This is a genomic window from Streptomyces sp. SX-6 (assembly GCF_059089585.1).
In genome coordinates, this window is sequence record NZ_JBTHHU010000009.1 from 1 (window position 1) to 223,122 (window position 223,122).

Here is a 223,122-nt window from a genome sequence, read left to right on the forward strand (position 1 = left end):
TCATCCCACAAGCGGACGGGGTTGTTTTATAGTCTGGCGTTGACTTTTGGCACGCTGTTGAGTTCTCAAGGAACGAACGCTTCCTTTGTACTCACCCTCTCGGGCTTTCCTCCGGGCGCTTCCCTTCGTTGTTTCCAACCTTACCAGATCCGTTTTCCGGCTCCGGCCCCCTGTTGGATCGGGGTTTTTTTCTTTTCCTTCGCGCCTTCCGGCGTGATCACTACTTTAGCGGATTTCCCCCGCGACTCCTAATCGGAGCCAGGAACCGAATTCCGGCATGCCGAAATCAATCCCGTTCAAGGGCCGTGCAGTAATGATTGCCGCCAGTCAGGCGAGAAGTGCCGCCTCAGAACCCTCGGGGCTCCGTGGCAGCTCGGAGTACATTACGGATCGCCCGGACCCGTGTCAACCTCGGGTCAGTCAAGGTCGCTGAGGCGCCCGCCGGCGTCCGGCTGGGCCTTCTCCACGCGGCGCAGCAGGCGCGTCAGCAGCTCGCCGAGCTTGCCGCGGTCCTCGGCGGAGAGGTCCTGGAGCAGCTCCTCCTCGAAGACCGACGCCAGGCGCATCGCCTCGAGCCACTTGCTACGGCCCTCTTCCGTGAGGCCGATGATGACGCGTACGCGGTTGTTCTCATCCCGTTCCCGGGTGACGAGGCCTTCCGCGACCATCCGGTCGATGCGGTGGGTCATCGCGGCCGGGGTGAGGCCGAGCCTCTTGGCGAGGTCGCCGGGACCCAGGCGGTAGGGGTCGCCGGCGAGGACCAGGGCCTTGAGGACCTCCCACTCGGCATTGCTGATGCCGAGCTCTGCGGTCTGGCGGCCGTACGCGACGTTCATGCGCCGGTTGAGGCGGCTGAGGGCCGAGACGACCTTCTCCACCTGGGGGTCGAGGCCCTGGAATTCGCGCTGGTACGCGGCGATCTGTTCTTCGAGGCTGGGCTCGGCGGAGCCCGGGGTGTCAGCCATGGCCCGCAGTATGACATGCCCGTTGACGCTAAAGCCCTTTGATGTGTACTCTTTAGCTTCGAAGTTTAGAGTTGAAGTCTTCAGGCCTGGACTGTTGCTCCGGCGACAAGCCCAGGCCTCATCCATGGCCTCGTCCATGACCGAGCTACCGAGGAAGGTGAGTGTGACCACCGCGATGGGCGCAGCACTGCGCCGGATCCAGCTGGGGAGCGCGCTGAGCGCGTTCGGCAGCGGCTTCACGATTCCGTTCCTGTTCGTCTATGTGTCCCAGGTGCGGAATTTCGGCTCGAGTACGGCCGGTGTCGTGCTCGCGACGTTTGCCGTGGCCGCGCTCGTCGTGCTGCCTCGCATCGGCCGGGTCATCGACCGGCGGGGTCCGCTGCCTGTTGCCGTCGTGGGTTCGGTCACCGCGGCCGTCGGTTCGCTCGCGCTGGGTCTCGCGGACAGCCGGCCGCTGGCGATCGCGGCGGCTGCCGCGCTCGGTGCCGGTATAGCGGTCATCCAGCCCGCGCTGGCCACGATGGTCGTGTGGTGCTCGACGCCGACCACCCGGTCACGTGCCTTCGCGATGCAGTTCTTCCTGAACAACCTCGGTCTCGGCGTCGGTGGCCTGCTGGGCGGCCAGCTCGTCAACACCTCGGACCCGTCGAGCTTCGTGCGGCAGTTCGCGATCGAGTCGGCGATGTTCCTGATGCTGGGTGCGACGGTGGCGACCGTACGGCTGCCGAAGGTGCCCACCATGACGGACGCGGTTCCGTCCGACGAGGCCGCCCGGAGCGGCTGGCGGGTGCTGCTGGCGGACCGGGCGATGGTGCAGCTGTCGGTGCTGGGCTTCGTGATGTTCTTCGCGTGCTACGGACAGTTCGAGTCGGGTCTCTCGGCGTTCGCCGTCGAGGTCACCCGGATCTCGCCCGCGACGCTCGGTATCGCCCTGGCCGCGAACACGGCGGCGATCGTGCTGACGCAGTTCGTGGTGCTGAAGCTCGTCGAGCGGCGCCGCCGCAGCCGGGTCGTGGCGCTGGTGGGTCTGATCTGGACGGTCGCCTGGGTCGCGGCCGGGGTCTCGGGGCTGGTCCCGGGGGCGCACGCGCTCGCGACCACGCTGCTGATCTCGACGTACGCCCTCTTCGGCATCGGTGAGTCGATGCTGGCGCCGACGGTGGCTCCGCTGGTGGCGGACCTGGCTCCGGCGCGGCTGCTCGGCCAGTACAACTCCGCTTTCGCGCTCGTGAAGCAGCTGGCGATGGCGGTGGGCCCGGCCGTGGGCGGGCTGATGGCGGGTGCCGGCATGTACGTCTCGTACATCGTGCTGCTGACCGTCTGCTCCCTGGGCATCTCCGTGCTGGCGCTGCAGCTGGGCCGTCGGCTCACGCCCGCGCAGGACAACCCGCTGCGTCACGCTCAGGCGCAGCGCAAGGAGAAGGAGTCGGCCGAACGGATTCCCGTGGCCGCGTGATGTGACGTGATGTGAGAGGACGTGTCCCCCTGCGGCCGACAAGGCTGCAGGGGGACACGTCATACGTGCCCTGGCACCTGGCCCGCCCCGACCGGGAGGGCGAATTCGCACCAGACCGCCTTGCCGCCGCCGGGCGTACGGCGTGAGCCCCAGGACGACGCGATAGTGGCGACGATGGAGATGCCGCGGCCGGCCTCGTCCCCCGGCTCGGCGCGGCGGCGGCGCGGGAGATGGTCGTCGCCGTCGGTGACCTCGATGATCAGCCGGCGGTCGGTGCGGCGCAGGCGCAGCCGCATCGGAGGGGTGCCGTGCTGGAGCGAGTTCGCCACGAGCTCGCTCGCGGCCAGGACGCCGAGGTCGCGCAGGTCGGCGGGGAACCGCCAGCTGGCCAGGACGCCCGAGGCGAAAGCCCGGGCGCGGGGTGCGGCCTCGACGCCGCCGAGCAGCTCCAGTGCCGCGTTGTGGAAGAGCTCTGCGTCGTGGCCGGTGCGGGCCGGGTGCTGGAGGACGAGGACGGCGACGTCGTCGTCGTGTTCGTCCGTGATGCCGAGGGTGCGGATGAGGCGGTCGCACATGACCTGGGGCGAGCCGGTGGCTCCGGCGAAGGCGCTCTCGAGGGCCTCGACGCCCTCGTCGATGTCCTGGTTGCGGCGCTCGACGAGGCCGTCCGTGTAGAGGACGGCGCTGGAGCCGGGGCCGAGGGGCACCGTGCCCGAGGTGTGCAGCCAGCCACCGGTGCCGAGCGGGGGGCCGGTGGGTTCGGCGGCGCGGTGGACGGTGCCGTCCGGGTCGCGGACGAGGATGGGCAGATGGCCGGCCGAGGCATAGACCAGGCGGCCCTCGTTGGGGTCGTGCACGGCATAGACGCACGTGGCGATCTGGGTGGCGTCGATCTCGGCGGCGAGGCCGTCGAGCAGCTGGAGGACCTCGTGCGGGGGGAGGTCGAGGCGGGCGTAGGCCCGTACGGCTGTGCGGAGCTGGCCCATGACGGCGGCGGCGCGCACGCCGCGGCCCATGACGTCGCCGATGACGAGGGCCGTGCGGCCGGCGCCGAGGGTGATGACGTCGTACCAGTCGCCGCCGACGGCGGTGTCCTTGCCGCCGGGCTGGTAGGTGGCGGCGACGCGCAGGTCGTCGGGCTGCTCCAGCTCCTGCGGGAGCAGGCTGCGCTGGAGGGTGACGGCGGCCTCGCGCTGCCGGCGCTCGCTGGCGCGCAGCCGCTCGGCGGCCTCGACCTGGTCGGTCACGTCGGCGGCGAAGACGAGGACGCCACGCTGGGGGCCCGTGCCGCTCGCGCCCTCCGGCACGCCGACCTGGATCGGGGAGCAGGTGAAGGTGTAGTAGCCGTACCGGTCGGCGCCGGTGGGGGTGTCCGCCGTCGCGACGCGGCGGGACTTGACCGTACGGGGCTTGCCGCTGCGCAGGACCTGGTCCATGAGCGCGAGCAGGCCGAGCTCCTCGAGCTCGGGCAGCGCGTCACGGGCCGGGGCTCCGGGGGTACGGGGGCCGAAGAGGGCGGCGTACGCGTCGTTGACGTAGGCGATGCGGTGCTCAGGGCCGTAGACGACGGCGACGAGGGCCGGGACCTGGCCGAGGACGTCGTGGACGGAGAGCCCGTCGAGGGTGGGGACAGCGGCACCGGTGTGCGGGGTGGCCTCGGCCCGGGCCGCGGGGACGGAGCCGCCCCCGGCCACCGGGGACGGTGCGATTGCGGCGGCGCGCGCCGCTGCTCGGCGTTGCGTACCGGGGAGCCGGACGCTCCAGCGGGTGAAGTTCACTGAGGATTACCTCGCGGAGTCGTTCCGGATCATCGGTTGGCGGTGTGGGGGCCGGCCCCCGAGGGAGTGCAGCAAACGTCCAAATCCTCGTGATCGTTACTCTTCGGAAGTACGAACCCACCCATGGTCACACGACCAGTGTGGCCGACCGGACTGACATCCGTGAGACGTCGGGACCTCCTGCGGGAGTTCCCCGCTCCGGGGGCGCACGCCGGGAGCGTCAACTCGCCTCCGGATGACGGCCGGTGCCCGCGGCGAGTTCGAATTCCGCCCGGGGGTTCTCCAGCGAGCCGAGCGAGACGATCTCACGCTTGAAGAGGCCGGCGAGGATCCATTCGGCGAGGACCTTCATCTTGCGGTTGAAGGTGGGGATCCGGCTGAGGTGGTAGGCACGGTGCAGGAACCATGCGGGATAGCCCTTGAACTTCCGCCCGTAGATGTGTGCGACGCCCTTGTGCAGGCCGAGGGAGGCGACGGATCCGACGTACGCGTGCCGGTACTCCGTGAGGGGTTCGCCGCGCAGGGAGGCGACGAGGTTGCCTCCGAGGACGCGCGCCTGGCGCACCGCGTGCTGCGCGTTGGGCGCGCACAGCACGCCTTCGCCCTCCGCCGTCAGGTCCGGCACGGCGGCGGCGTCGCCGGCGGACCATGCGTGCTCGGCGCCGTCCACCCGCAGCTCGGCGGTGCACTTGAGCTTGCCGTGCTCGGTGCGCGGCAGATCGGTGGAGGCCAGGACCGGGTGCGGTTTGACCCCGGCGGTCCACACGAGCGTGCGGGTGGGGTGGCGTGAGCCGTCGCTGAGCGCGGCGGCCCGCTTCTCGCAGGACTCGAGCCGGGTCTTGAGGCGTACGTCGATGTTGCGCCCGCGCAGCTCGCGCACGGTGTAGACGCCCATCTCCTCGCCGACCTCGGGGAGGATGCGGCCGCTGGCCTCGACGAGCATGAACTTCAGGTCGTCCGCCTCGAGGTTGTGGTAGTAGCGGGTGGCGTACCGGGCCATGTCCTCCAGCTCGGCCAGGGCCTCCACGCCCGCGAATCCGCCGCCGACGAAGACGAAGGTGAGGGCGGCGGCGCGGACTTCGGGGTCGCGGGTGGAGGAGGCGATGTCGAGCTGCTCGAGGACGTGGTTGCGCAGGCCGATGGCCTCCTCGACCGTCTTGAAGCCGATGCCGTGGTCGGCGAGGCCGGGGATGGGAAGGGTGCGGGAGACGGAGCCGGGTGCCAGCACCAGTTCGTCGTAGTGGATGTCGAAGGGGCCCGTGCCCTCTTCCTGCGTGGCGAGGGTCGTGATGGTCGCGGTGCGCGTGGCGTGGTTGATGGCGGTCGCCTCGCCGACGAGCACCTGGCACTTGTCCAGCGTGAAGCGCAGCGGTACGACGACGTGGCGCGGGGAGATGGAGCCCGCGGCGGCCTCGGGCAGGAACGGCTGATACGTCATGTACGGCTCGGGGCTGAGCACAAGGATTTCCGCCTCGTGCTGCTTGAGCTTCCGCTGGAGGTACAGCGCGGTGTACATCCCGACATAGCCACCGCCGATGATCAGGATGCGTGCCGGTTCCGCCGATTCCTTGGCCAAGGGTGCCCCTTCGCGTAGTCGTCCTTCGCGGTCGTAGTCGTCCTTCGCGGTGGAGTGATCGCGTTCCTCACGCCTGGCACAGCGTCTCTCCCATGAGGCACCGCCCGCCGGGCTTTGTCCACAGGCCCGGCGAAATGTATGACTGACAGCGGAGCTGATCCCTCCTCTGTCCGGGTACCGTTCCGTTCGAGGGGGCCGCAGGTCAGAGGGGATGTCCGGGGGTAGTGAGGTGGTGCGCCGGCAACGGCGCCCGGGGGCGTACTCCAATTGGGGGTGGCCCGTGCGGAACTGCCCTCTTCTTTCTTGACCTGGGCTCAACTATGTTCGTACTTCGTCGGGGTGCCGAGACGCGTGTGCTCCGGCAGTCAGGGCGGGGAGTCTCCGGGGGGAGACGTCATAACCGGGGGAACGTATGCACATTCAGGGCTCTCATTGGTCGACCGCTGTCGCGTCCACGGACGGTAACGGCGGCCGGAACACGCCGTTGCGTGTGGATGCTCAGCGCAATCTGGAACATGTGCTGCGGGCGGCTCGCGAGGTCTTCGGCGAGCTGGGGTACGGGGCGCCGATGGAGGACGTGGCGCGCCGGGCCCGCGTGGGTGTGGGGACGGTGTACCGCAGGTTCCCCAGCAAGGACGTGCTGGTCCGCCGGATAGCCGAGGAGGAGACGGCGCGGCTGACCGAGCAGGCGCGCACGGCGCTCGGGCAGGAGGAGGAGCCGTGGTCGGCGCTCTCCCGGTTCCTGCGCACGTCGGTCGCCTCGGGCGCGGGGCGGCTGCTTCCGCCCCAGGTCCTGCGGGTCGGCGTCGAGGCCGAAGGCGGCGACGCGGCGGCGGTCCGTACGGCGCAGCAGCCGCAGGCGCGTGTGCCCCACCAGCGGCAGCCCGCGGCGGTCGGGAACCAGCTGCACGAGCTGCGGCTGGTCGAGCAGCGGCCCACAGTCGCGGACGACAGGGGCGGCTCGGGTGCGGCGGCGCTGCTGGAGGTCGTCGGCCGCCTCGTGGAGCGGGCGCGGGCGGCAGGTGAGCTGCGCCCCGACGTGACGGTCGCGGATGTGCTGCTGGTGATAGCCACGGCGGCGCCGTCGCTGCCGGATGCCGCGCAGCAGGCGGCGGCGTCCTCGCGACTGCTGGACATCCTTCTGGAAGGCCTGCGTTCGCGGCCGGTCGCGTAGCGCGGCGTGTGCGTAAGACGTGTCGGCGCTGGGCACGTTCGTCTTGGGCGTGCCTGCGCCGGCATGTTTCCGCGCCGGGTGCACTCGGAAGAATGCCGGGTGTCCGCTGCGGCATTCCCGTTCGAGTGAGCTTCGGGCGACCTTCGCGTGAGCATGGTCGGATCGTCGTCAACTCCGGCTATTCCGGCCGATGTTTCGATGCGTGATAGCAACCCGGACGAGTGGTTGCCGTTCATGCACCTGTCCTTGGCGCGTGCACCCGTGCGACGCTGACGGCGCTGACCCGGTTTTCGGGTGTCTGTCCGGCGTTGTACGGGAGCCGCCGCTATGGGTGTTGACGGGCAGGAAGAACCGCAGGGGAGCAATGGGGCGGACCGCGCCCCCGCACGCCAGGTGCCTGGCATTCCCGCGCAGGGCGGGCCGGCCGCTTCCGGCCGCAGCGCGGACGGGAGCGACACCGACGGCGCCGACGGGGATGCGGGTGCGGGCGTACCGCAGCAGCGGAAGGGCGCACGGCGCGGTGCTCACGCCCGCACCGACGGTGGTGCGCGGGAGGCGCATGGCGAGGCGGAGGCCGAGGCCGATGACTCCGTTCCGCCGCCGTCCGACGCGGAGTTGATCGCACGGATCCGTGAAGGGCAGGAGCGCGAGGGCGAAGGCGATGACGCGGTCCGCGGCACCGCGGCGTACGAGGAGCTGTACCGCAGACATGCCGATGCGGTCCGCGGGTACGCCCGTAGCTGCTGTCGTGACGTCCACACCGCCGACGACCTCACGCACGAGGTCTTCACCTGCACCCTGCAGGCGGTGCGCCGTGGCAAGGGGCCCGACACGGCGGTGCGCGCGTACCTGCTGACGACCGTCCGGCATGTCGCGGCGGCCTGGGCGCGTACGGCCCGGCGTGAGCAACTGGTCGACGATTTCGCCGCGTTCGCCGTGTCGGCGGCGGGCGTCTCCGCCACGGAGGAGGACGGCGCGGCCGAGGCGGGCGCCGATGTACGGGCCATGCGGCAGGCCGAGGCGTCCCTGGCCGTACGGGCGTTCCACAGCCTGCCGGAGCGATGGCAGATGGTGCTGTGGCACACCACCATCGAGGAGGAGACGCCGGGCCAGGTCGCGCCGCTGCTCGGCCTGACGGCCAACGCGACGGCGGTGCTGGCGCACCGTGCCCGCGAGGGGCTGAAGCAGGCGTACCTCCAGGCGCATGTGAGTGCGGCGCTGACCGCGGGCGGCAACTGTGCGCAGTACGCGGACCGGCTCGGTGCGTACGCGCGCGGGGGGCTGCGCATGCGGGCCGAGCGGGGGCTGCGCAAGCATCTCGACGAGTGCGCGCAGTGCCGTAGGGCGGCGATGGAGCTCGCGGACGTCAATGCGCGTTTGCGTGCGGTGCTGCCGGTTGCGGTCATCGGGTGGCTGGCCGCCGGGGCGTCGGTCAAGGCGGTGGCGGGGGCCGCGGCGGGGGCGGCGGGTTCGGCGGGTTCGGCGGGGGCCGGTTCCGGTGGTGCCAGTGCTTCCGGCGAGGGGATCAGCAGGCCCGCGAAGGTCGGCATGGCCGCGAGTGCCGTGCTCGCCGCGAGTGCGGTGATCGCGTACGGGCTGGCCGGCGATACTTCGGCTCCGCAGCCCAAGAAGACACATGCGGCCGCGGCGCCGACCGTGACTGCGCAGGCTCCGAGATCGAAGCCCAAGCCGAAGCCGGAGTCGAAGGCCAAGCCCAAGGATGAGCCGAAGCAGGAGCCCGAGCAGGAGCCGGAGTCCGAGTCGGCATCTGCCGAGCCGCAGGCGCCTGTTGCGGCCGTGGCTTCTCCGGAGCCGGAAGCGACGCCGGCGCCGAAGCGGGAAGCGCCGCAGCCCGCGCCCGCCCCGTCTTCGCCGCCGCCGAAGGCCGCTCCGCCGCCGCCCGAGCCCGTCGCTCCCGCGCCGCCGCCGAAGCCGAAGCCCAAGCCGGTGCGGCAGGTGCACACGACGTCGTCCACGTCCCCTGCCGCGAAGCCGTACCGGCCCGCGGCGAAGAAGCCCTCCCCGCCGCCACGGTTGCACCCTGCCGTCTTCCGGCTCGGCGACCTGCCCTTCGAGGGCATCGGGGACGGCACCAAGCCGGAGGTGCAGCTCTCGGACGGCTTCCTGATGTGGCCGCGGCACCAGATGCGGATCCACCGCACGTCCTACAGCCACGGGGTGAGCGCGAGTGCGTCGTCCTCGATGTCCATCGAGCTGAACCGGCCCTGCACGTCCTTCGACGCGATGGTGGGGGTCGACGACATGACCCTCGGGGTCGGGGCGGTGCGGTTCTCCGTTTACGCGGACGGCATCCGGCTGTGGAGTTCGGGAGTGGTGCGGGGTGGTGATCCGGCGTTGCCGGTGCATGTGCTGTTGCACGGGCATCGGACGTTGCGGCTGGTTGTCGATCCGCAGTCGCCGTTCGACGGGATTGCTGTCGTCGACTGGGCGCAGGCGCGGATCAGTTGTGGGTGAGGTGGGGGAATTTTGCCCCTGCCCCGCCCTTTCACCGTTTCCTCCGGGGGCTTCGCCCCGGCCCCCCGAAACCGCGCTCCGCGCGGTTGTCCTCAAACGCCGGACAGGCTGGATAGTGCCGGGCCGGGCGCGCAATTTAAGCCCGTCCGGCGATTGAGGACGAGCGGCGAAGCCGCGACAAGCGGGGGCCGGGGCGCAGCCCCCGGAGGAAACGGTGAAAGGGCGGGACCGGGGCACAATTCCCCGTCCCCAGGCCAATGTCACAGCGCCGGTCTCGGGACCACCCCTCCCGCCACCGCCCGCTGGCGCGGCGCCGCCGAACCCGTCCAGCACGTGCCGCGGCGGGCGATCAGGCGGCGCAGCCACACCTCCGTCGACACCAGCTCCGCGAGCCCGTCGAGCGGGACCGCCGCGCCGTCGGCGGCGGCCTGGAGGGCGCCCCGTACGACGCGGGCGTCGATGAGCCCGGCGTCGGCCAGCAGCGGTGCGTCGAAGAGGTCGAGCAGCGGCCCCATCGCCGCCCGTACCCCGGCCCGTACGGCCGCCGCGTGCGAAGCGTGCGAGGTCGCGCCCCAGCCGGGCGGCAGGTCGCGGATGCCGGTGCCCGCGAGGACAGCGCGCAGGACGGACGCACGCGCCCCTGGTTGCACCCGCAGCGCTTCGGGGAGCGCACGGCAGGCCCGTACGACCTGGTTGTCGAGGAAGGGCGAGTGCAGGCGCTGGCCGCGTACCTCGGCCGCCTGCTCGAGGATGCGGTGGTCCGCCGCGTGCCGGTGGAGCGCGGCGGCGGCGCGCTGCTCGCCGGGGCGTTGCAGCAGGCCCGACGGGCGTACCGCGACCGCCTGGAGCCGGACCGACACCTCCGCCAGCGCCCCGCCCGTGAGCCAGCGTGCGGCGGGCCCGGGACGGCACCAGGTGAGGGCCGCGAGCGAGGCGTCCACCGCGCCGGGCGGCCCGGCGGTGTGCTCCGCGGCGGCGAAGGCGGGGGTGAGCAGCCGGGCGGCGGCCTCCTCCAGCCCCTCCCGGTACGACGTACGGGCGAGCCTGCGCGCGGCCCGGTAGACGGTGAAAGGGACGAAGAACGAGTTCCCGGACGGACTGTCGGCCCGCGCCAGGGCCGACACCGGCCGCAGCAGATGACGGCGCCTGCGGTCCATCAACAGGTCGGCCAGCCGCGCCGGATGGGCGTCCAGTACCTGTCGTGCACCGTGTCCGGTGAAGTGGTCGGCGCTGCCCGCGAGGAGCCGCCGGCGGTGGCGTTCGGCGGTGACCAGGGCCGGGGCGGGCTCGTCCGTCAGCGGGCCGGTCTCCAAGTCGGCGTACGGCAGCGCCTCTTCGGCCGCCGCGACGACCACGTGGTGCAGCCGGGGGTCGGCCGCGAGGGCGCGGGCCCGCTCCAGTTCCTGGGAGCCCGCCCGGCCGCTGTCCGCGGCCAGGTCGTTGAAGGTGACCGCGAGCAGCCGCTCGCCCGCGCCGGTGCCGTGCCCGTACGGCGTGCCCGGCACCCCCGGCAGGCCGGCGGCCAGCAGCGCGAGCGTGGCGGAGGCGCTGCCGCCGGAGAGGTCGGCGCCGATGCCGGGCGCCGGACCGCCGCGTGCGGCGCGCCGGAAGGCCGGTCCCATGCCCGGCACGGGGCCGGGGTCGAGTCCGCCGAAGTCGTACGCGGACAGGTGCCGGGGCGCCGTGAGCCGGGCCCGTACGGCCTCGACGAGGGCGTCCCGCACGCCCCCCACGGCCTGCTGTGCCTCGAGTTGGGGCGCGGCGACGGCGAGCGAGGCGACAGGCTCGTACCCGGTGATGTCGCGTGCGCCGTCGCGCACCACCAGCGCGTGCCCCGGCGGTACACGCCGTACGCCCTCGTACGGCGTGCCGTCGCCGAGGGCCTCCGGGGAGTCGGGGCAGGCGAGCAGGGCGGCGAGGTGGCCGATGTCGAGCTGTGCCTCTATGAGGTCGGCGAGCGGCAGCGCGGCGGTGGCGTAGGCGGTGCCGCCGGCCCAGGCGGCGTGGAAGACAGGACGCGCGCCCGCGAGGTCACCGGCGATGGCGATGCGGCGGCCGACCTGAGCAACTGCCGTGTAACTGCCGGGCCATGCGGTCAGGTGCCGCAGTGCACCCCCGCGGGCTGCGAGCAGGCCGGTACGCAGTTGGTCATCAGTCGCACCGCAGCGGCCCAGAACGGCGATACGGATGACGGTTGCGGGTGCGGCCTGTCGCGCGGGAGGGTCGGCCCAGACGACGCGCACCTCGTCGGGACGCCAGTCGCCAACCGCCCACAGAGGATCCGGGTCGCCCCACAGCAGCTGCGCTCCCACGGGTTGCACGGTGGGGCCTGCCGTGTCCTCGGCGCGGGGAGCGGTTCCGGAGCAGCTCCACCCCACCAACCAGCGCATCGCCGCCTCCACAGGCTGTGGACAACCATCAGGTAGCAGTCATCATGCACAGCGAGACGAACGTTGCGGCTGCACCAACTCGGGTGTCAACCGGGCGAAGTGCCGTTCCGTCATGACTCCGTGCGGGACCCATGCTGCCATGAGCATCACCGCATGAACCTTTTCGTGCACAGCGCGACGCGACACAGGACGGATCCGGCCAGCTCTCGCCGCGCGCCCCGGTGAACGCCTCCAGGCGGACGAGACGTTCACGCGAGCCGCGCAACGGCGCAGCCCGGGAGGTACGAACGCACCCCCCGGGCCGCTCCGCCGCCCGCGGGGAATGAGGCGACGGCTCCCCCAGCCCACTCGATCCGGTGCAGCGGGCCGACCCACGCAACTCCCATGGAACCGCCACAGAGTTGGCGGGTACAGAGCGCACGGCAGGCGCACGCGCACACACAACCGGAGCACGTGCCCCTCGGTGCACGCACATACGGACCAGAATCTCGCCATCCGGGACAACGCCCCTTAACGGTCGGGATGTGGGGAACTACTCTGGGTTTACGAATGCCCCGCGCCTATGCCGGGGCGGGCGTCGCCGTTGCCGAGGGGTGCGCATGTCCAGGGAGTCACGCGGGCCGAACGAGAAGCTGGGCACTGTCCTCGCCCTCGCAGGGATCAGCAACGCCGGCCTGGCGCGCAGGGTCAACGACCTCGGTGCGCAGCGGGGATTGACACTACGGTACGACAAGACCTCGGTCGCCCGGTGGGTCTCGAAGGGCATGGTGCCACAGGGCGCCGCACCCCACCTGATCGCCGCGGCGATAGCGGGCAAGCTGGGCCGGCCGGTGCCCCTGCACGAGATCGGGCTCGCCGATTCCGACCCCGCGCCCGAGGTGGGGCTCGCCTTCCCGCGCGATGTCGGCCAGGCGGTGCGCTCGGCGACGGAGCTCTACCGGCTGGATTCCGCCGGTCGGCGCGGGGGTGGCGGCATCTGGCAGAGCCTGGCCGGTTCCTTCTCCGTCAGCGCGTACTCCACCCCCGCGTCGCGGTGGCTGATAACACCCGCCGACAGCTCGGTGGCGCGCGAGCCCCAACAGGCCGCGAACGAGGGCGAGTCGGGCGCCGTACCGGACTGCGGCATTCCGCAGCGGGTGGGCCACAGCGACGTGGCCAAGCTGCGCGAGGCGGCGGACGACGCCCGGCGCTGGGACTCCAAGTACGGCGGCGGCGACTGGCGCTCGTCCATGGTGCCCGAGTGCCTGCGTGTGGACGCCGCGCCGCTGCTGCTCGGCGCGTACAGCGACGAGGTGGGGCGCGCCCTGTTCGGCGCGACCGCCGAACTGACCCGGCTGGCCGGGTGGATGGCCTTCGACACCGGACAGCAGGAGGCGGCGCAGCGCTACTACATCCAGGCCCTGCGGCTGGCCCGCGCGGCGGCCGACGTGCCGCTGGGCGGCTATGTGCTGGCCTCGATGAGCCTCCAGGCGACCTACCGCGGCTACGGCGACGACGGCGTCGACCTCGCCCAGGCCGCCCTCGAGCGCAACCGGGGGCTGGCCACCGCCCGCACGATGAGCTTCTTCCGCCTCGTCGAGGCACGCGCCCAGGCGAAGGCGGGCGACCAGCCCGCGTGCGGTGCCGCGCTCAAGGCCGCCGAGGGCTGGCTGGAGCGGGCGCGACCGGGCGACCCGGACCCGTCCTGGCTCGACTTCTACACCCAGGAGCGGTTCGCGGCCGACGCCGCCGAGTGCTACCGCGACCTGCGCATGCCCCGGCAGGTCCAGCGCTTCACCGAGCAGGCCCTCGCCCGGCCCACCGAGGAGTACGTCCGCTCGCACGGACTGCGGCTGGTGGTGTCGGCGGTCGCCGAGCTCGAATCCGGCAACCTGGACGCGGCCTGCGCCGCGGGTACACGGGCGGTGGAGGTCGCGGGGCGCATCTCGTCGGCCCGTACGACCGAGTACGTACGGGACCTGATGCACCGCCTCGAGGCGTACGGGAACGAGCCGCGCGTGGTCGAACTGCGGGAGCGGGCCCGCCCCCTGCTGGTGGTCACGACCGCCTGAGTCCCGATGTCTCCCGGTGTTCCCCCTGGTCCGACGATGTTTCGGCCCGTTGTCAGTGGCGCAGGTCATCATAGGAACCGTGCGGGGAAGCGTGGGGAGGTGGGCGTCATGGTGGCGTACGACTGCGATGTGCTGGTGATCGGCGGCGGAATCGTGGGCCTGTCGACGGCGTACGCGATCACGCGCGCCGCGCCGGGGACGAGCGTGGTGGTGCTGGAGAAGGAGCGCGGCCCCGCGCTCCACCAGACGGGGCGCAACAGCGGAGTGATCCACAGCGGGATCTACTACCGCCCGGGCTCGCTCAAGGCGCGGTACGCGGTGCAGGGCGCCGCGGAGATGGTCAAGTTCTGCGCGGAGCACGGCCTGCCGCACGAGGTCACCGGCAAGCTGATCGTCGCCACGGAGCACGCCGAACTGCCGCGTCTGCACGCCCTCGTGCAGCGCGGCCGGGAAAACGGCATCCCCGTGCGGGAGTTGGGGCGCGCCCAGATAGCCGAGTTCGAGCCGAATGTCCAGGGCGTGGGCGCCATCCACGTCGGCACCACGGGCATCTGCGACTACGGCGCGGTGGCCGCCTGCTTCGCCCGGCTCGCCGGGGACGCCGGTGCCTCGGTGCGGTTCGGCGCGGAGGTGCGCACCATCGGCCGGCGCGGCGAGGCGGTCGCAGTGCGCACGACCTCGGGCACGGTGCTGCGCGCCCGTGCGCTGGTGAACTGTGCCGGGCTGCACAGCGACCGCGTGGCCCGGCTGGCGGGCGACGATCCGGGGATGCGCATCGTCCCGTTCCGCGGCGAGTACTTCGAGCTGGCCCCGTCCCGCGCGGACCTGGTGCGCGGCCTGGTCTATCCCGTCCCGGACCCGGCCTTCCCCTTCCTCGGCGTCCACCTCACCCGGGGCATCGACGGCCACGTCCACATCGGGCCGAACGCCGTGCCCGCCCTGGCCCGCGAGGGCTACCGGCGGCGCACCATACGCCCCGCCGAGCTGGCCGCCACGGCCTCCTACCCGGGCACCTGGCACCTGGCCCGCCGCCACTGGCGGTACGGCGCGGGCGAGATCCGCCGCTCCCTGTCCAAGCCCGCCTTCACCGAGGCGGTGCGCAGGCTGCTGCCGGGCATCGCGGCCGACGACCTGATACCGGCCCCCTCCGGCGTGCGCGCCCAAGCGGTGCTGCGCGACGGGACGCTGGTCGACGACTTCCTCTTCGCCCGGTCGCCCCGCATGATCCACGTGCTCAACGCCCCGTCCCCGGCGGCCACGGCCTCACTGCCGATCGGCCGGGAGGTGGCCCGCCGTGTCCTGTCGGAGCTGCACTGAGCCCTTGACTTCCTGACATGTACACCCCGAACCCCGCACCCACCCGCCCGTACTATGGAAGGACTGTGCCCGAGAACCACGCCACCACCACCGCTTCCGTCCCCGCTCCGGCCCGCGCCCGCCGGGAACCGATGTTCCCCGACGGCCCCGCCCCGGACCCGGCCGGCTCGCACCACGAGCGCCGCATCCGCTCGTTCCAGCCGCGCCGCAGCCGGGTCACGCCCGGCCAGGCCGAGGCACTGCGCCGCCTGTGGCCGCAGTGGGGCCTGGACATCGACGGCCTGAGCAAGATCGACCTCGGCGAGCTCTTCGGCGACCCCGCCATGCCCGTCGTCCTGGAGATCGGCTTCGGCATGGGCGAGGCCACGGCTCAGATGGCCGCAGCAGCCCCCTCCACCGGCATCCTCGCCTGCGACGTCCACACCCCGGGCCAGGGCAACCTGCTGAATCTCGCGGAGCAGAACGGCCTGTCCAACATCCGGGTCGCCAACGGCGACGCGATCATCCTCCTCCGCGAGATGCTCGCCCCGGACTCGCTCGCCGGCCTGCGCGTCTACTTCCCGGACCCCTGGCCCAAGAAGCGCCACCACAAGCGCCGCCTGATCCAGCCCGAGTTCCTCGCCCTCGCCGCCACCCGGCTGGCCCCGGGCGCACTGCTGCACTGCGCCACCGACTGGGAGCCGTACGCGGAGCAGATGCTCGAGGTGCTCACCGCCGACCCCCACTTCGAGAACACCCAGACCGACGGCGGCTACGCCCCGCGTCCCGACTTCCGCCCCCTGACCCGCTTCGAGGGCCAGGGCCTGGACAAGGGCCACGCAGTCCACGACCTGCTGTTCCGCCGCGCCTGACCAGGCTCGGGGGGCCGAAAACGGCCCCCCATCGCACTCACCCTCTTCGCTAATGTCATCGAGTGCATGAGCCCCTGCCCCTGCCTCACCACCGGCAGCCGACACCGATACCGACGCCATCGCCGTCGCCCATCCCCGCGCCGGCGGGCGGCTTCCCCGCCCCGGACCGTTGGCACTACCGCCCGCGCCGGGCCCTCTGGGACAACAAGGCAGTACGCGCAGGCACCCTGATCCTCCTCCTGGCCCTCTGCGGCCTGATCATCCTCGCCCTCGTCCGCGAACAGACCGGCACCGAGGGCTTCCTCGTCGGCCTGGGCCTGGCGGTCCTGCCCGTCCCGCTCCTCATAGCCGTCTTCCGCTGGATGGACCGCGTCGAGCCCAAACCCTGGAAGAACCTGGTCTTCGCCTTCTCCTGGGGCGCATGTGCCGCGACTCTCGTCGCCATCCTCGCCAACGGCTACGCCACCAAGTGGCTCCTCAACACCATCGACGTCGCCCACAGCGAGAACATCAGCACCTTCGGCGCCACATTCGTCGCACCCGTCGTAGAGGAGACCGCCAAAGCCGCAGCCGTCCTGCTCCTCTACCTCTACCGCCGCCGGGACTTCAACGGCATCATCGACGGCGTCGTCGTCGCCGGCATCACCGCCACCGGCTTCGCGTTCACCGAGAACATCCTCTACCTCGGCAACGCCTTCGACACCGACCAGACCTTCGGCGCCTCGGGCTTCACCACGACCGCGGTCACCTTCTTCGTCCGCGTCCTCCTCTCCCCCTTCGCCCACCCCCTCTTCACCTCGATGACGGGCCTGGGCTTCGGCATAGCCGCCTCCCTCTCCCCAACACGCCGCGTCCTGCGCACCCTGGTCCCCTTCATCGGCCTCCTGACGGCGATGGTCCTCCACTCCGTCTGGAACGGCTCCGCCTCCCTCCCGGGCATCGGCTTCCTCGTCGTCTACACCCTCTTCATGGTCCCGGTCTTCGGCGCCCTGACCTGGCTCACGATCTGGTCCCGCCAGAACGAACTCCGCACCATACGGGCCCACTTGCCCGAGTACCAGGCCGCCGGCTGGCTCACCCCGCCCGAGCCCCTCGCCCTCTCCTCCATGCGCGCCCGCGGCATAGCCCGCGACGTGGCCCGCCGCACCGGCGGCCCCACCGCCGCCCGCACCGTCGCCGAGTACATCTCCTTCGCCACGTCCCTGGCCTTCCTCCGCCAACGCGCCTACCGCGGCACCCTCACCCCCGACTTCGCCGCGCGCGAGCGCGAGTTGCTCCACCACTTGTGGGAACGCAAGCACGTCGCCCAGCCGGCGCTGGCGCGAGCGTCGGCGTCGGTGCCGGGGGCACGGGTGGGCGCGGGGTGGGCACCGCCGGGCAGGTACGGACCGGGGGCGGGGGCATACGGGGCACCCGGCGCGAGCGGGGTGCAGCCGCAAGGGTGGAACGGGCCAAGGACGTGGCAGCAGCGATGATCACGCAGGTACGGGCTCGCAGGATCAGTCACCCCTGAAACGGCACTACCCTCTGAACTGTGGCCGACGAGACCGAGTGGACACCGCCAGAAGGATCTTGGGCATCATCGGCTGCGCGCCGCCGCAACATGCAGGCGATCCGCAGCCGAGACACAAAGCCCGAACACCTGATCCGGCGGCTCGTACATGCCCAGGGACTGCGCTACCGCGTCGCAGCGAGACCGCTTCCTGATCTACGCCGCACAGCGGATCTCGTCTTCGGTCCCGCCAAGGTCGCAGTGTTCATCGACGGCTGTTACTGGCACGGCTGCCCTGAACACTACGTGCCACCGCGGACCAATCCTGGCTACTGGTCGGACAAGGTTGCCCGCAACATGGCCCGCGACCGTGATACGGATGAACAGCTCACTGACGCAGGCTGGTTGGTGCTCCGCTTCTGGGAGCACGAACCGTCAGACGCTTGCTGCCTCAAGATCATCGATGCGGTGAGAAGCCGACGCCGACAACTCGGCCTCCCGCCGAGCCGCAGGAACTAGACGAGTAGTTCCGATATGGCTCAGTGGTCGTAGGCGATCAGTGACCTGGTGATCGGTGCTCCGATGAGGCGGTTGTGCCAGATTGCGCAGGTCATCGCCGGGATTCGCTGGGCCACGCGGACGCCGACGCCCTCGATGGTGCGTCCGCCGTGCTGTTCAAGGCCGAGCTGGCCTTTGAGGGTGTCGTTGACCGACTCGATCAGTTGCCGGACCGTTTTGAGCAGGGGCTCGGCGGGTTGCGGGGTGCCGCGGTTGCGGTAGGAGGGACGCAGCAGGCTGATGCCGCGGGCGGCGAAGAAGCGGTCGAGTTCGGCGGCGGTATAGCCCTTGTCGGCCAGGATCAGCAGTCCGGGCCGGTCGGCGGCCAGGGCCGGCTCGTTGTCGATGAGGGCGGCCAGGACCTGGCGTTCGTCGGTCTTGGGGTCGACCAGGGCCCAGGTGATGGGCAAGCCGGCCGGGGTGCAGACCAGGTGCAGTTTCAGTCCCCAGTAGAAGCGGGAGTGGGAGCGGCAGTAGCCGTAGTTCGCCCATCCGGCCAGGTCGGAGCGCTTGACGGTCTCACGGGAGCGGGCGCATTCCACGGGGGTGGAGTCCACGATCCACAGGTTGTCCAGCCACAGGTCCGCGTCCGCTGCCAGGGACCGGATAGCCCGTTTGGCCAGGGGCAGGGCAGCCCGCAGGCGCTTGTGCCCGGGCGCTGGGGCAGGTAGGGGAACAGGGCGTGCAGGTGGGCGTGGGCGAAGCGCAGCCACCGGGCCTCGCAGTGGAAGCCGAGCATGGCTTGGGCCACGGCCAGTGTGACCAGTTCCGCGTCCGTCAGCCGGGGCAGTCGTCCACGCCACCGCAGGGTCTTCAACCGGTCGTCGACGTGCACGTACAGTGCGGTCAAGAGGGTGTCCAACTCGGTCGTCACAACCCGATGTTGGACGCCCTCCCAACGTCTGAGAACCCCGACTTCGGAACTACTCGTCTAGGCCGTCGGTCGAGGATGCGCCTCCGGCTGAATGACGATCGCGATCCGCTGAGGTGGGGCTCGTCGAACCCGGCTGAGCGCTTGCTGCCAGACTTCAGCGCGTGACGATACAAGAGGGTCTGCCGTTCCCGCAGGACGCTGCTCAAGCTGGCATGCAGGAGTCGCGAGCGTTGGCGGCGAAGTACTCGCGCCGCAATACGTTTCGGACCTGGGATCCCCCACGTGAGGCCATGGGCAGGGTGCCGCGCGAGTGGCAGATCCAGTCCGGTCTCACGCAGCGCGTACCCGATGACCTTGCCCCGTTCGTGGAGTGGTTCCACAACCAGCCGGAGGCGCGAGAGCGCTTCCGATGGGCACTCCGTGACTCCCTCGACGAGTTGCTCGATGGTCGGCGGACGGGGCGCTGGGCGTACCAGCAGCTGACGAAGACCGAAAAGACGTATCTCGGCACAGCCGTCGAGGTGAATCTCACCAAAGAGTTCGACATCGACAACGGCGCCGGCCTCGACTGGTCCATCGCAGGCCTCGACATCGACTGCAAGTTTTCCAAGGATCTCGGCGGCTGGGAGATCCCGATGGAGATGTACCTGTGTGCTGACCACGGCGAACGTGGTGGCCGTGCCGACCACGTTGCAGTCCTGACCTGGATGAACGACGACGCGAGCCAGTGGGCCGCGGGCATAGTGCGGATCACCGACGAGCGCCTGCGCTGGAAGCAGGAGCGGGATGCAAACGGCGACCGCGTCCGTGCCTATAACCGAGACAACAAGCGCAAGATCGACCACGGCGCCAAGCCTGAGGTTTACTGGCTCTGGGGTGGGCTCCAGACAGATCTGCCGACAAACCTGCTGCTCCACCTGGATCCCGAAACACGCGAGCGGATTCTCCCTGCATCACGGCCGGGCCGAGCCTCGGGACAACAGCGGGTGAACCAGCTGTTCCGTGAGGTGCAGGACCGGATCATTGGCCGGCAGACCGTGTTGACCGTAGCCCAGCAGGACGACTCGCCAAAGCGAGCCCGCGACGCACGGATATATCTGCGCTCGAAGGGCATTGTCGTGCTGGGTCACCAAGGATCACACCCTCACGTCGCCCGCGCGCTCGAATTGCAGGTACCGATCAAGGGCGAATGGATCTCCACCCACGTCGTGCCTGTCTCCTCTGACGATCCGCGCCCGAAGTTCTCACTGGACGGCCAGTTCTGGGCGCGCGCCCGTAAGGATGAGCGGTCATGTTCTGAACCCCATCCAGCGCCCGACCTTCCTGACAAACGAAAGATCGACGGGCAGGACAGCTCCGGACCCGATATCACCTCATAGCTGCCCACTCCAACTTCTGGCCAGCACGACGGCCTAGACGAGTAGTTCCGAAGTCGGGGTTCTCAGACGTTGGGAGGGCGTCCAACATCGGGTTGTGACGGTCGAGTTGGACACCCTCTAGCTCTGGGGCATCGCGCTACACCGCGCCCGACGCTGAGTCCGGCTGCTCGTCGGGGCAGAGCACTGCCTTGATGGCCTCGCCGACGGCCTTAGCAACCGGCGGCGGGAAAGCGTTCCCAACCTGACGGTAGCGAGCTGTCTTGCCGCCAGAGAATTCCCAGTCCCGCGCGAAGCCTTGGATAATCGCTGTCTGTTCGACAGTAAGCATCGGACCAGCTTCTCTAAACAGATCACGCTCGGGAACGCACTTGTCAGGGTCATTGGCGACCCCCCATGCGTCAACGCCGAGACCAGCCCACGCCTTCTTAGCGCGGCTAGGGCCAAGGTCGGCCCCACCATGCTTCTTTGAGCCTCCCACCAGCGTGGGGGCCTCAGCTCCGCATTCGTTCGCCTTCTGGAGCCACCTATCGAAGACTGCCTCACCTCGGGCCCCGTGCGGCTTGCAACGTTCCCGCATTGTCTCCTTGAGCGCCTTCGCAACAGAGAAGATCTCGTCGATGCCCGTCGGCCACTCGAACTTGGCATCCTTCAGGAACTTCTTGTCGATCATGACAAGGATCGCTCGGGGCCTGAGCTGGGGAACCCCGAAGCGCCGGGCCTCGATTAGCTCCCAGCCGCAAAATTCATAGCCATAGCTTTCAAGCTCGGCCACAATGCGGTCGCGATACGGAGTGAACTTCTCGTCCAGAATCCCGCGGACGTTCTCGATCATCACGGCCTTCGGCCGAAGTTGATCAACCAGCTCAAGCATCCTTGGGAAAAGATCCCGCTCATCCTCTTCGCCAAGCTGCTGCCCAGCAACGGAGAACGGAGGGCAGGGCACACCACCTGCAAGGAGGTCCAGCCGTCCCGGCTCAAGGCTGAACTTCTTCAGCTGTTCATGATCGAACGGGTCGACGTCTTTCACATCGGCCTCGACGACCTCACACCCAGCCCAGTCCGGGTGCCTGCCTACGTTGTCCCGCAACGTCTGACAGGCGTGCTTATCGATCTCCACAAGGGCAAGGTGGCGAAAACCGGCCTGGTGCAGGCCATACGCTTGCCCGCCAGCACCGGCACAGATCTCGATAGAGGTCAGCGGCGGGTTCTCGACGGGACTCATCAGCCCTCCTGGTTGGTTCATTGCAGACGCTCAAGTGTCGCAGAAACCGCCCCGGCCGCTGTAGGAACGCAACGGCACAGGGCAGTCATCCGAACCAGGAGTGTGGCACCTCCCACTGACAACGGAGGTAGTCCAGCCTGCCGCCTCAGCCCTGCAGCGAGTCGTACAGCTTGCCCTTCAGCTCGTCGCGCTGCGGTGCCGGAAGCTGCCAGTACGTGGCCCACGCCTTGTCCAAGGCAGTCGGGACCCGCCCGTTGTGCACCATCCAGGCCAAAAGAATCTGCCGGTCCTTCTTACCCAACTCCGCGATGCGGTCCCAGACTTGACCCTTATCCATCTGCACGCCAGTGAAGTGCCGCACCGCCTCGTTGCAGCGAGCGCACTCGGTGATGAGATCTTCGGGGCGCGCCTCGCTCCCGGCCTTGTGGGGAGTGATGTGCCCAAGGGTCAACCGGGCAGGCGTGCACGGCTCCTCCTCGTAGATCTCACCGGCGGCAATCCCGCAGCGGCGGCACACATGCCGGTCACGCTCGAACACCTCGCGGCGCGTCCGCGCACTGATCTGGCGCAGGCCCGCATTGCGGTGCTCCTTCTCCCAGACAGGCTTGCCGATCTTCTCCAGGTAGAGCTGATCGGGCTGCAGGCCTGACTTATCCCTGTAAGTCTTAATAATCCAACCCGCCGGCCGGAGGTCACGCATACGCCGGTCCACCTGCTCCTTGCCGCCGATCACCTGACGGAGCTGCTGCTTGGAGAACGTGCCCCCTTCTTTCACCTCATCCCGGAGCCATAGAGCTACGCGGATCCGAGCCCCCAGCGACTCGTCCCGCCAATCAAGCACCTCTGACATCATCCCAACCCCTCTTCGAACGAAAAAATGCACGATCACCCGTTTAGGTGATCGCGACCATCTTGCCGTGCAGAGCCGCGGCAAGTCCCGGCAGGATGTCGCTTGTGACCGACAACACACACCTGGCAAAGCTTGCCACAAGCCCTTCAGCCCTCACCTCCATCGAAGTCTGCGCTGGCGCTGGGGGGTTGGCCATCGGACTTGAGGCAGCCGGCTTCGACCATCGTCTTCTGCTCGAACTAGACCCGGATGCGTGCCAAACGCTCCGCATGAACCGCCCCTCCTGGGCAGTGCACCAGGGAAACCTCCTAGCCTTCAGCCCGACGACGGCCGACTCGGGCCGGGTTCTGGACCTGCTGTCTGGGGGCGTCCCGTGCCCGCCTTTCTCCGTAGCAGGCAAGCAATTAGGGCAGGCTGACGAGCGCGATCTGTTCCCGGCATTCCTCGAACTCGTGGCGCGGATCCAGCCGCGAGCCGTCCTCGTAGAAAATGTCCGGGGAATCCTCCAGTCCAGATTTGATGGCTATCGCCAGCAGGTGCTGGACCGCCTGTCCTCCTGTGGCTACAGAACCGACTGGCGACTGCTCTACGCATGCGATTACGGAGTTCCACAACTGCGCCCTCGCGCGATCCTGGTCGCCCTGCGCCCCGATCTGTTCTCCCGGTTTAGCTGGCCAACGCCGTCCACCTGCAAATGCAGCGCCCCTACAGTCGGACAGGTTCTCTGCGAGTCCATGGCCGCCCAAGGATGGGAGCTGGCCACGGCATGGGCTGCCGCAGCCAATGCCATCGCTCCTACTATCTGCGGAGGTTCACGAAAGCACGGGGGACCTGATCTCGGCCCCTCCAGAGCGCGAGCCTCCTGGGCGAGGATGGGAGTCAATGGCTCGACTGTCGCCGATGAGGTGCCGTCTCCAGGCGCATCCCTGCCAATCCGCCTGACTCTCAAGCAAATTGCACTTCTGCAAGGATTTCCAACTGGATGGCAGTTCTCTGGCGGTAAAACCTCGTCCTACCGCCAGATCGGGAACGCCTTTCCTCCACCGGTTGCAGAAGCCGTCGGCCGCTCGCTAGCGGCCGCACTCTCACATGAGCTGCCGCCAGATCAATGGGCAGATCCAGCCCGTCCAGCAGCTGACAAGCAGGCTTCCGTCCCGCTCCAGCGAACGTGACCAAACGCTCAACCAGACAGTCAGCCGTATCACTTCTCACGACGATAGATCGACTCCGCGGCCCTACGGTCAAGCTCCTTCTTGATCCTCACGGCACACTCTTCGACGCCTTCGTCCGTGGGCAAATGCACGACACCGTGCTTACGTTGGATCTCCATCGGCAGGTCCACGAAGCTGAGGCCGTTGTCCTGGCCGTCGGTGAGAAGGTCACGAGTTCTTGGTTTCCTCCCGGCACCACCATCCCGGAACTCTGTGTTCTTGATGTACAGAGACAGCACGACACCACTGCACCAACCGTCAACCCGGAACAGCGCATCAGCGAGCGGGTGGGTGCGAACGTCAAGGCCCATTTCACGAAGACTCGCAATCACGTACAATTCGCGGATGAACGAGTAGTAGGCGAGCCCCACTCGCCACTGCATCGCTGTCCTTGCTTGCCTTTCCGTGCACCGCCCACTATCCACAACCTTGCGCACAAGCATCCAGGACGGATCACCAAGCATGAAACGCCCCTGCGCATCCTCCATGCTGAACCGCCGGAACTGGCCATAGCTGAATGCGCCTCCCAACTTCTCAACACAACAATGGAAGATGTGTGTGAAAGCAAAGTCCGGCCGCCAGTTCTTTATAGCTGCTACGGCGTAGCCTCGCTCCGGACGTATGTTGCCGATCGCGTGCTCCGAGACAAGCCTCTTGATGTCTTGCGACGCTATGCGGTAGATCGCCTGGGATGTGTGCTGCATGACGTATTCGGCTACATGGCTCCGTCGTGGGTGTCGTGCCCACGCGTCAAATTCAGCTCTTGCCCGCCCCCCTTGGGCGAACAGACGAACAGCTTCTCCAGCCGTTGTGCCCGGTATGCAATCCATGTTGCCTCCCCACACTCGAGGCTAGGCCCACTAAGCCCACACAACAAGCCTAGTAATGTTCGCCAGTTGGAACCTGCGCGGACACCTCACAGCAACGTTCAGCGCGCCGGTCCACGCCATCCGTGTGCCGAGTGAGCGCGAAGCTGAGCCGCGTGGTTCTGCAGGTCGTTGCGCAAGCACTGCGCCCCCGGGGTTAGAGATCCCGCCTCAGGCTCACATATCCGGGTCAAAGCTGGACAACACCGGGCCCGTGTCTCGTCAATACAGCACCAAGCTGTCCCACGAACTCGTGCAATGAGCAGATTCCGTGTGAGCCCGACGCCGCAACGGGGCACGCCCACATCGAAGCTCACGACACAGGGGAGATCCACATGGCATTCATCACGCTGGACGGCCAGAACGGACCTAAGGGAGCAATCAGCGTGGAGTATGAGCTCGACTCCCATCACCTTGTCGCTGCGCTGTATGCGTTTACTTTCGAATGGACGGGAGGCTGGAGTGACGAGCAGATCCTCGCTCAGATCACGTTCAACATCTCCTACGAAGGAACCGGAAACCTCATCATGGCGGCGGCTCACCTGGAAGAAAACGAGCGTGCGGACAAACTCACGGATCACGACCGAATTTGGCTGAGCCAGTGCCGAGAGCAGGTCGCTCGACTGCTCAGGCTCACCAACATCGGTAACGAAACGCGGCTCCATGCAGCTTGATTCATAGAAATCCTGCCGGCCGATGTATCCAGGGCCTTGAGGCAGGCCATAGCCATGGGGAGGCCATCGCGCAACTCTTCGAGTAAAGCGGCTCGTTGAACAGAAAGCTACGCGATGGCCTTGTCCTCACATGGCCTACTTCAGTCTGTGGAGTCACTGCGTACAGCGGACGGATGCGATCAAGCTACCTGCAACGCCTGCTCGGCACAGCCCAGCAACCTGTCAACCGAGCGCCGCTCCAAAGTCAGCCGCTCTGACCCGACCGAACAACGCTCTGAGGTTGGCGCAGCCCGTGTTCAGGACAACGCTTGGTTCGTCGCTTTCGCGTATCACAAGAGCATCGCTCGAACCTCTCGCTATCTCAAGGCACTCGGCACCGCTGCTCGAGAACGAGGACTTCTGCCACTTGTATCTTGAGGACATCCCGACGAGTCTCACATTTCGTGCGCAACTTGACCGACCAAGTCCTTGGACTTGATGGGATCCAACGCCACGCCCTCGATGATGTCAATGAGCTCGCAATATTGTCCGAGACGGGACTCGGAATCCAGAAAGCCGCCCCCGAAGGGGGTGTCGATGTGAACGGTGTCCAGCTTCGGGACAGCGCTGCCTGCATAGAACACGGACTGGGCATGTCCCGTGATCTCCTCGACCTCGAACGGAATCACGCGCAGGGTTACGGACGGCAGATCGGCAGCCTCCAGCAAGCTCTCCAACTGGGCCTTCGCCACGCGTCGTCCGCCGTAGCGCATCCGTAGCGCGGCTTCGTGGACGATCACCCTGTAGGGCGTCGGAGCTTCCCTTTCGAAGATCTGCCGACGTCGCGTCCGGAACTCGACACGTGCTTCGAGTTCGTCCGACGCGATGCCGTCGCCAAAGATGGCCCGGGCGTAGCCGGGTGTCTGGAATACTCCCGGAACTACGAGCATCTGGACCGTCCGGACATAGGCGGCATGGTGTTCCAATTCCGCCACGTCCAGGAATGGCGACGCCAGCATGTCCCGGTACTCATCCCACCAGAACTGTCCGCGGTGTTCACGCGAGATGGCGCACAGCGCGTCGACCAGGGCAGCGTCCCCGCATGAGTAGAAGTGGGCGAGCCGACGGATGCGGTCCTCGCTGATCCCGCGTCGGCCGGCCTCGATCATGCTGATCTTGGCCTGGTCCGTGCCGAGCAGTTCACCTGCGGCACGTGCAGTTCTACCTGCGGCCTCACGCAGCTTCCTCAACTCGGCGCCCAGGCGGGCCTGTCGAGCCGTGGGGATGTTCCTGGGTGGCATGTCACCTCCTCGTGTGACCCAGAGTCTGCCGCTCGAGCAGGTCACCGGTCTACTCACAGGGTGAACCTCCCGAGGGAACCTTGCCCCGGGGGATGTATACCCCTATGGTCCTGCCATCGCCGCGCCGCGCCGCTGGGCAGGCGCCAAGTACAGCTATTCGCATGCCAGTTGGAGATCTGCACATCTCGTACGACGGTCCTGCGCCCGCGCAGGACCAACGCCCCGTTGGGAGACGCCATGAGCATCGCTGCCCTCCGCCCACCCTGCCCCACCGACAACGACGAACCCACCCGTCCCTACCAGCTCAGCGCCCCCGCAACCCCCTCCACCGTCCGCGTCGCGCGTGAGTTCGTCACGGCCGTACTGATCGCCACCGATCACGCGGCGATGGTCGACGACGCCCGCGTCTGTGTGTCGGACGTGGTCAGCAACGTCGTTCAGCACGCGGGAGGGGCCAGCCTGGCTGTACAGGTCGACGATCACTGCGATCACGTACTGATCGCCGTACGCGACGACAACCCCACCCGGCGTCCCTACCTCCGCATCGCGGGCGAGGACGACGAGCGCGGGCGCGGGCTTGCCCTGCTGCAGGGGCTGGCCGAGGCCTCGGGGCTGAGTCTGGTGTGGGACGGCCTGGAGGTCGTGGGCAAGAGCTTGTGGTTTGTGTTGCGGTAGTGGAATGGCAGCCTTTGGGGCGGGAGGGCGTGGTGCTGTGGACAGTCGCCGCCGAGGTGGGCCGTACTGCAGGGAGTTGGACGTGGATCGTGGGCTGTCGCTCGAGCAGCTTGAAGGGGAATGCTGGCCGCCGGCTCCGGGGATGCGACGTCGCTGGTGAAGGCCGTGCATGCGTTGCGGCAGCGGCCGGTTGGGGCGTTGGACGAGCATGATCTGCGGCGGTTGATCGGGCAGGACGTGGGGCTGCCGTGGGTGATGCCGCTGGCGTTGGAAGCGTTGCGGGAGCAAGTGGCCGCGCGGGATGAGTGGGTCGACGATGTGCTGTTGGCTTCCGCGCTGGAGCGGGAGGCGGAGTTCTGGCGGGACCAGCCGGAGCTGGCTGCCGGGTTCCGGGAGCTGCTGGATGAGGTGGTGGAACGGCCGTCGTATCTGCGGCGGGCGGCGGAGAGGTTTGCCGAAGGCGGTGTCGGAGGGGCGCGTTAGCCTCGGGGCAGGTCGATTTCCTGGAGGTTGGCGCGATGGCAGTGGTGGCGAAGGTTCCGGCAGCTGTGACGGCCGCAGGTGGGCTGATCGGTGGGTACGGGGTGGCCCGGTGGACGAAGAAGCGGCCGCTCGGTGGAGTGGCGCTGGCGGCCGCGGGGGCGGTGGCCGCGCGGCAGTGGGCGGACAAGGCGGGGCCGGGTAGGGCCGCTGCGCTTACCGGGTTGTACGTGGCGGCGTTCGCCGGGTCGCATCCGCTGGCGAAGAAGGTGGGGTCCTGGCCGTCGGTGTTCGCCGTGGCGGGAACGGTGGCGGTGGCGTCCTGGGTGGTGGAGCGGCAGGCTGCGGCGGCGTAAGCGTGTCCCGGTATTGACTCTCCCATCGTGGGAGAGCTGAGGGTGGGCGCATGCACGTTGACGACGAGGCTCTCTGGGGCATCGGGGAAGTTGCCCGGAGGACCGGGATGTCGGTGAAGGTCATCCGGCACTGGTCCGACATGGGGGTCGTACCGCCGGCCAGGCGGACGGGTGCCGGTTATCGCGTCTACGACGCCGACTCCGTGGCGCGGCTTGAGCTGGCGCGGACGTTGCGCGAGCTCGGGCTCGGGCTTCCGGCGATCCGGGACGTACTCGATCGCGGGCACACCTTGGCGGAGGTTGCCTCGGCACATGTCGACGCGCTGGAGGAGCAGGTCCGTGCGCTGCGTACGCAGCAGGCGGTGCTGAGCTCCGTCACTCGTCGTGGGACTACTGCCGAAGGGCTCGCCCTCATGAACCGAACGCTCCAGATGTCTGCTGTTGAACGCCGGGCTGTTGTTGAGGAGTTCGTGAACCGGACTACCGTCGGCCTCGACGTACCGGCTTATCGCCGCGGCCTGATGGCCGTCGGCCCCGAGTTGCCCGACGACCCCACCGACGAGCAGGTCGACGCCTGGATCGAGCTCAGTGAGCTGGTGGCCGACCCTGCCCTGCACGACGGGATGCGGCGCATGGCCGAGTACGCCGCCACGCACGCACCCGGCGAACACGACGACCGCGCGCTTCGCGACGCACAGCGCGCCTGTGATGTATGGACGGCGCGGGTTCGTTCGGCGATCGAGGAAGGCATCGCCCCCGACTCGCCCGCAGCCGACTCCGTCGTCGCGGACATCGTCACGGCCTGGCTGCCCACCGACGATGCGCAGGCCCGGCAGCTGCTGCTCGAGCAGCTCGAGGTCGTCTCCGACTCGGCCGTCGAGCGGTACTGGCAGTTGCTGTGCATCATCAACGGCCTGCCCGTACGCCCGAGTCTCGCCGCTGCCGGCAACTGGCTGACGACCGCGCTGCGCGCCAACCCCGCCCCCGGCGCGCGTGCTGCCGAGCTCGGCGAGCTGTACGACGCCGACGGTGACGCCTGGGCACCCGCGGGTGTGCTTGATGCCTGCGAGCGGGTTCTGCATGTGGTGGACGGGCTTGTTGCTGCTGTTGATGCGCGTGCGCTTGGGCTGTCAACGCCCTGTGCCGGGTGGGATGTTCGTACGTTGCTCGGCCACCTGGTCTGGGAGAACCTGCTCTGGTCCGCCCTGGCCGACGGCATCCCCCGCACCGACGTGGCCGCCGACCACCTCGCGGCATTCCGGGCCGCCGCGCAGGGCACGCTCGCCGCGTTCCGGCGGCCCGGCATGCTCGACGCGCGGTACGGGCCCGCGCCGGGGCGGCGGATCGTCGAGCAGCTCGTCATCGAGATACTGGTCCACGGCTGGGACCTCGCCGTGGCGCTCGGGCACCACCGCGACCTCGTCCCGGACCTCGCCGAGGCGGCGCTCCCGGTCGTACGGGAGGTCTACGGCAACCTGCCCCGCACCGCGGGCGGTTCCTTCGCCCCGCCCCAGCCCGTACCCGACAGCGCGACCGCCCTCGATCGCCTGGCTGCTTACCTGGGCCGTACCGCTTCGTACTGACGGCACGTCAGCGGTGAGTTGGTTACGTTCCATTTCGGGCATGCCTCACATATTTACGTCACCTTCTCACCGCTGACCCTCCGTCAGACACCTGCGCCGTTATCCACAGCCCTGGCGCGCACCCTCGCCCCTCCGCGACACTCACCCTGTGCGGGGGGGATGACGACACACAGTGGCTGCTCGGCCTCGCCCGAGCTCAGGGCGGCGTCGTGCTGATGCGGCAGGTGCTCGAGCGCGGGTGGACCAAGCGCAAGGCGTACTGGCGATTCGGCGAGCTCGGGTGGCAGCAGATCCATCGCGGCGCATGGGTTGCCCCGGGGCAGGAGGTGGACGAGCGGACGTTGCTGTGGGCCAAGCAGCTCGCCCGGCCCGAGCTGGTGGTGAGCCACTGGTCCGCCGCCAAGCTGTACGACGTCGAAGTCGACGTGCGGGGCTGTGACTTCACCGGACCTGCCGACTGCCGGCCCGAGGTCCACGGCGGCGGTGTCCTGCACCGGCTGCCCCTGCAACCCGGCGAGATCACCACCGTCGCCGGGCTACGGGTGACCACCCCGCCCCGCACCATGGCCGACCTCCTCCGGGCCGGGCCGCGGAATCACGCCCTGGTCGCCGTCGAGTCCGCTGTGAGCCGGAGGCCCGCCCGAAACGGACGTGACCGGCCGCCCGTCACCACCCTCCGCGCCATCGGGCGCGCCCTGCGCACCCGGCCCCCAATGCGCGGCACCAAGTCCGCCGTGGAATGGCTGGCGTTGGCGGATCCCCCGGCCGAGTCGCCGGCCGAGACCATGGCGCGGCTGCGGATGAACGATGCCGGGCTGTACCCGGAGTGCCAGGTGGTGCTGGTGACGCCCGAGGGGCGTCGTCTCCGGCCCGACTTCCTCTTCCTGGCCCGCGGCGTCGTCGTGGAGATCGAGGGGTACGCCTGGCACGGCAGTCGCACCCAGCATCAGCGGGACGTCGTGCGCTACAACCAGCTTTCGCAGTGCCGGGAGGTGCGGAACATTCTGCGGTTCACCGCCGATGATGTGTACCGGCGACCCGATGCCATGGTGCGGGCCATCCGCAGTGCGCTGTCAGGGCCGTCGTGACTCCCCCAGGGCACCGACCGCCACACCCAGCGCGATGAACACGACGCTCGCGTACACCTCGTAGCCATCCGGCGCCAGGTAGCGCAGGAAGCCGAAGAGGCGGAACCAGCCCAGCCACTCGTGCAGCAGGCCGCTCACGCCTCCGACGATCAGGACAAAGCTCAGGAAACCCGTCACACGCTTCATGTCCCCGACGCTAGGCAGCGCCCAGCTGCAGGCGGTATCCACCGCAGGGCTTCGGCACCTTGACCAAAGTCGGTCGTCGGGCATCGAAGGTCGCTTTCTCTCGCCGGTCCGGCCAGGCAGCGAGCCCGCGCACGTAACGTGGCTGGTCATGAGCCGTACGACCTCTCGCGACCGGATCGCCGACCTCGGCTTCTTCCTCTTCGCCGCCGTCTTCTCCGTCGCGACCTCCGAGCAGGTGGTGGCCGGGCGGGTGATGTCCGACGAGGTGCTGTTCGTCGATCAGCTCGCGGGAGGGCTGGCCTGCGCCTCGCTGTTTCTGCGGCGGCGGTGGCCGGTGCCGCTCGCCGTGGTGCTGCTCGTCGCCGGGGTGTTCACCCACTTCGCGACCGGGTCGATTCTGGTGGCGCTGTTCACCGTCGCCGCTCATCAATCGCCGCGCGTCACGCGGTGGGTGGCGGTGCTGGCCGCGGCTCCGCTTCCGTTCTTCCTGCTCAGCCGGCCCGATCCGGCGCACCCCGCCACCTCGTCGGCGATCACGTACTTCGCACTCGTCGCGGGGGCGTTCGGCTGGGGGCTGTACGAGCGGTCCCGGCGCAAGCTCGTCGACAGGGTTCAGGAGGAAGCCCGGCGGCAGGTGCGGGAGGAGATCGCGCGGGAGATGCATGACGTGCTCGCGCACCGGCTGTCGTTGCTGAGCGTGCACGCGGGGGCGATCGAGTTCAACGCGGGGGCGTCGCCGGAACAGGTGCGGCAGGCGTCCGCCGTGGTGCGGGAGAGCGCGCACCAGGCGCTGGAGGATCTGCGGGACATTATTGGGGTGTTGCGGATGCCCTTGGACGGGGACCGGCCGCAGCCTACGCTCGACGATCTCCCGCGGCTCGTCGCCGAGTCGCGGGACGCGGGGATGCGCGTGGTGCTCGACCTGCGGGCGCGGGATGCGCCCGCTGCTGCCGGGCGCACCGTGTACCGGATCGTGCAGGAGGGGCTGACGAACGCCCGTAAGCACGCGCCCGGTGCGGAGGTCGCTGTCACGGTCAGCGGCGGGCCCGGGGACGGGCTCGCGGTGGAGGTGCGCAATGCGGTGCGGGAGGTGAGTACGGTCGTGCCCGGTGCGGGGCAGGGGCTCGTCGGGCTCGCCGAGCGGGCGCAACTGGTCGGCGGGCGGCTGGAGCACGGACGGAGCGGTGCGGACTTCCGGCTGTACGCATGGCTGCCGGTAGCGTGACCGCGTGAGTGATCCGGCCATTCGGCTTCTTCTTGTTGATGACGATCCGCTGGTACGAGCCGGGTTGCGGTTGATGCTCGGCGGTGCGCCCGACATCGTCGTGGTCGGCGAGGCCGGCGATGGCGAGGAGGTTGAGACGCTCGTCGAGGCCCTTGCGCCTGATGTGGTGTTGATGGATATACGGATGCCCTCGGTCGATGGCATTGCGGCCACGGCAGCTTTGCGGGCGAAGGAGCACGCGCCCGAGGTGATCGTGCTGACTACCTTCAACACCGACGACCACGTCGTACGGGCACTGCGCGCCGGAGCCGCGGGATTCGTGCTGAAGCACACTCCGCCGCAGGAGATCGTCGAGGCGGTACGGAGGGTGGTCGCGGGCGAGCCCGCGCTTTCGCCGGCGGTGATGCGGCAGGTGATTGCGCAAGTGGCCGGTGAGGGTGAGCAGTTGCGGCGGGCCGAGGCCAAGGCGGCGCGGGAGCGGATCGGTGCGCTTGGCGAGCGGGAGCGGGAGGTCGCCCTGGCGGTGGGGCAGGGGAAGTCGAACGCGGAGATCGCGGCGGAGCTGTTCATGAGCGTGCCGACCGTCAAGACGAACGTCTCGCGGATCATGGCGAAGCTGGGGCTCGGCAATCGGGTGCAGATTGCCCTGCTTGTCCATGATGCGGAGCGGGCTTGACCTCAATATTTGTTGAGGTTTCATGATCGGGGCATGACTTCTTCCCAGGAACTCCAGCAGCTCACCGACCGCCTCGCCATCGAGGACCTCGTCAACGGCTACCTCCGCTCCCTCGACGAGCGCCGCTTCGACCACGACGACGACTGGGCCCGCGCCTACTTCACCGACGACGCCCGCAGCGAGACCCCCATCGGGGCGTACGTCGGAGCCGACGCCCAACTCGCCTCCACCCGGCGCGGCATGGTGCCGTTCGAGCGGACCGTGCACTTCGGCTCGAATGTCATGGTCGATCTCGACGGCGACCACGCCTCCGTGCGCTGGAACCAGCTGAGCACGCACAAGCTCAAGGAAGGCGAAGGCCAAGGCGACGGCGACCGGGTGTTCGTCTCCGGCGGGTACACCGACGCCGACATGGTCCGTACCGCCGCCGGCGGCGGATGGCGCATGCGGCGGATGGTGCTGAACATCGCCTGGATCAAAGGGCAGCCGCCGGTCCCACCGTCCCACGGCTCCTACTGACCACGTCCCGCATACCCGTCAGGAAGCGGCGGACGATCGCGAGCTCGTCGTCGTCGAAGTCGTCCATCGCGGCGACCATTTCGTCGATCAGCGGCTTGAAGTACGCCCAGCCCATGTCGACCGCCCGCTTCTCGACGGCCAGCAGCACCCGGCGCCGGTCGCGGGTGTCGCGGGTGCGGCTGACCAGGCCGAGCTTCTCGAGGCGGTCGACCAGGGCCGTGGTGGAGGCGGAGTTGAGGCGGAGCTCACCGCCTAGCCAGCCGGGGGTGGCGTCGATGCCGGAGCGGGCGGCGTCGAGGAGGTGGATCAGGGCGCGTACGTCCGTCGGGTGCAGGCCGTTGTCGTCGGCGAACTCGGCGCCGAACAGGTCGAGTTCGATCATGATCGCCCGCAGGAGGTGGACCAGTCTCAGCGCGGGGTCGTCAACTTCCAGATCATCCATGGGCATCCGTTGTCCTCCGGGATATTATCTCGACGACCGAGAGAATCGGCCATCGAGTGAGTTTATCCGCTGGGGGAGAACGATGGGTGAACAAGATGGGTGAACAAGCGGCATTCCTCGACGCGTACGACGCCGTGCTGCGGAGCTGGCCGGGTGACGTCCGGACCACCGACGTAGCCGGCATATACGGCACGACCCGGGTGCACAGCACCGGACCGGAGGACGGCGTTCCGCTGGTGCTGTTGCCCGGAGGGCTCAGCACGTCGGCGGCGTGGTCCGCGAACGTGGGCGAACTCGCCCGTACGTACCGTGTCCACGTGGTGGACATCATGGGCGACATCGGGCGCAGCGTGCACGACGGACCGGCCCGGGTGCGCGGGGTCACAGATCTCATGGTGTGGCTGGACGAGCTGTGCGGGGCGCTCGGACTGACCGAGGGCGCACTGTGGTGCGGGCACTCGTACGGAGCCTGGATCGCGCTCAACTACGCGCTGTACGCGCCCCATCGGGTGCGGAGGCTCGCCCTGATCGAGCCCACCGGCTGCTTCGCGGGGATCCGCGCGCCGTATCTGCTGCGGGCGCTGCCCTCGCTGGTGCTGCCGAGTGCGGAGCGGAAGCGTGCGTTCCTGCGCTGGGAGTCGGGCGGCGACGGCGGCCTGCCCGAGGACCCGGCGTGGCGCGAGTTCCTGGACCGGGCCTCGGTGATGCGGCCGCCGAAGGTGCTCGTCCAGCGGCGTCCGGATCCGGCGGCGCTGGCCGCCTGCGAGGTGCCGGCGCTGGTGCTGCTGGCGGGGCGCAGCAAGGTCCACGACGTGAAGCGTGTGACCGACAGCGTCCAGCGGCTGATGCCGGACGCGTCGGTGCTCACGGTGGCGTCCGCCTCCCACCACTCCGTTCTCGGCGAGCGGTCCGACGAACTCAACGCACTGCTCGTGGAGTTCATGGTCGGCGAGGTGGTGTGGAGCTGACGGCGGCGTAGGGGGGTACGGGCCGTACCCCCGCCGTCTGTCGTCGTTACGCCGACGCCTCGGTCAGGCGCGCCACTTCCTCGTCGGTCAGCTTCAGGTCCGCGACGGCCAGCAGCGCCGGCAGCTGCTCCACGGTGCGGGCGCTCGCGAGCGGGGTCGCGACGGTGGGCCGGGCCGCGAGCCAGGCCAGGGCGACGGTGGCGACCTGCGCGTCGTGCGCGGCGGCCACCTCGTCGAGTGCGGCCAGCACGCGGTCGCCGCGCTCGGTCCCGGCGTACTGGCCCGCGCCCTCGGCCCGCGAGCTGTCCACGGTCGTGCCCGGGCGGTACTTGCCGGTGAGGAAGCCGGAGGCCAGGGACCAGTACGGGATGGCGGCGAGGCCGTGCTTCGCCGCCACGTCCGCGAGCGGGCCCTCGTAGGTGTCGCGGGAGACCAGGTTGTAGTGCGGCTGGATCGCGACGTACTTGGCGACGCCCGCGGAGTCGGAGAACTCCAGTGCCGCGGCGAGGCGTTCCGCGCTGACGTTGGACGCGGCGATCTCGCGGACCTTGCCCTCCTTGACGAGCTCGTCGAGCGTGGAGATGTACTCCTCGACCGGCACGGACGGGTCGTCGTAGTGCGTGTAGTAGAGGTCGATGTAGTCGGTGCGCAGGCGGCGCAGGGAGGCCTCGACGCCGGACCGGATGACGGCGGTGGACAGGCCGGGCTTCACCGGGACGCCGGCGCCGACCTTGGTGGCGATGACGATGTCGTCGCGATTGCCGCGTGCGGCGCACCAGTTGCCGATGATGGTCTCGGACTCGCCTCCCGAATTGCCCTCCTTCCAGGCCGAGTAGACGTCGGCGGTGTCGATGAAGTTGCCGCCCGCCGCGGCGTAGGCGTCGAGGACGGCGAAGGACTGCGCCTCGTCGGCGGTCCAGCCGAAAACGTTGCCACCGAGGTTGAGCGGGTGAACGGAGAGGGAGCCGATGTTGCGGTGAACGGTCATGGCTTCATGTTTCGTTGCATGATGCAGGATTGCCAGTGGTTATCGGACAGTCGGCTCCCCCGACCCCGGCCCCGGCCCCGGCTGCGTGTCCGTCGCGGTTTCCCAGACGCCGGTCGTGCCGACGGGCGGCAGCGGGGCAGTGGCCGTGAGCGGGTCCGGGCCCGGGTCCGGGTGGGCGGACAGCGGAGCGGCGATGTCCTCCAGGGAGCGGCCCTCGGCGCGGACGGCCAGAAACGCGGCGACGATGCCGGCCATGCACATCAGCGCGGCGCCGATCTGGAACGCCAGCACCGTGTCGCTGATGACGCCGCTGCCGGTGAGGTCGGCGAAGAGCAGCGGGCCGCTGATGCCGCCCGCCGCGGTGCCGATGGCGTAGAAGAAGGCGATCGCCATCGCCCGGGTCTCCGTGGGGAAGACCTCGGACACCGTGAGGTACGCGCTGCTCGCGCCCGCCGAGGCGAAGAAGAGGACGACGGACCAGCAGGCGGTCAGCGTGGTCGCGCTCAGATAGCTCTCGCCGAAGAGCCAGGCCGTGACGAACAGCAGGACGCCCGACAGCAGGAACGTCGACGAGATCATGATGCGCCGGCCCACCGTGTCGAACATTTTGCCGAGCAGCAGGGGGCCGAGGAAATTGCCTACAGCTATGCAGGCGAAGTAGTAACCGGTGTGGGCGGTGGCGATGTGGAAGAACTTGTGCAGGATCTCCCCGAAGCCGAAGGTGATGGCGTTGTAGAGGAACGCCTGGCCGATGAAGAGGGCGAGCCCGAGGACCGCCCGCCGCCGGTAGTCGGTGAAGACCGTGCGGGCGATGTCGCGGAAGCCGGTGCTCTTGCGCTGCCGGATGGTGATCCGGCCCTGGGCGGGGGGCAGGGCGGTGCCCTTCTCCGCCTCGATGCGCTCCTCGATCCGGTCGACCAGTTCCTCCGCCTCCTCGGCCCGGCCGTGGATGAACAGCCAGCGCGGGCTCTCGGGCACCTGGCGGCGTACGAGCAGGATGACGAGCCCCAGGACGACGCCGAGCCCGAACGTCACGCGCCAGCCCACGTTCCGCGGCAGGACGGCGGTGTCGAGCAGGAGTATCGACAGCAGCGAGCCCGCGACGGCGCCGATCCAGAAGCTGCCGTTGATGATCAGGTCGACACGGCCCCGGTAGCGGGCGGGGATCAGCTCGTCGACCGCGGAGTTGATGGCCGCGTACTCACCGCCGATGCCGAAGCCGGTGATGAAGCGGAAGGTGAAGAACCACCACGTGGAATAGGAGAGGGCGGTCAGCGCGGTCGCGCTCAGATAGACGGCGAGCGTGACCATGAACAGCTTCTTGCGGCCGAACCGGTCGGTCAGCCTGCCGAAGAAGAGCGCGCCGACGCAGGCGCCCGCGACGTACAGTGCCGCCGCCAGGCCCGTGACCTGGGCGCCGGTGATGGGCAGGCCGCTGCCGTGCTCGGAGAGACGGCCCGCGATGTTCCCGACGACCGTGACCTCGAGGCCGTCCAGGATCCACACCGTGCCGAGCCCGACCACCACGGTCCAATGCCAACGGGACCACGGCAGCCGATCCAGGCGCGCGGGCACAGAAGTGCTGATGGTCGCGGTCGTCACATGATCTGAGTTCCCGATCGCAGCCGGAACATTCGCGGCAAATTTCCGGAATGGAGGTGTGGCGGAAGGCCCACGGCGCACGGTCCCGGCCGTGAGCCCCCGCTTCGGCCACTCCCTGGGGACGCAGCCCTCAGGGGCGCAGGCCGCGGGCCCGCAGCCACGGGAGCGGGTCGACCGGGTGGCCGCCGCCCGGCCGGACCTCGAGGTGCAGGTGCGGGCCGGTGACATTGCCGGTCGCCCCGACGCGGCCGATGACGGTGCCCGCGGAGACCTTGCCGTGGGTGACGACCATGGACGACAGGTGGCAGAACCACAGCTCGGTGCCGTCGTCGAGGCGCAGCACGATGCGGTAGCCGTATGCCCCCGCCCACCCGGCGTGGATCACCTTGCCGCCGTGCACGGCCCGGACCGGGGTACCGGTCGGGGCGGCGAAGTCCGTACCGGTGTGGTGGTGCGCCCAGTGGTGACCGGACTGTCCGAAGCCGGCGGTGAGGGTGTACGAGGCGACAGGGAGGACGTACGTGCCGTGGTGCGCAGGTTTGTGCGGGTGCGCGGGCTTGTGGTGCGTGGCCGTCGCCGCGTCGCGGGCCGCCTGCTCCGCGTCCCGGGCGGCGTCCTTGGCGCCCTGGGCCGCTTGCTTCGCGGCCCGTTCGGCCTTCTCCGCCGCGACCTTCGCGGCGGCGGCCATCCGCTGGGCGTCCGCCACCGCGCGCTCCCGCGCGCCCGGACCGTCGGCCTCGTCGACGGCCCGCTGGAAGTCGGCCTGCTGGAAGTCGGTCTGCTGGAGGATGCGGCTCAGCAGCGCCTCGCCCGCGCCGTCGGTGTCCTGCGCAGTGGCGGTTTCGGCGGCGGTTTCAGGGGCGGTTTCGGTGGTGGGGTCCGGCGTGGATATCGCCGCCGACGGACGCTCCTGCGCGTTCGCCACGCCGCCGCTCGCCCCGACCGCCGCGATCATGCCGACGCCGAGCGCCGCACCGCTGCGGGCCATCGAGCCGCCGCGCTGTTTGGGGACGCGGTGCCGGCCGCGCGCGGGGTCGGCACCATCCTCGGCCCACGAGTCGTGCGGACCTTCCGAACTGTCGTCACCGACAGGCACGTTGGACGCCACGGGGAGCGCACTCCTTCCTTCCATCTCGCCTACCGGGTTAGCTGACGGGTTCGGAGCTGGAAGGTCTCCTACGGGCCGGGGTACGGCCCGATACACCCCAGGGGTTGGTGGTTCCCCGGTTCCCTTGTGTGTCCGTTGATGCCCACGGGATTCGGCGACGGCGCGCGGTGCCGCCCCTTATGGCGGTTGACGAACCGCACTGCGTTATCGAACGTTAATAGACATGGAGGGTGGAATCCAAGCCGAAAGCGTGAATTGGCCGTTCGCTTGGGAAGAGCTTGGAACCCTTCCGTTTGACTGGGCGTCAGACATCTTTCTGATCACGTGATGCCCCTCGCCGCGGCGGATCGCGAGCAGGGCCATGTCGTCCGCCGACTGCCCGCCCGTGTGCCGGGCGACATCCGCCGTGAGGTGGTCGAGGAGGGCGTCCGGACTCCTGAACTGCCGCCCGCGCAGCCGCTCCTGGGGGTCGTAGAAGACGCCCTCGGCATCGCGGGCCTCGGTGACCCCGTCGGTGTAGAGGAGCAGCGTCGTGCCCGGCGGGAAGGCCCACTCCTGGGTCTCGTCGGGCCAGGTGCCCAGCCCCGCGGTGCCGAGCGGCAGCGCGGGCGAGCGCGGTCGTGCCTCGCCGATCGTGCCGTCCGGGCGGAGCAGCAGCGGGGGCGGGTGGCCGCGGTTGAGCAGGCGCAGCAGGCCTGCGCCGGGCGGCACTTCGGCCAGGACGGCGGTGGTGAAGCGCTCGTCCTGGTCGGTGGCGGCACTCTGTGCGCCCTCCCGCTGCAACGCGTGCTCCAGGCGTGCCGCGAGCGCCTCCAGCGTGCGCTCCTGCTCGGCCGCCTCCCGGAACGCGCCGATCAGGACCGCGACGACCCCCACGGCGCCGAGTCCCTTGCCGCGGACGTCGCCGACGACGACCCGTACGCCGTGCGGGGTGTCCTGCACGGCGTACAGATCGCCGCCGATGCGGGCGTCCGCCTGGGCCGCGACGTAGCGCGCGGCCACGCGCAGGCCGCCGATCCGGGCGGGCGGGGCGGGCAGGACGGCGCGCTGGGCGACTTCCGCGATGCGGCGCGCGGAGGCGAGTTCCCTGCCGCTGCGGCGTACGACGTGGTTGATGCCGAGGGCGAGGACGGAGACGGTCGTGACGGTGGCGACCTCGGTCGCGTCCTCGCCGAAGCCGACGAACCGGTACCGGTAGACCGCCAGGACCACGGAGACGGTGATGGCCACCGCAGCGGTCCAAGCGGTGGCCCGGCGGGAGAGCAGGGACGCGGCGATGAGGGACGCGGAGGCGAAGAAGGGCGCGGAGGTGTAGTTCGGGGGCGTGAGGACGTCGAAGAACAGACCGCCGACGATCAGCACGGCGGGCAACCAGGTGGCTGCGCGCCAGGTGAGGGGGCCGGTGGTCACGGGTCCACCCTCGCCGGTGAGGGCTCGGTACGGCGACCGGGGTTGCGCCGGGCAGGGGTACGTACGACCGGGGGTACGTACGACGGGGGTACGTACGACGAAGGGGCCCGCACCGGTGAGGGTGCGGGCCCCTTCGGGGACGCGTGCGTCAGGCAGCGGTGATGTTCTCCGCCTGCAGGCCCTTCGGGCCCTGGGTGACGTCGAAGGACACCTTCTGGCCCTCGAGCAGCTCACGGAAGCCGTTGGAGGCGATGTTCGAGTAGTGGGCGAAAACGTCGGGGCCGCCGCCGTCCTGCTCGATGAAGCCGAAGCCCTTTTCCGAGTTGAACCACTTCACGGTGCCGGTAGCCATGTCTGTCTCCTTTTGAGGATGGGATGGGCACCGCACCGGAAAGGCCCGGAGAAACAAAAATGCGCCGTCGGCTACAGAACCGAGGCGCACACGAGTTCATGGGTACCACATTTGCAACTCGAACAACCGTAGCACAGGACGGCGGCCCCCCGTAGCCGCACAGTCCTCGACCGCTATAACTCCACGCCCAGGGCGCGGGCGCGGCGGTCCGCCGCGACCTCCGCCTCCGCCTCGTCGAGGTAGACCTCGCAGACGAGCCGCCCGTCGTCGGTCATGTTGTGCTCGAGCTCCCAGAGGCTGACCTCGCCCCCGCCCTCGAGCAGGAACGCGTGCTCGTAGAAGCGGCACCAGGTGGCATCGCGCCCGGGGCCGCGCCGGCGGGGCTTGGTGATCAGCGCGATGTGGTGGCCGAGCGCGCCCTGGAGGAGCTCGCTGACGACCTCGCCCGGCCCGTCCGTGTTCTCCGCCCGGCGCAGCAGCCGCCGGGCATGGTCGGGCGAGGCCTCGGACACGTACTCCCGGCGGGGGCGCCCGGGGCCCATCGCGAGCAGGAGCTCCTCGGCGAGCCAGGCGGGCAGCTCCTCGTCCTCGCTGCCGGGGCCGATGCCGCCGCCGATCCGCTCGTGGATGCGGCGCTCGGCCTCGTCGAGCGCGTCCTCGAGCGCGTACAGCTCGTAGAGGAAGCGTTCGTGCGGGCCGGTGTCGTGCTCCAGCTCGTACAACAGCAGGCTGCTGCCGTCGGCGAGCAGGAAGATGTGCCGGTAGGTGTTGCACTTGAGCGGACGGGCCTCGTCGTTGCGCTGGCGGTACGAGCGGAGCTCGGACTGGTGCATGAGCGCGGTACGCAGCCGCCCGAGCACCGCTTCGCCGATCTCGAACCCGTTCTGGGCCCTGCGCAGCAGCACGGCGACCTGTTCCGTGGGCGTCGGATCGGCGCTCCCCTGCGTTCCGCCCCTGTTCTCGCCCCCGCCCGCGTGCATCTGCTCCATGTCTCTCGACCTCCCGGCCTTCGCCACACCCACCCCGCGCACTTACCGTAGCGGCGCGGCCACCGGGCGGGGGTGGGGTTTCCACCAACTGACGCGAAGGGCCGGATGCGGTGAACGCGCGGCCGACGGACCCCGGATCTACAGTCGAATCATGGGTGAGGGGCTCATCGTCATCACCGGTGCGAGCTCGGGCTTCGGGGCGGCCTGCGCGCGGATGTTCTCCGACGACGGACATCCGTTGTTGCTGCTGGCGCGGCGCGTCGAGCGGATGGAGGCCCTGCAGTTGCCGAACACGCTGTGCCGGTCCGTGGACGTCGCCGACCGGTGGGCGGTGAGCAACGCGGTCACGGAGGCGGAGACCAGGTTCGGGCCGACGGACGGAATCGTCAACAGCGCCGGGGTGATGCTCACCGGCGATCCCGTGACGCAGGACCCCGTCGAATGGGACCGGATGATCGACATCAATGTGCGCGGCGTGCTCAACGGCGTCCACGCGGTGCTGCCCGGCATGTGCGAGCGGCGGCACGGCACCGTCGTCAACATCAGCTCGATCGCGGGCCGCAAGGTCGTCGGCATCAACGGCATCTACTGCGCGACCAAGTTCGCCGTGCACGCGGCCTCCGAGGCCATCCGCGAGCAGGCGGCCCCGTACGGCGTGCGCGTCACCGTGATCGCCCCCGGCTATGCGGACACCGAGCTGAGCTCCCACATCACCGACGAGCGGACCAGGAACGCCTACCAGGCCGAGGAGGCGTCACTGACGGGCGGACTGGCGGCGGACGACGTAGCGGAGGCCGTGCGGTACGTCTACCGGCAGCCGCCGAGCGTCTGCATCCGCGAGATCGTCCTCGCGGACACGGGACAGACGATCTGAGTACGCCCGGATACGCCCAGGTACGCCTTGCGGGTAAACGTCAAGCTTCCGTCAAGTAGTTGCGTCATTGTGCAAGTAAGGGTCTATGCTGCACATGGTTCGAAAAGCAGGAGGCACCTCGTTCGGTGAGGCGTCTTCACGGACACAGGCCACTGACCCCACGACGTCGAGAGACGCCCAGGTTCAGGACAGGTCTCCCCGGCCTAAGGGGTGACCCCAAGTGGCTTCCCCGACAAGGGGATTACGCCGTGGAGTGCCAAAGCTCTGACGAGTAGGGGTGAACCAGTCATCTGGGCTGGTCCGCTCCTTGCCGTGTCGTTCGGCGCCCGCGTGCGCCCCGGCCGGGAGGAGGCGAGAGATATGGATGGCAGTTGCAGTAGTCCGGGCCACAGTCGGCCCCGCATCCGTACGTCCTCGCTGACCTCCGGTACGCGGTAACCACCTTCCCTGCGCGCTTCTCGCGTCACAGATCTGATACCCGTGCGGCATCTGCCGCCTCGGGTGTTCGGCCTGCCCGCTCGCAGGGGGGATTGCTGCTGCGTGCCCCAAACCTCCCCCGACGGGGGACTCGGGAGGCTTGTCATGACCGACACGATCACTCCGCCCAGCTCGGCACCACGCGCCGCTGTACTGGACGACGCGCACATCGGAGACATCCGGGGCGCGCTCGGCACCATCAAGGTGGACGACACCGGCAACCGCAAGGGCCTGTCCGCCAAGTTCAAGACCCTGCTCGCGATCATCGGCCCCGGCCTGATCGTGATGGTCGGCGACAACGACGCCGGCGCCTTCGACACCTACGGCAACGCCGGCCAGAACTACGGCACCAGCCTGCTGTGGACGCTGCTGATGCTCGTCCCGGTGCTGTACGTCAACCAGGAGATGGTGCTGCGCCTCGGCGCGGTCACCGGCGTGGGGCACGCCCGGCTGATCCTGGAGCGGTTCGGAAAGTTCTGGGGCGCGTTCTCCGTCATCGACCTGTTCCTGCTCAACGCCCTGACAATCGTTACCGAGTTCATCGGCGTCACACTCGCGGTCGGCTATCTCGGACTGCCCAAGACGCTGAGCGTGCTGGTGGCGGCGGCCGTGGTCATCATGGCCGCGACCACAGGATCGTTCCGCCGCTTCGAGCGCACCGCGGTGCTGCTGTGCGCGGGTTCGCTGCTGCTCATCCCGATCTACTTCATGATCCACCCGAGCACCGGCACGATGGCCCACGACTTCGTCGTCCCCGGCATGCCGAAGGACTCCAAGCTCGCCGACGTGATGATGCTGATCATCTCGATCGTGGGCACCACCGTGGCCCCGTGGCAGCTGTTCTTCCAGCAGTCGTACGTCATCGACAAGCGCATCACGCCGCGCTTCATGAAGTACGAGAAGGCCGACCTGTGGCTCGGCATCGTGGTCGTGGTCCTCGGCGCCGCCGCCATGATCGGCTTCACCGCCGCGACCTTCATGGGCACCAAGGAGTTCGGCAACTTCACCGACGCCTCCGGCATCGCCCAGGGCCTCGAGGCCCACGCGGGCAAGCTGGCCGGCGTGCTGTTCGCGATCGCCCTGCTCGACGCCTCGATCATCGGCGCCTCCGCGGTGTCGCTGTCCACCGCCTACGCGCTCGGTGACGTGCTCGGCCTCAAGCACTCCCTGCACCGCGGGGTCCGCGGCGCCAAGGGCTTCTACGCCATCTTCGCCGGCGTCATCCTGCTCGCCGCGATCATCGTGATCATCCCCGGCTCCCCGCTCGGCCTGATCACCACCGGCGTGCAGACCCTGGCCGGCGTCCTGCTGCCCTCCGCGACCGTCTTCCTCCTGCTGCTCTGCAACGACAAGGCCGTCCTCGGCCCCTGGATCAACGGCCGCTGGACCAACGCCTTCACGTCGCTGGTCGTCGGCGTCCTCGTCACGCTGTCCATCATCCTGACCGCGTCGGTCGCCTTCCCCGACATCACCTCCGGCGCGATCTTCGACATCATGGCCGTCTGCGGCGTCGCGGGCATCCTGGCCGTCGGCTACGCGGAGATCCGCCGCCGCCGCAAGGGCTGGGCCCTCGCCGCCCCCGTCGACCGCACGGGCAAGGAGAGCTGGCGGATGCCGCCGCTCGAGGAACTGTCCGCGCCGGTCATGTCCACCGGTCGCAAGATCGGCATGGGCGCCCTGCGTATCTATCTGCTCGCCGCGATGATCCTGGTCATCATCCACGTCGTTCAGCTCGCGCAGGGCTGACGAGCCGGGGGTGGGACGGAGCGGAGGGTCGCCCTCCGTCCCACCCCCACCCACACCTTTTCTCTCAGGAATGGAAAGGAGGCCACCGCCATGCGCCTCTCGCACCGCCTGACCTGGCACGCCACCACGCGAGCCACCCGCAACGCCCGCAACGTCCACAGCGACACGGCCCCCGTGCACACCTGCCCCTGCGTCCGTCTCGCTCTGCACGACGACACCGAACGCGTCTACCTCCTGCACGACCCGCGCACCTGCCCGCGCGACATCGACCGGCACGCCGCCGCCTACGACCAGCGCGTCCATCTCGCGTACGTGCTCGCCCAACAGGGCCACGACGCACGCTGGCTGGCCGGGTTCGCCGATCTCCCGCTGCCCGCGGCGCAGCGCATCACCGAGGCCGCCGCGCACGTCTAGGCTCCGCCTCTCCCTTCCCTGTTTCTCCCGTCACGGAGGTGATTTGGCATGTCCGTTTTCGCCCTGCACCCCTTCCACGCACCGACTCGTGGACACGGCGTCATCCGCGCCTTCTTCACCGGCGCCTCCCGTGTCACCGCGCGCCTGGCCGTCGGTGCCCTCGACACCCCCGTCCTGCGCTCGCTCGACGCCCCGGTGCCCGCGCGCCCCCGCGCGCACTGGCACGCCGTCATCGGCGACGACGGCCGGCGCCGCCTCGAGGCCGCCTGGCACCCGGAGAACTGACCCCCGACTCCCCGTACTCCCCCGGTACATCAAGGAGCCCTGCCATGACCCTGCACTACGCCCGGACCGCCCTCCGGCACTGCATAGAGCCCGCTTCCGCCAAGTCCCTGCCCAGAGGGATCGTCATCAGCCACGAGCGGCGCCACGTCTCCGTCGACGACCGCGAACTCCAGCTCACCTTCATGGAGTTCGAGCTCCTCTCGCACATGGTCGCCCGTCCGCTCCAGGTCCACACCCGGCGCCAGCTGCTGACCTCCGTATGGGGTCCGGGCCCCGTGAGCGGCGGGCGTACCGTGGACGTCCACATCGCCCGGCTGCGCAGCAAGCTAGGACCGCGTTACCGAGGCGTCATCACGACTGTCCGCCAGGTCGGTTACGCCTACGATCCGTCCAAGGCCACCGCCTGAGCCGTCCGACCGAGGAGGTCCGTCCATGCGCTTCGTCCCCCTGACCCGTGTACGGGCTGCACGGCTCAAGAAGGCCGACGCCCCGCCCGTGCGCGCCACCCTGCACGCCCTGTGCGACAGCGCCGCCGAAGCCAAGGTGCGCGCCCTGTGCATCCTCACCCTGACCACGACCGGCGCCCACCTGCTCGCCTTCGACAGCACCCCGCAGCAGGACGGCGCGGTGCTCGTGCGGCTGACCCTCCAGCTGGACGGACTGTCGTCCGTACCGCTGGAGGAGCTGGTCGCCCAGCTGTCCCACGACGCCGGAGTGCGCGAGCTGCGCTGGCGTATCGATGACAGAGAGAAGGCCGCGGCATGAGCACGGAGTTCGGTTTCGTCGCACTGCACCACGTCCAGCTGTCGATACCCCCGGGCAGCGAGGACCAGTGCCGCGCCTTCTGGGGCGAGGTGCTCGGCATGACGGAGCTGGAGAAGCCCCCGGTCCTCGCGAAGCGGGGCGGCTGCTGGTTCCGCGGCGGCGGTGTGGAGGTCCACCTGGGCGTCGAGCGGAGCTTCACCCCCGCCGAGAAGGCCCATCCGGGCATCCAGGTCCGTTCCGTGCACGCCCTGGCCGAGCGGCTGTCGGCGGCCGGGCACGAGGTGTTCTGGGACGACAACTTCCCGGGCTACCAGCGCTTCCACACCTACGACAAGCTGGGCAACCGGCTGGAGTTCCTGGAGCCGTTGTCCTGATCCCCGGCCCACCACCCCAGCAGCGCCGCAGCCGACAGCAACAACCCGGCCCCCACGAACGCCATCGCGGGGGCCGCGTCCACGACCACCGGCAGCAGCAGCATCCCGGCCATGCCCGACGCGCGGACGACCGTCTGCTCCGTCGTCAACAGGCGCAGCCGGACGGCCGGTTCGAACCGTGACATGTGCGCGCGCAGCGTGACCATGGTGACGGGGAACAGCAGCCCCCCGGCCACGCACAGGGCCACCACCGTGGTGAGCGAACCGGCGACCCCGAGCCCGGCCAGGAACAGCCCGGAGACCGCCCACGCCGCGCAGTAGGTGTTCAACCACGGCCAGCGCCGGGGAAGTCGGAGGGTCAGCAGGTTGCCCGCCAGCGCGCCGACCGCCGTCGCGGCGAGGGTGAGGCCGTACCCGGCGGCGCCCTGGCCCAGCCGGACGGCGAGCAGGGGCGGCAGGCCCACGGCGGAGACCGCGGAGGTGAACTGCGCCACGCCGTGCACGGCGATGGCGATGGCCGTCCGCCGGTGCTCGCGCAGCAGGGGCAGGACGGGCACGGGCTCCGGCCGCCGCGCCGCCGGCGGGACGGAGAAGCGCCGGCCGAGCCAGCCGAGCGCGGCGGCGGAGACGGCGAAGGTGAGCCCGTCGACGGCGAACAGCTGGATCTCCGAGACCAGGAGCAGCAGACCGCCCACGCCGCCCTGGCCCAGGATCGCCGCGATGCGCGTGGTGAGGTCGAACAGGCCGCTCACCCGCTGGACGTCCGTCACGGCCGCGAGCCGCGGGATCAGCGCCCCGAGGTTGGGGTCGAAGAGCGCGCCGAGGGTGCCGAGCAGGACGACGAGGCCGAGGAGCGTGGCGAAACCGGCGAGGTCCGGCGACCAGAGCAGCGGTACGGCCACGGCCACCGCGGCCCTGGCGGCATCCACCCGGGCCAGGGCGCGCCAGCGCGCGAAGCGGCCGATGACCGGACCGACGCTGCCGAGGACGAGGTACGGGGCCGACTCGGCGACGGAGACCAGGCCCATGAGGGAGGCCGATCCGGTCGCCTCGTACACGACCCACATGGTGGCCAGCGCGTACAGCCGGTCCCCCAGCACCGACAAGGTCATCGACAGCCACAGCACCCGCACCGGCCTGTGGCGGAGCAGCCGTATGTACCCCATGACGGGTGGATCTCCAGGTGTTGCGGGGGCGGGTCCGCCACCCTAGGGCGGGCCCCGACGGCCATCTCCGGCATATGCCCCCGTACCCGACCCGCGACCACCCGCACGGGAAAGCGGTGGCCAACACCCTTGCGGAGCAGGGACGTTGCGCCACCGCTCGTACGGGTGGTCAGTTCACCCAGACCGTGACCTTCCACGGGAGCACGACCTGGGGGCAGAGGTATCCGGGGTCGGGTATGCAGCGCTCGTAGGAACTGATCTCCGACGTGCCGGGGCCGATGGCCTCGAAGGTGGCGTACGCGTTGCCACCCAGGGTGGTGCCACCGTTGATCTGGTCCAGCACGGCCGGATACTCGGCCCACGGCTTGCTCCAGGCCCAGGTCGCGCTCTCGGTCCGCGAGCCCGTGAGCTCGACCCTGATCACCTCTCCGCGCCGGACGGACAGCACCTGCCCGTCGTCGGCGTTGGTGAGCAGGACGTCCTTGACGGTCACCGTGCGGTGCATGTCCGGCGCCGCGTACGCCACTGTGGGCGCCACCGCCGCGGCGGTCAGCGCGAGCCCCAGGGCGAGCGGTACGGCGAACGACTTGGCGATCCTCATCATCCCCACCTCGTCTCTCCGTGGATCCCCCGGCATTACTACCGCCACCCCACCGCCTCCCGACACCCTCAATTCACGCCAGTCGGAGCCCCGTCAGGACGTCGGTGTGCGGATGCCTGCCCTACCGCTACCTTGAAAAGCGGGTGTCCCGCCCCCAGGTCGAGTGGGGGCGGGACACGCTCATGCGGAGCGGCTCTGCTTACCTGTGGCCCGAGCGGTGCATCTTCTGGGCATGGTGCGAGTGCTGCGCCCCCTGCGAGTGCTGCGGGCCGTGCCCGTGCTGCATTCGGTGCCCGTTCTGCTGCTCTCCCCGGCGACCGTGATGCTCGGATCCGCCGTGACCCGGCGTGTTCGCGGAGACGGCCCCCGAGGCGTGGGCCGGCACGGTGAATCCCGCCAGTATCCCGGCCGCTGCCAGAGGTGCTATCGCGGCGATGCGCAGCTTCGAACGCATGGTGGTCCCCCTCGGGACTACGGGTTTTCGGAGTCCGAGCGTTGCCGGCTACAGCCCCAGTGCACACCAGGCGTATCTCCCGGTGACTCGGTGAGCCGGCGGCCCAAATGTTTGCGGGCGTGTCCCAAGTCCCGCAATCGAACAACTACTTCGCGCGGTTGCGCAGTCGCCGGTTCGCGACTTGCACATCCTTCCACCGGGGGATTCGGGGCGGATTCCCCTTCAGCGCCTGCCCCTCGGCGCGAGGATCCTCCGCGTAGCAACTGGCGCCCCTGGGGCTTCACATGGCCCAGGGGCACCCTGAACAAGGAGGATTGCCATGACACATGAACTCACGCGCCGTGTTGTCGGTGTGGCCGTCTCGGCGGTCATGCTGTCCGGTGTCGCCGGGGTGGCGGGCGGGCAGGCATTCGCCGCCGCGGCCGGGCACCACCCGGTCCACTACCCGGTCCACCGCGTCGAGGACCACGGCAAGAAGAAGGAGGACCACTCCTGGGACCGCGGGGTGGACAAGAAGAAGGACAAGTGGGACAGCAAGCACCGTTGTTGGACGCGGTGGGACGCCGAATCCCGCAGCTGGGCCAAGTGGGACGACAAGCACCGCTGCTGGTCGCGCTCCCACCAGGGGCACATGCAGAAGTGGGACGCCAAGCGCCACGGCTGGAAGTGACCCCTTCTTGAGCGGGGCCGCTGATCCCGGTCTCCCCGGCCGGGTGAGGCGGCCCCTCGGGGGCGGACCGCCGGTTCAGGGGACATGAGGCGGCCCTCTTCGCCGTTACAGCGAGGGCCGCGGCCCGGCAACGCCGGTCCGCGGCCCTCCGCGGTAGGCCGTGTGGGACTCGAACCCACAACCAATGGATTAAAAGTCCACTGCTCTGCCAATTGAGCTAACGGCCCGCACCCCGAAGCATAACCTGGCGCATCGCCGTACCCGGGAGAGTTTCGCCGAGAGCCGCTGACGCACGAAGCCCGCACGGCGCAGGTGCGCCGTGCGGGCTTCGTTCAGATCAGCTGTCAGCCGTTGCGCTTCCAGCGGGGCTTGTCGGCGCGGCGGTCGAAGGACGAACCGGCACCGCGGTGGTCGTCACGGCGGCCGTACGGACGGTCGCCGCCACCGGAGCGGAAGCCGCCGGAGGGACGGTCGTCGCGACGGTCGCGGTTGAACGGACGGTCACCGCCGCCGGAGCGGAAGCCGCCGGAGGGGCGGTCGTCACGGCGGAAGCCACCGGAGGGGCGGTCGTCGCGACGGAAGCCACCGGAGGGACGGTCGTCACGACGCTCGTCACGGCGGAACCCGCCGGAGGGGCGGTCATCGCGACGGAAGCCACCGGAGGGACGGTCGTCGCGGCGGAAGCCACCCTGACGGTCGTCACGGCGGTCGTCGCGGCGGAAACCGCCGGAGGAGCGGTCGTCACGACGGTCGTCACGACGGAACCCGCCACGGTCGCCACCACGGTCGTCACGGCGCTCGTCGCGGCGGAAACCACCCTGGCGGTCGTCACGACGCTCCTCGCGGCGGAAGCCACCACGGTCGCCGCCACGGTCGTCGCGGCGGAAACCGCCCGAGCGGCGCTCGAAGTTGCCCCGGTCGTCACGGCGCTCGTGCGCGGGCTCGGCCTGCGCCGGCACGGCGGCAGCGGCCTCTTCCTCGGCGGCCTCGGCAGCTGCCTCCTCCGCGGCGGCGGCGACAGCGGCCTCCGGGTCCTCACCGCGCTCGCGGGCGGCACGCGCCAGCAGGCGGTCGGCCTCCTCGCGGAGCTCGGTCGCTCGGCGCGTCGCACGCTCCACCTGACGGTTCAGGTCGGCCAGTTCGCGCTCGGCCTGCTTGGCGGCGTTGGTGGCGGAGTCGGCCTGGACCTCGGTGAGCGAGCGGGCGCCGGTGATCCGGGCCACGTCCTCGTCGAACGCGCCGGCACCGCCGACCATGTGGCGCGAGGCGTCGACGCCCGCGTCCTCCATCAGGCGGAAGATCTGGCGGCGCTGGTGCGGCAGCGCCAGCGAGACGACCGTGCCGGACTGGCCGGCACGGGCCGTACGGCCGGAGCGGTGCAGGTAGTCCTTGTGGTCACCGGCGGGGTCCACGTTGAGGACCAGGTCGATGCCGTCGACGTGGATGCCGCGCGCGGCGACGTCGGTGGCGACCAGGACGTTGACGCGGCCGCCCTTGAAGTCCTCCAGGACGCGGGTACGGGCGCCCTGGGTCATGCCGCCGTGCAGCGCGTCCGCGCGCACACCGGCGTCGAGCAGCTGCTCGGCGACGCGGTCGGCGCCCATCTGGGTGCGGACGAAGATGATCGTGCGGCCCTTGCGGGCGGCGATGGCGGCGGTGACCGGCGCCTTGTCCTTCGGCTTCACGACGAGGACGTGGTGGGTCATGGTGGTGACGGCACCGGCCGACGGGTCGACCTCGTGCGTGATCGGGTCGACCAGGTAGCGCTTGACCAGGGTGTCGATCTCGTTCTCGAGCGTCGCGGAGAACAGCAGGCGCTGGCCGCCGGTCGGCACCTGGTCGAGGATCTCGGTGACCTCGGGCAGGAAGCCCATGTCGGCCATCTGGTCGGCCTCGTCGAGGACGGTGACCTGGACCTTGTCGAGCGAGGCGGCGCCGCGGTCGATGATGTCGCGCAGACGGCCCGGGGTGGCGACGAGGATGTCGACGCCGCGCTCCAGGGCGTAGATCTGGTTGCCCATGGACGTACCGCCGCAGACGACCTTCATCTTCAGGCCGAGCACGTCGCCGTACGGCTGGAGGGCGTCGGCGACCTGCATCGCCAGCTCACGGGTCGGGGTGAGGATCAGGCCACGGGGGCGCTTCTTCTCGGTGTGGCCGCCGGCCAGCGTGGTCAGCAGCGGCAGACCGAAGGAGAGGGTCTTGCCGGAGCCGGTGCGGCCACGGCCGAGGATGTCCTTGCCGGCCAGGGCGTCCGGGATGGTCGCCGCCTGGATCGGGAAGGGGGTCGTCACACCGTTCTGGGCGAGCTTGCGGACGATCGCGTCGTCCAGGCCCAGGTCGCCGAAGGTGATCGTCGGCTCGTCCGCCGTCTCGATCTCGGTGACGGCGGCGTCGGTCTCGACGGCCTCGACAGTCTCAACGGCCTCGTCGGCCTCGGGCAGGACAGTCTGCTCAGTGGAAGTGGAAATGGACATGCGAAATGCGAAACCTTCCGGAGTTTCGGCACGCGCCCAAGCTCCGTGTCGGCTTTCACAAATGACCGCCTCGATGCGGTCAGCCACGGCAAGGTAAGGAACGCGCCTCTGCGGCGCGCTTCGATCAGGCGCCGGGCAAATGGGATCAAACGATCTACCACCATACGCACTCTCCGCCCTTCCGTGCAACCCCGCCGGTCAGCGGCCTGTGAGAGGCCTGCGAGCGATCTGCAAGCGATCCACGAGCGCCTATGTGGGCCCCGACCGCTCCGACGGGGGCCGGGACGCCGGTGACGAGGTCGGGGCGGGCGGCGCGGAGGTGGGCGGCGGGGCCGGGGTGCTCGGCGCCCGGGTGACGGGCGGCGAGGTGGCGGGCGGCCGGGTCGTGGCCGGGCCGGCGGGCGACTTCGACGGCGACCCCGGCCTGCCGGGCCGCGCGGGCGGGGGCGATACGTCCGGCGCGTCGTCGGACGGTGCGGCGGACGGGCTCCCTCCGTGCGCCCCCTTCGCCGACGGGCTCCCGCTCACGCCGCGCCCCACCCTGGCCTCCATCCGCCCCGGCCGCACCCCGGACACCGGCTCCCCACCGTCCGGCTCGGAGCCCGTGTCGCGCCGCTTGTCCGACGCGGAGGGCGCCGGACGGCCGGGGTCACCGACGCTCATGCACCCGCCGAGTGCCAGGGTCGCCGCGGCCACGGCGGCGAAACGGGTGACCGCCGCGCGGAGCGGGATCGCGTGCATGAGGGACCGCCTTCGTCTTGCAGGGAGACAGCTCCCTGCCCAACTGACCCCGCCCCGCCCAGGACACGCGCGTACCGCGCGCATCGGCCACGTCCTAGCCGTAGCCCAGTGCGTGGAGCCGTTGGTCGTCGATCCCGAAGTGATGGGCGATCTCGTGAACGACCGTCACCTCGACTTCCCCGACGACCTCTTCGCGCGTCGCGCACATCCGCAGCGTGGGACCCCGGTAGACCGTGATCCGGTCCGGCAGCACGCCCGCGTACCACTCGCCGCGCTCGGTCAGCGGCGTTCCCTCGTAGAGCCCGAGCAGCTCCGGGCGGTCCGCCGGGGGCTCGTCCTCCACGAACACCGCGACGTTGTCCATGAGCCGTGTCAGCTCCGGCGGGATCCGGTCCAGCGACTCGGCGACCAGTTCCTCGAACTCCTCGCGCGTCATCTCCAGCACGGTGGCCATTCTGCGGCACCGGAACGCTCCGCGCCGGGCCGCCCGTACTGCCTGCGGCAAACCGTTTTGGCGTTCTCTCCCTGCATCCCATATGCTTCTCACGTCCCCGAGGCGCTGCGAAGCGGCAAGGTGGGCCATCAGCCCTCATCGTCTAGTGGCCCAGGACGCCGCCCTTTCAAGGCGGTAGCACGGGTTCGAATCCCGTTGGGGGCACGCAATACCTGTGCGAGACTGGTTCTCGCACATGCTTGGTCCTGTGGAGCAGTTTGGAGTGCTCGCCACCCTGTCAAGGTGGAGGCCGCGGGTTCAAATCCCGTCAGGACCGCTGCGGTTTCTTGCAGACCGCGTGGCTGGGTAGCTCAGTTGGTACGAGCGTCCGCCTGAAAAGCGGAAGGTCGCCGGTTCGACCCCGGCCCCAGCCACAGCCCGAAGGCCCCGATCCCCGGATCGGGGCCTTCGTCGTTCCTCGCACCCCACAGGGAAATGGTTCGCCGGTCCGGCGGAGCGGGTGCGATCCTGGACTTCGTATGTCTACGCAGCCTGCCGCCCCCGCCCTTGCCGACCTCTCCGGACGCCTGCCCGAGCTGATGCTGCGCGATCAGCAGCGGCTGGGCCGGCGTCTCGACGGCGCACGCCGTATCAGCAAGCCCGCAGCACGCGCGGCCGTGCTGTCAGAGATCGCCGACGGGATCGCGGAGGCGGAGCTCCGGGTCGAGCGGCGCCGCGCGGCCGTGCCCGTGATCGGCTACCCCGAGCAGCTGCCGGTGAGCCAGAAGAAGGACGACATCCTCGAGGCGATCCGCGACCACCAGGTCGTGATCGTCGCGGGTGAGACCGGCTCCGGCAAGACCACCCAGATCCCCAAGATCTGCATGGAGCTCGGCCGCGGCATCAAGGGCCTGATCGGCCACACCCAGCCCCGCCGGATCGCCGCCCGCACGGTCGCGGAGCGCGTCGCCGAGGAGCTGCGGACGCCGCTGGGCGAGGCGGTCGGCTGGAAGGTCCGCTTCACCGACCAGGTCGGCGGCGAGACCATGGTCAAGCTGATGACCGACGGCATCCTGCTCGCCGAGATCCAGACGGACCGCGAGCTGCGCCAGTACGACACGATCATCATCGACGAGGCGCACGAGCGCAGCCTCAACATCGACTTCATCCTGGGCTACCTCGCCCAGCTGCTCCCCCGCCGCCCCGACCTCAAGGTCGTCATCACCTCGGCCACGATCGACCCGGAGCGCTTCTCCCGGCACTTCGGCGACGCGCCGATCATCGAGGTCAGCGGGCGCACGTACCCGGTGGAGGTGCGCTACCGGCCGCTGCTGGAGGAGGGCGGGGACGACGCCGACCGCGACCAGGTCACCGCGATCTGCGACGCGGTGGACGAGCTCGCGCGCGAGGGCGACGGCGACGTCCTGGTCTTCCTCTCCGGCGAGCGGGAGATCCGCGACACGGCGGACGCGCTGGAGAAGAAGAAGCTGCGCTTCACGGAGATCCTGCCGCTGTACGCCCGCCTCTCGCACGCCGAGCAGCACCGGGTCTTCCAGCGGCACACCGGCCGCCGCATCGTGCTCGCCACGAACGTCGCCGAGACGTCCCTGACCGTCCCCGGCATCCGGTACGTCATCGACCCCGGCTTCGCGCGCATCTCGCGCTACAGCCACCGCACCAAGGTCCAGCGGCTGCCGATCGAGCCGGTCAGCCAGGCCAGCGCCAACCAGCGCAAGGGCCGTTGCGGCCGTACGAGCGACGGCATCTGTATCCGCCTGTACTCGGAGGAGGACTTCCTCGCCCGCCCGGAGTTCACGGACGCGGAGATCCTCCGGACGAACCTGGCCTCCGTCATCCTGCAGATGACCGCCGCCGGGCTCGGCGACATCGAGAAGTTCCCCTTCATCGACCCGCCGGACCGGCGCAACATCAAGGACGGCGTCGACCTCCTCCAGGAGCTCGGGGCCGTCGACCCCGCGCAGAAGGACCCGAAGAAGCGGCTCACCCCGCTCGGCCGGAAGCTCGCGCAGCTCCCCGTGGACCCGCGCCTCGCGCGCATGGTCCTCGAGGCCGACCGCAATGGCTGTGTCCGCGAGGTCATGGTGATCGCCGCCGCGCTGTCCATCCAGGACCCGCGCGAGCGTCCCTCGGACAAGCAGCAGCAGGCCGACCAGCAGCACGCCCGCTTCAAGGACGAGACGAGCGACTTCCTCGCCTTCCTGAACCTGTGGCGCTATGTGCGCGAGCAGCAGAAGGCGCTGTCGTCGTCCGCGTTCCGCCGCATGTGCAAGTCGGAGTTCCTGAACTATCTGCGCATACGCGAGTGGCAGGACATCTACACCCAGCTGCGCACCGTCGCGAAGACGATGGGCATCCACTTCGCCGAGGAGGACGCGGCCCCGGAGCGCGTGCACCAGTCGCTGCTCGCGGGTCTGCTGTCGCATCTTGGGCTCAAGAACGCCGGGGGGGAGGGCGGGAAAGACACAGCGAAGAACGAATATCTCGGCGCGCGCAGTGCCAAGTTCGCGGTCTTCCCCGGTTCCGCTCTCTTCAAGAAGCCCCCGCGCTGGGTGATGTCCGCCGAGCTGGTCGAGACCTCGCGGCTGTGGGCGCGCGTCAACGCCCGTATCGAGCCGGAGTGGATCGAGCCGCTCGCCCAGCACCTGGTGAAGCGTTCCTACAGCGAGCCGCACTGGGAGCAGAAGCAGGCGGCCGTGATGGCGTACGAGCGGGTGACGCTGTACGGCGTGCCGGTCGTGGCCCAGCGGAAGGTCAATTACGGCCGGATCGACCCGGAGACCAGCCGCGAGCTGTTCATCCGCAACGCCCTTGTCGAGGGCGACTGGCGCACGCAGCACCAGTTCTTCCACGACAATCGCAAACTGCTCGGCGAGGTCGAGGAGTTGGAGCACCGCGCCCGCCGCCGCGACATCCTCGTGGACGACGAGACGCTGTTCGACTTCTACGATCAGCGACTGCCCGAACACGTCGTGTCAGGTGCGCACTTCGACTCGTGGTGGAAGCACAAGCGGCGCGAAGAGCCGGAGTTGCTCAATTTCGAGCACTCCATGCTCATCAACGAGAACGCGGAGGCGGTCACCAAGGACGACTACCCGGACTCCTGGCGGCAGGGCCGGCTGAAGTTCAAGGTGACGTACCAGTTCGAGCCGGGTGCGGACGCGGACGGCGTGACCGTCCACATTCCGCTCCAGGTACTCAACCAGGTCACGTCCGAGGGCTTCGACTGGCAGATCCCCGGCCTGCGCGAGGGCCTGGTGACGGAGCTGATCCGCTCGCTGCCGAAGCCGATCCGCCGCAACTGCGTACCGGCGCCGGACTACGCCGCGCGGTTCCTCGACGGCGTGGTGCCCCTCCAGGGGCCGCTGACGTCCGCCATGGCGCGCGAGCTGCAGCGGATGACGAGCGTACGGATGGAGGCCGAGGACTTCGACCTCGCCAGGGTCCCGGACCATCTGAAGATCACCTTCAGGGTCGTCGACGAGCGCAAGCGGAAGATCGCCGAGGACAAGGACCTCGAGGCGCTGCGGATCCGGCTCAAGCCGAAGACACAGGCCGCGATCACCAAGGCCTTCGAGAAGGCCGCCGAGTCCTCCCCCGGCGCCGCCGCCGCGGGCCCCGAGCAGCGCTCCGGGCTGACCCGGTGGACGATCGGCGCGCTGCCGCGCACCTTCGAGACCCGGCGTGCGGGCCAGCCGGTCAAGGCGTACCCGGCGCTGGTCGACGAGGGCTCGTCGGCCGCCGTACGGCTCTTCGACACCGAGCCGGAGCAGCGCGAGGCGATGTGGCGCGGCACACGCCGGCTGATCCTGCTCAACCTGCCGTCCAACCCGGCGAAGTTCGCCCAGGACAAGCTCGGCAACCAGCAGAAGCTCGCCCTCTCCCGCAATCCGCACGGCTCGATCCAGGCCCTCTTCGAGGACTGCGTCGCGGGCGCCGCGGACAAGCTGATCGCCGCGCACGGCGGGGTCGTCTGGGACGAGGAGTCCTTCCGCAAGCTCTTCGACGCGGTGCGGGCCGACATCACGGACGTGACGCTCGACACGATCCGCAAGGTGCAGGAGGTGCTGGCCGCCTGGCAGGCGTGCGAACGACGGCTGAAAACCGTCACCAGCCCGGTCCTCGTCTCCTCCGTCGCGGACGTCCGGGAGCAGCTGGCGGAGCTGATCAAGCCCGGCTTCGTGACCGCCCACGGGGTGCGCAGGCTCCCCGACCTCCTGCGCTATCTGGTGGCCGTCGACCGCCGGCTGACCCAGCTGCCCACGAACGCCGAGCGGGACCGTGCGCGGCTGGCGAAGGTCAAGGAGATGCAGGACGAGTACGCGTGGCTGCTGGAGCAGTTCCCCGCGGGCCGTCCGGTGCCGCAGGAGGCCCGGGAGGTCCGCTGGATGATCGAGGAGCTCCGCGTGAGCTACTTCGCGCACGCGCTGGGCACCGCGTACCCGGTCTCGGACAAGCGGATCGTGAAGGCAATCGACCGCCTCGCGCCCTGACCTGGAGATCGAGTTCGACCGCACCCCCTGACCTGCTGTAGAGTCCTGTCTCGCAGCACCGCGCAAGCGGAGCGCGAAGCAAGGTCCTGTGGAGCAGTTTGGAGTGCTCGCCACCCTGTCAAGGTGGAGGCCGCGGGTTCAAATCCCGTCAGGACCGCACTGTTTGAAGAGGCCCGGATCCCCCAGGATCCGGGCCTCTTCATTGCGTTCCCTTGACTCGGACACGTGCCACAGGTACTCAGTCAGTGGGAGGTGCTGCGCCCGATGACGACCACCAGTCGCGCCGACGCGATCCGGCACGAGACGAGGGCACTGTTGCGGGCCCACCTCTCGGCCGCCGCCGGCTACCGGCATCTGACCAGGCACTGCCCCGTCTGCCACCGGCTCCTGCGGCTCGTACAGGAGTCCGCGGCGGCGGAGGCCCCCGCGGCCCGGCAGGAGGGCCTGGACGCCGCCCTGGCGCCCGAGAGCGGCCGTTCCGCACGCCGGGACGAAAGTCCCGCCGCGTGGTGACCAACGGCGGCCCCCGGAACGGCAGTCGGCTGACAGCCTGGGAGCCGCACGGTCTCTATCGCAGCTACGCGCGGAGCAACAAGCACGCCTCGCTGTGACGGGAGTCACCGAAAAAGCTTCCGAAGTGTCGGAACTCGCGCCTTGTCCGTCAACGGTCAATTTAATATGTGCAATTGCACCGACTGTTCAACCAACTCCCAAAGCCCTCAAGACGGACACGGGCACGGACGGGCGTGCGCGGGCACAAAAAGATCGCGCTGGACCCGGCGGAGTCCAGCGCGATCGACGACTCGCCCAGCGTCTGGGCATGGATCCCCTTGGGGGCAGGCATCCGTCGTTGGTGTATCAGGTGGAGCTTGGGGGTTGGGCGGTCACCGGGTTGGGGGCCCCGGAAAACGCCCGGTCATGCGGTCGTTCAGGCCTCGCTGCGCTGCTGCGGAATGCCCGCCAGCAGGGCACGGACCTCCGCCTCTCGGTAGCGGCGGTGCCCTCCGAGCGTACGGATCGACGTGAGCTTGCCTGCCTTGGCCCACCGCGTGACCGTCTTCGGGTCCACGCGGAACATCGTGGCAACCTCAGCCGGGGTCAGCAGCGGCTCGGCATCAGGGGTGCGAGCGGTCATGAGCGGCCTCCTCGGGAGAACCGAGTTCAGGATCGGTTCTTTCCTCTAAATTCTGCACCTTGACCCACGTTGCCCGAAATGGCAGACGCGGGCCGAGTCGGTTATAGGACGAACGGCTTGTCCTCGGCACTACAACTACACCATCTGTCCAGCCACGTCGGCCAAACCGACGGAATTGCCCTCTCAGGTGTTCAACCTCAACGGAAGCCGATGGACCATGTCATAGCGGACAGTCACGACACCGTGACGATCAGTCACAGCAGGACCGTCACCGGGACGGAACGGACGGAAGGAGCCCTTCCCGGACTCCTTGTCCTATTTTGCCACGAGGCCGGGCGATGGGCGCAAGACCTGACGTAAGTGCGTTAGATCACGGTTGCTCCATTGGTCTGGATCAGGACCTAGGTCCTTCACGTCAGTTGGCGAACTGACGGTCCCGCACGGCCCGCCAGCGCTCCGTGAGCCGCTCGTACGCCTCGCCCGCCCGCGCACCGTCACCGGCCCGCAGGGCGGCCAGCCCCTCCGCGGTGTCGGCCGCGGAACGGTCGTCGGCGAGCTGTGCTTCCGGAACCATATGCACCAGACCGCCGTAGTCCAGCTCCACCAGGGACCGGGGATGGAACTCTTCCAGCCATCGTCCGACGTCCACCAGACCGTCGATCAGCGGCCCTTCCTCGACGGAGTCCCGCAGCGTGCGCAGCCCCCGCGCGACCCGGCGGCGGGCCTGCACCATCGCGGTGCGGTAGCGCAGGACGAGGCCCTCCCCCTCGGCCTTGCCGTACTCGCGCTCCTCGTCGGAGAAGAGGACGAACCAGCGCAGCGGCACCTGCCAGGTCGCGGTCCTGATCCACGGCCGGGCGTCGGGGTTGCGCTCCAGCCAGTGCGCGTAGTCGGCCTCGGCCTGACGGCGCACCACCGGCGGCAGCGCCGCGTCGAGCACCGGCGGGGCGAAGCGCTCGGGGAGTTCCTCCAGCGCCAGCCAGCCGCGCAGCCTGGTGCGCCAGGGACAGACGCAGACGACGCCGTCCACGACCGCCACGAAGGCGTCACCGCTCTCGTGCACCGGCACGGGGACGGGCGGAGTGGGCAGCAAGTCGGCCAGTGAGCGGCGCAGTTCGTCCTGTGCGGTGGGCAGGGACGTGCGGCGCGCGTAGCCGGCCCAGTGCGTGCGTTCGGGCTCGGGGAAGGCCCCCAGGGGTTCATAGACCCGAAGATATGCCGCGTACGGGACGGTCACCGACGACGCCAGGCCCACGCTCGCTCCCTCAAGCCGCTGCCAACCCGTTCAACCGTCCAAATCGTCCCACGGCGGCCGAGCACGGGAGGGTGATCCTCGGCACCGGACCGGTGCGACGGCCCGCGAAGCCCTACGCTCTTGCCCAACCGGGCCCTCCACCACCCCCGGAGGGCGAACCTCCGCGAGACATATGGGAGTCACCACCGTGACTGACGTACGTCCCACCACGGGCACCGAGAACGTGCTCCACACCCTGTTCGAGTCGGACCTCGGCGGCCATGAACAAGTCGTGCTCTGCCAGGACCGCGAGAGCGGGCTGAAGGCCGTCATCGCCGTCCATTCCACCGCCCTGGGCCCCGCCCTCGGCGGTACGCGCTTCCATCCCTACGCCTCGGAGGACGAGGCCGTCCGGGACGCGCTCAACCTCTCGCGCGGCATGTCGTACAAGAACGCCCTCGCCGGCCTCGCGCACGGCGGCGGAAAGGCCGTGATCATCGGCGATCCCGATGAGATCAAGACCGAACAACTCCTGCTCGCCTACGGCCGGTTCGTGGCCTCGCTCGGTGGCCGTTATGTCACCGCCTGCGATGTCGGCACCTACGTCGCGGACATGGACGTCGTCGCCCGCGAGTGCCGCTGGACCACCGGGCGCTCGCCCGGGAACGGCGGCGCCGGCGACTCCTCCGTGCTCACCGCCTTCGGCGTCTTCCAGGGCATGCGGGCGGCGGCACAGACACGGTGGGGCGAACCGACGCTGCGCGGCCGCCGGGTCGGCATCGCGGGGGTCGGCAAGGTGGGCCACCACCTCGTCGAGCACCTCCTCGAGGACGGCGCCGAGGTCGTGGTCACCGATGTGCGAGCGGCCGCCGTCGAGCGGATCACCGCCCGTCACCCGCAGGTCGGCACCGTGCCGGACACGGAGGCGCTGATCCGCACCCCGCTGGACGTCTACGCCCCCTGTGCCCTGGGCGGCGCGCTGGACGACGGCACCGTGGCCGCCCTCACCGCCGGCATCGTGTGCGGCGCGGCCAACAACCAGCTCGCCCATCCCGGGGTCGAGAAGGACCTCGCCGACCGGGGCGTCCTCTACGCCCCGGACTATGTGGTGAACGCCGGTGGTGTGATCCAGGTCGCGGAGGAGCTGCACGGTTTCGACTTCGACCGGGCGAAGAAAAAGGCCGCCGGGATCTTTGACACAACTTTGGCCATATTCGATCGGGCGCGTAGAGACGGCATTCCGCCCGCGGCGGCGGCCGACCGGCTCGCCGAGCAGCGCATGGCCGAGGCCCGGCCTGCCGCCGTACCGCGGCAGGCACGTCGCTAGGCGATCTGGTGGACGGAACCCGCACAGCGGTCCCCACAGACACGCCGCCCGGGGTGGCAAAGCGAGAGATCCCTCACCACCCCTCGGCGGGTCGCCGCGAAGAAGCGGTTAAAATCGCAGCTGACCAGCGAGGACGGAGCTCCCCGCCGGTTGTGCTCCGGGGCACGTCATGCGGGCGACGTACCGTATGGCCGCGGAAGCAGGTACCGTTGAAGTCCTACAGGTCGGATCCCTCAGCGGGGGTCCGCTCTGACCATGATCGTGAACGCGTGTCAAGACTCTGGGGCCGTCGAGCCCCGTCAATGAGGGGGTCGAGCCATGGGGCGCGGCCGGGCTAAGGCCAAGCAGACAAAGGTCGCCCGCCAGCTGAAGTACAGCAGCGGCGGGACCGATCTCTCACGTCTGGCCGACGAGCTGGGCGCATCGCCGACGAAGCAGCCGCCGGAGAGCGAGCCGCCAGTCGATGAGCCGGATGACGACCCGTACGCCCAGTACGCGGCGCGTTACAACGACGATGACGACGAGGACGAGCACAGCCCGTCCGATCAGTCCGCATATCGTCGCCGCGCTTGACGCGAAGACTCTCACCGACCCGGTCCGGGGCCCCGCCCCGGACCGGGTTCTGTGCTGCCCGCGGTGTTTCAGGCTGAGTGGTCACCGGTCAGGGTCACCAGCTCGGAGTGCTCGCCGCGGTCGGTGATCTCCCCCGCGACCCAGGCGTCGATGCCCCGGTCGGCGCAGGTGGCCAGCGCCACGTCCACGGATTCCTGCGGCACGACGGCGATCATGCCGACGCCCATGTTCAGCGTCTTCTCCAGTTCCGGACGCTCGACTCCGCCGAGGCGGCCGACGAGATCGAAGACCGGGCCCGGGGCCCAGGTCGACCGGTCGATGCTCGCGTGGAGGTGGTCCGGGATCACTCGTGCCAGGTTGTTGGCCAGTCCGCCGCCGGTGATGTGCGAGAAGGCGTGCACGGGTGCGGTGCGGATGAGGGCCAGGCAGTCGAGCGCGTAGATCTTGGTGGGCTCGAGCAGTTCCTCGCCCAGGGTGCGGCCGAACTCCGGGACGTCCCGGTCGAGCTCCCAGCCCGCCCGGTCGAACAGCACATGGCGGACCAGCGAGTACCCGTTCGAGTGAAGTCCGGACGAGGCCATCGCGATGACGGCGTCACCCGTGCGGATGAGATCCGCGCCCAGGATCCGGTCGGCCTCGACAACGCCCGTACCGGCACCGGCGACGTCGAACTCGTCGGCACCGAGCAGCCCCGGGTGCTCGGCCGTCTCGCCGCCGATCAGCGCACAGCCCGCGAGGGAACAGCCCTCGGCGATGCCCTTGACGATGGCGGCGACCCGCTCGGGGTGGACCTTGCCGACGCAGATGTAGTCGGTCATGAACAGCGGCTCGGCACCGCACACGACGAGGTCGTCGACGACCATGCCGACGAGGTCGTGGCCGATGGTGTCGTACACGCCCATCCGGCGGGCGATGTCGACCTTGGTCCCCACACCGTCCGTGGCGGAGGCGAGAAGGGGACGCTCGTAGCGCTTGAGGGCGCTCGCGTCGAAGAGGCCGGCGAAGCCGCCGAGGCCGCCGACGACCTCGGGGCGGCTCGCCTTCCTGACCCATTCCTTCATGAGTTCGACGGCGCGGTCGCCCGCCTCGATGTCGACGCCTGCGGCTGCGTAGCTGGCACCGGTGCCCGCGTGCGGAGCACGCTCAGAGGATGCGGCGGAAGACATGTTCTGAGAACTTTCGTGTCGTTATTACGGGCGGCGCAGGGCGTCCGCGGCGTCGGGGCCGCCTGCGAGCTCGGACTCCAGCAGGTGCTTGCCGAGCAGCTCGGGGTTGGGCAGCTCCATCGGGTACTCGCCGTCGAAGCAGGCGCGGCAGAGGTTGCCCTTGGGGATCGTGGTCGCCTCGATCATTCCGTCGATGGAGATGTACGCGAGAGAGTCCGCGCCCAGCGACTTGCCGATCTCCTCGACCGTCATGCCGTTGGCGATCAGCTCCGCGCGGGTGGCGAAGTCGATGCCGAAGAAGCACGGCCACTTGATCGGCGGCGAGGAGATCCGGATGTGGACCTCGGCGGCGCCGGCCTCGCGCAGCATCCGCACCAGGGCGCGCTGGGTGTTGCCGCGGACGATGGAGTCGTCCACGACCACCAGGCGCTTGCCGCGGATGACCTCCTTCAGCGGGTTGAGCTTGAGGCGGATGCCGAGCTGGCGGATGGTCTGGCTGGGCTGGATGAACGTACGGCCCACATAGCTGTTCTTGACCAGGCCCGCGCTGTACGGGATCCCGCTGGCCTCGGCGTAGCCGACGGCGGCCGGGGTGCCGGACTCGGGCGTCGCTATCACCAGGTCGGCGTCGGCCGGGGCCTCGGCGGCGAGGCGGCGGCCCATCTCGACCCGGGAGAGGTAGACGTTGCGGCCCGCGATGTCGGTGTCGGGGCGGGCGAGGTAGACGTACTCGAAGATGCAGCCCTTGGGGCGGGCGTCGGCGAAGCGGGTGCTGCGGACGCCGTGCTCGTCGATGGCGATCAGCTCGCCGGGCTCGATCTCGCGGGTGAACGTCGCACCGACGATGTCCAGCGCCGCGGTCTCGGAGGCCACGACCCAGCCGCGCTCGAGGCGGCCGAGAACCAGCGGGCGGATGCCCTGCGGGTCACGGGCGGCGTAGAGGGTGTGCTCGTCCATGAAGACGAGCGAGAAGGCGCCCCGCACGGCGGGCAGGACCTTGGTGGCGGCCTGCTCCACGGTCAGCGGCTTGCCATCCTCGACCTGGCCCGCGAGGAGGGCCGTGACCAGGTCCGTGTCGTTGGTCGCGGCGACCTGGGTGGCCCGGCCGTTCTCCTTGGGGAGCGCGGCGACCATCTCGGCCAGCTCGGCCGTGTTGACCAGGTTGCCGTTGTGTCCGAGGGCGATGGAGCCGTTCGCCGTCGCCCGGAAGGTGGGCTGGGCGTTCTCCCACACCGAGGCTCCGGTGGTGGAGTAGCGGGCATGGCCCACGGCGATATGGCCCTGGAGCGAGCCGAGCGAGGTCTCGTCGAAGACTTGGGAGACCAGGCCCATGTCCTTGAACACGAGGATCTGGGAGCCGTTGCTCACCGCGATGCCCGCGGACTCCTGTCCACGGTGCTGCAGCGCATACAGCCCGAAATAGGTGAGTTTGGCGACCTCTTCACCCGGAGCCCAGACACCGAAGACGCCACAAGCGTCCTGGGGGCCCTTTTCGCCGGGAAGCAGGTCGTGGTTGAGTCGTCCGTCACCACGAGGCACACCTTGAGTCTATGGCAGCCACGAGGTTCATCCGAACCGGGGATGACCAGGGATGTCTCACACCACGCACAGCCACTTGACGCGTACGGGGAATCACCGAAAGGGTGATCACTCAGCCGAGCAAGGGCAGTTGTGCCGAGATATCGGCCCGTTCGCCACTCGCGGTGACCAGGGCGTCATCGACAGCGGACGCCCAGTCCAGACGGCCCGAGGCCAGGCGGATCCAGGTCAGCGGGTCGGTCTCGACCACATTGGGCGGGGTGCCGCGGGTGTGCCGGGGCCCCTCGACGCACTGGACCGCCGCGAAAGGCGGGACACGGACCTCGACGGAGCCGCCGGGGGCCTTGGCGGCCAGGGCGTCGGCCAGCATCCGGGTCACGGCGGCCAGGGCCTGCCGGTCGTGGGCGACGGCGACGCCGGCGGCGTCGGCCAGGTCGTCGCCGTGGACGACGGCCTCCAGCAGGCGGGTCACCAGGAAGTCGCCCAGGGGCATCGGGCCGACGCGCGAGGGGACCGCGGCGGAGGGGTCCGCCGTGGCGAGGGCCTCGGCCATCCGGGCCGCCACGTCCTCCAACCGGGCCCGCACGGCGCGGGGTTCGCCGCCGAGGTCCGCCGCGGCCGAGGTCACCGAGGTCGCGACGACGTCGGCGTACTGGCGCAGCAGACCCGTGTACTCCCGCAGACCGACGCGCTGTTCGTCCGGGCTGGGCCGCGGTTCCGCGAGGCGCAGCGGCACTTGCTCCAGGGTCGCGGCGATGTGGACGATCAGTTCACGGACCGTCCAGTCCCCCAGCCGGGTGGGCATGGCGAGGCGCGCCTCCGCGTCGGGCGCGCCACAGATCTCCCCCACGGCCTCGCGCAGAGCCCGGACTTGGGCCTCGAGGGCGGTCCGGGTCCTGGCAGGGTCGTACGTACGGGGGCGCTGGGCGGTCATCATCACAGCGTATGCGGTGCGACCGCCCAGCGCGGTTGCTTATCCGAACAGCCTCGGCAGCGTGTTCTCGTGCGCGGCGCGCAGCTCGGCCAGCGGGATCTCGAACTGGCCCTGGACGTCGATCGATTCGCCGTCCACCACACCGATCCGCGTCGCCGGCAGGCCCCTCGCACCGCACATGTCGGTGAAGCGAAGCTCCTCGCTCCGCGGCACGGAGACCACCGCGCGGCCCGCCGACTCCGAGAAGAGCAGGACGAACGGGTCGATGCCCTCGGGCACCACCACGCGCGCGCCGTTCCCGCCGCGCAGGCAGGACTCGGCGAGCGCCTGGGCCAGGCCGCCGTCGGACAGGTCGTGCGCGGCGTCGATCATGCCGTCGCGCGAAGCCGAGATGAGGATCTCGGCGAGCAGCTTCTCCCGCCCGAGGTCCACGGCCGGCGGCAGTCCGCCGAGGTGGTCGTGGACGACCTGCGCCCAGGCGGAACCGCCCAGTTCCTCGCGGGTGTCGCCGAGCAGGTAGAGGAGCTGTCCCTCCTCCGAGAACGCCACCGGCGTACGGCGGTTGACGTCGTCGATGACGCCCAGCACCGCGACCACCGGCGTGGGGTGGATGGCCGTGTCGCCGGTCTGGTTGTAGAGCGAGACGTTGCCGCCCGTGACCGGCGTGCCCAGCTCGAGGCAGCCGTCGGCCAGACCGCGCGTGGCCTCGGCGAACTGCCACATGACGCCCGTGTCCTCGGGGGAGCCGAAGTTGAGGCAGTTGGAGATGGCCAGCGGACGGGCGCCGGAGGCGGCCACGTTGCGGTACGACTCGGCGAGCGCGAGCTGCGCTCCCGCGTACGGGTCGAGCTTGGCGTAGCGGCCGTTGCCGTCCGTCGCGACGGCGACACCGAGGTTGGTGTCCTCGTCGATGCGGACCATGCCGGAGTCCTCCGGCTGGGCGAGGACGGTGTTGCCTTGCACGAAGCGGTCGTACTGGTCGGTGATCCAGGCCTTCGAGGCCTGGTTCGGGGAGGCGGCCACCCGCAGGACCTGCTCGCGCAGTTCCTGTGAAGTCGCCGGTCGCGCGAGCTTGTTGGCGTCGTCCGCCTGGAGGGCGTCCTGCCAGGACGGGCGGGCGTACGGGCGCTCGTAGACCGGGCCCTCGTGGGCGACGGTGCGCGGCGGTACGTCGACGATCCGCTCCCCGTGCCAGTGGATCTCCAGCCGGTCGCCGTCGGTGACCTCACCGATGACGGTGGCGATGACGTCCCACTTCTCGCAGATCTCGAGGAAGCGGCCGACCTTGCCGGGCTCGACGATCGCGCACATGCGCTCCTGCGACTCGCTCATGAGGATCTCCTCGGGCGAGAGGGTCGCGTCGCGCAGCGGCACCTGGTCGAGCTCGACGCGCATGCCGCCCGAACCGGCGCTCGCCAGCTCGCTGGTGGCGCAGGACAGGCCGGCGCCACCGAGGTCCTGGATGCCCTCGACGAGGTGCTCGCGGAAGAGCTCCAGGGTGCACTCGATGAGGAGCTTCTCCTGGAAGGGGTCGCCGACCTGGACGGCGGGCCGCTTGGCCGGGCCGGTGGAGTCGAAGGTCTCGGAGGCGAGGACGGAGACGCCGCCGATGCCGTCGCCGCCCGTGCGGGCGCCGTAGAGGATGACCTTGTTGCCCGTGCCGGAGGCCTTGGCGAGGTGGATGTCCTCGTGCTTCATCACGCCCACGCACAGGGCGTTGACCAGGGGGTTGCCCTGGTAGCAGGAGTCGAAGACGACCTCGCCGCCGATGTTGGGCAGGCCCAGGCAGTTGCCGTAGCCGCCGATGCCCGCGACCACGCCGGGCAGCACCCGCTTGGTGTCGGGGTGGTCGGCGGCGCCGAACCGCAGCGGGTCCATCACGGCGACGGGCCGGGCGCCCATGGCGAGGATGTCGCGGACGATGCCGCCCACGCCGGTGGCCGCGCCCTGGTAGGGCTCGATGTACGAGGGGTGGTTGTGCGACTCGACCTTGAAGGTGACCGCGTAGCCCTGGCCGACGTCGACGACGCCCGCGTTCTCGCCGATGCCGACGAGGAGGGCGTCGTTCTCCGGGGCCTTCTCGCCGAACTGGCGCAGGTGGACCTTGCTGGACTTGTACGAGCAGTGCTCGGACCACATCACGGAGTACATCGCGAGCTCGGCGCCGGTCGGGCGGCGGCCGAGGATGGCGCGGATGCGCTCGTACTCGTCCTGCTTGAGGCCGAGTTCGGCCCAGGGCTGGGGGGTGTCCGGGGTCTTCGCCGCGTGCTCGACCGTGTCCAGGCTCATGCGTTGACCAGCTTCTTGAGGAGCGAGGTGAAGAAACCGAGGCCGTCGGTGCGGCCGGTGCCGACCAGCGGCTCGACCGCGTGCTCGGGGTGCGGCATCAGCCCGACGACGTTGCCCGCCGCGTTGGTGATGCCCGCGATGTCGCGCAGCGAGCCGTTGGGGTTGCCGTCGAGGTAGCGGAAGGCGACGCGGCCCTCGGCCTCGAGCTCGTCGAGGGTGCGCTCGTCGGCGACGTACCGGCCGTCGATGTTCTTCAGGGGGACGGAGATCTCCTGGCCCGCCGTGTAGTCGGACGTCCAGGCCGTCTCCGCGTTCTCCACCCGCAGCTTCTGGTCGCGGCAGATGAAGTGCAGGTGGTTGTTGCGCAGCATCGCGCCGGGCAGCAGATGCGTCTCGGTGAGCACCTGGAAGCCGTTGCAGATGCCGAGGACGGGCATGCCCGCCTTCGCTTGCCCGATGACGGTCTCCATCACCGGCGAAAAGCGGGAGATGGCACCCGCGCGCAGATAGTCGCCATAGGAGAAACCGCCGGGCAGGACCACGGCGTCGACCTGCTTGAGGTCCTTGTCGCGGTGCCACAGCGCCACCGGTTCGAGCCCGGCGATACGGACCGCGCGCTGGGTGTCGCGGTCGTCGAGGGTGCCGGGAAAAGTGACGACACCTACACGTGCGGTCACGAGTCGACTCGCACGGTGAAGTCCTCGATCACGGTGTTGGCGAGAAACGTTTCCGCCATCTCGTGGATTCGGGCGAGGGCGGCCTCGTCGACCGGGCCCTCCACCTCGAGTTCAAAGCGCTTGCCCTGACGGACGTCCGCGATCCCCTCGAAACCCAGGCGTGGCAGTGCGCGCTGCACCGCCTGCCCCTGCGGGTCGAGGATCTCCGGCTTGAGCATGACGTCGACTACGACGCGTGCCACTGGCACTCCCGGTGTGTGGTGCGTGAGCTGAAGCGGTACCGCCAGCGTACAGTCCCAAAAAATCTACGCGCATAGATATCGTGGCGCCCCGCGCGGCATTCCCCGGAGCGCCGTGCCCGCGCCGGAAAATCAGCGAAAAAACACGTGCGAGAGCACACGGTTCCGATTGCCTCCGGGCACACCGACGGAATTAACTGGGCTTCACCATGCAATGCCCTTTCATGTACAAATGAATAGGCATTGCTCGTGAAGCACTGCTTCCCTTACGTTGCCGCAGGTCAGAGCGGTGATGCAGGCCTGAAAGGACTCTTTCCGTGGCGCAGCGCGTAGTGGTCACGCTCTTTGACGACATCGACGGCGGAGAAGCCGCGGAGACCGTCGCCTTCGGGATCGACGGCAAGTCGTACGAGATCGACCTCAACACGGCCAATGCCAAGAAACTCCGGGCGGCGCTCGAGCCTTACGTGGCCGCCGGCCGCAAGCGCGCCCGCAGCGGCAAGGCCTTCCGCCGGACCTCCGTCGCACCCGACCCGGCCGCCGTGCGCGCCTGGGCCCGCTCGCACGACATGGAGGTGCCGGCCCGCGGGCGCATCCCCAAGAAGGTCTACGAGGCCTTCAGCGCGGCGAACGACTGAGCCCCCCCCTCGCCCCCCTCGACCGCCCCCTCCGACTGCCCCCTCCAGGACCGGATTTGCGTTGCACCCCCCATGATCCGCTAGAGTCTGGAGCACGCCGAGGGGCGAGGCCGAAAGGCCGGACTCCACGGGCAGCGCGGGTGTAGCTCAGTAGTAGAGCGCCCCCTTTCCAAGGGGGAGGCGCAGTGTGCGATTCCTGTCACCCGCTCTCACCGTTTACCGGTCACGCAAGTGGCCCGGTGGATGGTCGCGCGGGTGTAGCTCAGTAGTAGAGCGCCCCCTTTCCAAGGGGGAGGCGCAGTGTGCGATTCCTGTCACCCGCTCTCATCGCTTACCGACCACGCAAGTGGATCAGGTACAGTGGTGTTCGCACCGCACCGGTGAAAGCCGGTCGGGAGCATGCGGACGTAGCTCAGTTGGTAGAGCGCAACCTTGCCAAGGTTGAGGTCGCGAGTTCGAGCCTCGTCGTCCGCTCAGGAAAAGTAGGGCCCCGGTCTTCGGACCGGGGCCCTACTGCGTTGTGCGCGCGGTGAGTTGATGACGTTTGTCAGTGCACAGCGGCCCGTCCCGCCGCGAGGCTTGTGTCATGCACGACGGGGGCGATGTGATCGAGGTCTCACAACTGCGGGGGCGGGGTGGGCCAGTGGGGGGCATCACCTTCGGCGTGCGGCGCGGCGAGGTGTTCGCGCTGCTGGGCGCGGCCGGGGCGGGCAAGTCCGCCGCGGTCGCGCTGACAGCGGGCCTGGTGCGGCCCGCGGGCGGACGGGTGCGGGTGCTGGGCCGTGACCCGTACCGGGAACGGCGGGCGCTGCGGCCCCTGATCGGGGTGCTGCGGCAGAGGACCTCACGGCCGTCCTCGATGACAGTGGCCGAGACGATCCCCGTCCACGAGGTCCTCGCGATGGTGGGGCTGTCCGCCCGTCGCGACGTCCGGGTGAGGCAGCTCACGGACGGCGAGCGGCGGTTGCTGGAACTCGCGTCCGCGCTGTCGGCCCGGCCCGAAGCGCTGTTCCTCGACGAGCCCATGGCCGGGCTCGGACCCCAGGAGTGCCGCACCGTACGGCAATTGGTGCGGCGGCTGCGCGGCGAGGGCACGACGGTGCTGCTCGCCACGCGCTCCCTGGAGGAGGCCGGGGCGCTGGCCGACCGGGTGGCGGTCCTGCACGAGGGCCGGATCGTGGCCGAGGGCCCGCCGGGCGAACTGATCGGCGTGCACCCGGCCCGGATCCGCTTCGCGATGCCGCCCGGCTGGTTCGTCGGGGATCTGCCGCCGCTGCACGCCATCGGGGTCGTCCGGCACGAGGAGACGGACGACGGGCGGGTCCGGCTGCGGACCCACGACGTCCAACGGACGCTGACCGGGCTGCTGATGTGGGCCCGGGACGAGGGCGTGGAGCTGGAGGGGCTGGACGTACGAGCCGCCTCGCTGGAGGAAGCCGTCCACGCCATGTTGTAGTCAATGGCAGCACGAACGCCGGACGACGGGGGCAGGATCCACATGGGCATACGGACACGGCTGCGCGGTTGGCGGGGGCGGAGCAGGATCGCCCAGGTCGACAGCTACCTCCGGTGGACGGTGTATCTGCTGCCGTTCCTCTTTCCGCTGATGTCCTCGCCGATGCTGCTGAGCGAGACCGCCGACGGCCGGCCGCTCGCCGCGGTTGTGCTGGTACTCGGCTTCGCACAGAGCTTCCTCGGCTTCGGACTGTCGCGGCGTGCCCTCGAGCACTACCTCGACAGGCGGCCCGCCCCGTGGGGCCGCCTGGCCTGCGCCACGATCCTGTTCGCCGCCTCCGTGCCGGTGCTCGTGGCCCTCATGCACAGCGGCGGGTCGCAGGCCGCCAGCGTGGGCGGCCTGGTGTACGAGGGCGGCGCCCTTACGGCCTTCGGCTCGTTCAGCCTGATGATCAGCCGGATCCGCCGCTATCTGGCCTGGTGCGGAGCGCTCGGCGTGGTCGCGGCAGGCGTCGTCGTCCTGGCCGGGGGCAAACCGGCCGGGGCGTTCGTGGTCCTCGTCGGCGTCATGTTTCTCGCGGTGTGGAGCCTGTGCATCCGCTCCACGGGCTGGACGCTCTCCGTGATGCGGGAAGCCGAGGCGGCGCGCGGGATCCAGGCGCGGCTCGCGGTCGCGGAGGAACGGCTGCGGTTCTCGCGGGACATGCACGACGTGCTCGGCCGCAACCTCACCGTGATCGCGCTCAAGAGCGAGCTGGCCGAGCAGCTCGCCCGGCGGGACTCCCCCGCCGCCTTCGAGCAGCTGGCCGAGGTCCGCCGGATCGCCCAGGAGTCGCAGCGGGACATGCGCGAGGTGGTGCGCGGCTACCGAGAGGCCGATCTGCATACCGAACTCGTGGGCGCCCGTGGCGTGTTGGCCGCCGCGGGCATCGTGTGCCGGATCGACGACGCCGCCCGCGACGAACTGCCGGAGGAAGCGCAGTGCGCGCTGGCCTGGGTGGTCCGCGAGGGGACGACCAATGTGCTGCGGCACGCGGACGCCCGGCGGTGCGCGGTCCGGCTGCGGGTCACCGGGGGCACGGCTGTGCTGATCATGGAGAACGACGGTGCCGGGCAGCCCGCGGAGGAGCGTACGGGCTCCGGGCTGACCGGGTTGCGGGAGCGGCTCACCGTACTGGGGGGTGCGCTCACCGCGGAACACCGGGCGCGGGGAACATTCCGGGTGACCGCCGAGCTGCCGGTAGCGGGTTCGCGGGACGACGAAGGGGAGGACGGCCGTGGCCGAGGCGAAGAAGTCCGTGCGGGTGCTGCTCGCGGATGACGAGCACCTGATCCGGGGGGCGCTGGCGGCGCTGCTCGGGCTGGAGGACGATCTCGAGGTCGTCGCGGAGGCCGCGTCGGGTCCGGAGGCGATCGCGATGGCGCGGGCGCACAGGCCCGATGTGGCGGTGCTGGATCTTCAGATGCCGGGGGCGGACGGCGTGACGGTCGCCACATCGCTGAGGGCCGAACTGCCCGGCTGCCAGGCCATGATCGTGACGGGGCACGGCCGCCCGGGGCATCTGAAGCGGGCCCTCGGGGCGGGGGTGCGCGGGTTCGTACCGAAGACCGTCTCGGCACAGCGGCTCGCCGAGATCATCCGGACCGTGCACTCCGGAAAGCGCTATGTGGACCCGGACTTGGCGGCCGACGCGATCAGCGCGGGCGACTCGCCGCTGACCGCACGGGAGGCCGAGCTGCTGGAACTCGCGGAGGACGGGGCGTCCGTCGCGGAGATCGCGGAGCGTGCTTCGCTGACCGCGGGAACGGTCCGCAACTACCTTTCGGCGGCCGCCGCGAAGCTGGGTGCGGAGAACCGTCATGCGGCGGCGCGCATCGCACGGTCCCAGGGTTGGCTATAGTGGAACCCGCACCGCACGAAAGCGCGGAGCGAATGCGGACGTAGCTCAGTTGGTAGAGCGCAACCTTGCCAAGGTTGAGGTCGCGAGTTCGAGCCTCGTCGTCCGCTCCACATCAGAAGGCCCCGGTCATCACGACCGGGGCCTTCTGCGTTCTCAGCTCCAGGCGGTGCCGGTGAGGCGCTCGTACGCCTCCACGTAGCGGGCGCGGGTCTGCTCGACGACGGCGGGCGGGAGCTCCGGGGGCGGCAGTTGGCCCTTGCGGTCCCAGCCGGACTCCGGCGAGGAGAGCCAGTTACGGACGAACTGCTTGTCGAAGGAGGGCTGGGTGCGGCCCGGCTGCCACTGGTCGGCGGGCCAGAAGCGGGACGAGTCGGGGGTGAGCACCTCGTCGGCGAGGACCAGTTCGTCACCGTCGAAGCCGAACTCGAACTTGGTGTCGGCCAGGATGATGCCCCGGTCGCGGGCGATCTCGCGGGCGCGGCCGTAGACGGCGAGGGTGGTCTGGCGCAGCTGCGCCGCGGTCTCGGCGCCGGTGCGGCGGGCCACCTCCTCGTAGGCGACGTTCTCGTCGTGCTCACCGACCTCGGCCTTGGTGGCCGGGGTGAAGATCGGGGTGGGCAGCTCGGAGCCGTCGGTGAGCCCCTCGGGGAGGGCGAGGCCGCAGACGGTGCGGGTCTGTTCGTACTCCGCGAGGCCGGAGCCGGTCAGATAGCCGCGGGCGACGCACTCGACCGGGACCATGTCCAGCGAGCGGCAGATCAGGGTGCGCCCGGCCCAGTCGGCGGGGGCGCCGGGCGGCGGCTCGGTGGCGAGGACGTGGTGCGGGACCAGGTCGGCGAGGCGGTCGAACCACCACAGGGAGAGCTGGGTGAGGATGCGGCCCTTGTCGGGGATCTCGGTGGGCAGCACCCAGTCGTAGGCGGACATGCGGTCGCTGGCGACCATGACCAGCTCGTCGTTCTCGGTGCGGTAGAGGTCGCGGACCTTTCCCGTGTGCAGATGCACAAGGCCCGGCACCTCGACCGGTTCGGGCTTCTCGACGAATCCGGACACGCGTCCTCCTGGTGGTTTGTCCAAACATCCTGAATTCTGCCGCATGCGGAGCCGGAGGTTTCGACGAGGGGGTGTCCGCTGGGGTCAGACGCGTTTGCAGATGCGGTCCAGGAGGTTGGCCGTGGCCCGCTGCACGCGGACGTCGGCGTGGCCGGGCCGGTCCAGGGCGGCGGCCCAGCCGAGGGTGCCCGCGGCGAAGACCAGGGCGCCGCCGGGGGCGCGGAGCAGGGAGGTCTCCTGGTGGCGCCGGGTGCCCTTCGCGTCCCGGTACGGGGAGTGGGCCAGCAGGATGCGGCCCTCGTGCGGGGGCAGGGCGGTGCGGGGGTGGTAGCGGTCGGCCTCGCCCGTGACCAGGCCGGGCAGCTCGTCGCCCTCACCCGCGCCGGTGGCGTCCCACAGCCAGTGGCCGGCGTTGCGCACGATCAGGGGGACGGGCTGGGGCACGGGGCCCGCGTACTGGATGCCGAGCAGTTGCTGCTCGGGGCAGGCCGCGTCACGCCACAGGGCGGAGCGGCCGGTGCCGCGCTGCCGGCGGCGGCTCAGCAGCCGGTCCGGGCCGGCGGGCGAGGGGGACAGCGTCGCCTGGAGGTGCAGGGAGCCCGCGGAGAGGAAGACCAGCGAGGTGCCGGCGTCGCGGGCCCGCTCGACGGCCCGGCGCATGGGGGCGGTCCAGTACGGGTCGTGGCCGGGGAGGACGAGGCCGCGGTAGCGGGCGGGGTCGACGCGGCCGGCGTGCAGGTCGCGGGCGTGGGCGTAGGCGAGGTCGTAGCCGTACCGCTCGGCCCAGCGGATGACGTCGTAGGCGAGGCCCGCGGAGACCGGCAGGCCGGAGCCCGCGTAGGGGCGGTCGAAGGAGACCGTGGTCGCCGCCTCCTCCTCGCCGCCCAGCAGGCCCGCTTCTCCCCAGGCGGTGGCCAGGCCGGCGCCGGTGCGGCCGTCGTCGGGGTAGCGGTTGGCGGCCTGCCAGCCGATGTCGGGCAGGACGAGCAGCAGGTCGGCGGGGGCGTTGTCGCGGACGGTGAAGGGGATGTGGCTGCGGTGGCCGTCGGCGGTGGTCAGCACGGCCACATAGGCGCCGAGGCGCCAGTACTCGGGGACGCGCAGCCGCCAGGAGAGCCACCAGTGGTGGCAGGAGACCGTGCGGTCGACGACGAGCGGCGGCGGCTGGACGAGGCCCGGCAGCCGGGGGCTGCCGGTGATCCGCGCGGCACCGTGGCCCGCGTAGTGCCCGATGCGGTGGATGTCCACGCCGAACGGCTGGGGCGGCTCGACGGTGATCCGGAAGTCCAGGGTCTCGCCGGGGGCGACGGCGCTGTCGGTGACGAAGCCCTTGATCTGGCGGCGGACGTCGTCGGCGGGGCGGGGGACGCTGCCGTCGGAGTCCCCCTCGGACCAGGCGGCCTCGGGCCAGGCGGCCGGGCCGCCGCCGACGGGCCAGGGCAGCGGGGCGGGGCCGAAGGGATCCCGGTGGTCGTTCGCGTCCATCTGCGTGACCTCCCCCCTGCCCCGGCCCGGTATGTCAGACCAGCCGGACGGGCTTCTCCGGCCGCACCCCGACCTCGCCGAGCCAGCCGCGCAGGGGCTCGCCGTCCCCCTCGTCGATCAGGGTCAGCACCATGCGGGCCAGCCGGGCGATGTGGGTGCCCGAGCCGTTCGGGCCGCGGGGCAGGCCGCCGTCGACGATCAGGGCGGGGCCGTCGAGCCAGTCGAGGCCGGGGACGGCGCCCGCGGAGTCCACGGCGGCACAGCACACCAGGGCCGTCACATGGTCGGTGAGCAGCTCCCGGCCGCTGCGCGGCGGCTGGAGCGGGAACAGCGGCGCGAGCCCGCAGGCCCGGGGGTCGCCCGCCGCGCCGAGCGCCCCGCAGCCCGCCGCGCGCGCCGCCTGGCCGTCCGCCTCGCGCGCCACCTCGGCGCTGAGCCGGGCCTCGAGCTCCTCCCCGATGCCGCCGCCGGCCGGGCCGGCGAGGCGGTCGAGGACCCGGGCGACGGTGGGTGCGGTGGAGGTGGCGTACGCCGCCGGGGCGCCGCTCGCCACCGCCACCGCCGCCTGCGGTGTCCCGTCGAGCACGTCGAGCACCCGGTGCAGGCGGGCGGCCTCCAGGCGCCACTTGCGGTCGACGACCTCCTCCGGGTACTGGCTCCAGGTGACCGGGGACCAGCCGGGGCCCGGCTCGGCCGGACCGCCGTGGAAGAGGCGGGCGGCCAGCAGGGAGGCGGCCTCGTCGATGAGGCCCGGCTCCTCCAGCAGGTCGCACGCGGGCCGCTCGCCCAGCCGCGAGGCGAACCCCTCGGCGAGCCGGTCGCGCCGGGACAGCTCGGTGAGCGCGGAGACGACGCCCGCGTCCAGCCGCGAGGGCCAGCGGCCCATCCGCCAGGCGGGCAGGGCGACGCGGTTGAGCAGGCGGTCCCAGCCGGCGTAGGCGAGGCCGACCTGCTCCTGGGCGACGATCCGCAGGCCGTAGTCCACGGCCTGGGCGCGCTCGGAGGCCGCGGCGGCCACACCGCGCTCCATCTCGGCGGCGTGCCCCCGGCACGCGCGCAGCAGCAGCCGGGCGGCCCAGCCGACGAAGGCGAGCACCGGCCGCCCCGCGGCGACCGCCACGGCGGCGTCGAGGCCCCGGACGAACCGGCGGGCAGCTGCTATGTCGGGCTGGGCGGCCGGGCCGGTGCCCGCGACGACGGGCGCGAGCAGGGCGCGCAGCTCGGCGACCCGCATCCACCACAGGAAGGGCGAGCCGATCACGAGCACCGGCGCGACGGGCACCCTCCGGACGGGCCCCGCGCCGAGCGCCGGATGCGCACGGTCCTCGAGCCAGCTGTCGCAGTCGGGGGTGAGGGCTATGGCCGAGGGCGCCGGGACCTCCAGCCGGTCGGCGAGATCGCGGACCAGGCGGTAGAGGTCGGGTGCCGTCTCCTCGGGGATCGGCACGGTGGGGCTGAGTGCCGGTCTGGCGCGGGCGATCACGGCGCCGACGACGGCCGCGAGCAGCAGGACGGCCACGGCGGCGGCGGTCACGGCGGGCCGGACGGCATCCCCGACGCTGCCGTCGGGGATATGGCCCGTGAGCGTGCCCGCGAGCAGCACCACGGCGACCGCCGCCGGCAGCAGGGCGACGGCGAGTGCGGTGCTGCGGACGCGCAGCACCGCGAGGGCCCGGGTGCGCGCGGCGAGTGCGCCGGCTTCCGTACCTGCCACGAGACCGATCACCCCCAGTTGCCTGTAGTGCTCTGTCGAGGAGTGCGGCGGCCGGGGCCCGGCGCCGTCGTCGTTGCTCTCCCACCCCACTGTGGCACCGGCCTACGACATCGCAATGCCGGTGGGCCTTTTGCCGGATGCCCGGCACCCGGCTTGCGCCGCACAGTAGTTGGCAGTGGGGCGTACGTCAGCCGGTTGGCCCCTCGGTCACTCGATGGAATGGCTTTGGGCAAAGGACTGGCGCACGCCGGGCTGTTACTGCTTGGTTGCTACTGCCCTGCGGCCTTCGCCGCGATGTCCGTGCGGTGGTGGGAGCCCGCCAGCCGGATCCGGGACACGGCCTCGTACGCCCGCTCCCGCGCGTCCGCCAGGCCGGGGCCGGTCGCGGTCACGGACAGCACGCGGCCGCCGGCGCTGACCACGTCGCCGGCCGAGTCGCGGGCGGTGCCCGCGTGGAGTACGTACGCGTCCTCCACCCCGTTCGCCTCGGGCAGGCCCTCGATCACGTCGCCCGTGCGCGGGGTGCCCGGGTAGTTGTGCGAGGCCACGACGACGGTGACGGCCGCGCCGTCGGTCCACCGCAGCGGCGGTACGGAGGCGAGCGTGCCCGTCGCGGCGGCGAGCAGCAGCCCGGCGAGCGGGGTCTTCAGGCGGGCCAGCACGACCTGGGTCTCGGGGTCGCCGAAGCGCGCGTTGAACTCGATCACGCGCACCCCGCGCGAGGTGATCGCGAGCCCGGCGTAGAGCAGCCCGGAGAAGGGGGTGCCGCGGCGGCGCAGTTCGTCCACGGTGGGCTGCAGGACCGACTCCAGCACCTCGTCGACGAGCTTGGGGTCGGCCCAGGGCAGCGGGGAGTAGGCCCCCATGCCGCCGGTGTTCGGGCCCTCGTCGGCGTCGAGGGCGCGCTTGAAGTCCTGTGCGGGCTGCAGCGGGACGACCGTCTCACCGTCGGTGATCGCGAAGAGGGAGACCTCGGGGCCGTCCAGGAACTCCTCGATGACCACGCGGTCGCAGGCCAGCGCGTGCTCCCGCGCCACGGCCAGGTCGTCGGTGACGACGACGCCCTTGCCCGCCGCCAGACCGTCGTCCTTGACGACGTACGGGGCGCCGAAGGCGTCGAGCGCGGCGTCGACCTCCTCGGGCGTGGTGCAGACGTAGCTGCGCGCGGTGGGGACGTTCGCGGAGGCCATGACGGACTTGGCGAAGGCCTTGGAGCCCTCCAGCTCCGCGGCCCGGGCCGAGGGGCCGAAGGCCGGGATGCCGCGGTCGCGCACCGCGTCCGCGACACCCGCGACGAGCGGGGCCTCCGGGCCGACGACGACGAGATCGGCCCCCAGGGACGCGGCCAGGTCCGCGACGGCCGCGCCGTCGAGGGCGTCGACCGGGTGCAGCTCGGCGACTTCCGCGATCCCGGCGTTGCCGGGGGCGCAGTGCAGGGTGGTGACGTCGGGGTCGAGGGACAGGGAGCGGCACAGGGCGTGTTCGCGGGCGCCGCCGCCGATGACGAGGACCTTCACGGGGTCACCCTAATGCGACGCGCGGGAGCGGTACGCCGGGGCCGGTCACGACAACGGTCACGACAACGGTCACCGCGACGTCACTGTCGGTAGGGACGGCCCCACTTTCGAGTGACCGCGCGGGGCGGTTGTGCCCGGTTCCCTGCACTAACGAGGGTCAAAGCCGGGATCCGGTACCCAAGGCCAACCGTTCGGCGGTAGGAAAGAGGCGGTGACACGGGTACGCAGCGGCGATAGAGGGAGTGCAGGGGTGAGCCAGCCTGAGATGCAGCCCGAGGGGCTCCCTAAGGAGCAAGGCGGGAGGCACCGTGGCGACCTGCGCGGCCGGACCTTCCCGCTCGGCGACTGGGGGGAGCCCGCCGAGCGCTTGGACGAGCTGTACCGCTGGGTGGAGAGCGGTGCGCTGTACCTGGCCGACTGGTATCTCGCGGACCGGGCCTGGAAACGGCGCTGGGCGCGCGGACTGCGGGTGACGGCCGCGGTGTTCGCCGTGGTGGGCGCCGCGCTGCCGCTGATCCAGCTGACCGGGATCGTCCACACCGGTTCCTGGGCGTTCCTGGCGCTGCTCGGTGCGGTGGCCTGTGTCGCCTGCGACCGCTACTTCGGCCTGACGACGGGCTGGATGCGGGCGGTGGCGACCTCGCAGGCCGTGCAACGGCGGCTGGAGGCCCTGCAGTTCGACTGGGCGTCGGAGTCCGTGCGCGAGATGCTCGGCCCGACCGAGGGCACGGCGAGCGAGGCCGCCGAGCGCTGTCTGACCGTGCTGCGGCGCTTCTCGGAGGACGTCGCGGAGCTCGTCCGGGCCGAAACGGCGGACTGGATGGTCGAGTTCAGGGCCGGACCGGCGCCGCTGCTGACGCAGTCGCTGGTGTCCTGGGGGCCGCGCGGCGAGGGCGGAGGGCCCGTCGGCCGCTTTCCGCTGCCGCCGGGTTCCCGCCCGAACATGCCCCGCCAGCGGCCTCCGGAGTCGCCGCGCTGACGCGCGCCCCTAACTGAAGACGATCATCGAACCCTGCCCCAGGCTCCGGGTGGCCGCCGCGTGCAGGCCCAGCCAGACGTGCCGTTCGCGCGCGAACGGGCTGTCCTCGTCCGGCCCCGGCGAGGCGCGCTCCTCCAGCGCGGTGGGCCGCTCCGGCGCGGCGGGCGCCGCGGGCGGGTTGGCGGGGTCGATGCCCAGGACCGGTGCGACGGCCTGGAGTTCGCGCAGCAGGCCGTGGCTGGACCCCAAGGGGCCGCCGCCCTCGAGGAGTTCGTCGTTGGACAGCGGCTGCTCGAAGTCCACCGGGACATAGGCACCCGCGTGGTCGTAGTGCCACACCAGGTGCGACTGCCGGGCGGTCGCCTCGAACATCTCCAGCAACTGCTCGTAGTCACCGCCGAGTTCATCCACGGGAGTGACGGACAGTCCGCACAGGTTGAGCAGATGGGCCCGGCGCAGGAAGTGCAGTGCGTCGTAGTCGAATCCCGCCACGGGGGCGACGTCCCCCGACAGGCCCGGCATATAGCCGTAGACGGGCACGGGGGGCAGCCCCGCGTCGCCGAGTGCCTGGTCGTAGGTGGCGATCTCCTCGGCAAAGGGGTTGTCGGGACTGTGGCACAACACATCGACAAGGGGGACAAGCCAGAGATCACAGGCCACGTGAGCTCACTCTCGTTTTCACCGGGGGTGCGATGGTCGGGCCAGAGTAGTGCGGCTCAGCGGGTTGTCATACAGGTACAGCAGACAGGATCAGGACTCGGTGAGGTCCTTGATCAGCGCCATGGAGTGGTCGTTGCAGTCGAGAACCAGCTGCTGCACCGTGGCCGCGTCGTGGTCCGCGAGCGCCTCCACCAGGCAGGGGTGGCCCTGCCACAGCCGTCCGGCGAGGCCCTCCGCCCGGCGCAGCAGCGGGACCATGAAGACCCAGCTCTGCACCCGGATCCGGGCCAGGAAGTCGGAGACGTACGGATTGCCGACGAGCCCGGCGAACTCGCGCCAGAAGCGCAGGTCGTAGCCGATGAAGATGTCGAGGTCCCCGGTGCCCGCGGCGCGCGAGGCCTCCTCGGCCCGGCGCCGTACCGAGACCAGGACCTCGGGCGTCACGGCACCCAGCGCCCGCTCGGTGCCGTGCCGGAACATGCCCTCGAACATCATCCGGCGGGCCTCGGCCATGGCGAGGTAGTCGGCGTACGAGAACTCGCGCACCCGGTAGCCCTTGTGCAGCTCGACGTCGAGCAGGCCCTGTGCGCACAGGTCGAGCAGCGCCTCGCGGACCGGGGTGGCCGAGACCCCGTAGCTCTCGGCGATCTCCTTGACGGTGAACTGCCGCCCCGCCGGAAGCCGTCCCGCGATCACCTCCTCGCGCAGGGCGTCGGCGATCTGCGAGCGCAGCGTCGTGCGTTTGACGGCATCGCTGCCGGTCATGGTGTCCGTCTCCCCTCCCTGACCGCCCGCCCACGTGCGAACAGCCCTCGCAACAAGATAGGCGAGGGCCGTTAAGGAACGGAAAGGGCACAGCACGGAACGGAAAGGGACGGTGGCGTTACCCGGTGGTGTGCCGGTCGGCCGCCGTGAGGGCTTCGTCGAGGAGGGCGAGCCCCTCCTTCGCCTCGTCGTCGGTGACGGTGCACGGAGGGGCGACGTGGGTGCGGTTCATGTTGACGAACGGCCAGAGCCCGGCCTTCTTGCACGCCGCCGTGAAGGCGGCCATCGGCGCGGCGGCCTCGCCCGTGGCGTTGTAGGGCACCAGGGGCTCGCGTGTGGTGCGGTCCTTGACCAGTTCCAGGGCCCAGAAGACGCCCATGCCGCGGACCTCGCCGACCGAGGGGTGGCGCTCGGCGAGTTCGCGCAGCCCGGGGCCGAGGACGGTCTCGCCGATGCGGGCCGCGTTCTCCACGATGCCCTCCTCGGCCATCGCGTCGATGGTGGCGACGGCGGAGGCGCAGGCGAGCGGGTGGCCCGAGTAGGTCAGGCCGCCCGGGTAGGGGCGCGTCTCGAACGTGGCGGCGATCTCGGCGGAGATGGCGACGCCGCCGAGCGGTACATAGCCGGAGTTGACGCCCTTGGCGAAGGTCAGCAGGTCGGGGGTGATCTGCCAGTGGTCGGCGGCGAACCACGCGCCCGTCCGCCCGAAGCCGGCCATCACCTCGTCGAGGACGAAGACGATGCCGTGGCGGTCGCAGATCTCCCGGACGCCCGCGAGGTATCCGGCGGGCGGCACCAGGACGCCCGCGCTGCCGACGACCGTCTCGAGGATGATCGCGGCGACGGTCTGCGGGCCCTCGAAGGCGACGACCTCCTCCAGGTGCGCGAGCGCCCGCTCGCACTCCTGCTCCTGCGACGTGGCGTGGAAGTGCGAGCGGTAGAGGTACGGGCCCCAGAAGTGCACGACCCCCGCCGAGGCGGTGTCCGACGCCCAACGGCGCGGGTCCCCGGTCAGGTTGATCGCCGCGGAGGTCGCCCCGTGGTACGAGCGGTAGGCGCTGAGCACCTTGGGCCGGCCGGTGTGCACGCGGGCCATCCGGACGGCGTTCTCGACCGCCTCGGCACCGCCGTTGGTGAAGAAGATCTTGTCGAGGTCGCCGGGCGTCCGCGAGGCGACGAGCCGCGCCGCCTCGGAACGTACGTCCACCGCGAAGCCCGGGGCGAGCGTGCACAGCTTCGCCGCCTGCTCCTGGATCGCCGTGACCACCCTGGGGTGTTGATGACCGATGTTGGTGTTGACGAGCTGGGAGGAGAAGTCGAGGTAGCGGTTGCCGTCGTAGTCCCAGAAGTACGAGCCTTCGGCGCCCGCGACGGCCAGCGGGTCGATGAGGCCCTGCGCGGACCAGGAGTGGAAGACGTGGGCGCGGTCGGCGGCCTTGACCGCCGCGCCGTCGGCGGAGGAGAACGTGCTCACGGTCGTGACCTCGCAGGTCTCGGGGGCTCGGGGGCTCGGGGGCTGACGTCCCGCCCAGCGTAGGGATCACCGGCGCGGACGGGTACCGGCACAGTGTCCCGGGGCCCGGCCCGGGCGCCGACACAGTGCCGGGCGCGCCATGGCACCCGGTCCTGCGAGAAATACCGATTCGCCCCGCCTGAGCGTGCTACGTTCTCCGGGCTCTTTCCTCCCTTTTGCGCCATGAGGAGACGTCTTGGCTACCGGCACCGTGAAGTGGTTCAACTCCGAAAAGGGCTACGGCTTCATTCAGCAGGACGGCGGCGGCGCCGACGTCTTCGCCCACTACTCCAGCATCGCGACCCAGGGCTTCCGGGAACTCTCGGAAGGCCAGAAGGTCACCTTCGACATCACCCAGGGCAACAAGGGCCCGCAGGCGGAGAACATCGTTCCCACCACCTGATGTGACGTCAACAGGGGCCGGGATCCCGCCCGATCAGCGGTGCGGATCCCGGCCTCTTCGTTGTCCGGCTATTCTCCGCTCTGAAACCAGGGGGAAGGAGTACGGCCGCATGGAACCGCTGTCACCGGAGGATCCCCGCACACTCGGCGCCTACCGGCTTCTCGGGCGGCTCGGTTCGGGCGGTATGGGCCGGGTCTATCTGGCCCGTTCGGACCGGGGCCGCACGGTCGCGGTCAAGCTCGTCCAGCCGGAGCTCGCCGGGCAGGAGGAGTTCCGCCGCCGCTTCCGCCAGGAGGTACGGGCCGCACGCCGGGTCGGCGGCGAGTGGACCGCGCCCGTGCTCGACGCGGACACCGAGGCCGACATCCCCTGGGTCGCCACGGGTTACGTCGCCGGCCCCTCCCTCCGCCAGGTCGTCGACTCCGACCACGGCCCGCTGCCCGAGCGCAGCGTGCGCATCCTCGCCGCGGGTCTCGCCCGGGCGCTCCAGGCCGTCCACGCCGCGGGCATCGTGCACCGCGACCTCAAGCCCTCGAACATCCTGATCACGCTCGACGGCCCGCGCGTCATCGACTTCGGCATCGCCCGGGCGCTGGAGACCGTCACCGACGGCGGCGGTCTCACCCGCACGGGTGCCGCCGTCGGCTCGCCCGGCTTCATGTCGCCGGAGCAGGTGCGCGGCGGGCAGGTCACGCCGGCCAGTGACGTCTTCTGTCTCGGTTCGGTGCTGGCCTACGCGGCCACCGGCCGGATGCCGTTCGGCACGGCCGACAGCGGCGTCCACGCCCTGATGTTCCGGATAGCCGAGGAGGAGCCGGACCTCACCGGGATTCCCGAACCGCTCCTCCCGCTGATCACCTCGTTCCTCGCCAAGGACCCCACCGACCGCCCGACGCCCGCGCAGGTACTGGAGCGCACGGGCGTCGAGGACGTACTCGACGACCTGCGCACCGCCGAACCCTGGCTGCCCGCCCCGCTGGTGGCCCAGCTGGGCCGGCACGCGGTGCGGCTGCTGGAGGCCGAGGAGCCGGCCCGCTCCGCCGAGCCGCCCACCGCCGTGACGCCACCGCGCCCCGTCATGCCGCCGCCCGCCGAGCCGCCGACCGTCACCGCGGGCACCCCGCTCCCGCCGCCCGCGTACGGCTATCCGCCGGCGAACCCGTACGGCACGCATCCGCCCACCGTGGTGTACCAGCCGCTGCCGCCGCAGCGGAGCGGCTCCAAGAAGACGTGGATATTCGTGGCCATAGCCGTCGTGGGCCTGCTCGCCGGCGCCGGGACGGTCTACCTGGTCAAGCAGGGCACCCGCGACGGAACGGTCGCCGGCCCCACCCCGTCCCCCACGCTCTCCGCCTCCACGGCGGGCCCCACCAGCGGGCCGCCCACGACCGGGCCCACGAACCCGCCCGCCACCTACGGGCCGACGACCCCGGCCGCCGAGGGCGTCCAGGCGTACCTCGGCACCTGGCGCTCGAGCTTCACCAGCAACTCCCGTACCCTCACCGTCGGTCAGGGCTCCGCGGAGATCTCGGGCAGCGGCACCCTCGACGACGGCACCGTCTACTCCTGCCGCTGGTCCGCGACGGTGACCGGCGGCGGCACCGCCGGCGCCCCGCTCCACCTCGGACCGTCCACCGTCACCCAGGCCCAGCCCGCCACGGCCTGCCAGCCCGGCTCCGCCTCCGACCTGGTCCTGCTCCCGGACGGCCGGATGCGCCGCGACTTCACCGACTCGGGCACGAAGGACGCGTCGCTCGTCTACAGCAAAGGCTGAACGACTACAACAAGGGCTGAACGACGCAGTGCGCCCCCGGTGGCCGAGACCACCGGGGGCGCACTGTTCAGGCAACTGTCCTACGACAGGAACGAGTTGATCTCGATCGTCTCGTCGCGGCCCGGGCCTACGCCGATCGCGGAGATCGGGGCGCCCGACATCTCCTCCAGCGCCTTCACATACGCCTGCGCGTTCTTCGGCAGGTCGGAGAAGGTCTTGGCCTTGGAGATGTCCTCGGTCCAGCCCGGCAGCATCTCGTAGATCGGCTTCGCGTGGTGGAAGTCGGTCTGGCTGTACGGGAGTTCCTCGACGCGCTTGCCGTCGATCTCGTACGCGACGCAGACCGGGATCTGCTCCCAGCCGGTGAGCACGTCGAGCTTGGTGAGGAAGAAGTCCGTCAGGCCGTTGACGCGGGTCGCGTAGCGGGCGATGACCGCGTCGAACCAGCCGCAGCGGCGGTCACGGCCGGTGGTGACACCGCGCTCGCCGCCGATGGTGCGCAGCGCCTCGCCGTCCTTGTCGAACAGCTCGGTCGGGAACGGGCCGGCGCCCACGCGCGTGGTGTACGCCTTGAGGATGCCGATCACGCGGTTGATCTTCGTGGGGCCCACGCCCGCGCCGGTGCAGGCGCCGCCGGACGTCGGGTTGGAGGAGGTCACGAAGGGGTACGTGCCGTGGTCGACGTCGAGCAGGGTGCCCTGGCCGCCCTCGAAGAGGACGACCTTGCCCTCGTCGATGGCGTTGTTGAGGATCAGCGTCGTGTCGGCCACGAACGGCTTGATCAGCTCCGCGTAGCCCAGCATCTCGTCGACGATCCGGCCGGTGTCGATGGCGCGGCGGTTGTAGAGCTTCGCCAGGATCTGGTTCTTGAAGTCGAGAGCGGCCTCGACCTTCTGGGTCAGGATCGACTCGTCGTAGAGGTCCTGAACCCGGATGCCCACGCGGTTGATCTTGTCGGCGTAGGTCGGGCCGATGCCCCGGCCCGTGGTGCCGATCTTGCGCTTGCCGAGGAAGCGCTCGGTCACCTTGTCGACGGTGACGTTGTAGGGCGTGATCAGGTGCGCGTTGCCGCTGACGAGCAGCTTGGACGTGTCGACGCCGCGCTCGTTCAGCCCGCTCAGCTCGGAGAGCAGGACCGCCGGGTCGACGACGACACCGTTGCCGATCACCGGGGTGCACCCTGGCGACAGGATTCCGGAGGGGAGGAGGTGGAGCGCATATTTCTGGTCACCGACGACGACCGTGTGGCCGGCGTTGTTGCCACCTTGGTAGCGCACCACGTAGTCAACGGATCCACCGAGGAGATCGGTGGCCTTTCCCTTGCCCTCGTCACCCCACTGAGCACCGAGCAGCACAAGTGCGGGCACAGGCGTACACCCCTTCCGGGCGGGGCATGTCCAACGTGCGACAGAGTGGTGTGACCCCGCTGGATGCGGGCATGTACCACCGCTAGAGCCGTCGAACCGGTGCCCCGGATAGACGAAGCCCCTGGCGCAACAGCGACAGGGGCTCTTGCACCGAGAGGTTACCTGAGGAAGGACGAACGTGTCGGCTGCAGACCCGACTGGACAGCAGCTGCTCGTCGTCATCGACCCGGTTGCACGGCGCGTGGACGGCGAGTCCGTGCGGATCGCCAGGGACGTGCTGTGCGCCGGATCGGTGGCGAAAATCTGTCTCCCGGACGGTCCGCAGGAGACCGTACGGGCAGTGGCCCGCCGAGGCAGAAGGCGGGTCGTGGTCATCGGTGACGACCGGGCGTTACTGCGCGTGGCCGGCCTGTTGCACCGGCAGGGGGAGCTGACCGAGGCGCCGCTGGCCTGGGTGCCGGTGGGGCCGCTGCCCGCCGTGTCGGTGGCCCGGACACTCGGCGTGCCGCTGGGGGCGGTGGCCGCCGCGCGGGCGGTGCTCGAGGGCTCCGAGCGGAAGCTGGGGCTGCTGGCCGACGACGCCGGCGGGGTGGTGCTCGGCGGCCTGTGGGTGCCGGCCGGTGCCGGGCGGGCCGCCGCGTACGCGCCGCGGGAGCCGGCACCGGCCGCCGCCGGGGACGGGCACCAGGCGTGGTGGTCCCCCGCGGCCCGTACGGCGCGCACGGCGCTGGCACTGCTGGCCAAGCCCGCCGGGCGGCATGCGCAGCCCGCGTGCGCGCGGCTGCGGGTGGTGGCGGACGGGGTGCTGCTGGCGGATCCGGACCAGCCGGTCGGGCGGGTCGCGGTGACGGCCGTCGAGGGGCTGGCCGAGGTCCTGGTCCACCCGCTGGGGGCGGACGACCCGCTGCGGTGCCGGGCGCGCTCGGTCACGCTCTCCGGGCCGGACTTCCGCTACCGCGCCGACAACCGGAACAGAGGCCCGGTGTCCTCGCGCACGTGGACGGCCGAGGCGGACGCCTGGCGGCTGATACTGCCGGGTTAGGTGCCGGGTTAGGTGTTCCGGGCGCGCTCGCGGGCGACCAACTCGTCGCGCTGTACGACCCAGCGCGCGAGCATGCCCTCGAGCTCCGTCCGCATGAAGTCCATGAAGGCGGCCGTCTCGGCGACGCGCACCCCGGCCGGGGAGTCCGGGCCGAGGCTGCGCGCACCCTCGCGCAGCGTGCGCTCCCAGCGCAGGAGCATCTGGTCGCGGGTCATCAGCGACGCGTACCAGGGCTCTCTGTGCAGCCGGTAGCTGTCGCGCCGGGAGCCGGGCTCGCGCTCCCGGCCGACCAGGCCGGCCTGGACCAGGTAGCGGACCGCGCCGGAGACGGCGGCCGGGCTGATCCGCAGCCGCTCGGCGAGCTCCGCCGAGGTCTGGGCCCCGGCGTCGGAGACGAGCAGTGCGGCGAAGACCCGGCTGGCCATGCGCTGCATCCCGGCCTCGGTCAGCTCGGCGGCGAACCGCTCGACGAAGCGGGCGACGGCGTCCTCGTCCCGTGCGCTGTCCGTGCTGTCCGCGTGTTCGATCATGCTCCGATTTTACGCATTTCCCGGACTTCACAAAATTGTGAAACCAGCGTAATTTCTGAAACATGTCCACGGCCATCTCCGTGTCCGGCCTCCACAAGGCCTTCGGCCGGACCCATGCGCTGGACGGTCTCGACCTCGCCGTCGAGACCGGTGAAGTCCACGGCTTCCTCGGCCCCAACGGCGCCGGGAAGTCCACCACGATCCGCGTCCTGCTCGGCCTGCTGCGGGCGGACCGGGGCACCGTCCGGCTGCTCGACGGGGACCCCTGGCACGACGCGGTCGCCCTGCACCGCCGCCTCGCGTACGTCCCGGGCGACGTCACCCTCTGGCCGGGCCTGACCGGCGGCGAGGTCATCGACCTGTGCGGGCGCCTGCGCGGCCCGGTCGACGTCCGGCGCCGCACCGAGCTGCTGGAGCGCTTCGAGCTCGACCCGACGAAGAAGGGCCGCACCTACTCCAAGGGCAACCGGCAGAAGGTCGCCCTCGTCGCCGCCCTCGCCTCCGACGCCGAGCTGCTGATCCTCGACGAGCCCACCTCCGGCCTCGACCCGCTCATGGAGGAGGTCTTCCGCCGCTGCGTCACCGAGGAACGCGACCGCGGCCGCACCGTCCTGCTGTCCAGCCATGTGCTCAGCGAGGTCGAGGCGCTGTGCGACCGCGTCAGCATCATCCGCGCCGGCCGGACGGTGGAGACCGGGTCCCTCGCGGACCTGCGCCACCTGACCCGCACCAGTGTCTTTGCCGAACTGACCGTCCCGCCCAACGGCCTCGCCTCGCTCGCCGGCGTCCACGACGTCGACGTCCAGGGCACCCGCGTGCGCCTGACGGTGGACACCGGCGAGCTCGGCCCGGTGCTGCGCACGCTCACCGACTGCGGGGTGCGCTCCCTGACCAGCACCCCGCCGACACTGGAGGAGCTCTTCCTGCGCCACTACCAGGCGGTTCCGCGATGAGCGCCCTCGCCGGGACCCGGCCCCTGACCCGGTTCGCCCTGCGCCGCGACCGCGTGATGCTGCCGGTGTGGGTGCTGGTCGTCGCCCTGGCCGTGACGGCCACCGGCTCGTCCCTGAAGAAGCTGTACGGCACCGCGGCGGAGCGGGCCGACTTCGCCCGTTCCATGACCGGCAACGGCTCGCTGCGCGCCCTGTACGGGCCGGTCTTCGACGACTCCCTCGGCGGGCTGACCGCCTGGCGCATGCTCGTCGTCACCTCGGCCCTCGTCGCCGTGATGAACCTGCTGATCGTGGTCCGGCACACCCGCGAGGAGGAGGAGACCGGCCGCCAGGAGCTGCTCTCCTCCGCCGTGGTGGGCCGCCGCGCGCCGCTGACCTCGGCCCTGCTCACCGCGCTCACCGCGAACGCCGCGGTGGCCGTGATCGTCACCGCCGGCCTCGCCAAGTCCGGCCTGCCGACGGCCGGTTCGTGCGCGTTCGGGCTCGCCCTCGGCTGCGGCGGCACGGTCTTCGCGGGCATCGCCGCCGTTGCCGCCCAGCTCACCGAGAGCGCCCGCCTCGCCCGGGGCCTGACCGGCGCCGTCCTCGGCCTCGCCTTCCTGCTGCGGGCGGCGGGCGACGCCTCCGCCCGCGGCGCCTCCTCGGCGCTGACCTGGGCCACGCCGCTGGGCTGGGCCGAGCACGTACGCCCGTACGCCCACGAGCGCTGGTGGGTCCTGCTGCTCTTCCTCGCCGGCGCGGCGGTCGCGGTGACCGGCGCCTACGCCCTCGCCGGGCGCCGCGACACCGGTGCGGGCCTGCTGTCCGCCCGGCCCGGCCCCGCCGCCGGGCGGCTGCGCGGCACGGGCGCGCTCGCCCTGCGGCTCCAGCGCACCGCGCTGCTCGGCTGGACGCTCGCGGTGGCCGTCGCCTGCGCGGTCTTCGGCTCGATCGCCCACTCCGCGGGCGACATCGTCGGCGACAACCAGCGGCTCCGGGACATCCTCGAGCGCATGGGCGGGCAGCACGGCCTCGCCGACACCTTCCTCGCCTCGATCATCTCCGTGACCGGCACGGTCGTCGCCCTCTACGCGGTCTCCGCCGTGCTGCGCCTGCACGCCGAGGAGACCTCGCAGCGCGCGGAGCCGCTGCTCGCGGGCGCCGTCGGCCGGCTCCGCTGGGCGGGCGGCCACCTGGCCGTCGCGTTCCTCGGCACCGTCGTGGTGATGACGGCCGCCGGGCTGGCCATGGGCATCTCCTACGGGACCGCGGCCGGCGACGTCGCCGGGCAGCTGCCGCGCGTCCTGGGCGCGTGCCTGGCCCAGGTGCCCGCGATCTGGACGCTCGCCGGGTTCGCCGCGCTCCTCGCCGGCGCCCTTCCCCGGGCCGCGGCGGGCGCGTGGGGCGCGGTGGGCCTGTGCGTGGCCGTCGCCTGGCTGGGCCCGGTCCTCGACCTGCCCGGCTGGGTCACGGACCTCTCGCCCTTCGGGCACCTGCCGAAGTTGCCGGGCGGTGTGGTGTCGTTCGGGCCGTTCGTCTGGCTGCCGGTCGTTGCCGCGGGCCTCACGGGGGTGGGGCTCGCGGTGCTGCGGCGCCGCGACATCGGCTGAGGGGAGGGTGAGTTGTGCCCCGGCCCCGCCCTTTCACCGTTTCCTCCGGGGCTCCGCCCCGGACCCCGAAACCGCGCTCCGCGCGGTTGTCCTCAAACGCCGGACGGGCTGGAAAATCAAGCCCGTCCGGCGCTTGAGGACGAGCGGCGAAGCCGCGACAAGGGGGTCTGGGGCGCAGCCCCAGGAGACGGCGAGAGGGCGGGACCGGGGCACCCTCACAGCTCCACCCGCAGCTCCCTCAGCCCCCGGATCACAAACCCCGGCTTCCACTCCGGCTCGGCGGCCACCCGCATCCCCGGCGCCCGCGTCAGCAACTCACCGAACGACGCCACGAGTTCGAGCCGGGCCAGTGGCGCGCCAAGGCAGTAGTGGATGCCCGCGCCAAAGGCGATGTGCGGGTTGTCGGGCCGCGTCACATCGAGCCGGTCCGGGGCCGTGAACCTCGCGGGGTCGCGGTTGGCCGAGCCGAAGAGGAGGGCGACCTCGTCGCCGCGCGGAATGACGGTGCCGTCGATCTCGATGTCGTCGAGGACCCAGCGCTCGAACAGCTGCAACGGCGTGTCGTAGCGCATCAGTTCCTCGACCGCCCGCGGCAGCAGCCCGTGGTCGGCGCGCAGAAGCGCGAGCTGCTCCGGGTTGCGGAACAGGGCCCACCACCCGTTGCCGGTGGTGTTGACCGTGGCCTCGTGCCCCGCGTTGAGCAACAGCACGCACGTGGAGACCATCTCCTGCTCACTCAGCCGCTCCCCCTCCTCGTACGCGGCGATCAGCGCGCTGATCAGGTCATCACCGGGGTCCTTGCGCCGAGCGGCGATCAACTCCCGCAGATAGGCGGAGAATTCGACCGAGGCCCGCACCGCGCGCCGCGCCGTCTCCTCGTCCGGGTTCAGCTCGTACATCCCGCAGATGTCCGCCGACCACGGCCGCAGCAGCCCCCGGTCGGCGGCGGGGATGCCGAGCAGTTCGGCGATGACGGCCACCGGCAGCGGCTCCGCAACCTCCGCGATCAGGTCGCCGCCGCCCTCGGCGAGAAGGCCGTCCACCAGCTCGCGGGCCAGCCGCCGGACGGCCGGTGCGAGGTCCTCGACCCGGCGCGGGGTGAACGCCTTCGACACCAGGCGCCGGATCCGTGTGTGGTCCGGGGCCTCCAGGTCGAGCAGCCCGTTGCCGTTCAGCACGTGGAACGGCTCGTGCTCCGGGGGCGGCGGGGTACGGCCGAACTCCTCGTGCGTGAAGCGGTGGAGATACGTCCGTCCGAGCCGCCGGTCGCGCAGCAGCGCGCTCACGTCCTCGTGGTGCGGCACCAACCACTGCCCGGTGGGCGCGAACCGGTGTACCCGCCCCTGTTCCCGCAGCCGTGCGTACACGGGGTAGGGGTCGGCGACGAAGCGGTGGGACCACGGGTCGAAGTCGGCGGTCGCTGCCATGCCCGGAGGGTATCCGGGCATGGCAGCGACCGGTCACCCGCCGGGAGTGATGAGCCCCACTTCGTACGCGAAGACCGCGGCCTGGGTGCGGTCGCGCAGACCGAGCTTCACCAGGATGCGGCTGACGTGCGTCTTGACCGTGGACTCGGCGACGACGAGATGCTCGGCGATCTCGGCGTTGGACAGCCCCCGCCCGACGAGCACCAGCACCTCCGTCTCGCGCTCGGTGAGCTCACCGATCCGCTCCTGCGCGGGCGGGCGGGTCGAGCCGAGGCGGGAGAACTCCAGGATCAGCCGCTTGGTCACGGCCGGCGCGAGCAGCGCCTCGCCGGCGGCCACGACGCGTACGCCCTCGGCGAGCTGGCCCGCGGAGGCGTCCTTGAGCAGGAAGCCGCTCGCCCCGGCCCGCAGCGCCTGGTAGACGTACTCGTCCAGGTCGAAGGTGGTCAGCACCAGCACCTTCGCCTCCGGGTCGGCGGCGACGATCTCGCGGGTCGCCTCGAGCCCGTTGAGCACGGGCATGCGGATGTCCATCAGCACGACGTCGGGCCGCAGCGCCGCGACCTGGTCGACGGCGTGACGGCCGTCGACGGCCTCGCCGACGACCTCGATGTCGGGCTGGGCGTTCAGCAGGACGGAGAAACCCTCGCGGACCATCATCTGGTCGTCGACGATCAGTACCCGGATGGTCATGCGGCGGCCTCCGTCGCGGCGGCGACGGGCAGGAACGCGGCGACCTCGTAGCCGCCCTCGTCGGTGGCCCCGGCGGTCATCTCGCCGCCGAGCATCGCGACGCGCTCGCGCATGCCGGTGACCCCGTGCCCGGCGCCCGGGGAGGGCTTGGCCAGCCGGTCCGGCGGGCCGTTGACGATGCGCAGGCCGAGCCCGCCGAGCACATAGCTGACCTCGACGCGGGCCTCGGCGCCGGGCGCGTGCCGCAGCACGTTGCTCAGCGCCTCCTGGACGATGCGGTAGGCGGACAGCTCGACGCCCTGCGGCAGGGGCCGTACGGACCCGGTGGTGACGTGCTCGACGGACAGGCCCGCGTCGCGGACGTTGGCGACGAGCCCGCCCAGCGCGGCGAGCGTGGGCTGCGGCGCCTCGGGGTCCGCGAAGGCGTCGGGGTCCTCGGAGCGTATGACGCCGAGGACGCGGCGCAGCTCGGTCAGCGCGGCGACGGCGTTCTCCCGGATGGTGGCGAAGGCGGCGGCCAGCTCGGGCGGGGTGTCCTGCACCCGGTACGGGGCGGCCTCGGCCTGGATGGCGACCACGGACATGTGGTGCGCGACGACGTCGTGCAGCTCACGGGCGATGGTGGTGCGCTCCTCGAGCACCGTGCGCCGGGAGCGCTCGACCTGGGTGACGGCCTCCTGGGCGGCGACCTGCTGCCGGGACTCGCGCAGCCCGCGCACGGCGAGGACGGCGAACAGCAGCACGCCCGAGAGCATGAGCAGCTGGACGAACCCGCCCACGCCGAACATCCTGTTGACGAACACGTTCAGGAACACGCCGAGCACCCCGGTCAGCAGCCACATCTCGGCGGCCACGCGCGGGCGGGTGCGCATCGCGACGAGGGTCATGACCAGGATGTGGGAGATCAGCGCGTGCGAGATCCCCGCCTCTGCCGCGCACGAGAAGAAGACCGCGCCCACCGACAGCCACCACGCGCCGACCGGCCGGAAGAGCGTCATCACCAGGGGCGCCGCCGCGAGCAGCATCAGCGCGAAGTTTCCGGTGTCGGTGAAGGTCTGCATCATCACCACGAAGGCGAGGAAGCCGACCGCCGCGTGCGGAAGCCAGCGCACGAGGTGGCCCAGCCGTCCTGCCAGGCGGACGAGCCGGTGCCCGTCGCCGAGCGGCGGCAGCGGCCGGAAGGCGAAGGCGTCGGCGAACAGATCCTTGTGGATTCCGTCGAGGGCGCTCTTCACCATGCGCAGCTCGCTGCGGATGGTGGTCGTCTCATGCGTCTGGGTCACACGTTCCACGGTAAACAGACCGGGGCGGTGGGGCGTCCCCTCGTAAGAGGATCGTGGGGGTCCGTCCCAAGTACTACTCGGTAGCTTCCGCGATCACCGAGCTCAGTGCGGCGAACGCCCCGGTCCCGGGGATCAGGGCCGCGTAGTGCCCGGCCCCGTCGAGGACCCGCAGTACGGCGCCCGAGGCCGCCGCGTACCGCCGTGACAGCTCCACCGGCACCTCCGGGTCGTCGGCGCCGTGCACCAGCGTGACCGGCACCCGGGGCGGCGGGGCCGTCAGCGGGTCCGCCGCCCGTACGTCCGCCCCGCCGAGCAGCTCGTCGACCGCGTCCCCGCTCAGCCGCAGCTCGCGCGCAAGCGCGAGGTCGGCGACGGGCGCCACGGCCACCACCGCGTCCACGCCGGGTACGCCCGCCGAGGCCAGCAGCAGCGCGAGGTGCCCGCCGGCCGAGTGCCCGACGACGATGTGCCGGGCCGCGCCCCGTCCCCCGACGGCCACCGCCCGCACGGCGTCGTCGTAGGTGACGGGCCAGCCGCCGCCCCCGCCGACCCGCCGGTACTCGGCCAGGGCGACGCCGGTGCCGCCGGACGCCAACGCGGCGGCCAGCGGGGCGAGGTGACGCCGGTCGTACGCCTCCCGCCAGAACCCGCCGTGCAGCAGCGTCACTCCCATCGGGCAGCCCGGCGCCCCGTAGAAGTCGACGACCTGGCTGGGGTGCGCCCCGTACGCCACGGTCCTGTCCGGCGGTACGGGGGCGAGCGCGAGCAGCGCCGCCTCCTCGCTCATGCCAGCACCTCCCCCAGCACCCGCGCCGCCCGCTCCGCCTCCGCGAAGGACGTGTAGAGCGGTGCGAAGCCGAAGCGCAGCACGTCCGGTGGCCGGAAGTCGCCGACGACGCCGCGCCGGACGAGCTCCGATGCCACGTCGTTCGCGTCCGCGCAGCGCAGCGACACCTGGCCGCCGCGTTCGGCGTGCGCGGCCGGGGTGACGGACTCGAGCCGTCCGGGCGGCACATGCTCTGCGGCGCAGCGCAGGAAGAAGTCGGTCAGGGCGAGGCTCTTGGCCCGTACGGCCGCGAGGCCGACCCCGTCCCACACGCCGAGGGCGGCGTCCAGGGCGAGCAGCGAGAGGATCTCCGGCGTGCCGACGCGCCCGCGCACCACGCCGTCGGCGGGGGTGTGTGCCGGGGCCATCGCGAAGGGGTCCGCGTGCGAATTCCAGCCGGGCAGCGGGGAGTCGAAGCGGTCCTGGAGCTCGCGGCGCACATACAGGAAGGCGGGTGAACCGGGGCCGCCGTTGAGGTACTTGTACGTGCACCCGACCGCGAGTCCGACGCCGTGCGCGTCCAGCTCCACCGGCAGCACGCCCGCGCTGTGGCACACGTCCCACACCGCCCACGCCCCGGCGGCGTGCACAGCCGCAGTCGTGCCGGGCAGGTCGTGCAGGCGTCCGGTGCGGTAGTCGACGTGGTTGACGAGCGCGACGGCCGTACGGGGCCCGGCCTCCGCCGCCATCGCACCGGCCGCGACCGCCCGCAGCCGGCAGCCGGTCATGCGGGCCGCGGACGCGGCGATGTAGCCGTCGGTGGGGAAGGTCGCCTCGTCGACGAGGATCTCGTCGCGGCCGCCGCCCGCGAGGCGTACCGCGGCGACAACCGCCTTGAACACATTGACACTTGTCGAGTCACCGGCCACGACCTGTCCCGGCGCGGCCCCGAGGAGCCGGGCGATGCGGTCGCCCGTACGCTCCGGTGCGGTCCACCAGCCGCAGGTGTCCCAGGCGCGGATGCGCTGCTGCCCCCACTCGCGCCCGACGGCCTCCGCGAGGCGCGGGGCGACCGCGCGGGGCAGGGCGCCGAGCGAGTTGCCGTCGAGGTAGACCGTGTCGTCGTCCAGGACGAACTCCTCGCGCTTGCCGCGCAGTTCGTCCGCCGCGTCCAGGGCCGCCGCCTCGGCGGCGAGGTCAGACATGGCTGCGCGCCGTCCACAGCTCGGGGAACACGCTCTTCGCCGCCCGTTTCTCCAGCCAGGCCACCCCCGACGAGCCGCCCGTGCCCGGCTTGGCGCCCATCGCTCTGCGGGTCGCCACCAGATGGTCGTTGCGCCAGCGCCACACCAGCTCCGCGACCTCGGTCAGGGCCTCGCCCAGCCGGCACTCGTCACTGCCCTGGTCGCCCGCGTAGATCCGCTGCCACACCGTCTCGACCGCCGGGTCGGCCGCGTACCGCTCGACGACGTCCCGTTCGCGCACGGCGCCGGGTATCGCATGGCCGCGGCGCGCGAGCCAGCGCAGGACCTCGTCGTACAGGCTCGGCTCGCGCATCGCCTTCTCCAGCTCCGCGTGGACGGCCGGCGCGGCCCGGTACGGGACCAGCAGGGCCGGCGACTTCTCGCCCAGCAGGAACTCCAGCCGCCGGTACATCGCCGACTGGAAGCCGGACGCCTCGCCGAGCGCGGAACGGTACGCGTTGAACTGATGTGGCGTCAGATGCGCCAGAGGCTTCCACGACGCGTTGAGCGACTCCAGCTCGTAGCCGGAGCGCTTGAGCGCGGCCATCACGGTGGGTACGTCGTCCTCGCGCAGGGCCCGTGCGGCCGTCTCCCACTCGTGCACGAGAACCGTGAACCACAGCTCCATCACCTGGGTCGTGACCAGGAAGGCCATCTCGCCCGGGTCGTCGGAGAGCGGCCGCTGCAAATGGCTGAGCACGGAGGCCCGGACGTAGTCCTCGTACGGGGTCGTACCGCCGAAGTCGAGGTTCGGAGCCCTGTCCTGTGGTGCGGAACTCATGTCGCCTCCCCTGCCGTTGCTCCCGGGATCGCCGGGTACGCGGCGATCATCCGGCCCGGGAGCGGACACGGCAAGGGGGCGACGCCGTCGGCTCAGCCGTGGGCTCAGCCCAGCGTGTTGGCGGCCGTCGGCGAGCTGTCGCGCAGGAACGTCGAGCAGCGCTCGTACTCCTCCTGCTCCCCGATCGCCTGCGCGGCCCGCGCGAGCGCGTGCAGGGCGCGCAGGAAGCCGCGGTTGGGCTCGTGCTCCCACGGCACCGGGCCGTGGCCCTTCCAGCCGTTGCGGCGCAGCGCGTCGAGGCCGCGGTGGTAGCCGGTACGGGCGTAGGCGTACGACTCGACGACCCGGCCGCCCTCGAACGCGTCGTCCGCGAGCTGCGCCCAGACGAGCGAGGACACGGGGTACTTGGCGGCGACCTCGGCGGGGGCCGCCCCGGAGGCGAGCAGCTCGCGCGGCTCGGGGTCGTCGGGCAGGTGGGTCGGGGACGGTCCCCCGAGCAGGTTCTCGTGAATGGCCATGGCCTCCACGGTAACGCTGCGCTTGCGGCTGTGTTTTCCGGGTGCGGCGCCGTTTCCCCGCCTTCGGCGGGTGCTCCCCGAAGGGGGCGTGCCCCACAACGGCGCCGCACCCGGCATCGCGTGCCGCTACACGTCCTCCGGCGACGCGGCCCCGCAATGCCGCACCCCCTCCGCCGGCCGCCGCCGAACCACCCGCACCGGCCGAACCGCGGCGACAGCCAACACCGCACCCCCCACCAACATCCCCGCACACCACACCATCGCCCTCTGGAACCCCGCCCCGAACGCGACCGGGTCGCGATACGCCCCCACCGGCATCCCCGCGGCCAGCGGCAACGCCGCGACCGCCACCAGGCTCGCCGCCCGCGCCGCCGCGTTGTTGATGCCGCTCGCGAGCCCCGCCCGGGCCACGTCCACGGACGCCAGCACCGTCGCCGTCAGCGGCGCGACCAGCAGCACCATGCCCAGCCCCAGCACCACCAGCGCGGGCAGCACGTCCCGCCAGTACACCGCGCCCGCCCCCACCCGGGCCATCAGCAGCATCCCCACCGCGCACAGCAACGGCCCGACCGTGAGCGGGATCCGGGGCCCGATCGCCTGGCCGAGCCGCCCGGAACGCGCCGACAGCAGCAGCATCAGCACCGTCGTCGGCAGCAGCGCCGTCCCCGCGACCAGCGCGGACCACCCGACCACGATCTGGAGCTGGAGCACCGACAGGAAGAAGAAGCCGCCGAAAGCCGCGTACACGCACACCGTGACCGCGTTGACCGCGGAGAACATCCGGCTCGAGAAGATCTCCGGCGGCAGCATGGGATCGTCCAACCGCCGCTCGACGTACGCGAACACCACACCCACCACCACGCCCCCGACCCCCGTGCCGATCACCACCGAAGAGGCACCCTGCTCCGGGGCGGCGATCAGCGCGTACGTCACCAGCGCGAGCGCGAGCGCGCCGAGTGCCGCGCCCAGGACGTCGAACCGGCCGTGCGCGGCCGGGTCCCGGGTCTCCGGGACGTGCCGCATGGCCACCGGTACGCACACGGCGGCGACCGGCAGGTTGATCAGGAACACCCAGCGCCAGCCGGGCCCGTCCACGAGCCAGCCGCCCACGAACGGCCCGACGGCCGTGGCCACTCCGCCCAGCCCCGACCAGGCACCCACCGCACCGGCCCGGTCGTCGGGGTGGAAGACCGCCTGGATCAGCGCGAGCGAACCGGGGGTGAGGAGCGCCCCGCCGATGCCCTGGAGCGCCCGGGCGGCGATGAGCACCCCCGCGGTCGGAGCGATCCCGCACAGCAGCGAGGCGATCGCGAACCACACCACGCCGACGACGAACACCCGGCGCCGCCCGAACCGGTCGCCCAGCGCACCGCCGAGCAGGATGAGCCCGGCGAGGGTGAGCATGTAGGCGTTGACGGTCCACTGCAGGACGTCCAGGCCCGCGTGCAAATCACTGCCGATGTGCGGCAGCGCGACATTGACGACGGTGCTGTCCAGCATGGCCATGCCCGAACCGAGAACGGCCGTCAGCAGCACATAGCGCCCGGCGGGGGTGCGAAGACGCACACCAGCGAATTCGCTCATGCCCGGATCATCCCCCGCCGGGCCCGCACCGGCCATACGAATACGAAGAAGGGGCCCGGCACCACAACGGTGCCGGGCCCCTCCGCGCAAACAGTTACTTCAGCTTCGTGCCCGTGGCGCGCAGGTCCGCACAGGCCTTGGTGACGCGCTCGGCCATGCCCGCCTCGGCCAGCTTGCCCCAGGTGCGCGGGTCGTAGGTCTTCTTGTTGCCGACCTCGCCGTCGACCTTCAGCACACCGTCGTAGTTCTGGAACATGTGCGCCGCGACGGGGCGGGTGAAGGCGTACTGGGTGTCGGTGTCGAGGTTCATCTTCACGACGCCGTTCTCCAGCGCGGTGCGGATCTCCTCCGCCGTGGAGCCGGAGCCGCCGTGGAAGACGAAGTCGAACGGGTCCTGCTTGCCGTGCTTGGCGGCGATGCCGTCCTGGAGGTCGCGCAGCAGCTCCGGACGCAGCACGACGTTGCCCGGCTTGTAGACGCCGTGGACGTTGCCGAAGGAGGCGGCCAGCAGGTAGCGGCCCTTCTCGCCCAGGCCCAGCGCCTCGACGGTCTTCTCGACGTCGGCGACGGTGGTGTACAGCTCGTCGTTGATCTCGTGGGAGACGCCGTCCTCCTCGCCGCCGGTCGGGGTGATCTCGACCTCGAGGATGATCTTCGCCTTCACGGCCTCGGCCAGCAGCTCCTTGGCGATGGCCAGGTTCTCGTCGAGCTTCTCGGCGGAGCCATCCCACATGTGGGACTGGAACAGCGGGTTCTGGCCGGCGGCCACGCGCTCCTGGGAGATCGCGAGCAGCGGACGCACGTACCCGTCGAGCTTGTCCTTCGGGCAGTGGTCGGTGTGCAGCGCGATGTTCACCGGGTACTTCTTGGCGACGACGTGCGCGAACTCGGCGAGCGCGACGGCACCCGAGACCATGTCCTTGCTGTACTGACCGCCCAGGAACTCCGCGCCACCGGTGGAGATCTGGATGATGCCGTCGCTCTCGGCCTCGGCGAAACCGCGGAGAGCGGCGTGCAGAGTCTGCGTCGAGGTCACGTTGATGGCCGGGTAGGCGAACTTGCCTGCCTTCGCCCGGTCGAGCATCTCGTTGTAGACCTCGGGGGTTGCGATGGGCATCTGTCCGCTCCTTGTTGTGCGCTGTGGGCGAGTACGGGGCCCTGACCTAGGGGGCGACGGTCATCGTCGTCCCCATCCTCCCAGACTCCCCGAATTACTCCACATGAGGCTCGGCACGCTCATATGAGAGGGGGGTGAGGTTTCACGTGAAACCTCACCCCCCTCTACAGCCCAGACCGTCAGCCCAGGTCGAGGTCGCCGAGCGAGTACCCCGTCACATAGCGCAGCCCGGCGTCGGCGATGGCCTGCGCGGCCCCGCGGTCGACGATCGTGGCCACCGCGACAACCTCCGCACCGGCCTCGCGGGCCGCCTCGACGGCGGTCAGCGGGGACCCGCCGGTGGTCGAGGTGTCCTCGACCACCAGGACCCGGCGGCCCTTGATGTCCGGGCCCTCGATCCGGCGCTGCATGCCGTGCGTCTTCTGCGCCTTGCGCACCACGAAGGCGTCGAGCTTGCGGCCCCGCGCGGCAGCGGCGTGCAGCATCGAGGCGGCGACCGGGTCGGCGCCGAGGGTGAGCCCGCCGACCGCGTCGTACTCCAGGTCGGCGGTGGCGTCCAGCATCACCTGGCCGACCAACGGCGCGGCCTCCGCGTCCAGGGTGATCCGGCGCAGGTCGATGTAGTAGTCGGCCTCCTTGCCGGAGGAGAGGGTCACCTTGCCGTGAACCACGGCCTTGTCCTTGATCTGCTGAAGCAGGGCGTCGCGCGCGTCGGTCATGTGCACGAGCTTAGGCCAGCTGCCGCCACGTCCACGTCGTGGAGATCTCCAGCGGATCGATGGGCGTGACCAGGCGCGGCAGGGTGTTCAGCCCGTTCGGCGGACCGGACTGGGGCTCCACGCACACGGCTGCTTCCTGCTCGTCGTAGACGACGACCCACTCGGCACGACTGGTGACCTGCACCTCGAACGCACCCGGCCAGGTGAGGGTGACATGGACGCCGTCGGGCATCCCGAAGCAGTCGTCCCAGGGGCCGGGGAGGGGGTCGATGCGGCGGCCCGTCGGCAGGTGGTCGCCGCCGCGCTCCTCCTGCCACTCCGCCTTGAAGTCGATCTCGACGTCCCCGCCCGTGCCGAGGTTCCGCAGGAACCAGGGATGCCAGCCCGCCTGGGCCGGGAAGGAGTCGGACGCCGCCTCGACGCCCATGGTCAGCGTCAGGGAATTCTCCGTCAGTTCCGCCAACTGGGTGACCCGGCCGGGGTACGGCCAGGGCTCGGCGAGGTCGTAGGTGAAGGCGGCCGAGTCGGTGTCCGCGCGGGCGGTACGCCAGGCCGTGTCACGGCCGGTGCCATGGATGGCGTGCGGCGGGGAGTTGACCGGCAGCTGGTGCAGCTCGCCGCCGTTGCGGAAGCGGCCGCGGTCGGTACGGCCGCACCACGGAACCATCGGGAAACAGCCGTACTTGGCGCCCTGCCGCAGGAGTTCGATGCCATCGACCTTCAGGCTGCTGACGCGGCAGCCATCGGCCGGGTCGAAGGTCGCCTCGGCGTTCCCGGCCACGAGCGAGATGTTCTCAGTGTTCACGCTCCGACCATAGGCAGAGCAGGCGGAGAACGTCAGCGGCGGCGGCGCAGGACACGGCCCACGACGACCGCCGACGCGAGCACCGCGGCAGCGGCCGGTGCGGCCCACCGCAGGGCCGCACGCCCGGTCGTCGTCTCCGGCGCGGGCACGGGCGCGTACCGCCCCCGCGGCGGCGCGTGGTCGACCTCCTCCGCGCTGCGCCCGATCATCGTGCGCCGCGCGTGGGCCGCCTCGGCGGGCGGCTCCTCCTCGTCCTGGGGCACGGTGTCCGGGACGGCCTCGGCGACCTTGACGTCCTCGACGATCTCGGCCGTCTCCGCCACCGTCTCCATCTCCGCCGCCGTCTCCGGCTCCGCGGACGCGGACAGCTCCTCCGCCAGCGCGGCGCCGAAGCGGTCCAGCAGGCGCTTCGCGACCGCCTGGGCGGTCTTGTCGTCGAACTCGGCCAGCCGGCCCGCGCCGACGACCGATCCCGTGCAGGCCAGGCGCGTTCCGTCGGGTGCCGCCGTCGGCCGGACGGTGAGTGCGAACGTCACCGTGGCCGCGCCGCGGGCCTCCGTGCCCTCGCCGGAGAGCTCGAAGAGCCCGTCGCGCTCCGTCAGCCGGAACGACCCCCGGTAGGTGATCGTGGACCCGCCGATGCGCACCCGCAGCCGTCCCGCGACCGCGTCGTTCCGGTCGTCCCCGGCGTCCCTCTGCAGACCCGGAACGCACCGGGCGATGCGCGCGGGATCGGCGAGGGCCCGCCGGACCGCGCCGACGGGAACCGGAACGAACACCTCATGCTCCATGGCAAGCGAGCCTACCCATCGGTTCGCCTGCCAGGGAACAGTCGAACGACCCGTCAGTCGCCCACCGTGAAGCGCTCGCCCACGTGCTGCGGCTTCTCGATCTCGTCGACGACCGCCACCGCGTAGTCCTCCGCGGAGATACGGCTGTTGCCGTCCTTGCCCACGACCAGGTCGTCCAGGGCGGTGCGGTACGTGCCGGAGCGCTCGCCGGGCTCGATCAGCGCGGCGGGGCTGATGTTGGTCCAGCGCACGTCGCTGACGGTGCGGTAGTAGTCCAGCGCGTCGCCGTGCGCGTGCATGATCTGGAGCAGGAACTCGGGCAGCCCCTCCTTGTCCCAGACCTGCTTGCCGTCGGGGGTGCGGAGCGAGCCCGCGCCGCCGACCGCGATCACGCGCGGGGCGGCGTCACCGAGCGTACGGACGCCCGCGACCAGCGACTTGGCGGCCGGCGCGATGGTCGCGACGTGGCCGGGGCCGTCGCCGCCGCCGACCGCGCTGACGACGACGTCCTGGCCGACGGCCGCGGCGGCCACGGACGCCGGGTCGAGAACGTCACCGGTGGTGACGGTGAGCAGGTCGTGCTGCTCGGTGACCTTCTTGGGGTCGCGGACGACCGCGGTCACCTGGTGGCCCCGGCCGAGCGCCTCGCGCAGGATGCGGCCGCCGATGGTGCCGGTGGCACCGAAGAGTGCAATCTTGGACATGGAAGTCATCTCCCGTGGAATATGTTGAAAAAGCTTGAAATTGGATTAATTGCCATGCTCGTCGAGGGCCCTGCCGAGCGCTCGTGCGGAGGTCATCGGTCCGCCCAGCCGCCGTACTCCGCCGTCGGGCGTGTGCAGCAGCAGGGTGGGGAAGCTGTCGACGCCGAGCCTGCGGACCTCGCGGAAACCCTCCAGCGCCTCCCGGCGGCTGTCCGGGTCGGCGTACGCGGCGACCGCCGCGTCGGCGTCCACCCCGTCGAGCCCCTCGGCGACCTTCCGCAGCGTGGCCGGCTCGGACAGGCTCTGCCCGTCCCGGTACCAGGCCCGCTGCAGGGCGCCCGCGAACTCCAGCGCCCGTCCGGGCGCCTGCCGGGACAGGGCGACGAGCGCCGTGGCCGCGTCGGCGGAGTCGAGGACGGACGTGCCTTCGGCGAACGCCCTGGCGTAGCCCTCGCCGAAGACCGCACCGGTCAGCTCCGCGATGCGCATGTCCGACTGCGGGATGTACGGGTAGGCCGAGACCGGCTTCGCCGCGGGCCCGGTGAACAGCCCGCCGCTGATCACCCTCAGATCCAGGCGGCCGGCGTTCGCCTCCGCGAACTCGCGCACCGTCGGCCCGAAGCCGTAGCACCAGCCGCAGTACGCGTCGAAGGCGTAGGTGACCTGCACCTTGTTCACCTTGTGAACCTCATTCACCCTGTTCACCTCATTCACCAAAAGTCGTTGTCCGTAGAACCACTGTGGTTCGTGATGACCACGCTAGGCAGGGACAACGGGCACGACCAGGTAGCCTGAGGTCTTCTCATGGTGAAAAAGCGACACCGACGACACACGGACATCGTCGAGCTGACCTACCAGCCCCCGCCCGGGACCCCGGCGGGGCTCGAGGTGATGACGCTCGCGACCCTGCGCGAGCGGGCGCCCGAGGGGCTGCTGCCCAGCCCCCAGCGGCTGGACTTCCACCAGATCGTCGCCGTCGACTCCGGGGCCACCGCGCACACCGTGGACTTCACCGGCTACTGGCTCACCGAGGGCTCGGTGCTGTGGGTGCGCCCCGGCCAGGTCCAGCAGTTCGGGGACCCGGCGGCGATCGAGGGCACCGTCGTCCTCGTCCAGCCGGGCTTCCTGCCGCCCGGCACGGCCGTCGCGGAGGTGGCGGACGACCCCTTCCGCCCGGTGCTCCGCCAGCCCGTCGGCGCGGACCGCGAAGCCGTCTTCTGCGCCGTACGGCACCTCGCCGCGGACTTCCGCACCGGTGCGGGGCTGCCCGTCGACGTCCACGCCGACGTCCTGCGGCACCTGTTCTCCGTGCTGGTGCTGCGCCTCGCGCACCTCACCACCCCCGTGGGCAGCAGCGTCCCGTCACCGGGCGACGCGTTCGTACGCTTCCGCGCGGCCGTCGAGCGCGACTTCGCCTCCACCCACCGCGTCACCGACTACGCCCGGGCGCTCGGCTACGCGCCGCGCACCCTCTCGCGCGCGACGCTGGCCGCCGCCGGGGTGGGCGCCAAGGAGTTCGTCGACCGGCGCGTGATGCTGGAGGCCAAGCGGCTGCTCGCGCACAGCGACCTGCCGGCCGCCCGCATCAGCGAACGGCTCGGCTTCGACGACGCCGCGAACTTCTCCAAGTTCTTCCACCACCGCGCAGGCCTCTCCCCGGGCGCTTTCCGCACGTCACTGGGCTGAGGACCTGGGCCCTCAGTAGCGCGGGTGCATCAGTGTGGACGGCAACAGCCCCGGCACCCGCTCCCGTTCGGCGGCGCGCGCGCCCTCCTCGAGCGCCCCCTGGGTGAGGGTGTCCAACTCGGGCCGTTCCCCGGGCAGTCGGAGGTCCACCGGTTCACGGGAGGCCACCAGCATCCCCCAGTCCCCCTGGCGGCCCGGCACCCGGTAGGGCGCGGTGCGCAGGCCCACGGAGCGTACGGTCGCGTCCGCCGTCCAGAAGGCGTGCGCCTGCGTGCCGAGTGCGCCCGCGTGCACCGCCAGCCGCCCGTCCGCCGCCAACTGCCGCGCCACCAGCCCGTAGAACTCCTGCGAGTAGAGCTTGGACCCCGCCGTGCCCAGCGGGTCGGGCAGGTCGCAGACCACCACGTCGTACGGGTCCGCGTCCGCGGGGCGCCCGCGCAGCCACTCGAAGATCCCGGCACCGTCCACCGACACCCGGTGGTCGCGGAAGGCATCGTGGTTGAGCGCGGCGAGCCCCGGGTCGAAGCGGGCCAGCCGCACCACGGCGGCGTCGGGCTCGACGACGGTCACCGAGGCCACGTCGTCGTACCGCAGCACCTCGCGCAGCGCGAGCCCGTCGCCCCCGCCCAGCACCAGGACCCGCCGGTGCGGGCCGGCCATCGCGGGGTGGACGAGCGCCTCGGGGTAGCGGGAGTCGTCGCCCCCGCCGGCCCGCAGCCGCCCGTCCAGGAAGAGCGAGAGCGGCTTGCCGCTCGCCCCGCCGCCGGTGACCACGACCTCCTGGAGATCCGTCTGCACGGCGATGCGCACGTCCGCCCCGTACACCGCGTGCCGCGCGGCCCGCTCGAACGGGCCGGTGAGCACGGAACAGACGGCCAGCAGCACCAGCACCAGGCCGTTGGCCGTGACCAGGACCCAGCGCGCCCGTGCGCTCAGGTCGCGGTGGAAGAGCCAGAGCACCAGGGCCCCGCCCGCGACGGCGTTGACCGCGCCGGTCACCAGCGCGCCCGTCAACTGCCCCAGCACCGGCAGCAGCAGGAAGGGGAAGGCGAGCCCGCCGACCAGCGCCCCCACGTAGTCGGCGGCGAAGAGGTCGGCGACCGCGCCGCCCGCGTCCTGCCGGCGGATGCGCTGGATGAGGGTCATCAACAGGGGCACCTCGGCCCCGATCAGCACCCCGATGGCGAGCGAGAAGGCCACGAGGGCGAGCCGCGCCTGGCCGTACCAGGCGAAGCACGCGTACAGCGCCATGGCCGACAGCCCGCCGAGCAACGCGAGCACCGCCTCGACCAGCGCGAACCCGACCGCCGCTCTGCCGCGAAGGTGTTTGGCGAGCAACGAGCCGACGCCCATGGCGAAGACCATCACCGACAGCACGACGGACGCCTGGGTGACGGAGTCGCCGATGAGGTACGAGGCCAGGGCGACCAGTTCCAGCTCGTAGACCAGCCCGCAGGCGGCGCAGACGAAGACGGTGGTCAGCACCAGGAGGCGGCCGAGGCCTGCCGGTACGGGCAGTCGCGCTGGTACCGGACGGTAGATCATGCGGGAACGCTACGTCACGATCCGGCAACTTCCTGTCACCCACAAGAGTTCAATGCGCGCGCCCCCCGGGCCAGTTGACCCTTCCGGCGCCCGACAGGCCCGACGCGCCTGGCGCGCCCGACGCGACCGGCGGGGCGCAGCCGACGCGCACGTCCACCCGGGTGCGGGTGACGACCAGCCGGCCCTCCTGCGGGTAGGCGTGCCAGGTGCGCCATCTGACCTCGCCGTCGCAGCGCTGGGCGAGCAGTGCGGTGAAGGCGTGCGGGCTGCCGGGAAACGTTCCGGCCAGGCCCTGCGGGTGCTCGGCCACCAGGGCCAGGAGCTCCTGTGCGCGCCCCGCGAACGAGCACTGCGACAGGGTCTCGACGCGCGCCGCGAACTCGTACTCCCACGATCCGACGCGCTTGGCGACCCCCAGCGGCAGCGGGGTGCTGCTGCCGGGTATGCACGCGACCGTCTCGGAGCACACTCCGCCGTCCTCCTCCTGGAGCAGCACCTGGTGGGAGGCGCCGAGCAGCCGCAACTGTACGGCGGCCCCGGCGAATTGGAGGTCGAGCACGGCCAGCGCCGGCAGGGGCTCCCTGCCGAGACACCACGCGAGATCCGCCGCACGGGTGTCGGTATAGCTGGTTTTCAGGGTCGTGAGCATGGGGTGGGCTCCGCGAGCGAGCAGTGGAGAAGGGTGGCCGGCCCGCCTCTGGGAGGACCAGGTCTTCGAGTGCGCCGGCTGATGTCCAACGGGGGAGGACTCCGGTTCCGCTTGAGAGGCTTTCAAGGAATCCATGGAGTTTCCCCTGAATGTGCCCCCGAATGTGAGGGGTGGATAAATCTAGCGGGCGCGCACAGCATTTTTACCCATCATCGGCGATTTTCCATCCACCTGCGGGACGCACAGTTCAAACGTTCAACAAAATTGCGCCCGGCGGAAGTTGGACTCCGCCGGGCGCATATGCGGCTGGACCAGGGCCAGTTGCAAATCCCCTGCTCAAACAGCCTTTACCAACTTCTCCACGGCCTCGAGAACGGACTCCTCACGCTTGCAGAACGAGAAGCGCACCAGATGAGAAGGAGCGCCGGGTCGCACGTAGAAGGCGGATGTCGGAATCGCCACCACCCCGGCGCGCAAAGGGAGTTCACGGCAGAATCGCACGCCGTCCGCGTGCCCCCATGCGCGGATGTCCGCCTGCAGGAAATACCCGGCATCCGCGCGGTACGGGCGCAACCCGGCGCGCGTCAGTCCCTCGCTCAGGACATCGCGGTTGCGCCCCAGCGTCCGCCGCAGCCCCGCCGCCCACTCCTCCACGCCCCCCAGCGTCCGCGCCAGCGGCTTCTGGAACGGGGCACCCGAGGTGTACGTCAGGAACTGCTTCGCCCCCATGACCGCCGCCACCAACGGGGCCGGCCCGCACACCCAGCCGACCTTCCAGCCGGTGACGCTGAAGGTCTTGCCCGCCGACGAGATGGTCAGCGTCCGCTCCCGCATGCCCGGCAGCGCGGCGATCGTCCGGTGCTCGAGGCCGTCGTAGACGAGGTGCTCGTACACCTCGTCCGTCACCACCGTCAGATCGTGCTCCAGCACCACCTCCGCCACGGCGGCCAGTTCGGCGGCGGTGAACACCTTGCCCGTCGGATTGTGCGGTGTGTTCAGCATCAGCACACGCGTCCGCGACGTGACCGCGGCCCGCAGCGCGTCGACATCGAGAACGAAGCGGTCGTCCTCCTCCGCGAGCGGCACACCCACCAGCTTCGCCCCCGCAAACCGCGCCCCCGCCGGATAGGCGTCGTAGCACGGGTCGAAGGCCAGCACCTCGTCCCCCGGATCGCACATGCCCAGCAGCGCCGCGGCCAGCGCCTCGGTGGCCCCGGTGGTCACCGCCACCTCGTCCTGCACCCGGTATTCCAGCCCGTACCGCCGCAGCTGATGGGCCGCCACCGCCTCGCGCAGCTCCGGCGTGCCCTGCGCGGGCGGGTACTGGTTGACCCCCGCGAGCACCGCCTCGGCGACCTCCTCCAGCAGGGCGCGCGGACTGTCCAGTTCGGGCACCCCCTGCCCCAGGTTCACCGCACCCGTGCGCTTCGCCAGCTCGGTCATCTCCGTGAACACCGACGTGCCCACACCCGCGACCCGCGCCGCAGGCCTGAAGTCCGTACGCATCCGGCCCTCCCCATGTGTCCGTATTCTGATCGCCCTTCACCCTAGGCCGGTGCCGCCAGCCGGGTGGAAGCCGCGACCCGTACGGGCGTGACGCACCGCGCGCGCGAGGCGCGGGCAGCATGGTCGGTATGCCCGCCCGTCCCCCACGCCGCACCGGCGTCCCCGCGGGCCCGGCCAGCGACACCCGTACCGGAGGTGCCCCCGTGTCAGCCGATACCGCCATCCCCGTACGCACTCCGGAACCACGCCGCGCCCCCCAGGGCGGCCACCTCCGCCGCAGGGACCGCGTCCGCGAGGCACTGCGCCGGGCCGCACCGGCACTCGCGCTCTACGCCACGGCCCGGGTGACAGGACTGGCAGTGATGGCCTCCTGGGCCTGGGCCATCGGCCGCCATCCGCGCACGCTGCTCGGCCACTCCTGGGACGGCATCTGGTACGCGGGCATCGCCCGCAACGGCTACGGCCTGATCGTCCCGTCCCCCACCTCCCATGGCGTGATCTTCAACGACCTGGCGTTCTTCCCGCTCTTCCCCGGCCTCGTCCACGCCATGACGACCGTCCTCCCCCTCACCGTCGTCACCTCCGGCCTGCTCGTCTCCTGGACCGCGGCCACAGCCGCGGCCTGGGGCGTCTACGCGGTCGGCGAGCACCTGCACGGCCGCCGGATCGCCACCCTGCTCGTCCTCCTGTGGGGCCTGCTCCCCCACGCCATCGTGCAGACCATGGGCTACACCGAGTCGCTCATGACCGCCCTCGCCGCCTGGGCCCTCTACGCGCTCCTCACCCGACGCCCGCTGTGGGCCGGCGCGCTCGCCCTGGCCGCCGGGCTCTCCCGGCCCAACGCCGTCGCCGTCGCCGTCGCCGTCTGCTGCACCACCGCGCTCACCCTGTGGCGGGAACCGCACGCCCGCCGGGACTGGCGGATGTGGACCGGCGCCGCCCTCGCCCCGCTCGGCTGGGCCGGCTATGTGATCTGGGCCGGGTACCGCTCCGGCGGCGGGCCGCTCGGCTACTTCGAGGTCCAGCGACGCTGGGGCTCGCGCTTCGACTTCGGGGCCGACGCCCTGCGCTTCGTCCGCCACCTGCTCGTCGGCCGCGACTGCCTCGCCTACTACGGCTCCCTGGCCGTCCTGGCCGCCGCCCTCGTGGTGCTCGTCCTGTTCGTCCTGGACCGCCCGCCCACGGCCCTGCTCTGCTACGTGCTCGTCCTGTGCGTCATCGCCGTCGGCGGCTCCAGCTACTTCGCCTCCAAGCCGCGCTTCCTGCTCCCGGCCTTCCCGCTGCTGATCCCCCTGGCCCTGGGCATGGCGAGAGCCCGGCCGCGCACCACCGTCGTGACGGTCGGCGCGCTGGCCGGGCTCTCGTTCGTCTACGGGACGTACCTGCTGACGATCGCCCGCATCCCCATTTGAACCCTCCCCCAGCTGAAGCAGGGGGATTCCTGACTCAGGAAGCCCCACAGGTCAGCGACCTGAAAGGTCTTACTCCCTCAACACCAGCCGGGACGGAACCTGCCCGGTTCGGTACAGCAAAGCCAGGTACTGCCGCGTTGGCTTGGTTCTCGCTCAACACACCGTGCGCGCATGGCCCTTGCAACGCACGACGGCCACCTTACCCGACCGTGCGGGGCCGACTACTCCTCGTCGTCGCCCTCGATCTCGGACTCGAGACCCAGCTGCTCCACGAGCCACTTGTCGAACTCGATCGAGGCCCGCACCCAGCTGACCGTGCTGGACACGAAGTGCTCCAGCGCAACGCCGACGCCGATCAGCATCTGCGCCTCGCCGATCAGACGGACGGTGCCGTCGTCATTCGTGTGCGTGTAGACCTTCGGCCACAGGGTCCGCCGGTTCCAGTCGTCGATCGCCTCGAGGAGCTTGCTCTTCTCCTCGATGGCGTGCGGCCGGTCGTAGAACGTACGCACCGAGAAGACCTGCTGCTCGTCCTCTCCGCGGAACATGAAGTACGTACGGAACTGCTCCCACGGCGCCGCGAGGTCGCCCTCGTCGTCGACGAGGTATTTCAGCTCCATCTGCTCCAGCAGCTGCTTGACCAGATCCTGGTCGGGGATGACAGGGCCGGTCGGGCCCTCGGGCTGCGGCTCGGGCTGGCCCCCGAAATTCGGAATCGAGGACGGGTCGATGCTCACCGTGGATTTCCCTTCGTGCGGATACGGCCATCCTCCCCCACACCAGCCCCTGCCCCGCAACCCCTCGCACACGCGTCGCCCACGTGCCTTTTTCGGTTTTTACTCGGCCGTCACCGATTTATGCACCGATTTATGAGGCCGTCACCGACAGCCCCTCGCCCCAGCCCGGGACCCGGTCGACCTTCACCGTGTCGCCGTCCCGTACGTCACCGGCCAGGATCGCCCGCGCCAGTTGGTCGCCGATCGCCGTCTGCACCAGGCGCCGCAGCGGACGGGCCCCGTACGTGAGATCCGGCGCCTCCGCCTCGCCGTCGTGCCCCAGCGAGGCCAGCCACCGCAGCGCGGGCTCGCTCACGTCCAGCGTCAGCCGGCGCTCGGCGAGACGCCGCTGCAACTGGCCGACCTGGATCTGCGCGATCCGCTCCAGCTGGTTCACGCCCAGCGGGTGGAACACCACGATGTCGTCGAGCCGGTTCAGGAACTCGGGACGGAAGGACGCCCGCACCGTCTCCAGTACCCGCTCCTTCTTCTGCTCCTCCTTGAGCAGCGGATCGACGAGGAAGGTCGAGCCGAGGTTGGAGGTCAGGATCAGGATCACGTTGCGGAAGTCGACCGTCCGCCCCTGCCCGTCGGTCAGCCGCCCGTCGTCCAGCACCTGCAACAGGATGTCGAAGACCTCGTGGTGCGCCTTCTCCACCTCGTCCAGCAGCACGACGGTGTACGGACGGCGGCGCACCGCCTCCGTCAGCTGGCCGCCCTCCTCGTAGCCGACGTAGCCGGGAGGCGCGCCGACCAGCCGGGCCACCGAGTGCTTCTCGCTGTACTCGCTCATGTCGATGCGGACCATGGCCCGCTCGTCGTCGAAGAGGAAGTCGGCGAGCGCCTTGGCCAGCTCCGTCTTGCCGACGCCCGTGGGCCCGAGGAAGAGGAACGACCCGGTGGGACGGTCCGGGTCCGCGACCCCCGCCCGCGACCGGCGCACGGCGTCGGACACCGCTCGTACGGCCTCCTCCTGCCCGATCAGCCGCCGGCCGAGCTCCTCCTCCATGCGCAGCAGCTTCTGTGTCTCGCCCTCGAGCAGCCGGCCGGCCGGGATGCCCGTCCAGGCGGCCACGACCTCGGCGATGTCGTCGGGCCCGACCTCCTCCTTGACCATCAGGTCCTTGGCCGCCGCCTCCTGCTCCGCCTCGGCCTCGGCCTTCGCGGCCTCCTCCAGCTCGCGTTCCACGGCCGGGATCTCGCCGTACAGCAGCTTGGACGCGGTGTCGAAGTCGCCGTCGCGCTGCGCTCGTTCGGCCTGGACGCGCAGTTCGTCCAGCCGCTCCTTCAGCTCACCGACCCGGTTGAGGGACTGCTTCTCCTTCTCCCAGCGCGCCGTGAGCCCGCGCAGCTCCTCCTCCTTGTCCGCGAGGTCGCGCCGCAGCTTGGCCAGCCGCTCCTTGCTCGCCTCGTCGGCCTCGTTCTTGAGCGCCAGCTCCTCCATCTTCAACCGGTCGACGGAGCGCTGCAGTTCGTCGATCTCGACCGGCGAGGAGTCGATCTCCATCCGCAACCGCGAAGCGGCTTCGTCGACCAGATCGATGGCCTTGTCCGGCAGGAACCGCGAGGTGATGTACCGGTCCGAGAGCGACGCCGCGGCGACCAGCGCCGAGTCGGCGATCTGCACCTTGTGGTGGGCCTCGTACCGCCCCTTGAGCCCGCGCAGGATCGCGATCGAGTCCTCGACGGACGGCTCGGCCACCAGCACCTGCTGGAAGCGCCGCTCGAGCGCCGGGTCCTTCTCGATCCGCTCGCGGTACTCGTCGAGCGTCGTCGCGCCCACCATGCGCAGCTCGCCGCGCGCGAGCATGGGCTTGAGCATGTTGCCCGCGTCCATGGCCGAGTCGCCGCCCGCGCCCGCGCCGACCACGGTGTGCAGCTCGTCGATGAACGTGATGATCTGTCCCTCGCTGGACTTGATCTCCGCGAGGACGGTCTTCAGCCGCTCCTCGAACTCGCCGCGGTACTTGGCGCCGGCGACCATCGCGCCGAGGTCGAGCGAGACCAGCCGCTTGTTCTTGAGCGACTCGGGGACGTCGCCCTTGACTATCCGCTGCGCGAGCCCTTCCACGACCGCGGTCTTGCCGACACCGGGCTCACCGATGAGCACGGGGTTGTTCTTGGTCCGCCGGGACAGCACCTGCACGACGCGCCGGATCTCATGATCCCGCCCGATGACGGGGTCGAGCTTGCCCTCCCGCGCGGCGGCGGTGAAGTCCGTGCCGAACTTCTCGAGCGCCTTGTACGTGCCCTCCGGGTCCGCGGACGTGACCCGCTGCCCGCCGCGCGCCTTCTCGAAGGCGTCGAGCAGCTTCTTCGCCGTGGCCCCCTGCGCAGCCAGCAGCTCGCCGACCCTGCCCCCCTTCTCGGCCATGCCGATGAGCAGGTGCTCGGTGGAGACGTACTCGTCCCCCAGGTCCCGCGCACGGGCCGCCGCGTCCGCGATCACCGCCAGCAGCTCCCGGCTCGCCTGCGGGGGCGCCACGGTCGAGCCCTGCACACTCGGCAGCGCCGCGAGCTGCCGCTCGGCCCCGCCGCGCAGCACGGCCGCGTCCGCGTCGACGGCGGCCAGCAGATCGGTGAGGTTCTCGTTGTCCTGCCCCGCCAGCAGCGCCAGCAGCAGATGCGCGGGCGTGATGTCGGAGTGCCCCGACGACACGGCCCGCTCCTGGGCGGCGCTGAGCGCCTCACGGCTCTTGTTGGTCAGCTCGGCATCCACGGCCTGCGGTCCCTCCTTGCTCGTGCGCAGTGTTGCCTGGGGCAACGTGCAGTAAGTTGAGTCTATTCCACTCAACCTTGGTTTGGGGACCCCGGAGGGCTGGTCCCACTTGCGAGTGAACCGGTCTGAAGAGCGCACCGCCACTTGGGGCAGCCAGCGATGCTGGCGCTCGACCACAAGGAGGTGCAGCATGACCGCCATGGCATGCGAGCAGCCGGGCACGCAGGAAGCGCGCGCGCAAGAAGAGACCCTCCTGGAGTACTTCCTGGCCCTGGACCCGCCCGAGGGGACCAAGGTCGAGTTCATCGAGGGGGAAATCGTTATGTCACCTGCGCCGGTGGGCAGGCACGAGCGCGCCTTCGGCCGCTTGGTCACGCAGGTGGCCCGCCACTCGGACACCACCATGGACTTGTCAGGCAACAGAGGACTGAAACTTCCACGTGGCGGCCTCTGCCCGAAGAACTACGCCATCCCCGATGCAACATTCGCGCCTCATGACCTGGACCTCTTCGGCGACGACTCCTCCTGGATGGACCCGGACGGCATCGCCCTGGTCGCTGAAATCACCAGCAGTCAGGCCGATCGCGACCGCATCATCAAGCGGCGTTGCTACGCCCTGGCAGGCATCCCCCTCTACCTCCTCGTGGACCGCGAAGAGAGCACAATCACCCTCTTCAGCGGGCCGGAGGACGCCGACTACACCGAGATTCACTCCGTCCCCTTCGGCAAGCCGCTCCCTCTCCCAGCCCCCTTCGACTTCGACCTCGACACCGCCGCATTCCTCTGACACCAGCCAACTACCCTGGCGGTCATGGCCCATGACCTCTCCGCCCTCTCCCCCGCCTACGTCGCCTTCTGGCGCGAGCACCACTACGCCACGCTGACCACCCTCCGCCGCGACGGCACCCCGCATGTCGTGCCCGTGGGTGTGACGTTCGACCCGGAGGCGGGGATAGCCCGCGTGCTCGCCCGTCGCCAGAGCACGAAGGTCCGCAACATCCTGGCCGCCGGGGACGCCCCGCGAGTCGCCCTCTGCCAGGTCGCCGCAGGCCGCTGGGCCACGCTCGAGGGCACGGCTGTCGTCCGTACCGACCCGGACGCCATCGCCGCCGCGTGCAAGTACTACGCGGAGCGGTACGGCCGTACGCCCTCGCCCAACCCCGACCGCACGCTCATCGAGATCACGGTCACGCGGGCGATGGGCCGGGTGCCCGAGCCCGACGCGGGCTGAGCCGAAGGGGATTGTCAGACCCTCCCCCTAGCCTCGGAACATGACCACCGAGGACATGACGATGACCCGGATCCAGGACGCGGCAACCCTGCACCGCGAGGGGGACCCGGAGGCCGCCCGGCAGCGCCTCGCCGCCATCTGGGAGGAGATCGGGCCGGACGGGGACCCTTTCCACCGCTGCGTCCTCGCCCACTACATGGCCGACACACAGGACGATCCGCACGAGGAACTCGCCTGGGACATACGCGCATTGGAGGCGGCCGACTCCGTGACGGACGACCGGGTCAAGGAGCACCACTCCTCGCTCGCGATCCGCGGCTTCTATCCGTCCCTGCACCTCAACCTCGGGGAGAGCCACCGCAAGGTCGGAGACCTGGCAAGGGCGGAGGAACACCTCATACAGGCGCGCCGGTTCACCGACGCCCTGGGCAACGACGCCTACGGGGACGGCGTCCGCGCCGCCATCGACCGGCTGGCGGCGCGCCTGGACCAAGCCTGACGCACCGCGGCCCACGACCTCCGCGGTCGTGGGCCTGCGCGTACACACCGGTCGGGCACTCACGCCCCCGAAGCAATCTTGAGCGTGACCGCTCCGGCGATGATGGCGGCGAAGGAGAGCAGCTTGGGGGGCGTGATCTTCTCCTTGTAGATGACGGCGCCGAGGATGACGGTGCCGATGGACCCGATGCCCGTCCAGATGGTGTAACCCACCCCGACGTCAAGGGTCTTGAGCGCCTGGCTGAGGGTGAAGATGCCGCCTGCGGCGGCGACCAGCGTGAAGACGGACGGCCAGAGCTTGGTGAAGCCCTTGGTCGCGTTGGTGCCGAGCGCGAAGGCGATCTCGAAGACGATGGCGATCGCGAGGTAGGCCCAGGCCATGACGGTTCTCCTGTCGGGTGGTGGAGGGGGTGATCAGGCGGCGGTGGCGGTGGCGGGCTCGACGGCGGTCGCCGGCTCGGAGGCGGCGAACTTGTCGGCCAGCTTCAGTCCGAGGACACCGCCGATGATGAGGACGAAGGCCACGGCCTTCCCCACGGTCATGGCCTCGCCGAAGATGACCGACCCGAGGACGACCGTGCCGACCGACCCGATCCCGGTCCACACCGTGTAACCAACGCCCACGTCCAGGGACTTGAGGGCGAGGCTCAGGAAGAAGATCCCCCCGCCGGCCGCCGCTGCCGTCAGCAGCGAGGGCCACAGCACCGTGAAGCCATGGGTGGCGTTGGTGGCGAGGGCGAAGACGACCTCGAAGACGGAGGCGATGAGCAGGTAGATCCAGGCCATGGGAGGGACTCCTCATCCTTCGATTGCATGTATGTGCATGTTCTTTCCGGTGAGAAGAAGCATGCATGTACAAGTAAGGGTGTGTCAACACCGCACACGAGCCGCAGAGTTGAACTCGAATCCACTGTCAACTCGGGGTTGACACCCCCTCAACTGTCAACTTACGGTTGACACATGACGACGAACCTCATCCGGCTCGACGATCTGATCGAGGCCATCAAGAAGGTCCACACCGACGCACTCGAGCAACTCACCGACGCGGTCCTCGCCGCGGAGCACCTCGACGAGCTGGCCGACCACCTCATCGGCCACTTCGTGGACCAGGCACGGCGCTCCGGCGCCTCCTGGACGGACATCGGCAAGAGCATGGGCGTCACCCGGCAGGCAGCACAGAAGCGCTTCGTCCCCTCCGACCCCGACCCCAGTCAGGGCTTCAGCCGTTACACCCCGCGCGCGCGGAACGTCGTAGTGGCCGCCCAGGAGGAAGCGCGCGCCGCACAGAACAAGGAAATCGGGCCCGAGCACCTGATGTTGGGCCTCCTGCGCGAGCCGGAAGGCCTCGCCGGCGTGGCGATCCGCGCGCAGAACGTCCTGCTGGACAGCGTCCGGCAGGCCGCGACCGCCGCACTGCCGCAGGCGTCCGAGGACCTGCCCGCGCTGATCCCGTTCGACTCCGGGGCGAAGAAGGTCCTGGAGCTCACGTTCCGCGAGGCCCTCCGGCTGGGCCACAACTACATAGGGACCGAGCACATCCTGCTCTCCCTGCTGGAGTTCGAGGACGGCAAGGGCATCCTCGCCGGCCTCGGCATCGACAAGGCGACGACCGAGGCCGAGATCACCCGGATCCTCGACAGCGTCCAGATCACCATCCCGGAGCAGAAGTAATCGGTGCCTGTCCGACGAGTCCGTCACCCGACTCGTCGGACAGGCACTCGCACGCGCCCCGGGTGGCGCCAGTGCGCCCCTGCATGGGCATATCAACGGCGGCCGGACGGGCCGACCATGGCCGGTATTCGACGGGACCACCGCACCCCGCACCGGACAGAAAGGGTCTGCCATGCGTGCGCCGAAGACCAGGAGAACCGCACCTGCCTCAGCAACAGCGGCACTGCTGCTCGCCGCGGCCATCCCCCTGGCAGGGCCGGCAACCGCCGCCCACGCTGTCACCGTCGACGTCCTCTGCAAGGGCCAGGAACAGGACACCTACACCCCCGGCCTGGCGCTGAAGCCTCAACTCGTCAACGTCCACACGGACCAGAGCATGAGCTGCCGCTCCACAGACCCCACGCTGACCAGCAGGACAGAGTCGTTCAACGGCACCTTCACCCTGTCCTGCCTGACGCCGTTCTTCACCGGCCCAGCCACCCTGACGTTCCACTGGAACAACGGCAGGACCAGCACGGCAACCGGCAACTTCGCCGCGAACACGACCGGCGGCAACCTGGTCAGCACCTTCACAGGCAAAGTGACAGCCGGTGAGTTCCAAGGGGACTCCGCCGAGACCGTTCTCGACGTCGCCCAGCTGAACATGCAGCAGTGTGCCCAGCCCAGCGGACTGACCCACGAGAGCGGCATCTACACCGCGACATTCCAGAAACTGTAGCCACGCCCCTAGGACGGACGTACCACCGCGGACCGCACCTCGGAGAGAAGCCTCTCCAACAGCCCCTTCAAGGAGTCCCGTTCATCCTCCGTGAGGCCGCTCACCAGCGCGGCCTCACGGCCCAGCACCGACTCGACGGCCTGCTCGACGAGCGCGTGCCCCGCGTCCGTGAGGGACACCAGCACCGTCCGGCGGCCCGTCGGGCCCGGCGCCCGCGTGACCAGCCCGTCCCGTTCGGCCCGGGCGACCCGCTGAGACACCGCACCGGCCGTCACCAGCGTCCGCCGCGCGATCTCCCGCGTGCTGAGGGCGTACGGCGGCCCGGAACGCCGGAGTACGGACAGCAGGTCGAGAGTCGCCGCATCGATCCCGGCCTCCCTCAGCACCCGACTGCGATCGTCCGCGAAGAGCTTCGCCAGCCACCAGATGGGCGTCACGATCTCGATCGACTCGGTTGGCGTGCCCGGCCGTTCACGCTCCCACGCCGCCGCGATCTCGGCGGCCGGATACGGCGCGACGGGACCTTCCGTGAAATCAGGCATGGCGCTGGCCCCCGTCGACGAGTTACGTTTAGACCTAAACGTAACACCGACCAGGAGGACCTTTGCCCCGCACCGTGCTCATCACCGGAGGCACCAGCGGCATCGGGCGCGCCATCGCGGCGCGGTTCGCCGCCGACCGGGAGAACGTGTACATCACCGGCCGCCACGCCGACACGGTCGAGAAGACCGCCGCCGAACTGGGCGTCCACGGCATCGTCTGCGACGCGACCGACCCCACCCAGGTCACCGCCCTCGCCGACCGCCTCGGCCCGCAGGTCGACGTCGTCGTCAACACGGCAGGCGGCCTTGCCTCTCCTGCACAAACCCCGTCCCTCGACGCCCTGTTGGCCGAGTGGCAGGAAAACCTGGCCCAGAACCTGCTCAGTGCGGTCCTGACCACCGCCTCGGTCCGAGACAAACTCGCTCCCGGCAGCGCCGTGATCAGCATCGGCTCGATCGGCGCCGAGCGCCGAGGCGGCTCGTACGGCGCGGCCAAGGCCGCCCTCGGCGCCTGGAACGCCTCGCTCTCTGCCGAGCTCGGCCCCCTCGGCGTCACCTGCAACGTCATAGCGTCGGGCTACGTCGCCAACACCGCCTTCTTCCAAGGGCAGATGACCGACGCACGACACGACGCGCTCGTCGCGGAGACGCACAACAAGCGCCCGGGCACGCCGGACGACATCGCGGAGACGGCGTACTTCCTCGCCTCACCGGGCGCCCGGCACATCACCGGGCAGACGATCCACGTCAACGGCGGTGCGTTTACTACGCGTTAGCGAGTGATGCCCGCATCCCGTCAAGCGCCCGAAGCACCTCGTGCCGGTTCTTGCCCTGCTTGACCCAGGCCGGGAGCCGGGACACGAGCGTGCTGTTCCGCGCCCACCCACCGTCGTCCGGGGACGGCGCCTCCCGCAACGACGCCTGCACGTAGTTCCTGAGCAGGCTGAGGTGCTCGGGGTTGTACGCCCACAACCACCCGTGACGCGTATCCGCCGCCAGCCACAACGGCTCGCGGAAGTACGGGTCAAACGGCTCCATGCCGCCCCGAGGGAACCACATCACGCCCCCTTCCCGGACACGCGCCAGCCCGCAGCCGCGGCAAACGAGACGCACGTACGGAACGGAGCGCGACCGCTCCGCATCAGGCTCCTCGTGGACACGCGCGATGCCTGCACACCGTGGACAGCGGACGAGGACATCGTGGCGTATGACGCGGTGCCGGGTGATGCGGGGATCCCGGAAGCGGAGGGGAGCGGACATCCGATGATTATGAGGGGCAACTCTGCCTCCGCGCATGTCCGTTTTCGCTCAGCTGAGCCCTCCGGATTTGGCGGTACGTATCAGCGCCGCCAGGGCATGGTGTGTGGAGCACACAACAGCACAAGGGTCGAGGCTCTCACGCAGACCAAGTCCACGTCCGAGCAAGGCAAGTTCCACGCAGTTGTTATCCGGACCGTTCCCGGAGAAGGATGACTTCTGCCAAATCGACTGGCTCATCATCTGCTGCTCACGTCTCCTTCAGCATGTGGTTGATGAAATCTCTGCTGTCTTCGGGGCTCAGCGCTGACCGCTCGACCGTGCGCAACCGGTCTCGGTAGTGGGCGAGCTGCGCCTCAGCATCCAGGAAGACGCTCCCGTGGACGTGGTCAATTTGCACCGTGTCCAGCTGAGGCACACGCGCTGACACGTACAGCATTGAGTACCCCATTCCCGCGAACTGCTGTGCTGAGAACGGGATCACACGTACTGTGACACACGGGAGCTCCGACCTTGCCAGGACGAAGCGGAGCTGTTCACGGGCGACTTTGTTGTCATCAACCTTCATGCGAAGCGCAGCTTCGTGAATGATCACGTCGAATCCGGTCCCGTCAGCACGATCGAGCAGCTGACTCCGCTGCATGCGAAACGCAATGACCGCCTCGAGGTCATCGGGGGTGTAGTCGGAACTCAAGTAAGTGAAGAGGGCGCGCATATACGACTCTGTTTGCAGAAGCCCCGGCACATGGACCACTTGAAGACCTTGCATGCCCGCCGCATACCATTCCAATGCGGCGAGGTCCAACGACACCTGGGAGAGTACGCCCCGGTACTCCTCCCACCATCCGCGAGCACGCTCTCTGGCCATTGCCGCCAACGCATCCAGCAATCCCGTATCTGTACACCGGTAGTAGGCAGCCAGCGTCCGTAGCCGTGCTTCACTCACCCCAAGACGCCCGGCTTCGATGTGGCTGATCTGGATGGGCCCCGTGCCCAGCAGGTCACCGGCCTCACGCGCGGTCAACCCAGCCCGTTCCCGCATCTTGCGCAGCTCAGTCCCCAACCGCACTTGCCGGGCCGTTGGGTTACTCCTTGGTGGCACAGGTACTCCCTCCGCGATCGCAAGGCGCTTGCGGCACACCATGGCACGCCCCAACCCGACCGAGCGAATCACGGGTTCAGCCTTGCACCGATGCAGGGTTGCACCCTACGTTGTGTGGCGTGCCGCACACAGTGCGGAACACCGGCCTCGCCGGAAACGTGCCATGCGCACGCGCCGGCAAGCCCCACCCCACCGCAGGAGGCGACATGCTGCCCCGCCCCACCGTGCCCGGAGTCGCACCGTTCGAGTACACCCTGCGCATCCCCCACGACCCCCGCGCCGTCAGAGTCGCCAGAGCCTCGCTCCGCTCCGCCCTCACCGCGCACGAGCTGCCCGAACTAGCTGGCATCTCCGAATTGTTGGCCAGCGAGATGCTGACCAACGCGATCCTGTACTCGACCGACGACGTCGAACTCCGCATGCGCTGGGCATGGGAAACGCTCCGCATGACCGTATGGGATGCGAGCCCGAAGCCACCCGACATGCGCCCGCACGACCCCTACGGCGAGGGCGGCCGCGGCCTGTGCCTCCTCCAGCAGCTCTCCGACCGCTGGGGCTACACGCCGCGCAGCCGCGACGTGTTCGGGGCGCGACACAAGGCCGTCTGGTGCGAGATCCGCAGGCCGGCGAGAGCCTTCACGTACCGGTAATCCGGTCGACCAGCGCCCATACGCCCGTCGCAGGGTTCATCTCATGCTCCCGTCCCGCAGGCGCGAGCCGCTTCGCTCGTGGGACGGCAGCGGGCCAGCCGTGCTCGTAGTCCTTGAAGTTCAGGCGGGCCTTGTCATAGGCGGGTACGTGTCGCTTCAGGTGGGGCAACAGATCGCGGTACGTGGGCACATGTGCGCCGTGACTGCTGAAGTGAAGGACCAGCCACAGTTCGAAGCATGGGTTCGAAACGGCGACCCGGATGTCTCTTCTGCGCGCCTCAGCGACGGCGCGAGCCATATCGAAGTGGTCGACATCAAAGACGCACCGCACCTGGTCGAAGTCGTCGTGGATACGGTCCCGTTCACCGGCTGCGTAGTCCACGAGCTGGGAAGGCGAGCATGCCTTGGTTCTGATCCGGACCGTGACGGCCGGGTTGGCGAGGTGGTCGACGAGACCCTGAAGGTAATCCTTCTCGGTTGCCTTGGCCCCGCAGACCACGAGTAACCGGTCGCGGCCGGGCCGCGCACCCGGGGTCCGTACGATGCTCGACTCGAAGGCCGGACGCCGGCGCCCATCACCCTTCGGCGTCCTCGCCATCCATATCCCCCCTCGCGGCCACGGCCGCTTCGAAGCGCTCGTCGCTCAGGAATGGGACCGCGCCGTAACTGCCCCCAAGGTAGCGGCGTTCACGGTTCTCTTCCTGCCGTGGTTTGAAGTCGGAGAGGGGGAAGAGGGTGGTCTCCCCGGAGTCATTCTTCTCGACGAACCAGATCTGATCCCGCTTGAGGATCTCCTCGCCACCGCTTCGGCCTAGCAGGCTCACATCGTGTGTGGTGAACAGGAGTTGGGCGCCGAGAGGGTTGGTGACCGGATCCTGGAAGAGCCTGACCAGGCGGGACGTGAGGCTCGGGTGCAGGCTGGTGTCGATCTCGTCGACCACCATGGCTCCGCCCGTTTCAAGGGCGTCGAGTGCCTGCCCTGCGTAGTCAAAAAGCGCCTGAGTGCCCTTGGACTGGTCGGACAGGCCAAGCCGCGCGCCGCCGCTCCGGCCCTTCTGCCGGATCCAGACGCGGTATGCCTTTCCGCCCAGCACCCGGCTGTCTTCGACCTCGATCTCCTCAACTTCCGCACTCTCGATGCCGAGATCGGCGGCCCGCAGCAAAGACACCAGCGATGACGCCCGCCCAGGATCCTGCAACCTGTGGATGCTGTGCATGTGCCCGTCACGCACGCTTTTGAGGAACCTGGCAGCACTGAACCACGAGTACACCGGCTGCACCGCCTCCTGACGGGAACGGGCGGCGACCGACAGGAACAACGCGTTCGGTTCGGTGATGCTCCGCACCAGGTCCAGCTCACGCTTGGGCGTGCTGTCCCCGAACTGGATCTCGTCTCCCGCCCGTTGGAAGACCGTCCGCTTGCGCCCGTGCGGGTAGCTGTAGAGCCATTCGTCAAGCACGCGCTCGTCGTCGACGGAAAAGCCGTAGGTGTGGCGCGTACCGTCCAGCACCCCGTCCACCACGAACCAGGACGGCTCGTGCGCACTGCCCTCGTCCAGCAGGAAGGGGAAGCGCCTGACGCCTTCGCCCGGCTCGGCGTCGCGGTGCGACATCCGCACCATGCGCGCCATGAAGTCCAGCGCGTCCACCACGTTCGACTTCCCCGCCGCGTTCGCGCCGAACAACGCCGCGACCGGCACCGCGTCCCAGCCCGTACCCTCCGGGCGGTCCGCTTCGTACACCGGCGCGAGGAGCAGTTGCTGCTCGTCCCGGATCGAGCGGTGGTTCGCCACGCGGAAACTCAGGAGCACTCACACCACCCCCTCAGCATGGTCACAGGCCATCTCGTGCCAGTAAACCGCAGGATCTGCTTCCTAGGCAGCGAAAGGAGGCCAGCCGGGTGAGTCGCTGCGCCCCGCCGCCAGCTCGACGACCGTCCGTACCAAACGCGCCGTCCATTCCTCGCACGCACCAGCCCGCCAGGCGATGGACAGCACGTACGCTCGCACCCACCAGAAAATAGTATCCATGGACATAGTAGCCATGTACTCTATTTGCCATGAGCAAGGTTCCACCGGGCCCCACGCCCGGCTTCCTGGTGTGGCGGCTCGCCAACAAGTGGCGCGTCGCGGTCGATCGCGCGGTGGCCCCGCTGGGCCTCACGCACGCGCAGTACTCACTGGTCGCGTCGCTGCACGGCATGCAGCGCGCCGGTGAGCGGCCCAGTCAGCGCCAACTCGCCGACCACACCGGCCTGGAGGCGCTGTACGTCTCGAAACTGGCGCGCGCCCTGGAGTCGGCCGGCCTGATCGAGCGCACCCGCGATCCCCGCGACCCGCGCGCCGTACAGCTCGCCCTCACCGAGCGGGGCCAGACCGTCACGCGGCAGGCCATCGAGGTGGTCCAAGAGCTGCTGCAGCGGCTGCTGGAACCGCTCGGCGGCCTCGACGCCGAGCGGACGCGCGCGTTCACCGACGAGCTGACGGCCCTGCTCGACGCACCTCTCGCTCCATCCGAACCGAACAACGAGAGCACTCAGGGGACAACACCGTGACCACCACCGCACCCGTCGCCGACGCCCGCGCCCTCGGCCTGGCCCACTACGCCGCCCGCGGCGTCCTGGAACGCGTCCTGGCCCAGCACGGCATCACGTTCCAGCAGCAGGTCGCCCTGCGCGCCGCCGTCACCGCCGACGCCCCACGGACGCCGGACGATCTCGTCACCCAGGTCCGGGGCTCCCTCAAGGCCGATCCGGCCGACATCCGCGCCACCCTCGACGAGCTGCTGGCCAAGCAGTTGCTCATCACGGACGGCCCGCACCTTCGCCCCACGGACGCAGGGCGCGAGTTGCTCGCCACCGTCGGCGCATCGACCGCCCCCATCACCGCCCGCGTCTGGGGTGGAATACCCGCCGAGGACCTCGCCGCCGCCGGGCGCGTCCTCGCCCTGGTCACCGAGCGCGCCAACGCGGAACTTGCTGCGCTGACCGACTGACCGCAGTCCGCACCAGGCGCCCCAGCCACTCCCCGTATGCGCCCGCGCGCCAGGTGATCGACACCGTGTACGGGCTCACGTCGGACACCGGCCGGTAGGCAACATCGTCGCGGGCGTTGCGTTCGGCCAGCGAAGCGGGCACGAGGGCGACGGCCTGGCCGAGGGCCACCGCTTCCAGAAGCTGGGAGCTGTCGTGCACAACAGGGCCCGGAATGCGGTGGGTTATCGGGACGTCGCCCGCCCAGTAGGCCTCTTCCGCCGCGGAGACCACCGGGCACCGCGGCATCGGCTGGCCCGCCAGATCGCGGCAGCTCAGCACCGTCCGCCGGGCTAGCTCATGGCCGGCCGGGAGGGCGGCGACGCGGGGCTCGGAGAGCAGGGGTTCGTGGTCGAGGCCGTGCTCGTCGAAGGGGGAGCCGACGAGGACGAGGACGGCGACGGGCCCGTCACCCCCACAGGGTGACGGGCCCGTCGTGCGTGCCACAAGGATCAGCGGTCCCGCTTCGGTCTCCAGACCACCAGCGCGCTCGTCTGCTGCACTTCCTGGTACGGGACCAGGTCGCGCCTGTACGAGGCATGGACGGCGGCCTCGCGCTGTTGCATCGCCGCGGCCGCGCCGTCGACCACGGACTGGAGCTCCGCGACGCGCGCGCTGAGCGCGGCGACCTGGTTCTCCAGCTCGATGATGCGCTTGATGCCGGCGAGGTTGATGCCCTCGTCCTGGCTCAGCTGCTGTACCTGGCGGAGCAACTCGATGTCACGGGCCGAGTAACGGCGGCCGCGCCCGGCCGTGCGGTCGGGCGAGACCAGGCCGAGGCGGTCGTACTGCCGCAGGGTCTGCGGGTGCAGGCCCGACAGCTGAGCCGCGACGGAGATGACGTACACCGGCGACTCGTCGGTCAGCTCGTAGGGGTTACGCCGGCGGGCGCCGCCGTCCATGGGGTTCACGGGATTCACGCTCCCTTCGCTGCCTGGAACAGTTCTGCGCGCGGGTCGTCGCCCGCGGTCGCGTCACGGTAACTCTCCAGTGCTTCCCGGGCCTTGTCGTGAAGGTCCTTGGGGACCGTCACTTCGACAGTGACCAGCAGGTCGCCGCGGGTGCCGTCCTTGCGCACGGCGCCCTTGCCGCGGGCACGCATGGTGCGGCCGTTGGGCGTGCCCGGGGGCAGCTTGAGGGTGACGGGGGGCCCGCCGAGGGTGGGCACCTTGATGTCGCCGCCGAGCGCCGCCTCCGCGAAGGTCACGGGGACGATGACGGTGAGGTTGTCGCCCTTGCGCCCGAACACGGGGTGGTCACCGACGTGCACGACGACGTACAGGTCGCCGTTGGGGCCGCCGCGCTCGCCCGGTGCGCCCTTGCCGCGCAGGCGGATCCGCTGGCCGTCGGAGACTCCGGCGGGGATGCGGACCTGCATCGTGCGGGAGGAGGTGGCACGCCCGCTGCCCTTGCAGACGTCGCAGGGGTTCTCGGGGATGAGCCCCCGGCCCTTGCAGTCCGGGCAGGGGTCGGTCAGCGAGAAGCCGCCGCCCGAACCGCGCGACACCTGGCCGGTGCCGACACAGGTCGGACAGACCCTGGGCGTACCGTTTTTGTCGCCCGTGCCCGAGCAGGTCTTGCAGGGTGCCGAGGAGGACATGCGCAGGGGGACGGTGGCCCCCTCCACGGCCTCGGTGAAGCTGAGCGTCACCTCGGACTCGATGTCCTGACCCCGGCGCGGCTGCGTACGGGTGGTGCCGCCGCCGCGGTTGAAGAGGCCGCCGAAGACGTCCCCGATACCGCCGCCGAAGCCACCGCCGCCGGCCCCGCCCTGGGCGCCCCCGAAGAGGTCGCCCAGGTCGAAGTTGAACTGACCGCCGCCGCCCCCCGGCCCGGGGCGGAATCCCCCGTTGCCGAAGAGCGCGCGGGCCTCGTCGTACTCCTTGCGGCGCTTGGCGTCGGCGAGGACGTCGTATGCCTCGGAGATCTCCTTGAAGCGCTCCTCGGCCGAGGCGTCGCCCTTGTTGGCGTCCGGGTGGAACTCGCGGGCGAGCTTCCGGTACGCCTTCTTGATCTCCGCCTCGGTGGCGTCCTTGGGCACGCCGAGGACCTTGTAGTAGTCCTTCTCGACGAAGTCCTTGGTGCTCATCCCCGGCGTCCCTCCTCCCGGTGTGTCCTGTACGTCATCGCGTACGTCATCGCGTCGGCGTCAGCCCTCGGCCGGGCCACCGCTCTCCTCGTCCGCCTCGTCCTCGCCCTTGGGCTGGGCCCCGGGCTGCGGCTCGGCCACCGCGACCCGCGCGGGGCGGATCGTCCGCTCGCCGATCCGGTAGCCGGGCTGCAGGATCTGCACGCACGTGGTCTCGGTGACGTCCGGCGCGTAGCTGTGCATCAGGGCCTCGTGGATCAGCGGGTCGAAGGGCTCGCCCTCCTTGCCGAACTGCTGCAGGCCCATCTTCGCGACGACCGTCTCCAGCGACTCGGCGACGGACTTGAAGCCGCCGACGAGCTCGTCGTGGTCACGGGCGCGGCCGATGTCGTCGAGCATGGGCAGGAGTTCGGACAGAAGGTTCGCCACGGCGACCTCCTTGACCTGGACCCGGTCCCGCTCGACCCGGCGCCGGTAGTTCTGGTACTCGGCCTGGAGCCGCTGGAGGTCCGCGGTGCGCTCGCCCAGCGCGGCCTCGGCCTGGTCCAGCTGTGCCTGGAGGCCTACCTCGACCAGTTCCTCCCCGGCCGGGGCCGGGCCCGCCTTGTCGGCGGCCCCGGCACCCTTGTCCTTGGGGGTCTCGGCGTCGGAGTTGCCTTCAGGCTTCTCGTCAAAGCCCGGGGTCTCCTCCGTCACGCAGACGCACCGCCCTTCGCGTCCTTGGGCTTCTCGTCGTCGACGATCTCGGCGTCCACGACGTCGTCCTCGGCCTTGGCCTGCTGGCCCGCACCCGCGGCACCCGCCTGGGCACCGGCGGCACCCTGCGCGCCCTGGGCGTCGGCGTACATGGCCTGGCCGAGCTTCTGGCTGACCGCGGCGACCTTCTCGGAGGCGGTACGGATCTCGGCCGCGTCCTCGCCCTTGAGCTTTTCCTTGAGCTCGTCCACGGCGGTCTGGACCTCGGTCTTGACGTCGGCCGGGACCTTGTCCTCGTTGTCCTTGAGGAACTTCTCCGTCTGGTAGACGAGCTGCTCGCCCTGGTTGCGGGTCTCGGCGGCCTCGCGGCGGCGGTGGTCCTCCTCCGCGTACTTCTCGGCCTCCTCGCGCATGCGGTCGACCTCGTCCTTCGGCAGCGAGGAGCCGCCGGTGACGGTCATCTTCTGCTCCTTGCCCGTGCCGAGGTCCTTCGCGGCCACGTGCATGATGCCGTTGGCGTCGATGTCGAAGGTGACCTCGATCTGCGGGACACCGCGCGGGGCCGGCGGCAGACCGGTCAGCTCGAACATGCCGAGCTTCTTGTTGTACGCCGCGATCTCGCGCTCGCCCTGGTAGACCTGGATCTGCACGGACGGCTGGTTGTCCTCGGCCGTCGTGAAGATCTCGGAACGCTTGGTCGGGATCGTGGTGTTGCGCTCGATCAGCTTGGTCATGATGCCGCCCTTGGTCTCGATACCGAGGGACAGCGGGGTGACGTCGAGCAGCAGGACGTCCTTGACCTCGCCCTTGAGGACACCGGCCTGGAGCGAGGCGCCAATGGCGACGACCTCGTCCGGGTTGACGCCCTTGTTGGCCTCCTTGCCGCCGGTCAGCTCCTTGACGAGCTCGGCGACGGCCGGCATGCGGGTGGAGCCGCCGACGAGGACCACGTGGTCGATGCCGGACAGGGCGATGCCCGCGTCCTTGATGACGTTGTGGAACGGCGTCTTGCAGCGGTCCAGCAGGTCGGCGGTCAGCTGCTGGAACTGGGCGCGCGTGAGCTTCTCGTCCAGGTGCAGCGGGCCCTCGGCGGACGCCGTGATGTAGGGCAGGTTGATCGTGGTCTCGGTGGACGAGGACAGCTCGATCTTGGCCTTCTCGGCGGCCTCGCGGAGGCGCTGGAGGGCCATCTTGTCCTTGGACAGGTCGACGCCGTGGCCGTTGGCGAACTGCTTGACCAGGTAGTCGACGACGCGCTGGTCCCAGTCGTCACCACCGAGGTGGTTGTCACCGTTGGTGGCCTTCACCTCGACGACGCCGTCACCGATCTCGAGCAGCGAGACGTCGAAGGTGCCGCCACCGAGGTCGAAGACGAGAATGGTCTGGTCGTCCTTGTCGAGACCGTAGGCCAGGGCGGCGGCCGTCGGCTCGTTGACAATGCGCAGGACGTTCAGGCCCGCGATCTCGCCGGCCTCCTTGGTGGCCTGGCGCTCGGAGTCGTTGAAGTACGCCGGAACGGTGATGACCGCGTCGGTGACCTTCTCGCCCAGGTAGGCCTCGGCGTCCCGCTTCAGCTTCTGCAGGATGAAGGCGCTCATCTGCTGCGGGTTGAAGTCCTTGCCGTCCAGGTTGATCTTCCAGTCGGTGCCCATGTGGCGCTTGACCGACCGGATGGTCCTGTCGACGTTGGTCACAGCCTGGCGCTTGGCGACCTCGCCGACCAGCACCTCGCCGTTCTTCGCGAAGGCGACGACGGACGGCGTGGTCCTGGCGCCCTCGGCGTTGGTGATGACGGTGGGCTCACCGCCCTCGAGAACACTGACGACGGAGTTCGTCGTACCCAGGTCGATGCCGACCGCACGAGCCATCTTCTTTTCCTCCATGACTTGAGTGGAACAGGCTCAAGGGTGCAACACGGAAGCGATCGTGTCAACGGAGCTGAGTCAGGGGGGCTCAACTTTTATGTCAGTCTTACGATCACCGGCCCGGTCGGGGCTCGGACGGGGCCCGTCCGCGCGACGCAGATCACCGGCGGTGCGGGTATGGCACGCGCGCGGGAGTGAGTAGTCTCGTACGGACTGGATAAGTTACTGATTGGTAATCACTGCTCTCGCAGGCCCGAGGAGCCCACCCATGCAACTCGCCGCGATCATCGTGTCGCTGGTTCTCATCGCGGTCGGCGTCGCGCTGCTCGGCCGTGCCGTCCTGCAGATCTACCGCCATATGCGGATGGGCCAGCCGGTGCCGGCCGGCACCCGGACCGGCGACCCGGTGAACCGCACCGTCACCGTGGCCAAGGAGTTCCTCGGCCACACCCGGATGAACCGCTGGGGTGTGGTCGGCGTCGCGCACTGGGGCGTCGCACTGGGCTTCTTCTCGCTGCTGATCACGATCGTCAACGCCATCGGACAGCTCTTCAAGGCCGACTGGCTGCTGCCGTTCATCGGCGACTGGCTGCCGTACGAGCTCTGGGTCGAGTTCTTCGCCCTGGTGACGACGCTCGGCATCGTGACCCTGATCGCCATCCGGCAGCTGAGCAAGCCGGGCAAGGCGGGCCGCAAGTCCCGCTTCGCGGGCTCCAACTTCGGCCAGGCGTACTTCGTCGAGGCCGTCATCCTCATCGTCGGCGCCTGCATCATGACGCTGCGCGGTCTGGAGGGCGCCCTGCACGGCGTGGAGGGCTACGAGGCCGGGTACTTCGCCTCGTACCCGCTGGTCGCGGCCTTCCGGGGGCTGAGCACCGGGACGCTGCAGAACCTCATCTACCTGGTCGCCATGATCAAGATCGCGACGTCCTTCATCTGGATGATCACGATCTCGCTCAAGACCGACATGGGCGTGGCCTGGCACCGCTTCCTGGCCTTCCCCAACATCTGGTTCAAGCGCGAGTCCAGCGGTGACGTGGCGCTGGGCACGCTGCTGCCGATGACGAGCGGCGGCGTGCCGATCGACTTCGAGGACCCGGCCGAGGACGCGCAGTTCGGCGTCTCCCAGATCGAGCACTTCTCCTGGAAGGGCCTGCTCGACTTCGACACCTGCACCGAGTGCGGCCGTTGCCAGTCGCAGTGCCCCGCCTGGAACACCGGCAAGCCGCTCTCCCCGAAGATGCTCATTATGACGCTGCGCGACCACGCGCACGCCAAGGCCCCGTACCTCCTCGCCGGCGGCGGCAAGGATGCGGAGGGCGAGGAGAAGGCAACTGCCGAGCAGCTCAAGGACGTTCCCGCCGCCGCCCTGGCGGAGGCCGAGCGCCCGCTGATCGGCACGCTCGAGGAGAACGGCGTCATCGACCCGGACGTGCTGTGGTCCTGCACCACCTGCGGTGCGTGCGTCGAGCAGTGCCCCGTCGACATCGAGCACGTCGACCACATCGTCGACATGCGCCGCTACCAGGTGATGATCGAGTCCTCGTTCCCGTCCGAGGCGGGCACGATGCTCAAGAACCTGGAGAAGAAGGGCAACCCCTGGGGCCTCGCGAAGAAGCAGCGCCTGGCGTGGACCAAGGAGGTCGACTTCGAGGTCCCGGTCGTCGGCAAGGACATCGAGGACCTCACCGAGGTCGACTACCTCTACTGGGTCGGCTGCGCGGGAGCGTTGGAGGACCGCGCCAAGAAGACCACCAAGGCCTTCGCGGAACTGCTCCACATCGCGGGCGTCAAGTTCGCCATCATGGGCGGCGACGAGAACTGCACCGGTGACTCGGCCCGCCGCCTGGGCAACGAGTTCCTCTTCCAGCAGCTCGGCCAGCAGAACGTCGAGATGCTCAACATGGCCTTCGGCGAGGATGCGGAAGAAGGCGTCAAGGTCGAGAAGTCCAAGAAGAAGATCGTCGCGACCTGCCCGCACTGCTTCAACACCATCGCCAACGAGTACCCGCAACTCGGCGGCGAGTACGAGGTCATCCACCACACCCAGCTGCTCCAGCACCTCATCGACGAGGGCAGGCTGATCCCGGTCACCCCGGTCGAGGGTCTGATCACCTATCACGACCCCTGCTACCTGGGCCGCCACAACAAGGTCTACACGCCCCCGCGCGAGATCATCGCCAAGGTGCCGGGCCTGCGGAACGAGGAGATGCACCGCCACAAGGAGCGCGGCTTCTGCTGCGGCGCCGGCGGCGCGCGCATGTGGATGGAGGAGCGCATCGGCAAGCGCATCAACAACGAGCGCGTGGACGAGGCACTCTCCCTCAACCCCGACATCGTCTCCACCGCCTGCCCCTTCTGCCTCGTGATGCTGACCGACTCGGTCAACGGCAAGAAGAACGACGGCACGGCGAAGGAGTCGATCCAGGTCGTGGACGTCGCCCAGCTGCTGCTGGACTCGGTCAGGACCCCGGTCGAGCCGGAGGGCGACGGCGAGTCCGCCGACGCACCGGAACCGGAGCCGGTGAAGTAACCGATCCGCGTACGTGACGGAGTGACGAAGGCCGGTGCCCGATGGGCACCGGCCTTCGTGCTCGTCGTGTTGAAACTGTCGCGTTGAAACCCGGACCTTTCCCCTAGGGGATGTCACAGCTCCGCAGCAAGCCGGGTCCGGGCTCCTGGGCCGGGCTACGCCCTCTTCCCAGAGCGGGTACGTTCGAAGACGTGGCTGGATTCAGGATGGGACGCGGGCGGGACTCACACGATCCCCGTTCCCCGCAACGTTCCCCGCAACAAGGACAACACCCCGGGCAGCAGACCCCGCGCGGCGGTGGTCAGCAGTGGCAGCAGCCGGGCGGCCACGACGAGCCGGAGTACTTCGGCGGGGGCGGCCCGGCGTACGGCCAACACCAGGCCCCACAGCCGCCTCAGGCGCCTCAACCGCCCTACGGGCAGTACCAGGCGCCGCAGCCCCCGTACGACCCGTACGCGCGCCCCGGCGCCGACCAGCCGGGCAGCACCCAGCAGTTCGCGTACGACCCGTACGGCGAGGCCAGTACGTACGGCGGTGACGACCGGCAGGCACAGCAGGCCCCCGCTCCGCCCGTCGGCCCCAAGCTGCACTGGAAGCAGCTGCTGACCGGCATCGTGCTGCGCCCCTCCGCCACGTTCTGGCGGATGCGCGATCACGCGATGTGGGGCCCGGCGCTGATCGTCACCTTCGTCTACGGCCTGCTCGCGGTCTTCGGCTTCGACAAGGCCCGCAAGGACGTGCTGAACGCCACGCTCGCGAACAGCATCCCGCTGGTGCTGATCGCCGGGGTCGTCGTCCTGTTCTCCGCCCTGATCCTCGGCGCGGTCACCCACACCCTGGCCCGCCAGCTCGGCGGCGACGGCATGTGGCAGCCGACGGTCGGACTGTCGATGCTCATCATGTCGATCACGGATGCGCCCCGGCTGCTGTTCGCCATGTTCATGGGCGGCGACAGCCCCTTCGTCCAGCTGCTGGGCTGGGCGACCTGGCTGCTGGCGGGCGTGCTGTTCACCTCGATGGTGAGCAAGTCGCACGACATCCCCTGGCCGAAGGCGCTGGGTGCCTCGGCGATCCAGCTGATCGCCCTGCTGTCGATCATCAAACTGGGCACCCTGTAGGGCATGACCGTACAGATGAAGCAGAAGATCACGCCCTTCCTGTGGTTCGACGACCAGGCCGAGGAGGCGGCCGAGCACTACGTCTCGGTCTTCGGCGGCGACTCCCGCATCGTCGAGCGGACCCTCTACACCGAGGGCGGCCCCGGCAGGCCCGGCACGGTCATGACCGTGGTCTTCGAGCTCGCGGGACAGCAGTTCACCGCCCTCAACGGCGGCAAGCAGGACTGGGCCTTCAACGAGTCGGTGTCCCTGTCCGTGGACTGCGCGGACCAGGCCGAGGTCGACACGTACTGGAACGCGCTCACCGCCGACGGCGGCCAGGACGGCCCGTGCGGCTGGCTGAAGGACAAGTACGGCCTGTCCTGGCAGATCGTCCCGCGCCAGCTGTCCGACTACCTGGGCGGCCCGGACAAGGAGGGCGCGGCCCGTGCCCTCCAGGCCATGCTCGGCATGCGGAAGATCGAGGTGCGGAAGCTGCGCGAGGCGTACGAGGGCAAGTGAACGAGAAGGGCCCCTGCCGACTGTCGTCGGCAGGGGCCCTTCTCGTCGCACATCAGGCGTCGAGGACCTGGCCCTCGCGCCGGACGACCGGCGGCTCGACGGACCACGGGAAGTTGATCCAGTCCTCGGTGCGCTTCCAGACGTACTCGCACTTCACGAGGGAGTGGGACTTCTCGTAGATGACCGCGGAGCGGACCTCGGCGACGTGGTCGAGGCAGAAGTCGTGCACGAGCTTCAGCGTCTTGCCGGTGTCGGCGACATCGTCGGCGATCAGGACCTTCTTGTTGGAGAAGTCGATCGCGTTCGGCACCGGAGCCAGCATGACCGGCATCTCCAGGGTCTCGCCGACCCCGGAGTAGAACTCGACGTTCACCAGGTGGATGTTCTTGCAGTCCAGCGCGTACGCCAGACCGCCGGCCACAAAGACGCCGCCACGGGCGATGGACAGGATGATGTCCGGCTCATAGCCGTCATCCGCGATCGTCTGGGCCAGTTCACGGATGGCCTGCCCGAAGAGCGGGTAGGTCAGGTTTTCGCGGTTGTCACTCACTGTTGCTGCTCTCAGACCTGCGTGCGGTGGAAATTCTGGAAGGATCGCGAGGGCGTCGGCCCGCGCTGGCCCTGGTAGCGGGAACCGTGCTTCGCGGACCCATAGGGGTGCTCGACCGGCGAGGTCAGCCGGAACATGCACAGCTGCCCGATCTTCATGCCCGGCCAGAGCTTGATCGGGAGCGTCGCCATGTTCGACAGCTCCAGCGTGACATGGCCCGAGAAGCCCGGGTCGATGAAGCCGGCCGTCGAGTGGGTCAGCAGCCCGAGCCGGCCGAGGCTGGACTTGCCCTCCAGCCGCGAGGCGACGTCGCTGGGGAGCGTGATGACCTCGTACGTCGAGGCGAGCACGAACTCGCCCGGGTGCAGGATGAACGCCTCGTCGCCGTCCGGCACCACCTCGCGCGTGAGGTCCGCCTGCTCGACGGCGGGGTCGATGTGCGGGTACCGGTGGTTCTCGAACACCCGGAAGTAGCGGTCCAGCCGCACATCGATGCTCGACGGCTGCACCATCGATTCGTCGAACGGGTCGATCCGCACCCGGCCGGCATCGATCTCGGTCCGGATGTCCTTGTCTGAGAGAAGCACGGGTCGAGGATACGCAAGAAGCAGGACAACCTGGGAATGCGACGACGAGGGCCCGGTCCGTGAGCGGACCGGGCCCCTGTGAACTCAGCGCTTCTCGGACGCCACCGGTACGGAATGCCGCAGCCGGGCGCAGCGCGGACAGCGCAGCAGCCGCCCGGGACCGAGCCGGCCGGGGCCGAGATTCTGCATCGGGAACGAAGCGGTGCTGAACACGTGCCCCTCGGCACAACGAACGACGGTGCGCTCCATCGAGATCGAGCTCCCTTTCCCCATGTACGTGAAAGACAAAAGCCACATTAGGGGATGTATAGGACTTGCTCGAACACGGCACTCCCGGACCCCCGGCACGGACTTCCGCGCCCACACGGTACGCCCCAACTCCCGCACCCCACGCCCCCGTCCCCACCCCTTCCACAGCACCCGCGCATGCGGAAAAGACCCCTGCGGCCAGTGCGCCGGGGGTCTTCGATGGGGTACAGTGTGGGACGATGCGACGCCCTGAAGGGCGTCCTCGCGGGCGTAGTTTAATGGTAGAACATGAGCTTCCCAAGCTCAGAGCGCGAGTTCGATTCTCGTCGCCCGCTCTTGATGAAAGGCCCAGGTCAGCGACCTGGGCCTTCTTCGTTGTCCAGACCTCTCCAAGCGTCCCGCACCAGAAAGGGTCGGTGCGAGGTGGGCGACATAGAGGTCGAGGCCCACCCGGGGAAGATGTCCGGGTGGGCCTCGACGCGAAGAGGCCGCGATTGGAATCGAACCAATGTAAGCCGCTTTGCAGGCGGCTCCCTCACCACTCGGGCACACGGCCAACGGGGTGTGTGAAACACCCCGAAACAAGACTCGTTGATGCGATTCTGCGACAGCGACTTTACGGGCACCAAGATCAGACCCGTCAACGGCCGTCCAGATACTGAGACATTGCAGGAACATGAACAAGCCAACCGGCGGGCATTCGGACATTGACTCTGATCTTTGTTGACGTTACCCATCGGCGGCCAGTAGGACTTACTTCGGCCAAGCCATGATCATGAGCACGCCTGCACGGAGAATGACTCTTTTCACGCACGGGGGAAGCTTCTGCATGGCGTTGTGCAGCGCCGTTGCCGCGGCACCCCCTGTCGAGCGCCCGATTGCGGGCGCAGAAACCAGAGGGGGAAATCGTCATGACAGCACTGTCCCATTCGTGGCTGAGCGGCATCGACCTCAAGTTCTTAGCCGACCAGGTGGGCACCCCGGTATTTGTCTACAGCGAGGCCCAGTTCCGAAAGAACCTGAGCCGTGTCAAAAAAGCTGCGGACGATTCGGGACTCGGCGACCGGGTTGAGTTCTACATACCGTTCTTCCCGAACTCCAACCCGCACCACCTCGCTCCGCTCAAGGACATGGACGGCTTCGGAGTCCTGGTCCAACTGCCCAGCGAGTACCGGATTCTGCGGTCCCACGGATTCGAGAAGTTCATCGTCTCTCCCGGGCATGTCTCGAACGAGGAAATCAGTTTCTGGGACAGCACCCGATGTCCCACCTTCCTCGCCAGCCTGGACGAGGTGGCGCACTCCCTCGCCACAGAGGCACCGTCCATCAGTGTCCGCATCGACTCCCTCGACTCCGGCAAGCCCGGCGTGAAGTACGGGGAGCTGGAGCGGCTTTCGGCGCTGCTGAAGCGGTACGGGCGTGAGCTCGACTGCGTCGAGGTGTACTGCGGCAGCGGCAACTCCCTCGACGACATGGTGCGCACCGTCGAGGAGATGTTCGAGATCTTCCTCCAGCACTTCCCCACCGCGCGGGGCATCAACTTCGCCGGCGGCCACGGCTTCGACTACGACGCCCACGCCGAGGAGGACAAGCACTTCGACTGGGGCCTGTACTTCGAGCGGCTGGCCGCCGCGGCCCGCCGCATGGGCATCCCGGAGGACGTGAAGTTCCTCTTCGAGCCCGCTCGCGACGTCCTGGCCGACACTGGCGCGCTGCTGATGTCGGTGGAGCGCGCCGTCATCACGACGCCGGTGTCCTCCATCGTCGTCACCAACGGCTGCCGGATGCTGATGCCGTCGGCGCAGCTGCGCAACCGGGGCCACAACACCGCCTTCCTCGACCAGGACATGCGCGAGATCGTCAACGCGCGTGGCATCAACGCCGCTGTCCGGGGGCGCACCATCCTGCGCAACGACTATCTGCTGCCCGGGGAAGTCCACGTCCCCGAAGGGGTCGACGCGACGAGTTACATGGTCATCCTGGACACCGGGGCCTACTGCGCGACCCAGCACATGGAGTTCCTCAACGTGCCGCCGGCCGCCGAGGTCCTCGTGAACAGCGACGGTTCGATGGACCTGATCACCGCTGCCGGAGACGACTTCGACAAGTGGCGCAACCTCCTCGACGAGAAGCAGCCGCTCAAGAACTGACCGTTTCACCGGTCCCGCTTCCTTCTCGTATCCGAATTCTCGGTCAGGCAGGAGATTCCCCATGTCGACAGCCCATGACGGGTTGCCGGAAGAAGCCAACGGACCCGCCGGCGAAGAAATGCCGTTCGACCTGTTCCAGCGCTGGTTCGAAGAAGCCTCGGCCAGTGAGTTGAACGACCCCAACGCGATGGCCATCGCCACCGCCGGTGCGGACGGCCTTCCGGACGTACGGATGGTGCTGCTGAAGCACCACGATTCCCGCGGATTCGTCTTCTTCAGCAACAGCACCTCCGCGAAAGGCATCGAACTCGCGGAAAACATGCAGGCATCCGGTGTTCTGCACTGGAAGAGCCTGCGGCGGCAGGTGCGCTTCCGCGGGCCGGTCGAATGCGTCACGCCGGAGAGGTCCGACGCCTATTTCGCCTCACGCGCTCGTGACAGTCGCATTGGCGCGTGGGCCAGCCGGCAATCCAGCCCGTTGGCTGCCCGCAAGCTGCTCGAAGACGCCATCACGGCCGAAACCACGCGCTTCGATGGCCAAGAAGTGCCTCGTCCACCGCACTGGACGGGCTACCGCATTCGCCCGACCTACCTGGAGTTCTGGTCCGATCGGCCATTCCGACTCCACGACAGGGTCGCTTTCACCAGGATGGTCCCCGAGGGCCCCTGGGAACACGGGCGCCTCTACCCCTAGCGAAGCAAAAGAAGGGTTCGACAGCGTGTACTTCACCCATGCCGATGCGGTCTGGTCCGAGCACCCCGGCCTGCGGGCGTTGACGGTCACGGTCGACGGTGCCGCCTCGGCCACGACAGACGACGCGCAGCTCGGCCGGCTCGTCGAGCGGATCGACCGGCGGCAGAGCGGCGCGGCGGAGGCCGACATGCGGGAAATCGCCGCCTGGCGCGAGGCGTTCTCGCGCATGGGCCTGAAGCCGACGCAGTACCGGTGCGCATCGGAAGCGCTGCTGCGCCGGTTCCGCAAGGACAGGAGTCTGCCCAGCCTCCATCCGCTGGTGGACTATCTGAACCACGTGTCGATGGCCTTCGCCATTCCCATCGCGGTGTTCGACACCGAGCGGATCGGCGCCGGAATCACCGTGCGTCCCGCGGAGGGAACGGAGGTCTACGAGACGTTCCAGGGGGCGACCGAGAACCCCGTCCCCGGTGAGATCGTCTTCGCCGACCCCGACGGATACGCCCACTCCCGCCGGTGGACCTTCCGCCAGTCGGCTCGCTCCGCCGTCTCCGAAGCCAGTGGATCCGTCCTGATCGTCGCCGAGGCCCATCACGCCTCGGCGGCCCAGGACCTGGCCGAGATGGAGACCGAACTCAAGGCGGGGTTCGCCACGCTCGGTGTCTCCACGGGCGGATCCACGATCCTCTCGGAGAGCCACCGCCGATTCGAATTCTGACCCTGTGCTGCCCGCCCCTTCCCGGGGCGGGCAGCACTCGTCCCGGAGAGAGGGATGCCGTGAGCAAGTCTGGTCCTGCCGTCATAGCCGACGGGCTGGTCCGTGTACGGGAAGAGATGGCCGCCGCCTGCACGCGTGCGGGCCGCGCACCCCAGGACGTACGGCTGATCGCCGCCTGCAAGACCTTCGGCGACGACACCGTCCGCGAGGCCATCGCCTGCGGGCAGTTGGCATTCGGGGAGAACTACGTCCAGGAGGCCAAGGCCAAGTGGCCGGCGCTCAAAGAGGACCACCCCGACACCGAACTGCACCTGATCGGGCCGCTCCAGTCCAACAAGGCCCGCGAGGCCGTGGCCCTGTTCGACGTCATCCACTCCCTGGACCGCACGTCCCTCGCCAAGGCGCTGTCGCGCCAGTGCGAGGACCAGGAACGGCACCCGGCGATGTTCGTCCAGGTGAACACGGGGTCCGAGCCGCAGAAGTCGGGTGTACTGCCCCAGGACGCCGATGAGTTCATCACGGCCTGCCGCACCCTCTACGGGCTGAACGTCACCGGACTGATGTGCATCCCGCCGACCGGTCAGCCTCCCGAGTCGCACTTCGACCTCCTTGCCAAGATCGCCGCACGCAACGGGGTCACCGAACTGTCCATGGGAATGAGCAGCGACTACGCCACGGCCATCGAGCAAGGCGCCACGTACGTACGCGTGGGATCCGCGATCTTCGGAAACCGGTCGTACCCGGCTCGCACGCAGTAACAGCTCCAGTACGGCCCCGCGAGGGATCGGCATGAAGGGAAGCGCCACGTTGTCCCGCCCAGCCCGCTTCGACATCCTCTTCGAACCGCTGCGGATAGGCCCCGTCACCACCAAGAACCGCTTCTATCAAGTTCCGCACTGCAACGGCATGGGCCGGGCGTACCCCTCTCCGATGGCCGCCATGCGCGGCATCAAGGCCGAGGGCGGCTGGGGCGTGGTCTGCACCGAACAGTGCGACATCCACTACTCCGGCCAGCATCCGCGTGAGCTGCGCCTGTGGGACGCCCAGGACATTCCCGCCCTGGCTCGCGCCACCGAGCAGATCCACGCGCACGGGGCGCTGGCCGGTGTGGAGTTGGCGCACAACGGCGGGCACGTGGCCAATCTGGAATCCCGTGCCGTGCCCATCGCCCCCAGCGTGGAGGCCACGCGCAGCCTCTTTCCCAGCACCGCCCGCGCCATGGACAAGAACGACATCCGGGACTTCCGACGCTGGCATCGGCACGCCGCGCTCAATGCCCGGCGTGCCGGCTTCGACATTGTCTACATCTATGCCGGGCACAGCATGACGCTGCCCATCAACTTCCTGTCCCGCAGCCGCAACAAGCGCACCGACGAATACGGCGGGAGCCTGGAGAACCGCGCGCGACTGCTGCGCGAGCTGATCGAGGACACGAAGGAAGCCGTCGGCGACACCTGCGCCGTGGCCGTCCGCTTCTGCGTCGACGAGATGATGGGCGATCGCGGCATCACCGCGGACGCCGAGGGCTACGACGTCATCGAAATGCTCGGCGAACTCCCCGACCTGTGGGACGTCAACATCTCCAACATGGGCCATGACGGCGCGACCGCCCGGTTCGAGCAGGAGGGCTGGCAGGAGAAGTACGTCAAGTTCGTCAAGAGCGTCACCACGAAGCCGGTCGTGGGAGTGGGCCGCTTCACCTCGCCCGACACCATGGTGTCCATGCTCCGTTCCGGCACCCTGGATCTGATCGGAGCCGCCCGCCCCTCCATCGCCGACCCGTTCCTTCCCACCAAGATCGAGCAGGGACGGTTCGACGACATCCGCGAGTGCATCGGCTGCAACATCTGCCTGGCCTTCGACTCCCTGGGTGCGCCCTTCCGCTGCACCCAGAACCCCACGACCGGCGAGGAATGGCGGCGGGGCTGGCACCCCGAGACCATCCCGCCCAAGGACACCGACGACACCGTCCTCGTGGTCGGCGGAGGGCCCGCGGGTCTGGAGGCCGCCCGCGGCCTGGGCCAGCGCGGTTACAAGGTGATCCTCTGCGAGGCCGGCCGGGAACTCGGCGGGCGCGTCACCCGTGAGTCGCGGCTGCCCGGCCTCGCGACCTACGGCCGGGTGCGGGACTGGCGCCTCGAACAGCTCAAGCGCATGAAGAACGTGCAGCTGCTGCCCGGCAACCACGTCACGGCCGGCCTCGTCCTGGAAGCGGGGTGCTCCGTCGTCGGTGTCGCCACCGGAGCGACCTGGCGGAACAACGGCGTGGGGCGCCACCGCAGCGATCCCGTACCCGGCCTGGGCGATGTCCCGGTGTTCACCCCGGACGACATCATGGACGGCCGGCTTCCCGAAGGCCGCGTCGTGATCTACGACGACGAGCACTACTACATGGCCACCGTCATCGCCGAACGTCTCGCGGACGCCGGGTGCGAGGTGGTCTTCACGACCCCGGAGCCGGTGGTCGCGGCCTTCACCCAGTTCACCGCGGAACAGAAGCGTGTCCAGCGGCGCGTCATGGAACGCTGCGCCGCCGTGCACACGTCCGCCGCGCTGGCCCGCGTCGAACCGGGCACCGCCTACCTGGCGTGCACCTACACCGGACGCGAAACCGCCGTGGCCGCCGACGCCGTGGTGCTCTCCACGGGCCAGAACCCCCGGGACTCCTTGTACCAGGAGCTGACCGGGCTGGGCACCGAGGCCCTGGAAGAGGCCGGGATACGGCGCGTCGTCCGGGTGGGTGACTCCCTCGGGCCCGGGATCATCGCCGCCGCCGTGCACAGCGGGCACCTGTTCGCCCGCACCCTCGACACCGGTCTCACCGACCGGACCCCCTACCGGCGCGAGAACGTCACGCCGGACTGGGACCAGCCCTTCCCCCCGAAAGGTGCCGCTTGATGGGGACGTTCAAGGAGTTACTCGCGAAGACAGCCGACGGCCACCCGCTCAGCCGGCATGAGGCCGCCGAAGCCTTCACCGTCATGACGTCCGGCGACGCGACCCCCTCGCAGATGGGCGCCTTCCTGATGGCCCTGCGCGTCCGGGGGGAGACCGTCGACGAGATCGCCGGCGCCGCCGCCACCCTGCGGGGCAGGATGCGCTCCGTGGCCGCACCAGCGGACACGGTCGACATCCTGGGTACCGGAGGCGACTGCTCAGGCTCGTACAACATCTCCACCTGCGCCGGACTCATCGTGGCAGGGGCCGGCGTTCCCGTGGCCAAGCAGGGCAACCGTGCCCTGTCCTCGCGGTCCGGTTCCACCGATGTGCTCGCCGCGCTGGGGGTCCGTAGCGCACTGTCGCCGGCCGAAGTCGAGCGCTGCATCGCGGCGGCGGGCATCGGATTCATGCACGCCCCCAACCACCACCCGGCCCTCCGGCACGTCGCCGCCACGCGGGTCGAACTCGCCACGCGCACCGTCTTCAACATCCTGGGACCGCTGCTCAACCCGGCCGGCGTCAAGCACCACCTGGTCGGTGTCTACTCCCGGCATCTGCTCGAGCCACTGGCCCAGGTGCTGGGTGAACTGGGCTCCACGCACGCGCTGGTCGTGCACGGCTCGGACGGTCTCGACGAGATCACCACGACCGGCCCCACGTACGTCGCCGAACTCGTCGACGGCGTGGTGAAGACCTTCGAGATCACCCCGGAGCAGGCGGGCATCCCGACCGCCCGCCCCGAGGATCTGCGGGGCGGCGACCCCGCCCACAACGCCGCGGCCCTGCGGGCTGTCCTGGAGGGAACTCCGGGTCCGTACCGGGACATCGCCGTCCTCAACGCCGCGGGGGCCCTCGTCGCCGCCTCCCGCGTCACCGGCTTCCGGCAGGCCGCGGAGCTCGCCGCCACATCGATCGATTCCGGAGCGGCGCTGGCCCGCCTCACCGCCCTCATCGACGCCTCCAACTCCACCACCGGGGACCTATCATGAGCGATCTGCTGACCCGCATCACGGCGTACAAGCGCGAGGAGATCGCCGCCGCCAAGCAGGAGCGGCCGGCCCACGTGCTGCGTGAGCAAGCCGAGCGAGCCGAGCCCCCGCGGGGCTTCCTCGCCGCCCTGGAAAAGCGCCGGGCCGAGGGGCAATACGCGCTGATCGCCGAGATCAAGAAGAAGAGCCCGTCCAAGGGGCTCATCCGCGCGGACTTCGACCCATCGGCTCTCGCCCGTGCCTACCAGGCGGGAGGCGCCGCCTGTCTGTCCGTGCTCACCGACACCCCGTCGTTCGGCGGCAGCCTGGACAGTCTCACCGCCGCTCGTACCGCCGTCGAAATCCCTCTGCTGCGCAAGGACTTCATGATCGACCCCTATCAGGTCCTCGAGGCCCGCGCGTGGGGCGCCGACGCCATCCTCCTGATGCTCTCCACCGTCGACGACGAGACCGCGGCGGCCATCGAAGGCACCGCACACGAACTCGGTATGGACGTCCTGGTCGAGGTCCACGACCAGGAGGAGCTGGAGCGCACGTCCCGCCTGCGGTCCCGGCTGACAGGAATCAACAACCGCAACCTGAAGACCATGGAAACGACCCTGACCACAGCCGAGAACCTGGCGCCGAAGGTTTCCCCGGACCATGTCGTGGTCGGCGAAAGCGGATTGAGCACCCCGCAGGACCTCCGGCGCATGGCGGCGGTCGGCATCACCACGTTCCTCGTCGGCGAAAGCCTGATGCGTGCACCCGATGTCGAGGCCGCCACTCGCTCGCTCCTGGCAAAGTAGCACTGGCCGCCCGCACGACCCCAAGGGAGCACCCATTCATGAGCATTGAGTTTCTGATCACGGCTTTCATCATCGTGGTCTCACCCGGGACCGGCGCCGTCTACACCGTGGCCACGGGAATAACCCGCGGACTGCGCATGTCGGTTGTGGCAGCCTTCGGCTGCACCCTCGGGATCATCCCGCATCTGGCCGCGGCGATCGCCGGCCTGGCCGCGATCCTGCACACCAGCGCGGTGGCCTTCGAGAGCTTCAAGTGGGCCGGTGTCGCCTATCTTCTCTTCCTCGCCTGGCAGACCCTGCGGGAGAAGGGCTCAATGAAGATCGACACCGAGGGCGACACGAAAACGGAGAAGTCGGCGGCCGGCGTCACCGGGACCGCCATTCTGATCAACTTCCTCAACCCGAAGCTGTCCATGTTCTTCCTGGCGTTCCTGCCCCAGTTCGTCCCGGCCACCAGCACCAACACGCTCCCGCAGATGCTCGAACTCTCGGCCGTATTCATGATCATGACGTTCGTCGTCTTCGCGCTCTACGGCGCCTTCGCCGCGGCCGTTCGCGACCACATCATCACCAAGCCGAAGGTGCTGGCATGGATGCGCCGCACTTTCGCCGTGGCCTTCGTGGGCCTCGGCGTCCAACTGGCCCTCGCCAGCCGCTGACCGCCCGACCCGACGTCTGCTCGCCCACCCCGGAAGCGATTCCGGGGCGGGCGGATCCATGTGAGGACCCGGATGCAGAATCAGCAGAATCATCTGTTTATCAAGCTCTGCGGGCTGAGGACCGAACAAGACGTGGACAAGGCGGTGGAGGCCGGGGCCGACGCCATCGGCTTCGTGTTCGCCGACAGCCCTCGACGGGTGGACGCGACCACTGCCATACGGCTCGTCAGCCGCGTCCCGTCCTCTGTGATGACCGTCGGTGTCTTCCGCGATCAGGCGGTGTCGGAGGTCCGCTCGTTGGCCCGTCTCACCGGCGTGCGCGCCGTGCAGCTCCACGGGCACGAAGGACGGGCCCACTACACCGAGCTCGGGCAGGAGGGCTGGACCCTCATCCGGGGGACCGTCTACCGGGAACCCCTGCCTCGGCACGGGCAGTTGGGAGAGGACATCCTTCTCCTCGACGCGCCCACCCCTGGCGCAGGGGTCCCCTGGGACTGGTCCCGCGAAGCCTTCCGGTCTCCCGGCTCCCCATGGCTTCTGGCCGGCGGTCTGACGCCGGGCAACGTGTCCGACGCCATCCGAGCCACCCGTCCCTGGGGCGTTGATGTCTCCAGCGGCATCGAGAGCACCCGAGGGGTCAAGGACCCCGCCTTGATCGAAGCCTTCGTCAAGGCTGCCCGTGCTGCTGCCCGTGCTGCTTCCTGAGCGGCCTGTGGTGTCCGGCGGCGCTGGAACGCCTCGACGCTCAGACCCGGGCCAGCCCCGTCCGGTAGGCGGTGACGACGAGTTGGGCGCGGTCGCGGGCGTCGAGTTTGGCCATGGCCCGGTTGACGTGGGTCTTGGCGGTGAGCGGTGTGACGTGGAGGCGCTCGGCGATCTCGTCGTTGGACAGGCCGGTGGCGACGAGGGTGACCACTTCGCGTTCGCGCGGGGTGAGGATGGCCAGGCTCGGCGTCTTCCCGGGGTCGGGGGCGGCCGGCTGGGACAGGAAGCGGGCGATCAGGGCCTTGGTGGCGGCCGGTGACAGCAGTGCGTCGCCGGCGGCCACGAGGCGGATGGCGTCCAGGAGTTCGTCGGGGTTGATGCCCTTGCCCAGGAAGCCGCTCGCGCCGGCGCGGATGGCCTCGGCGACGTACTCGTCGTTCTCGAAGGTGGTGAGGACGAGGACCTTGACGCCCGCGAGGTCCTCGTCCTCGGAGATGAGCCTGGTCGCGGCGAGGCCGTCGAGGTCGGGCATGCGGATGTCCATCAGCACGAGGTCGACGCGCCGGCTGCGGGCGAGTTCGACGGCCTGGCGTCCCGTCGCGGCTTCGGCGACGACCTCCATGCCGGGGGTGGAGTCGATGAGCATCCGGAAGGTGCCGCGCAGCAGGGCCTGGTCGTCGGCGAGCAGGACGCGGATGGTCATGGTCAGCCCTTTCGGCCGGTGTTCAGCGGCAGTCCGGCGGTGACGCGGAAGCCCCCGCCGGGGCGTGGTCCGGCGGTGAAGGTGCCGCCCGCGGCCTTGGCGCGCTCGTGCATTCCGATCATCCCGTGGCCGGTGCCGGGGACGGAGCCGGAGCCGGTGCTCGTACCGGTACCGGCGGGGCCGTCGTTCTCGACCGTGACGCACAGGACGTCCGTGCGGTACTCGAGGCGGACGCGCGCCGGGACGGAACCGGCGTGCTTGCGGGTGTTGGTGAGCGCCTCCTGGATGATCCGGTAGGCCGCCAGGTCGGTGATGGCCGCGAGCTCCGCGGGCCGGCCGGTGCGCTCCAGGGCGAGGTCGAGGCCGCTGTGGCGGAAGGAGTCCAGCAGGCGGTCGAGGTCGGCGAGGGCGGGCGCGGGTTCGCGGGGCGAGTCCGGGGGCTCGCCGTCGCGGAGCACCCCTACGGTGGCGCGCAGTTCGTCCAGGGCGGCCCGGCTGGTGTCGCGGATGCGCTCGAGCGCCTGGTGGGCGTGGTCGGGGTCGGAGCGCATCAGGTGGTGGGCGACGCCCGCCTGGGCGTTGACCAGCGTGATGTGGTGGGCGACGACGTCGTGCAGTTCGCGGGCGATGCGCAGGCGCTCCTCGGTGACCCGGCGGCGGGCCTCCTCCTCCCGGGTGCGTTCCGCGCGCTCGGCACGTTCCATGGCGGAGGCGAGCAGCCGGCGGCGACTGCGGGCGGCGTCGCCGCTGGCCACCGCCAGGGCCAGCCCGGCGACGACGGCCAGATGCTGCCAGAGGGTGTCCAGGCCCGCGTTGCGGATCAGGGAGGCGGCGAGGAGCAGCGCGGTCGTACCGGCGCCGACGCGCAACGCCGTACGGCGGTCGGTGCGCAGCGCCACGGTGTGGACCGCGACCGCGGTGGCGGCGGGCGACGGGCCGGGGAAAGCGAGCCAGGCGATCTGGGCGATGTTGACGGCCAGGGTCGCCGCGACCACCGGGCCCGGCCACCGCCTGCGGGCGAGCAGCGGCAGGCAGGCCAGCGCCAGTCCGCCGATGAACCATGTGGCCGGGACCCGGTGGTAGTACGCGGTGGCCACCGCCACCGGGGTGGACAGGGCGAAGCAGAGCGCCGCGACCGCCAGGTCTCCCGGCCAGGTCCGGCCCCGCGGTCGTCCGGGGCCGGACTCGCTCACGTGCACTCCTTCACCGTACGAGAACCGTATGAGGCAGTGGGTCGGGCAGTGGGTCAGGCGGCGGGCTCGCCCACGCGGTCGCGGTACGCGCGCAGCGCGCGTGCGCTGTTCCAGCCGAGCGCGCCGGTCACGCGGCCGCCCGCGCGGTACAGCGCGACGAACTTGCGGGCCCCGGGGTCGCCCTCGACGACTTCGACGTGTGCGTCGGCGGGACACCAGCCGTGGATCTGGATCTTCGCGTCGTACTGGTCGGTCCACCCGAACGGGACCGGCGCGTAGGGCACCGCGTCGGCCGGGCCGGCCAGGAGGTTCCTGGCGGCGGCGATGGCCTGCTGGCCGGCGTTCGTGCGCTGCTCGAGGCGGACGCGGCGGCCGATCGCGGGGTGCGGCCAGTTGGCGACGTCCCCGGCCGCGTAGACGCCGGGCGCCGCCCGGCACGTACGGTCGCACAGCACCCCGTCCCCGACCGGGATCCCGGAGCCGGCCAGCCAGTCGACGGCGGGCACCGAGCCGATCGCGACCACGACGGCGTCGGCGTCGAGCCGGGTGCCGTCGTCGAGCACCACCGCACGGACCCGCCCGTCCTCGCCGGTGATACGGGCGACGCCGCGCCCCATGCGGAGCCGTACGCCGTGATCGCGGTGCAGCTCGGCCACCAACCCGCCCACGTACGGCCCCACTTGCGCCGCCAGCGGGGTGGGCGCGATGTCGACGAGCGTGACGTCGAGGCCGAGGCCTCGGGCGGTGGCGGCGATCTCGCTGCCGAGGAACCCGGCGCCGATCACCACCACGCGTGGCCCGGCCAGCAGTTGGGCGCGCAGCGCGAGGGCGTCGTCGAGGGTGCGCAGTACGTGCACCCCGGCCAGGTCGTGGCCGAACGGCAGGCGTCGGGGGCGCAGTCCGGTGGCGATGAGCAGGCCGTCGTAGGACAGCCGCTCGCCGCCGTCCAGGGTGACGGTGCGGGCCACCGGGTCCGCTCCGGTGGCCCTACGGCCCAACTCCAGCCGAAGGCCGGGTGGTTGCGGCCCTGCGCGCAACGCGGTCCTGTCGGGCTCCCAGGTGCCCGCCAGGACCTGCTTGGACAGCGGCGGCCGGTCGTACGGGGAATGGAGCTCGTCCCCGACCATGGTCAGCGTGCCCGTGAAGCCCTCGCGGCGCAGGGCGTCGGCCGCGGTGAGCCCGGCGGCCGACGCGCCCACGACGACGATGTGGCCCAAGTCGGGCACTACGCCTCCACCGTTATCGCCTGCGCGGGGCACAGGGCGGCGGCGTCCTGGACCCGGGCCAGCAGTTCCTGCGGCGGGGCGGCGTCGAGCAGGACGACCACGCCGTCCTCGTCGCGCTGGTCGAAGACGTCATCGGCGGCCAGCACGCACTGTCCGGCGCCGCAGCACTTGTCCTCGTCAATGGTGATCTTCATCGTGATACTCCCTGCGTGGGTTACCAGGTGACGGGCAGCTCATGAGCACCGTAGACGATCATGTCGTCGCGCATCGGTACGTCCTCCAGCGGCACCGCCAGGCGCAGGTCCGGGAACCGCTCGAACAGGGCCGACAGCGCCGCCTTCATCTCCACCCGCGCCAACTGCTGGCCGAGGCACTGGTGGATGCCGTGGCCGAAGGCGAGGTGCGGGCCGGTGGTCCCCCTGCCGACGTCCAACTGCTCGGGGCAGTCGGGGAACCGGCCCTCGTCGCGGTTGCCCGACGGCAGCGCGGCGACGACCAGGCTGCCCGCCTCGATCAGGTGACCGTCCAGCTCCACGTCCTCCAGCGCCGTGCGGCGCGTGCCGTACTGGACGACGGAGAGGTAGCGCAGCAACTCCTCGACGGCGCCGTCCATCAACGACGGGTCCGCCCGCAAGGCGGCCAGCTGCCCGGGGTTGTTCAGCAGGCACATGGTGCCGAGCGCGATCATGTTGGCGGTCGTCTCGTGCCCGGCGATCAGCAACAGCGAGCCGACACCGGCGAGTTCCTCGTCGGTGAGGTCGCCGGAGTGCACCAGAGCGCTCAGGATGTCGTCGCCGGGTTCGGCACGCTTGGCGGCTGCCAGCTCATGGAAGAACGCGTTCATCGCCGTCTGCGCCCGCCGCACCTCCTCCGGGTCCGCGTCGATCGTGAGCAGGGAGGCCGAGTTCCGCTGGAACTCCTCGCGGTCCTCGTACGGCACCCCGAGCAGTTCGCAGATCACCAGGGAGGGAATCGGCAGCGCGAACGCCTGGACGAGGTCGGCCGGGCCCCCGGCGGCGGCCATCGCGTCCAGGTGCTCGGCGACGATCCGCTCCACGGCGGGCGTCAGCTCCCGCATCCGGCGCACGGTGAACTGGCCGGTGAGCAGCCGACGGAACCGGGTGTGCTCCGGCGCGTCCATCAGGATGAACGTCCCCGGAGGGGGCGGCGGCACCTCGTCGGTGGGGATGCTCGCCCGCAGCACGCGCCGCCGGGAGCTGAACCGCGGGTCGGAGAGCACCGTCCGGATGTCCGCGTACCGCGTGACCATCCAGCCGGTCGCCCCGTCCGGGAAGGTCACCCGCGCGACCGGGGCCTCCTCCCGGGACGTGCGGTACTCCGGCGGCGGGTCGAACGGACAAGTCCGCTTCACAGGCTGTGTACCGGTCACGAGGCGGTCCTTCCAACGGGGCCAACGGGGGCGAAGTCCTGGACTCCACCGTGCCGTTCGGCCCGGAGCGTGTCGTCCGGCGTCCGCAGACACTTGATCTACTGCGGCCGCGGTACGGCTGCGAGGACAGCTACCGCGAACGCGGACGGTGGCCCGGCACGTCCTGCGCCCCCGGCCCGAGCAGGTCGGCGCAGTAGCCGGCGACGGCGGCCTCGCTTCCCGCCGCCTGGATCAGGCGGTCCAAGCCGCCCGAGCGGTGCGGGTTGCCGTGGCCCAGACCGTTCGCCCGGTAGGCGGTGCACAGGCCGTGCAGGGAGTGCGCGACCGTCCCCGGGTCCACCACGGCGGAAGGCGACGGCGAGGCGGCCGGCTGCCGTTCCCTGGCTGCGGCAGCAGCTGTGGGGCTGGGGTGTTCGCCGGCACCGTGCGGTTTTCCGGCTGCAGGTGATGCCGGAGGGGAGGTGGGGGCGAAGTCGGAGGCGGAAGGAGAAGGAGAAGGAGAGGTGCTCGCTCCGCCGGGGTCGGGTGCGTGCGCTCCGGAGAAGGGCAGGTGAAGCGCTCCCGCCTGGGCGGCCACGGCCACCCCGCCGAACGCCAGCACCGCCGCCATCGCACCGATACCCGCCTTCCGCCACCGGCGGCCCGGCTTCGGCGTATCGGCGCGCACAGCCCGGAAGGCCGCGACCGCGGCCTCCTCGCCGGCCGTCGGGGCCGGGTCCTCGGCGGCCGGCTCACCCGCCGCCCGCAACAGCGCCGACAGCGTGCGGAGTTCCTCGATACCGGTGCCGGTACCGGCATCGGCACCGGCGGCATCCCGTTCGCGGCGGAGCAGCCGCTCGACCGTACGGTCGTCGAGGCTGTTGTGCTGGTCGTCCCTCACGCCTTGCCCTCCGAGATCACGGCCTCCGAGATCGCGGCCTCCGAGATCGCGGCCTCCGAGATCGCGGCCTCCGGCGTGGCGGGGCGCGGCGACCGGCCGGTGCGCAGCACCTCGGCCAGCCGCCGCACCCCCCGGTGGGCACAGACCCGCACCGCGCCCGGGCGCTTGCCCAGCACTCGCCCCGCCTCCTTGGCGTCCAGGCCCAGCACGACCCTCAGCAGAACGGCCTCCCCCTGTTCCCGGGGCAGGCCCGAGATCAGACTCAGCGCGCTCTCGGTGGAGATCGCTTCCAGTGCCTCGCCCGCCGTGTCGGAGCCTGCCGGAAGCTCCCCCAGGGCGCTCTCGTCGCCGCCGATCAGAGGCCGGCGTCCGACGTGCCGCAGATGGTCGAGCGCCCGGTTGCGGGCGATCTTGGCGGCCCAGCCGCGCAGCCCCTGGGCATTCCCCCGGAACGTGCCGAGATCGCGCGCGATGTGGAGCCATGCCTCGGACATGACGTCCTCGGCGTCGGCACCGCCCACCAGGGTCCGCACATAGCGCAGCAGCATCGGATGCAGTGCTCGGTAGAGGTGCCGGAAGGCATCCTCGTCGCCGGCCTGGGCGGCGTGCACGGCGTCGATGAGGGCACCGTCGTCCCACTGCGGCTCCCTGGCCGCCGGACCGCTCCTCACCTCGTGCACGGCGGACATCCTGCCGTATGCCCCTGTTCGCGACGCCACGGGCTCGGGTGTAACGCCCACGGCCGCGTCGGCGCTCTATGCGCAGTCGGCCAGAGCGGCTCGACAGGACAGGGGACGCAGCTCGTGCAGCGAAGAGACAACAGCAGCAGCACCGCTTTGACGCAGGCCGTGGAGCCCATATTCGTCGACCCCTCGGGGCGGCGTCAGCGGCGGGTGCGACGGACCGCCCGGCTGCTCGTCCTCCCGGCGGGCGGCTATATCGCCCTGCTGGTCAGCACGGTGCTGGGCGGGCCCACTCCGGGCCACGCGGCGGTCGCGGTGCCGAGCGCTCCCCAGCCGCCAGCACCGTCCGTGGCGTTCGTCCCCGACCTGCCCTCTCCCGCCGCTCACCCGGCGAGGGCCCACAGCACACCGAAGAGGACGACCGCCGGACATGCCGCGCACACCGCGGCTCCCACTCCCCGCAAGGCCTCGCGGTGACCCGTCCGAACCCGGCTCGTCCCCGCCGGACCCCGTCCCGCCGCACCCGCGTACGCGAGGTCGCACCGCGCACCCACTGGCTGCTGCTGGCCGTGCTCGCGGTCACCCTCTCGGTGGCCCTGCTGCTGCAGGGCTACACCCACCACATGTTCGGCGTCGCGGGGGACGACGCGAACGGGCCGGCCCAGGGCCCGACCGACGCGGTGCCCGCCCAGGTGGTGAATGGCGGCCCGGTGATCACGAACGCCGACACCGCACCGCGCACCGTCCAGGTCAAGCCCCGCACCATCGCGCTGACCTTCGACGACGGCCCGGACCCGGTCTGGACGCCGCGCGTCCTGGAGGTGCTGCGCCGCAACCACGTCCATGCGACCTTCTTCCTGGTCGGCGCCCAGGTCGTGGCCCACCCCGAACTGGTGCGCCAGATGGTCGCGGACGGCAACCAAGTCGGCGTCCACACCTTCACCCATCCCGACCTGGGCCAACTCCCCTCCTGGCAGCGCGGCCTGGAGCTTCGCGAGACCCAGCTCGCCATCGCGGGCGCGGCGGGAGTCACCACCTCGCTGCTGCGCCCGCCGTACTCCTCCGAGAACGACGCGCTGGACGACAACGAGTGGGCCGCGGTCAAGCAGGCGGCCGCGGACGGCTACGCGACGGTCATGACCACCCGGGATGCCGAGGACTGGCAGCGGCCCGGCGTCAGCCGCATCATCGCCGACTCCACACCGCACGGCGACAAAGGGCAGATCCTGCTGATGCACGACGCCGGTGGCGACCGGTCGCAGACGGTCACCGCGCTCGGCACTCTGTTGCCCCGGCTCAAGGCCGGGGGCTACACGTTGACGACAGTCAGCGATGCGGTCGGGATGCCGTCCCCGCTTCACCCCGCCGGGTTCGCCGCCCATCTCCAGGGACTGGCCCTCATCTGGGTACTGGAGGACGGTGACTGGGTCACCGGGGTGCTCGGTGCGCTGATGCTGGCGGCCGGGCTGATCAGCGTGGCACGCGCGGTGGTCGTCCTGGTCGCGGCCCGCCGGCACAGACGTACCAGAAGCCGGCCGTGGGGACCGCCGGTGACCGAGCCGGTCAGCGTCATCGTCCCCGCGTACAACGAGAGCGCGGGCATCGAGGCGGCCGTACGCTCGCTGCTCGCCTCGGACCATCCGGTCGAGATCATCGTGGTCGACGACGGTTCCACCGACGGCACCGCGGACCTGGTGGAATCCCTGGGCCTGCCGGTACGGGTGATCCGGCAGCGGAACGCGGGCAAGCCCGCCGCGCTCAACACCGGCCTCGCCGCCGCCTCGTACGATCTGGTGGTCATGGTCGACGGCGACACGGTCTTCGAACCCGGCACCGTCCGGATGATCGTGCAGCCCTTCGCCGACCCACGCGTCGGCGCCGTCTCCGGCAACGCCAAGGTCGCCAACCGCGGTGGCCTGCTGGGGCGTTGGCAGCACATCGAGTATGTGATCGGGTTCAACCTCGACCGCCGCCTGTTCGACCTCGGCGAGTGCATGCCGACCGTGCCCGGCGCGGTCGGCGCGTTCCGCCGCCGGGCCCTGCTGGACCTCGGCGGCGTCAGCGATGTCACCCTCGCCGAGGACACCGACCTCACCATGGCCCTGTGCCGCGCCGGCTGGCGCGTGGTGTACGAGGAGGACGCCATCGCGTGGACGGAGGCGCCCGCTTCGCTGAGCGCGCTGTGGCGGCAGCGCTACCGCTGGTGCTACGGCACGCTGCAGGCGATGTGGAAGCACCGCGGCGCACTGACGCAACGCGGCGCGGCAGGCAAGCTGGGCCGCCGGGGCCTGCTCTACCTGCTGCTCTTCCAGGTGCTGCTGCCGCTGCTGGCACCCGTGGTGGATGTCTTCGCCCTGTACGGAGTCGTCTTCCTCGACCCGGCCCGGGTCCTCGGGCTGTGGCTGGGCTTTGTGCTGCTGCAGGTCCTGATGGGCCTGTACGCCTTCCGCCTGGACGGTGAGCGTCCCGGCCCGCTGTGGAGCCTGCCCCTGCAGCAGTTCGTCTACCGGCAGTTGATGTACCTGGTGGTCATACAGTCGCTGTTCACCGCCGTCGCGGGCTCACGCCTGCGCTGGCAGCGCATGGAGCGGTACGGCAGTCTGCGCGCCCCCGGCGCCGCGCACGAAGCAGTGCAGCGGCCCTGACAGCGGCCTCACGCCCCGCCGTACAGCGCCGCCACCTCCGCCGCCGCCCGGGCCAGGTCCTCGCGGACCTCGGCCGGGGCGCGGAGTGGGCGCACCGGGCGCTGACGGCCTGGCTGGGCCGTACCGTCTAGAGCTGCGTCAGCGCCGGCGCCAGTTCGCGCCACTGCTGCCGCAGTTGTACGGCGTACCCCTCGCCCTGCGGCAGCACCACCTGCACCGCGACGTGGTCGGCCCCCGCGCTCCGGAACTCCTCGACGCGCGTACGGATCCGCTCCACGTCGCCGATGGCGACGAAGGCGTCGACGAGGCGGTCGCTGCCGCCGTCCTTGAAGTCCTCTTCCGTCCAGCCCGCGCGCAGGAGGTTGTTGGTGTAGTTCGGCAGGCCCAGGTAGAAGGCGAGGTAGTCGCGGGCAGTGCGGCGGGCGCGGGACGGGTCGGCGTCGAGGACGACCGCCAACTCCGGTCCGAGGAAGGGCTGTTCACCCAGGGTCGCGCGGGCCTGCGCGGTGATCTCGGGCGTGGTGAGGTACGGGACGACACCCGCCGCACGGTCCCGGGCGAGCCCGAGCATCTTCGGGCCGAGGGCGGCCAGGAGGCGCCGCTCGGCGGGGACGGGCTCGGGGGCACCGTCGAGGGCGGTCAGGTAGTCCCGCATCGCGGAGTACGGGCGTGCGTACTGCGCGGTGAGCGCGGCGTGGCTGACGCCGAGGCCGAGGAGGAAGCGGTCGCGGTGGGCGGGGTCGAGGGCGGCCAGCTGCGCGGCGACGCCGGCCGCCTCGTGCTCCCAGATGCTGAGGATGCTGGTGGCCACCGTCACACGGTTCGTCGCCGCCAGCAGACGTGCGGCGTGGTCGACGCCGGGACCGAACCCGACCCACAGGGCCCCGAAGCCCAGCTCCTCCAGCTCCGCCGCCGCTTCATGGATCCGCCCGGCCTCCGCGGGATCGTCGGAGCGGAACCAGCCGCTCCATATGCCGACGGTGCCGAGACCCGGGATGAGTGCCACGTTGCTCTCCTGCCTCACGACTCGTGTGTACGACCATGATGCGCGGGGAGCCCCGGGCGCACCACCCCGGTCGATCAACTCGCCTGTGCGGAACGGAGTTCGCCGCGGCTGAGCCGGTAGGAGGGGGCCAGGTCCCGTACCTCCACCGAGAGGACCGGTACAGCCCCGCCCTCCGTGGCCACATGCCTGCCCAGCAGGGCGAGGACCGCCTCGGACAGGCGGTCCTTCTGCGTTTCCGTGCGCCCCGGGAGCAGCCCTATGTCCACGTGCGCGAACAGGCTGCTGCCTCGCCCGTCGACGACGAAGGTCTCCGTCGCCGCGCGGAAGAACATCTTGCAGACGCCCGCCGTCCCGACCGAGCCGACGACGAGCGCGTGCAGGTCCTCGGCGAGGGCCCGGCGGTCGAAGGCGTCGTGGAGTCTCTCGTCGTAGTCGACGGTGATGTGTGGCACGGGTTGCTCCAGCGGCAGGCCGATGACGTATGCATCAATCTATGCCGCCGGTTTTCACGGCCGGACGGGGCCCTCGGCCCTGCCTGGACGCAAGGCCGATGAGGTCGTTCTTGCAGGTCGTGGAGGACGCCTGCCCGGAGCGGCCGTCCCGCCCTGGCCTCCGGAGCCGCCGCCGGCGCGGACACGGCGTGGGGCACACACACCCACGCTCGGCCCTGCCCGGCCGCCCCGCCTCCCGGCGGAGGCCGTTCGGGGATACCGGACCCCGGACGGCGTAACCCCGCCCGCACCCCCGCCCGAGCGGGCGTAGGACAGAAGGTGAACAACCGGGAGGAGCGGAAGCGGATGCGGGTCGTGGTCGATCTCAACAAGTGCCAGGGGTACGCCCAGTGCGTGTTCCTCGCCCCGAAGGTGTTCGAGCTGCACGGCGAGGAGGCCCTGATGTACACCCCGACCGTCCCCGACGATCAGCAGGAGCGTGTACGCCAGGCCGCTGCCGCCTGCCCCGTGCAGGCCATCCTCGTGGGGGAGCCGTCCGGTGACCGGTGATCTCCTCAACGGGCGGATCGTCATCGTCGGCGCCTCGCTCGCCGGGCTGCGGGCGGCCGAGACGCTGCGCGACAAGGGTTTCGAGGGCGAGCTGACCGTGGTCGGGGACGAGCCCCATCCCCCGTACGACAGGCCGCCGTTGTCCAAGCAGGTGCTGCTCGGCCGGGCGGCCGCGGACAGCTGCGGGCTGCCCGCCCGCCGGGACACCGGCGCGCGGTGGAAACTCGGCGTACGTGCCGCCGGGCTCGACGGGGTGGGCAAGCGCGTCCTGCTCGCCGACGGCGAGCAACTGCCCTACGACCGGCTCCTGATCACCACCGGCACCCGGGCCCGTCCCTGGCCGAACCCCGAAGAGGCGCGGCTGGAGGGCGTGTTCACGGTGCGGACGAGCGACGACTCGGCCCGCCTCGCCGCGGCCCTGGAGGCCGGCCCCAGTCGCGTCCTGGTGATCGGCGCCGGGTTCACCGGCTCGGAGGTCGCCTCGGCCTGCCGGGAGCGGGGGCTGGAGGTGACGGTCGCCGAACGGGGCAGCGCACCCCTCATCGGCGCGCTCGGCGGAACGGTCGGCTCCTGGGCCATCCAGTTGCAGCGCTCCCACGGGGTCGACCTGCGCTGCGGGGTCACGGTCACCTCGTTCCGGAGCAGCAACGGCCGTTTCACGGGCGCCGAGTTCAGCGACGGCAGCGGCATCGACGCGGACATCGCCGTGGTCTGCCTCGGCGCGGTCCGCAACACGGAATGGCTGGCCGACTCCGGGATCGCCGCCGGGCCCCGCGGCGTGGCCTGCGACGCGGGGTGCCGCGTCTTCGACATGTACGGGATCGTCACCGACAACGTCTTCGTCGCCGGCGACGTGGCCCGCTTCCCGCACCCGCTCTTCGAGTACCAGCTGATCGCCCTCGAGCACTGGGGCAACGCCGTCGCCCAGGCCGAGGTCGCGGCCCACAACATGGTCAGCACCGGACCGCAGAGGCGCCCCCACCTGGCCGTGCCCACCTTCTGGTCCAGCCAGTTCGGCGTCAACATCAAGTCCGTCGGCGTGCCGACCTTCTCCGACCAGGTGGTCCTCGCCCAGGGGACGCCGGGCGAGAGCCGCATCGTCGCCGTCTACGGCTACCGGGGACGCATCACGGCCGCCGTGACGGTGAACCGGGCCAAGTGGCTCGAGCACTACACGCACTTGATCGAGACCGCGGCCCCGTTCCCGCCCGGCCCCGGTGCCGCCGATCACTTCGCGGACAGCGAGGTGGTCCCCTCCGACGTACCGGACCCCAAGGTCCTCTCGCACGGCCCGACCGTCGCCCTCACCGGCCACCTCCCCGACCGCAGACTGACCCTGCTGCGGCCCGGCGGCTGACCCGATACCCGAAGGAACCGCACATGTCCTCCGAGACCCTCTTCCGCCGGATAACCGACTACGCCAACCGCCCCGCCCCCTACCCCCTCTACGCGGAACTCCGGGAGCACGGCGTCGCCCGGCAGGAGGACGGGAAGTTCCTGGTGGGCACGTACCACGAGATAGCCGCACTGCTCCACGACCCGCGCATCAGCTCGGACGTCCGCAACCGCACCGAGCCCGACCCGGAACTCCCGGCGCAGGAAGGGGTTCAGCGCAGCTTCATCGTGCACGACGACCCCGAGCACGACCGGCTCCGCCGCCTGGCCATGCGGCCCTTCGGCCCGCCCCACTCCCCCAAGCGCATCGACTCGCTGCGCGGCGACATCGCCCGCATCGCGGAACAACTCGCCGACGGGCTGCGGGACAAGGAACGCTTCGACCTCGTCGACGACTTCGCCTTCCCGCTGCCCGTCACCGTCATCTGCGACCTGCTGGGCGTGCCGGCCTCGGACGTCCCCCAGATGCACATCTGGGCGGACACGGTCGTCGCCGGGCTGGACTTCACCCCCGACGAAGATCCCACAGAACGCTTCCGGGCCACCCGGGAAGCGCGGGCAGCCATGGGGCTGTACTTCGGCGAACTCGCCGAGATGCGCCGCCGCAAGCCGGCCGACGACATGATCTCCGCCCTCGCCAACGAGGACGGCCCGGACGGGAAGCTCACCTACGAGGAGCTGATGGCCACCTCGGTGCTGCTGATGATCGCCGGGCACGAGACCACCGTCAACCTCATCACCAACGGCATGCTCACCCTCCTCCGCTACCCCGATGTCCTGGAACGGCTGCGCGCCGAGCCGAAGTTGATGCCGCGCGCGGTCGAGGAACTGCTGCGATACGAGCCTCCGGTGCAGTTCCTGCCACAGCGCACCCCGCTGGCCGACATCGAGGTCGGGGGCGTCACCATCCCCAAGGGCGTCCCCCTGGTGCTCGTCCTCGCCTCCGGCAACCGCGACCCCCTGCGCTTTTCCGACCCCGACCGCTTCGACCCCGACCGCGAGGACAACCAGCACTTCGGCTTCGGCAGCGGCATCCACAACTGCTACGGCGCCCCCCTGGCCCGCCTCGAGACACAGATCGCGCTCACCACGCTGCTGTCCCGCCTCGACGGCCTGCGCCTGCTCGAGGACCCGCCCGAGTACCGGCGCAGCCCGGTCCTGCGCGGCCCCCGCCACCTGCCGGTCGCGGGCTATCTGCGCTCGTAGTCCTCGAGCGGTTTCCAGACGTTGTCGCCGAACTGCCAGAAGTACTGCGGGCGTTCCTTGACCGCGCTCGTACGGAACGGCTGCCCCCGGTCGAGGATCTTCAGCCGCCCGGAGCGGTTGCCGCTGCTCCACTCCAGCTCCAGGTACCAGGTCACGTCGTGCCCGTTGGTGTGGGCGAGGACGTCCAGTACCTCCGGGTCCGCCGACGACGTCTTGCGCGGGAAGTGCGCGGCCGGGATCCGGACGTCCCCCTGCTGCCCTTCCGTGGGACGGGCGGTGGGACGGTCGTGGTCGAGGTCGATGTCGTAGTAGGCCGGAGTCACGCCGCTGCCGCAGCCGTTGCCCATCGCATACGCCGACCAGGCCAGCGGCGCCGCGCTCTTGACGACCCTGACGTGCAGGGCTCGCAGCACGACGGCCTGGCCGTTCTTGCCCTGCAGGTTGACGGTCAGGTGCATACGCCCGCCGGGCACGGCCCGCATCCCGGTGACCCAGGCCCGCGCGTCCTCCCCCATCGGCGGCTCGGGCACCTCGGCGGGCTGCCGGCCGGTGACGTACATGTTGTCGCAGCGCTCGGTGAGCGCGTAGGGCTGGACGTCGGCGGTGAGCGGGTCGTCGCTCTCGTTCTGAGTTGCGTCTGCTAACGGCGATGGTGACGTCGACGGCTTGGAGGACGGGCCGGGGGACCGAGGCGACGCCCCAGGCCCGTGGGGCGTCTCCCCGCTCCGGCCGGGTGTGCTCCCCGGACTCCCTGAACTCCCTGAACTCCCCGAGGACGGGAGGGGCATGCCGGGTGCCGCCTCCGGCCGGGCCTGCGTGGTTGCCGTACCGCCGCCGTGGTGCGTGTGCGGGTCCGGGCCGGTGCCGGCCCACCACCAGCCGCCGATGGCGGCGGCGGGTATCGCCACGCCGAGGGCGACGACGGCGGCGAGGGCCGGCCGCACCCGGCGGCGGGGCGGGTCGGCCACAGACTGCGGAACCGTTTCCTCCGGCTCTTCCTCCGGCTCGAACGGCACTGGCACCGGTACCGGCACCGGCACCGCCTTGCCCCGCGCGTCGGCGCGCTCCGCGTCGGCCAGGATCCAGAGGCGGTGCAGCGCCACCAGCTCCTCCGGCTTCGCCCCGCACAGCCGGGCCAGCCGCTCGACGGGCGCGTACTCGGTCGGCACGGCGGCGCCGTTGCAGTAGCGGTGCACGGTGGACGTGCTCATGTGCAGCCGCTTCGCCAGGGCTCCGTAACTCAGTCCCGAACGGTCCTTCAGCTCCCTGAGCTGCGCGGCGAATTCCTCGGTCCCCCCGGCCATATGGACGTCTCCCCTTCCAGAGCCGCGTTCCAGGGCGCGGCGTCTCCCCAGGTCAGGCTAAACGCGAGCGTTCCCGCGTCCCGGATGCCACGGCGGACCTTGATGCCGGGACGGGGAACCTCGCAGGCTGGTTCCGCCCCGGTGGAACGGCCCGGGGCACCTCACACCCCGTACTTCTCGTATGCCGCAAGGAGCTTTTCCCATGCGTTCCGCACGTATCGCCACCTCCGCCGCCCTCCTCGCGGGAGCCGCGCTTCTGACCGCCGGCGCGGGCCAGGCGCAGGCGGCGCCCCACGCCGAGAGCAGCGCGGTCTCCAGCTGCTCGGCCGTCGCCTCGAAGTTCACCGTGCAGAAGGTGAACCGCCCGATCAACCACGCGCTGCTGACGATCACCAACACCGGCAAGAAGCGCTGCGACGCCATCGCGGCCCCGCTGCTGGCGTTCGACAACGACACGTACATCGGCACCCGGGTCATCGAGGACTCGATACCGCAGGCCGTCGTCTCCCTCGAGCCGGGCCAGTCCGCCTACGCGGGCATCACGCTGTCGGCGGCCGACGGCTCCGGCGAGCACGGACGTACCGTCCGTACGCTCAAGGTCTTCCTCGACGGCGGCAAGGGCGAGGGCTCGGAGGGCAAGGCCGCCTCGGTCGCCCTGCCGCGCGACACGTGGGTCGACGACAAGGCGGCCGTCACCTACTGGCAGACGGACCCGTCCGTGGCCCTGGAGTGGTGAGCTAGGCCGGCCGATGCGCGAGTGCGACCCGAGTTCAGGCGGGCCGCACTCGCGCATGGGGCTTCACGAAGGCAAATACAACTGCGGCAACCTCACAGCGCGACCGTCCACTCGTTGACGAGCCGCCTCGCACGCGCCGCGTCCTCCGCGAAGACCAGCACCTCCAGCCGCCACCGCGACCGGGACCGGGACCGCGACCGCACACACGGAGCGCACGTGGACCGGATCCCGCACGTGTCGAGGAAACGGCGGACCTCCTCCGCCGCGGCCGCCGAGCCGACTCGCGCCACCGGCACCAACAGCCCGTACGGATAGCACCCTTTCCGCCGCCGGAACACCGGCTCAGTGCCGGCCCTCGACGACCTCTTCCTTCTCGTGGTGCTCCTCGAGCACCGCGTGGTACTCCTCCACCGTCGGCTTCGGGATCTGCCCGAACTCGCCGAAGTACGCGGCGGACAGCCGCGCCCTCATCCGGTCCATCCAGCCGATCTTCCGCGGAACGCCGTTCTCGTCGACCGCGGGCGGGAGTTCATGGACCTCGTACTGCTCGTGCCCGGTGAAGGAATAGAGGTCCTGGCGCGACAACGGCTCGTGGATCTCGATGAATTCACCGTGCGGGACGCGCGTGATGATGCCGGACTCCCGGCCGTGCAGCACCTTCTCGCGGTCGCGGCGCTGCAGCCCGAGGCACCACCGCTTGGTGATGACGAAGACCACCACGGGCAGCACGAAGAAGGAGATCCGGACGAACCAGGTGATCGCGTTGAGGGACAGGTGGAACTTGATGGCGAACAGGTCGTTGCCGCCGCCGATCAGCAGGACCGCGTACAGCGAGACCCAGGCCGCGCCGAAGGCCGTACGCGTCGGATTGTTGCGGGGCCGTTCGGTGATGTGGTGCTCGCGCTTGTCCCCGGTGACCCAGGCCTCGAAGAAGGGATACAGCCACAGGACGAGGAACACCGTGGGAAAGACCAGCAGCGGGATGAGGATCCCGAGGATGAGTGTGTGGCCCAGGAAATTGATCTCCCAGCCCGGCATGATGCGGATCAGTCCCTCGGAGAAGCCCATGTACCAGTCGGGCTGCGCGTCCGTCGTCACCTGGTCGGGCCGGTAAGGCCCGTACGCCCAGATCGGGTTGATCTGCGCGATCGCCGAGAAGATGCCGAGCACGCCGCTGACGAGGAAGAAGAAGCCGCCGGCCTTGGCCATGTAGACCGGCAACAGGGGCATTCCCACGACGTTGTTGTTGTTCCGGCCGGGCCCGATGCCCTGGGTGTGCTTGTGGTAGATGACCAGGATCAAGTGGGCCGCCAGCAGGGCCGCCATGATGCCGGGGAGCAGCAGGATGTGGACGGTGAACAGCCGGGGGATGAAGAGGTGCCCGGGGAACTCCCCGCCGAAGAAGAACATCACCAGATACGTGCCCACGATCGGCACGGACAGAATGGCGCCCTCCATGAACCGGATGCCCGTTCCGGAGAGCAGGTCGTCCGGCAGCGAGTAGCCCATGAAGCCCTCGAACATGCCGAGGAACAACAGGCTTGCCCCGAAAAGCCAGTTGAGCTCGCGCGGCTTGCGGAACGCACCGGTGAAGAAGATGCGCATCATGTGCGCGAGCATTCCGACGACGAAGACCAGAGCCCCCCAGTGGTGCAGCTGACGGAGCAGCAGTCCACCACGTACGTCGAAGCTGATGTCGAGCGTCGACTTGTACGCGTCGGACATCCGGATGCCGTTCAGCGGCGTGTAGCGGCCGTGATAGACGACCTCGCTCATGCTGGGCTCGAAGAAGAGCGTCAGATAGACACCCGTCACGATGATGACGATGAAGGAATAGAGCGCGACCTCGCCCAGCATGAAGGACCAGTGGTCCGGAAAGATCTTCCGCATGTTCGACTTGGCGAGCGTGTACAGACCGACGCGGCCGTCGGCCCAGTCCGCGAGTCTCTCGCCCTTGGGCGTCTGTTGCGTGTTGGTCATGCGCGGCGCTCCCGGAACCTGGTGGCTGCTCGTCCGTGACGCACACGACGGCAGCCCGATGCGGGGCCCCGCTAGATGATGTCCGGGTCTGCCCGGTCCTGGCCGCATATCGCCGTGCTTGTCGCTACGGGGACATCTTCCACATGTTTGTCGTGGAACGCAGGATTTGCGGTCCGAGTCGCCCGCCCGGCCCAGCCGTCACCGGCCCGGCCATCACCGGAACTCGGCGAGCCGGGGCCGAAGGCCCAGCACCGTCAGCGCGGCGGCGAGGAACAGGGCCGCACCGGCAGCCGGGAGGAGGAAGGAGATGTCGTCCCGCCCCTCGTGCACCTTCTGGGTGAAGACGGCGGCGTTGATGTCGATGTCCTTGCCGAGGGCGGTCATCCACTCCTCGAAGTGCGCGTTGGACTTGCCCGCATCCCAGCTGATGCCGAAGTCGGTCGCCTCCCGCACCCGGCCCCCGGCGACCAGTGCCCGTATCTTCCGGTCGTCGCGCTGGTAGACCTCGTACGCCTCGACGGTGCGCTCGGCGGCCTCGCGCTCCCCGGCGAAGGTGATGTTGTCCAGCTCGCGCCGGAACTCACCGGTGAAGCGCAGGTCCCGGTGGTCCGCCCGGTAGTCCTGCCAGGTGCTGTGGAGCCGGTCGGCGTACGTGGGCAGGGTCGCGCCCTCGATGCCGTAGAGACGCTGCGACTTGTCGAAGTAGGAAGCCTGGTACTGGTCGCGGCGCCCGGGGTCGAGAAGGTAGCGGCTCTCGTCGGCGTTGACGTCATAGGCGATGGCCCGGGCCCGGGAGAGCGCGACGACGGAGTCGAACGAGTCGTGCCGGGCGATGCGCAGCTGGTCGGAGGCCCGGCCGAACAAGGTGCAGCCGAGGACGATCGCGACGACGGTGCACAGCGACGCACCGGCCAGCGCCGGGTTGACGACGCGCCGGAAACTGCGCGTCAGGTACCACTGCAGCACACCGAGGACGGCCAGCAGCAGAACGCCCACGCCCACCGTGGCGGCCAGCTGGACGGTGAGCCGGGACTGGGCGGCGTCGTGCTCCTTCAGGAAGGTGGCGTCGGTGGTGTCCACCAGGGTCCGGGCATGGCCGAGGATCGAGTTCCGCAGCAGGTCGGTGGCGGTCCGGTAGCGGTCGATCGCGGTGGCCTTGGCGTCGGGACGGCCGTCCTCCTCCCGGGCCTCGCCGATCACTTCCTGGTAGCGCGCGAAGCTCTCGGTCAGGTCCTCGACGGTCTTCTCGGCGGACCGGTCGCCGTTGACCGCCACCGCGAGGGTGCGCAGCTCACGGCTCGCGGTCCGGCGGGCCTCGTCGTAGACCCGCAGCGCCTTGTCGTACGAGACGCCGTTGCGGTCCCGGCCGTTCGTGCCGCTCGACAGCAGGAGGTTGGCGGCCTGGGCGTCCATGTCGCCCAGGGCGAGGTTCAGGTCCGCGGCGCTGACCGTCCGGGGCGCGTCGGTGTCGGCCACCGTGGACCAGGTGCCGGACAGCGCGAGCCCGGACACCACGAGCAGCACGGCGAGTGCACAGGTCACCGCCAGCGTCGCGGCCCGCAGCAGCCGCAGCCGGGCCGGCACCGTCGCGGTCAGCCGCCGGGCCCGCTCGACGACCGTGGTGCGTACGGCCGGAACCGGCCGGGCGACCGGCGCCCGCGGCGCCACCGCGCCCGGTCGGTGCGCCGTACTGGCGGTGCTGGCCACGCGCCCTCCCCCTCAGGCCACGGAGGGCATTCGCTCCTCCGTGCGAGGCATTGTGCGGCGGTACGCGGTGGCCGATACCAGTCGTTGACGCGTCTCTGATGAGCAACTGCCGGGGTATTGACGCGACGTTGACACCTACTCGTCTTCGTCCGGCGAGTCCTCGTACGGCGCCTCCTCGGCGAGCCGCTCCCCGATGTCGTCGGCCCAGGCCTGGGCCCAGCGGCGGAGTTCGGCCGTCTCGTCCTGGTCCAGACCGCAGGCGGCGAAGGCGCGGTCCTCGAGCCAGTCGGTCCCCTCGAGCCGGGCCTGGAGGTCGGCGAGGTCGAGGGGACCGTGCGCGTGGCGGCGGCCGAACTCCTCGAGTTCGGCCGCCGGCCACCGGCGGGCCGCGGCCCGTACGTCGACGAGGTCACGGGCGAGCCCGCGGTCCGCCAGCGCCCGCACCTTGGTGCCGACGAGGTCCTCGACGGCGAGGACCGGTCCGTACCCGGTCGGCACCGGCGGGCGCCACATCGTCTCCTTGAGCACGACGACCTCGCAGTCCTCGCCCGTCACGGGGTCGGCGACGACGCAGCGGGCGACGAGCGGCCCGGTCTCCGGGTCCCGTACGTGCCAGCCGCGGGCCTCGAGGCCCGCCCGCAGCGCCGCCGCGATGGCGTCCATCGGTTCCTGGGCGTCGGTGGCGAGGTCGAGGTCGGTGCTGTCCCGGTCGACCAGCCCGTGCAGGCGCACGGCGTGCCCTCCGGCGAGGACGAGCGGATACGCGGCGCCCACCGTGACCAGGTCCCTGAGCAGCCGCTGCTGCGTCTCGCCGAAGCCCATGGTCCGTCAATATCACGCGAACCGTCAGTGGGCGGGCCAGCCCTGGAGGTGGCGGTGGACGGTCACGTCCGTACGGGCGTTCTTGAGCACCGACGTGACCTCGGCGGCCAGGGCGTCGGCCTGCTTCTTCAGCTCCGCGGCCGGGAGGGCGGAGCGGCCGAGCGCGTCCAGCCGGCCGTGGATGTCGGCCAGCTTGAGCCGGGTGGTGCGGTCGAGGGGGGTGGGCTTGTGAGAGGCGACGATGAACTGGTAGGCGCCCGCGAGGGTCTGGCAGCCGGTGCAGTTGCGGTTGTCGGCCCGGCCGGTGTTGACGGCGTTGAGGTGGAAGTGCTCGCCCGCCAGGGTGACGATCTGGAAAGAGAGCGCCACCGAGCGGCACTTGTCGTTCGCGGTGCAGTTCATGTCGGTCGCCAAAGCCTGGTTGCGGATGTTCGCCGCCGAGACCCTGCCCAGCTGGTGGACGGTGAAGCCGTCCCGGAAAGCGACGTGGTGCCGGTGGTTCGCGGCTGTCTGCACCAGGTCTCGGGCCTGCAGGGTGGCCGCGGAGGCCTGTGCGGGCATCGCGCTCGCGGCGCTCGCCACTCCCGCGGCGAGCAGGCCGAAGCGCAGCGTGTAGCGGTGGATGGTGCTCATGGGCCCTCCGGGTTCAGTGGTGTACGGGCGGCGGCGGGGCCGCCGCGGTGGAGACGGGCGCCGGTGCCGGCGGCGAGGCCGGGCCGTCCGGGACGGGCTTCGGCGCCGGACCGGTCGCGGGCGCGGACGGATGCGGGGCCGCGCTCGGCACGGGCGCCGGCGATGGTGCGGTGGTGGGCGCGGGCACCGGCTTGGGCACGGGCCGGGCGCTCGGCGACGCGACCGTACGCGGAGCGGGCCGGGCGGACCGGGACGGTGACGGAGCCGCGGGGGACGGGGACGGTGACGGCGGGAGCAGCGGCACGGACACGGGCACCGGGCTGCGCCAGGGCAGCGGGGGCACGACCGGCGCCGCGCCGCCCGGCCGCTGCGACGGGATGTGGCGGTGACTCCCGCCGGGAACCCCGCCGGTGCTGAAGCCGGCCGGGGACGGGGGTGCGGTGGGGACGTGGGGCTGGAGGATCGGCGCGATCGGCGGCGCGGGCGGCAGCGGCTTCGGGGTGACGCCGGTGGTCCACGCGTAGCAGAGCCCCGCCAGGACGCCGGTCACGGCCAGCACGAGACCGGCCCGCAGCCGGGGGCGCTCGACGGTGGCGCGCACGGCGTTGCGGGCGAGGCGCCCGGTGAGCCGTACGGACAGGTACGTCATGCCGGCGAGCGGGCAGATGAGCATGAGGCTGCCGAGCACACCGGCGAGCCCGCTCGCGAGCTGCGCGTCGGCGAACGCCTCGTACGTACCGGTGAGTTGCTGGATCAGGGACCGTGCGCCCGTCTCGATCAGCCGGGGCAGGTTCCACAGCCCGTAACAGAGGTCGGCCAGCAGCAGCGGCACCATCGTCAGCACCCAGCCGGTGACGATGACACGGGTGGAGCGCTTGAGGTCGGCGATCGCCGGCTCGGGGCGGCGACCCGGGATCATGCTCAGCAGAATCGGTCTGATCTTGCCGAACAGGTCGGGCACCCCGGCGAGGTCGCCGAGGATGAAGTACCCGTCCAGCCGCACGGCGGGCATGAGCTGCTCCAGCACCTCGAAGTGCCCCAGGTAGACGGCGCAGAGCAGGAGCGGCTGGCCGGTGAGGAAGTAGACACCGGTCAGGCCGAGCATGAAGACGACGTTGAAGTACACGCCGCCGAGATCGGTACGGATCCGCCCGGCACGGCCGATGCGGTAGACGTCGGTGACGTCCGTGTACATGGACGGCCAGATGAGGAACAGCCCGCAGCCGATACAGCCCGGCAGCGCGCCGCTGTAACGGCAGGCCGAGGCGTGGCCGAACTCGTGGAAGACGAGCGAGGCCACGGTGAGGCCGAACACCGCGAGCAGCAGCAGGGGTTGGTCCAGCACCTTGAGCACGGGCGTCATCGCGCCGTGGACCGCGAACAGCCAGGTGTCCATGGCGACCGCGCCCAGCAGCACGAGCACGACGGCCAGCGGCCGGTGCAGCCAGGCGAGCGAGCGCGCGATGGCGCCGGTGCGCCGCTCGCCGAAGACGATGCGATGGCCCTTGAGACTGAGCAGCAAGTCCGAGCGCGGGCCGCCGACTTCGTCGCTGTCCTGCCCCTCGGGCACGACGAGCCCGAGGGGCTCGAGCTTGTGCTCGAGGAGGTGGGCGATGTTCTCCGGGCTGACGTCGCGCCCGTACTCGGCGCTGACCAGCCGTGCGACACCGCTGGTGTCGCGCACCCCGTCGATGGCGGACACGACCAGGTGGAGCAGCAGGGAGAGCTGCACCACCTGGCCGTCGCCACGCCGGGCGAGGTACTTGGGCACGGTGAACCCCGAGCCCTGGTACTCGCCCAGCAGCCGCAGCCCGGCCGCGCGGCGTGGGACGGGGCCGGGAGGCGGCGGCCGCTCGGGCAGTACGGACAGCGGCCTGGTGGCGGCGAACCCGGCGGCTCCCCCCTCCTCGTACGCACCCAATCCTGCGTACGGGAAGCCGCCGGGTCCCGGCACCGGTGCGTCGGCGTCCCCTGTCGTGTCGTCCGACGGTGCGGTGCGGGTCTCGATCAGCGTGGTGTCGCCGGTGTGATGGCGGCCTCGGCCGGCCTCGTGGTCTCCGACCACCGTCATCTCCTCCCCCTTCGGCGAACCTTGGTGACTACTGCTGGGTGCCGACCGACTGCACCCCCTCGGATCCGTCCTGCGCGCCCGGGTCGGCGGCGTTCAGGTCCGTGGGGTGTGCGGCCGTGCGCGTGATCCGGGAGAAGCTGAACTTGAGCTTTCCCAACGCTTCGCGCCGGGGCAGCAGTTCGGCCGATTCGGCCTCGAGCTCGTCCGGACTCATGCTCACCCCTCGACGACGACCGACTGCTGGGCCTGGGACTGGGCGCCGGCACCCGGGGAGCACTCGTTGTGGGCGGACGAGTTGTTGTGCGCCTCGACCTGAGTGGTGTTGTGCGAGTGGCTGGTCACCGTGTTGTCGGAGTTGACGTGTGAGGTGTTGTGGTCGACGCGGGTGTTGTGGGAGTCCACGTTGTGCGAGTCGACGTTGTGGGAGTCCGTGTTGTGGGAGTCCACGGCGGTGTTGTGCGAATCGACCTGTGTGTTGTGCGAGTTCAGGGCGTTGTGGTCGACACGGGCGTCGTGCGAGTCGGTGTGCGTGGTGTTGTGGGAGTTGACCTGCGTAGTCGTGTGGGTGTGGGTGTTGGTGTGCGTGACAGTGTTCGTCGTGTTGTGCGAGTGGACCTGCGCCGAGTTGTGGGTCGTGTTGTGCGAGTTGACGTGCGCGTCGGCGCTGTCGTGCACATCCGCCTGGTTGTGCGTGTGGACGTGCGCGCTGTGCTTCGCGACGTGCGACCCATGGTTGAAGCTGAACTTCAGCTTCCCCAGCGCCTCACGGCCGGGAAGCAGTTCGGCGGACTCGGCCTCGAGCTCCTGTGGGTTGAGCATGATGATCCCCCTCTGGGACGGTGGTTGCGCAGCGGCAACGGGCAGGCCCCCCACCCGTTGTCCGATGCGATCGGACGGGCTGTCCAACGAGATTGGACGCTAGTGGGACACGGGCCCCCCGCGCAAGTGGTTCCTCTCGACAGCCCCCGTAGAATCGGTTCACCCGAGCCGACCATCACAAGCGGAGCAGGAGCGACCGTCCGTGGCCAACGCACTGCAGCAGATGATGAGACAGCGACTGGACCGGCAAGGGTGGTCCTACGGGGAGGTCGCGCGCAGAGGCAGCATCCCCCGCTCGACCGTGCACCACCTGGCCACCTCCGAACGGCTCGTCCGCATGCCTCAGCCCGCCACCCTCGAGGGGCTGGCCCGCGGCCTCGAGCTGCCGCTGGACACCGTGCGCCGCGCCGCCGCCGAGGCCTGCGGCATCCACCTCTACACGCCGCCGGAAGCGCCCGGGAGCCCGCACCCCGACCCCGAGGTCGACCTGCTGATCGCCAGTGTCCAGCGGCTGTCCTCCGAGGACCGCCGGCACGTCGCCGCCCTGGTCGAGTCGCTCCTCGACCGCACCCCGGAAAGCGAGTGACAGCGCGGCCCAACTCGCCGCACGCACCTGCGCATTACGCTCGAGACGCCCCGCCCGGAGCGCCCGGTTCCCGGCGGGGGTGAATTCTGCGAATATTCCCGTCCGGCCGCGCGCGGCACCGTTTTCGCCGCTATCGTCACGGGCCTGCGCCCGAGGCCAGGGGGAATCCGTGCTCGTTGTCAGTGGTGGCTCCGTGTCCAACGCCGTCGTCCGGGGAAGCACCGGCGAGTCCGTTGTGCTGCTGTCCGGAGAACTGCCCGAAGTGCTCACCGATCAGAGCGTGTCCGAACTGCTCGACCTGGCGGCCGCGGTGCTGACCGGCGAGGAGATGGACCTCTTCCGCGAGTGCCTCGCCGCCCTGCGGCGCGGCGAGGGGCTGGGCGGGCGCCGGGTGGAGGTCGACGGGGCCGCCCTCACGGTCTACTACGAGGACTGACCGAGGACTGACGAGCATCGACAAGGGCTGACAGCGCGAGAGCCGCCCCCGGTGACCCGGGAGCGGCTCTGGGAACGGCGAACGAACGGCGAGCGGTCAGCGCTCGTGGTCGCCCCTGCCGTTGCCGGACAGGATCGGGATCTCGTCCAGGATGTGCGACAGCGGGTTGTCCCCGTTCTTCACCGTGGAGTTCTCCGTGCACTGCTGCGTTTGTGTCGAGGACAGGATCGGGATGTCCTGGAGGCCGACGTTGATCAGGCCGATGAGGGACTGGGCGTTCAGCTTCCCGATGGCGATGCACGGCTTGTTGAACGAGCCGTTGATCAGGCCCATTTGAGGACTCATATAGCCGCCGGTCCAGGTATTGCCGTACATCTGGACCGCTCTGTTCGCATTGGCGACGTCCGAGTCGTTTCCGATCGCCAGCGCGGGGCCGGCGGTGCCGCCGACGGCGGAGACCGTCATCGCGGCCATCGCCACTACCTTCTTGATCACGAGTATTCCTTCGCTCTGGGCGGGCGGACAGACAAGAGCTACTTGCCCAACCGCCACGACGCGCGGGAAGTTATCCCGCTTCACGCTTTCGGACCATCACGTAAAAAAGAAATTCCCCCCTGCCGCGGGGCCCGCACACCCGCCGCAGAGGGGAATTCCGCAACCGACCGGAGATCAGCGACCGTCGCCCGAGCCGTTGCCCGACAGGATCGGGATCTCGTCCAGGATGTGCGACAGCGGGTTGTCCCCGTTGTCGATCGTGGAGTTGTCGGTGCACTGCTGCAGCTGCTCGGAGGACAGGATCGGAATGTCCTGGAGGCCGACGTTGATCACGCCGATGAGCGACTGGACGTTGGCCTTGCCGATGGCGATGCACGGCTTGTTGAGCGTGCCCTGGATCAGACTCATCTGCGGGCTTTCCTTGCCACCGGTCCTGGTGTTCCCGTAACCGGTCTTCGCCCCGTTCGCGTTGGCGACATCGTGATCGTTGCCGATGGCCATCGCGGGTGCGGAGACGGCGCCTACCGCGGTAGCCGTCATGGCGGCCGTGGTGAGTACCTGCTTGAGCACGTCTATTGCCTTTCGATCGTGTAGCGCCCCCACTGAAGAAAGCGTTCTGACTAACTCCGCCCTCCGGGATCGGTTCCGGGCTTTCACTCATTCGAGCCAGTTTGGAACCGACCGGTATTTCCGGGAAATTATCGGGTGCGCGGTCGATACGAAAAAATGCGTGCATTGCGTTCGCAATTGATTTGGAGCGCATCGGCCGCCAAGTCGCCGCTGTGCGGAGGGACTTGGCGACGGCACGGATCATCCGCCGTGCGGTGCCCGGCTGTTGGATCACTCCGAGGGTGAGGTGACGAGCTCGGGGGAGACTCGTTCCGGTGATTCCTCCCGCACCCGGGGTCCGCGCCCGCCGCCGAGGAACCAGGAGGAGACGAGGGCGAGGGCGCCGATGCCCGAGACGTAGAGGAACACATGGTGGATGCCGCCGGCGACGGCGTGTTCGTAGGCGGTGCGGACGGCCGCGGGCAGCCGGCGCAGGCTCGCCCCGTCGAGGTTCGCCCCGCCGCCGGCCGCGCCGGCGCCCGCCGTGCCGAGCCGGTCCGCCATCACCTCGCGCACCTGGTGGGAGAAGACGGCACCGGCCACGGCGACGCCCAGCGAGCCGCCGAGGGTGCGGGAGAGGGTGACGGTGGAGGACGCGACGCCGATGTCCCGGAGCTCCACGCGCTCCATGGCGACCTGGGTGGTGTTCTGCATCAGCAGCCCGACGCCCAGGCCGAGTACGGCCATGTAGCAGCCGGTCTCCGTCCGGCCGGTGGCGGTGTCCATCCCGGTCATCAGCAGGACGCCGGCGACGAGCAGGGCCGAGCCGATGATGAGGAAGAGCCGGAACTTGCCGTGTTTGGTGACGTATTGGCCCGTCGCCGTGTTCACCACGACGATGCCGAGCACCATCGGGAGCATCAGCAGGCCGGAGTTGGTGGCGGAGGCGCCCTGGACGGCCTGCTGGTACAGCGGCAGGAAGGCCATGGCGCCGACCATCACGAAGCCCGCGAGGAAGGCCACCACGACGACCAGGGAGAAGTCGCGGTCGCGGAAGACGTGCGGCGGCAGCAGCGGTTCGGCGGCCCGCCGCTCGGCTACGAGGAGCGCGGCCGTCGCGGCGACGGAGAGCACGCCGAGCCCGAGGATCACCGGCGAGGTCCAGGCGTACTCCGTGCCGCCCCAGGTGGTGAGCAGCACCAGCGCGCTGATGGCGGTGGTCAGCAGGGCGGCGCCCGCGTAGTCGATGCGGGCCTCGGAGCGCTGCTTCGGCAGGTGCAGCTTTGCGGCGAGCAGCGCGAACGCGAGGATGCCGAGCGGCAGGTTGATGTAGAAGCACCAGCGCCAGCCGAAGTGGTCGGTGATGAAGCCGCCGGCGACCGGGCCGCCGACCATGGCGACGCCCATCACGGCGGAGATCATGGCCTGGTACCGGCCGCGTTCGCGCGGCGGGATCAGTACGGCCATCAGCGACAGCGCCCCGGTCATCAGCCCGCCGCCGCCCAGCCCCTGGAGGGCGCGGAAGCCGATGAGCTGCCCCATCGACCCGGCGAGGCCCGCCGCCGCCGAGCCGGCCATGAAGAGGGCGACGGAGGTGAGGAACGTCCCCTTGCGCCCGTACATGTCGCCGAGCTTGCCCCAGACCGGGGTGGACGCGGCCATGGCGAGCATGTAGGCCGAGGAGACCCACGAGAGGTGGGCGAGCCCGCCGAACTCCCCCACGATCGTCGGCATCGCGGAGCCGAGGATCAGGTTGTCGAGGGAACCCAGCAGCAGGGCCACGACGATGGCGGCGACGATGGCGTAGGTGCCGCGGGGCGCCGGGGGCGCGTCCTCGGCGGTGGATTCCTGCGACATGATCTCTCTCCCCGGAGACGATGCGGAAGCCCTCGCAAACTTACTTGCCGACGGGCTAGTTAGCTGAAGGCAGACCGTAGAGGCCAACTAGCCGGGCGTCAAGTAAGCTAATGCGGGACGGAACGAAGGAGCAGGACCCCATGGCCACGACCCCCCAGGGACGCAGGAGCGACACCCGCGAGCGCATCCAGCGGACCGCCCTGGACCTCTTCGTCCGGCAGGGCTACGAGAAGACCTCGCTGCGGGAGATCGCGGAGGAGCTCGGCGTCACCAAGGCCGCGCTCTACTACCACTTCAAGACGAAGGAGGACATCCTCGTCGCCATCTCCGACGAGCTCGGCCGGCCCGTGGACGAGCTGGTCGTTTGGGGCGAGGGGCAGCCGTCCACCCTGGAGACCAAGCGCGAACTGCTGCGGCGCTACAGCGCGCTCATGCGGGAGGCGGCGCCGATCTACCAGCTGCTCCACGAGAACCAGGCCGCGCTGCGCGCCCTCGACATCGGCGAGCGGCTCAAGGAGCGCGTGGTGCGCTTCTCGCGGCTGATCCACGAGGGCGGCGGGCCGCTGGCCACCCAGGTCCGCTATTCCAGTGCTGTACTCACCGTTCACTTCGGCGAATTGACCATGACGGCCATTCCGGGGGACCCCGAGGAACGCAGGCTCGCCGTTCTCGATGCCGCGCTGGAGATCCTGGACTCGGCCGCACGCCACGCCGGTTGACCACCCTCGCCCGGCGCCGGCGGTGACGCGGTGCCGGGCGGTGCACCGGTCAGGGCCGAATATTCCCGATCAGGTAGCAAACAATTGCGATCACAATGAGGGTCAGGACGACAGCTGTCTTTCTCTCCTTGCGCGACATGGTTTCCATCACGTCTCCCAGACGACCATCCGATGCATCGGACTGCCCTGACCGGGAAACTACCCGCGATCAGGTAACGACACCATGGATCGATCGAAAGTCTGAGCTTGGCTTGAGCTTGTTCTCTCCATGGCAATAGCCAATGGAATTTGACTGCCTGAGTGTCACGCGGGTACTCGTGCCGCAATACACCCAACACTTCCGCTCTCTCTCGTTATGGTCGGCGTGCCGTCCGCCCAAGGACCACCGAACCGAGGGAGCGCACAGCGGGATGACTCTCAGCCTCACCGGCACCGTTTTCTTCACCCTGCTGATCGTGGTGACCGTGCTGGCCGTCCTGGCCACCCTGCTGCTCTGGGCGAGGATCCCGGGCCCGGCAGTGGTGCGCTGGCTGGGGCGGATCGTCCTGATCGGGCTGTGCCAGGCCACCGCGATCTGTGCGGTGGCCGTGTGGATCAACACCAGTTACGGGCTCTACGCCTCCTGGGACGACCTGCTCGGCACGAACGGCGACACCGGTCCCGTCTCGATGCCCGGCCCGCCGGTGCAGCGCGCCAAGTTCACCCGGGCCGACAACGGCCTGCGGGAGACCTACTTCCACGGTTCCAAGTCGGCGCTCTCCGGTCAGGTGATGGTCTGGACCCCGCCGCAGTACGACGACCCCCGCTACCGCCGCACCGCCTTCCCCGTCGTGGTCCTGCTGCACGGCGTGCCGGGCTCGCCGCAGTCGTGGATGGAGCAGGGCAAGATGCCGGGCGCCTACCGGGAGCTGCTGCGGAACGGCACCACGCGCCCGTTCATCCTCGCCGTGCCGATCATCAACCCCGGCGGCGTCGACACCGACTGCTCCGACCTCAACGGCCGCAAGGTCGCCACCTGGCTCGCGTCGGACGTGCCCGAGCTCGTACGGCACCACTTCCGCACCGCCGCCGAGCCCAAGGCCTGGGGGCTGCTCGGCATTTCCACCGGGGGCTTCTGCGCGGCGAAGCTGCCGCTGCAGTACCCCAAGGTGTTCGGGGCCGGCGCCGCGCTCGACCCCGACCCGCTCAACGGCGACGGCGGCGCGATCCTCGACCAGGAGCAGCGCAAGCACAACAGCCCCACCTGGCTGGTGCGCCACACGGATGCCGATGTGGCGCTCTTCCTCGCCACATCGCGGCAGGACCGCGACAGCCCGCCCCGGTACATCGAGGACTTCCAGCGGGAGTCCTCGGGGAGCCATGTCCGGCTCAAGACGATGCTGCTCGACCGGGGCGGGCACAACTACCGCACCTGGGTCACGCTCTACCCGGCCGCGTTCGCCTGGCTGGGCGAACAATTGACGGGCGGCCCCAGATAAGCGGACGGGGTCAGTTCTTCTTCTTGGCGTTGTCCTGGACGTCCTGCGGGAAGGTCAGCTGGCGGCTCATCCACTCCATGGCCGGGGCGATTTCGCGGCGCCAGGTCGTGAAGTGGTGGCTGCCCTCGGGCAGGATGATCGACGCGGCCTTCATCGGCTCCTTGACGGCCTTGAGGAATTTCTCGGTCTCGCCGTAGTTCTTCTCACCGTTCCGGCTGCTGGTGACGAGCACGGAAACGCGCGGCGCCGGCATGTTCTCCAGGCGCCAGATCAGGTCGTGCTCCTGCTTGCGCTTCTTTCCCTCGTCACCGTGGCCGAAGAGATTGCCGGTGGCGATGTCGTTGCCGAGCTTGTAGTCGCCGGAGAGGGCCGCGGCGGCGGTGTAGACGCCGGGCGCGCGCATCGTGAGCTCCAGGGAACAGGTCCCGCCGGAGGAATAGCCCATCACGCCCCACGCCGTGGGGTCGTGGCCCACGCGGTAGGCGCTGCGGAGCGCCTCGGGCAGGTCCTTGGTGAAGAAGGTCTCGGCCTGCGGCCCGTCCGGCACGTCGACGCACTCGGTGTCGCGGGGCGGGGCGATGGTGGGCGAGACCATCACGATGATGGTCGGCCGCATCTTGTTGTCCGCCAGCAGGTTGTTGGCCGTCTGCGGCACCTGGAGGTGCTGGGAGAGGTTCTTCCGGCCGCCCGGGTAGCCACTGATCACCACCATCACGGGGAAGCGCGCGCGCACGTACTGCTTCTGGAAGTACTGCGGCGGCAGATAGACGTAGGCCGGGTTGAGGGCCTGCGAGCGCTTGCCCGCGATGCGCACCGAGTCGACCCGGCCGACCTTGTCCTCCGGCCCCTTCGGGAGGCCGCCGCGGCCCAGGCCCTCGTCGCCGGTCGGCTGGACGAGCCCGTCCTTGACCTCGTTGACCGTGGCGAGCGAGCCGCTCGGCGGGCCGGCCTCGTTGACGTTTACCGGCGCCTTGTCGACCCGGCCGAGCAGCTGGTTCCAGGTGCCGAAGAAACCGAGGCTGGAGTTGACCGCCAGCAGCACCGTGACAATGATCATCAGCTGGGTCATCAGGATCGCGCCCAGCCGGCCCAGCACGTTCAGCACCCCGCCCTTGGCCAGGCGCGGCCATACCCACACCATGAGCACCACGCACAGCACAGCGGCGAATCCCACCGTGTACACCAGTGACCTGCTGGTCAGGCCCATGTGCTTCTCACTCCCTGCCCCGCAGTGGGTACTCATGTTCGGTCGGGCAACGGTCACCGATTAAGAGGCCGGAAAGGGCGGTCAGGGTTGCCCTGGTCTCTTTTCTTCCCCTTCCCTTGTCCTTCCCGTGTCCTGCGCTTCCCCCGCAGTTACCGGCCCGGAAACGGACGCCGAAAGAGTCCTCGAACACCCTTCGCGGTCTGGTCGAACGGATCCTTCCGCCGGATGGTGGTGGAACGGCCGCGCGGCACCGGCCGTTGCACCGGCGGAGGTGGAGGGCACCCATGACCGAGAACCGCACCAAGGAAGACATCAAGGAAGCCAACCCGTACCTCAGCGGCCTCTTCGCTCCCGTCGAGGAAGAGATCACCGCGATCGACCTCCCCGTCACCGGCCGCATTCCCGACGCCCTGCGCGGGCGCTATCTGCGCAACGGACCCAATCCGCTCGACGTGGAGGACCCGGCGGCCTACATCTGGTTCGGCGGCGAGGGCATGGTGCACGGCGTGCGGCTGCGCGACGGGCGCGCCGCCTGGTACCGCAACCGCTGGGTGCGCTCCGACGCGGTGGCCCGGCAGCTCGGCGAGAAGGTGCTGCACGGGCCGCGCCACCTGGACCTGGACTTCGCGCCGAACACCCACGTCCAGCGGTTCGCCGGGCACCTGCTCACGCTCGTCGAGGGCGGCTCCCTGCCGTACGAGCTGGACGCCGAGCTCCACACCATCGGCCCGTTCGACTTCCACGGCACGCTGCCCGGCGGGTTCGCCGCGCACACGATCATCGATCCGGCCACCGGCGAGCTGCACGCGGTCGCCTACTGCCCGGTGCTGCCGTATGTGCAGTACCTCGTCGCCGGCCTCGACGGCCGCATCCGGCACCGGGTGGACATCCCCGTCCAGGGGCCGCCGATGATGCACGACTTCTCGCTCACCGAGCACCACGTGCTGCTCTACGACCACCCCGTGGTGTTCGCGCAGCGGCCCTCCGGCTTCTCCTTCGGCTGGGACCCGGAGCACCGGCCCCGGCTCGGGGTGCTGCCCCGCTCCGGGGGCGCGGCGGACGTGCGCTGGCTGGAGATCGACCCCTGCTTCGTGTTCCATCCCATGAACGCCTATGAGCGGGACGGCGTGATCACGATCCATCTCGCGCGCTACGAGCGGGCGTTCGACGGCACCCGTACCTCCGGCCTCGACAAGCACCCCGCGTTCCTCGAGCGCTGGACGGTCGACCTCGCCCGCGGGACGGTGCGGCGGGCGCAACTGGACGACCGCGTCATGGAGTTCCCGCGCACCGACGAGCGCCGCCTGACCGGGTACCACCGCTACGGCTACGCCCTGCACGAGCCGGTGGGCGAGGACAAGATCGGGTTCGGCATCGGGCTGGTCAAGTACGACCTGGAGCGCGGCACGAGCGAGGAGTTCGCCGTGGGGCCCGGCGGCGACATCGGCGAGGGCGTGTTCGTACCCGCCTCGCCCGACGCGGCGGAGGACGACGGCTGGCTGCTGGCCTACGCCTACGACCCGGAGCGCGCGGCCACGGACCTGCTCGTGCTCCCCGCCCAGGACCTCGCGGCCGGGCCGGTCGCCCGGATCCATCTGCCGGTGCGGGTGCCGCTCGGCGCGCACGGCAACTGGATCCCGGATCTCGAGTAACACTCGATTCCAGGGCCTGTGCTTGACGAAGCGTTAGGGATAACCTTGCCGCACCCGCACCACAGGACATTTCGCTCATTCAGCAATAGACAAGGACTTTTCCCTATGGGCATTCGCAGCCTGCTGCGGAACGCTTTCCTCGGCCGCTCCAAGGCAGCCGCGCCCGCCGAACCGAACCTGCCCCAGCAGAACGCGGGCCCCGCCCCGGCCTCCGTACCCGCCCAACCCACAGGCGAACGCCTCCCCGACCCCGGCCCCCTCGGCCCGATCCCCACCCCCGTGCCCCCGGTCCGTCCCGGGGTGCCCGAGCCGGTCCCCGGGCCCGGGCCGGAGCCCGAGCCGTCGCCGGAGCCCTCGCCGCACCCGGTCCCCGAACCGGAGCCCGCTCCCGTGCCGGAGCCCGAGCCGTCCCCCGCGGGCGGAGCCGCGATCAGCCTGGAGAAGGTGCAGCGCGAGGCGCCCGGCCTGGTCAGCCTCTACAAGGCGGCGGGCGTCTCGCTGCGCAAGCAGGGCCTCGCCGGGCAGCGCGCCGCCGTCTACCTCGTGCTCGACCGCTCCGGCTCCATGCGCGAGTACTACAAGAACGGCAGCGTCCAGAAGCTCGCCGAGCAGGTGCTCGGCCTCTCCGCCAACCTCGACGACGACGGCACCGTCCCCGTCGTCTTCTTCTCCACGGACATCGACGGCGTCGCCGAGCTCGACCTCACCCGCTACGCCGGACGCATCCAGGAACTCCACGATTCCTACGGCCACATGGGCCGCACCAACTACCACCTCGCGATGAGGGCCGTCATCGAGCACTACCAGAGCTGCGGTGCCACCGACCCGGCCTATGTGCTCTTCCAGACCGACGGCGGGCCCTACAGCAAGTCCGAGGCCGAGAAGGCGCTGTGCGAGGCGTCGAAGCTGCCGATCTTCTGGCAGTTCGTGGCCTTCGGCAACCCCGGGAGCAAGGGCTTCGACTTCCTCCGCAAGCTGGAGACGCTGCCCGTCCCCGACAAGCGCGTCGTCGACAACGCCGGCTTCTTCCACGCGGGCCTCACACCGGACGCGATCCCCGACGACCAGCTCTACAAAGAGCTCATGGCCGCGTTCCCGGCCTGGCTCGACGCGGCGCGGACGGCCGGAATCGTCCGCTAGCCGGACTCTTCCCCGCCGCGTTTTTTACAAGCGTCACAGCGATCCGAAGGCCGCCTTCCGCCCGGGGGGCGGCCTTCACCGTGCCGCCGTGGGCGCGCGCGATGGAGCGGACGATCGACAGCCCGAGCCCCGCGCCGCCGCCCAGCCGCTCCCGGCCCTGCCCCCGCCGGAACGGCTCGAACAGCGCGTCCACGTCCCCGGGTTCGACGACGGGACCGGAGTTGGCCACGCTCAGCCGCCCGCCCCCGACGGTCACCTCGACCCACCCGCCCGGATGGTTGTAGCCAACGGCGTTGCGCAACAGATTCCCCGCCAACTGCGCCAGCAGCACCCGGTTGCCGGCCATCGGGGAGGGCGCGGTGTGCACGGTGATCCGTACACCCTCGCGCGTCGCCCGGGCGGCGATCGCCGCGACCTCCTCCGCCACGACCTCCGCGAGGTCGACCGGTGTGCGCTGCTCCAGCCCGCGTTCACTGCTCGCGAGCACGAGCAGCCCGTCGATCAGCCGCTCCGACTTCCGGTTGGTCTCGAGCAGCATGGCCTTCGTACGGGCCAACTCCTCGGCGGACGGCTGCCCTTCGAGGCCCACCTGGATCGCCGCGCGCTGCGTCGCGAGCGGGGTGCGCAGCTCGTGCGACGCGTTGGCGATGAAGCGCCGCTGGCTGTCGAACGCCCCCTGCACCGGGCTGAGGAACCGGCCCGCCGTCCACCAGCCGACCCCGACGGCGAGCAGCGCGGTGGCGAGCACCGCCCCCGCCGACCACATGACCAGCTCCTGCGAGGCCGCCGTGCTGACGTCCCCGGACACGCGGTAGACCGCCGTCTCGTTCACCAGGTGGGCCGGTTCCAACTGCTCCATCGGCACGGCGCTGCGCGCGATCGTCGCGGCCCGCTCGCGGGTGCTCTCCCGCGCCAGGACGTTCACGGTGACCAGCAGAACCGTCCCCAGGACGAGGAAGATGGCGCCGAACGCGAAGGCGATGCGCGTCCGCGCGGTGAGCACGGGCCGTTTCACAGCTGATACCCCACGCCCTGCACCGTACGGATCAGCGGCGGCTCGCCCAGCTTGCCGCGCAGCTTGCTCATCGCCACCCGGACCGCCCCGGTGAACGGGTCCGCGTGCGCGTCCCACGCGCGCTCCAGCAGTTCCTCTGCGGACACGACCGCGCCGTCCGCCTCCAGCAGGATCTGCAGCAGCGAGAACTCCTTCGGGGAGAGATCGAGTTCGCGCCCGTCCCGGCTCGCTTTCCGGCGCACGGTGTCCAGGCTCAGCCCGTCGCGCTCCAGCAGCGGCGGCGAGGGCCGCGCACTGCGGCGGCGCAGGGCGCGCACGCGCGAGATCAGCTCGGGGAACTCGAACGGCTTGGGCAGGTAGTCGTCCGCCCCGAGGTCCAGCCCGGCGACCCGGTCCTCCATGCTGCTCGCCGCGGTGAGCATCAGGATCCGGGTCCGCGACCCGGAGGCGACAAGGCTGCGCGTCACGTCGTCGCCATGGACGCGGGGCAGATCGCGATCAAGCACGACGACGTCGTAGTCGTGCAGGCCGAGGTAGGCGAGCGCGGCGTCCCCGCTGTAGACGGTGTCCACGGCGAATCCCGCCCTGCGCAGGCCGGTGGCCACGAGCTCGGCCAGTATCTCCTCGTCCTCGGCGACCAGCACGCGCATCGCTCCGCTTCCTCTCGTCCGGGTACGTCCCCCTTCCTTCCAGGATGAGGGGTACCGGATGAGATGTTTCGCCGATGTCTCCCCTCACACCCGGTGACGGCGGTGGTAGGACACGGTGACGGCCGCGAGCAGCGGAGCCCACAGCACCAGCGGCAGATAGACGAACCCGACGGCCACATGCCCGGCCGATGTCATCCCGGGGTGCGAGACGCTCCACCACAGCAGGAACGGCGTCCACAGCGCCGCCAGGACCACGGCCCCGGCAGTCGCCGCGATCACCACGGTCCTCGGCCGTACGAACGACAGCGGCGGCCGCACGAGCACCACCGTCGCCAGCGCCGCCACCTCACTGACCACACTGAGCCCGACGAGATACGCCGCGCCCCCGCCACCACCGACGAGGTCGGCCCGCCCCTGCGCGGTGTACCCGCCGTTCCACCCGCACACGAGGGCCACCCGCCACAGGCCGGACGGCAGGGTGAGGTACGGGATGAGACGGGCGGCCAGAACGGCCCAGCGGGGTGCGGCGGTTGTCATGCGGACGATCCTGCTGCCGGGCGGGACGTGATCCATCGTCCCTCGGTTCCGGCCGGCTCCGCCTCTCGGTGGAGTCCGCGGTCAGCCCGCGTAGTCCTTCAGCTTCTCCGTGTCCAGCACGAACGCGACCGGTCCGGGGATCTCGACAGGAGTGCCGTACGGCCGCGTCGTCAGGCTCGTGTACTCGCCGTCCTTGGGCTCGGAATGGACCGTGACGGCGTTGTGATCGCGGTCGATGAGCAGGTAGACCGGGATGCCCGCTGCCGCGTATCCGCCGCGCTTGTCCACCCGGTCACGCCGGTCGGTGTCCCTGTCGTGCGAAGTGATCTCGACTGCCATCAGCACACCGTCGGGGTCGGCCCAGTCGCCCTGGCCGATGAAGTGCTCCGGCGGCACGAGCACCCCGTCCGGCCGAGCGAAGCCCTTCCGGTAGGCCTCGACCCTCAGCCCCTTCTCCGGGACCAGTTCGAGTTCCGGACGGTGCTCCATGCACCGCTTGAGGAGCCACATGAAAATCGCACTGTGGATACCGTCCGGCACCGGCTTGACCTCGATCTTCCCGTTGATGAACTCCAGCCGGACGGTCTCGGGTGCCGTCCGGGCGATCTGCTCGAACTCCTCTGCACTGACGAGAGGTCGGTCAGCGGTGCTGTGGGTCATGGCGTCGCCTCCTTCCCTCCATGGTGCCCCGGTGTCCGGGGGCGCGTCGTGTACCGCAGTCATGCGATTCCTTCCGTGTGCGGGCGGCCTTCTTCACGGAAGCTAGAGGCCCGCCACAGAACGTCGCAAATTGACCACACAACGCGACCACCCTTGTGGTATAGGGCAGTTGAGACACACGCCCCGATGCGGCGTGATGATCACCCCACAACCCAGGCGGAGACCAAGGGAATTGACCGGTCCGGGCGCCGCCCCGTTCGCTACCGGCGGCCACCCCTTGCCCAGCGGTTCACACCCTACGCTCCGTATCCACCCGATCGCCGATCAGAACGCTGCCAAGTGGGCATCGTAGGACTGTGAACGATGAATTTCCTCCGCGCGCTCAGGCCGCACCGGCCGTTCCGGCCCTCGGCAGCTATGTCATCGACACCCGCACCGGTCGGCTCGGCCAAGTCATGGACACCCACGCCGGTTACGTACAGCTACGACCACCCCGCGGCGGCATCGAGTGGTACTGCCCGCCCGCCGCCGTGCAGCCCGTACCGGATGGCGACGGCGAGCCCGCCGGGGCCGAGGGCAGGTGGGGTCAGTGAGCCCGCGCCGCGTGTTCCGGTTCGGGACGTGGACGCTTCAGCCCGACCGGGAGCCGGACGCCGAGCCGGTCACGTACGCGATGCAATGCGCGGTGTGCGGGGAGGGATCGGAGCCCGGGGAGGACTTCGCGGCGGCGGAGAAGTGGACGTTCCGGCACGCGGGGCACAATCCCTCGCACCACACCTACCGGGAGACGGTCGTACGGCCCTGGCGGGCCTGGATGACACGCCCCCGGGAGGCATGAACACCGAAACAAATGCCGCGCGGCTGCCCCCTGGTACTCGGATACGCTAAAGGTGCCTGACGCATCCGGGCACCATCACTCCGAGCATCGACCAGGGAGCAGCCGGCAATGGCTCGTCACCTCATCACCAGCGCCCTTCCGTACATCAACGGGATCAAGCACCTGGGCAACATGGTGGGGTCAATGCTCCCGGCCGATGTGTACGCGCGCTTCCTGCGGCAGACCGGCCGCGAGGCCCTCTACATCTGCGCCACCGACGAGCACGGCACCCCCGCCGAGCTGGCCGCGAAGGAAGCGGGCCTGCCGGTGGACGCGTACTGCGCCCAGCAGCACGAGGCGCAGAAGGCGATCTACGAAGGATTCAGCCTCTCGTTCGACTACTTCGGCCGCAGCTCGTCCACGGAGAACCGCGAGATCACGCAGCACTTCGCGCGCAAGCTGCAGGAGAACGGGTTCATCGAGGAGCGGGCGATCCGCCAGGTGTACTCGCTCGCGGACGAGCGCTTCCTGCCCGACCGCTACATCGTCGGCACCTGCCCGCACTGCGGCTACGACAAGGCGCGCGGCGACCAGTGCGAGAACTGCACGCGCGTGCTGGACCCGACGGACCTGATCGACGCCCGTTCCGCGATCAGCGGCAGCAGCGAGCTCGAGGTCCGCGAGACCAAGCACCTGTTCCTGCTCCAGTCGAAGCTCCAGGGCGAGGTCGAGTCCTGGATCGACGAGCACGGCAAGGACTGGCCGATCCTGGCCTCCTCCATCGCCCGCAAGTGGCTGACCGAGGGCCTGCACGACCGTGCGATCACCCGTGACCTGGACTGGGGCGTGCCGGTCCCGGCGGACACCTGGCCGGAGCTGGCGGCCGAGGGCAAGGTCTTCTACGTCTGGTTCGACGCCCCGGTCGAGTACCTGGGCGCCACCAAGGAGTGGGCGGACCAGGACCCGGAGAACCGCGACTGGAAGTCGTGGTGGTACGAGGCGGAGGACGTCCGCTACACGCAGTTCATGGGCAAGGACAACGTCCCGTTCCACACGGTGATGTTCCCCGCGACCCAGCTCGGCACCCGCGAGCCCTGGAAGAAGGTCGACTACGTCAAGGCCTTCAACTGGCTGAACTACTACGGCGGCAAGTTCTCCACCTCCCAGCGGCGCGGTGTCTTCACCGGCGACGCCCTGGAGTTGCTGCCCGCCGACTACTGGCGCTACTTCATGATGGCCAACGCCCCCGAGTCGGACGACACGTCGTTCACCTGGGAGCTCTTCGCCTCCTCCGTGAACAAGGACCTCGCCGACACCCTCGGCAACTTCGTCAACCGCGTGCTGTCCTTCTCGCGCAAGCGCTTCGGCGACAACGTCCCGGCCGGCAGCGAGGCCGGTGCGGCCGAGGCGGAGCTGGGCGAGGAGATCGCGCGGCTGCTCGGGGAGTACGAGGAGCACATGGAGGAGCTCCAGTTCCGCAAGGCCGCGCAGGCGCTGCGCGCGCTGTGGAGCGCGGGCAACTCCTACCTCGAGACCAAGGCTCCCTGGCTCGAGATCAAGACCAACCCGGACGGTGCCGCGCTGACGCTGCGCACCGCCATGAACCTGATCCACTTCTACTCGGTGATCTCCGAGCCGTTCATCCCGGCCTCCGCGGCCGCGATGCGGTCGGCGTTCACGCTGGCCGACACTGCGCCCGATCAAACGCGTGCGACGTGGGTGACCGTCGACGAGGCGCGCTCGCTGTCCTTCGTGCCGGAGGGCACGCCGTTCACGGTGCCGCCGGTGCTCTTCGCGAAGATCACGGAGGAGGACCTGGAGTCCTACCGTGAGCGCTTCGGCGCCGCCGAGGCCTGATCCTGTACGACAGACCAAGGGCCCGGAACCGTACGGCGGTTCCGGGCCCTTGGTCATGGCGTTGATCGATCGGCAATCGTTCGTTCAGCACGGTCCGCGACGCTTTCCTTGTCGGCTCACGGGGGAAGCGAAGGAAGAAGACCAGACCAGTGTTGGACAAGCGCATCACGGTAAGCGTGCACACCACCGACGAGGTCGGCCGGGCCAGACTCGTCCGCCGGCTGCGGGGGCTGGACGACCTCCGCGTCGTCCGCGAGGACGCCGCTGTCGAGATCCTCCTCCTGGGGCGGCACGACCACGACACCCTCCGCCGCCGGGCCCGGGAGAGCTGGGCACCCCTGGTGGTGGTTGCCGAGGAGCTGGGTGAGATCGAGCTGATGGCGATCCGGGAGTACGGGGTGCGGACGGTGCTCTGGGGGGAGCGCCTCACGCCCCGGCGGCTGTCCCGTGCCGTGCACGACGCGGCGGGCTGCTGTCCGAGACCGGTGCAGCCGGTCCACCTGAAGGCTCTGGTGTGAATGCCGAAGGGCCCGGAGCGTTGACGCTCCGGGCCCTTCGGCATTGACGCGACTACTTGGTCGGCTTGTACGGCGTGGCCTTCGCCGGGCCCTTGTACACGCTGAGGTGCAGCTCCTTCAGGCGCGCGTCCTCGACCTCGCTCGGGGCGCCCATCAGCAGGTCCTGCGCGTTGCCGTTGAGCGGGAAGGCGATCGTCTCGCGGATGTTGGGCTCGTCGGCCAGCAGCATCACGATGCGGTCGACGCCCGGGGCGATGCCGCCGTGCGGCGGGGCGCCGAACTTGAACGCGCGGAGCATGCCGCCGAACTCACGCTCGACGTCGTCCTTCGAGTAACCGGCGATCTCGAACGCCTTGTACATGACGTCCGGCTCGTGGTTCCGGATGGCGCCGGAGGACAGCTCGGTGCCGTTGCAGACGATGTCGTACTGCCAGGCGAGGATGTCCAGCGGGTCCATGGTGTTCAGGGCCTCGAGGCCGCCCTGGGGCATGGAGAACGGGTTGTGCGAGAACTCGACCTGACCGGTGTCCTCGTTCTTCTCGAACATCGGGAAGTCGACGATCCAGCAGAACCGGAAGACGTTCTCCTCGAACTGGCCGGCGCGCTTGGCGGCCTCGACGCGGACCGCGCCCATGATCTTGGAGACCTCGTCGAACTCGCCCGCGCCGAAGAAGACGGCGTGGCCGGGCTTCAGGCCCAGGCGCTCGGCGAGAGCCTTGACGTTCTCCTCGGTGAGGAACTTGGCGATCGGGCCGGTGAGAGCGTTCTCCTCGCCCACACGCACCCAGGCCAGGCCCTTGGCGCCCTGCTCCACCGCGAACTCGCCGAGCCCGTCGAAGAACTTGCGCGGCTGGTCCTGGACGGACGGCACGGCGAGCGCACGGACGTGCTTGCCGGCGAACGCCTTGAACTCCGAGCCCGCGAAGACGTCGGAGACGTCCGCCAGCTCCAGCTTGGCGCGCAGGTCCGGCTTGTCGGAGCCGTACTTGAGCATCGCCTCGCGGAACGGGATGCGCGGGAAGGGCGAGGTGACGTGGCGGCCGCCGCCGAACTCCTCGAAGAGCTCGGTCATGACCTTCTCGATCACCTGGAAGACGTCCTCCTGCTCGACGAAGGACATCTCCATGTCGAGCTGGTAGAACTCGCCCGGCGAACGGTCGGCACGGGCGTCCTCGTCGCGGAAGCAGGGCGCGATCTGGAAGTAGCGGTCGAAGCCCGCGATCATCAGCAGCTGCTTGAACTGCTGCGGCGCCTGCGGCAGGGCGTAGAACTTGCCCGCGTGCAGCCGGGAGGGCACCAGGAAGTCGCGCGCGCCCTCGGGGGAGGTGGCGGACAGGATCGGGGTGGCCAGCTCGTTGAAGCCGAGCGCGGTCATCTTCTGCCGCATGGCGGAGATGACGGCGGAGCGCAGCAGGATGTTGCGGTGCATGCGCTCGCGGCGCAGGTCGAGGAAGCGGTACTCCAGACGGCGCTCCTCGTTCACCCCGTCCTCGGCGTTGATGGTGAAGGGGATCTGGTCGGCGGCGCCCAGCACCTCCACCTCGGTGACCTCGACCTCGATCTCACCCGTGGGGAGGTCGGGGTTGACGTTCTCGGTGCCGCGGCTCATCACCTTGCCGTCGACGCGGACGACGGTCTCCTTGGTGAGGTGGCTCAGCGCCTCGTTCGCCGGGGTGCCGGGACGGGCGACGAGCTGGACCAGACCGTGGTGGTCACGGAGATCGATGAAGAGGATGCCGCCCAGGTCGCGCCGATTGTGCAGCCAGCCGCTCAGTCGCACGTCGGTGTCGACGTCCGCCGCACGGAGCTCGCCGCAGGTGTGGGACCGGTAACGATGCATCGTTCATCCAAGTCGTGATCGAAGGCGTTGATAGCGTGCATACAGCACTGGGCAAGGGTACTGCCCCACCCGCCTTCGGTGGTCTGCATTACATAGACCTGCATAAAGTGGGGCAATGCGCACCGAGGATGTACTGGCCGCCGTCGCGACGGGACTGTGGCAGTGGGACAACGCCTCGGGCATCGTCACCTTCGACGCCGAGGCCGCCCGTCTTCTGGGTCTGCCCGCGGAGCGCGTCGAGCTGACCGAGTCGGGCGTACGGGCCCGGTTCCACGCCGTCGACTGGGTGGAGATCCAGGGCATCATCAGCCTCGCCGCGGCCGAGGGCACGCTCGCCGAGGCCCGGCTGCGCGTGGTCGACGAGGCGGGCCGGGTGCTGCGCACCGTCCGCAGCCGCACCAAGCCGATCGGCCAGGGCGACGGGTATGTGCTCGTCGGCATCCTCGAGGAGGTCCCGCAACCGCAGCAGGGCACCGCACCGGCCCGTCCCGCGGCCGTCACCGGCGACTGGCGGCGCAACCGCGAGGCGTTCCTGCTGGACGCGGGCCGGGCGCTGGCCGAGGCGCGGTCGACGGCCGAGGTGCTGCGGGTGGCGGCGGGCCTGTCGATGCCCGGTTTCGAACCGTCGGCGCTGGCGGTCTACGGGTCCGCGGGCGGCCGGCTGACGATGCTCGGCCAGCACGGCTACGGCCCGGACGACCTGGAGGCGTTCCTCGACCTGCCGCTGGACTCCCGCCACCCCGCCGCCGAGGTCGTCCGCACGGGCCGCGCGATCTACATCCCCTCCCCCGCGGACTACGAGCGCCGCTTCCCGGAGGTGTGGCGGCTCGTCGCCCGGTTCCGCCGCCGGGCCTGGGCGTTCCTGCCGCTGATCAACGCGGGCCAGACGGTCGGCGCGTGGATGGCGGGTTTCAGCGTCCCGGTGAGCTTCACGCCCGACGAGCGCTCGGTGCTGACCACCGTGGCCCGCATGCTCGCCCAGGCGCTGAGCCGGGCCAGCGACCACGAGGCGGAGAAGGAGCTGTCGGTCGGCCTCCAGCGCTCGATGATGCCGACCGTGCAGCCGGACATCCCCGGGATGTCGGTGGCCGCGCGCTATGTGCCGACGGGCGGCGGCCTCCAGGTCGGCGGCGACTGGTACGACATGATCCCGCTGCCCAACGGCAAGACCGCCCTGGTCATCGGGGATGTGCAGGGCCATGACGTGCTGGCCGCCGGGCTGATGGGGCAGCTGCGGATCGCCCTGCGGGCGTACGCCTCCGAGGGCCACCACCCCGACGCGGTCCTCTCGCGTGCCTCGCGCTTCCTCGCGGGCATCAACGGCACCCGTCCCGACGACGTGGACCTGCGCTTCGCCACCTGCCTGTACACCGAGGTGGACCCCGCCACCGGGCTGCTCGTCATCGCCCGTGCCGGGCACCCCGATCCGGCGATCCGGCTGAGCGACGGCACGATGCTCGTCCGGTCCACGGCGGGCGGGCTGCCGCTGGGCATCGACCCCGATACCGACTACCCGGTCACGCGGCTCGTCCTCGAGCCCGGCGAGACGATGATGGTCTGCACCGACGGGCTCATCGAGACCGGCGGCCACGACCTGGAGACCGGCTGGAACCGGCTGCGGGAGATCATCGAGGGCCATCCGACGGCGGAGGCCGAGGAGGACGGCGACGGCCTGGAGCGGCTCGCGGACGCGCTCGTGCAGGGCGTGCACGGCCCGTCCTCGCACTACACCACCGGCCCGCTGGCCGACCGGCGCGAGGACGACATCGCCGTGCTGCTGCTGCACCGCGAAGCCGTGGGCGCGGCCGGCGCCCCGCCGCGGCGTACGGTCATGTCCATCGCCCAGGCCGAGCCGGAGCGCATCGCGGAGGCCCGGCAGCAGGTGCGCGAGCTGATGCACGACTGGCCGGACGAGGACCAGGTCGACTCGGCGGCGCTGATGGTCTCCGAGATGGTCACCAATGTGCTGGTGCACACGGACGGCGACGCGCTGCTGATGGCGGCGATATCCGGGGAGTGCGGCAACCGCTGCGTCCGCGTCGACGTCGCCGACAGCAGCGACGAACTGCCGCACCGGCGGCACCCGGGGGAGATGGCCTCCTCCGGGCGCGGCCTGGTGCTGATGGAACTGCTCGCCGGGGCGTGGGGGGTCGAGCCCCAGGGCGAGGGCAAGAACATCTGGTTCGAGCTCTACGAGGCGGCTTCGCCGGTGCACGCCGACCTGGAGTCGATCACCTAGTTACGCAGCATCCGCGGGGATCGTGCCGAGGCGGCCCGCCTTGAAGTCCTCGAAGGCCTGCGCCAGTTCGGCGTGGGTGTTCATCACGAACGGGCCGTAGTGCATCATCGGCTCGCGGATCGGCCGCCCGCCCAGCAGCACGAACTCGAAGTTCGGGCTGCGCGACTCCTGCGCCGCGTCCGCCCGCACGGTGAGCGCGTCCCCGTTGCCGAAGACGACGGACTGGCCCGACCGGAACGGCCGTCCCTGCTCGCCCGCCGTGCCGTGCCCGGACAGGGCGTAGGCGAGGGCGTTGAAGTCGGACCGCCAGGGGAGCGTGAGCTCCGCGCCGGGGCTGAGTGACACGTGCGTCATCGTGATGGGGGTGTGGGTGACACCCGGCCCCTGGTGGCCCTCTATGGACCCTGCGATCAGACGTACCAGCGCCCCGCCGTCGGGGGACGTCAGCAGCGTGACGTTGCCGCCGCCGATGTCCTGGTAGCGGGGGGCCATCATCTTGTCGCTCTTCGGCAGGTTCACCCACAGCTGGAGGCCGTGGAAGAGCCCGCCGCTGACGACCAGCGCCTCGGGCGGCGTCTCGATGTGCAGGATGCCGGAGCCCGCCGTCATCCACTGGGTGTCGCCGCCGGAGATGGTGCCGCCACCGCCGTGCGAGTCCCGGTGGGTCATGATCCCGTCGATCATGTACGTGACGGTCTCGAAGCCGCGGTGCGGGTGCCAGGGGGTGCCGACCGGCTCTCCGGGCGCGTACTCCACCTCACCCATCTGGTCCATCATGATGAACGGGTCGAGGTACTTGTAATCGATCCCCGCGAAGGCGCGGTGCACGGGGAAGCCCTCGCCCTCGAACCCGGTCGGGGCTGTGGCGACGTGCAGCACGGGCCGCTGCCGGGCGTCCGCCGCCGGAGCGGCGATGCGGGGCAGGGTCAGCGGGTTCTCGACGGTCACTGCGGGCATGTCGGCCTCCTCGGGTCGTTACGCCTTCAAATTTAGTTGAAGGGTGAACAACCTGCAAGGGGGCCGCATTCCCGCGCCGATGCTGGACACTTGATCAATGCGCATGAAAGTGACCCTGGTCGTCTCGGTGGTGGTCCTGGCCGTCGTCGGCCTGCTGGTGGCCACGAGGGGTGCGGCCACGGACGCGCCTCTTGCGACGGGCGAGTCCTCCGGTCACTACCGGGAGCCGGCCGATCTGGGCGACAAGGCCGCGCAGGTCATGCGCTCGACGGTGCGGGGGGCTCCCGCGCCGCCGCGTCCCGTCGAGGCGCGGCGCTCGGACCGCGACGCGGACCGTACGGACCCGCTTCCGGCGTCCGCGCCACTCGAGGCGAAGGAGATGCCGCCCTCGTCCGCGATCGGCCCGCTCTTCTACACCGGCTCGGACGACGATCCGGGGCACGGGTGCACGGCGAGCGTCGTGCACAGCCCGGGCGGTGACCTGCTGGTCACCGCCGCGCACTGCGTCTACTCGGACGGCTTCCGTACGGATCTCGCGTTCGCGCCCGGCTACCGGGCCGGGTCGGCGCCGTACGGGGTGTGGGTGCCGACGTCCATCGACGTCGACCCCGAGTGGATCTCGGACCGGGACGAGGCACATGACGTGGCGTTCCTGCGGGTGCGCAAGGCGGGTGCGAACGTCCCCGTCGAGAAGGTGACGGGCGCCGAGCGGATCGCCTTCCGCCCGGAGGCGAACCGCCCGGCCCGGGTGCTCGGCTACCCCAGCGACAGCGAGACGCCCCTCGGCTGCCAGAACACGACGAAGCTCTACAGCTCCAGCCAGCTGCAGTTCGACTGCCAGGGCCTGCCCAGCGGCACGAGCGGCAGCCCGATCCTGACGGACGTCGACCCGGCCACGGGCCTCGGCACGATCAACGGCGTCCTCGGCGGCAAGGACGAGGGCGGCGACGACGAGACGTCGTACAGCTCCTATTTCGGGGACGGAGTGCGGGCGCTCTACGAGCGGGCGGTGGGGTAGGGGGTGCCTGTGCCCCGGTCCCGCCCTTTCGCCGTTTCCTGGGGCTGCGCCCCAGACCCCGCTTATCGCGGCTCCGCCGCTCGTCCTCAAACGCCGGACGGGCTGGAGAGTGCCGGGCCGGGCTGGACAGTCCGGCTCACGCCGAAAATCCAGCGCGGGCGCGAAAGTTCAGCCCGCCCGGCGTTTGAGGGCACCGCGCGGAGCGCGGTCCGGGGGCCAGGGGGCGCAGCCCCCAGGGGGTCCGGGGCGGAGCCCCGCCACGCGGCGGAGCCGCATGATCGGCACAGCGGGAAGGGGCGGGGTGGGGGAAGGAACCCAACCCTCAGCCGTACATCCTCCGCATCGCGAAATCCACCATCTGCTCGACCGCCTTCGCGTCGAACACCATCCGGTGCTCCCCCTCCATGTCGAGGGCGAAGCCATACCCCGTCGGCAGCAGGTCGATCACCTCCGCCCCCGTGATCACGAAGTACTTCGACTCCTTCCCCGCGTACCGCCGCAGCTCCTTCAGCGTGGTGAACATCGGGATCACCGGATGCTGCGTGTTGTGCAGCGCGAGGAAGCCGGGGTTCTCGCCGCGCGGGCAGTACACCTTCGAGTTGGCGAAGATGACCTGGAAGTCCTCCGGGGACATGGACCCTGTCGTGAAAGCCCGTACCGCGTCGGTGAGCGACGGAGGCGACGGCTCGGGATAGAGCGGCTGCTCGGCATACCCGCCGGGCTGCTGCGGCGGGGGCGCGTAGCCCTGCTGTCCCACGTTCTGGTCGTAGCCGTACATGGGCCAAAGCGTAACCAGTCACAGTTGGCCCAACAGGGGTTGCGCCTTATTACCGGTGGGTAGCATCATGCAGCTTACTGACCGGTACGCACAGAGGCTCGCCCTCACGTCACCCCTTACGGAGCCGTAGTCATGGGCCACTACAAGTCGAATCTCCGCGATGTCGAGTTCAACCTCTTCGAGGTGCTCGGCCGCGACACGGTGTACGGCACCGGCCCGTTCGCGGAGATGGACGTCGAGACCGCCAAGACCGTGCTGTCGGAGATGGCCCGACTCGGGGAGAACGAGCTCGCCGCCTCGTACGCCGACACCGACCGCAACCCGCCGGTCTTCGACCCCGAGACCAACACCGCCCCGATTCCGGACACCTTCAAGAAGAGCTACCGCGCCTACATGGACGCCGAGTGGTGGCGCCTCGGCATCCCGGAGGGCATCGGCGGCACCTTCGCCCCCCGCTCCCTCCTGTGGGCATACGCGGAGAGCATCCTCGGCTCCAACCCCGCGATCTGGATGTACTCCTCCGGCCCGGCCTTCGCCGGCGTCATGTACGAGGAGGGCACCGAGCAGCAGAAGCACATCGCGAAGCTCGCGACGGAGAAGGAGTGGGGCTCGACCATGGTCCTCACCGAGCCGGACGCCGGCTCGGACGTGGGTGCCGGCCGCACCAAGGCCGTCAAGCAGGAGGACGGCTCCTGGCACATCGACGGCGTGAAGCGCTTCATCACCTCGGGTGAGCACGACATGGCCGAGAACATCATCCACTACGTGCTGGCCCGCCCCGAGGGCCACGGCCCGGGCACCAAGGGCCTGTCCCTCTTCATGGTCCCGAAGTACGAGTTCGACTTCGAGACCGGCGAACTGGGCGACCGCAACGGCGTCTACGCCACCAACGTCGAGCACAAGATGGGCCTGAAGGCCTCCAACACCTGCGAGATGACCTTCGGCGCCAAGCACCCCGCCAAGGGCTGGCTCATCGGCGAGAAGCACGACGGCATCCGCCAGATGTTCCGCATCATCGAGTTCGCCCGCATGATGGTCGGCACGAAGGCGATCGCCACCCTCTCCACCGGCTACCTCAACGCGCTGGAGTACGCCAAGGAGCGCGTCCAGGGCCCGGACCTGGCCGCCTTCACGGACAAGACCGCGCCCAAGGTCACCATCACGCACCACCCCGACGTGCGCCGCTCGCTGATGACGCAGAAGGCGTACGCGGAGGGCATGCGCTCGCTCGTCCTCTACACCGCCACCGTCCAGGACAAGATCCAGGTCGCGGAGGCGGCGGGCGAGGACACCAAGCTCCTCAACAGCCTCAACGACCTCCTCCTGCCCATCGTCAAGGGCTACGGCTCCGAGAAGTCCTACGAGCAACTCGCCCAGTCCCTGCAGACGTTCGGCGGCTCCGGCTACCTGCAGGAGTACCCGGTCGAGCAGTACATCCGCGACGCGAAGATCGACACCCTCTACGAGGGCACGACCGCGATCCAGGGCCAGGACTTCTTCTTCCGCAAGATCGTCCGTGACCAGGGCCAGGCGCTGACCGTCCTCTCCGAGGAGATCAAGAAGTTCCTCGCGGAGGCCCCCGGCGGCGAGGACCTCTCCGTCGCCCGCGACCAGCTCGCCAAGGCCGCCGTCGACCTCGAGGGCATCGTCGGCGCCATGCTCACCGACCTCGCCGCCACCGAGAAGGACGTCAAGTCCATCTACAAGGTCGGCCTCAACACCACGCGCCTGCTGATGGCTTCGGGCGACGTCGTCGTCGGCTACCTGCTGCTCAAGGGCGCGGCCGTGGCCGCCGAGAAGCTCCCGAACGCCTCCGCCAAGGACAAGGCGTTCTACGCGGGCAAGATCGCGGCGGCGAAGTTCTTCGCCCACAACGTCCTGCCGGGCGTCGCATTCGAGCGCGGTCTCGCCGAGTCGGTGGACCAGTCGCTGATGGAGCTGGACGAGGCGGCCTTCTAAAGCTGTCCCCGTCCGCGCGCGGCCCGCTCCGAGGGGGGAGCGGGCTTCCGCGTTTCCAGGCATCCGCGTTTCCGGGCTTCCCTATTCCCGGGTGCCTTTCGGCCACGGTCCTTATCCTGGAAGTCATGAGCTCAGCGCACCGCTTCGACCGCGGCCACACCGACGACATGATGTCCTACCTCGCGGCGAGCCCCTCGCCGTACCACGCAGTGGCGAACGCCGCCGAGCGGCTGGAGAAGGCGGGTTTCCGCCAGCTCGCCGAGACCGACACCTGGGACGCGTCGACGGGCGGCAAGTACGTGCTGCGCGGCGGCGCGATCATCGCCTGGTACGTGCCGGAGGGCGCGACCCCGGCCACCCCCTTCCGCGTCATCGGTGCGCACACCGACTCCCCCAACCTGCGCGTCAAGCCGGTGCCCGACACCGGTGCGCAGGGCTGGCGCCAGGTCGCGGTGGAGATCTACGGCGGCACGCTGCTCAACACCTGGCTCGACCGCGACCTCGGCCTCTCGGGCCGCGTCACCCTCCGCGACGGCAGCAACCGCCTGGTCAACGTAGACCGGCCGCTGCTGCGCGTGCCCCAGCTCGCGATCCACCTCGACCGCGGTGTCAACGAGGGGCTCAAGCTCGACAAGCAGCGCCACATGACGCCGATTTGGGGCGTGGGCAAGGTCGAGGAGGGCGACCTGATCCGCTTCGTCGCCGAGGAGACCGGTGTCGACGCCGGGGAGATCACCGGCTGGGACCTGATGGTCCACAGCGTCGAGGCGCCCGCCTACCTGGGCCGCGACCGCGAGCTCGTGGCCGGCCCGCGCATGGACAACCTCCTTTCCGTGCACGCCGGTACGGCCGCGCTCGCCGCCGCGGTGACCGGCGAGCAGCTGCCGTACATCCCCGTGCTGGCGGCGTTCGACCACGAGGAGAACGGCAGCCAGTCCGACACCGGCGCCGAGGGCCCGCTGCTCGGCAACGTCCTGGAGCGCTCCGTCTTCGCCCGCGGCGGTACGTACGAGGACAAGGCCCGCGCCCTCGCCGGCACCGTCTGTCTGTCCTCCGACACGGGCCACGCCGTGCACCCCAACTACGCGGACCGGCACGAGCCCGGCCACCACCCGATGCCCAACGGCGGCCCGCTGCTCAAGACCAACGTCAACCAGCGGTACGCGACCGACGGCTCCGGACGGGCCGTCTTCGCCGCCGCCTGCGAGCGTGCGGGTGTGCCCGTCCAGCACTTCGTCTCGAACAACGCCGTGCCCTGCGGCACGACGATCGGTCCCATCACGGCCGCCCGGCACGGCATCACCACCGTGGACATCGGCGTCGCGATCCTGTCCATGCACTCCGCCCGCGAACTGTGCGGCGCGGACGACCCGTGGCAGCTCGCCGCGGCGCTGGCCGCGTTCCTGGAGGGTTGACGCGACGGTTCCCCCGGACTGCGGCATGATCCTGCCGTAGGAACCGCACACTCCCACCGGGGGAACCCATGACCACCCGCACCCTGCGGACTGCCGCCGCCGCGCTCACCGCCGTGGCAGCCCTGACCCTCACCGCCTGTGGCGGCGGCGGCAGTTCGGACAGCAAGGCCGACAAGGCCGACGACCAGGCCGCCGCCGCCCAGGCCGACGGCGGCGACGAAGGCGAGAACAGCGCCGACAAGGGCGCGACCAAGGGCGACGCCTGCGCCCCGTCCGACCTCAAGCTCGAGGCCCGGGCGGTCAAGTCCCCCGACCGTCACCTGCTGCTCGTGGCCACCGCCAAGAAGGCCTGCATCGCCTACGGCTTCCCCTTCATCCGCTTCGACCAGGACCAGGCCACCGCCGCCTCGGTCGACGAGAGCAAGCCGCAGAAGCCGGTGCACCTCGCGGCCGGCAAGTCCGCGTACGCGAGCGTCCAGACGTCCGCCACCGACGGCTCCGGCGGCAAGGGCCGCGACGCCAAGCAGCTCTCCGTCGCGCTCCAGGCCGAGGGCGGCGACCCGGTCGAGGGCGGCGAGACGCAGCCCGGCCTGCCGTCGGGCAACGTCCACATCGACGACTCCGCCCGTACGACCTACTGGCAGGACAGCGAGGCCGCCGCACTCAAGTTCTAGGCGTCCAGCCCGGCGAGCACGAGGGGAAGGCGATCCCTGCCGCTGGGCACGACCCGCACCGGAACTCCCCAGTCCTGCTGGTGCATATGGCAGGCCGGGTACTCGTTGTCCGGGTCGTCGTCGCAGGACGCCGCCATCGCGGAAACGTGCAGCACGCCCTCGCCGGCCCCCTCCGCGAGGACCAGCTCGCGGCTCAGCTCCGTCCCCGTGCCCGCGCCCTCCGCGAGGAGGCCGGGCGGGGTGGAGCTGACCAGCAGCCGCGTGGACGGGCCGTAGCGCGTGTCCAGCTTCTGCCCCGCCGGCGCCTGGAAGACGACATCCAGCAGCAGCCGCCCGGGGGCGACCTCGGTCGCCTCCCGCTGCGTACGGTGCGCCACCGACTCGACCTTGACGGCCTCCTCCGGCAGCCGCAGCCGCGTCAGCCGGTGCCGCGCCGACTCGACGACCACGATGTCGTCCCCGGCGAGCACCGCGCCCGACGGCTCCCGCAGGTCCGTGGCGAGCGTCGTCACCTCGTCCGTCGCCGGGTCGTAGCGCCGCAGCGCGTGGTTGTACGTGTCCGCGACGGCCACCGACCCGTCGGGCAGCGCGGTGACACCCAACGGGTGCTGGAACAACGCCTGTTCGGCGGCCCCGTCCCGGTGCCCGAAGTCGAACAGCCCGGTGCCGACGGCCGTACGGACCGCGAAGCCGTCGCCATCACGCTCGACGTACCGCAGCGCCGACGTCTCGGAGTCGGCGATCCACAGCCGGTCGGCGGTCGCGGCCAGCCCGGACGGCTGCGCGAACCAGGCCTCGGCGGCAGGCCCGTCGACGAGCCCCTCGTTGGTCGTCCCGGCGGCCACCGCGACTGTCGCCGTCGCCGGGTCGTACGTCCACAGCTGATGCACACCCGCCATGGCGATCCAGACCCGGTCCGCGAACCACGCCACGTCCCAGGGCGAGGACAGCGACACCTCGCGGGCCGGCCCGGACGTCGGCTGCCCCTGCCACCACTGCTTGCCGGTACCGGCCACGGTCTCGACCTCGCCGGTGGCCGGGTCGTACGTGCGGAGTGCGTGGTTGACCGTGTCCGCGACGATCACCTTGCCGTCCGGCAGGAGCGCGAGCCCCTGCGGCTCGCTGAAGCGGTCCGGCCCGAAGCCGCGTTCGCCGGTGCCGATGCGCCGGACGACGCTCTCGCCGTCCGCCGCGATCTCGACGAGCTGGTGCCGAGTGGTGTCCGAGACGAGGAAGCCCCCGTCCGGCAGAGCAACGGCCTTGCCGGGGAAGCGGAGATCGGTGGCCTCCGGCTCCGGCGCCACGTACGGCCCGTCTCCGCGCCGCAGCGTCCCCTTCGCCTCGTGCTCGGCCTCCAGCTCGCCGATCAGCGTCTCGAGCGCGTGCGCATGGCCCTCGCCCGCGTGCTGGGCCACGACATAGCCCTCCGGGTCGATCACGACGAGCGTCGGCCAGGCACGGACGGCGTACTGCTTCCAGGTGGCGAGGGCGGGATCGTCGAGGACGGGGTGGTGCACCTCGTACCGCTCGACGGCGTCGACGACGGCCTGGTGCTCGGCCTCGTGCACGAACTTCGGCGAGTGGACGCCGATGATCACCGTCGTGTCGCGGTGCTTCTCCTCGAGCTCTCGCAACTCGTCAAGAACGTGCAGGCAGTTCACACAGCAGAAGGTCCAGAAATCCAGGATCACGCACTTACCGCGCAGGTCCATGAGCGACAGCTGCTCACCGCCGGTATTCAGCCACCCTCCCTCGCCGATCAGCTCGGGGGCACGGACACGGGGGCGGCGGGGCGCGACGTCGTTCATGCATCAAGGGTGCCATCCCCGCATGAATGGGGGATCACGACGGCGCGACGGCCCGATCGGGCCAGGCGCGTACGCCTGGCAATCACGCCGATGCGGAGCGTGATCGACGTGACCTTCTGGCTGGAACAGCACGGCCCCGATGACACATTCCCGCAGCTCCACACTCAGCCCTTCCGAACGTTGCGCGGAATTACGGCCAACGGCGACTTGGCCTTTTTGCGGGCTTGCACGGCAACACCCGCCCATGGGAATGAAGTTGATTGAAGCCGAAACGTGGGCAAGGGAACGCTGACCCATTTTCGACTTCCGGCAACCCCATGGAAATCCATAAGTTCGCCTCGAAGCAAAGGCTTCACAAATCTCTCACCGCCGTCTCACAACCCATACGGCGCGTGAAATAGGGGAGGAAAACCATGGCACGAATCAGAACTGCGGCTGCCGTTGCACTCTCCGCGGCTACCCTCGTCGGCGGCGGCCTGCTGACCGCTGGCACCGCCACGGCAGCCAACCACCCGTCGCGCACGACGGACGTCGCGCACACGTTCCAGAACGTCCAGAGCAACCTCAACCTCGAGGCTTTCGGCAACGACCAGCTCAAGGTATGGGCCCCGGACACCAGCGGCACCCAGAACTTCCGCCTCCTGCCGGTGGCCGGCCACAACGCGACCTACCAGCTGCAGAGCACGTACCGCAATCAGTGCGTAGCCGCCGCGGGTATGGACAAGCCGATTAAGTTCGAGGCCTGTAACACCCAGGCGCGCGAGCAGTACTGGCACTACGACATCAACGCCGACGGCTCGGCGTTCGAAAGCGTCAAGTACCGCGGCGCGGCCATCACGGACGAGCGTGGAATCAGCCAGTCGCCGGTGCAGCTCGCCCCCCTCACCGGTGCCGACAACCAGCTTTGGCAGATCGGCTGACATCAAGCAGAACCGAAGGGCGGCATCGATACGATGCCGCCCTTCGGGCTTTTCTCAAGAGGAATGCTGGCGCTCCCGGTGCGAATCCAGGGTCCTGCCGATACGGGCCGCCGCCTCCGTGTCACCCCTGAGCGCGGCCGCCAGCTTCGCCGCCGCCAGCATGCCGCAGGTGACGCACCGCTGCTCCCCTGGCGGGGCCGTCATGCGTGAACCTCCCGCAAGTGGCGCCCCATGATCACGATGCAGTCGGTCACCTTGCTCTGATCGCCCCGCTCGACGGCTTCCGCTCGCTCGGCCTTGATCCGGTCGCACTCCGCGCAGCGGCTCTGCCCTGTCATTCGTTCGATCCTCCGTGTGTTCTGTTCTTGAGGAGCGGGCAACTCCCCTTACGGAAAACCAGGTTTCCGCTGCGGCAAGCCGTGGGCCAGGGGTTTTATGTTTCCAACAGGAATGGAAAAACACGGGAGTTGAACGAATGACCGATGAGCCGCAGGACGGCCCCGGGTACTACGGCCGCGAGGTGAGGTGCGCGCGGGAACACGCGGGCGAGACGCAGCTGCAGCTCGCCGACGCGACCGGGTACAAGGTCCCGTACGTGTCGAAGGTCGAGAACGGCAAGACGCTCGGGAGCGAACTGTTCGCGGCGGGGTGCGACCGGCACTACGGCACGTCCGGCTACTTCCTGCGGCTGCACCAGCGATTGTGCGAGCGGGGGCATCCCTCCTGGTTCGTGCCGTACGTGAAGCTGGAGCGAGAGGCGAAGGCCATCTGCGCCTACTCGTGCCCATTGATCAAGGGGATTCTGCAGACGCCAAATTACGCCGAGGCCGTTTTCCGGTGGGCTCAGCCACCCATGTCCGCAGACAGTGTCAAGGCGCGAGTCGAGGCCCGCATGGCTCGGCGGCAGGCCCTGGAGGGTGAGAATCCCTCGACCCTCTGGATGATCCTGCACGAGTCCGCCCTACGCACCGTGGTGGGCGACGCAGCCGTCATGAGCGAGCAGCTCGGGCAGCTGCTGACAGACTCGGAAAGCCCCCAAATCACCATCCAAGTCCTGCCGTTCGAGGCGGGCACGCCTGTATGGCTGCCCTCCTTTACCCTGCTCACGCAAGAGGAAGGGCCCACCTTCCTCTACGAAGAAGGCCAGCAGAGCGGACGGCTGGATGACTCAGCGGCGGTAGTGGCGAATGCACAGGCCGTCTACGACCGCTTGCGTGCCGACGCACTGTCACCCGCCCAGTCGGCGAATCTCATCCGCAGGACATCGGAGGCGTACATCCATGAGCACCACCCCGGACCTCTCCCACGCGATATGGGTGAAGTCGAGCCACAGCGGCCCAAACGGCGGAGACTGCATCGAATGGGCCCCCGCCTTTACGGCCTCCGGCACCGTCCCCATACGTGACAGCAAGAACCCCCACCGCCCCGCCCTCGCCTTCCCCGCACCGTCCTGGACCTCTTTCGTCACCGCACTGAAGGATTCCCTCAACGCTCCGTGATCTACATCTCTTTGCCAGGTCTATACCAACGCGGACGACCATGCAAAGATCATCAAGCGTTCAACCTCCGCAAGGTTCCTGGAGAAAGATCCTGTGTCCATAAGCGATGAAGCAATCCGTCTCAGCGTGAACGGCCAGGAGTTCGCAGTCCGAACACGAACGGCCGAGCCCGGCGTCTACGACTTCGTATGGCTCAACGGCCCTATCGGCAACGGGTTTACCAGCAAGACCTGGGACCGAACCCTCATGAGTCCCGAAGAACTCGAAGACGCCGTCAGGAATTACCTCGACACATACGACCCTGCCGGCTGAGCACACTGCCAAGCGCGCCGCGCGGGTGGGGGCGGCTACGGTGGGCGGTTTACGTGGCGCGTGCTTGGCCGTCTGCCCGCATCGTCGTTGTGCACGTCGAAAAGCGGCTTCCTGCGGCGGGTGGGGCGGGGGCTTGACGAGCCTCAACGGCCCCAGGTGCCACTCCCGTTGCCGCCACAGAGGGTTACTGGCGAGTCGGGTACGGGTTTCCCCCCGAAAACTGCCCTCAGAGGTGAGGAAACCGGTACCCGGTTCGCCGTTCGGCATCCGGAGCCACCGCGCGCCCGCACCCGGCAACGGGCATCGGCCGCGCCCCCTCCCCCGCCCGTAACCAGCCGCTGTGCGCCGAAGGCGCGAGACGAGACCCGCAGTTGCCCTGACGGCGTTTATCGCACGGTTTATCGCGTGTTGAACGGCTTCCCTGACGCTCGCCTGGTCCCCACCCCTCACCGGGATCACTCGACAGATGGGAACCATCGTGCGCCGAATAGCAATTGCCGCGGGCGGAGCGGCCGTTACCGCTCTCCTGGCCATCGGCCCGGCCACCGCGCAGTCCTCGCCCGCCGGTCCGAGTCCGTCGCCCAAGGCCGGCACCGCGGTCAACCACACTTCTCAGGCAAGACTCGACGCCTACTGGACGCCCCAGCGCATCGCCCACGCCAAGCCGATCGCCGCACCGGCCAAGGGCCGCCCGGCATCGGCGACGGCGACGGCCGCCAAGGGCAAGCCGAAGCTCATCCCGGCCTCCCAGCCCAAGGGCAAGCAGGGCCTGCGGCCGAAGACCGCCGCCAACGCCAGTGTCTGGGGCACCACCGGTCGGCTGGTGTTCACCGTGCCTGGCAAGGGTGACTACATCTGCACCGCCAACGTCGTCACCAGCAACAACCACGACGTACTCGCCACCGCACGGCACTGTGTGATGGACATCGGCACCGGCCAGACCTACACCAACTTCCGTTTCGCCCCCAACTACAACCGCGGGAACGCCCCCTACGGCTGGTGGAACTGGCGGTCCATCGGCTGGCGCACGGACGACACGTCGCCCGGCGGTGACAACGCCTTCGTCGTCATGAGCACCGGCGGCAACAGCGGCCAGCATGTGCAGGACGCCGTCGGCGGGTCGGGCATCGGCTTCAACTGGGCGACGAACAACTACGCGCACGCCATCGGCATCCCCGGTGACAAGGACTACGCCGTCTGGTGCGAGGGCATGCCGCGCGATGCCCAGCAGGGCGGCGTCAGCATGCCCTGCAACGGCCTCGGCGGCGGCGCCAGTGGCGGGCCGTTCACCGTCAACTACCAGAACGACGGCTCGGCGGTGCAGACCGGCAGCTACTTCGGCTCCTGGGGCGACGCCTACTGGGCGTACTACCGGGACGCGGCCTGGCAGGTCTACAACGGCGCGCAGAACGCCTAGGAACTAGGGGAAGGCTGCTGGCCCCGCCGCGTGAGTGGTGGGGCCAGCAGCCTTCTCGCAGCGGCACAGTTCACTTCACGTGCAGCCCGAGTCCGCTCGTACCCGGCGCCTCCGCCCCCGGCAGCAGCCGCATGTCCACCTGCTCCATCGGCGCAAGGCCACTTGAGGCTTTCTTGAAGCCTCGGCCGATCACCCCCTCACACCACCTGGAAGTTGGCCATCATGGCCATGTCCTCGTGCTCGAGGTTGTGGCAGTGCAGCATGTAGCGGCCCCTGTAGCCGCGGAAGCGGACCAGCACGTCGACGACCTCGTACGGCCGGACGTCGACGGTGTCCTTCCAGCCCGCGTCGGTGGGAGCCGGGGATCGGCCGCCACGCGACAGCACCTGGAAGTGGGCCAGGTGCAGATGCACGGGGTGGTGGAAGTCGCTCGTGAACCGCCAGCGCTCCACGGTGCCCAGACGCGGCCGGGCCAGGGTCTCCGAGACGCTGAAAGGACGGCCGTTGACGGTCCACGCGTCGTCGGTACGGCGGAAGTCGAAGTGCCGGGTGGCGACGGCGGACGCCGGGTCCAGGGCCTCGTATCGGGAGAGGCGGGCCGGGACGTGGCTGGGGTCCTTCTCCGCACGGGTGACTCGGAAGCGCATGACCTGACGCATCCGGCCGTCCGCCAAGGTGTTGACCAGGGTGACGTGACTGCCTGTCGGGCACGATGCGAAGTCCACGACGACGTCGAAGCGTTCGGCCGGCGCCATGGGAATGGCCTTCAGACGCTGGGGTGCGGCGAGCAGACCGCCGTCGCCGCCGATCTGGATGAACGGCAGGTTGTCCCCGTGGTCCCTCTCCAACGCCAGGCGGTAGCGACGGGCGTTGGAGGCGTTCAGCAAGCGCAGGCGGTAGCGCGTCGCGGCGACCTCCAGCTCGGGCCAGGGTGCGCCGTTCACGAGCTGTACGTCGCCGAGGACTCCGTCCATGTAGGCGTCCTGGACACCCGGGGTGCCGGTGCAGGACGGGGAGTTGCCCGGGTAGCGGAAGGAACCGTCCTCCTCGAAGGAGCGGTCGCAGATCATCAGCGGGATGTCCCGGTCCCCGCCAGGCAACGGGAGAGCGTCCTCCTCCTGGTCGTGGATCAGGAACATGCCGGCCAGTCCGCGCCAGACCTGAGGAGCGCTGAAGTCCATCCGGTGGTCGTGGTACCAGAGCGTCGCGGCCCGCTGGTCCATCGGGTATGCGTACGTCTTGTAGCCCTCGGAGACCGTCCAGTCGGAGGCGGTCGTCTCCATGCCTCTCATGCTGTGCGTCATCTTCCGGGCGCTGAACTCAGCACCGCACTGGGGTGGCACCAACACATCGGTCGGGTAGCCGTCGGAGTGCGGGGGCGTGACGCCTCCGTGCAGGTGCGTGGATGTGGGCACGGAGAGGTCGTTGCGTACGCACACGGCCATCGGACGCCCGGAGCGGCCGACGAACGTCGGGCCGGGAAAGATTCCGTCGTAGCCCCAGACGGTCGTCCGTGTCCCCGGGATGATCTCCACGGCCGCTTCGCGTTGGACGATGTCGTAGCGCTCGGTCCCGTCCACGAGACGGACCGGACGGGCGTGCGGCGGGATGGGCAGCGGGACCGCGAACTGCCTCGGCGGCCGGATCCGGCTCGTCAGGACCGTTCCGGTGTGCTCGCCGGTCCACTGCCCGTACGCGGCCGCGCCGAGGGGGACGGCCAGTCCCGCGGTGAGGCCCGCTGCCAGGCCCAGGAACCGTCGGCGCGAGGTCACTTGCTCTCCTCCTCAGAGGCCTCAGATGCCTCGGAGGCCTTGTACATGAACGACCAGCAGGCAAGCGCCGCCCCGGCCCCGAAAAGGGCGACGCCGAGCGGGACATGGCCTCCCAGCATCCGGGCCGCGCCGAGACCCATTTGAGCGGCGACCAGGACGAGCAGGCCGACGGCGGCCGGGAAGAGCCAGGCAGGTCCCTTCAGCCGTCGCCGGACCAGCAGCGCGGCGACCGCTTCCACCAGGACGAGAGCGGCGAGCACCTGCGCGTTGGCGGCATGCAGGTCGAGGAAGCGCACATCACCGGTGATGAAGAGTCCGGCCAGTGCTGCCTGGAGCAGCGTGTCGAACAGGAACAGGACTGCGACCACCCGCAGGAGCGTGAGCGGCCAGGGGCGGCGCGGGGTCGCCGGTATGCCGGAAGGAGGTTCCTCCCCCGCCGGGCGCAGACGCTGAACCGCTGCGCTCGTGGACGTGTCAGCCATGGGCCACCTCACTGGCGGGGCGCGGCGCGCCGGAGCTCAGTCGTCGTGCTGCCAGCAGAGTCAGCGCCCCGGCGACGGCCAGGACACCGAACGCCAGCCTGTAGGACACCGTTTGGGAGTCGCCGCCCGGGAAGTGCTCTTCGGCACCGTGCTGGATGCTCGCGATCAGGTTCACACCGATTGCCGCTCCGACGTTGCGGCACAGCGTCACGGCGCCGGTGTACGCGCCGAGTTGCTCCGGCGGTGCGGCGTTCTGGGCCTGCACGAGGGCCGTGGCGGCGGCGAAGCCTGTGCCGAGCCCCGCGAACAACTGCCCGGCGACGGCGAGCGGCAGCGACGGATGCGAGGCCAGACACAGCACGGCCGTGCCCACAACAAGCAGCGCTCCGCCCACGGACGCGACCGCGCGCCCCCCGTACTTGCTCAGCAGCCCCGCGCATACTGCGGAGCCGGCCACCCACCCCAGGGAGGCGACCAGGACGACGAGGCCGCTCGCCGTGTCACTCGCTGCTCCCGTCCTGGACAGGGCCAGAGGAAGCTGGGTGACCGAGGCGTAGAGCACGACCGATGCGCCGATGGAGACCAGCGCCGCCGCCCGAGGGCCGCGATCCGCCACGATGGCGAGCGGGACCAGCGAAGCCGAGGGATTCCGTCGCACCTGCCGGATGTGCAGGGCGATGGCGCCGGCCCCGACCGCCGCAGCAGCGGCAAGGACCGGAAGGACCGGGGACACCAGCACCACCAGCAGCGCCGTGAGGCCGAGGGAGAAGGCCGTCAGCGCCCGGACGTCGACCCGGGCCCGCTGCATGCCGTCCATGCTCCGGCCCGGTGCCCGGCGTGCCACCACGATCGCGGCGCCCAGAGCCAGCGGCAGGTTCGCCGCGAACACCCAGCGCCAGCCGACCGACGCCTGCGCGGCCGATCCGAGCGCCGGTCCCGCGACGGCGGCCAGACCCCAGACCGCCGAGAGCAGACCCTGCATCCTGGCCCGGCCCGCGGCGTCGAAGACCTGCCCCACCAGTACGTACGACAACGTCACCACCGCACCGGCGCCCAGGCCCTGCACCATGCGGGCGGCGATCAGGGCCACCATGCCCGGAGCGACGGCCGAGCCGACCGAGCCGACGGTGAACAGCCCCAGCGCGGCGCACATCGATACGCGCGACCCGTACCGGTCCGCCGCAGCGCCCGAGACGGCGGTGGCGAGGATGCTGCAGAGCAGGAAGCCGGAGACGAGCCAGGGATACAGTTCCTCGCGCCCGAGTGTGCGGGCCATGGCAGGCAGGATCGATCCGACGACGGTGGAGTCGGCGGCCGCCAGGAACAGGGCCAGCAGTGCGCCGGCGATCAGTGCGCGGCGCCCGGCCGGAGCGCCGCCCTCCGCCCGTGCCTCGCGGCTCTCGTCGACGACGGTCACTTCGTCTGCCCGTCCCCGCCGTTGCCGGTCTGCGCCTCGAACGCCCGGAAACCGTCCTCGATGCCCATGAAGATGTCGTTCACGACCAGATAGCCCTGCGCGATGAGCGGCGAGTCGCGCAGTTCCTCGATCAGGAAGTAGTACGCCTGCAGGTCCTCGGTCTCCAGCAGGGCGAAGTCGGAGAACGCCGTGTGGAACGCCTCGGCGTCGAAGAAGCGCGCCGAGACGCGGTCGGCGTACTTGGCGAACACCGGGAGGATGTGGGCGGCTTCCATCGCGTTCCGCTTGTCGCGGGGGAGCGCGAGCCAGGCCGGGGTGAAGGTGTAGGTCAGGATGATCGTGGTCTTCATGGCAGTTCCTCGGGTGAGGTGGTGCGGGGTGGGAAGAGGCACGGTGCCGGGCCGCTCCGGGGATAGAGCGGCCCGGCACCGTGGGTCGATGGCCGTCAGACGTGGACGGTGGTCGTGCCGCTGAACTTCTCCAGCAGGGCACGCGTCGCGTCGTCCAGGGCGTCGTCGAGCTTGGTGATCGGCCCGGACAGGGCGTGCCGGCCGAAGGCCATGGTCAGTTCCACCTGCATTTGGTGGATCAGGTTGTCCTCGGTGTAGTCGACGCCGAAGGTGTCCTTGGCGTGCTTCTCGTACAGCATGGCCAACTGGATGTTGAGCGCCTCGGTACCCGCGATGATGCGCCGCATCGCCGCCTGCTCCTCCTCGTCGAAGGAGGGGATCAGTTCGTCGATGACCCAGTGGTCGGTCCGGACGTGCCGCTCCTCGTCGAGGTTGTGCAAGTGGAGCAGCTTCGGCAGGAAGTACGTCATCTCCGGGTCGTACGCCCGGGTGCGCCGCTCGATCACTGTGATGATCGATTCGCCGATGTACGCCGTGCAGCACAGGGCGGCCAGCTTCACGTAGGGGGACTCGTTCCCCAGGTAGAGGGAGAGCCGCTCGTTGAAGAGGTTGTCCGGCAGGACGAAGTCGACGCCGCCGAGTTCGCGTACATAGCGGTAGAACGCGTTGGCGTGGTTGAGCTCTTCCGAGGCGAAGCAGGAGAGCGCGTCGTGGAGGCCGCGTCCTTCGGTGAACGGGTCGTCCATGCCCTGTACTTCGGACAGGACGATGGACATCACCGCGGAGACGTGCCGCTCGATCTCGGCGAGCTGGCCGAGTTCCTTGACCGCGTAGGCAACCGCGGCCTGTTCGTGGCCTTCCTCGTCGAAGCAGACCCGGGAAAGATAGGCGAGTTCCGCATCGTTGCGGGCCATATCCCAGGGCAGGGCGTTCGGGTGGAACGTATTGATGTGGGCGAGTTCGTTGACCCGCTCCAGAGCCTGGGCCGTCATGCCGCCTCCACCTCGATGTAGCTGAGGGCGTTGTAGATGGTGCGCGCGGGGTCGGCGATGGCTCGCCTGCCGTGCATCACCCGGGTGTTGTCGATGACGGCGATGTCGCCGTCCCGCCAGTCGAGGTTCTCGGTGAACCGGTCGGTGACCTCGGTGATCTCCTGGAGCAGTTCGCCGGAGAACTCGGTGCCGTCGGCGAAGGTGATGCGCGGCTTCTCGTAGTTGGTCGAAGGGCCGAGGATCGAGTTCGCGAAGGCGATGCGCCCGCCGAAAAGCGTCGGCGCGGCAGCCGGTGTACGGAAGGCATAGGTGATGCCGCCGTCGGGCCGCAGTTCAACCGTCGTACCCGGGACGGAGTCGGCGAGGGCACGCAGCTGATCGAAGGTGATCTCCTCCAGCGGCACCCGCTGCTCCAGCATGTGGAAGGCCATGGCTCGCCACTGCTGCTCACCGACGTAGCGGGAGTAGACGATGTCGTGTGCCGAGAAGGCGGCCTTGGCCTCGTCGGACAGCGCGTCCCAGACCCGGTGGCCGTCGCAGACAGTGGTCTGCGAGCCCTCCTTGGCGGCCTTCTCGGAGAAGAACCACGCGAGGTGGGAGCGGAAGGGGTTGTTGCCGTTCTCCGTGTGGAGACCGATGGGGCCGGTTCCGGCGTCGACCTTCTGGGCGACTTCGGAGTGCAAGTCGCGGGCCGGGTCGATGGTGGTGCGGACGCTGACGTTGTTCACCAGTGTGGTGAAGGAGTCCATGTCGGCGCCGAAGCCGCGCAGCAGCAGGAAGCCGGACTCCGCGAGCAGCTTCAGGAGATGGACGGAGTCCACGTCGGCGACCGAGCCGAGGCCGGCCGGGGTGAGGACGAGGCCCTGCCCGGTGCCGTAGGGCGTGGTGCGCACTGCGGTACTCATACGTGCTCCTCGATGAGGTCCGGGACGAGCAGGAGGTCGCGGACGGCCTGCCGCCTGGGGCGGCCGGTGACGGTGAAGCAGGTGGGATAGCGGGTGTCGTCCTCCCTCATGAGACGGATGTCGGTGACGCGCTCGACGTCCGACAACTGCCTCAGCCCGAACGCGGTGATCTCCTCGCGGATCGCGTCGTGATCACCGTCGGCGTCCACGACGAACAGGCCGCGGACGGTGTCGAGCCCGTCGGCGAGGACGACGGCCTCCCTGACGAAGGGCAACTGCCGGTACTGGCCCTCGACATACTCCGGGGAGACGTTGCGGCCGCCCGCCGTGATGACGATGTTCTTCTTGCGGCCGACGATCCGGAGGTAGCCGTCGTCGTCGACGGTGGCGAGGTCACCGGTGTGCAGCCAGCCGTCCTCGTCCACCGCGCAGCTGGAGGGATCCTCGACCGTGTATCCGGCGAAGAGCGATGTGCTGCGGACGTACAACTCACCGTCCTCGGCGAGGCGGACCTCGACGTGGTCGAGGGGCTTGCCGACCGTGCCGATCCGTACGTTGCCCGGGAAGTTCCAGGCGACCACCGAGCTGTTCTCGCTCAGGCCATAGCCCTCGTAGAGCGGCAGGTCGTACTCCCGCAGGCGGGTGAGGACTTCGGGGGGTACCGGGGCGCCGCCGCAGGCGATGAACACCGGTCCCTCGTGGCCGAAGAGGCGCTGGTGCCGCTGCCGGAGGTCCTCGTCCGGCCGGGCATCGCACAACGTCAGGAGCAACGCCGCCATGGTCGGCGGGACCACCATGGCAGTGGGCCGGGCGGAGCGCAGCAGGGACAGCATGCGCGGTCCGGCGTCGCCGGTGGTGCCGACGAGCGCCGTGCCCGGCGGCAGGAAGGTCACCGACCCGCCGGCCAGGAAAGGCATGTACAGGCCGGTGACCTGCTCCACCAGCAGGCTGAGCGGAACGATGGACAGGTAGCGTCGGAAGATCTCCGGATCGCTGCGGCGACGCAGTGACTCCAGCAGTGCCTCGATGCCGTGCCGGCGGATCATGACGCCCTTCGGCGCCGAGGTCGTCCCCGAGGTATGAATCACCTTGAAGACGGCGTCCTCTTCCCACGAGGCGATGGGGTGCGCCACCCGCTCGTCCCGGTACGCCCCCGCTGTGATCAGGGCGGGCAGATCCACCACGTCGATACCGCAGCCGGCCGCGAGGACGCGCTCGGCGCCCCACTCGGCCAGCTTGTCGGCGCCTCTGCCGTCCACGAGGCACGCATCCGCTCCGGCCAGCAGGGATGCCGCCTGATCCGCGCTGAAGGCGGTGGGGACCGGGGTCTCGACGGCGCCGGAGAAGAGCAGGGCGAGGTCGGCGACGACCCACTCGGCCGAGTTCTCGGCCAGCAGACCGACCCTCGGCGGACGCCCCAGACGAGCGGCGAGGACGGCGAGCTCGTCGGCGAGCACCCTGGCGGCGCCGATCACCTGCCGATAGGTCCACCTGAGAGAGGGGCCACCGGCCGGGGAGAGCACCTCGACCATGGTGTCGTCGCTGCCGGCGCGGGCCAGCAGTCCGTCGATCAGCGATACGCGGCGGTCAGACACCGGCCAGCTCCTTGGGCCGGCGCCGGATCAACTGCATGTCGATCGAGGCGAATTGGTATCGCCCGACGCCGTTGACGAAGGACTGTGTCTGCTCGGCGATCACCGCGTAGACGACGAGAGGCCGCTGGTCGTAGAAGGTGCCCCAGCCCTCCAGCTCGCCCGGGTCGAGCCGGGCGGGGTCGGCTTCACCGATGGAGTTGAAGACGATGCCGAGCCGCTTCTGCAGGGCGAGCGAGCGCTGCGTGGAGGTCATGACGGCATAGCGGCAGCCGAGACCCCACAGCACCACGGTCAGCGCCTTGAAGAGTTCGGCTCCGGCGGTGACACGGACCGAGGCCACCGAGCCGAGCTGCACGATCTCGTGACGACCCGTCAGCGGCTGCCCGTCCGCGGCGATCATCTGCTCGACGGGAGCGTCCAGGTACTTCTCCAGAAAGAGCGGGCCACCCTCGGCCGGCGTAAGGCCGGTGCAGGCAAGGACTTCCTCACGACCCGTCTCCTCATTCCGTTCCAGATAGGAGAGGAAGCGCTCCGGATTCACTTCGACGCGGGCACCGAAAGTGTCCGCATAAACCTTCTTGACCAGTTCGGCAGATTCCCCCCACCAAACCGTTCCACGCTCAGACAAAACAATACGCATTACCTGCACCCCCGTGCGACGTTTGTTCTCGGCGTCTGGTTTCAACGTGTCGGCCACCACTGTCGCGTATGTGCCACTGGGGCCTTGAACTGCGCGTACACAGGCGGCATGGCATTTTTGCCACACATTAAATCCCCCCGATGAAATGACGATGAAATCCGTCAGAGAGTATCCGGACCACTCTTCCGGGACCGCTCCCACTGACGAACCTCATCCTGCCTGAGCCCAAACGGCCGAACCACGTTTTCGGGCTGCGCATGCACGCCATGGCATAAATTCGCCAGACCCGGTCCGGCATATCTGCCGGAATGCGGGACGACTACCGGGAAGTTAAATCCGGAGCTTGATCCTCCGGCCCGATGAGCGATGTACCGTGCCATCTCGCGAGCTATCGGGGTGGTACCCCCTGTGCTGCGCGAACGGTAACGTGCAGAGGTCCGTGTGACTCATCGGGAGAACGGGGCACAAGTGGGACGAGTGACGGATCCGCGGGGCGAGCCGGGGCAGAGCACGGCGGCTCCGGCCCTCTACCGCTGGGTGAAGACCGGCGGGACTCCCGACGACCGGACCATCCGCTCCGAGTTGGCGGTCAGCCCCAAGGAACTGGAAGTCGCCTGGCAGGAGTTGAAGGAACTCGGCCTGGTTCGCACCGAACCCGGCGAGGCATCCCTCTCCGTCGTCGATCCCGAGGCCGCGCTGCTGCGCCTGCTCGAGGAACAACGGCGCTACTTGAACCTGCACATGGACTGGCTGGACCGGGGCATGTGGGCGGTCGAGAGCCTCGTCTGCCGCTACCGGCACACCGCCGGACACGAACAGGCCGACATCGAGGTCGAGGTGATCACGGACACGGATCGCATCGAGCGTCTGCTCGACGACCTGGTCGACCTGGCACGCACGGATGTGGCCTCGCTGCACGCCGGCCCCCTGCCGCCCGCCGAGATCCTGCGCGGCGGACTCGAACGCGACCGCGTGCACGTCGAGCGTGGGGTACGGGTCCGCACGGTGTACCCCTCCCGCTTCGCGTGCGTCCCTTACGTTCAGCAGCACTTGCAGGAACTCCTCGCGCTGGGCAGCGAAGTGCGGCTCAGCCCGACGGTTCCGCTGCACATCATCGTGGCGGACGGCCGTATCGTGCTTCTCCCCATCGATCCGGACGAGCCGCAGAAGGGGGTCATCCTGGCGCGCGGTGCCGCGCTGGTCCGCTCGTACGCCGCGTTGTACGAGTACTGCTGGCACGCCGCCTCGCCGGTGACCGCCGACCACGGCGTGGAGCCGCCGGGCCATGCCGCCACGGAACAACAGCAGGCCGTGGTGCGGCTGATGGCCACAGGCATCAAGGACGAACAGATAGCCCGTCATCTGGGTATCTCCTTGCGGACGTTGAGCCGTCTCACGTCGGACGTCATGCAACTGCTGGGGGCAGAGAGCCGTTTTCAGGCGGGCGTCCGGGCACTGGAGCTGGGCTGGCTGAGCCGGTCGGCGGGTTCCGCGGACGACACCGGCTGCGCCGACTCGGGCTCGGCCGCCTCCCGCACTCCGTGACGGACCCACCACCGGGCGAGCGGCGCCGGTGCCCACCACGCGGCGCGCCCGAGAAGGCGGAGAACGGCGGGCATGAGCAGAAGACGGACCACCGTGACGTCGAGAATGATGGCAACCGCCATGCCGACACCGATCATCTTGACCAGGCTGATGCCCGAGGTGGAGAACGCGGCCACGACCACCACCAGCAGCAGTGCGGCACTGGTGATGATGCGCGCGCTGCGCTGGACGCCGACCGCGACCGATTCCACCGCGTCACCGCTGCGGTCCCAGTGCTCCCGCATGCGGGCCAGCAGGAACACCTCGTAGTCCATGGACAGTCCGAACAGGACCGCCAGCATGAGGATGGGCTGGCTGGCGTCGAGTGTCCCGGTCGCCGTGAATCCGAGGAACCCGGCGCCATGCCCCTCCTGGAACACCCACACGACGACACCGAAGGCGGCGAAGAGCGAAAGGGCGTTCATCGCCACGGCCTTGAGGGGCAGGACGAGCGAACCGAAGGCCAGGAACAGCAGCACCACAGTGGCGAGCACGGCGGTCAACGCCATCCAGGGCAGGTGCGCGCCCAGGCTGTCGAGCTGGTCCACGAGCGCGGCGGTGACGCCGCCCACCAGCACCTGGGCACCCGCCGGTGGGGGCACGTCGCGCACCTTCGCGACGAGTTCCCTGGCCTGCTCGCTCATGGAGTATGAGGAGTAACCGACCTGGATGAGCGCCGAGGAGCCGTGCACGGCCGTCACCTGGGCTCCATCGGCCCCGGGCACCCGCGACAGCCGTCGGCCGAAGGCCACGAGGTCCGGCCGAGCACTCGCGCTGTCCGCCTGCCTCCCCCCGTCGAAGGTCACCACCACGGTCATCGGAGAGGTGAGATTCCCGGCGAAGTCACGGTCCACGCGCTCACTGGTCACCCTGCTGCCGGTGTGCTCGGGCAGTACCTTCTCCGTGACGCCGCCCCAACTCGCCTGCAGGAAAGGCAGACCCAGAGCGACCAGTAGCGCGACCACCGGCGCGGCGACCAACACCGGCCGGCGCATGACCGCTCGCGCGGCGCGGTACCAGCGTCCGGCTTCGGCCGGGGCCTCCGCTCCGGCTCCCCGCCGACGGCCGGTCGGCAGCGGGATCCGAAGGGCGTTGACGCGAGCACCGAGCACCGCCAACAGCGCGGGAAGCACGGTGAGTGAAGCGGCCATGGCAATGACCACGGCTGCCACTCCGCCGTACCCCATGGATCGCAGAAAGCCTTGCGGGAAGATCACCAGGCTGCCGATGGACACCGCGACCGTGACCCCCGAGAAGGCGACCGTCCGTCCGGCGGTGGCCATGGTCTCGCGTACCGCTTCGGCGGTCGACCGGCCGGATGCCATCTCCTCGCGGAAGCGGCCCACCACGAACAGCGCGTAGTCGATGGCCAGTCCGAGCCCCAGCATCGTCACGATGTTGAGCGAGAACACCGACACATCGGTGAGCCAGGTCATCACCCGCAGCACGGAGAAGGATCCGAGCACCACCAGTGCCCCGACCGCGAGCGGCATCGACGCCGCGGCGAGCCCGCCGAAGATCATGACAAGGAGGAGCAGGAGAACAGGGGCGGACAACGTCTCGGCACGTGAGGTGTCCTGCTTGGTCAGCATGCTCACGTCGTCGAAGACGACGGCGTGGCCGGTGAGCCCGAGGCGTATGCCGGACGCGGTGAACTTGCCCTTGATACGGCCGAAGACGTCTTTGGCCCGGTCGGCGTCCGGCGCGTTGAGTCGCAGGGCCGCGAAGGTGCTGTGGCGGTCGTGGGAGACGAAGGACGGGGACCGAGTGGACCAGTACGTCCGTGCGCTGCTCACCTCCTCGTGAGGCAGCCCCCGGAGCGAGTCCTCGACCGCGCTGCGGAACGCCGGATCCTGGACCGTCCTGTGCGGATCGCTGAAGACGGCGATCACATCCGTACGTTCGTCAGGAAACTGACGCTCGATGCGCTGCGCCGCGCGCTGCGACGCGCTGCCCGGCGTGTCCCAGCCACCGCTGCCCAGGTCATCGCCGACCCGGCCTCCCCACACTGCGCCCACGACCACGACGGCAAGACCCAGAACGAGTATCAGCCATCGGCGTCGTACGACCAGATCCCCCCAGCGAGCAAGCATGTCCCCTCCGTGCCCGTCCAGCGTCCCTCGTTCGTAAACAGCGTTAGCTTACGGCGTTTACTAGACGCTACAGGCGTTAGCATTGTCAAGCACGGGCCGGCCGACGGAACCGCACGACAGCAGGAGGCACAACCGTGAGCATCCAGATCGCCCCGCCGTCGACACGGAGGGCGCACCAGCGCGAGAAGTCACGGGACCGCCAGCGCGCGGAGATGAAGGCCGAGATCCTGCGCTGTGCCCGGCAGTTGCTGGTGGACGAGGGTCCTGGCGCCGTCTCGCTTCGGGCCATCGCGCGCGAGATGGGGATGACCGCCCCGGGCCTGTACCGCTACTACGCCGACCACCGCGAGTTGGTGCAGGCACTGACGGCCTTGCTCTACGACGAGCTGACCGCCGACCTGGAACGTGCCCGCGAAGAGGCACCCGAGCAATCCCCGAAGGGCCGTTTCCTCTCGGTCGCCCGAGGGCTGCGCACCTGGGCGCTGCACCACAAGCCGGAGTTCACGCTCATCTTCAGCAAGCCCGTGGCCGACGCCGACTGCGCCCCCGGCGACCCGTGCCATGCGGCCAGTTGGCGCTTCGGAGGGGTGTTCGTCGACCTGATGATGGAGTTCTGGCGGGCGGGCGCACTCCCACTGCCCGAGCCCCGCGCACTCGACGCGGCATGGCTTGTCCAGCTGGAGGAGGTCCGGGAACACATCGGGTCCGAGCCTCCCCTGGAGGCGCTGTACGTCTTCGTGCTCGCCTGGTCGCGCCTGTACGGCGTGGTCTCCATGGAGGTGTTCGGGCACTTGGCCTTCGCGCTGACCGATCCCGAGCCGGTGTTCGAACACCACCTCCGCGACATCCTGGAGCTGCTCGGCGCGGACTAGACGTCCGCCTTCACGTGCAGCCCGAACCCGCTCGCCCCCGGCGCTTCCACGCCCGGCAGCAGCCGCATGTCGTGGTCGTAGTCGCCGCCGGTGAGGGTGCGGTACGGGACCGGGGTGTCCGTGAAGAGGCCGTCCAGGCGGCGGGCGTACTCCCGCTTCGTCTCCTCGGCCTGCTCCTCGGACAGGATGTTCGCCGCGTACACCCCGAACGGCTCGAGCGGGGCCATGCCCGTGAACCAGAACAGGCCGTGCTGGAGCGGGTGGAGGACGTCCTCGATGTGGCCGTGGATGCCGCGGTCGGAGAAGGCCGTCCCCCGGGCGCCGGTCGTCACCGACACCAGGGCTCGCCGGCCCGCCAGGGCGCCCTCGCTGTAGGGCGGGGGGACGACGTCCGCGCCGTACGCGAACCCGGCCGTGAACACCCGGTCTATCCAGCCCTTCACGATCGCGGGAGCGGAGAACCACCACAGCGGGAACTGCAGGATCAGCGCATCGGCCCACCGCACCTTCTCCTGCTCCGCCACGACGTCCGGGGTCAGGCGACCGGCCAGGGTCGCTTCCTGCGAGGCGCCCATCACCTTGAGCCGCTCACCGGCCGCGAGGTCGGGGAAGTCGTCGGCGTCGACCGTCGCCTTCCACTTCATCGCGTAGAGGTCGGACACCTGGACCTCGTGCCCTGCCGCCCGCAGGTGGTCGACCGCGAAGGTGGTCAAGGAGGCGTTGAGAGAACGGGGTTCGGGGTGGGCGCTGACGATCAGGATGTTCTTGGCTGCTGCGGTCATGGGGTCAACGATCATCCGCCCGCAGCGTGGCAGCCAGCACCCTGTGCAACCGTAGGAACGCCAGTCCTGGTACTGCGGGGGCCACTCATACTGGAGCGCATGAACGACACAGGAAGCGCGCTCGGCGGGTTTCTGCGCGCCCGGCGGGGGCGGGTCGCGCCGGAGCGCGTCGGGATAGACGGGGGCAGCCGCAGACGGGTGCGCGGGCTGCGGCGCGAGGAGCTGGCGCAGCTCGCGGGGATCAGCGTGGACTACTACGTACGCCTCGAGCAGGGCCGGGCCACCCAGCCGTCCACGGAGGTGCTGGACGCGCTCGCCCGGGCGCTGGATCTCGACCCGGCGGAGCGCAAGCACCTCGGCACTCTGGCCTGCGGACGGCGTGAGCCAGCGCCCACGACCCGGGTCAGCCCCCAACTCCAGCGGATGCTCGACTCCCTGGACGGCTTCCCGGTCTTCGTGACGAACCACCGCCTCGACGTGGTGGCCTGGAACAGGCTCGGCAGCGAGCTCATAGGCGGCCCGGGCTACCGGCGCGACCGGAACAACGCCCGTTTCCTCTTCCTCGACCCCGCTTCCCGCGTCGTCCACCCCACGTGGGAGGACAGGGCCTCGGAGGTCGTAGGACAGCTGCGCGTCGCCGCGGGGCGCTATCCCGACGACACCGAGCTGATCGCGCTCATCGGCGAACTGTCCGCTCTCAGCGCGGAGTTCCGGCAGTTCTGGGACACCGGCGAGGTCACCATGTGCACCGCCGGGCGCAAGCAGCTCCGCCATCCCGAGGCCGGGCTGCTCACGCTCGACTTCGAGACGCTGGACGTGCCCGCCGGAGCCGATGAAATCGGCCTGGTGGTGCACCTGTTCAGCGCCGAGGTGGGCAGCCCCGAGGCCGCCGCACTCGCCCGGCTCGCCGGAACCTTTACCTCCCCTTTGCCGTCCTCCTCGGTGTGAAGAGAACACGCATCCGGCCCATAAGCCTCGTTGCCACCGCCATAGCCCTCGGCATGGCCCTCACCCCCGCCAGCGCGGAAGCCGCCCTCAAGCAGCCCGGCGGCCTCACCTCCTACGCCCTCCCGCCCGGGCTGCTGAACATCACCGGGGGCCGCACCGCCGGCAACCCCACCCAGGTGCACGGCGTCCTCGGCATGCCCGAGGGCAAGGGGCCGCACCCCGTCGTCGTGGTGATGCACGGCGCGCACCCCAACTGCGTCACCACCGCCAAGGCGCCCAACATCGCCCGTAACGCCGTGAAGACCACGTGGCCGCTGGTCTGCGCCGAGCCCGGCAAGCGCGACAAGGTCGGCCCCGACTACCTGCGGCAGAACGCCGGGCTGTCGCACCTCGTACAGTCGCTCACCCGCAAGGGCTTCGTGGCCGTCTCCATCGACGTCGTCTCGCCGGAGATCTGGTGGGGCGGGGAGACCGAGCCGGAGAAGGGCTACACCGACCTCGTCTCCGCGCACCTGAAGCTGCTGTCCGACCTCAACAAGGGCGTCAACCACGGGCTGAACATCCCGGGGTTGAAGGGGCGGATCGACACTTCCCGCGTGGGCCTGGTCGGGCACAGCCGGGGCGGCGGCTACGTCCTGTCGCAGCAGGCCGCCAAGCGGGCCGGGCTCTTCGGGGCCGTAGCCATCGAGCCGGCCGAGAACGCGGAGAAGGCCACCCACAAGGTGCCCGTGCTCAACATCCGTGGTGCGTGCGACGAGGACACCGGCCCGACGGCCGGCCTGCGGACCATGAAGTCGCTCGCCGCATCCGGCCGGACGAAGGTCGCGGCCGATGTGCTGCTCGCCGGTACAGGGCACACGATGCTCAACACCAACCTGGCACCCACCAACAAGGACGGCTCCAACGGGACCTGCAAGGCGTCCAAGGTCGCCTCGCCGGCCGCCGCGCGGGCCCAGGTCGCCCAGATGACGGCGGCGTTCCTGGACCAGGCCCTGCACAAGGCCACGTCCTACCGGCTGCCCGCCGTCAAGGGCCTCGCTCCCAAGGGCGGCAACCTGCGCAAGGGCGGACCGGCCGTCACGTTCCGTGGCGCGGGGCAGGAGAAGTTCACCGATCCGCGCCGCATCCGTGAGGTCACGTCGAAGCAGCGTCTGCTGCCGTCCATACCGAAGACCTTGAAGATCAACAAGGCGCCCGACGACGGCATTTGATCAAGACAGGCCGAGCACCCGGTCCTTCAGGGCCGGGAACTCCTCCCGCGTCCTCGCCACCCGCTCCATGTCGAGGTCGACGGTGAGAACCTCCTCCTCGCGCCCCGCCTCGGCGATCACCTCGCCCCAGGGGTCGACGACGATGCTGTGCCCCGCCTGCGGTACGCCCGCGTGCGTACCGGCCGTGCCGCAGGCGAGCACGTACGCCTGGTCCTCGACGGCGCGGGCGCGGGCGAGGAGGGTCCAGTGCTCGCGGCGGACCTCGGGCCAGCCGGCCGGGATGACGAAGGTCTGCGCGCCCTCGTCCGCCAGGGCGCGGAACAGCTCGGGGAAACGCAGGTCGTAGCAGGTCGCCAGGCCCAGCGTGGTCTCCGGCAGGGCGACCGTCACGGGAGACGTACCGGCGCTCATCAGCACGGCCTCGCCTCGGTCGAAGCCGAAGCGGTGGATCTTGCGGTAGGTGCGGATCAGTTCACCGGCGGGGGAGAACACGAGCGACGTGTTGTAGAGCTCGTGTACTCCCCCTTCCCCACCGGTGCCGTGTTCGACGATCGATCCCGCATGCAGCCAGACTCCCGTGTCACGCGCGGCGGTTGACATCGCCCGGGCGGTCGGGCCGTCCAGACTCTCCGCACTTGAGGCAAAGGCGTCAAAGTTGAATGCGCCCACGTGCCACAGCTCGGGAAGCACCACGAGGTCGCTGCCGCGCTGGTCACGGACGAGAGCCACGGCGCGCTCGCGCCGTACGTCCTGCGTCTCGGCCGGGTTCACGGCCAGTTGGATCAAGGAGGCGCGCACCGTACCACCACTCTCACGCGACGAAACCACTGCCAGGTTGCCCACGCGCAGCGTAACTTAACTGGTGAGCACCCCCCGGAGCAGTTGCCTACGCCCTATGTCCAGCACCTGTCCAGCACCGCCAGAGGGACCACACGTGACCGTCCACCCAAGTCTTCAGCCGGCCATCGACGCCTGGACCCATTCCATCGAAGCGATCAACGAACTGGTGAAGCCCCTCGCCGAGGCCGACTGGAACCGGCGCACCGAGTGCCCGGGGTGGTCCGTGCGGGACGTCGTCTCGCATGTGATCGGCGTCGAGTGCGAAATGCTGGGCGAACCACGGCCGATCCACACCCTGCCGCGCGATCTCTACCATGTGGTCGACGAGTTCACGCGCTACATCGAGGTGCAGGTCGATGTACGGCGCTGCCACACCGCCCTGGAGATGACGTCCGAGCTGGACTACACGATCATCCGGCGGTCGCGGCAGCTGCGCAACGAGTCGCGCGGTCCGCAGTCCAAGGTGCGCTGGCCGCTGGGCACCGGCAACGAGCAGACCCTCGAACGGACGCTGACCCTACGGGCCTTCGACGTATGGGTGCACGAGCAGGACCTGCGCCGTGCGCTCGGCATGCCCGGCAACCTCGACTCGCCGGGCGCGGTGATCACGCGGGACTTCCTGCTCGCCGCGCTGCCGAAGGTGGTGGCCAAGGACGCGGACGCGCCGCCGGGTTCGGCGGTGGTCTTCGACGTGCACGGCCCGCTGGAGTTCATGCGCACGGTGCGCGTGGACGAGCACGGGCGGGGCACGATCGGCAGCACGGTCTCGCTGGGTCCGACGGTGACGTTCACGCTGGACTGGGAGATGTACGTCCGCCTGGCGTGCGGCCGGGTGGGGCCGGAGACGGTGGCCGGACAGGTCAAGGTGGAGGGTGAGCAGGAGCTCGCGGAGGCGGTTCTCCGCGAGTTCGCCATCACGCCATAAGCATCAGCGTCACGCCGTGAGGTCCTGGGCCGGCACGTGGATCGTCTCCACCCGCGACGCCACGACCCGTTCGTCTTCCCGCCGTTGGGCCTTCTTCCTCAGCCGCAGTATCTGGCTGAGCCCTGCCGCCTGGACCACGAACACCGCCGAGAACGCGGCACGGTAGTTGCCGCCGGTGGCGTCCAGGATGATGCCCACGGCGAGCAGCGTGGTGATGGAGGCGGTGAAGCCGCCCATGTTGACGATGCCGGATGCCGTGCCCTGCCGCTCGGGCGGGTTGGCGGGCCGGGCGAAGTCGAAGCCGATCATCGAGGCCGGGCCGCAGGCGCCGAGCACCACGGCCAGCACGATCAGCAGCCACACCGGGGCGTGGGTCCCGGGCCAGCCGACGACCGCCGCCCACAGCAGGACGGTGGCCGCGACGGTGCCGAGCGCGAGCGGGCACCGGGCCGCGCCGTGCCGGGCGATGACCTGCCCGTAGACGAGACCGACGGCCATGTTCACCAGGACGATGAGGGTCAGCAACTCGCCCGCTCCCTCACGGGACATGCCCTCGGCCTCCACCAGGAACGGCATGCCCCACAGCAGCAGGAACACCATGGCCGGGAACTGGGTGGTGAAGTGCACCCACATGCCGAGCCGGGTGCCCGGCTCCCGCCAGGCGAGGGCGATCTGCTGCCGTACCCGGCCCGCGCCCGGGTGCGGGCCGGGCGCGGGTTCGTACCCCTCGGGGTGGTCCTTGAGGAAGGCCAGCAGCAGGACGAGCACCACCGCGCCGGCCATCGCGCTGCTCGCGAACGTGGCCGTCCAGCCCCGGGTGTGCAGGACCTCGGCGAGCAGGAGCGTCGAGACCAGGTTGCCCGCCATCCCGAACAAGGCGGCGACCTGGGCGATCATCGGCCCGTTGCGGGCCGGGAACCAGCGTGAGCCGAGCCGCAGCACGCTGATGAACGTCATCGCGTCGCCGCAGCCGAGCAGCGCCCGGCAGGCGAGCGCGGCACCGTACGTGTGCGACAGCGCGAACCCGAACTGCCCTGCGGTGAACAGGACTACACCGAGCGCCAGCACCTTCTTGGTGCCCATCCGGTCGACCATCAGGCCGACGGGTATCTGCATGCCCGCGTAGACGAGCAGCTGGAGTATGGAAAACGTCGACAGCGCCGAGGAGTTGATGTGGAACCGCTCGGCGGCGTCGATCCCGGCCACGCCAAGGCTCGTACGGAAGACGATGGCGACGAAGTAGACGGCGACCCCGACACTCCAGATGCCGACCGCCCGCCGGCCTCCGGGGGGATCGCCGGGCAGGGCGACGGAGCTCATCGGACGTCACCCTGCGCGAGGTTGCGCACCCAGCCGATGTGCCGCTCGATGATGCCGGTCGCGGCCATGCCGTCCCCGGCGCGCAGGGCGTCGAGGATCTCGGTGTGCTCGGCGATGGTCTTGGCGATCCGGTCGGGGTGGGCGTGCATCACGGCCACGCCCATCCTCAACTGCCGGTCGCGCAGCTGGTCGTAGAGGCGGGCGAGGATCTGGTTGCCCGCGCTGCGCACGATCGCCGCGTGGAAGGCGCGGTCGCTGACCGATACGGCCTCGAGGTCCCCCGCGGCGGCCTGCCGCTGCATGGCGTCCACGAGTTCTTCCAGGCGGGTGATGAGAGCGGGCGGCGCGGGGACGGCTTTGGCCACCGTGTGCTTCTCCACCAGCAGCCGGGTCTCCACCACATCCGCGATCTCCTGTGCGGACACGGCCAGCACGAGCGCCCCCTTCTTGGGATAGAGCTTGAGCAGCCCCTCTCCCTCCAGCCTGAGCAGCGCCTCCCGGACGGGCGTCCGGGACACCCCCACGGTCTCGGCCAGGTCCCCCTCGGTCAGCAGGGTCCCTCCCTCGTAACGCCGGTGCAGGACCGCGTCCTTCACATGGGCGTAGACGCGGTCGGCGGCGGGGAGCTGTCTGTCCTGGACGGCGGGGGCAACAGGCATGCGCACAGCATAGATACAAGACAGATGCCTGATGAGACCCTGTCCGCGATACGGACGATGGCTGGTACGTACCGGTGCGCAGCCGAGTGTCCGGCTCTCAGTCGGTCAGCGGCGTGATGACGACGAAGCGCAGGTCCGGACGCTGTATGGGCAGCAGTACATGGCTGACCACCCGGATCTCCTCGCTGTCGTGGTACGGCAGCCGCAGCCGGAATACGTGCCCGTCACGGTGCTCGACGACGTCGTGCTCCTCCGCCCATATGCGGCGGCAGGCGGCGTCGGCGGTGAGGATCTCGCGTACGAGGGCGGCCAGTTGGGGGTCACCGGGGTTGCTGTTGGCGGCGACGCGGAGCATGGCGAGATACGTACGCGCGCAGATGTCCTCCCAGTCGAGCATCTGCTCGCGGGCCTCGGGGTGCAGCAGGGCCCAGCGCATGAGGTTGGGCTCGGGGCGCAGCACCCAGGGAAACCATTCGCCCATCAGGGAGTTGGAGGCGATGACGTTCCACGAGGTGTCGGAGAGGTAGCAGGGGTAGCTGACCTGCTGCTCGAGCAGGAGCTTGACGCCCTTCGGGAGTTCGTCGCAGATGCGTGCGCCTCCAGCGGGCGGGCGACGGCCGCTGACGGCGAGGAAGAGCGTCAGCGTCTCGGCCTCGCTCAGGCGCAGGGCGTCGGCGACGCGCTGCAGGAAGCTCTCGGAGAAGTCCCGGCGCCGTCCGGCCTCCAGGGCGCGGTACCAGCCCTCGCTGACGCCGGTCATGCGGGCGACGTGCGCCTGGGAGAGCAGCCGTCCGGGGCGCGGGAGGACCCAGCGCAGTTCGGGCAGGGTACGGGCGTCGAGGCGGGCGCGCCATGCACGCAGCAAGCGGCTGATCGACTCGCCGTCGTGCTCCACGTTCTCTCCTGCTAGCGAACCGATACCGACCCCCGATACCGACACTGCAAGTGTCGGCCAATCTTAAGTAAATTGCGCAGCATGGGCCATTCCACCCCCTGCCAGGGTGGTGTCCCTAGGCCGCTCCGTAACACGGACAGGGCGCGGCTTACGAGTCAGTGCGGTTCCTGCGACGTCTCACGGGGGAGTCGCGGGACCCGTGCTGACCCGTAAGCCGCGCCCTGGGGCCCGGACGCTGCTCGGCTCCTCACTGGAGGGGGGTGAGGAGAGAGCGTGTCCGGGCCCTTTTCCGTATCCGCGGGTTTCCGTATCCGCGGGCGATCAGCCCCAGGTCATCAGACGCTTGGGGTGCTCGAGGACGGCCGCGATGTCCGCCAGCACCTTCGAGCCGAGCTCGCCGTCGACGAGGCGGTGGTCGAAGGAGAGCGCCAGCGTGGTGACGTGCCGGGGCTTGACCTTGCCCTTGTGCACCCAGGGCTGGAGCTTGATCGCACCGAACGCCAGGATCGCGGACTCGCCCGGGTTGAGGATGGGCGTACCGGCGTCGATGCCGAAGACACCGACGTTGGTGATGGTGACCGTGCCGCCCTGCATGTCGGCGGGGGTCGTCCTGCCCTCACGCGCGGTGGCGACCAGGTCGGCCAGCGACGTGGCCAGCTCGGCCAGGGTCTTGGTGCCGGCGTCCTTGATGTTCGGGACGATCAGGCCGCGCGGGGTGGCGGCGGCGATGCCCAGGTTGATGTAGTGCTTGAGGACGATCTCCTGATTCGCCTCGTCCCAGGCCGCGTTGACGTCCGGGTTGCGCTTGATGGCGAGCAGCAGCGCCTTGGCGACGATCAGCATCGGGTTGATGCGCAGCCCGGCCAGGTCGGGGTCGGACTTCAGCTGCTGGACGAGCTTCATCGTGCGCGTGACGTCGACGGTGACGAACTCCGTGACGTGCGGCGCGGTGAAGGCGCTCGCCACCATGGCCTGGGCGGTGGCCTTGCGGACGCCCTTGACCGGGATGCGGGTCTCGCGGTCCGCGATCGTGCTCGGGGCGGGGGCCACGACGGCCACGGCGACAGGTGCGGTGACCGCCTTGGCGGCGGCGTGCACGTCGTCCCGGGTCACGATGCCGTCGGGGCCGGTGGGCGTCACCGTGGCCAGGTCGATGCCGAGGTCCTTGGCCAGCTTGCGGACGGGCGGCTTGGCCAGGGGCCGGTCCTGCGGCTGTCCGGCGGCGCCGACGCCCGCCGGGGCAGGGGCCGGGGCAGTTATGGCCACGGGGGCGGCGTGGCCGTTGAGCTCGGCCTGGAGCCCGGCGGCCACCGAACTGCGCGCGTCCGGCTGCGCCTTGCGCGCCCGGCGCTTGGTCGAGGACGGCGCGGCGCCGTAGCCGACCAGCACGGCCTGACGGCCGGCAGGCTGCTCCGGCTCGGCTTCAACCGCGGGCTCAGGCGCGGCCGTACCCGCACCGGGCTGCGTGTCGATGGAGATGATCGGGGCGCCGACGTCGACCGTCGTACCCTCCTCGAAGCGCAGCTCGTGCACGACCCCGTCGAAGGGGATCGGCAGTTCCACGGCCGCCTTGGCGGTCTCGACCTCGCAGACCACCTGCCCGTCGGAGACGGTGTCCCCCACGGCCACGTACCACTTGAGAATTTCCGCCTCGGTGAGTCCCTCGCCCACGTCGGGCATCTTGAACTCGCGGAAGCGTTCCGTGCTCGTAGTCATCGTCACGACTCTCCCAGTCCCTCAGTACGCAAGCGCGCGGTCTACGGCGTCGAGTACCCGGTCCAGGCCCGGAAGGTACTCGTCCTCGAGGCGCGACGGCGGGTAGGGGGCGTGGTAGCCGCCGACCCGCAGGACGGGGGCCTCCAGGTGGTAGAAGCAGCGCTCGGTGATCCGTGCGGCGATCTCGGCGCCGGAGCCGAAGAACACCGGGGCCTCGTGGACGACGACCAGGCGGCCGGTGCGCTCCACGGACTTCTGGATCGCGTCGAAGTCGACCGGCGAGACCGAGCGCAGGTCGAGGACCTCGAGGGACTTGCCCTCCTCCGCGGCCGCCGTGGCGGCCTCGAGACAGGTCTTCACCATCGGCCCGTACGCGGCGAGCGTCAGGTCGGTGCCCTCGCGGACCGTACGGGCGGTGTGCAGGGGGCCCGGGATGGCGTCGAAGTCGACCTCGGAGCGGTCGTGGTAGCGGCGCTTGGGCTCGAAGTAGATGACCGGGTCGTCGCTCTGGATGGCCTGCTGGAGCATCCAGTACGCGTCGGAGGCGTTGGCCGGGGAGACGACCTTCAGGCCCGCCACGTGCGCGAAGAGCGCCTCGGGCGACTCGCTGTGGTGCTCGACGGCACCGATCGCGCCGCCGTAGGGGATACGGATGACGACCGGCAGCTTGATCTTGCCGAGCGCGCGGGCGTGCATCTTGGCGAGCTGGGTGACGATCTGGTCGTACGCGGGGAAGACGAACCCGTCGAACTGGATCTCCACCACGGGCCGGTAGCCGCGCAGCGCGAGGCCGATCGCGGTGCCGACGATGCCGGACTCGGCGAGCGGGGTGTCGATGACCCGGTCCTCGCCGAAGTCCTTCTGCAGGCCGTCGGTGACGCGGAAGACGCCGCCGAGCTTGCCGACGTCCTCGCCCATGACCAGGACCTTGGGGTCGGTCTCCAGCGCGGTGCGCAGCGAGGCGTTGATCGCCTTGGAGATCGAGAGCTTTTCCGTGGCCATCAGTGGCTCTCCTCCTCGGCGAACGAGGCCTGGTAGGCGGCGAATTGCGCGCGTTCCTCGTCGACCAGCGCGTGGCCGTCGGCGTAGATGTTCTCGAAGATCGCCATGTTGTCGGGGTCCGGCATGGTGCGGACGGTGTCGCGCACGCGCTTGGCGAGCGCGTCGCTCTCCTTCTCCAGCCCGTCGAAGAACGCCTCGTCGGCGAAGCCCTCGCGCTCGAGGTGGCGGCGCAGGCGCAGGATCGGGTCCTTGGCCTCCCACAGCTCGCGCTCCTCGTCGCGCCGGTAGCGGGACGGGTCGTCGGAGGTGGTGTGGGCGCCCATGCGGTAGGTGAATGCCTCGACCAGGGTGGGTCCGGCGCCCGTACGGGCGCGCTCCAGCGCGGACTTGGTGACGGCGAGGCAGGCGAGGACGTCGTTGCCGTCGACCCGGACGCCGGGGAAGCCGTAGCCCTGGGCGCGCTGGTAGAGCGGGACGCGGGTCTGCCTCTCGGTGGGCTCGGAGATGGCCCACTGGTTGTTCTGGCAGAAGAACACGACGGGAGCGTTGTAGACGGCCGCGAAGGTGAAGGCCTCGGCCACGTCGCCCTGGCTGGAGGCGCCGTCGCCGAAGTAGGCGATCACGGCGGAGTCGGCGCCGTCCTTGGTGATGCCCATGGCGTAGCCGGTGGCGTGCAGCGCCTGCGAGCCGATGACGATCGTGTAGAGGTGGAAGTTGTTCTCGTTGGGGTCCCAGCCGCCGTGGTTGACGCCGCGGAACATGCCGAGCAGGTTCGTCGGGTCGACCCCGCGGCACCAGGCGACGCCGTGCTCGCGGTAGGTCGGGAAGACATAGTCGTCGTCGCGGGTGGCACGCCCGGAGCCGATCTGCGCGGCCTCCTGGCCGAGCAGCGAGGCCCACAGGCCCAGTTCGCCCTGGCGCTGCAGCGTGGT

The 223,122-nt window shown here is 70.1% G+C and carries 220 protein-coding genes, 11 tRNA genes, 1 pseudogene and 2 riboswitches (1 of these 234 only partly in view); of the genes and pseudogenes, 107 read left to right on the top strand and 125 right to left on the bottom strand.

All coding sequences use genetic code 11. From position 1 onward, the window contains the following. On the top strand, positions 1-252 hold a 252-nt coding region (locus ACV530_RS13330), incomplete at its 5' end, for a hypothetical protein (protein WP_494332620.1). 164 nt (positions 253-416) lie between these two features. Here the strand turns inward: ACV530_RS13330 and ACV530_RS13335 are convergent. Next, a complete protein-coding gene (locus ACV530_RS13335; protein WP_494332621.1) occupies positions 417-965 on the bottom strand; it encodes a MarR family winged helix-turn-helix transcriptional regulator in 549 nt (182 codons plus the stop codon). 163 nt (positions 966-1,128) lie between these two features. Between ACV530_RS13335 and ACV530_RS13340 the strand changes: the two genes are divergently transcribed. Further along, the gene (locus ACV530_RS13340) at positions 1,129-2,421 is read left to right on the top strand and encodes an MFS transporter (protein WP_494332622.1); all 1,293 of its coding nucleotides are present in this window, start codon (positions 1,129-1,131) and stop codon (positions 2,419-2,421) included. A gap of 59 nt (positions 2,422-2,480) precedes the next feature. On the opposite strand, the gene ACV530_RS13345 is transcribed toward ACV530_RS13340, so the two are convergent. Then, entirely contained in the window at positions 2,481-4,199 is a 1,719-nt protein-coding gene (locus ACV530_RS13345; protein ID WP_494332623.1) for an ATP-binding SpoIIE family protein phosphatase, read from the bottom strand. 220 nt (positions 4,200-4,419) lie between these two features. After that, positions 4,420-5,775 (bottom strand): NAD(P)/FAD-dependent oxidoreductase, encoded by a 1,356-nt coding sequence (locus ACV530_RS13350; protein ID WP_494332624.1) that lies wholly within the window; start codon positions 5,773-5,775, stop codon positions 4,420-4,422. Positions 5,776-6,187: 412 nt separating this feature from the next. On the opposite strand from ACV530_RS13350, the gene ACV530_RS13355 reads away from it, so the two are divergent. Further along, positions 6,188-6,949 (top strand): TetR/AcrR family transcriptional regulator, encoded by a 762-nt coding sequence (locus ACV530_RS13355; RefSeq protein WP_494332625.1) that lies wholly within the window; start codon positions 6,188-6,190, stop codon positions 6,947-6,949. A 327-nt stretch (positions 6,950-7,276) separates the two neighbouring features. Continuing rightward, positions 7,277-9,424, top strand: coding sequence for a sigma-70 family RNA polymerase sigma factor (locus ACV530_RS13360; RefSeq protein WP_494332626.1), 2,148 nt, complete (start codon positions 7,277-7,279; stop codon positions 9,422-9,424). A 260-nt stretch (positions 9,425-9,684) separates the two neighbouring features. Here the strand turns inward: ACV530_RS13360 and ACV530_RS13365 are convergent, their stop codons facing one another. After that, positions 9,685-11,814 (bottom strand): asparagine synthase-related protein, encoded by a 2,130-nt coding sequence (locus ACV530_RS13365; RefSeq protein WP_494332627.1) that lies wholly within the window; start codon positions 11,812-11,814, stop codon positions 9,685-9,687. Positions 11,815-12,413: 599 nt separating this feature from the next. Between ACV530_RS13365 and ACV530_RS13370 the strand changes: the two genes are divergently transcribed. The 5 genes from ACV530_RS13370 (at position 12,414) to ACV530_RS13390 (ending at position 18,044) form a co-directional block, all read left to right on the top strand. Beyond that, complete coding sequence (locus tag ACV530_RS13370; RefSeq protein ID WP_494332628.1) at positions 12,414-13,865, top strand: NsdA family TPR-like regulatory protein; 1,452 nt, start codon at positions 12,414-12,416, stop codon at positions 13,863-13,865. A 108-nt stretch (positions 13,866-13,973) separates the two neighbouring features. Further along, positions 13,974-15,182, top strand: coding sequence for an L-2-hydroxyglutarate oxidase (gene lhgO, locus ACV530_RS13375; RefSeq protein WP_494332629.1), 1,209 nt, complete (start codon positions 13,974-13,976; stop codon positions 15,180-15,182). 17 nt (positions 15,183-15,199) lie between these two features. Then, positions 15,200-16,033, top strand: a complete 834-nt coding sequence (gene trmB / locus ACV530_RS13380) for a tRNA (guanosine(46)-N7)-methyltransferase TrmB (protein WP_494332630.1) — start codon at positions 15,200-15,202, stop codon at positions 16,031-16,033. A 62-nt stretch (positions 16,034-16,095) separates the two neighbouring features. Further along, positions 16,096-17,508: a PrsW family intramembrane metalloprotease gene (locus ACV530_RS13385; protein WP_494332631.1), complete on the top strand. Its 1,413-nt coding sequence runs from the start codon at positions 16,096-16,098 to the stop codon at positions 17,506-17,508. A gap of 59 nt (positions 17,509-17,567) precedes the next feature. Further along, entirely contained in the window at positions 17,568-18,044 is a 477-nt protein-coding gene (locus ACV530_RS13390; RefSeq protein WP_494332632.1) for a very short patch repair endonuclease, read from the top strand. 20 nt (positions 18,045-18,064) lie between these two features. Here the strand turns inward: ACV530_RS13390 and ACV530_RS13395 are convergent. Beyond that, positions 18,065-18,957 (bottom strand): annotated as a pseudogene (locus tag ACV530_RS13395) (IS982 family transposase). Positions 18,958-19,118: 161 nt separating this feature from the next. Here ACV530_RS13395 and ACV530_RS13400 point away from each other — a divergent pair. Next, positions 19,119-20,336: a NaeI family type II restriction endonuclease gene (locus ACV530_RS13400; protein WP_494332633.1), complete on the top strand. Its 1,218-nt coding sequence runs from the start codon at positions 19,119-19,121 to the stop codon at positions 20,334-20,336. A 136-nt stretch (positions 20,337-20,472) separates the two neighbouring features. On the opposite strand, the gene ACV530_RS13405 is transcribed toward ACV530_RS13400, so the two are convergent. Both ACV530_RS13405 and ACV530_RS13410 read right to left on the bottom strand, forming a co-directional pair. Continuing rightward, the gene (locus ACV530_RS13405) at positions 20,473-21,558 is read right to left on the bottom strand and encodes a DNA cytosine methyltransferase (RefSeq protein ID WP_494332634.1); all 1,086 of its coding nucleotides are present in this window, start codon (positions 21,556-21,558) and stop codon (positions 20,473-20,475) included. Between the two features lie 145 nt (positions 21,559-21,703). After that, complete coding sequence (locus ACV530_RS13410; RefSeq protein WP_494332635.1) at positions 21,704-22,447, bottom strand: HNH endonuclease; 744 nt, start codon at positions 22,445-22,447, stop codon at positions 21,704-21,706. A gap of 56 nt (positions 22,448-22,503) precedes the next feature. On the opposite strand from ACV530_RS13410, the gene ACV530_RS13415 reads away from it, so the two are divergent. Then, positions 22,504-23,580, top strand: coding sequence for a DNA cytosine methyltransferase (locus tag ACV530_RS13415; RefSeq protein ID WP_494332837.1), 1,077 nt, complete (start codon positions 22,504-22,506; stop codon positions 23,578-23,580). Between the two features lie 29 nt (positions 23,581-23,609). Here the strand turns inward: ACV530_RS13415 and ACV530_RS13420 are convergent, their stop codons facing one another. Continuing rightward, on the bottom strand, positions 23,610-24,323 hold the full coding sequence (locus ACV530_RS13420) for a hypothetical protein (RefSeq protein ID WP_494332636.1): 714 nt from the start codon (positions 24,321-24,323) through the stop codon (positions 23,610-23,612). A 497-nt stretch (positions 24,324-24,820) separates the two neighbouring features. Between ACV530_RS13420 and ACV530_RS13425 the strand changes: the two genes are divergently transcribed. Further along, positions 24,821-25,159: a hypothetical protein gene (locus ACV530_RS13425; protein ID WP_494332637.1), complete on the top strand. Its 339-nt coding sequence runs from the start codon at positions 24,821-24,823 to the stop codon at positions 25,157-25,159. Between the two features lie 222 nt (positions 25,160-25,381). On the opposite strand, the gene ACV530_RS13430 is transcribed toward ACV530_RS13425, so the two are convergent. Both ACV530_RS13430 and ACV530_RS13435 read right to left on the bottom strand, forming a co-directional pair. After that, complete coding sequence (locus tag ACV530_RS13430; protein ID WP_494332638.1) at positions 25,382-25,582, bottom strand: DUF397 domain-containing protein; 201 nt, start codon at positions 25,580-25,582, stop codon at positions 25,382-25,384. A gap of 11 nt (positions 25,583-25,593) precedes the next feature. Next, positions 25,594-26,439 (bottom strand): Scr1 family TA system antitoxin-like transcriptional regulator, encoded by an 846-nt coding sequence (locus ACV530_RS13435; protein WP_494332639.1) that lies wholly within the window; start codon positions 26,437-26,439, stop codon positions 25,594-25,596. Positions 26,440-26,676: 237 nt separating this feature from the next. Between ACV530_RS13435 and ACV530_RS13440 the strand changes: the two genes are divergently transcribed. The 5 genes from ACV530_RS13440 to ACV530_RS13460 all read left to right on the top strand — a co-directional run bounded on the left by ACV530_RS13440 (position 26,677) and on the right by ACV530_RS13460 (position 30,621). Continuing rightward, positions 26,677-27,114: an ATP-binding protein gene (locus tag ACV530_RS13440; RefSeq protein WP_494332640.1), complete on the top strand. Its 438-nt coding sequence runs from the start codon at positions 26,677-26,679 to the stop codon at positions 27,112-27,114. Between the two features lie 120 nt (positions 27,115-27,234). Further along, positions 27,235-27,597 carry a contact-dependent growth inhibition system immunity protein gene (locus ACV530_RS13445; RefSeq protein ID WP_494332641.1) on the top strand — a complete coding sequence of 121 codons (363 nt, stop codon included), beginning with the start codon at positions 27,235-27,237 and terminating at the stop codon, positions 27,595-27,597. A 35-nt stretch (positions 27,598-27,632) separates the two neighbouring features. Next, the gene (locus ACV530_RS13450) at positions 27,633-27,950 is read left to right on the top strand and encodes a hypothetical protein (protein ID WP_494332642.1); all 318 of its coding nucleotides are present in this window, start codon (positions 27,633-27,635) and stop codon (positions 27,948-27,950) included. Between the two features lie 50 nt (positions 27,951-28,000). Then, positions 28,001-29,533 (top strand): TIGR03086 family metal-binding protein, encoded by a 1,533-nt coding sequence (locus tag ACV530_RS13455; protein ID WP_494332643.1) that lies wholly within the window; start codon positions 28,001-28,003, stop codon positions 29,531-29,533. A gap of 215 nt (positions 29,534-29,748) precedes the next feature. Next, positions 29,749-30,621, top strand: a complete 873-nt coding sequence (locus tag ACV530_RS13460; RefSeq protein ID WP_494332838.1) for a hypothetical protein — start codon at positions 29,749-29,751, stop codon at positions 30,619-30,621. Here ACV530_RS13460 and ACV530_RS13465 read toward each other — a convergent pair. Further along, a complete protein-coding gene (locus ACV530_RS13465; protein WP_494332644.1) occupies positions 30,607-30,807 on the bottom strand; it encodes a hypothetical protein in 201 nt (66 codons plus the stop codon). The two genes, ACV530_RS13460 and ACV530_RS13465, sit on opposite strands and share 15 nt — an antisense overlap. A 148-nt stretch (positions 30,808-30,955) precedes the next feature. Between ACV530_RS13465 and ACV530_RS13470 the strand changes: the two genes are divergently transcribed. The 3 genes from ACV530_RS13470 to ACV530_RS13480 are packed head-to-tail and all read left to right on the top strand — an operon-like array spanning position 30,956 to position 33,227. Continuing rightward, positions 30,956-32,032 carry a sensor histidine kinase gene (locus ACV530_RS13470; RefSeq protein ID WP_494332645.1) on the top strand — a complete coding sequence of 359 codons (1,077 nt, stop codon included), beginning with the start codon at positions 30,956-30,958 and terminating at the stop codon, positions 32,030-32,032. 4 nt (positions 32,033-32,036) lie between these two features. Further along, positions 32,037-32,708: a response regulator gene (locus ACV530_RS13475; RefSeq protein ID WP_494332646.1), complete on the top strand. Its 672-nt coding sequence runs from the start codon at positions 32,037-32,039 to the stop codon at positions 32,706-32,708. A 33-nt stretch (positions 32,709-32,741) separates the two neighbouring features. Beyond that, positions 32,742-33,227 carry a nuclear transport factor 2 family protein gene (locus tag ACV530_RS13480; protein ID WP_494332647.1) on the top strand — a complete coding sequence of 162 codons (486 nt, stop codon included), beginning with the start codon at positions 32,742-32,744 and terminating at the stop codon, positions 33,225-33,227. Here the strand turns inward: ACV530_RS13480 and ACV530_RS13485 are convergent. Further along, a complete protein-coding gene (locus ACV530_RS13485) occupies positions 33,184-33,675 on the bottom strand; it encodes a MarR family transcriptional regulator (RefSeq protein WP_494332648.1) in 492 nt (163 codons plus the stop codon). The two genes, ACV530_RS13480 and ACV530_RS13485, sit on opposite strands and share 44 nt — an antisense overlap. 89 nt (positions 33,676-33,764) lie before the next feature. Here ACV530_RS13485 and ACV530_RS13490 point away from each other — a divergent pair, with 89 nt between their 5' ends. Then, on the top strand, positions 33,765-34,637 hold the full coding sequence (locus tag ACV530_RS13490) for an alpha/beta fold hydrolase (protein ID WP_494332839.1): 873 nt from the start codon (positions 33,765-33,767) through the stop codon (positions 34,635-34,637). A 46-nt stretch (positions 34,638-34,683) separates the two neighbouring features. On the opposite strand, the gene ACV530_RS13495 is transcribed toward ACV530_RS13490, so the two are convergent. The 6 genes from ACV530_RS13495 to ACV530_RS13520 form a co-directional block, all read right to left on the bottom strand. Continuing rightward, positions 34,684-35,625 carry an aldo/keto reductase gene (locus ACV530_RS13495; protein WP_494332649.1) on the bottom strand — a complete coding sequence of 314 codons (942 nt, stop codon included), beginning with the start codon at positions 35,623-35,625 and terminating at the stop codon, positions 34,684-34,686. Positions 35,626-35,664: 39 nt separating this feature from the next. Further along, positions 35,665-37,245, bottom strand: coding sequence for an MFS transporter (locus ACV530_RS13500; RefSeq protein WP_494332840.1), 1,581 nt, complete (start codon positions 37,243-37,245; stop codon positions 35,665-35,667). A gap of 112 nt (positions 37,246-37,357) precedes the next feature. After that, complete coding sequence (locus tag ACV530_RS13505; RefSeq protein ID WP_494332650.1) at positions 37,358-38,335, bottom strand: M23 family metallopeptidase; 978 nt, start codon at positions 38,333-38,335, stop codon at positions 37,358-37,360. Between the two features lie 11 nt (positions 38,336-38,346). Beyond that, positions 38,347-38,502: riboswitch (cyclic di-AMP (ydaO/yuaA leader) on the bottom strand. Between the two features lie 37 nt (positions 38,503-38,539). Then, positions 38,540-39,745 carry a PP2C family protein-serine/threonine phosphatase gene (locus ACV530_RS13510; RefSeq protein ID WP_494332651.1) on the bottom strand — a complete coding sequence of 402 codons (1,206 nt, stop codon included), beginning with the start codon at positions 39,743-39,745 and terminating at the stop codon, positions 38,540-38,542. 148 nt (positions 39,746-39,893) lie between these two features. Further along, the gene (locus ACV530_RS13515) at positions 39,894-40,097 is read right to left on the bottom strand and encodes a cold-shock protein (protein ID WP_494332652.1); all 204 of its coding nucleotides are present in this window, start codon (positions 40,095-40,097) and stop codon (positions 39,894-39,896) included. A gap of 173 nt (positions 40,098-40,270) precedes the next feature. Continuing rightward, positions 40,271-41,086 (bottom strand): DUF6227 family protein, encoded by an 816-nt coding sequence (locus ACV530_RS13520; protein ID WP_494332653.1) that lies wholly within the window; start codon positions 41,084-41,086, stop codon positions 40,271-40,273. A 151-nt stretch (positions 41,087-41,237) separates the two neighbouring features. Here ACV530_RS13520 and ACV530_RS13525 point away from each other — a divergent pair, with 151 nt between their 5' ends. The 7 genes from ACV530_RS13525 to ACV530_RS13555 all read left to right on the top strand — a co-directional run bounded on the left by ACV530_RS13525 (position 41,238) and on the right by ACV530_RS13555 (position 46,021). After that, the gene (locus tag ACV530_RS13525; protein ID WP_494332654.1) at positions 41,238-41,960 is read left to right on the top strand and encodes an SDR family oxidoreductase; all 723 of its coding nucleotides are present in this window, start codon (positions 41,238-41,240) and stop codon (positions 41,958-41,960) included. 110 nt (positions 41,961-42,070) lie between these two features. Next, a riboswitch (M-box (ykoK) riboswitch) is annotated at positions 42,071-42,244 on the top strand. 298 nt (positions 42,245-42,542) lie between these two features. Continuing rightward, positions 42,543-44,183 carry an NRAMP family divalent metal transporter gene (locus tag ACV530_RS13530; protein ID WP_494332655.1) on the top strand — a complete coding sequence of 547 codons (1,641 nt, stop codon included), beginning with the start codon at positions 42,543-42,545 and terminating at the stop codon, positions 44,181-44,183. Between the two features lie 90 nt (positions 44,184-44,273). Beyond that, a complete protein-coding gene (locus tag ACV530_RS13535; protein ID WP_494332656.1) occupies positions 44,274-44,597 on the top strand; it encodes a hypothetical protein in 324 nt (107 codons plus the stop codon). Positions 44,598-44,645: 48 nt separating this feature from the next. Continuing rightward, a complete protein-coding gene (locus ACV530_RS13540) occupies positions 44,646-44,882 on the top strand; it encodes a hypothetical protein (RefSeq protein WP_494332848.1) in 237 nt (78 codons plus the stop codon). After that, complete coding sequence (locus ACV530_RS13545; protein ID WP_494332841.1) at positions 44,816-45,289, top strand: winged helix-turn-helix domain-containing protein; 474 nt, start codon at positions 44,816-44,818, stop codon at positions 45,287-45,289. Before ACV530_RS13540 ends, ACV530_RS13545 begins: the two co-directional genes overlap by 67 nt. A gap of 25 nt (positions 45,290-45,314) precedes the next feature. After that, on the top strand, positions 45,315-45,647 hold the full coding sequence (locus ACV530_RS13550) for a hypothetical protein (protein WP_494332657.1): 333 nt from the start codon (positions 45,315-45,317) through the stop codon (positions 45,645-45,647). Next, entirely contained in the window at positions 45,644-46,021 is a 378-nt protein-coding gene (locus ACV530_RS13555; protein WP_494332658.1) for a VOC family protein, read from the top strand. Before ACV530_RS13550 ends, ACV530_RS13555 begins: the two co-directional genes overlap by 4 nt. Here the strand turns inward: ACV530_RS13555 and ACV530_RS13560 are convergent. Both ACV530_RS13560 and ACV530_RS13565 read right to left on the bottom strand, forming a co-directional pair. Beyond that, complete coding sequence (locus tag ACV530_RS13560) at positions 45,973-47,187, bottom strand: MFS transporter (RefSeq protein WP_494332659.1); 1,215 nt, start codon at positions 47,185-47,187, stop codon at positions 45,973-45,975. The genes ACV530_RS13555 and ACV530_RS13560 overlap by 49 nt on opposite strands. 169 nt (positions 47,188-47,356) lie before the next feature. Further along, positions 47,357-47,788 (bottom strand): hypothetical protein, encoded by a 432-nt coding sequence (locus ACV530_RS13565; protein WP_494332660.1) that lies wholly within the window; start codon positions 47,786-47,788, stop codon positions 47,357-47,359. A 773-nt stretch (positions 47,789-48,561) separates the two neighbouring features. Here ACV530_RS13565 and ACV530_RS13570 point away from each other — a divergent pair. Then, positions 48,562-48,912 (top strand): hypothetical protein, encoded by a 351-nt coding sequence (locus ACV530_RS13570; protein ID WP_494332661.1) that lies wholly within the window; start codon positions 48,562-48,564, stop codon positions 48,910-48,912. A 154-nt stretch (positions 48,913-49,066) separates the two neighbouring features. On the opposite strand, the gene ACV530_RS13575 is transcribed toward ACV530_RS13570, so the two are convergent. The 4 genes from ACV530_RS13575 to ACV530_RS13590 form a co-directional block, all read right to left on the bottom strand. Continuing rightward, a tRNA-Lys gene (locus ACV530_RS13575) sits at positions 49,067-49,139 on the bottom strand. A 117-nt stretch (positions 49,140-49,256) separates the two neighbouring features. After that, complete coding sequence (locus ACV530_RS13580) at positions 49,257-51,389, bottom strand: DEAD/DEAH box helicase (protein WP_494332662.1); 2,133 nt, start codon at positions 51,387-51,389, stop codon at positions 49,257-49,259. A 249-nt stretch (positions 51,390-51,638) separates the two neighbouring features. Further along, entirely contained in the window at positions 51,639-52,130 is a 492-nt protein-coding gene (locus ACV530_RS13585) for a hypothetical protein (protein WP_494332663.1), read from the bottom strand. 94 nt (positions 52,131-52,224) lie between these two features. Next, complete coding sequence (locus ACV530_RS13590) at positions 52,225-52,575, bottom strand: metallopeptidase family protein (protein ID WP_494332664.1); 351 nt, start codon at positions 52,573-52,575, stop codon at positions 52,225-52,227. Between the two features lie 140 nt (positions 52,576-52,715). On the opposite strand from ACV530_RS13590, the gene ACV530_RS13595 reads away from it, so the two are divergent. The 6 genes from ACV530_RS13595 to ACV530_RS13620 all read left to right on the top strand — a co-directional run bounded on the left by ACV530_RS13595 (position 52,716) and on the right by ACV530_RS13620 (position 57,587). Further along, positions 52,716-52,788 (top strand) — tRNA-Glu (locus ACV530_RS13595). Between the two features lie 37 nt (positions 52,789-52,825). Further along, a tRNA-Asp gene (locus ACV530_RS13600) sits at positions 52,826-52,900 on the top strand. 23 nt (positions 52,901-52,923) lie between these two features. Further along, positions 52,924-52,997, top strand: a tRNA-Phe gene (locus ACV530_RS13605). Positions 52,998-53,102: 105 nt separating this feature from the next. Further along, the gene (gene hrpA / locus ACV530_RS13610) at positions 53,103-57,074 is read left to right on the top strand and encodes an ATP-dependent RNA helicase HrpA (RefSeq protein ID WP_494332665.1); all 3,972 of its coding nucleotides are present in this window, start codon (positions 53,103-53,105) and stop codon (positions 57,072-57,074) included. An 82-nt stretch (positions 57,075-57,156) separates the two neighbouring features. Beyond that, positions 57,157-57,231 (top strand) — tRNA-Asp (locus tag ACV530_RS13615). 107 nt (positions 57,232-57,338) lie between these two features. After that, a complete protein-coding gene (locus ACV530_RS13620) occupies positions 57,339-57,587 on the top strand; it encodes a DUF6274 family protein (protein WP_494332666.1) in 249 nt (82 codons plus the stop codon). Between the two features lie 415 nt (positions 57,588-58,002). On the opposite strand, the gene bldC is transcribed toward ACV530_RS13620, so the two are convergent. Next, entirely contained in the window at positions 58,003-58,209 is a 207-nt protein-coding gene (bldC, locus tag ACV530_RS13625; RefSeq protein ID WP_003949541.1) for a developmental transcriptional regulator BldC, read from the bottom strand. A gap of 415 nt (positions 58,210-58,624) precedes the next feature. Next, positions 58,625-59,464: a DUF8083 family protein gene (locus ACV530_RS13630; RefSeq protein WP_494332667.1), complete on the bottom strand. Its 840-nt coding sequence runs from the start codon at positions 59,462-59,464 to the stop codon at positions 58,625-58,627. A gap of 172 nt (positions 59,465-59,636) precedes the next feature. Here ACV530_RS13630 and ACV530_RS13635 point away from each other — a divergent pair, with 172 nt between their 5' ends. After that, entirely contained in the window at positions 59,637-60,770 is a 1,134-nt protein-coding gene (locus tag ACV530_RS13635) for a Leu/Phe/Val dehydrogenase (RefSeq protein WP_494332668.1), read from the top strand. Positions 60,771-61,088: 318 nt separating this feature from the next. Continuing rightward, the gene (locus tag ACV530_RS13640; RefSeq protein WP_494332669.1) at positions 61,089-61,343 is read left to right on the top strand and encodes a DUF3073 domain-containing protein; all 255 of its coding nucleotides are present in this window, start codon (positions 61,089-61,091) and stop codon (positions 61,341-61,343) included. A gap of 68 nt (positions 61,344-61,411) precedes the next feature. Here the strand turns inward: ACV530_RS13640 and purM are convergent, their stop codons facing one another. The 6 genes from purM to purS all read right to left on the bottom strand — a co-directional run bounded on the left by purM (position 61,412) and on the right by purS (position 68,190). Then, positions 61,412-62,509 (bottom strand): phosphoribosylformylglycinamidine cyclo-ligase, encoded by a 1,098-nt coding sequence (gene purM, locus ACV530_RS13645; protein WP_494332670.1) that lies wholly within the window; start codon positions 62,507-62,509, stop codon positions 61,412-61,414. A gap of 24 nt (positions 62,510-62,533) precedes the next feature. Continuing rightward, positions 62,534-64,048 (bottom strand): amidophosphoribosyltransferase, encoded by a 1,515-nt coding sequence (purF, locus tag ACV530_RS13650; RefSeq protein ID WP_494332671.1) that lies wholly within the window; start codon positions 64,046-64,048, stop codon positions 62,534-62,536. Between the two features lie 112 nt (positions 64,049-64,160). Further along, entirely contained in the window at positions 64,161-64,985 is an 825-nt protein-coding gene (locus tag ACV530_RS13655; protein WP_494332672.1) for a maleylpyruvate isomerase family mycothiol-dependent enzyme, read from the bottom strand. 36 nt (positions 64,986-65,021) lie between these two features. After that, a complete protein-coding gene (gene purL / locus ACV530_RS13660) occupies positions 65,022-67,271 on the bottom strand; it encodes a phosphoribosylformylglycinamidine synthase subunit PurL (RefSeq protein WP_494332673.1) in 2,250 nt (749 codons plus the stop codon). Then, positions 67,268-67,948, bottom strand: a complete 681-nt coding sequence (purQ, locus tag ACV530_RS13665) for a phosphoribosylformylglycinamidine synthase subunit PurQ (protein ID WP_494332674.1) — start codon at positions 67,946-67,948, stop codon at positions 67,268-67,270. Before purQ ends, purL begins: the two co-directional genes overlap by 4 nt. Further along, entirely contained in the window at positions 67,945-68,190 is a 246-nt protein-coding gene (purS, locus tag ACV530_RS13670) for a phosphoribosylformylglycinamidine synthase subunit PurS (RefSeq protein WP_042151546.1), read from the bottom strand. Before purS ends, purQ begins: the two co-directional genes overlap by 4 nt. 314 nt (positions 68,191-68,504) lie before the next feature. Between purS and ACV530_RS13675 the strand changes: the two genes are divergently transcribed. The 8 genes from ACV530_RS13675 to ACV530_RS13710 all read left to right on the top strand — a co-directional run bounded on the left by ACV530_RS13675 (position 68,505) and on the right by ACV530_RS13710 (position 72,291). Beyond that, positions 68,505-68,825 (top strand): histone-like nucleoid-structuring protein Lsr2, encoded by a 321-nt coding sequence (locus tag ACV530_RS13675; protein ID WP_494332675.1) that lies wholly within the window; start codon positions 68,505-68,507, stop codon positions 68,823-68,825. Between the two features lie 136 nt (positions 68,826-68,961). After that, positions 68,962-69,033 (top strand) — tRNA-Gly (locus ACV530_RS13680). Positions 69,034-69,076: 43 nt separating this feature from the next. After that, a tRNA-Gly gene (locus ACV530_RS13685) sits at positions 69,077-69,148 on the top strand. 78 nt (positions 69,149-69,226) lie between these two features. Next, positions 69,227-69,299 (top strand) — tRNA-Gly (locus ACV530_RS13690). A gap of 169 nt (positions 69,300-69,468) precedes the next feature. Further along, positions 69,469-70,281 carry an ATP-binding cassette domain-containing protein gene (locus ACV530_RS13695; RefSeq protein WP_494332676.1) on the top strand — a complete coding sequence of 271 codons (813 nt, stop codon included), beginning with the start codon at positions 69,469-69,471 and terminating at the stop codon, positions 70,279-70,281. A gap of 3 nt (positions 70,282-70,284) precedes the next feature. After that, complete coding sequence (locus ACV530_RS13700; RefSeq protein ID WP_494332677.1) at positions 70,285-71,601, top strand: sensor histidine kinase; 1,317 nt, start codon at positions 70,285-70,287, stop codon at positions 71,599-71,601. After that, positions 71,558-72,181, top strand: coding sequence for a response regulator transcription factor (locus tag ACV530_RS13705; protein WP_494332678.1), 624 nt, complete (start codon positions 71,558-71,560; stop codon positions 72,179-72,181). The genes ACV530_RS13700 and ACV530_RS13705 overlap by 44 nt, the downstream gene beginning before the upstream one ends. Before the next feature lie 34 nt (positions 72,182-72,215). Next, a tRNA-Gly gene (locus tag ACV530_RS13710) sits at positions 72,216-72,291 on the top strand. A gap of 43 nt (positions 72,292-72,334) precedes the next feature. On the opposite strand, the gene ACV530_RS13715 is transcribed toward ACV530_RS13710, so the two are convergent. From ACV530_RS13715 to purD, 4 genes are all read right to left on the bottom strand, one after another. Continuing rightward, the gene (locus tag ACV530_RS13715) at positions 72,335-73,234 is read right to left on the bottom strand and encodes a phosphoribosylaminoimidazolesuccinocarboxamide synthase (RefSeq protein ID WP_494332679.1); all 900 of its coding nucleotides are present in this window, start codon (positions 73,232-73,234) and stop codon (positions 72,335-72,337) included. Between the two features lie 84 nt (positions 73,235-73,318). Beyond that, positions 73,319-74,719 carry a N,N-dimethylformamidase beta subunit family domain-containing protein gene (locus ACV530_RS13720; RefSeq protein WP_494332680.1) on the bottom strand — a complete coding sequence of 467 codons (1,401 nt, stop codon included), beginning with the start codon at positions 74,717-74,719 and terminating at the stop codon, positions 73,319-73,321. A gap of 34 nt (positions 74,720-74,753) precedes the next feature. After that, a complete protein-coding gene (locus tag ACV530_RS13725; protein ID WP_494332681.1) occupies positions 74,754-76,445 on the bottom strand; it encodes a hypothetical protein in 1,692 nt (563 codons plus the stop codon). 257 nt (positions 76,446-76,702) lie between these two features. After that, positions 76,703-77,950 carry a phosphoribosylamine--glycine ligase gene (purD, locus tag ACV530_RS13730; protein ID WP_494332682.1) on the bottom strand — a complete coding sequence of 416 codons (1,248 nt, stop codon included), beginning with the start codon at positions 77,948-77,950 and terminating at the stop codon, positions 76,703-76,705. A 265-nt stretch (positions 77,951-78,215) separates the two neighbouring features. Between purD and ACV530_RS13735 the strand changes: the two genes are divergently transcribed. Continuing rightward, positions 78,216-78,929 carry an SLATT domain-containing protein gene (locus ACV530_RS13735; protein ID WP_494332842.1) on the top strand — a complete coding sequence of 238 codons (714 nt, stop codon included), beginning with the start codon at positions 78,216-78,218 and terminating at the stop codon, positions 78,927-78,929. A gap of 9 nt (positions 78,930-78,938) precedes the next feature. Here the strand turns inward: ACV530_RS13735 and ACV530_RS13740 are convergent, their stop codons facing one another. The 3 genes from ACV530_RS13740 to ACV530_RS13750 form a co-directional block, all read right to left on the bottom strand. After that, on the bottom strand, positions 78,939-79,589 hold the full coding sequence (locus tag ACV530_RS13740; protein ID WP_494332683.1) for a putative DNA-mimic protein: 651 nt from the start codon (positions 79,587-79,589) through the stop codon (positions 78,939-78,941). A 90-nt stretch (positions 79,590-79,679) separates the two neighbouring features. Next, positions 79,680-80,354, bottom strand: a complete 675-nt coding sequence (locus tag ACV530_RS13745; RefSeq protein WP_494332684.1) for a GntR family transcriptional regulator — start codon at positions 80,352-80,354, stop codon at positions 79,680-79,682. Positions 80,355-80,472: 118 nt separating this feature from the next. Then, positions 80,473-81,828: an aspartate aminotransferase family protein gene (locus ACV530_RS13750; protein WP_494332685.1), complete on the bottom strand. Its 1,356-nt coding sequence runs from the start codon at positions 81,826-81,828 to the stop codon at positions 80,473-80,475. Positions 81,829-82,063: 235 nt separating this feature from the next. Here ACV530_RS13750 and ACV530_RS13755 point away from each other — a divergent pair, with 235 nt between their 5' ends. Together ACV530_RS13755 and ACV530_RS13760 are read left to right on the top strand one after the other, a co-directional pair. Further along, on the top strand, positions 82,064-82,270 hold the full coding sequence (locus ACV530_RS13755) for a cold-shock protein (protein ID WP_494332686.1): 207 nt from the start codon (positions 82,064-82,066) through the stop codon (positions 82,268-82,270). Between the two features lie 109 nt (positions 82,271-82,379). Beyond that, a complete protein-coding gene (locus ACV530_RS13760) occupies positions 82,380-84,044 on the top strand; it encodes a serine/threonine-protein kinase (protein ID WP_494332687.1) in 1,665 nt (554 codons plus the stop codon). Positions 84,045-84,124: 80 nt separating this feature from the next. Here ACV530_RS13760 and ACV530_RS13765 read toward each other — a convergent pair whose 3' ends face one another. Further along, on the bottom strand, positions 84,125-85,411 hold the full coding sequence (locus ACV530_RS13765) for an adenylosuccinate synthase (protein WP_494332688.1): 1,287 nt from the start codon (positions 85,409-85,411) through the stop codon (positions 84,125-84,127). Between the two features lie 178 nt (positions 85,412-85,589). Here ACV530_RS13765 and ACV530_RS13770 point away from each other — a divergent pair, with 178 nt between their 5' ends. Beyond that, positions 85,590-86,453 carry a diacylglycerol kinase gene (locus tag ACV530_RS13770; RefSeq protein ID WP_494332689.1) on the top strand — a complete coding sequence of 288 codons (864 nt, stop codon included), beginning with the start codon at positions 85,590-85,592 and terminating at the stop codon, positions 86,451-86,453. Between the two features lie 8 nt (positions 86,454-86,461). Here the strand turns inward: ACV530_RS13770 and ACV530_RS13775 are convergent, their stop codons facing one another. Beyond that, positions 86,462-86,983 carry a GbsR/MarR family transcriptional regulator gene (locus ACV530_RS13775; protein WP_494332690.1) on the bottom strand — a complete coding sequence of 174 codons (522 nt, stop codon included), beginning with the start codon at positions 86,981-86,983 and terminating at the stop codon, positions 86,462-86,464. A gap of 62 nt (positions 86,984-87,045) precedes the next feature. Between ACV530_RS13775 and ACV530_RS13780 the strand changes: the two genes are divergently transcribed. Both ACV530_RS13780 and ACV530_RS13785 read left to right on the top strand, forming a co-directional pair. Then, entirely contained in the window at positions 87,046-87,936 is an 891-nt protein-coding gene (locus ACV530_RS13780; protein ID WP_494332691.1) for an ABC transporter ATP-binding protein, read from the top strand. Next, positions 87,933-89,525 carry an ABC transporter permease gene (locus tag ACV530_RS13785; RefSeq protein ID WP_494332692.1) on the top strand — a complete coding sequence of 531 codons (1,593 nt, stop codon included), beginning with the start codon at positions 87,933-87,935 and terminating at the stop codon, positions 89,523-89,525. Before ACV530_RS13780 ends, ACV530_RS13785 begins: the two co-directional genes overlap by 4 nt. A 215-nt stretch (positions 89,526-89,740) precedes the next feature. Here ACV530_RS13785 and ACV530_RS13790 read toward each other — a convergent pair whose 3' ends face one another. The 14 genes from ACV530_RS13790 to ACV530_RS13855 form a co-directional block, all read right to left on the bottom strand. After that, the gene (locus ACV530_RS13790) at positions 89,741-90,952 is read right to left on the bottom strand and encodes a cytochrome P450 (RefSeq protein WP_494332693.1); all 1,212 of its coding nucleotides are present in this window, start codon (positions 90,950-90,952) and stop codon (positions 89,741-89,743) included. 33 nt (positions 90,953-90,985) lie between these two features. Beyond that, positions 90,986-91,645 carry a response regulator gene (locus ACV530_RS13795; protein WP_494332694.1) on the bottom strand — a complete coding sequence of 220 codons (660 nt, stop codon included), beginning with the start codon at positions 91,643-91,645 and terminating at the stop codon, positions 90,986-90,988. Next, entirely contained in the window at positions 91,642-92,883 is a 1,242-nt protein-coding gene (locus tag ACV530_RS13800; protein WP_494332843.1) for a sensor histidine kinase, read from the bottom strand. The genes ACV530_RS13795 and ACV530_RS13800 overlap by 4 nt, the downstream gene beginning before the upstream one ends. A gap of 118 nt (positions 92,884-93,001) precedes the next feature. Further along, a complete protein-coding gene (locus tag ACV530_RS13805) occupies positions 93,002-93,715 on the bottom strand; it encodes an alpha/beta fold hydrolase (RefSeq protein WP_494332695.1) in 714 nt (237 codons plus the stop codon). Continuing rightward, complete coding sequence (locus tag ACV530_RS13810; RefSeq protein WP_494332696.1) at positions 93,712-94,899, bottom strand: kynureninase; 1,188 nt, start codon at positions 94,897-94,899, stop codon at positions 93,712-93,714. The genes ACV530_RS13805 and ACV530_RS13810 overlap by 4 nt, the downstream gene beginning before the upstream one ends. Then, positions 94,892-95,719, bottom strand: a complete 828-nt coding sequence (locus ACV530_RS13815) for a tryptophan 2,3-dioxygenase (protein ID WP_494332697.1) — start codon at positions 95,717-95,719, stop codon at positions 94,892-94,894. The genes ACV530_RS13810 and ACV530_RS13815 overlap by 8 nt, the downstream gene beginning before the upstream one ends. 104 nt (positions 95,720-95,823) lie before the next feature. Beyond that, the gene (locus ACV530_RS13820; RefSeq protein WP_494332698.1) at positions 95,824-96,237 is read right to left on the bottom strand and encodes a DUF3151 domain-containing protein; all 414 of its coding nucleotides are present in this window, start codon (positions 96,235-96,237) and stop codon (positions 95,824-95,826) included. 126 nt (positions 96,238-96,363) lie between these two features. Next, positions 96,364-97,821, bottom strand: coding sequence for an MFS transporter (locus ACV530_RS13825; protein WP_494332699.1), 1,458 nt, complete (start codon positions 97,819-97,821; stop codon positions 96,364-96,366). Positions 97,822-97,915: 94 nt separating this feature from the next. Then, positions 97,916-98,938, bottom strand: coding sequence for a class II fructose-bisphosphate aldolase (fbaA, locus tag ACV530_RS13830; RefSeq protein WP_494332700.1), 1,023 nt, complete (start codon positions 98,936-98,938; stop codon positions 97,916-97,918). 179 nt (positions 98,939-99,117) lie between these two features. Continuing rightward, positions 99,118-99,657: an orotate phosphoribosyltransferase gene (gene pyrE, locus ACV530_RS13835; protein ID WP_494332701.1), complete on the bottom strand. Its 540-nt coding sequence runs from the start codon at positions 99,655-99,657 to the stop codon at positions 99,118-99,120. Between the two features lie 10 nt (positions 99,658-99,667). After that, on the bottom strand, positions 99,668-100,462 hold the full coding sequence (locus tag ACV530_RS13840) for an aldose epimerase family protein (RefSeq protein WP_494332702.1): 795 nt from the start codon (positions 100,460-100,462) through the stop codon (positions 99,668-99,670). Positions 100,463-100,494: 32 nt separating this feature from the next. Further along, on the bottom strand, positions 100,495-101,253 hold the full coding sequence (locus tag ACV530_RS13845) for an SRPBCC family protein (protein WP_494332703.1): 759 nt from the start codon (positions 101,251-101,253) through the stop codon (positions 100,495-100,497). Positions 101,254-101,306: 53 nt separating this feature from the next. Beyond that, on the bottom strand, positions 101,307-101,957 hold the full coding sequence (locus ACV530_RS13850) for an NAD(P)-dependent oxidoreductase (RefSeq protein WP_494332704.1): 651 nt from the start codon (positions 101,955-101,957) through the stop codon (positions 101,307-101,309). A gap of 45 nt (positions 101,958-102,002) precedes the next feature. Beyond that, positions 102,003-102,653, bottom strand: a complete 651-nt coding sequence (locus tag ACV530_RS13855; protein ID WP_494332705.1) for a DsbA family protein — start codon at positions 102,651-102,653, stop codon at positions 102,003-102,005. A gap of 108 nt (positions 102,654-102,761) precedes the next feature. On the opposite strand from ACV530_RS13855, the gene ACV530_RS13860 reads away from it, so the two are divergent. Continuing rightward, the gene (locus tag ACV530_RS13860) at positions 102,762-103,643 is read left to right on the top strand and encodes a helix-turn-helix transcriptional regulator (RefSeq protein WP_494332706.1); all 882 of its coding nucleotides are present in this window, start codon (positions 102,762-102,764) and stop codon (positions 103,641-103,643) included. Between the two features lie 12 nt (positions 103,644-103,655). Here ACV530_RS13860 and ACV530_RS13865 read toward each other — a convergent pair whose 3' ends face one another. From ACV530_RS13865 to ACV530_RS13875, 3 genes are all read right to left on the bottom strand, one after another. Continuing rightward, positions 103,656-105,188, bottom strand: coding sequence for a polyamine aminopropyltransferase (locus ACV530_RS13865; protein WP_494332707.1), 1,533 nt, complete (start codon positions 105,186-105,188; stop codon positions 103,656-103,658). Positions 105,189-105,237: 49 nt separating this feature from the next. Continuing rightward, positions 105,238-105,837 (bottom strand): DUF2617 family protein, encoded by a 600-nt coding sequence (locus ACV530_RS13870; RefSeq protein WP_494332708.1) that lies wholly within the window; start codon positions 105,835-105,837, stop codon positions 105,238-105,240. 336 nt (positions 105,838-106,173) lie between these two features. Next, complete coding sequence (locus ACV530_RS13875) at positions 106,174-107,343, bottom strand: aminotransferase class I/II-fold pyridoxal phosphate-dependent enzyme (RefSeq protein WP_494332709.1); 1,170 nt, start codon at positions 107,341-107,343, stop codon at positions 106,174-106,176. 203 nt (positions 107,344-107,546) lie between these two features. Between ACV530_RS13875 and ACV530_RS13880 the strand changes: the two genes are divergently transcribed. Then, positions 107,547-108,755, top strand: coding sequence for a hypothetical protein (locus ACV530_RS13880; protein ID WP_494332710.1), 1,209 nt, complete (start codon positions 107,547-107,549; stop codon positions 108,753-108,755). 221 nt (positions 108,756-108,976) lie between these two features. On the opposite strand, the gene ACV530_RS13885 is transcribed toward ACV530_RS13880, so the two are convergent. Then, positions 108,977-109,492: a YbjN domain-containing protein gene (locus tag ACV530_RS13885; protein ID WP_494332711.1), complete on the bottom strand. Its 516-nt coding sequence runs from the start codon at positions 109,490-109,492 to the stop codon at positions 108,977-108,979. A gap of 130 nt (positions 109,493-109,622) precedes the next feature. Then, the gene (gene clpB / locus ACV530_RS13890; RefSeq protein ID WP_494332712.1) at positions 109,623-112,250 is read right to left on the bottom strand and encodes an ATP-dependent chaperone ClpB; all 2,628 of its coding nucleotides are present in this window, start codon (positions 112,248-112,250) and stop codon (positions 109,623-109,625) included. A gap of 190 nt (positions 112,251-112,440) precedes the next feature. Between clpB and ACV530_RS13895 the strand changes: the two genes are divergently transcribed. Genes ACV530_RS13895 through ACV530_RS13905 form a run of 3 tightly spaced genes read left to right on the top strand, consistent with a single transcriptional unit; the run spans position 112,441 to position 113,980 of the window. Beyond that, positions 112,441-113,037: a Uma2 family endonuclease gene (locus tag ACV530_RS13895; RefSeq protein WP_494332713.1), complete on the top strand. Its 597-nt coding sequence runs from the start codon at positions 112,441-112,443 to the stop codon at positions 113,035-113,037. Positions 113,038-113,061: 24 nt separating this feature from the next. Continuing rightward, on the top strand, positions 113,062-113,481 hold the full coding sequence (locus tag ACV530_RS13900) for a pyridoxamine 5'-phosphate oxidase family protein (protein WP_494332714.1): 420 nt from the start codon (positions 113,062-113,064) through the stop codon (positions 113,479-113,481). Positions 113,482-113,521: 40 nt separating this feature from the next. After that, positions 113,522-113,980, top strand: coding sequence for a hypothetical protein (locus ACV530_RS13905; protein ID WP_494332715.1), 459 nt, complete (start codon positions 113,522-113,524; stop codon positions 113,978-113,980). Between the two features lie 59 nt (positions 113,981-114,039). On the opposite strand, the gene ACV530_RS13910 is transcribed toward ACV530_RS13905, so the two are convergent. Next, complete coding sequence (locus ACV530_RS13910; RefSeq protein ID WP_494332716.1) at positions 114,040-114,360, bottom strand: DMT family transporter; 321 nt, start codon at positions 114,358-114,360, stop codon at positions 114,040-114,042. A gap of 33 nt (positions 114,361-114,393) precedes the next feature. Further along, entirely contained in the window at positions 114,394-114,765 is a 372-nt protein-coding gene (locus ACV530_RS13915; RefSeq protein ID WP_494332717.1) for a DMT family transporter, read from the bottom strand. 174 nt (positions 114,766-114,939) lie between these two features. Here ACV530_RS13915 and ACV530_RS13920 point away from each other — a divergent pair, with 174 nt between their 5' ends. Continuing rightward, a complete protein-coding gene (locus ACV530_RS13920; protein WP_494332718.1) occupies positions 114,940-115,650 on the top strand; it encodes a Clp protease N-terminal domain-containing protein in 711 nt (236 codons plus the stop codon). A 172-nt stretch (positions 115,651-115,822) separates the two neighbouring features. Continuing rightward, positions 115,823-116,368: a hypothetical protein gene (locus ACV530_RS13925; RefSeq protein WP_494332719.1), complete on the top strand. Its 546-nt coding sequence runs from the start codon at positions 115,823-115,825 to the stop codon at positions 116,366-116,368. Between the two features lie 8 nt (positions 116,369-116,376). Here the strand turns inward: ACV530_RS13925 and ACV530_RS13930 are convergent, their stop codons facing one another. Continuing rightward, positions 116,377-116,910 (bottom strand): MarR family winged helix-turn-helix transcriptional regulator, encoded by a 534-nt coding sequence (locus tag ACV530_RS13930; protein ID WP_494332720.1) that lies wholly within the window; start codon positions 116,908-116,910, stop codon positions 116,377-116,379. 62 nt (positions 116,911-116,972) lie between these two features. Here ACV530_RS13930 and ACV530_RS13935 point away from each other — a divergent pair, with 62 nt between their 5' ends. Beyond that, on the top strand, positions 116,973-117,686 hold the full coding sequence (locus ACV530_RS13935) for an SDR family NAD(P)-dependent oxidoreductase (protein ID WP_494332721.1): 714 nt from the start codon (positions 116,973-116,975) through the stop codon (positions 117,684-117,686). Here ACV530_RS13935 and ACV530_RS13940 read toward each other — a convergent pair. The 3 genes from ACV530_RS13940 to ACV530_RS13950 all read right to left on the bottom strand — a co-directional run bounded on the left by ACV530_RS13940 (position 117,676) and on the right by ACV530_RS13950 (position 119,311). Then, complete coding sequence (locus ACV530_RS13940) at positions 117,676-117,948, bottom strand: hypothetical protein (RefSeq protein WP_494332722.1); 273 nt, start codon at positions 117,946-117,948, stop codon at positions 117,676-117,678. The two genes, ACV530_RS13935 and ACV530_RS13940, sit on opposite strands and share 11 nt — an antisense overlap. A 270-nt stretch (positions 117,949-118,218) precedes the next feature. Beyond that, positions 118,219-118,410: a DUF397 domain-containing protein gene (locus ACV530_RS13945; protein ID WP_494332723.1), complete on the bottom strand. Its 192-nt coding sequence runs from the start codon at positions 118,408-118,410 to the stop codon at positions 118,219-118,221. A gap of 7 nt (positions 118,411-118,417) precedes the next feature. After that, the gene (locus ACV530_RS13950) at positions 118,418-119,311 is read right to left on the bottom strand and encodes a helix-turn-helix domain-containing protein (RefSeq protein ID WP_494332844.1); all 894 of its coding nucleotides are present in this window, start codon (positions 119,309-119,311) and stop codon (positions 118,418-118,420) included. A 164-nt stretch (positions 119,312-119,475) separates the two neighbouring features. Between ACV530_RS13950 and ACV530_RS13955 the strand changes: the two genes are divergently transcribed. Further along, positions 119,476-119,919 (top strand): ATP-binding protein, encoded by a 444-nt coding sequence (locus tag ACV530_RS13955; RefSeq protein WP_494332724.1) that lies wholly within the window; start codon positions 119,476-119,478, stop codon positions 119,917-119,919. Here the strand turns inward: ACV530_RS13955 and ACV530_RS13960 are convergent. Then, a complete protein-coding gene (locus ACV530_RS13960) occupies positions 119,906-120,517 on the bottom strand; it encodes an RloB family protein (RefSeq protein WP_494332725.1) in 612 nt (203 codons plus the stop codon). The genes ACV530_RS13955 and ACV530_RS13960 overlap by 14 nt on opposite strands. Continuing rightward, positions 120,495-121,712: an AAA family ATPase gene (locus ACV530_RS13965; protein WP_494332726.1), complete on the bottom strand. Its 1,218-nt coding sequence runs from the start codon at positions 121,710-121,712 to the stop codon at positions 120,495-120,497. The genes ACV530_RS13960 and ACV530_RS13965 overlap by 23 nt, the downstream gene beginning before the upstream one ends. 266 nt (positions 121,713-121,978) lie before the next feature. Between ACV530_RS13965 and ACV530_RS13970 the strand changes: the two genes are divergently transcribed. Both ACV530_RS13970 and ACV530_RS13975 read left to right on the top strand, forming a co-directional pair. After that, positions 121,979-122,473: a MarR family winged helix-turn-helix transcriptional regulator gene (locus tag ACV530_RS13970; RefSeq protein WP_494332727.1), complete on the top strand. Its 495-nt coding sequence runs from the start codon at positions 121,979-121,981 to the stop codon at positions 122,471-122,473. After that, the gene (locus ACV530_RS13975) at positions 122,470-122,913 is read left to right on the top strand and encodes a MarR family transcriptional regulator (protein ID WP_494332728.1); all 444 of its coding nucleotides are present in this window, start codon (positions 122,470-122,472) and stop codon (positions 122,911-122,913) included. The genes ACV530_RS13970 and ACV530_RS13975 overlap by 4 nt, the downstream gene beginning before the upstream one ends. Here the strand turns inward: ACV530_RS13975 and ACV530_RS13980 are convergent. The 5 genes from ACV530_RS13980 to dnaK are packed head-to-tail and all read right to left on the bottom strand — an operon-like array spanning position 122,870 to position 127,603. Further along, positions 122,870-123,397 (bottom strand): LysR substrate-binding domain-containing protein, encoded by a 528-nt coding sequence (locus ACV530_RS13980; RefSeq protein ID WP_494332729.1) that lies wholly within the window; start codon positions 123,395-123,397, stop codon positions 122,870-122,872. The two genes, ACV530_RS13975 and ACV530_RS13980, sit on opposite strands and share 44 nt — an antisense overlap. A gap of 5 nt (positions 123,398-123,402) precedes the next feature. Then, positions 123,403-123,852, bottom strand: a complete 450-nt coding sequence (locus tag ACV530_RS13985; RefSeq protein WP_494332845.1) for a heat shock protein transcriptional repressor HspR — start codon at positions 123,850-123,852, stop codon at positions 123,403-123,405. A gap of 14 nt (positions 123,853-123,866) precedes the next feature. Next, positions 123,867-125,039 carry a molecular chaperone DnaJ gene (gene dnaJ / locus ACV530_RS13990; protein ID WP_494332730.1) on the bottom strand — a complete coding sequence of 391 codons (1,173 nt, stop codon included), beginning with the start codon at positions 125,037-125,039 and terminating at the stop codon, positions 123,867-123,869. Positions 125,040-125,099: 60 nt separating this feature from the next. After that, a complete protein-coding gene (gene grpE / locus ACV530_RS13995) occupies positions 125,100-125,735 on the bottom strand; it encodes a nucleotide exchange factor GrpE (protein ID WP_494332731.1) in 636 nt (211 codons plus the stop codon). Further along, positions 125,732-127,603, bottom strand: a complete 1,872-nt coding sequence (dnaK, locus tag ACV530_RS14000; protein WP_494332732.1) for a molecular chaperone DnaK — start codon at positions 127,601-127,603, stop codon at positions 125,732-125,734. The genes grpE and dnaK overlap by 4 nt, the downstream gene beginning before the upstream one ends. Positions 127,604-127,868: 265 nt before the next feature. On the opposite strand from dnaK, the gene ACV530_RS14005 reads away from it, so the two are divergent. The 3 genes from ACV530_RS14005 (at position 127,869) to ACV530_RS14015 (ending at position 131,752) form a co-directional block, all read left to right on the top strand. Then, positions 127,869-130,133, top strand: coding sequence for a (Fe-S)-binding protein (locus tag ACV530_RS14005; RefSeq protein WP_494332733.1), 2,265 nt, complete (start codon positions 127,869-127,871; stop codon positions 130,131-130,133). Between the two features lie 110 nt (positions 130,134-130,243). Then, positions 130,244-131,251 (top strand): Yip1 family protein, encoded by a 1,008-nt coding sequence (locus ACV530_RS14010; RefSeq protein WP_494332734.1) that lies wholly within the window; start codon positions 130,244-130,246, stop codon positions 131,249-131,251. A 3-nt stretch (positions 131,252-131,254) separates the two neighbouring features. Continuing rightward, positions 131,255-131,752, top strand: coding sequence for a VOC family protein (locus tag ACV530_RS14015; protein ID WP_494332735.1), 498 nt, complete (start codon positions 131,255-131,257; stop codon positions 131,750-131,752). Between the two features lie 52 nt (positions 131,753-131,804). On the opposite strand, the gene ACV530_RS14020 is transcribed toward ACV530_RS14015, so the two are convergent. The 3 genes from ACV530_RS14020 to ACV530_RS14030 form a co-directional block, all read right to left on the bottom strand. Further along, positions 131,805-132,302: a phosphoribosyltransferase gene (locus ACV530_RS14020; RefSeq protein ID WP_494332736.1), complete on the bottom strand. Its 498-nt coding sequence runs from the start codon at positions 132,300-132,302 to the stop codon at positions 131,805-131,807. 11 nt (positions 132,303-132,313) lie between these two features. Next, positions 132,314-132,889: a dCTP deaminase gene (dcd, locus tag ACV530_RS14025; RefSeq protein ID WP_494332737.1), complete on the bottom strand. Its 576-nt coding sequence runs from the start codon at positions 132,887-132,889 to the stop codon at positions 132,314-132,316. An 84-nt stretch (positions 132,890-132,973) separates the two neighbouring features. Continuing rightward, on the bottom strand, positions 132,974-133,138 hold the full coding sequence (locus tag ACV530_RS14030) for a hypothetical protein (protein ID WP_494332738.1): 165 nt from the start codon (positions 133,136-133,138) through the stop codon (positions 132,974-132,976). A gap of 264 nt (positions 133,139-133,402) precedes the next feature. On the opposite strand from ACV530_RS14030, the gene ACV530_RS14035 reads away from it, so the two are divergent. Further along, positions 133,403-133,473, top strand: a tRNA-Gly gene (locus tag ACV530_RS14035). A gap of 150 nt (positions 133,474-133,623) precedes the next feature. On the opposite strand, the gene ACV530_RS14040 is transcribed toward ACV530_RS14035, so the two are convergent. Further along, positions 133,624-133,694: transfer RNA gene (locus ACV530_RS14040), tRNA-Cys, on the bottom strand. Between the two features lie 355 nt (positions 133,695-134,049). On the opposite strand from ACV530_RS14040, the gene ACV530_RS14045 reads away from it, so the two are divergent. From ACV530_RS14045 to ACV530_RS14085, 9 genes are all read left to right on the top strand, one after another. After that, positions 134,050-135,288: a hypothetical protein gene (locus ACV530_RS14045; RefSeq protein WP_494332739.1), complete on the top strand. Its 1,239-nt coding sequence runs from the start codon at positions 134,050-134,052 to the stop codon at positions 135,286-135,288. Positions 135,289-135,349: 61 nt separating this feature from the next. Then, positions 135,350-135,982 (top strand): pyridoxamine 5'-phosphate oxidase, encoded by a 633-nt coding sequence (gene pdxH / locus ACV530_RS14050; protein WP_494332740.1) that lies wholly within the window; start codon positions 135,350-135,352, stop codon positions 135,980-135,982. Between the two features lie 25 nt (positions 135,983-136,007). Further along, positions 136,008-136,700, top strand: a complete 693-nt coding sequence (locus ACV530_RS14055) for a B3/B4 domain-containing protein (RefSeq protein WP_494332741.1) — start codon at positions 136,008-136,010, stop codon at positions 136,698-136,700. A gap of 59 nt (positions 136,701-136,759) precedes the next feature. Then, complete coding sequence (locus tag ACV530_RS14060; protein WP_494332742.1) at positions 136,760-137,458, top strand: YggS family pyridoxal phosphate-dependent enzyme; 699 nt, start codon at positions 136,760-136,762, stop codon at positions 137,456-137,458. Between the two features lie 49 nt (positions 137,459-137,507). Beyond that, positions 137,508-139,598 carry an oxidoreductase gene (locus ACV530_RS14065; protein ID WP_494332743.1) on the top strand — a complete coding sequence of 697 codons (2,091 nt, stop codon included), beginning with the start codon at positions 137,508-137,510 and terminating at the stop codon, positions 139,596-139,598. Beyond that, entirely contained in the window at positions 139,598-140,629 is a 1,032-nt protein-coding gene (gene trpD / locus ACV530_RS14070; protein WP_494332744.1) for an anthranilate phosphoribosyltransferase, read from the top strand. The genes ACV530_RS14065 and trpD overlap by 1 nt, the downstream gene beginning before the upstream one ends. Continuing rightward, complete coding sequence (gene trpC / locus ACV530_RS14075; protein ID WP_494332745.1) at positions 140,626-141,417, top strand: indole-3-glycerol phosphate synthase TrpC; 792 nt, start codon at positions 140,626-140,628, stop codon at positions 141,415-141,417. Before trpD ends, trpC begins: the two co-directional genes overlap by 4 nt. 38 nt (positions 141,418-141,455) lie before the next feature. Beyond that, positions 141,456-142,076 (top strand): LysE family translocator, encoded by a 621-nt coding sequence (locus ACV530_RS14080; RefSeq protein ID WP_494332746.1) that lies wholly within the window; start codon positions 141,456-141,458, stop codon positions 142,074-142,076. 72 nt (positions 142,077-142,148) lie between these two features. Continuing rightward, entirely contained in the window at positions 142,149-142,781 is a 633-nt protein-coding gene (locus ACV530_RS14085; RefSeq protein ID WP_494332747.1) for a phosphoribosylanthranilate isomerase, read from the top strand. Positions 142,782-142,821: 40 nt separating this feature from the next. Here ACV530_RS14085 and ACV530_RS14090 read toward each other — a convergent pair whose 3' ends face one another. From ACV530_RS14090 to ACV530_RS14120, 7 genes are all read right to left on the bottom strand, one after another. Beyond that, on the bottom strand, positions 142,822-143,484 hold the full coding sequence (locus ACV530_RS14090) for a response regulator (RefSeq protein ID WP_494332748.1): 663 nt from the start codon (positions 143,482-143,484) through the stop codon (positions 142,822-142,824). 2 nt (positions 143,485-143,486) lie between these two features. Beyond that, positions 143,487-144,677 (bottom strand): sensor histidine kinase, encoded by a 1,191-nt coding sequence (locus tag ACV530_RS14095; RefSeq protein WP_494332749.1) that lies wholly within the window; start codon positions 144,675-144,677, stop codon positions 143,487-143,489. Positions 144,678-144,730: 53 nt separating this feature from the next. Beyond that, entirely contained in the window at positions 144,731-145,894 is a 1,164-nt protein-coding gene (locus ACV530_RS14100) for an NAD(P)/FAD-dependent oxidoreductase (protein ID WP_494332846.1), read from the bottom strand. Between the two features lie 8 nt (positions 145,895-145,902). Next, positions 145,903-146,097, bottom strand: a complete 195-nt coding sequence (locus ACV530_RS14105; protein WP_494332750.1) for a ferredoxin — start codon at positions 146,095-146,097, stop codon at positions 145,903-145,905. A 20-nt stretch (positions 146,098-146,117) separates the two neighbouring features. Beyond that, entirely contained in the window at positions 146,118-147,293 is a 1,176-nt protein-coding gene (locus tag ACV530_RS14110) for a cytochrome P450 (protein ID WP_494332751.1), read from the bottom strand. Between the two features lie 130 nt (positions 147,294-147,423). After that, positions 147,424-148,173 (bottom strand): hypothetical protein, encoded by a 750-nt coding sequence (locus tag ACV530_RS14115; protein WP_494332752.1) that lies wholly within the window; start codon positions 148,171-148,173, stop codon positions 147,424-147,426. Next, on the bottom strand, positions 148,170-148,853 hold the full coding sequence (locus ACV530_RS14120) for an RNA polymerase sigma factor (RefSeq protein WP_494332753.1): 684 nt from the start codon (positions 148,851-148,853) through the stop codon (positions 148,170-148,172). The genes ACV530_RS14115 and ACV530_RS14120 overlap by 4 nt, the downstream gene beginning before the upstream one ends. A gap of 123 nt (positions 148,854-148,976) precedes the next feature. Between ACV530_RS14120 and ACV530_RS14125 the strand changes: the two genes are divergently transcribed. Beyond that, entirely contained in the window at positions 148,977-149,333 is a 357-nt protein-coding gene (locus tag ACV530_RS14125) for a hypothetical protein (protein WP_494332754.1), read from the top strand. Next, on the top strand, positions 149,330-151,501 hold the full coding sequence (locus ACV530_RS14130; RefSeq protein WP_494332755.1) for a bifunctional polysaccharide deacetylase/glycosyltransferase family 2 protein: 2,172 nt from the start codon (positions 149,330-149,332) through the stop codon (positions 151,499-151,501). Before ACV530_RS14125 ends, ACV530_RS14130 begins: the two co-directional genes overlap by 4 nt. A gap of 127 nt (positions 151,502-151,628) precedes the next feature. Here the strand turns inward: ACV530_RS14130 and ACV530_RS14135 are convergent, their stop codons facing one another. Together ACV530_RS14135 and ACV530_RS14140 are read right to left on the bottom strand one after the other, a co-directional pair. Beyond that, complete coding sequence (locus tag ACV530_RS14135) at positions 151,629-152,507, bottom strand: LLM class F420-dependent oxidoreductase (protein WP_494332756.1); 879 nt, start codon at positions 152,505-152,507, stop codon at positions 151,629-151,631. A 74-nt stretch (positions 152,508-152,581) separates the two neighbouring features. After that, positions 152,582-152,959: a 5-carboxymethyl-2-hydroxymuconate Delta-isomerase gene (locus ACV530_RS14140; RefSeq protein WP_494332757.1), complete on the bottom strand. Its 378-nt coding sequence runs from the start codon at positions 152,957-152,959 to the stop codon at positions 152,582-152,584. 345 nt (positions 152,960-153,304) lie between these two features. Here ACV530_RS14140 and ACV530_RS14145 point away from each other — a divergent pair, with 345 nt between their 5' ends. Genes ACV530_RS14145 through ACV530_RS14155 form a run of 3 tightly spaced genes read left to right on the top strand, consistent with a single transcriptional unit; the run spans position 153,305 to position 156,109 of the window. Then, on the top strand, positions 153,305-153,508 hold the full coding sequence (locus tag ACV530_RS14145) for a ferredoxin (protein WP_494332847.1): 204 nt from the start codon (positions 153,305-153,307) through the stop codon (positions 153,506-153,508). Then, positions 153,498-154,865 carry an NAD(P)/FAD-dependent oxidoreductase gene (locus tag ACV530_RS14150; RefSeq protein WP_494332758.1) on the top strand — a complete coding sequence of 456 codons (1,368 nt, stop codon included), beginning with the start codon at positions 153,498-153,500 and terminating at the stop codon, positions 154,863-154,865. The genes ACV530_RS14145 and ACV530_RS14150 overlap by 11 nt, the downstream gene beginning before the upstream one ends. A gap of 23 nt (positions 154,866-154,888) precedes the next feature. Then, complete coding sequence (locus ACV530_RS14155; RefSeq protein ID WP_494332759.1) at positions 154,889-156,109, top strand: cytochrome P450; 1,221 nt, start codon at positions 154,889-154,891, stop codon at positions 156,107-156,109. Here ACV530_RS14155 and ACV530_RS14160 read toward each other — a convergent pair. Beyond that, positions 156,094-157,413: a helix-turn-helix domain-containing protein gene (locus ACV530_RS14160; RefSeq protein WP_494332760.1), complete on the bottom strand. Its 1,320-nt coding sequence runs from the start codon at positions 157,411-157,413 to the stop codon at positions 156,094-156,096. The genes ACV530_RS14155 and ACV530_RS14160 overlap by 16 nt on opposite strands. 202 nt (positions 157,414-157,615) lie before the next feature. Here ACV530_RS14160 and ACV530_RS14165 point away from each other — a divergent pair, with 202 nt between their 5' ends. Together ACV530_RS14165 and ACV530_RS14170 are read left to right on the top strand one after the other, a co-directional pair. Next, complete coding sequence (locus tag ACV530_RS14165; protein WP_494332761.1) at positions 157,616-158,149, top strand: DUF4232 domain-containing protein; 534 nt, start codon at positions 157,616-157,618, stop codon at positions 158,147-158,149. 114 nt (positions 158,150-158,263) lie between these two features. Then, the gene (locus ACV530_RS14170) at positions 158,264-158,464 is read left to right on the top strand and encodes a hypothetical protein (protein WP_494332762.1); all 201 of its coding nucleotides are present in this window, start codon (positions 158,264-158,266) and stop codon (positions 158,462-158,464) included. A 27-nt stretch (positions 158,465-158,491) separates the two neighbouring features. Here ACV530_RS14170 and qcrB read toward each other — a convergent pair whose 3' ends face one another. From qcrB to ACV530_RS14205, 7 genes are all read right to left on the bottom strand, one after another. Then, on the bottom strand, positions 158,492-160,129 hold the full coding sequence (qcrB, locus tag ACV530_RS14175; protein ID WP_494332763.1) for a cytochrome bc1 complex cytochrome b subunit: 1,638 nt from the start codon (positions 160,127-160,129) through the stop codon (positions 158,492-158,494). 213 nt (positions 160,130-160,342) lie between these two features. Further along, entirely contained in the window at positions 160,343-161,836 is a 1,494-nt protein-coding gene (locus ACV530_RS14180) for a GlnX family signal transduction membrane protein (protein ID WP_494332764.1), read from the bottom strand. Positions 161,837-161,971: 135 nt separating this feature from the next. Next, positions 161,972-162,658, bottom strand: a complete 687-nt coding sequence (locus ACV530_RS14185) for a nucleotidyl transferase AbiEii/AbiGii toxin family protein (RefSeq protein WP_494332765.1) — start codon at positions 162,656-162,658, stop codon at positions 161,972-161,974. 24 nt (positions 162,659-162,682) lie between these two features. Then, positions 162,683-163,291 (bottom strand): hypothetical protein, encoded by a 609-nt coding sequence (locus ACV530_RS14190; RefSeq protein ID WP_494332766.1) that lies wholly within the window; start codon positions 163,289-163,291, stop codon positions 162,683-162,685. A 13-nt stretch (positions 163,292-163,304) separates the two neighbouring features. Further along, on the bottom strand, positions 163,305-165,362 hold the full coding sequence (locus tag ACV530_RS14195; protein ID WP_494332767.1) for a hypothetical protein: 2,058 nt from the start codon (positions 165,360-165,362) through the stop codon (positions 163,305-163,307). Between the two features lie 28 nt (positions 165,363-165,390). Next, on the bottom strand, positions 165,391-165,576 hold the full coding sequence (locus ACV530_RS14200; RefSeq protein ID WP_494332768.1) for a hypothetical protein: 186 nt from the start codon (positions 165,574-165,576) through the stop codon (positions 165,391-165,393). A 2-nt stretch (positions 165,577-165,578) separates the two neighbouring features. Further along, on the bottom strand, positions 165,579-166,181 hold the full coding sequence (locus tag ACV530_RS14205) for a hypothetical protein (RefSeq protein WP_494332769.1): 603 nt from the start codon (positions 166,179-166,181) through the stop codon (positions 165,579-165,581). A 202-nt stretch (positions 166,182-166,383) separates the two neighbouring features. On the opposite strand from ACV530_RS14205, the gene ACV530_RS14210 reads away from it, so the two are divergent. Both ACV530_RS14210 and ACV530_RS14215 read left to right on the top strand, forming a co-directional pair. Further along, positions 166,384-166,767, top strand: coding sequence for a helix-turn-helix domain-containing protein (locus ACV530_RS14210; RefSeq protein ID WP_494332770.1), 384 nt, complete (start codon positions 166,384-166,386; stop codon positions 166,765-166,767). Positions 166,768-166,960: 193 nt separating this feature from the next. After that, on the top strand, positions 166,961-167,203 hold the full coding sequence (locus ACV530_RS14215) for a hypothetical protein (protein ID WP_494332771.1): 243 nt from the start codon (positions 166,961-166,963) through the stop codon (positions 167,201-167,203). 96 nt (positions 167,204-167,299) lie between these two features. Here ACV530_RS14215 and ACV530_RS14220 read toward each other — a convergent pair whose 3' ends face one another. The 3 genes from ACV530_RS14220 to ACV530_RS14230 all read right to left on the bottom strand — a co-directional run bounded on the left by ACV530_RS14220 (position 167,300) and on the right by ACV530_RS14230 (position 170,104). Then, positions 167,300-167,698: a rodlin gene (locus ACV530_RS14220; RefSeq protein WP_494332772.1), complete on the bottom strand. Its 399-nt coding sequence runs from the start codon at positions 167,696-167,698 to the stop codon at positions 167,300-167,302. Positions 167,699-167,872: 174 nt separating this feature from the next. Further along, complete coding sequence (locus ACV530_RS14225; RefSeq protein WP_494332773.1) at positions 167,873-168,268, bottom strand: rodlin; 396 nt, start codon at positions 168,266-168,268, stop codon at positions 167,873-167,875. Between the two features lie 270 nt (positions 168,269-168,538). Next, on the bottom strand, positions 168,539-170,104 hold the full coding sequence (locus ACV530_RS14230; protein ID WP_494332774.1) for an MDR family MFS transporter: 1,566 nt from the start codon (positions 170,102-170,104) through the stop codon (positions 168,539-168,541). Positions 170,105-170,244: 140 nt separating this feature from the next. Between ACV530_RS14230 and ACV530_RS14235 the strand changes: the two genes are divergently transcribed. Next, positions 170,245-170,823 (top strand): TetR/AcrR family transcriptional regulator, encoded by a 579-nt coding sequence (locus ACV530_RS14235; RefSeq protein WP_494332775.1) that lies wholly within the window; start codon positions 170,245-170,247, stop codon positions 170,821-170,823. A 410-nt stretch (positions 170,824-171,233) separates the two neighbouring features. Next, positions 171,234-172,301: an alpha/beta hydrolase gene (locus tag ACV530_RS14240; RefSeq protein ID WP_494332776.1), complete on the top strand. Its 1,068-nt coding sequence runs from the start codon at positions 171,234-171,236 to the stop codon at positions 172,299-172,301. A gap of 10 nt (positions 172,302-172,311) precedes the next feature. Here ACV530_RS14240 and ACV530_RS14245 read toward each other — a convergent pair whose 3' ends face one another. Then, complete coding sequence (locus ACV530_RS14245; RefSeq protein ID WP_494332777.1) at positions 172,312-173,508, bottom strand: alpha/beta hydrolase; 1,197 nt, start codon at positions 173,506-173,508, stop codon at positions 172,312-172,314. A gap of 284 nt (positions 173,509-173,792) precedes the next feature. Here ACV530_RS14245 and ACV530_RS14250 point away from each other — a divergent pair, with 284 nt between their 5' ends. Next, complete coding sequence (locus ACV530_RS14250) at positions 173,793-175,160, top strand: carotenoid oxygenase family protein (RefSeq protein ID WP_494332778.1); 1,368 nt, start codon at positions 173,793-173,795, stop codon at positions 175,158-175,160. 105 nt (positions 175,161-175,265) lie between these two features. Further along, positions 175,266-176,300, top strand: a complete 1,035-nt coding sequence (locus ACV530_RS14255; protein ID WP_494332779.1) for a vWA domain-containing protein — start codon at positions 175,266-175,268, stop codon at positions 176,298-176,300. Here ACV530_RS14255 and ACV530_RS14260 read toward each other — a convergent pair. The 4 genes from ACV530_RS14260 to ACV530_RS14275 all read right to left on the bottom strand — a co-directional run bounded on the left by ACV530_RS14260 (position 176,242) and on the right by ACV530_RS14275 (position 179,162). Next, on the bottom strand, positions 176,242-177,315 hold the full coding sequence (locus ACV530_RS14260) for a sensor histidine kinase (protein ID WP_494332780.1): 1,074 nt from the start codon (positions 177,313-177,315) through the stop codon (positions 176,242-176,244). The two genes, ACV530_RS14255 and ACV530_RS14260, sit on opposite strands and share 59 nt — an antisense overlap. Then, positions 177,312-177,965 carry a response regulator transcription factor gene (locus tag ACV530_RS14265; RefSeq protein WP_494332781.1) on the bottom strand — a complete coding sequence of 218 codons (654 nt, stop codon included), beginning with the start codon at positions 177,963-177,965 and terminating at the stop codon, positions 177,312-177,314. The genes ACV530_RS14260 and ACV530_RS14265 overlap by 4 nt, the downstream gene beginning before the upstream one ends. Before the next feature lie 84 nt (positions 177,966-178,049). Further along, positions 178,050-178,502 carry a hypothetical protein gene (locus ACV530_RS14270; protein ID WP_494332782.1) on the bottom strand — a complete coding sequence of 151 codons (453 nt, stop codon included), beginning with the start codon at positions 178,500-178,502 and terminating at the stop codon, positions 178,050-178,052. Positions 178,503-178,583: 81 nt separating this feature from the next. Continuing rightward, entirely contained in the window at positions 178,584-179,162 is a 579-nt protein-coding gene (locus ACV530_RS14275) for a Uma2 family endonuclease (RefSeq protein WP_494332783.1), read from the bottom strand. 356 nt (positions 179,163-179,518) lie between these two features. Between ACV530_RS14275 and ACV530_RS14280 the strand changes: the two genes are divergently transcribed. From ACV530_RS14280 to ACV530_RS14295, 4 genes are all read left to right on the top strand, one after another. Continuing rightward, a complete protein-coding gene (locus tag ACV530_RS14280; protein ID WP_494332784.1) occupies positions 179,519-179,755 on the top strand; it encodes a hypothetical protein in 237 nt (78 codons plus the stop codon). Continuing rightward, on the top strand, positions 179,743-180,000 hold the full coding sequence (locus ACV530_RS14285; protein ID WP_494332785.1) for a DUF7848 domain-containing protein: 258 nt from the start codon (positions 179,743-179,745) through the stop codon (positions 179,998-180,000). The genes ACV530_RS14280 and ACV530_RS14285 overlap by 13 nt, the downstream gene beginning before the upstream one ends. A gap of 108 nt (positions 180,001-180,108) precedes the next feature. Continuing rightward, positions 180,109-181,836, top strand: a complete 1,728-nt coding sequence (gene metG, locus ACV530_RS14290) for a methionine--tRNA ligase (protein ID WP_494332786.1) — start codon at positions 180,109-180,111, stop codon at positions 181,834-181,836. Between the two features lie 176 nt (positions 181,837-182,012). Continuing rightward, positions 182,013-182,354, top strand: a complete 342-nt coding sequence (locus ACV530_RS14295; protein WP_494332787.1) for a DNA-binding response regulator — start codon at positions 182,013-182,015, stop codon at positions 182,352-182,354. Positions 182,355-182,406: 52 nt separating this feature from the next. Here the strand turns inward: ACV530_RS14295 and aspS are convergent, their stop codons facing one another. Next, complete coding sequence (aspS, locus tag ACV530_RS14300; protein ID WP_494332788.1) at positions 182,407-184,194, bottom strand: aspartate--tRNA ligase; 1,788 nt, start codon at positions 184,192-184,194, stop codon at positions 182,407-182,409. A 115-nt stretch (positions 184,195-184,309) separates the two neighbouring features. Between aspS and ACV530_RS14305 the strand changes: the two genes are divergently transcribed. Further along, entirely contained in the window at positions 184,310-186,433 is a 2,124-nt protein-coding gene (locus ACV530_RS14305; protein ID WP_494332789.1) for an ATP-binding SpoIIE family protein phosphatase, read from the top strand. On the opposite strand, the gene ACV530_RS14310 is transcribed toward ACV530_RS14305, so the two are convergent. Further along, positions 186,434-187,390, bottom strand: a complete 957-nt coding sequence (locus ACV530_RS14310) for a pirin family protein (RefSeq protein WP_494332790.1) — start codon at positions 187,388-187,390, stop codon at positions 186,434-186,436. A gap of 97 nt (positions 187,391-187,487) precedes the next feature. Here ACV530_RS14310 and ACV530_RS14315 point away from each other — a divergent pair, with 97 nt between their 5' ends. Then, positions 187,488-188,408: a trypsin-like serine peptidase gene (locus tag ACV530_RS14315; RefSeq protein WP_494332791.1), complete on the top strand. Its 921-nt coding sequence runs from the start codon at positions 187,488-187,490 to the stop codon at positions 188,406-188,408. Positions 188,409-188,730: 322 nt separating this feature from the next. Here the strand turns inward: ACV530_RS14315 and ACV530_RS14320 are convergent, their stop codons facing one another. Beyond that, positions 188,731-189,186, bottom strand: coding sequence for an SseB family protein (locus tag ACV530_RS14320; protein WP_494332792.1), 456 nt, complete (start codon positions 189,184-189,186; stop codon positions 188,731-188,733). A 132-nt stretch (positions 189,187-189,318) separates the two neighbouring features. Here ACV530_RS14320 and ACV530_RS14325 point away from each other — a divergent pair, with 132 nt between their 5' ends. From ACV530_RS14325 to ACV530_RS14335, 3 genes are all read left to right on the top strand, one after another. Continuing rightward, positions 189,319-191,145 carry an acyl-CoA dehydrogenase gene (locus tag ACV530_RS14325; protein ID WP_494332793.1) on the top strand — a complete coding sequence of 609 codons (1,827 nt, stop codon included), beginning with the start codon at positions 189,319-189,321 and terminating at the stop codon, positions 191,143-191,145. A 125-nt stretch (positions 191,146-191,270) separates the two neighbouring features. Then, the gene (locus tag ACV530_RS14330; protein WP_494332794.1) at positions 191,271-192,560 is read left to right on the top strand and encodes a M18 family aminopeptidase; all 1,290 of its coding nucleotides are present in this window, start codon (positions 191,271-191,273) and stop codon (positions 192,558-192,560) included. 68 nt (positions 192,561-192,628) lie between these two features. After that, entirely contained in the window at positions 192,629-193,234 is a 606-nt protein-coding gene (locus ACV530_RS14335; RefSeq protein WP_494332795.1) for a DUF4232 domain-containing protein, read from the top strand. Here ACV530_RS14335 and ACV530_RS14340 read toward each other — a convergent pair. After that, positions 193,231-195,042: an NHL domain-containing thioredoxin family protein gene (locus ACV530_RS14340; RefSeq protein WP_494332796.1), complete on the bottom strand. Its 1,812-nt coding sequence runs from the start codon at positions 195,040-195,042 to the stop codon at positions 193,231-193,233. The genes ACV530_RS14335 and ACV530_RS14340 overlap by 4 nt on opposite strands. 413 nt (positions 195,043-195,455) lie before the next feature. Here ACV530_RS14340 and ACV530_RS14345 point away from each other — a divergent pair, with 413 nt between their 5' ends. Then, on the top strand, positions 195,456-195,962 hold the full coding sequence (locus tag ACV530_RS14345; protein ID WP_494332797.1) for an RICIN domain-containing protein: 507 nt from the start codon (positions 195,456-195,458) through the stop codon (positions 195,960-195,962). A 54-nt stretch (positions 195,963-196,016) separates the two neighbouring features. On the opposite strand, the gene ACV530_RS14350 is transcribed toward ACV530_RS14345, so the two are convergent. After that, positions 196,017-196,166 carry a hypothetical protein gene (locus ACV530_RS14350; RefSeq protein WP_494332798.1) on the bottom strand — a complete coding sequence of 50 codons (150 nt, stop codon included), beginning with the start codon at positions 196,164-196,166 and terminating at the stop codon, positions 196,017-196,019. Continuing rightward, a complete protein-coding gene (locus ACV530_RS14355) occupies positions 196,163-196,300 on the bottom strand; it encodes a hypothetical protein (protein WP_494332799.1) in 138 nt (45 codons plus the stop codon). Before ACV530_RS14355 ends, ACV530_RS14350 begins: the two co-directional genes overlap by 4 nt. 137 nt (positions 196,301-196,437) lie before the next feature. Here ACV530_RS14355 and ACV530_RS14360 point away from each other — a divergent pair, with 137 nt between their 5' ends. From ACV530_RS14360 to ACV530_RS14375, 4 genes are all read left to right on the top strand, one after another. Then, positions 196,438-197,367, top strand: coding sequence for a helix-turn-helix domain-containing protein (locus ACV530_RS14360; protein ID WP_494332800.1), 930 nt, complete (start codon positions 196,438-196,440; stop codon positions 197,365-197,367). Further along, complete coding sequence (locus ACV530_RS14365) at positions 197,279-197,461, top strand: DUF397 domain-containing protein (RefSeq protein ID WP_494332801.1); 183 nt, start codon at positions 197,279-197,281, stop codon at positions 197,459-197,461. Before ACV530_RS14360 ends, ACV530_RS14365 begins: the two co-directional genes overlap by 89 nt. A 93-nt stretch (positions 197,462-197,554) precedes the next feature. Further along, positions 197,555-197,773, top strand: a complete 219-nt coding sequence (locus ACV530_RS14370) for a hypothetical protein (RefSeq protein WP_494332802.1) — start codon at positions 197,555-197,557, stop codon at positions 197,771-197,773. Between the two features lie 466 nt (positions 197,774-198,239). Continuing rightward, positions 198,240-199,190 carry a trypsin-like serine peptidase gene (locus tag ACV530_RS14375; RefSeq protein ID WP_494332803.1) on the top strand — a complete coding sequence of 317 codons (951 nt, stop codon included), beginning with the start codon at positions 198,240-198,242 and terminating at the stop codon, positions 199,188-199,190. A gap of 197 nt (positions 199,191-199,387) precedes the next feature. Here ACV530_RS14375 and ACV530_RS14380 read toward each other — a convergent pair whose 3' ends face one another. The 8 genes from ACV530_RS14380 to ACV530_RS14415 all read right to left on the bottom strand — a co-directional run bounded on the left by ACV530_RS14380 (position 199,388) and on the right by ACV530_RS14415 (position 207,400). Further along, positions 199,388-200,962, bottom strand: coding sequence for a multicopper oxidase family protein (locus ACV530_RS14380; RefSeq protein ID WP_494332804.1), 1,575 nt, complete (start codon positions 200,960-200,962; stop codon positions 199,388-199,390). Further along, positions 200,959-201,444 (bottom strand): hypothetical protein, encoded by a 486-nt coding sequence (locus ACV530_RS14385; RefSeq protein ID WP_494332805.1) that lies wholly within the window; start codon positions 201,442-201,444, stop codon positions 200,959-200,961. The genes ACV530_RS14380 and ACV530_RS14385 overlap by 4 nt, the downstream gene beginning before the upstream one ends. Further along, a complete protein-coding gene (locus tag ACV530_RS14390) occupies positions 201,437-202,861 on the bottom strand; it encodes an MFS transporter (protein WP_494332806.1) in 1,425 nt (474 codons plus the stop codon). The genes ACV530_RS14385 and ACV530_RS14390 overlap by 8 nt, the downstream gene beginning before the upstream one ends. Further along, on the bottom strand, positions 202,858-203,211 hold the full coding sequence (locus tag ACV530_RS14395) for a darcynin family protein (protein ID WP_494332807.1): 354 nt from the start codon (positions 203,209-203,211) through the stop codon (positions 202,858-202,860). The genes ACV530_RS14390 and ACV530_RS14395 overlap by 4 nt, the downstream gene beginning before the upstream one ends. A gap of 95 nt (positions 203,212-203,306) precedes the next feature. Beyond that, positions 203,307-204,203 carry a hypothetical protein gene (locus ACV530_RS14400; RefSeq protein WP_494332808.1) on the bottom strand — a complete coding sequence of 299 codons (897 nt, stop codon included), beginning with the start codon at positions 204,201-204,203 and terminating at the stop codon, positions 203,307-203,309. Continuing rightward, positions 204,200-205,108, bottom strand: a complete 909-nt coding sequence (locus ACV530_RS14405; RefSeq protein WP_494332809.1) for a TauD/TfdA family dioxygenase — start codon at positions 205,106-205,108, stop codon at positions 204,200-204,202. Before ACV530_RS14405 ends, ACV530_RS14400 begins: the two co-directional genes overlap by 4 nt. Then, positions 205,105-206,703 (bottom strand): AMP-binding protein, encoded by a 1,599-nt coding sequence (locus tag ACV530_RS14410; protein WP_494332810.1) that lies wholly within the window; start codon positions 206,701-206,703, stop codon positions 205,105-205,107. The genes ACV530_RS14405 and ACV530_RS14410 overlap by 4 nt, the downstream gene beginning before the upstream one ends. Then, complete coding sequence (locus tag ACV530_RS14415; RefSeq protein WP_494332811.1) at positions 206,696-207,400, bottom strand: thermostable hemolysin; 705 nt, start codon at positions 207,398-207,400, stop codon at positions 206,696-206,698. The genes ACV530_RS14410 and ACV530_RS14415 overlap by 8 nt, the downstream gene beginning before the upstream one ends. A gap of 420 nt (positions 207,401-207,820) precedes the next feature. Between ACV530_RS14415 and ACV530_RS14420 the strand changes: the two genes are divergently transcribed. After that, a complete protein-coding gene (locus tag ACV530_RS14420; RefSeq protein ID WP_494332812.1) occupies positions 207,821-208,888 on the top strand; it encodes a helix-turn-helix transcriptional regulator in 1,068 nt (355 codons plus the stop codon). Here the strand turns inward: ACV530_RS14420 and ACV530_RS14425 are convergent. Beyond that, positions 208,780-211,020, bottom strand: a complete 2,241-nt coding sequence (locus ACV530_RS14425) for an MMPL family transporter (protein ID WP_494332813.1) — start codon at positions 211,018-211,020, stop codon at positions 208,780-208,782. The two genes, ACV530_RS14420 and ACV530_RS14425, sit on opposite strands and share 109 nt — an antisense overlap. A 134-nt stretch (positions 211,021-211,154) precedes the next feature. Here ACV530_RS14425 and ACV530_RS14430 point away from each other — a divergent pair, with 134 nt between their 5' ends. Further along, on the top strand, positions 211,155-211,892 hold the full coding sequence (locus ACV530_RS14430; RefSeq protein WP_494332814.1) for a TetR/AcrR family transcriptional regulator: 738 nt from the start codon (positions 211,155-211,157) through the stop codon (positions 211,890-211,892). Here the strand turns inward: ACV530_RS14430 and ACV530_RS14435 are convergent. Then, positions 211,889-212,674 carry an NAD(P)H-dependent oxidoreductase gene (locus ACV530_RS14435; RefSeq protein WP_494332815.1) on the bottom strand — a complete coding sequence of 262 codons (786 nt, stop codon included), beginning with the start codon at positions 212,672-212,674 and terminating at the stop codon, positions 211,889-211,891. The two genes, ACV530_RS14430 and ACV530_RS14435, sit on opposite strands and share 4 nt — an antisense overlap. A gap of 99 nt (positions 212,675-212,773) precedes the next feature. Between ACV530_RS14435 and ACV530_RS14440 the strand changes: the two genes are divergently transcribed. Together ACV530_RS14440 and ACV530_RS14445 are read left to right on the top strand one after the other, a co-directional pair. Next, positions 212,774-213,622 (top strand): helix-turn-helix transcriptional regulator, encoded by an 849-nt coding sequence (locus ACV530_RS14440; RefSeq protein WP_494332816.1) that lies wholly within the window; start codon positions 212,774-212,776, stop codon positions 213,620-213,622. Continuing rightward, positions 213,619-214,833 (top strand): dienelactone hydrolase family protein, encoded by a 1,215-nt coding sequence (locus ACV530_RS14445; protein WP_494332817.1) that lies wholly within the window; start codon positions 213,619-213,621, stop codon positions 214,831-214,833. Before ACV530_RS14440 ends, ACV530_RS14445 begins: the two co-directional genes overlap by 4 nt. Here ACV530_RS14445 and ACV530_RS14450 read toward each other — a convergent pair whose 3' ends face one another. Continuing rightward, positions 214,834-215,631 (bottom strand): carbon-nitrogen family hydrolase, encoded by a 798-nt coding sequence (locus ACV530_RS14450; protein WP_494332818.1) that lies wholly within the window; start codon positions 215,629-215,631, stop codon positions 214,834-214,836. Between the two features lie 136 nt (positions 215,632-215,767). Here ACV530_RS14450 and ACV530_RS14455 point away from each other — a divergent pair, with 136 nt between their 5' ends. After that, positions 215,768-216,598, top strand: a complete 831-nt coding sequence (locus ACV530_RS14455; RefSeq protein ID WP_494332819.1) for a maleylpyruvate isomerase family mycothiol-dependent enzyme — start codon at positions 215,768-215,770, stop codon at positions 216,596-216,598. 9 nt (positions 216,599-216,607) lie between these two features. Here the strand turns inward: ACV530_RS14455 and ACV530_RS14460 are convergent, their stop codons facing one another. The 6 genes from ACV530_RS14460 to pdhA all read right to left on the bottom strand — a co-directional run. After that, complete coding sequence (locus ACV530_RS14460) at positions 216,608-217,918, bottom strand: MFS transporter (RefSeq protein WP_494332820.1); 1,311 nt, start codon at positions 217,916-217,918, stop codon at positions 216,608-216,610. Next, the gene (locus ACV530_RS14465) at positions 217,915-218,577 is read right to left on the bottom strand and encodes a GntR family transcriptional regulator (RefSeq protein ID WP_494332821.1); all 663 of its coding nucleotides are present in this window, start codon (positions 218,575-218,577) and stop codon (positions 217,915-217,917) included. Before ACV530_RS14465 ends, ACV530_RS14460 begins: the two co-directional genes overlap by 4 nt. A gap of 97 nt (positions 218,578-218,674) precedes the next feature. Continuing rightward, positions 218,675-219,472 (bottom strand): helix-turn-helix domain-containing protein, encoded by a 798-nt coding sequence (locus tag ACV530_RS14470; RefSeq protein WP_494332822.1) that lies wholly within the window; start codon positions 219,470-219,472, stop codon positions 218,675-218,677. Positions 219,473-219,793: 321 nt separating this feature from the next. Then, positions 219,794-221,188: a dihydrolipoamide acetyltransferase family protein gene (locus tag ACV530_RS14475; RefSeq protein ID WP_494332823.1), complete on the bottom strand. Its 1,395-nt coding sequence runs from the start codon at positions 221,186-221,188 to the stop codon at positions 219,794-219,796. Positions 221,189-221,209: 21 nt separating this feature from the next. Next, complete coding sequence (locus ACV530_RS14480) at positions 221,210-222,190, bottom strand: alpha-ketoacid dehydrogenase subunit beta (protein ID WP_494332824.1); 981 nt, start codon at positions 222,188-222,190, stop codon at positions 221,210-221,212. After that, on the bottom strand, positions 222,190-223,122 hold the 3' portion of the coding sequence (gene pdhA, locus ACV530_RS14485) for a pyruvate dehydrogenase (acetyl-transferring) E1 component subunit alpha (RefSeq protein WP_494332825.1). It continues 219 nt past the right edge of the window; the window shows 933 of its 1,152 coding nt (coding positions 220-1,152); its start codon lies beyond the right edge, outside the window — the gene reads right to left on this strand; it ends in the stop codon at positions 222,190-222,192. Before pdhA ends, ACV530_RS14480 begins: the two co-directional genes overlap by 1 nt.

What these genes read in the sequence shown, in the direction of transcription:
- ACV530_RS13335 (WP_494332621.1), bottom strand. Translation starts at nt 965, where the DNA reads ATGGCTGACACCCCGGGCTCCGCCGAGCCCAGCCTCGAAGAACAGATC.
- ACV530_RS13355 (WP_494332625.1), top strand. Translation starts at nt 6,188, where the DNA reads ATGCACATTCAGGGCTCTCATTGGTCGACCGCTGTCGCGTCCACGGAC.
- ACV530_RS13360 (WP_494332626.1), top strand. Translation starts at nt 7,277, where the DNA reads ATGGGTGTTGACGGGCAGGAAGAACCGCAGGGGAGCAATGGGGCGGAC.
- ACV530_RS13365 (WP_494332627.1), bottom strand. Translation starts at nt 11,814, where the DNA reads ATGCGCTGGTTGGTGGGGTGGAGCTGCTCCGGAACCGCTCCCCGCGCC.
- ACV530_RS13370 (WP_494332628.1), top strand. Translation starts at nt 12,414, where the DNA reads ATGTCCAGGGAGTCACGCGGGCCGAACGAGAAGCTGGGCACTGTCCTC.
- lhgO (WP_494332629.1), top strand. Translation starts at nt 13,974, where the DNA reads ATGGTGGCGTACGACTGCGATGTGCTGGTGATCGGCGGCGGAATCGTG.
- trmB (WP_494332630.1), top strand. Translation starts at nt 15,200, where the DNA reads ATGTACACCCCGAACCCCGCACCCACCCGCCCGTACTATGGAAGGACT.
- ACV530_RS13405 (WP_494332634.1), bottom strand. Translation starts at nt 21,558, where the DNA reads ATGAGTCCCGTCGAGAACCCGCCGCTGACCTCTATCGAGATCTGTGCC.
- ACV530_RS13415 (WP_494332837.1), top strand. Translation starts at nt 22,504, where the DNA reads ATGTCGCTTGTGACCGACAACACACACCTGGCAAAGCTTGCCACAAGC.
- ACV530_RS13420 (WP_494332636.1), bottom strand. Translation starts at nt 24,323, where the DNA reads ATGCAGCACACATCCCAGGCGATCTACCGCATAGCGTCGCAAGACATC.
- ACV530_RS13425 (WP_494332637.1), top strand. Translation starts at nt 24,821, where the DNA reads ATGGCATTCATCACGCTGGACGGCCAGAACGGACCTAAGGGAGCAATC.
- ACV530_RS13430 (WP_494332638.1), bottom strand. Translation starts at nt 25,582, where the DNA reads ATGTCCTCAAGATACAAGTGGCAGAAGTCCTCGTTCTCGAGCAGCGGT.
- ACV530_RS13435 (WP_494332639.1), bottom strand. Translation starts at nt 26,439, where the DNA reads ATGCCACCCAGGAACATCCCCACGGCTCGACAGGCCCGCCTGGGCGCC.
- ACV530_RS13440 (WP_494332640.1), top strand. Translation starts at nt 26,677, where the DNA reads ATGAGCATCGCTGCCCTCCGCCCACCCTGCCCCACCGACAACGACGAA.
- ACV530_RS13445 (WP_494332641.1), top strand. Translation starts at nt 27,235, where the DNA reads ATGCTGGCCGCCGGCTCCGGGGATGCGACGTCGCTGGTGAAGGCCGTG.
- ACV530_RS13450 (WP_494332642.1), top strand. Translation starts at nt 27,633, where the DNA reads ATGGCAGTGGTGGCGAAGGTTCCGGCAGCTGTGACGGCCGCAGGTGGG.
- ACV530_RS13455 (WP_494332643.1), top strand. Translation starts at nt 28,001, where the DNA reads ATGCACGTTGACGACGAGGCTCTCTGGGGCATCGGGGAAGTTGCCCGG.
- ACV530_RS13460 (WP_494332838.1), top strand. Translation starts at nt 29,749, where the DNA reads ATGCGGCAGGTGCTCGAGCGCGGGTGGACCAAGCGCAAGGCGTACTGG.
- ACV530_RS13465 (WP_494332644.1), bottom strand. Translation starts at nt 30,807, where the DNA reads ATGAAGCGTGTGACGGGTTTCCTGAGCTTTGTCCTGATCGTCGGAGGC.
- ACV530_RS13470 (WP_494332645.1), top strand. Translation starts at nt 30,956, where the DNA reads ATGAGCCGTACGACCTCTCGCGACCGGATCGCCGACCTCGGCTTCTTC.
- ACV530_RS13480 (WP_494332647.1), top strand. Translation starts at nt 32,742, where the DNA reads ATGACTTCTTCCCAGGAACTCCAGCAGCTCACCGACCGCCTCGCCATC.
- ACV530_RS13485 (WP_494332648.1), bottom strand. Translation starts at nt 33,675, where the DNA reads ATGCCCATGGATGATCTGGAAGTTGACGACCCCGCGCTGAGACTGGTC.
- ACV530_RS13490 (WP_494332839.1), top strand. Translation starts at nt 33,765, where the DNA reads ATGGGTGAACAAGCGGCATTCCTCGACGCGTACGACGCCGTGCTGCGG.
- ACV530_RS13495 (WP_494332649.1), bottom strand. Translation starts at nt 35,625, where the DNA reads ATGACCGTTCACCGCAACATCGGCTCCCTCTCCGTTCACCCGCTCAAC.
- ACV530_RS13515 (WP_494332652.1), bottom strand. Translation starts at nt 40,097, where the DNA reads ATGGCTACCGGCACCGTGAAGTGGTTCAACTCGGAAAAGGGCTTCGGC.
- ACV530_RS13520 (WP_494332653.1), bottom strand. Translation starts at nt 41,086, where the DNA reads ATGGAGCAGATGCACGCGGGCGGGGGCGAGAACAGGGGCGGAACGCAG.
- ACV530_RS13525 (WP_494332654.1), top strand. Translation starts at nt 41,238, where the DNA reads ATGGGTGAGGGGCTCATCGTCATCACCGGTGCGAGCTCGGGCTTCGGG.
- ACV530_RS13530 (WP_494332655.1), top strand. Translation starts at nt 42,543, where the DNA reads ATGACCGACACGATCACTCCGCCCAGCTCGGCACCACGCGCCGCTGTA.
- ACV530_RS13535 (WP_494332656.1), top strand. Translation starts at nt 44,274, where the DNA reads ATGCGCCTCTCGCACCGCCTGACCTGGCACGCCACCACGCGAGCCACC.
- ACV530_RS13540 (WP_494332848.1), top strand. Translation starts at nt 44,646, where the DNA reads ATGTCCGTTTTCGCCCTGCACCCCTTCCACGCACCGACTCGTGGACAC.
- ACV530_RS13550 (WP_494332657.1), top strand. Translation starts at nt 45,315, where the DNA reads ATGCGCTTCGTCCCCCTGACCCGTGTACGGGCTGCACGGCTCAAGAAG.
- ACV530_RS13555 (WP_494332658.1), top strand. Translation starts at nt 45,644, where the DNA reads ATGAGCACGGAGTTCGGTTTCGTCGCACTGCACCACGTCCAGCTGTCG.
- ACV530_RS13560 (WP_494332659.1), bottom strand. Translation starts at nt 47,187, where the DNA reads ATGGGGTACATACGGCTGCTCCGCCACAGGCCGGTGCGGGTGCTGTGG.
- ACV530_RS13565 (WP_494332660.1), bottom strand. Translation starts at nt 47,788, where the DNA reads ATGAGGATCGCCAAGTCGTTCGCCGTACCGCTCGCCCTGGGGCTCGCG.
- ACV530_RS13570 (WP_494332661.1), top strand. Translation starts at nt 48,562, where the DNA reads ATGACACATGAACTCACGCGCCGTGTTGTCGGTGTGGCCGTCTCGGCG.
- ACV530_RS13580 (WP_494332662.1), bottom strand. Translation starts at nt 51,389, where the DNA reads ATGTCCATTTCCACTTCCACTGAGCAGACTGTCCTGCCCGAGGCCGAC.
- ACV530_RS13585 (WP_494332663.1), bottom strand. Translation starts at nt 52,130, where the DNA reads ATGCACGCGATCCCGCTCCGCGCGGCGGTCACCCGTTTCGCCGCCGTG.
- hrpA (WP_494332665.1), top strand. Translation starts at nt 53,103, where the DNA reads ATGTCTACGCAGCCTGCCGCCCCCGCCCTTGCCGACCTCTCCGGACGC.
- ACV530_RS13620 (WP_494332666.1), top strand. Translation starts at nt 57,339, where the DNA reads ATGACGACCACCAGTCGCGCCGACGCGATCCGGCACGAGACGAGGGCA.
- bldC (WP_003949541.1), bottom strand. Translation starts at nt 58,209, where the DNA reads ATGACCGCTCGCACCCCTGATGCCGAGCCGCTGCTGACCCCGGCTGAG.
- ACV530_RS13635 (WP_494332668.1), top strand. Translation starts at nt 59,637, where the DNA reads ATGGGAGTCACCACCGTGACTGACGTACGTCCCACCACGGGCACCGAG.
- ACV530_RS13640 (WP_494332669.1), top strand. Translation starts at nt 61,089, where the DNA reads ATGGGGCGCGGCCGGGCTAAGGCCAAGCAGACAAAGGTCGCCCGCCAG.
- purM (WP_494332670.1), bottom strand. Translation starts at nt 62,509, where the DNA reads ATGTCTTCCGCCGCATCCTCTGAGCGTGCTCCGCACGCGGGCACCGGT.
- ACV530_RS13655 (WP_494332672.1), bottom strand. Translation starts at nt 64,985, where the DNA reads ATGATGACCGCCCAGCGCCCCCGTACGTACGACCCTGCCAGGACCCGG.
- purL (WP_494332673.1), bottom strand. Translation starts at nt 67,271, where the DNA reads ATGAGCCTGGACACGGTCGAGCACGCGGCGAAGACCCCGGACACCCCC.
- ACV530_RS13700 (WP_494332677.1), top strand. Translation starts at nt 70,285, where the DNA reads ATGGCAGCACGAACGCCGGACGACGGGGGCAGGATCCACATGGGCATA.
- ACV530_RS13720 (WP_494332680.1), bottom strand. Translation starts at nt 74,719, where the DNA reads ATGGACGCGAACGACCACCGGGATCCCTTCGGCCCCGCCCCGCTGCCC.
- ACV530_RS13735 (WP_494332842.1), top strand. Translation starts at nt 78,216, where the DNA reads ATGCAGCCCGAGGGGCTCCCTAAGGAGCAAGGCGGGAGGCACCGTGGC.
- ACV530_RS13745 (WP_494332684.1), bottom strand. Translation starts at nt 80,354, where the DNA reads ATGACCGGCAGCGATGCCGTCAAACGCACGACGCTGCGCTCGCAGATC.
- ACV530_RS13760 (WP_494332687.1), top strand. Translation starts at nt 82,380, where the DNA reads ATGGAACCGCTGTCACCGGAGGATCCCCGCACACTCGGCGCCTACCGG.
- ACV530_RS13775 (WP_494332690.1), bottom strand. Translation starts at nt 86,983, where the DNA reads ATGATCGAACACGCGGACAGCACGGACAGCGCACGGGACGAGGACGCC.
- ACV530_RS13780 (WP_494332691.1), top strand. Translation starts at nt 87,046, where the DNA reads ATGTCCACGGCCATCTCCGTGTCCGGCCTCCACAAGGCCTTCGGCCGG.
- ACV530_RS13785 (WP_494332692.1), top strand. Translation starts at nt 87,933, where the DNA reads ATGAGCGCCCTCGCCGGGACCCGGCCCCTGACCCGGTTCGCCCTGCGC.
- ACV530_RS13790 (WP_494332693.1), bottom strand. Translation starts at nt 90,952, where the DNA reads ATGGCAGCGACCGCCGACTTCGACCCGTGGTCCCACCGCTTCGTCGCC.
- ACV530_RS13795 (WP_494332694.1), bottom strand. Translation starts at nt 91,645, where the DNA reads ATGACCATCCGGGTACTGATCGTCGACGACCAGATGATGGTCCGCGAG.
- ACV530_RS13800 (WP_494332843.1), bottom strand. Translation starts at nt 92,883, where the DNA reads ATGGTGAAGAGCGCCCTCGACGGAATCCACAAGGATCTGTTCGCCGAC.
- ACV530_RS13805 (WP_494332695.1), bottom strand. Translation starts at nt 93,715, where the DNA reads ATGAGCGAGGAGGCGGCGCTGCTCGCGCTCGCCCCCGTACCGCCGGAC.
- ACV530_RS13810 (WP_494332696.1), bottom strand. Translation starts at nt 94,899, where the DNA reads ATGTCTGACCTCGCCGCCGAGGCGGCGGCCCTGGACGCGGCGGACGAA.
- ACV530_RS13815 (WP_494332697.1), bottom strand. Translation starts at nt 95,719, where the DNA reads ATGAGTTCCGCACCACAGGACAGGGCTCCGAACCTCGACTTCGGCGGT.
- ACV530_RS13820 (WP_494332698.1), bottom strand. Translation starts at nt 96,237, where the DNA reads ATGGCCATTCACGAGAACCTGCTCGGGGGACCGTCCCCGACCCACCTG.
- ACV530_RS13825 (WP_494332699.1), bottom strand. Translation starts at nt 97,821, where the DNA reads ATGAGCGAATTCGCTGGTGTGCGTCTTCGCACCCCCGCCGGGCGCTAT.
- fbaA (WP_494332700.1), bottom strand. Translation starts at nt 98,938, where the DNA reads ATGCCCATCGCAACCCCCGAGGTCTACAACGAGATGCTCGACCGGGCG.
- pyrE (WP_494332701.1), bottom strand. Translation starts at nt 99,657, where the DNA reads ATGACCGACGCGCGCGACGCCCTGCTTCAGCAGATCAAGGACAAGGCC.
- ACV530_RS13845 (WP_494332703.1), bottom strand. Translation starts at nt 101,253, where the DNA reads ATGGAGCATGAGGTGTTCGTTCCGGTTCCCGTCGGCGCGGTCCGGCGG.
- ACV530_RS13850 (WP_494332704.1), bottom strand. Translation starts at nt 101,957, where the DNA reads ATGTCCAAGATTGCACTCTTCGGTGCCACCGGCACCATCGGCGGCCGC.
- ACV530_RS13860 (WP_494332706.1), top strand. Translation starts at nt 102,762, where the DNA reads ATGGTGAAAAAGCGACACCGACGACACACGGACATCGTCGAGCTGACC.
- ACV530_RS13865 (WP_494332707.1), bottom strand. Translation starts at nt 105,188, where the DNA reads ATGATCTACCGTCCGGTACCAGCGCGACTGCCCGTACCGGCAGGCCTC.
- ACV530_RS13870 (WP_494332708.1), bottom strand. Translation starts at nt 105,837, where the DNA reads ATGCTCACGACCCTGAAAACCAGCTATACCGACACCCGTGCGGCGGAT.
- ACV530_RS13875 (WP_494332709.1), bottom strand. Translation starts at nt 107,343, where the DNA reads ATGCGTACGGACTTCAGGCCTGCGGCGCGGGTCGCGGGTGTGGGCACG.
- ACV530_RS13895 (WP_494332713.1), top strand. Translation starts at nt 112,441, where the DNA reads ATGACCGCCATGGCATGCGAGCAGCCGGGCACGCAGGAAGCGCGCGCG.
- ACV530_RS13900 (WP_494332714.1), top strand. Translation starts at nt 113,062, where the DNA reads ATGGCCCATGACCTCTCCGCCCTCTCCCCCGCCTACGTCGCCTTCTGG.
- ACV530_RS13905 (WP_494332715.1), top strand. Translation starts at nt 113,522, where the DNA reads ATGACCACCGAGGACATGACGATGACCCGGATCCAGGACGCGGCAACC.
- ACV530_RS13910 (WP_494332716.1), bottom strand. Translation starts at nt 114,360, where the DNA reads ATGGCCTGGGCCTACCTCGCGATCGCCATCGTCTTCGAGATCGCCTTC.
- ACV530_RS13915 (WP_494332717.1), bottom strand. Translation starts at nt 114,765, where the DNA reads ATGGCCTGGATCTACCTGCTCATCGCCTCCGTCTTCGAGGTCGTCTTC.
- ACV530_RS13920 (WP_494332718.1), top strand. Translation starts at nt 114,940, where the DNA reads ATGACGACGAACCTCATCCGGCTCGACGATCTGATCGAGGCCATCAAG.
- ACV530_RS13925 (WP_494332719.1), top strand. Translation starts at nt 115,823, where the DNA reads ATGCGTGCGCCGAAGACCAGGAGAACCGCACCTGCCTCAGCAACAGCG.
- ACV530_RS13930 (WP_494332720.1), bottom strand. Translation starts at nt 116,910, where the DNA reads ATGCCTGATTTCACGGAAGGTCCCGTCGCGCCGTATCCGGCCGCCGAG.
- ACV530_RS13940 (WP_494332722.1), bottom strand. Translation starts at nt 117,948, where the DNA reads ATGGAGCCGTTTGACCCGTACTTCCGCGAGCCGTTGTGGCTGGCGGCG.
- ACV530_RS13945 (WP_494332723.1), bottom strand. Translation starts at nt 118,410, where the DNA reads ATGATGAGCCAGTCGATTTGGCAGAAGTCATCCTTCTCCGGGAACGGT.
- ACV530_RS13950 (WP_494332844.1), bottom strand. Translation starts at nt 119,311, where the DNA reads ATGGTGTGCCGCAAGCGCCTTGCGATCGCGGAGGGAGTACCTGTGCCA.
- ACV530_RS13955 (WP_494332724.1), top strand. Translation starts at nt 119,476, where the DNA reads ATGCTGCCCCGCCCCACCGTGCCCGGAGTCGCACCGTTCGAGTACACC.
- ACV530_RS13960 (WP_494332725.1), bottom strand. Translation starts at nt 120,517, where the DNA reads ATGGCGAGGACGCCGAAGGGTGATGGGCGCCGGCGTCCGGCCTTCGAG.
- ACV530_RS13970 (WP_494332727.1), top strand. Translation starts at nt 121,979, where the DNA reads ATGAGCAAGGTTCCACCGGGCCCCACGCCCGGCTTCCTGGTGTGGCGG.
- ACV530_RS13985 (WP_494332845.1), bottom strand. Translation starts at nt 123,852, where the DNA reads ATGGACGGCGGCGCCCGCCGGCGTAACCCCTACGAGCTGACCGACGAG.
- dnaJ (WP_494332730.1), bottom strand. Translation starts at nt 125,039, where the DNA reads ATGAGCACCAAGGACTTCGTCGAGAAGGACTACTACAAGGTCCTCGGC.
- dnaK (WP_494332732.1), bottom strand. Translation starts at nt 127,603, where the DNA reads ATGGCTCGTGCGGTCGGCATCGACCTGGGTACGACGAACTCCGTCGTC.
- ACV530_RS14005 (WP_494332733.1), top strand. Translation starts at nt 127,869, where the DNA reads ATGCAACTCGCCGCGATCATCGTGTCGCTGGTTCTCATCGCGGTCGGC.
- ACV530_RS14010 (WP_494332734.1), top strand. Translation starts at nt 130,244, where the DNA reads ATGTCACAGCTCCGCAGCAAGCCGGGTCCGGGCTCCTGGGCCGGGCTA.
- ACV530_RS14015 (WP_494332735.1), top strand. Translation starts at nt 131,255, where the DNA reads ATGACCGTACAGATGAAGCAGAAGATCACGCCCTTCCTGTGGTTCGAC.
- ACV530_RS14030 (WP_494332738.1), bottom strand. Translation starts at nt 133,138, where the DNA reads ATGGAGCGCACCGTCGTTCGTTGTGCCGAGGGGCACGTGTTCAGCACC.
- ACV530_RS14045 (WP_494332739.1), top strand. Translation starts at nt 134,050, where the DNA reads ATGACAGCACTGTCCCATTCGTGGCTGAGCGGCATCGACCTCAAGTTC.
- pdxH (WP_494332740.1), top strand. Translation starts at nt 135,350, where the DNA reads ATGTCGACAGCCCATGACGGGTTGCCGGAAGAAGCCAACGGACCCGCC.
- trpD (WP_494332744.1), top strand. Translation starts at nt 139,598, where the DNA reads ATGGGGACGTTCAAGGAGTTACTCGCGAAGACAGCCGACGGCCACCCG.
- trpC (WP_494332745.1), top strand. Translation starts at nt 140,626, where the DNA reads ATGAGCGATCTGCTGACCCGCATCACGGCGTACAAGCGCGAGGAGATC.
- ACV530_RS14080 (WP_494332746.1), top strand. Translation starts at nt 141,456, where the DNA reads ATGAGCATTGAGTTTCTGATCACGGCTTTCATCATCGTGGTCTCACCC.
- ACV530_RS14085 (WP_494332747.1), top strand. Translation starts at nt 142,149, where the DNA reads ATGCAGAATCAGCAGAATCATCTGTTTATCAAGCTCTGCGGGCTGAGG.
- ACV530_RS14090 (WP_494332748.1), bottom strand. Translation starts at nt 143,484, where the DNA reads ATGACCATCCGCGTCCTGCTCGCCGACGACCAGGCCCTGCTGCGCGGC.
- ACV530_RS14105 (WP_494332750.1), bottom strand. Translation starts at nt 146,097, where the DNA reads ATGAAGATCACCATTGACGAGGACAAGTGCTGCGGCGCCGGACAGTGC.
- ACV530_RS14145 (WP_494332847.1), top strand. Translation starts at nt 153,305, where the DNA reads ATGCGGGTCGTGGTCGATCTCAACAAGTGCCAGGGGTACGCCCAGTGC.
- ACV530_RS14155 (WP_494332759.1), top strand. Translation starts at nt 154,889, where the DNA reads ATGTCCTCCGAGACCCTCTTCCGCCGGATAACCGACTACGCCAACCGC.
- ACV530_RS14160 (WP_494332760.1), bottom strand. Translation starts at nt 157,413, where the DNA reads ATGGCCGGGGGGACCGAGGAATTCGCCGCGCAGCTCAGGGAGCTGAAG.
- ACV530_RS14165 (WP_494332761.1), top strand. Translation starts at nt 157,616, where the DNA reads ATGCGTTCCGCACGTATCGCCACCTCCGCCGCCCTCCTCGCGGGAGCC.
- qcrB (WP_494332763.1), bottom strand. Translation starts at nt 160,129, where the DNA reads ATGACCAACACGCAACAGACGCCCAAGGGCGAGAGACTCGCGGACTGG.
- ACV530_RS14185 (WP_494332765.1), bottom strand. Translation starts at nt 162,658, where the DNA reads ATGGGCTTCGGCGAGACGCAGCAGCGGCTGCTCAGGGACCTGGTCACG.
- ACV530_RS14190 (WP_494332766.1), bottom strand. Translation starts at nt 163,291, where the DNA reads ATGAGCACCATCCACCGCTACACGCTGCGCTTCGGCCTGCTCGCCGCG.
- ACV530_RS14195 (WP_494332767.1), bottom strand. Translation starts at nt 165,362, where the DNA reads ATGACGGTGGTCGGAGACCACGAGGCCGGCCGAGGCCGCCATCACACC.
- ACV530_RS14200 (WP_494332768.1), bottom strand. Translation starts at nt 165,576, where the DNA reads ATGAGTCCGGACGAGCTCGAGGCCGAATCGGCCGAACTGCTGCCCCGG.
- ACV530_RS14205 (WP_494332769.1), bottom strand. Translation starts at nt 166,181, where the DNA reads ATGCTCAACCCACAGGAGCTCGAGGCCGAGTCCGCCGAACTGCTTCCC.
- ACV530_RS14230 (WP_494332774.1), bottom strand. Translation starts at nt 170,104, where the DNA reads ATGTCGCAGGAATCCACCGCCGAGGACGCGCCCCCGGCGCCCCGCGGC.
- ACV530_RS14235 (WP_494332775.1), top strand. Translation starts at nt 170,245, where the DNA reads ATGGCCACGACCCCCCAGGGACGCAGGAGCGACACCCGCGAGCGCATC.
- ACV530_RS14240 (WP_494332776.1), top strand. Translation starts at nt 171,234, where the DNA reads ATGACTCTCAGCCTCACCGGCACCGTTTTCTTCACCCTGCTGATCGTG.
- ACV530_RS14245 (WP_494332777.1), bottom strand. Translation starts at nt 173,508, where the DNA reads ATGGGCCTGACCAGCAGGTCACTGGTGTACACGGTGGGATTCGCCGCT.
- ACV530_RS14250 (WP_494332778.1), top strand. Translation starts at nt 173,793, where the DNA reads ATGACCGAGAACCGCACCAAGGAAGACATCAAGGAAGCCAACCCGTAC.
- ACV530_RS14255 (WP_494332779.1), top strand. Translation starts at nt 175,266, where the DNA reads ATGGGCATTCGCAGCCTGCTGCGGAACGCTTTCCTCGGCCGCTCCAAG.
- ACV530_RS14265 (WP_494332781.1), bottom strand. Translation starts at nt 177,965, where the DNA reads ATGCGCGTGCTGGTCGCCGAGGACGAGGAGATACTGGCCGAGCTCGTG.
- ACV530_RS14270 (WP_494332782.1), bottom strand. Translation starts at nt 178,502, where the DNA reads ATGACAACCGCCGCACCCCGCTGGGCCGTTCTGGCCGCCCGTCTCATC.
- ACV530_RS14275 (WP_494332783.1), bottom strand. Translation starts at nt 179,162, where the DNA reads ATGACCCACAGCACCGCTGACCGACCTCTCGTCAGTGCAGAGGAGTTC.
- metG (WP_494332786.1), top strand. Translation starts at nt 180,109, where the DNA reads ATGGCTCGTCACCTCATCACCAGCGCCCTTCCGTACATCAACGGGATC.
- aspS (WP_494332788.1), bottom strand. Translation starts at nt 184,194, where the DNA reads ATGCATCGTTACCGGTCCCACACCTGCGGCGAGCTCCGTGCGGCGGAC.
- ACV530_RS14305 (WP_494332789.1), top strand. Translation starts at nt 184,310, where the DNA reads ATGCGCACCGAGGATGTACTGGCCGCCGTCGCGACGGGACTGTGGCAG.
- ACV530_RS14310 (WP_494332790.1), bottom strand. Translation starts at nt 187,390, where the DNA reads ATGCCCGCAGTGACCGTCGAGAACCCGCTGACCCTGCCCCGCATCGCC.
- ACV530_RS14315 (WP_494332791.1), top strand. Translation starts at nt 187,488, where the DNA reads ATGCGCATGAAAGTGACCCTGGTCGTCTCGGTGGTGGTCCTGGCCGTC.
- ACV530_RS14320 (WP_494332792.1), bottom strand. Translation starts at nt 189,186, where the DNA reads ATGTACGGCTACGACCAGAACGTGGGACAGCAGGGCTACGCGCCCCCG.
- ACV530_RS14325 (WP_494332793.1), top strand. Translation starts at nt 189,319, where the DNA reads ATGGGCCACTACAAGTCGAATCTCCGCGATGTCGAGTTCAACCTCTTC.
- ACV530_RS14330 (WP_494332794.1), top strand. Translation starts at nt 191,271, where the DNA reads ATGAGCTCAGCGCACCGCTTCGACCGCGGCCACACCGACGACATGATG.
- ACV530_RS14335 (WP_494332795.1), top strand. Translation starts at nt 192,629, where the DNA reads ATGACCACCCGCACCCTGCGGACTGCCGCCGCCGCGCTCACCGCCGTG.
- ACV530_RS14340 (WP_494332796.1), bottom strand. Translation starts at nt 195,042, where the DNA reads ATGAACGACGTCGCGCCCCGCCGCCCCCGTGTCCGTGCCCCCGAGCTG.
- ACV530_RS14345 (WP_494332797.1), top strand. Translation starts at nt 195,456, where the DNA reads ATGGCACGAATCAGAACTGCGGCTGCCGTTGCACTCTCCGCGGCTACC.
- ACV530_RS14350 (WP_494332798.1), bottom strand. Translation starts at nt 196,166, where the DNA reads ATGACGGCCCCGCCAGGGGAGCAGCGGTGCGTCACCTGCGGCATGCTG.
- ACV530_RS14355 (WP_494332799.1), bottom strand. Translation starts at nt 196,300, where the DNA reads ATGACAGGGCAGAGCCGCTGCGCGGAGTGCGACCGGATCAAGGCCGAG.
- ACV530_RS14360 (WP_494332800.1), top strand. Translation starts at nt 196,438, where the DNA reads ATGACCGATGAGCCGCAGGACGGCCCCGGGTACTACGGCCGCGAGGTG.
- ACV530_RS14375 (WP_494332803.1), top strand. Translation starts at nt 198,240, where the DNA reads ATGGGAACCATCGTGCGCCGAATAGCAATTGCCGCGGGCGGAGCGGCC.
- ACV530_RS14385 (WP_494332805.1), bottom strand. Translation starts at nt 201,444, where the DNA reads ATGGCTGACACGTCCACGAGCGCAGCGGTTCAGCGTCTGCGCCCGGCG.
- ACV530_RS14395 (WP_494332807.1), bottom strand. Translation starts at nt 203,211, where the DNA reads ATGAAGACCACGATCATCCTGACCTACACCTTCACCCCGGCCTGGCTC.
- ACV530_RS14400 (WP_494332808.1), bottom strand. Translation starts at nt 204,203, where the DNA reads ATGACGGCCCAGGCTCTGGAGCGGGTCAACGAACTCGCCCACATCAAT.
- ACV530_RS14405 (WP_494332809.1), bottom strand. Translation starts at nt 205,108, where the DNA reads ATGAGTACCGCAGTGCGCACCACGCCCTACGGCACCGGGCAGGGCCTC.
- ACV530_RS14425 (WP_494332813.1), bottom strand. Translation starts at nt 211,020, where the DNA reads ATGCTTGCTCGCTGGGGGGATCTGGTCGTACGACGCCGATGGCTGATA.
- ACV530_RS14435 (WP_494332815.1), bottom strand. Translation starts at nt 212,674, where the DNA reads ATGACCGCAGCAGCCAAGAACATCCTGATCGTCAGCGCCCACCCCGAA.
- ACV530_RS14440 (WP_494332816.1), top strand. Translation starts at nt 212,774, where the DNA reads ATGAACGACACAGGAAGCGCGCTCGGCGGGTTTCTGCGCGCCCGGCGG.
- ACV530_RS14460 (WP_494332820.1), bottom strand. Translation starts at nt 217,918, where the DNA reads ATGAGCTCCGTCGCCCTGCCCGGCGATCCCCCCGGAGGCCGGCGGGCG.
- ACV530_RS14465 (WP_494332821.1), bottom strand. Translation starts at nt 218,577, where the DNA reads ATGCCTGTTGCCCCCGCCGTCCAGGACAGACAGCTCCCCGCCGCCGAC.
- ACV530_RS14475 (WP_494332823.1), bottom strand. Translation starts at nt 221,188, where the DNA reads ATGACTACGAGCACGGAACGCTTCCGCGAGTTCAAGATGCCCGACGTG.
- ACV530_RS14480 (WP_494332824.1), bottom strand. Translation starts at nt 222,190, where the DNA reads ATGGCCACGGAAAAGCTCTCGATCTCCAAGGCGATCAACGCCTCGCTG.